The 226,789-nt window shown below is 31.7% G+C and carries 192 protein-coding genes and 2 tRNA genes; 90 read left to right on the forward strand and 104 right to left on the reverse strand.

Features of this window, described 5'->3' with window-relative positions:
• Positions 1 to 110: 110 nt before the first annotated feature.
• The 13 genes from B2989_RS10395 to B2989_RS10455 all read right to left on the reverse strand — a co-directional run bounded on the left by B2989_RS10395 (position 111) and on the right by B2989_RS10455 (position 14,510).
• Positions 111 to 887, reverse strand: coding sequence for a glycosyltransferase family 2 protein (locus tag B2989_RS10395; RefSeq protein WP_292948105.1), 777 nt, complete (start codon positions 885 to 887; stop codon positions 111 to 113).
• Positions 888 to 889: 2 nt separating this feature from the next.
• On the reverse strand, positions 890 to 2,299 hold the full coding sequence (locus B2989_RS10400) for an exopolysaccharide biosynthesis polyprenyl glycosylphosphotransferase (protein ID WP_292948106.1): 1,410 nt from the start codon (positions 2,297 to 2,299) through the stop codon (positions 890 to 892).
• 6 nt (positions 2,300 to 2,305) lie between these two features.
• Positions 2,306 to 3,295 carry a UDP-glucuronic acid decarboxylase family protein gene (locus B2989_RS10405; RefSeq protein ID WP_292948107.1) on the reverse strand — a complete coding sequence of 330 codons (990 nt, stop codon included), beginning with the start codon at positions 3,293 to 3,295 and terminating at the stop codon, positions 2,306 to 2,308.
• On the reverse strand, positions 3,296 to 4,594 hold the full coding sequence (locus tag B2989_RS10410) for a UDP-glucose dehydrogenase family protein (RefSeq protein WP_292948108.1): 1,299 nt from the start codon (positions 4,592 to 4,594) through the stop codon (positions 3,296 to 3,298). It abuts the gene before it with no gap.
• A 14-nt stretch (positions 4,595 to 4,608) separates the two neighbouring features.
• Positions 4,609 to 6,570 carry a polysaccharide biosynthesis protein gene (locus tag B2989_RS10415; protein WP_292948109.1) on the reverse strand — a complete coding sequence of 654 codons (1,962 nt, stop codon included), beginning with the start codon at positions 6,568 to 6,570 and terminating at the stop codon, positions 4,609 to 4,611.
• A 94-nt stretch (positions 6,571 to 6,664) separates the two neighbouring features.
• Positions 6,665 to 7,783, reverse strand: coding sequence for a hypothetical protein (locus B2989_RS10420; RefSeq protein WP_292948110.1), 1,119 nt, complete (start codon positions 7,781 to 7,783; stop codon positions 6,665 to 6,667).
• A 98-nt stretch (positions 7,784 to 7,881) separates the two neighbouring features.
• Positions 7,882 to 9,012, reverse strand: coding sequence for a DegT/DnrJ/EryC1/StrS family aminotransferase (locus tag B2989_RS10425; protein WP_292948111.1), 1,131 nt, complete (start codon positions 9,010 to 9,012; stop codon positions 7,882 to 7,884).
• A gap of 3 nt (positions 9,013 to 9,015) precedes the next feature.
• Complete coding sequence (locus B2989_RS10430) at positions 9,016 to 9,657, reverse strand: acetyltransferase (protein ID WP_292948112.1); 642 nt, start codon at positions 9,655 to 9,657, stop codon at positions 9,016 to 9,018.
• A 6-nt stretch (positions 9,658 to 9,663) separates the two neighbouring features.
• On the reverse strand, positions 9,664 to 10,266 hold the full coding sequence (locus B2989_RS10435) for a sugar transferase (protein ID WP_292948113.1): 603 nt from the start codon (positions 10,264 to 10,266) through the stop codon (positions 9,664 to 9,666).
• Positions 10,267 to 10,272: 6 nt separating this feature from the next.
• Positions 10,273 to 10,851, reverse strand: a complete 579-nt coding sequence (locus B2989_RS10440) for a hypothetical protein (RefSeq protein WP_292948114.1) — start codon at positions 10,849 to 10,851, stop codon at positions 10,273 to 10,275.
• A 23-nt stretch (positions 10,852 to 10,874) separates the two neighbouring features.
• Positions 10,875 to 12,023, reverse strand: coding sequence for a glycosyltransferase family 4 protein (locus B2989_RS10445; protein ID WP_292948116.1), 1,149 nt, complete (start codon positions 12,021 to 12,023; stop codon positions 10,875 to 10,877).
• A 4-nt stretch (positions 12,024 to 12,027) separates the two neighbouring features.
• Positions 12,028 to 13,362 (reverse strand): phenylacetate--CoA ligase family protein, encoded by a 1,335-nt coding sequence (locus B2989_RS10450; RefSeq protein WP_292948118.1) that lies wholly within the window; start codon positions 13,360 to 13,362, stop codon positions 12,028 to 12,030.
• Positions 13,363 to 13,424: 62 nt separating this feature from the next.
• A complete protein-coding gene (locus B2989_RS10455; protein ID WP_292948120.1) occupies positions 13,425 to 14,510 on the reverse strand; it encodes a CapA family protein in 1,086 nt (361 codons plus the stop codon).
• A gap of 93 nt (positions 14,511 to 14,603) precedes the next feature.
• Between B2989_RS10455 and B2989_RS10460 the strand changes: the two genes are divergently transcribed.
• Positions 14,604 to 14,921 carry a hypothetical protein gene (locus tag B2989_RS10460; protein ID WP_292948122.1) on the forward strand — a complete coding sequence of 106 codons (318 nt, stop codon included), beginning with the start codon at positions 14,604 to 14,606 and terminating at the stop codon, positions 14,919 to 14,921.
• An 806-nt stretch (positions 14,922 to 15,727) separates the two neighbouring features.
• Here the strand turns inward: B2989_RS10460 and B2989_RS10465 are convergent.
• The 18 genes from B2989_RS10465 to B2989_RS10550 form a co-directional block, all read right to left on the reverse strand.
• Positions 15,728 to 17,011: an O-antigen ligase family protein gene (locus B2989_RS10465; RefSeq protein ID WP_292948124.1), complete on the reverse strand. Its 1,284-nt coding sequence runs from the start codon at positions 17,009 to 17,011 to the stop codon at positions 15,728 to 15,730.
• Positions 17,012 to 17,016: 5 nt separating this feature from the next.
• The gene (locus B2989_RS10470; protein ID WP_292948126.1) at positions 17,017 to 18,423 is read right to left on the reverse strand and encodes a lipopolysaccharide biosynthesis protein; all 1,407 of its coding nucleotides are present in this window, start codon (positions 18,421 to 18,423) and stop codon (positions 17,017 to 17,019) included.
• A 2-nt stretch (positions 18,424 to 18,425) separates the two neighbouring features.
• Entirely contained in the window at positions 18,426 to 19,475 is a 1,050-nt protein-coding gene (locus B2989_RS10475) for a glycosyltransferase family 4 protein (RefSeq protein ID WP_292948128.1), read from the reverse strand.
• Positions 19,460 to 20,596, reverse strand: coding sequence for a non-hydrolyzing UDP-N-acetylglucosamine 2-epimerase (wecB, locus tag B2989_RS10480; protein ID WP_292948129.1), 1,137 nt, complete (start codon positions 20,594 to 20,596; stop codon positions 19,460 to 19,462). Before wecB ends, B2989_RS10475 begins: the two co-directional genes overlap by 16 nt.
• An 11-nt stretch (positions 20,597 to 20,607) precedes the next feature.
• Entirely contained in the window at positions 20,608 to 21,741 is a 1,134-nt protein-coding gene (locus B2989_RS10485) for an NAD-dependent epimerase/dehydratase family protein (protein ID WP_292948130.1), read from the reverse strand.
• On the reverse strand, positions 21,729 to 22,166 hold the full coding sequence (locus B2989_RS10490; RefSeq protein WP_292948132.1) for a WxcM-like domain-containing protein: 438 nt from the start codon (positions 22,164 to 22,166) through the stop codon (positions 21,729 to 21,731). The genes B2989_RS10485 and B2989_RS10490 overlap by 13 nt, the downstream gene beginning before the upstream one ends.
• An 8-nt stretch (positions 22,167 to 22,174) precedes the next feature.
• A complete protein-coding gene (locus tag B2989_RS10495; RefSeq protein ID WP_292948133.1) occupies positions 22,175 to 23,182 on the reverse strand; it encodes a polysaccharide biosynthesis protein in 1,008 nt (335 codons plus the stop codon).
• A gap of 51 nt (positions 23,183 to 23,233) precedes the next feature.
• Positions 23,234 to 24,244: an SDR family oxidoreductase gene (locus B2989_RS10500; protein ID WP_292948134.1), complete on the reverse strand. Its 1,011-nt coding sequence runs from the start codon at positions 24,242 to 24,244 to the stop codon at positions 23,234 to 23,236.
• A 1-nt stretch (position 24,245) separates the two neighbouring features.
• Complete coding sequence (locus B2989_RS10505; RefSeq protein ID WP_292948135.1) at positions 24,246 to 25,517, reverse strand: nucleotide sugar dehydrogenase; 1,272 nt, start codon at positions 25,515 to 25,517, stop codon at positions 24,246 to 24,248.
• Positions 25,518 to 25,645: 128 nt separating this feature from the next.
• Positions 25,646 to 26,503: a dTDP-4-dehydrorhamnose reductase gene (gene rfbD, locus B2989_RS10510; protein ID WP_292948137.1), complete on the reverse strand. Its 858-nt coding sequence runs from the start codon at positions 26,501 to 26,503 to the stop codon at positions 25,646 to 25,648.
• The gene (rfbC, locus tag B2989_RS10515; RefSeq protein ID WP_292948138.1) at positions 26,500 to 27,045 is read right to left on the reverse strand and encodes a dTDP-4-dehydrorhamnose 3,5-epimerase; all 546 of its coding nucleotides are present in this window, start codon (positions 27,043 to 27,045) and stop codon (positions 26,500 to 26,502) included. Before rfbC ends, rfbD begins: the two co-directional genes overlap by 4 nt.
• Positions 27,046 to 27,048: 3 nt before the next feature.
• Positions 27,049 to 27,912: a glucose-1-phosphate thymidylyltransferase RfbA gene (gene rfbA / locus B2989_RS10520; protein WP_292948139.1), complete on the reverse strand. Its 864-nt coding sequence runs from the start codon at positions 27,910 to 27,912 to the stop codon at positions 27,049 to 27,051.
• Positions 27,913 to 27,925: 13 nt separating this feature from the next.
• Positions 27,926 to 28,942: a dTDP-glucose 4,6-dehydratase gene (rfbB, locus tag B2989_RS10525; RefSeq protein WP_292948140.1), complete on the reverse strand. Its 1,017-nt coding sequence runs from the start codon at positions 28,940 to 28,942 to the stop codon at positions 27,926 to 27,928.
• A complete protein-coding gene (locus B2989_RS10530) occupies positions 28,932 to 29,990 on the reverse strand; it encodes a hypothetical protein (protein WP_292948141.1) in 1,059 nt (352 codons plus the stop codon). Before B2989_RS10530 ends, rfbB begins: the two co-directional genes overlap by 11 nt.
• A 25-nt stretch (positions 29,991 to 30,015) precedes the next feature.
• Positions 30,016 to 31,071: a hypothetical protein gene (locus B2989_RS10535; protein ID WP_292948142.1), complete on the reverse strand. Its 1,056-nt coding sequence runs from the start codon at positions 31,069 to 31,071 to the stop codon at positions 30,016 to 30,018.
• Between the two features lie 13 nt (positions 31,072 to 31,084).
• Positions 31,085 to 32,776, reverse strand: a complete 1,692-nt coding sequence (locus B2989_RS10540; RefSeq protein WP_292948143.1) for a DUF6909 family protein — start codon at positions 32,774 to 32,776, stop codon at positions 31,085 to 31,087.
• A gap of 28 nt (positions 32,777 to 32,804) precedes the next feature.
• Complete coding sequence (locus B2989_RS10545) at positions 32,805 to 34,307, reverse strand: GH3 auxin-responsive promoter family protein (protein WP_292948144.1); 1,503 nt, start codon at positions 34,305 to 34,307, stop codon at positions 32,805 to 32,807.
• Positions 34,307 to 35,176 carry a M23 family metallopeptidase gene (locus B2989_RS10550; protein WP_145004945.1) on the reverse strand — a complete coding sequence of 290 codons (870 nt, stop codon included), beginning with the start codon at positions 35,174 to 35,176 and terminating at the stop codon, positions 34,307 to 34,309. The genes B2989_RS10545 and B2989_RS10550 overlap by 1 nt, the downstream gene beginning before the upstream one ends.
• Before the next feature lie 116 nt (positions 35,177 to 35,292).
• Between B2989_RS10550 and B2989_RS10555 the strand changes: the two genes are divergently transcribed.
• Positions 35,293 to 35,475, forward strand: a complete 183-nt coding sequence (locus tag B2989_RS10555) for a twin-arginine translocase TatA/TatE family subunit (protein WP_145004948.1) — start codon at positions 35,293 to 35,295, stop codon at positions 35,473 to 35,475.
• A gap of 63 nt (positions 35,476 to 35,538) precedes the next feature.
• Here B2989_RS10555 and B2989_RS10560 read toward each other — a convergent pair whose 3' ends face one another.
• The 4 genes from B2989_RS10560 to B2989_RS10575 are packed head-to-tail and all read right to left on the reverse strand — an operon-like array spanning position 35,539 to position 40,940.
• A complete protein-coding gene (locus B2989_RS10560; protein ID WP_292948147.1) occupies positions 35,539 to 36,516 on the reverse strand; it encodes a DUF4837 family protein in 978 nt (325 codons plus the stop codon).
• Positions 36,517 to 36,541: 25 nt separating this feature from the next.
• Positions 36,542 to 38,125 (reverse strand): lytic transglycosylase domain-containing protein, encoded by a 1,584-nt coding sequence (locus B2989_RS10565; RefSeq protein ID WP_292948149.1) that lies wholly within the window; start codon positions 38,123 to 38,125, stop codon positions 36,542 to 36,544.
• Positions 38,126 to 38,162: 37 nt separating this feature from the next.
• Positions 38,163 to 39,350, reverse strand: coding sequence for a phosphoglycerate kinase (locus B2989_RS10570; RefSeq protein WP_145004957.1), 1,188 nt, complete (start codon positions 39,348 to 39,350; stop codon positions 38,163 to 38,165).
• A gap of 15 nt (positions 39,351 to 39,365) precedes the next feature.
• Positions 39,366 to 40,940 carry an SPOR domain-containing protein gene (locus B2989_RS10575; RefSeq protein ID WP_292948152.1) on the reverse strand — a complete coding sequence of 525 codons (1,575 nt, stop codon included), beginning with the start codon at positions 40,938 to 40,940 and terminating at the stop codon, positions 39,366 to 39,368.
• A gap of 126 nt (positions 40,941 to 41,066) precedes the next feature.
• Here B2989_RS10575 and B2989_RS10580 point away from each other — a divergent pair, with 126 nt between their 5' ends.
• Genes B2989_RS10580 through B2989_RS10590 form a run of 3 tightly spaced genes read left to right on the forward strand, consistent with a single transcriptional unit; the run spans position 41,067 to position 43,568 of the window.
• Positions 41,067 to 42,221 carry an ATP-binding protein gene (locus tag B2989_RS10580; RefSeq protein ID WP_292948154.1) on the forward strand — a complete coding sequence of 385 codons (1,155 nt, stop codon included), beginning with the start codon at positions 41,067 to 41,069 and terminating at the stop codon, positions 42,219 to 42,221.
• Between the two features lies 1 nt (position 42,222).
• Positions 42,223 to 43,140: a diacylglycerol/lipid kinase family protein gene (locus B2989_RS10585; RefSeq protein ID WP_292948156.1), complete on the forward strand. Its 918-nt coding sequence runs from the start codon at positions 42,223 to 42,225 to the stop codon at positions 43,138 to 43,140.
• 32 nt (positions 43,141 to 43,172) lie between these two features.
• The gene (locus B2989_RS10590; RefSeq protein WP_292948158.1) at positions 43,173 to 43,568 is read left to right on the forward strand and encodes a DoxX family membrane protein; all 396 of its coding nucleotides are present in this window, start codon (positions 43,173 to 43,175) and stop codon (positions 43,566 to 43,568) included.
• On the opposite strand, the gene B2989_RS10595 is transcribed toward B2989_RS10590, so the two are convergent.
• The 6 genes from B2989_RS10595 to B2989_RS10620 all read right to left on the reverse strand — a co-directional run bounded on the left by B2989_RS10595 (position 43,569) and on the right by B2989_RS10620 (position 53,027).
• Positions 43,569 to 45,338, reverse strand: coding sequence for a hypothetical protein (locus B2989_RS10595; RefSeq protein ID WP_292948160.1), 1,770 nt, complete (start codon positions 45,336 to 45,338; stop codon positions 43,569 to 43,571).
• Positions 45,339 to 45,473: 135 nt separating this feature from the next.
• A complete protein-coding gene (locus B2989_RS10600; RefSeq protein WP_292948162.1) occupies positions 45,474 to 45,974 on the reverse strand; it encodes an OmpH family outer membrane protein in 501 nt (166 codons plus the stop codon).
• Between the two features lie 222 nt (positions 45,975 to 46,196).
• Positions 46,197 to 47,063, reverse strand: a complete 867-nt coding sequence (locus B2989_RS10605) for a class I SAM-dependent methyltransferase (RefSeq protein ID WP_292948164.1) — start codon at positions 47,061 to 47,063, stop codon at positions 46,197 to 46,199.
• 109 nt (positions 47,064 to 47,172) lie between these two features.
• Positions 47,173 to 49,044: a tRNA uridine-5-carboxymethylaminomethyl(34) synthesis enzyme MnmG gene (gene mnmG / locus B2989_RS10610; protein WP_292948166.1), complete on the reverse strand. Its 1,872-nt coding sequence runs from the start codon at positions 49,042 to 49,044 to the stop codon at positions 47,173 to 47,175.
• Between the two features lie 112 nt (positions 49,045 to 49,156).
• Positions 49,157 to 49,573, reverse strand: coding sequence for an rRNA maturation RNase YbeY (ybeY, locus tag B2989_RS10615; protein WP_292948168.1), 417 nt, complete (start codon positions 49,571 to 49,573; stop codon positions 49,157 to 49,159).
• Positions 49,566 to 53,027: a hypothetical protein gene (locus tag B2989_RS10620; RefSeq protein WP_292948171.1), complete on the reverse strand. Its 3,462-nt coding sequence runs from the start codon at positions 53,025 to 53,027 to the stop codon at positions 49,566 to 49,568. The genes ybeY and B2989_RS10620 overlap by 8 nt, the downstream gene beginning before the upstream one ends.
• 185 nt (positions 53,028 to 53,212) lie before the next feature.
• On the opposite strand from B2989_RS10620, the gene gltX reads away from it, so the two are divergent.
• Complete coding sequence (gene gltX / locus B2989_RS10625; protein WP_292948173.1) at positions 53,213 to 54,721, forward strand: glutamate--tRNA ligase; 1,509 nt, start codon at positions 53,213 to 53,215, stop codon at positions 54,719 to 54,721.
• Between the two features lie 58 nt (positions 54,722 to 54,779).
• On the opposite strand, the gene B2989_RS10630 is transcribed toward gltX, so the two are convergent.
• The gene (locus B2989_RS10630; RefSeq protein WP_145004992.1) at positions 54,780 to 55,463 is read right to left on the reverse strand and encodes a hypothetical protein; all 684 of its coding nucleotides are present in this window, start codon (positions 55,461 to 55,463) and stop codon (positions 54,780 to 54,782) included.
• Positions 55,464 to 55,540: 77 nt separating this feature from the next.
• Between B2989_RS10630 and B2989_RS10635 the strand changes: the two genes are divergently transcribed.
• Positions 55,541 to 56,461, forward strand: a complete 921-nt coding sequence (locus tag B2989_RS10635; RefSeq protein ID WP_145004995.1) for an SPFH domain-containing protein — start codon at positions 55,541 to 55,543, stop codon at positions 56,459 to 56,461.
• 46 nt (positions 56,462 to 56,507) lie between these two features.
• Here the strand turns inward: B2989_RS10635 and B2989_RS10640 are convergent, their stop codons facing one another.
• The 4 genes from B2989_RS10640 to B2989_RS10655 all read right to left on the reverse strand — a co-directional run bounded on the left by B2989_RS10640 (position 56,508) and on the right by B2989_RS10655 (position 61,450).
• Positions 56,508 to 56,717: a hypothetical protein gene (locus tag B2989_RS10640; RefSeq protein WP_292948177.1), complete on the reverse strand. Its 210-nt coding sequence runs from the start codon at positions 56,715 to 56,717 to the stop codon at positions 56,508 to 56,510.
• Positions 56,718 to 56,802: 85 nt separating this feature from the next.
• Positions 56,803 to 57,960, reverse strand: a complete 1,158-nt coding sequence (locus tag B2989_RS10645) for a GNAT family N-acetyltransferase (RefSeq protein ID WP_292948179.1) — start codon at positions 57,958 to 57,960, stop codon at positions 56,803 to 56,805.
• A gap of 89 nt (positions 57,961 to 58,049) precedes the next feature.
• The gene (locus tag B2989_RS10650; protein ID WP_292948181.1) at positions 58,050 to 59,390 is read right to left on the reverse strand and encodes a TPM domain-containing protein; all 1,341 of its coding nucleotides are present in this window, start codon (positions 59,388 to 59,390) and stop codon (positions 58,050 to 58,052) included.
• Between the two features lie 50 nt (positions 59,391 to 59,440).
• Complete coding sequence (locus B2989_RS10655; protein ID WP_292948183.1) at positions 59,441 to 61,450, reverse strand: glutamine--tRNA ligase/YqeY domain fusion protein; 2,010 nt, start codon at positions 61,448 to 61,450, stop codon at positions 59,441 to 59,443.
• Between the two features lie 154 nt (positions 61,451 to 61,604).
• Between B2989_RS10655 and folB the strand changes: the two genes are divergently transcribed.
• Together folB and B2989_RS10665 are read left to right on the forward strand one after the other, a co-directional pair.
• Positions 61,605 to 61,967 (forward strand): dihydroneopterin aldolase, encoded by a 363-nt coding sequence (folB, locus tag B2989_RS10660; protein WP_028282533.1) that lies wholly within the window; start codon positions 61,605 to 61,607, stop codon positions 61,965 to 61,967.
• 50 nt (positions 61,968 to 62,017) lie between these two features.
• Positions 62,018 to 62,088, forward strand: a tRNA-Cys gene (locus tag B2989_RS10665).
• A gap of 179 nt (positions 62,089 to 62,267) precedes the next feature.
• Here B2989_RS10665 and B2989_RS10670 read toward each other — a convergent pair.
• The 6 genes from B2989_RS10670 to B2989_RS10695 all read right to left on the reverse strand — a co-directional run bounded on the left by B2989_RS10670 (position 62,268) and on the right by B2989_RS10695 (position 67,433).
• On the reverse strand, positions 62,268 to 62,618 hold the full coding sequence (locus B2989_RS10670) for a ribose-5-phosphate isomerase (RefSeq protein WP_292948187.1): 351 nt from the start codon (positions 62,616 to 62,618) through the stop codon (positions 62,268 to 62,270).
• Positions 62,611 to 63,051 carry a GldL-related protein gene (locus B2989_RS10675; protein WP_292948189.1) on the reverse strand — a complete coding sequence of 147 codons (441 nt, stop codon included), beginning with the start codon at positions 63,049 to 63,051 and terminating at the stop codon, positions 62,611 to 62,613. Before B2989_RS10675 ends, B2989_RS10670 begins: the two co-directional genes overlap by 8 nt.
• 92 nt (positions 63,052 to 63,143) lie before the next feature.
• Positions 63,144 to 63,821, reverse strand: coding sequence for a LysE family translocator (locus B2989_RS10680; protein ID WP_145005016.1), 678 nt, complete (start codon positions 63,819 to 63,821; stop codon positions 63,144 to 63,146).
• Positions 63,822 to 63,943: 122 nt separating this feature from the next.
• The gene (locus B2989_RS10685; RefSeq protein ID WP_292948192.1) at positions 63,944 to 64,621 is read right to left on the reverse strand and encodes a head GIN domain-containing protein; all 678 of its coding nucleotides are present in this window, start codon (positions 64,619 to 64,621) and stop codon (positions 63,944 to 63,946) included.
• A 111-nt stretch (positions 64,622 to 64,732) separates the two neighbouring features.
• A complete protein-coding gene (locus B2989_RS10690) occupies positions 64,733 to 65,035 on the reverse strand; it encodes a YbjQ family protein (protein WP_145005022.1) in 303 nt (100 codons plus the stop codon).
• Between the two features lie 154 nt (positions 65,036 to 65,189).
• Entirely contained in the window at positions 65,190 to 67,433 is a 2,244-nt protein-coding gene (locus B2989_RS10695) for a ribonuclease R family protein (RefSeq protein WP_292948195.1), read from the reverse strand.
• Between the two features lie 703 nt (positions 67,434 to 68,136).
• On the opposite strand from B2989_RS10695, the gene rpiB reads away from it, so the two are divergent.
• Complete coding sequence (gene rpiB, locus B2989_RS10700; RefSeq protein ID WP_292948197.1) at positions 68,137 to 68,571, forward strand: ribose 5-phosphate isomerase B; 435 nt, start codon at positions 68,137 to 68,139, stop codon at positions 68,569 to 68,571.
• 73 nt (positions 68,572 to 68,644) lie between these two features.
• Positions 68,645 to 69,088 carry a GNAT family N-acetyltransferase gene (locus B2989_RS10705; RefSeq protein WP_292948199.1) on the forward strand — a complete coding sequence of 148 codons (444 nt, stop codon included), beginning with the start codon at positions 68,645 to 68,647 and terminating at the stop codon, positions 69,086 to 69,088.
• Here the strand turns inward: B2989_RS10705 and B2989_RS10710 are convergent, their stop codons facing one another.
• From B2989_RS10710 to B2989_RS10730, 5 genes are all read right to left on the reverse strand, one after another.
• The gene (locus B2989_RS10710) at positions 69,089 to 69,955 is read right to left on the reverse strand and encodes an OmpA family protein (protein ID WP_292948201.1); all 867 of its coding nucleotides are present in this window, start codon (positions 69,953 to 69,955) and stop codon (positions 69,089 to 69,091) included. It abuts the gene before it with no gap.
• A gap of 59 nt (positions 69,956 to 70,014) precedes the next feature.
• Entirely contained in the window at positions 70,015 to 71,649 is a 1,635-nt protein-coding gene (locus B2989_RS10715) for a S41 family peptidase (RefSeq protein ID WP_292948203.1), read from the reverse strand.
• A gap of 49 nt (positions 71,650 to 71,698) precedes the next feature.
• Complete coding sequence (gene rnpA / locus B2989_RS10720) at positions 71,699 to 72,064, reverse strand: ribonuclease P protein component (protein ID WP_292948205.1); 366 nt, start codon at positions 72,062 to 72,064, stop codon at positions 71,699 to 71,701.
• Positions 72,065 to 72,066: 2 nt separating this feature from the next.
• Complete coding sequence (locus B2989_RS10725) at positions 72,067 to 72,882, reverse strand: LexA family transcriptional regulator (RefSeq protein ID WP_292948207.1); 816 nt, start codon at positions 72,880 to 72,882, stop codon at positions 72,067 to 72,069.
• Positions 72,883 to 72,959: 77 nt separating this feature from the next.
• A complete protein-coding gene (locus B2989_RS10730; RefSeq protein ID WP_292948209.1) occupies positions 72,960 to 73,463 on the reverse strand; it encodes a hypothetical protein in 504 nt (167 codons plus the stop codon).
• Between the two features lie 263 nt (positions 73,464 to 73,726).
• On the opposite strand from B2989_RS10730, the gene B2989_RS10735 reads away from it, so the two are divergent.
• Positions 73,727 to 73,873 carry a hypothetical protein gene (locus B2989_RS10735; RefSeq protein WP_292948211.1) on the forward strand — a complete coding sequence of 49 codons (147 nt, stop codon included), beginning with the start codon at positions 73,727 to 73,729 and terminating at the stop codon, positions 73,871 to 73,873.
• A 111-nt stretch (positions 73,874 to 73,984) separates the two neighbouring features.
• Here B2989_RS10735 and B2989_RS10740 read toward each other — a convergent pair whose 3' ends face one another.
• The 5 genes from B2989_RS10740 to B2989_RS10760 all read right to left on the reverse strand — a co-directional run bounded on the left by B2989_RS10740 (position 73,985) and on the right by B2989_RS10760 (position 81,477).
• The gene (locus tag B2989_RS10740) at positions 73,985 to 75,811 is read right to left on the reverse strand and encodes a M1 family metallopeptidase (RefSeq protein WP_292948213.1); all 1,827 of its coding nucleotides are present in this window, start codon (positions 75,809 to 75,811) and stop codon (positions 73,985 to 73,987) included.
• 64 nt (positions 75,812 to 75,875) lie between these two features.
• Complete coding sequence (locus tag B2989_RS10745) at positions 75,876 to 77,492, reverse strand: S8 family peptidase (protein ID WP_292948215.1); 1,617 nt, start codon at positions 77,490 to 77,492, stop codon at positions 75,876 to 75,878.
• 19 nt (positions 77,493 to 77,511) lie between these two features.
• Positions 77,512 to 78,372 (reverse strand): MBL fold metallo-hydrolase, encoded by an 861-nt coding sequence (locus B2989_RS10750; protein WP_292948217.1) that lies wholly within the window; start codon positions 78,370 to 78,372, stop codon positions 77,512 to 77,514.
• Positions 78,373 to 78,445: 73 nt separating this feature from the next.
• Positions 78,446 to 80,632 (reverse strand): SulP family inorganic anion transporter, encoded by a 2,187-nt coding sequence (locus B2989_RS10755; protein WP_292948219.1) that lies wholly within the window; start codon positions 80,630 to 80,632, stop codon positions 78,446 to 78,448.
• Complete coding sequence (locus B2989_RS10760) at positions 80,629 to 81,477, reverse strand: universal stress protein (RefSeq protein WP_292948221.1); 849 nt, start codon at positions 81,475 to 81,477, stop codon at positions 80,629 to 80,631. Before B2989_RS10760 ends, B2989_RS10755 begins: the two co-directional genes overlap by 4 nt.
• Before the next feature lie 170 nt (positions 81,478 to 81,647).
• Here B2989_RS10760 and B2989_RS10765 point away from each other — a divergent pair, with 170 nt between their 5' ends.
• Positions 81,648 to 83,492: a cation:proton antiporter gene (locus tag B2989_RS10765; RefSeq protein ID WP_145005066.1), complete on the forward strand. Its 1,845-nt coding sequence runs from the start codon at positions 81,648 to 81,650 to the stop codon at positions 83,490 to 83,492.
• Between the two features lie 69 nt (positions 83,493 to 83,561).
• On the opposite strand, the gene lepA is transcribed toward B2989_RS10765, so the two are convergent.
• Positions 83,562 to 85,358, reverse strand: coding sequence for a translation elongation factor 4 (gene lepA, locus B2989_RS10770; RefSeq protein WP_145005069.1), 1,797 nt, complete (start codon positions 85,356 to 85,358; stop codon positions 83,562 to 83,564).
• 157 nt (positions 85,359 to 85,515) lie between these two features.
• On the opposite strand from lepA, the gene B2989_RS10775 reads away from it, so the two are divergent.
• The 7 genes from B2989_RS10775 to B2989_RS10805 all read left to right on the forward strand — a co-directional run bounded on the left by B2989_RS10775 (position 85,516) and on the right by B2989_RS10805 (position 91,960).
• Complete coding sequence (locus tag B2989_RS10775; RefSeq protein ID WP_292948224.1) at positions 85,516 to 87,918, forward strand: TonB-dependent receptor domain-containing protein; 2,403 nt, start codon at positions 85,516 to 85,518, stop codon at positions 87,916 to 87,918.
• Between the two features lie 70 nt (positions 87,919 to 87,988).
• Entirely contained in the window at positions 87,989 to 88,591 is a 603-nt protein-coding gene (locus B2989_RS10780; protein ID WP_292948226.1) for a hypothetical protein, read from the forward strand.
• 226 nt (positions 88,592 to 88,817) lie between these two features.
• A complete protein-coding gene (locus tag B2989_RS10785) occupies positions 88,818 to 89,648 on the forward strand; it encodes an ATP-grasp domain-containing protein (RefSeq protein WP_292948228.1) in 831 nt (276 codons plus the stop codon).
• 149 nt (positions 89,649 to 89,797) lie between these two features.
• The gene (locus B2989_RS10790) at positions 89,798 to 90,031 is read left to right on the forward strand and encodes a hypothetical protein (protein ID WP_292948230.1); all 234 of its coding nucleotides are present in this window, start codon (positions 89,798 to 89,800) and stop codon (positions 90,029 to 90,031) included.
• A 264-nt stretch (positions 90,032 to 90,295) separates the two neighbouring features.
• Complete coding sequence (locus tag B2989_RS10795) at positions 90,296 to 90,913, forward strand: hypothetical protein (protein WP_292948232.1); 618 nt, start codon at positions 90,296 to 90,298, stop codon at positions 90,911 to 90,913.
• A 17-nt stretch (positions 90,914 to 90,930) separates the two neighbouring features.
• Positions 90,931 to 91,281 (forward strand): hypothetical protein, encoded by a 351-nt coding sequence (locus B2989_RS10800; protein ID WP_292948234.1) that lies wholly within the window; start codon positions 90,931 to 90,933, stop codon positions 91,279 to 91,281.
• Between the two features lie 127 nt (positions 91,282 to 91,408).
• Positions 91,409 to 91,960 (forward strand): GRAM domain-containing protein, encoded by a 552-nt coding sequence (locus B2989_RS10805; protein ID WP_292948236.1) that lies wholly within the window; start codon positions 91,409 to 91,411, stop codon positions 91,958 to 91,960.
• Between the two features lie 108 nt (positions 91,961 to 92,068).
• On the opposite strand, the gene B2989_RS10810 is transcribed toward B2989_RS10805, so the two are convergent.
• Entirely contained in the window at positions 92,069 to 93,181 is a 1,113-nt protein-coding gene (locus tag B2989_RS10810; protein WP_292948238.1) for a TolB family protein, read from the reverse strand.
• A gap of 60 nt (positions 93,182 to 93,241) precedes the next feature.
• Between B2989_RS10810 and B2989_RS10815 the strand changes: the two genes are divergently transcribed.
• Both B2989_RS10815 and B2989_RS10820 read left to right on the forward strand, forming a co-directional pair.
• The gene (locus B2989_RS10815; protein ID WP_292948240.1) at positions 93,242 to 94,468 is read left to right on the forward strand and encodes a M28 family peptidase; all 1,227 of its coding nucleotides are present in this window, start codon (positions 93,242 to 93,244) and stop codon (positions 94,466 to 94,468) included.
• Between the two features lie 17 nt (positions 94,469 to 94,485).
• Positions 94,486 to 94,884, forward strand: coding sequence for a DUF4345 domain-containing protein (locus tag B2989_RS10820; protein ID WP_292948242.1), 399 nt, complete (start codon positions 94,486 to 94,488; stop codon positions 94,882 to 94,884).
• Here the strand turns inward: B2989_RS10820 and B2989_RS10825 are convergent.
• From B2989_RS10825 to B2989_RS10835, 3 genes are all read right to left on the reverse strand, one after another.
• Positions 94,855 to 95,070: a hypothetical protein gene (locus tag B2989_RS10825; protein WP_292948244.1), complete on the reverse strand. Its 216-nt coding sequence runs from the start codon at positions 95,068 to 95,070 to the stop codon at positions 94,855 to 94,857. The two genes, B2989_RS10820 and B2989_RS10825, sit on opposite strands and share 30 nt — an antisense overlap.
• Before the next feature lie 2 nt (positions 95,071 to 95,072).
• The gene (locus tag B2989_RS10830) at positions 95,073 to 96,464 is read right to left on the reverse strand and encodes a radical SAM protein (protein ID WP_292948246.1); all 1,392 of its coding nucleotides are present in this window, start codon (positions 96,462 to 96,464) and stop codon (positions 95,073 to 95,075) included.
• Between the two features lie 95 nt (positions 96,465 to 96,559).
• On the reverse strand, positions 96,560 to 97,309 hold the full coding sequence (locus B2989_RS10835) for a prolipoprotein diacylglyceryl transferase (RefSeq protein WP_292948248.1): 750 nt from the start codon (positions 97,307 to 97,309) through the stop codon (positions 96,560 to 96,562).
• A gap of 70 nt (positions 97,310 to 97,379) precedes the next feature.
• Between B2989_RS10835 and dusB the strand changes: the two genes are divergently transcribed.
• Positions 97,380 to 98,375, forward strand: a complete 996-nt coding sequence (gene dusB, locus B2989_RS10840; protein ID WP_145005104.1) for a tRNA dihydrouridine synthase DusB — start codon at positions 97,380 to 97,382, stop codon at positions 98,373 to 98,375.
• Between the two features lie 138 nt (positions 98,376 to 98,513).
• Here dusB and B2989_RS10845 read toward each other — a convergent pair whose 3' ends face one another.
• On the reverse strand, positions 98,514 to 99,719 hold the full coding sequence (locus tag B2989_RS10845; RefSeq protein WP_292948250.1) for an ABC transporter permease: 1,206 nt from the start codon (positions 99,717 to 99,719) through the stop codon (positions 98,514 to 98,516).
• Positions 99,720 to 100,115: a 30S ribosome-binding factor RbfA gene (gene rbfA, locus B2989_RS10850; RefSeq protein WP_145005110.1), complete on the reverse strand. Its 396-nt coding sequence runs from the start codon at positions 100,113 to 100,115 to the stop codon at positions 99,720 to 99,722.
• An 83-nt stretch (positions 100,116 to 100,198) separates the two neighbouring features.
• On the opposite strand from rbfA, the gene mce reads away from it, so the two are divergent.
• From mce to B2989_RS10885, 7 genes are all read left to right on the forward strand, one after another.
• Complete coding sequence (mce, locus tag B2989_RS10855) at positions 100,199 to 100,600, forward strand: methylmalonyl-CoA epimerase (RefSeq protein ID WP_292948255.1); 402 nt, start codon at positions 100,199 to 100,201, stop codon at positions 100,598 to 100,600.
• A gap of 56 nt (positions 100,601 to 100,656) precedes the next feature.
• Positions 100,657 to 100,730 (forward strand) — tRNA-Ile (locus B2989_RS10860).
• 514 nt (positions 100,731 to 101,244) lie between these two features.
• Positions 101,245 to 103,920, forward strand: coding sequence for a T9SS type A sorting domain-containing protein (locus B2989_RS10865; RefSeq protein WP_292948257.1), 2,676 nt, complete (start codon positions 101,245 to 101,247; stop codon positions 103,918 to 103,920).
• 25 nt (positions 103,921 to 103,945) lie between these two features.
• Positions 103,946 to 114,319, forward strand: coding sequence for a SpvB/TcaC N-terminal domain-containing protein (locus B2989_RS10870; protein WP_292948259.1), 10,374 nt, complete (start codon positions 103,946 to 103,948; stop codon positions 114,317 to 114,319).
• A 2-nt stretch (positions 114,320 to 114,321) separates the two neighbouring features.
• Positions 114,322 to 114,936, forward strand: coding sequence for a hypothetical protein (locus B2989_RS10875; protein ID WP_292948261.1), 615 nt, complete (start codon positions 114,322 to 114,324; stop codon positions 114,934 to 114,936).
• A gap of 832 nt (positions 114,937 to 115,768) precedes the next feature.
• The gene (locus tag B2989_RS10880; protein WP_292948263.1) at positions 115,769 to 116,038 is read left to right on the forward strand and encodes a helix-turn-helix domain-containing protein; all 270 of its coding nucleotides are present in this window, start codon (positions 115,769 to 115,771) and stop codon (positions 116,036 to 116,038) included.
• A 108-nt stretch (positions 116,039 to 116,146) separates the two neighbouring features.
• Positions 116,147 to 117,649 (forward strand): hypothetical protein, encoded by a 1,503-nt coding sequence (locus tag B2989_RS10885; RefSeq protein WP_292948265.1) that lies wholly within the window; start codon positions 116,147 to 116,149, stop codon positions 117,647 to 117,649.
• Positions 117,650 to 117,675: 26 nt separating this feature from the next.
• On the opposite strand, the gene B2989_RS10890 is transcribed toward B2989_RS10885, so the two are convergent.
• The 4 genes from B2989_RS10890 to B2989_RS10905 all read right to left on the reverse strand — a co-directional run bounded on the left by B2989_RS10890 (position 117,676) and on the right by B2989_RS10905 (position 123,626).
• On the reverse strand, positions 117,676 to 118,347 hold the full coding sequence (locus B2989_RS10890) for a hypothetical protein (RefSeq protein WP_292948267.1): 672 nt from the start codon (positions 118,345 to 118,347) through the stop codon (positions 117,676 to 117,678).
• On the reverse strand, positions 118,337 to 121,369 hold the full coding sequence (locus B2989_RS10895; RefSeq protein ID WP_292948269.1) for an Eco57I restriction-modification methylase domain-containing protein: 3,033 nt from the start codon (positions 121,367 to 121,369) through the stop codon (positions 118,337 to 118,339). Before B2989_RS10895 ends, B2989_RS10890 begins: the two co-directional genes overlap by 11 nt.
• Positions 121,370 to 121,942: 573 nt before the next feature.
• Positions 121,943 to 122,197: a hypothetical protein gene (locus B2989_RS10900; RefSeq protein WP_292948271.1), complete on the reverse strand. Its 255-nt coding sequence runs from the start codon at positions 122,195 to 122,197 to the stop codon at positions 121,943 to 121,945.
• 136 nt (positions 122,198 to 122,333) lie between these two features.
• Positions 122,334 to 123,626 (reverse strand): tyrosine-type recombinase/integrase, encoded by a 1,293-nt coding sequence (locus tag B2989_RS10905; protein ID WP_292948273.1) that lies wholly within the window; start codon positions 123,624 to 123,626, stop codon positions 122,334 to 122,336.
• A 447-nt stretch (positions 123,627 to 124,073) separates the two neighbouring features.
• On the opposite strand from B2989_RS10905, the gene ilvD reads away from it, so the two are divergent.
• The 14 genes from ilvD (at position 124,074) to argH (ending at position 141,484) form a co-directional block, all read left to right on the forward strand.
• Positions 124,074 to 125,750, forward strand: coding sequence for a dihydroxy-acid dehydratase (gene ilvD / locus B2989_RS10910; RefSeq protein ID WP_292948275.1), 1,677 nt, complete (start codon positions 124,074 to 124,076; stop codon positions 125,748 to 125,750).
• A gap of 32 nt (positions 125,751 to 125,782) precedes the next feature.
• Positions 125,783 to 127,516 carry a biosynthetic-type acetolactate synthase large subunit gene (ilvB, locus tag B2989_RS10915; protein WP_292948277.1) on the forward strand — a complete coding sequence of 578 codons (1,734 nt, stop codon included), beginning with the start codon at positions 125,783 to 125,785 and terminating at the stop codon, positions 127,514 to 127,516.
• Position 127,517: 1 nt separating this feature from the next.
• Positions 127,518 to 128,048 carry an acetolactate synthase small subunit gene (gene ilvN / locus B2989_RS10920; protein WP_292948279.1) on the forward strand — a complete coding sequence of 177 codons (531 nt, stop codon included), beginning with the start codon at positions 127,518 to 127,520 and terminating at the stop codon, positions 128,046 to 128,048.
• Between the two features lie 11 nt (positions 128,049 to 128,059).
• The gene (gene ilvC / locus B2989_RS10925) at positions 128,060 to 129,562 is read left to right on the forward strand and encodes a ketol-acid reductoisomerase (RefSeq protein WP_292948281.1); all 1,503 of its coding nucleotides are present in this window, start codon (positions 128,060 to 128,062) and stop codon (positions 129,560 to 129,562) included.
• A gap of 95 nt (positions 129,563 to 129,657) precedes the next feature.
• Complete coding sequence (gene ilvA, locus B2989_RS10930) at positions 129,658 to 130,926, forward strand: threonine ammonia-lyase IlvA (RefSeq protein ID WP_292948283.1); 1,269 nt, start codon at positions 129,658 to 129,660, stop codon at positions 130,924 to 130,926.
• 401 nt (positions 130,927 to 131,327) lie between these two features.
• On the forward strand, positions 131,328 to 131,972 hold the full coding sequence (locus B2989_RS10935) for a GNAT family N-acetyltransferase (protein ID WP_292948285.1): 645 nt from the start codon (positions 131,328 to 131,330) through the stop codon (positions 131,970 to 131,972).
• Between the two features lie 28 nt (positions 131,973 to 132,000).
• Complete coding sequence (locus B2989_RS10940) at positions 132,001 to 133,197, forward strand: argininosuccinate synthase (RefSeq protein WP_292948466.1); 1,197 nt, start codon at positions 132,001 to 132,003, stop codon at positions 133,195 to 133,197.
• Between the two features lie 122 nt (positions 133,198 to 133,319).
• A complete protein-coding gene (gene argC, locus B2989_RS10945; protein WP_292948287.1) occupies positions 133,320 to 134,303 on the forward strand; it encodes an N-acetyl-gamma-glutamyl-phosphate reductase in 984 nt (327 codons plus the stop codon).
• A gap of 318 nt (positions 134,304 to 134,621) precedes the next feature.
• Positions 134,622 to 135,422 carry a pyrroline-5-carboxylate reductase gene (gene proC / locus B2989_RS10950; RefSeq protein ID WP_292948289.1) on the forward strand — a complete coding sequence of 267 codons (801 nt, stop codon included), beginning with the start codon at positions 134,622 to 134,624 and terminating at the stop codon, positions 135,420 to 135,422.
• A complete protein-coding gene (locus tag B2989_RS10955; protein ID WP_292948291.1) occupies positions 135,419 to 136,549 on the forward strand; it encodes an aspartate aminotransferase family protein in 1,131 nt (376 codons plus the stop codon). Before proC ends, B2989_RS10955 begins: the two co-directional genes overlap by 4 nt.
• 238 nt (positions 136,550 to 136,787) lie before the next feature.
• Positions 136,788 to 137,723: an N-acetylornithine carbamoyltransferase gene (locus B2989_RS10960; protein WP_292948293.1), complete on the forward strand. Its 936-nt coding sequence runs from the start codon at positions 136,788 to 136,790 to the stop codon at positions 137,721 to 137,723.
• Positions 137,724 to 138,296: 573 nt separating this feature from the next.
• Complete coding sequence (gene argB / locus B2989_RS10965) at positions 138,297 to 139,073, forward strand: acetylglutamate kinase (protein ID WP_292948295.1); 777 nt, start codon at positions 138,297 to 138,299, stop codon at positions 139,071 to 139,073.
• Positions 139,070 to 140,131, forward strand: a complete 1,062-nt coding sequence (locus B2989_RS10970) for a M20 family metallo-hydrolase (RefSeq protein WP_292948297.1) — start codon at positions 139,070 to 139,072, stop codon at positions 140,129 to 140,131. Before argB ends, B2989_RS10970 begins: the two co-directional genes overlap by 4 nt.
• Positions 140,132 to 140,209: 78 nt before the next feature.
• Entirely contained in the window at positions 140,210 to 141,484 is a 1,275-nt protein-coding gene (gene argH / locus B2989_RS10975; RefSeq protein ID WP_292948299.1) for an argininosuccinate lyase, read from the forward strand.
• A 293-nt stretch (positions 141,485 to 141,777) separates the two neighbouring features.
• Here the strand turns inward: argH and B2989_RS10980 are convergent, their stop codons facing one another.
• Positions 141,778 to 143,244, reverse strand: a complete 1,467-nt coding sequence (locus B2989_RS10980) for a glutamate synthase subunit beta (RefSeq protein ID WP_292948301.1) — start codon at positions 143,242 to 143,244, stop codon at positions 141,778 to 141,780.
• A 3-nt stretch (positions 143,245 to 143,247) separates the two neighbouring features.
• Positions 143,248 to 147,744: a glutamate synthase large subunit gene (gene gltB / locus B2989_RS10985; RefSeq protein ID WP_292948303.1), complete on the reverse strand. Its 4,497-nt coding sequence runs from the start codon at positions 147,742 to 147,744 to the stop codon at positions 143,248 to 143,250.
• A gap of 445 nt (positions 147,745 to 148,189) precedes the next feature.
• Between gltB and B2989_RS10990 the strand changes: the two genes are divergently transcribed.
• The 3 genes from B2989_RS10990 to B2989_RS11000 are packed head-to-tail and all read left to right on the forward strand — an operon-like array spanning position 148,190 to position 150,780.
• Positions 148,190 to 149,176 (forward strand): outer membrane beta-barrel protein, encoded by a 987-nt coding sequence (locus tag B2989_RS10990; RefSeq protein WP_292948305.1) that lies wholly within the window; start codon positions 148,190 to 148,192, stop codon positions 149,174 to 149,176.
• Between the two features lie 12 nt (positions 149,177 to 149,188).
• Positions 149,189 to 149,527 (forward strand): P-II family nitrogen regulator, encoded by a 339-nt coding sequence (locus B2989_RS10995; protein ID WP_090836999.1) that lies wholly within the window; start codon positions 149,189 to 149,191, stop codon positions 149,525 to 149,527.
• 5 nt (positions 149,528 to 149,532) lie between these two features.
• The gene (locus B2989_RS11000; RefSeq protein ID WP_292948312.1) at positions 149,533 to 150,780 is read left to right on the forward strand and encodes an ammonium transporter; all 1,248 of its coding nucleotides are present in this window, start codon (positions 149,533 to 149,535) and stop codon (positions 150,778 to 150,780) included.
• Positions 150,781 to 150,919: 139 nt separating this feature from the next.
• Here the strand turns inward: B2989_RS11000 and leuB are convergent, their stop codons facing one another.
• From leuB to B2989_RS11020, 4 genes are read right to left on the reverse strand one after another with little or no spacing between them, the layout of a single operon-like run.
• Positions 150,920 to 152,038: a 3-isopropylmalate dehydrogenase gene (gene leuB, locus B2989_RS11005; RefSeq protein ID WP_292948314.1), complete on the reverse strand. Its 1,119-nt coding sequence runs from the start codon at positions 152,036 to 152,038 to the stop codon at positions 150,920 to 150,922.
• Positions 152,035 to 152,640, reverse strand: a complete 606-nt coding sequence (gene leuD, locus B2989_RS11010; RefSeq protein ID WP_292948316.1) for a 3-isopropylmalate dehydratase small subunit — start codon at positions 152,638 to 152,640, stop codon at positions 152,035 to 152,037. The genes leuB and leuD overlap by 4 nt, the downstream gene beginning before the upstream one ends.
• Before the next feature lies 1 nt (position 152,641).
• Positions 152,642 to 154,024 (reverse strand): 3-isopropylmalate dehydratase large subunit, encoded by a 1,383-nt coding sequence (gene leuC / locus B2989_RS11015; protein WP_292948318.1) that lies wholly within the window; start codon positions 154,022 to 154,024, stop codon positions 152,642 to 152,644.
• Between the two features lie 2 nt (positions 154,025 to 154,026).
• A complete protein-coding gene (locus B2989_RS11020) occupies positions 154,027 to 155,202 on the reverse strand; it encodes a 2-isopropylmalate synthase (protein ID WP_292948320.1) in 1,176 nt (391 codons plus the stop codon).
• Positions 155,203 to 155,350: 148 nt separating this feature from the next.
• On the opposite strand from B2989_RS11020, the gene B2989_RS11025 reads away from it, so the two are divergent.
• Positions 155,351 to 156,901, forward strand: coding sequence for a hypothetical protein (locus B2989_RS11025; protein WP_292948322.1), 1,551 nt, complete (start codon positions 155,351 to 155,353; stop codon positions 156,899 to 156,901).
• 218 nt (positions 156,902 to 157,119) lie between these two features.
• Positions 157,120 to 157,329 (forward strand): hypothetical protein, encoded by a 210-nt coding sequence (locus B2989_RS11030; protein WP_145005189.1) that lies wholly within the window; start codon positions 157,120 to 157,122, stop codon positions 157,327 to 157,329.
• On the opposite strand, the gene B2989_RS11035 is transcribed toward B2989_RS11030, so the two are convergent.
• A complete protein-coding gene (locus B2989_RS11035; RefSeq protein WP_292948326.1) occupies positions 157,318 to 157,908 on the reverse strand; it encodes a riboflavin synthase in 591 nt (196 codons plus the stop codon). The genes B2989_RS11030 and B2989_RS11035 overlap by 12 nt on opposite strands.
• Before the next feature lie 66 nt (positions 157,909 to 157,974).
• On the opposite strand from B2989_RS11035, the gene pdxA reads away from it, so the two are divergent.
• The 22 genes from pdxA (at position 157,975) to B2989_RS11145 (ending at position 177,463) form a co-directional block, all read left to right on the forward strand.
• Entirely contained in the window at positions 157,975 to 159,021 is a 1,047-nt protein-coding gene (pdxA, locus tag B2989_RS11040; protein WP_292948329.1) for a 4-hydroxythreonine-4-phosphate dehydrogenase PdxA, read from the forward strand.
• Between the two features lie 72 nt (positions 159,022 to 159,093).
• Positions 159,094 to 159,633, forward strand: a complete 540-nt coding sequence (locus B2989_RS11045) for a YceD family protein (RefSeq protein ID WP_292948331.1) — start codon at positions 159,094 to 159,096, stop codon at positions 159,631 to 159,633.
• A 9-nt stretch (positions 159,634 to 159,642) separates the two neighbouring features.
• Positions 159,643 to 159,843, forward strand: a complete 201-nt coding sequence (rpmF, locus tag B2989_RS11050; protein WP_028282597.1) for a 50S ribosomal protein L32 — start codon at positions 159,643 to 159,645, stop codon at positions 159,841 to 159,843.
• A gap of 176 nt (positions 159,844 to 160,019) precedes the next feature.
• Positions 160,020 to 161,015, forward strand: coding sequence for a beta-ketoacyl-ACP synthase III (locus B2989_RS11055; RefSeq protein ID WP_145005201.1), 996 nt, complete (start codon positions 160,020 to 160,022; stop codon positions 161,013 to 161,015).
• Positions 161,016 to 161,048: 33 nt separating this feature from the next.
• Positions 161,049 to 161,528: an acetyl-CoA carboxylase biotin carboxyl carrier protein gene (gene accB, locus B2989_RS11060; RefSeq protein WP_145005204.1), complete on the forward strand. Its 480-nt coding sequence runs from the start codon at positions 161,049 to 161,051 to the stop codon at positions 161,526 to 161,528.
• 85 nt (positions 161,529 to 161,613) lie between these two features.
• Entirely contained in the window at positions 161,614 to 162,966 is a 1,353-nt protein-coding gene (accC, locus tag B2989_RS11065) for an acetyl-CoA carboxylase biotin carboxylase subunit (RefSeq protein ID WP_145005207.1), read from the forward strand.
• An 87-nt stretch (positions 162,967 to 163,053) separates the two neighbouring features.
• Positions 163,054 to 163,731 (forward strand): hypothetical protein, encoded by a 678-nt coding sequence (locus B2989_RS11070; RefSeq protein WP_292948338.1) that lies wholly within the window; start codon positions 163,054 to 163,056, stop codon positions 163,729 to 163,731.
• Between the two features lie 22 nt (positions 163,732 to 163,753).
• The gene (locus B2989_RS11075; protein ID WP_292948340.1) at positions 163,754 to 165,643 is read left to right on the forward strand and encodes a hypothetical protein; all 1,890 of its coding nucleotides are present in this window, start codon (positions 163,754 to 163,756) and stop codon (positions 165,641 to 165,643) included.
• Between the two features lie 6 nt (positions 165,644 to 165,649).
• Positions 165,650 to 167,008: a hypothetical protein gene (locus B2989_RS11080; protein WP_292948342.1), complete on the forward strand. Its 1,359-nt coding sequence runs from the start codon at positions 165,650 to 165,652 to the stop codon at positions 167,006 to 167,008.
• A gap of 22 nt (positions 167,009 to 167,030) precedes the next feature.
• Entirely contained in the window at positions 167,031 to 168,143 is a 1,113-nt protein-coding gene (locus tag B2989_RS11085) for an NAD(P)/FAD-dependent oxidoreductase (RefSeq protein WP_292948344.1), read from the forward strand.
• 1 nt (position 168,144) lies between these two features.
• A complete protein-coding gene (mtgA, locus tag B2989_RS11090) occupies positions 168,145 to 168,831 on the forward strand; it encodes a monofunctional biosynthetic peptidoglycan transglycosylase (protein WP_292948346.1) in 687 nt (228 codons plus the stop codon).
• The gene (locus B2989_RS11095; protein ID WP_292948348.1) at positions 168,824 to 169,285 is read left to right on the forward strand and encodes a 3-oxoacyl-ACP synthase; all 462 of its coding nucleotides are present in this window, start codon (positions 168,824 to 168,826) and stop codon (positions 169,283 to 169,285) included. Before mtgA ends, B2989_RS11095 begins: the two co-directional genes overlap by 8 nt.
• Before the next feature lie 63 nt (positions 169,286 to 169,348).
• The gene (locus B2989_RS11100; protein ID WP_292948468.1) at positions 169,349 to 170,476 is read left to right on the forward strand and encodes an NAD(P)/FAD-dependent oxidoreductase; all 1,128 of its coding nucleotides are present in this window, start codon (positions 169,349 to 169,351) and stop codon (positions 170,474 to 170,476) included.
• A complete protein-coding gene (locus B2989_RS11105; protein ID WP_292948349.1) occupies positions 170,473 to 171,186 on the forward strand; it encodes a methyltransferase domain-containing protein in 714 nt (237 codons plus the stop codon). The genes B2989_RS11100 and B2989_RS11105 overlap by 4 nt, the downstream gene beginning before the upstream one ends.
• Before the next feature lies 1 nt (position 171,187).
• On the forward strand, positions 171,188 to 172,240 hold the full coding sequence (locus tag B2989_RS11110; RefSeq protein WP_292948351.1) for a type III polyketide synthase: 1,053 nt from the start codon (positions 171,188 to 171,190) through the stop codon (positions 172,238 to 172,240).
• 130 nt (positions 172,241 to 172,370) lie between these two features.
• The gene (locus B2989_RS11115; protein ID WP_292948353.1) at positions 172,371 to 173,168 is read left to right on the forward strand and encodes an SDR family oxidoreductase; all 798 of its coding nucleotides are present in this window, start codon (positions 172,371 to 172,373) and stop codon (positions 173,166 to 173,168) included.
• A 39-nt stretch (positions 173,169 to 173,207) separates the two neighbouring features.
• Positions 173,208 to 173,768, forward strand: coding sequence for a transposase (locus B2989_RS11120; RefSeq protein WP_292948355.1), 561 nt, complete (start codon positions 173,208 to 173,210; stop codon positions 173,766 to 173,768).
• A gap of 67 nt (positions 173,769 to 173,835) precedes the next feature.
• On the forward strand, positions 173,836 to 174,276 hold the full coding sequence (locus B2989_RS11125; RefSeq protein WP_292948357.1) for a 3-hydroxyacyl-ACP dehydratase FabZ family protein: 441 nt from the start codon (positions 173,836 to 173,838) through the stop codon (positions 174,274 to 174,276).
• A 60-nt stretch (positions 174,277 to 174,336) separates the two neighbouring features.
• Positions 174,337 to 175,608 carry a beta-ketoacyl-[acyl-carrier-protein] synthase family protein gene (locus B2989_RS11130; protein WP_292948359.1) on the forward strand — a complete coding sequence of 424 codons (1,272 nt, stop codon included), beginning with the start codon at positions 174,337 to 174,339 and terminating at the stop codon, positions 175,606 to 175,608.
• A gap of 142 nt (positions 175,609 to 175,750) precedes the next feature.
• Positions 175,751 to 176,056: a GIY-YIG nuclease family protein gene (locus tag B2989_RS11135; RefSeq protein ID WP_292948361.1), complete on the forward strand. Its 306-nt coding sequence runs from the start codon at positions 175,751 to 175,753 to the stop codon at positions 176,054 to 176,056.
• Between the two features lie 598 nt (positions 176,057 to 176,654).
• Complete coding sequence (locus tag B2989_RS11140) at positions 176,655 to 176,909, forward strand: acyl carrier protein (protein ID WP_292948363.1); 255 nt, start codon at positions 176,655 to 176,657, stop codon at positions 176,907 to 176,909.
• Positions 176,906 to 177,463, forward strand: a complete 558-nt coding sequence (locus B2989_RS11145; RefSeq protein ID WP_292948365.1) for a 4'-phosphopantetheinyl transferase family protein — start codon at positions 176,906 to 176,908, stop codon at positions 177,461 to 177,463. The genes B2989_RS11140 and B2989_RS11145 overlap by 4 nt, the downstream gene beginning before the upstream one ends.
• Here B2989_RS11145 and B2989_RS11150 read toward each other — a convergent pair.
• The 8 genes from B2989_RS11150 to B2989_RS11185 all read right to left on the reverse strand — a co-directional run bounded on the left by B2989_RS11150 (position 177,453) and on the right by B2989_RS11185 (position 187,345).
• Complete coding sequence (locus B2989_RS11150) at positions 177,453 to 178,364, reverse strand: ABC transporter ATP-binding protein (protein ID WP_292948367.1); 912 nt, start codon at positions 178,362 to 178,364, stop codon at positions 177,453 to 177,455. The genes B2989_RS11145 and B2989_RS11150 overlap by 11 nt on opposite strands.
• 74 nt (positions 178,365 to 178,438) lie before the next feature.
• Positions 178,439 to 180,604, reverse strand: coding sequence for a prolyl oligopeptidase family serine peptidase (locus B2989_RS11155; protein ID WP_292948368.1), 2,166 nt, complete (start codon positions 180,602 to 180,604; stop codon positions 178,439 to 178,441).
• Between the two features lie 83 nt (positions 180,605 to 180,687).
• Positions 180,688 to 182,775 (reverse strand): CRTAC1 family protein, encoded by a 2,088-nt coding sequence (locus B2989_RS11160; protein ID WP_292948369.1) that lies wholly within the window; start codon positions 182,773 to 182,775, stop codon positions 180,688 to 180,690.
• A 15-nt stretch (positions 182,776 to 182,790) separates the two neighbouring features.
• Entirely contained in the window at positions 182,791 to 183,882 is a 1,092-nt protein-coding gene (locus tag B2989_RS11165) for a hypothetical protein (RefSeq protein WP_292948370.1), read from the reverse strand.
• 80 nt (positions 183,883 to 183,962) lie between these two features.
• Positions 183,963 to 184,952 carry an aspartate-semialdehyde dehydrogenase gene (locus B2989_RS11170; RefSeq protein ID WP_292948372.1) on the reverse strand — a complete coding sequence of 330 codons (990 nt, stop codon included), beginning with the start codon at positions 184,950 to 184,952 and terminating at the stop codon, positions 183,963 to 183,965.
• Between the two features lie 149 nt (positions 184,953 to 185,101).
• The gene (gene mscL, locus B2989_RS11175; RefSeq protein ID WP_145005258.1) at positions 185,102 to 185,503 is read right to left on the reverse strand and encodes a large conductance mechanosensitive channel protein MscL; all 402 of its coding nucleotides are present in this window, start codon (positions 185,501 to 185,503) and stop codon (positions 185,102 to 185,104) included.
• A 95-nt stretch (positions 185,504 to 185,598) separates the two neighbouring features.
• A complete protein-coding gene (gene alr, locus B2989_RS11180) occupies positions 185,599 to 186,705 on the reverse strand; it encodes an alanine racemase (RefSeq protein WP_292948375.1) in 1,107 nt (368 codons plus the stop codon).
• Positions 186,698 to 187,345, reverse strand: a complete 648-nt coding sequence (locus B2989_RS11185; protein WP_292948377.1) for a thymidine kinase — start codon at positions 187,343 to 187,345, stop codon at positions 186,698 to 186,700. Before B2989_RS11185 ends, alr begins: the two co-directional genes overlap by 8 nt.
• 120 nt (positions 187,346 to 187,465) lie before the next feature.
• On the opposite strand from B2989_RS11185, the gene B2989_RS11190 reads away from it, so the two are divergent.
• Positions 187,466 to 188,197, forward strand: coding sequence for a hypothetical protein (locus B2989_RS11190; protein WP_145005267.1), 732 nt, complete (start codon positions 187,466 to 187,468; stop codon positions 188,195 to 188,197).
• A gap of 26 nt (positions 188,198 to 188,223) precedes the next feature.
• Positions 188,224 to 188,607 (forward strand): DoxX family protein, encoded by a 384-nt coding sequence (locus B2989_RS11195; RefSeq protein WP_292948379.1) that lies wholly within the window; start codon positions 188,224 to 188,226, stop codon positions 188,605 to 188,607.
• On the opposite strand, the gene B2989_RS11200 is transcribed toward B2989_RS11195, so the two are convergent.
• On the reverse strand, positions 188,596 to 191,982 hold the full coding sequence (locus B2989_RS11200) for a gliding motility-associated C-terminal domain-containing protein (protein WP_292948381.1): 3,387 nt from the start codon (positions 191,980 to 191,982) through the stop codon (positions 188,596 to 188,598). The genes B2989_RS11195 and B2989_RS11200 overlap by 12 nt on opposite strands.
• Before the next feature lie 95 nt (positions 191,983 to 192,077).
• Here B2989_RS11200 and rsmI point away from each other — a divergent pair, with 95 nt between their 5' ends.
• The 3 genes from rsmI to B2989_RS11215 are packed head-to-tail and all read left to right on the forward strand — an operon-like array spanning position 192,078 to position 193,701.
• The gene (gene rsmI, locus B2989_RS11205; RefSeq protein WP_292948383.1) at positions 192,078 to 192,752 is read left to right on the forward strand and encodes a 16S rRNA (cytidine(1402)-2'-O)-methyltransferase; all 675 of its coding nucleotides are present in this window, start codon (positions 192,078 to 192,080) and stop codon (positions 192,750 to 192,752) included.
• 15 nt (positions 192,753 to 192,767) lie between these two features.
• The gene (locus B2989_RS11210) at positions 192,768 to 193,112 is read left to right on the forward strand and encodes a HopJ type III effector protein (RefSeq protein WP_292948385.1); all 345 of its coding nucleotides are present in this window, start codon (positions 192,768 to 192,770) and stop codon (positions 193,110 to 193,112) included.
• A gap of 16 nt (positions 193,113 to 193,128) precedes the next feature.
• Positions 193,129 to 193,701, forward strand: a complete 573-nt coding sequence (locus B2989_RS11215) for a uracil-DNA glycosylase family protein (protein WP_292948386.1) — start codon at positions 193,129 to 193,131, stop codon at positions 193,699 to 193,701.
• Between the two features lie 59 nt (positions 193,702 to 193,760).
• On the opposite strand, the gene B2989_RS11220 is transcribed toward B2989_RS11215, so the two are convergent.
• Entirely contained in the window at positions 193,761 to 194,351 is a 591-nt protein-coding gene (locus B2989_RS11220) for a carboxymuconolactone decarboxylase family protein (RefSeq protein WP_292948388.1), read from the reverse strand.
• Positions 194,352 to 194,411: 60 nt separating this feature from the next.
• Between B2989_RS11220 and B2989_RS11225 the strand changes: the two genes are divergently transcribed.
• The 3 genes from B2989_RS11225 to B2989_RS11235 are packed head-to-tail and all read left to right on the forward strand — an operon-like array spanning position 194,412 to position 197,842.
• Positions 194,412 to 194,831 (forward strand): OsmC family protein, encoded by a 420-nt coding sequence (locus B2989_RS11225; protein ID WP_292948390.1) that lies wholly within the window; start codon positions 194,412 to 194,414, stop codon positions 194,829 to 194,831.
• A 46-nt stretch (positions 194,832 to 194,877) separates the two neighbouring features.
• Positions 194,878 to 196,569, forward strand: coding sequence for a single-stranded-DNA-specific exonuclease RecJ (recJ, locus tag B2989_RS11230; protein ID WP_292948392.1), 1,692 nt, complete (start codon positions 194,878 to 194,880; stop codon positions 196,567 to 196,569).
• A 1-nt stretch (position 196,570) separates the two neighbouring features.
• Positions 196,571 to 197,842, forward strand: coding sequence for an MFS transporter (locus B2989_RS11235; RefSeq protein ID WP_292948394.1), 1,272 nt, complete (start codon positions 196,571 to 196,573; stop codon positions 197,840 to 197,842).
• Here B2989_RS11235 and B2989_RS11240 read toward each other — a convergent pair.
• Together B2989_RS11240 and B2989_RS11245 are read right to left on the reverse strand one after the other, a co-directional pair.
• Positions 197,839 to 198,594 (reverse strand): UDP-2,3-diacylglucosamine diphosphatase, encoded by a 756-nt coding sequence (locus tag B2989_RS11240; RefSeq protein WP_292948396.1) that lies wholly within the window; start codon positions 198,592 to 198,594, stop codon positions 197,839 to 197,841. The genes B2989_RS11235 and B2989_RS11240 overlap by 4 nt on opposite strands.
• A 144-nt stretch (positions 198,595 to 198,738) precedes the next feature.
• Complete coding sequence (locus tag B2989_RS11245) at positions 198,739 to 199,191, reverse strand: 6-pyruvoyl trahydropterin synthase family protein (protein ID WP_145005302.1); 453 nt, start codon at positions 199,189 to 199,191, stop codon at positions 198,739 to 198,741.
• Between the two features lie 93 nt (positions 199,192 to 199,284).
• On the opposite strand from B2989_RS11245, the gene B2989_RS11250 reads away from it, so the two are divergent.
• On the forward strand, positions 199,285 to 199,926 hold the full coding sequence (locus B2989_RS11250) for a 2OG-Fe(II) oxygenase (protein ID WP_292948398.1): 642 nt from the start codon (positions 199,285 to 199,287) through the stop codon (positions 199,924 to 199,926).
• 88 nt (positions 199,927 to 200,014) lie between these two features.
• Here B2989_RS11250 and B2989_RS11255 read toward each other — a convergent pair whose 3' ends face one another.
• Both B2989_RS11255 and B2989_RS11260 read right to left on the reverse strand, forming a co-directional pair.
• On the reverse strand, positions 200,015 to 200,182 hold the full coding sequence (locus B2989_RS11255; protein WP_191099432.1) for a hypothetical protein: 168 nt from the start codon (positions 200,180 to 200,182) through the stop codon (positions 200,015 to 200,017).
• A gap of 22 nt (positions 200,183 to 200,204) precedes the next feature.
• The gene (locus B2989_RS11260) at positions 200,205 to 201,539 is read right to left on the reverse strand and encodes an MATE family efflux transporter (protein WP_292948403.1); all 1,335 of its coding nucleotides are present in this window, start codon (positions 201,537 to 201,539) and stop codon (positions 200,205 to 200,207) included.
• Between the two features lie 95 nt (positions 201,540 to 201,634).
• Between B2989_RS11260 and B2989_RS11265 the strand changes: the two genes are divergently transcribed.
• Together B2989_RS11265 and B2989_RS11270 are read left to right on the forward strand one after the other, a co-directional pair.
• Entirely contained in the window at positions 201,635 to 202,432 is a 798-nt protein-coding gene (locus B2989_RS11265; protein ID WP_292948405.1) for a universal stress protein, read from the forward strand.
• A 132-nt stretch (positions 202,433 to 202,564) separates the two neighbouring features.
• Positions 202,565 to 204,931 carry a hybrid sensor histidine kinase/response regulator gene (locus B2989_RS11270; protein ID WP_292948407.1) on the forward strand — a complete coding sequence of 789 codons (2,367 nt, stop codon included), beginning with the start codon at positions 202,565 to 202,567 and terminating at the stop codon, positions 204,929 to 204,931.
• Here B2989_RS11270 and B2989_RS11275 read toward each other — a convergent pair.
• The 5 genes from B2989_RS11275 to B2989_RS11295 all read right to left on the reverse strand — a co-directional run bounded on the left by B2989_RS11275 (position 204,928) and on the right by B2989_RS11295 (position 214,548).
• Positions 204,928 to 205,767 carry an alpha/beta hydrolase family protein gene (locus B2989_RS11275; protein WP_292948409.1) on the reverse strand — a complete coding sequence of 280 codons (840 nt, stop codon included), beginning with the start codon at positions 205,765 to 205,767 and terminating at the stop codon, positions 204,928 to 204,930. The two genes, B2989_RS11270 and B2989_RS11275, sit on opposite strands and share 4 nt — an antisense overlap.
• Positions 205,768 to 208,515 carry a PD-(D/E)XK nuclease family protein gene (locus B2989_RS11280; RefSeq protein WP_292948411.1) on the reverse strand — a complete coding sequence of 916 codons (2,748 nt, stop codon included), beginning with the start codon at positions 208,513 to 208,515 and terminating at the stop codon, positions 205,768 to 205,770. It abuts the gene before it with no gap.
• 72 nt (positions 208,516 to 208,587) lie between these two features.
• Complete coding sequence (locus B2989_RS11285) at positions 208,588 to 210,018, reverse strand: OmpA family protein (RefSeq protein ID WP_292948413.1); 1,431 nt, start codon at positions 210,016 to 210,018, stop codon at positions 208,588 to 208,590.
• Positions 210,019 to 210,143: 125 nt separating this feature from the next.
• Entirely contained in the window at positions 210,144 to 211,337 is a 1,194-nt protein-coding gene (kbl, locus tag B2989_RS11290) for a glycine C-acetyltransferase (RefSeq protein WP_292948415.1), read from the reverse strand.
• A gap of 67 nt (positions 211,338 to 211,404) precedes the next feature.
• The gene (locus tag B2989_RS11295) at positions 211,405 to 214,548 is read right to left on the reverse strand and encodes a UvrD-helicase domain-containing protein (RefSeq protein WP_292948417.1); all 3,144 of its coding nucleotides are present in this window, start codon (positions 214,546 to 214,548) and stop codon (positions 211,405 to 211,407) included.
• Between the two features lie 195 nt (positions 214,549 to 214,743).
• Here B2989_RS11295 and B2989_RS11300 point away from each other — a divergent pair, with 195 nt between their 5' ends.
• Entirely contained in the window at positions 214,744 to 215,352 is a 609-nt protein-coding gene (locus tag B2989_RS11300; protein ID WP_145005334.1) for a superoxide dismutase, read from the forward strand.
• Between the two features lie 272 nt (positions 215,353 to 215,624).
• Here B2989_RS11300 and B2989_RS11305 read toward each other — a convergent pair whose 3' ends face one another.
• The 4 genes from B2989_RS11305 to purN all read right to left on the reverse strand — a co-directional run bounded on the left by B2989_RS11305 (position 215,625) and on the right by purN (position 219,995).
• Complete coding sequence (locus tag B2989_RS11305; protein WP_292948420.1) at positions 215,625 to 217,523, reverse strand: amidophosphoribosyltransferase; 1,899 nt, start codon at positions 217,521 to 217,523, stop codon at positions 215,625 to 215,627.
• A gap of 74 nt (positions 217,524 to 217,597) precedes the next feature.
• Entirely contained in the window at positions 217,598 to 218,524 is a 927-nt protein-coding gene (locus tag B2989_RS11310; RefSeq protein ID WP_145005340.1) for a PfkB family carbohydrate kinase, read from the reverse strand.
• A gap of 235 nt (positions 218,525 to 218,759) precedes the next feature.
• Entirely contained in the window at positions 218,760 to 219,401 is a 642-nt protein-coding gene (locus tag B2989_RS11315; RefSeq protein WP_292948423.1) for a ribonuclease H family protein, read from the reverse strand.
• Between the two features lie 27 nt (positions 219,402 to 219,428).
• Positions 219,429 to 219,995 carry a phosphoribosylglycinamide formyltransferase gene (gene purN / locus B2989_RS11320; RefSeq protein ID WP_292948425.1) on the reverse strand — a complete coding sequence of 189 codons (567 nt, stop codon included), beginning with the start codon at positions 219,993 to 219,995 and terminating at the stop codon, positions 219,429 to 219,431.
• Positions 219,996 to 220,177: 182 nt separating this feature from the next.
• Here purN and B2989_RS11325 point away from each other — a divergent pair, with 182 nt between their 5' ends.
• From B2989_RS11325 to B2989_RS11350, 6 genes are all read left to right on the forward strand, one after another.
• Positions 220,178 to 220,411, forward strand: a complete 234-nt coding sequence (locus tag B2989_RS11325; protein ID WP_013869581.1) for an acyl carrier protein — start codon at positions 220,178 to 220,180, stop codon at positions 220,409 to 220,411.
• A gap of 11 nt (positions 220,412 to 220,422) precedes the next feature.
• Entirely contained in the window at positions 220,423 to 221,673 is a 1,251-nt protein-coding gene (fabF, locus tag B2989_RS11330; RefSeq protein WP_292948454.1) for a beta-ketoacyl-ACP synthase II, read from the forward strand.
• A 9-nt stretch (positions 221,674 to 221,682) separates the two neighbouring features.
• Complete coding sequence (gene rnc, locus B2989_RS11335; RefSeq protein WP_145005352.1) at positions 221,683 to 222,429, forward strand: ribonuclease III; 747 nt, start codon at positions 221,683 to 221,685, stop codon at positions 222,427 to 222,429.
• A gap of 136 nt (positions 222,430 to 222,565) precedes the next feature.
• On the forward strand, positions 222,566 to 223,051 hold the full coding sequence (locus B2989_RS11340; protein ID WP_292948457.1) for an IPExxxVDY family protein: 486 nt from the start codon (positions 222,566 to 222,568) through the stop codon (positions 223,049 to 223,051).
• Positions 223,051 to 224,493, forward strand: a complete 1,443-nt coding sequence (gene pyk / locus B2989_RS11345; RefSeq protein ID WP_145005359.1) for a pyruvate kinase — start codon at positions 223,051 to 223,053, stop codon at positions 224,491 to 224,493. Before B2989_RS11340 ends, pyk begins: the two co-directional genes overlap by 1 nt.
• Before the next feature lie 264 nt (positions 224,494 to 224,757).
• A complete protein-coding gene (locus B2989_RS11350; RefSeq protein WP_292948460.1) occupies positions 224,758 to 225,042 on the forward strand; it encodes a hypothetical protein in 285 nt (94 codons plus the stop codon).
• Here the strand turns inward: B2989_RS11350 and dinB are convergent.
• The gene (gene dinB / locus B2989_RS11355; RefSeq protein ID WP_292948462.1) at positions 225,039 to 226,142 is read right to left on the reverse strand and encodes a DNA polymerase IV; all 1,104 of its coding nucleotides are present in this window, start codon (positions 226,140 to 226,142) and stop codon (positions 225,039 to 225,041) included. The genes B2989_RS11350 and dinB overlap by 4 nt on opposite strands.
• Positions 226,143 to 226,213: 71 nt before the next feature.
• Here dinB and B2989_RS11360 point away from each other — a divergent pair, with 71 nt between their 5' ends.
• Complete coding sequence (locus B2989_RS11360) at positions 226,214 to 226,681, forward strand: CYTH domain-containing protein (protein WP_292948464.1); 468 nt, start codon at positions 226,214 to 226,216, stop codon at positions 226,679 to 226,681.
• The last annotated feature ends 108 nt before the right edge of the window (positions 226,682 to 226,789 follow it).

Raw genomic sequence — 226,789 nt, forward strand, 5'->3', positions numbered from 1 at the left:
TTTTTAATCGTTTTTTTTTTGCGCCTTATCGAAAGTAGCATATTTTACTCATTTTGTGTTGTGGTTAAAACCACACATAATCAAATATTTAGCAAAATACAGTGCATAAACTATTGTTTAGTAGATACAATTAGTCTTGACTTAACAAAAAAATGTTCGTAAATAAAAATAACCATGCTGTATATGGATTTTATTGTTGAAAATCCTAAGCCTTTTTTATACACCCAATAGTTATGCTTTAATAACTCTAATTTATTAGAAGAGATAGAGTTTGCTCTGACACGATAATATGCTAATGGCTCTTGGATGCCTAGAGCAGGTTTACCGGACTTTTTGATAGCAGACAACCATAATAACCAATCCTGTCTTTTACGCAGGTTAGGCGCTTTTATTTTGCCTAAAGTTTTAGCATTATACATTCCGGTAAGATTACCTATGTAATTGGTTTTTAAATATTTTTTGTAACTGAGTTGTGGTAATGCTTTTACTAACTTGTTTAATGATTGTCCTGCCTCATTAATCTGTTTGTAACTACTAAAACTTACATCACAATTTTGGGTTAGCATAACATTAACTTGAACTTCCAATTTATTAGGCATCCAAAAATCATCTGCATCTAAAAACGCAATAAAATCGCCTTGTGAAGCTTCAATACCTTTATTTCTGGATATTGCAACGCCTGCATTAGTGGCATTTGTTAGTAATTGAATATTGTCATGCATAGCAACATATTTTTTTACTAATGCAATGGTATTATCTGTTGAGCAGTCGTCTATTAGCCATAACTCCCAATTAGTATACGTCTGACACAAAATACTTTTTATAGTCTGATCTATAAAAGCTTCTGAGTTATACATTGGTGTTATTATAGAGACTAATGGTTTCATGTTTAGTAGGCTTCTTTTTGACCTTTAAAAACGTTTATCATGGTTTGAAATATGATTCTAATATCTAAGACTAGTGACCAATTTTCGATATAAAAATTATCATATTTAATACGGTTAATTATATCTTCGTCATTTTTAATTTCACCTCTATAACCTTTAACTTGGGCTAATCCTGTAACGCCAGGCTTAACGTTGTGTCTAAATATAAAATTGTACTTGTCAATTTTTTTTGAATAATCATCTGTATAAGATAGCATGTGTGGTCTGGGTCCAACAACACTCATGTCACCTTTTAAAACATTGTAAAATTGCGGAAACTCGTCCAAACTAGTTTTACGTAAAAACTTACCAATTTTAGTTACTCGTTTATCATTTTGGGTGATATAGGTTCCTGCAATAGTTTTATTGGTTTTTAATGATCTAAACTTATAACAATCAAACTCTTTATAATTAATTCCGTTACGTGTGTGTTTATAAAACAAAGGTCCTTTAGATTCTAATTTTATAACAATAAACAATAATGGGACTAGCCATGATAAAATAAAAATTATAATAAGTGATGAAAAAACAACATCAAAAATGCGTTTAATAAATTTATTAAAATCATTATTTAATGTTACCTCTGGCATTGATAATACAGGTAGGTAATTATAATAATCTGTTTTTAATCTACTAGTAAGTAATTTACTGGATCTTGGAATAAACTTTATATTACAATGATTAATCTCAGCATACTTTACATAATCATTGACTTGCTTCTCAGTTAGTTCATCAATTGCGCAATAAATCTCGTCAATACTTTTATCGTTAGATAAAAATTGAAAACTATCTGAAATATTTCCTGTAAACCCTTTAGCATCTGTATTTGCAAAGATCGCTTTAATGGTATACCCTAATTCTTTACGTTTAGTAAATAATTGTTTTAACTCTTGTGCTCCTTCATCCTTTCCAATAATAACAACACGTCTAACATTACCTTTTAAAAAGGAACGATACGATTTTAAAATATAATAGCTAACTAGTTTTGCAGTACTTATAATTAAAAATGAAAGTAGTAAGTATTTAAGTGTTGTAAATGCAGGTGTATCTATGCTTCTAAAAGCACCTATAAAGGCATATACGATAATACCAAAAGCTAAAAATTGCTTTATAATTAATGATATAATATTGATACTTGAGGTGTAACGATAGACCTCGTAAAACCGCAATAAAGACGTCGATATCATCCAGAAAAATATTGAATACACCACATACAAAAAGTGTTTGTTATTCAATATATCTATATCAAAATAGTAAAGACTTGATTGATTAAAGTTAAAAAAATAAAACGCAAGTACATTGATGACAACTAGGTCAAAAATGATTAATGCAGGTCTAAGTAACCAAGAGTACCTTCCGCGTTTATACTCCATAAAAAATTACTTGTTATAATTTGAAAAGTCTTTGTGTTCGCTTTTATGAAGCTCTGCTTGCGTTAAGTTTTTAAAGTAGTCATAGGTTTTTTTCATTCCTTCAGCACGACCTACTTTAGGCTCCCAACCTAACAACTTTTTAGCCAATGCTATGTCTGGTTGACGTTGCATGGGATCGTCCACAGGTAAATCTTTATAAATTACTTTTTGCGTTGTGCCTGTTAATTTAATAATCTCTTCTGCAAAATCTTTAATGGTAATTTCATGTGGATTACCAATATTAACTGGGTTTGCGTAATCGCTTAAAAGTAGTCTATAAATTCCTTCTACTTGGTCTGTAACATAACAAAATGAGCGCGTTTGCACACCATCACCAAATACGGTCAAGTCTTCACCACGCAGTGCTTGTCCCATAAAAGCAGGAATTACACGTCCATCGTTAAGTCGCATTCTTGGTCCATAAGTGTTAAAAATACGGACAATACGTGTCTCTAATCCATGAAACCTATGATACGCCATAGTTATAGATTCTTGAAAACGTTTAGCCTCGTCATACACGCCTCTTGGTCCAATGGTATTAACATTACCATAGTAATCCTCTGTCTGTGGATGCACTAATGGGTCACCATAAACCTCTGATGTAGAAGCAATAAGCAGCCTTGCCTTTTTAGCTTTAGCTAAACCTAATAAATTATGTGTCCCTAAACTCCCTACTTTTAAAGTCTGAATAGGTATTTTAAGATAATCTATTGGACTTGCAGGAGAAGCAAAATGTAAAATATAATCTAGGTCACCTTCTATATTTATAAAATTGGTAACGTCATGTTGTATAAAAAGAAAATTAGCGTTTGAAGACAGGTGTGCTATATTTTTAGGATCTCCTGTTATAAAGTTATCCATACCAATAACAAAATAACCTTCATTTATAAAACGGTCACATAAGTGTGATCCTAAAAATCCTGCTGCTCCAGTAATTAAAACTCTTTTTTGACTCATTTATCTTCCTATTGACACATATTTAAATCCTTCATTTTCTACATCTTTTACGTCATATAGATTACGACCATCAAAAATTGAAAACGAGGACATTAATTGTTTCATTTTACTAAAATCTGGTGTTCTAAAAATACTCCATTCTGTAGAAATAATTAATGCATCTGCATTGTTTAATGCTTCATACATACTATCTGCAAAGTTAATTTTATCACCTAATTTACGTTTAACATTTGCCATAGCCTCTGGATCAAAAGCTGTAATATTACATCCTGCTTCTAACAATACGTCTATCATATATAATGCTGGAGCTTCTCTAATATCATCCGTTTCTGGTTTAAATGCTAATCCCCAAACAGCTATATTTTTCCCTTTTAAATCATTATTAAAATGAGATTCTACCTTAGGAATTAATACTAGTTTTTGTCTAGCATTAACATTAATAACTGCGTCTAAAATTTTAAAATCGTAATTATTATCTAATCCCGACTTATGTAATGCTTTTACATCTTTAGGAAAGCATGAACCACCATAACCAATCCCTGGAAATAAAAATCGTTTTCCTATACGAGAGTCTGTTCCCATACCAATTCTAACTTTATCTACGTCTGCTCCTACTTTTTCGCAAAAGTTAGCAATCTCATTCATAAAGGTTATTTTGGCAGCTAAAAACGAATTGGAAGCGTATTTTGTAAGTTCGGCAGACTTTTCATCCATTATAATAATTGGATTTCCAGATCTTACATATGGTTTATATAGTTTTTCCATAAGCTTAGTTGCACGATCGCTACTTGAACCAACAACGATACGCTCTGGCTTTAAAAAGTCGTCTACAGCAAATCCTTCGCGTAAAAACTCTGGATTAGAAACAACATCAAAATTTACTTTTGCATTTTTAGATATGGCTGCTTTTACTTTATCAGATGTACCTACTGGTACTGTACTTTTGTCAACGATGACTTTATAGTCCTTTATTAACTTTCCAATATTATCTGCTACACCTAATATATATTTAAGGTCTGCAGATCCATCTTCATCTTCTGGCGTTGGTAATGCAAGAAAAATGATATCTCCATGCTCCAATCCTTCTTCTAAACTAGTAGAAAATTTAAGCCTATTAGCTTTAATGTTTCTTTCAAATAATACATCTAAATGAGGCTCGTAAATAGGCACCTTTCCAGACTGCATTTGTTTTACTTTTTCCTGATCTATATCTATGCAAAGTACTTCGTTTCCTGTTTCGGCTAGACAAGTTCCTGTTACTAAACCAACGTAACCAGTACCAATTACTGCTATTTTCATTTGTTTTTTTTCTTTTAAACTATCTTTTTATCAAAAACCTCATAATCAGAATTCATACTTAAAAATTCAGGTACAATATCCTTCATTTTTTTTACGATTTCATTTTTATTGTCTTCTTTAGCTAAAATAAATAACTCATTTACATCTTTGTTAATTTCTGTATGAGTACAGTTATCTACTTTGGCAATCATGATTTTGCTATTGTAAGTAGGCAATGTTGTAGATTTATCGCTTAGCAGCTCTTCATACAACTTTTCTCCTGGTCGTAATCCAACAACTTTAATATCAATATCTTTATAAGGTACAAAACCTGCTAAACGGATAATTTTTTTAGCCAAGTCAATTATCTTAACAGCTTCTCCCATATCAAAGATAAAAATCTCTCCACCATTACCCATTGCACCTGCTTCCAAAACTAATTGGCAAGCCTCTGGTATGGTCATAAAATATCTAATAATATCTGGATGCGTTATTGTTAAAGGTCCACCTTCTTCAATTTGTCTTTTAAATAATGGTACAACAGAGCCATTACTACCCAAAACATTTCCAAATCTAGTGGTTACAAAGTTAGTTTTGTTTTTAGGGTCTGCCATAGCTTTAACCTGTAAGGCTTGGACATAAATCTCGGCAATACGTTTTGAGGCTCCCATTACGTTACTTGGGTTAACAGCCTTATCTGTAGAGACCATGACAAATTTTTCTGATTTAAATTTATAAGATAAATCCGCTACATTTTTTGATCCCATTATGTTAGCAAAAATAGCTTCCGAAGGGTGTTTTTCCATTAATGGTACATGCTTGTATGCTGCTGCATGATAAACTACTTGTGGGTTATATTTTTTAAAAACATCTTCTAAAACATCTACTTTTCTTACATCTCCTATAATTGCTTCGAAGTTTAGATCTGGAAAATCATGTTTAATTTCTTGCTGAATTTCGTATAAAGGCGATTCTGCTTGATCAAAAATCAATAGTTTACTAGGCTTATAGCTAGCAACTTGTCTAACAATTTCGCTTCCAATAGAACCTGCTCCACCTGTAACTAGAATACATTTATTAAAAATTTCTTTTGCAACTAACTTGTTATCTAACTGTATTGGCTCTCTCTCTAAAATGTCTTCAATTTGTATTTTTTGAATTTGATTAGAAAGTGTAGTGTTTTTTTCTATATCGGAAATTAAAGGCGCTCTAAAAACCTTGTAGTTAAACTCTAAACAGCTATCAACAATTTTAATACTTTCCTCTTTTGTTAAGGAGCTATCTGCTATAATAAGTGCTTGTGCATTATATATCCTAAGTAATACTGCGGTTTTACGTTTTAAATAAATAATTGGTAGACCTAATATTTCTTTACTTTTATTTTTACCATCCTTATCAATAAATCCTAAAACCTTGTATCGCGAAGGTTTTTCCGATTTTAATGCACTCGCTATTGCTATTGCATTTTCACTGGTACCATAAATTAAAACATTTAGTCTTGCTTCTTCATCATTGTAACGTTGGTAAACTTCAAAGACTTGTTTAACCAAAATCCTGAATAAAAATAAACCACAAAAAGATACGATGGAATATATAAACAGTTGAGGAATTGAAAACAACTCGTCACCAACCAAATAAAAATAACCGTAGTATAATGCTAAGGATGAAAGCAATGTAGCTAAAGACGCTAGGAAAAACTTAGCAGCATCAATAAAAGTTGAGTGCCTAATAAGCCCAGCATAAGTCCTAAATAGTATAAAAAATAAGACATTAATTACAACTATTAAAAGCTCCTCTTTTGAAAATCCTAAATTAAAAAAAGCTGCATTTTTAATTTTGCTTACAATAATCTTAGTAAAAAATAAAGAAATTACTAAAATGAAACTATCAAAACAAAGTATTGCCCACCTTGGTAAGTAATTTACATTTTTAAAATCTATCTTTTTCTGACTAGATTCTAAAACTTGAAATAAAGCTTGTTTTAATTGTTTAAACATTATGTGTAGCTATAAAAGAGTGTAAATATCTTAAATTAATCTATAATAGAGAAATATATCAATCTATTACTAGAATCAAAACCGAAAATAACTTTTAAAAATTATTATATTTTTTTTCGCTACTGTTGCTAAGAAGAATAAGTGATATCATTGCATAAGGCATAAACATTACCCTCATTCGACTTGCCAAACCTAGGTTATACATATAAATACTGTAAAAAGCTACAACACTAATTGCATAGATAATTAAGAATTTAAAAATCATACTCTTAAACACGGTAGGTTTGTTTTTTAAAAGTAAAATAAATATAACAAAAAGAATTATCCAAATTGCATTTTCAAATGAAACTAAATACTGTAGTATAGTTTGAGCATCATAAAAAAGAGGTCTAAATAAAACAAGAAACACCCTCTCAAAATAATTATTATCTAATAAATTAATTGAGCTACTTCCGTTTTCTTTAGCAAACAATATGACTTTTAGATAGTTTGACTTTAAGCTTTCAAGACTAGAGATTCTTAGAAAATTTAAAATTACTGGTACTGATACTGCTAAGATACTAGTGATTATTATTTTATATTTAAAAGAGAAATTTTTAAAATTTAAAATAATTAATGGAAACATAAGAATAGCTGCCAAATATGGTCTAATAAATAATATAATTACAATGCTAGCAATTATATTTAAGTTGCTAAACTTAAGATTATTTATTTTTTCAAAAACCAAAGCCATTAATAAAAAAATAATAGCTTCTTTACTTATAGATACTGTCCAAAAATGTAGAGAAGGTATTATAAAAAAAAGGGCAATCAAAGTCTTTTCTAATAGGGTTTTATTAGATATGTTTTTTGTAAGTATCTTAAAATAAATCAAATAACCCATAAAACTTAAAATGCTAAATAACAGAGAGAGACTAAAATAACTTATTCCTGTTTTTACAAATGGGTATAACAAAAATGGCATAGACTTGTTCCCTATTCCAAATAGGCTAAACCAATCAGTAGATTGGCTTGCTACATCATAAAATCTTCTAGAGTCTCCAGCATCTATATTAAGGTAAAAAAAACGATAAACAAATATAAAAAAGTGAACTATACTTACTCCAAATAGCAATATATTGGTATACAAACCATTTGATTTTTTTGCGAAAAATCTAAAAATCGCAACACACAGAACTACTAAAAGCAGTATAAATATTATATTAATTATCACTTTAGTTTGTTTTTGTTATAGTGATTAAAAACAGAGTTGTTAAGCGTTTATTTAATTACAAAAACAATGTAAAACTATTTTAAAGCATTAAAATACCGTTACTTAATAAGAGATGCTATACTATGTTTAATTCTGTTTTTTTCTTCTATTGTAAGATTTGATCCTGAAGGCAAACACAGACCCTTTACAAATAAACTCTCTGAAAACCCATCTCCATAATAAGGATTATCCACACAAACAGGTTGTAAATGCATTGGTTTCCATAAGGGTCTAGTTTCAATATTATCAGCCTCCATAGCTTCCTGAAATTGAGTTTTTGTAAACGCAGCGTTTTCATGTATTAAAATACAACTTAACCAAAAATTTGAATAAAAATCTGAACTAGGTTGTTTTTGTACCTCTACTCCTTTGATATCTTTAAACAAATCAACATAAAAATCATGCATATCTCTTCTTAAAGCAATGTGTTTATCTAAAACTTCCATTTGACCTCTTCCTATTCCTGCACTAATATTACTCATCCTGTAATTGTATCCAATTTTAGAATGCTCGTAATGTGGTGCGTTATCTCTAGCTTGTGTAGCATAAAAAACCGTTTGAATCTTATCCTCATCCGTATTACACACCATTGCTCCACCTCCTGAAGTCGTAATTATTTTGTTACCATTAAAGGATAATATAGAAAAATCTCCAAATGTACCACACTTCCTTCCTTTATAAGTTGACCCCAAAGCTTCTGCAGCATCTTCAATAACTGGGATTTTATACTTTGAAGCTACTTGCAATAATTCGTCAATTTTTGAAGGCATTCCATATAAATGAACTATAATAATTGCTTTTGGTTTTTTACCTTTAGCTATTCTATCTTCTATGGCTATTTCAAGTTGTTTAGGGCACATATTCCAAGTTTCAGACTCACTATCTACAAACACAGGTGTTGCTCCTTGATATGCTATTGGGTTAGATGAACCACAAAAAGTAAAGGTTTGACAAATAACCTCATCATTTATTTGAACTCCCAATTGAACTAACGCTAAGTGTATAGCTGCAGTACCAGATGATAAACATGCTACTTTTTTATCTTCACCTAAATAAGTTTCTAAATCTTTTTCAAAACCATTCACGTTTGGTCCTAGTGGTGCTATCCAGTTAGCCTCAAAAGCTTCTTTTACATAATCTTGTTCAGTTCCTCCCATATGCGGAGAGGATAGCCATATTTTAGTATTCATAGTCTAATGGAATTTTATTGGTTTTGCTGGTATACCAACTGCTGTACAATTGGCTGGTAATGTTTTTGCAACGACTGCTCCCGCGCCAACAATAGTATTTTCTCCAATACTTAATTGATTTATTATTTTTGCACCTGTACCAACATAAACAGACTGATTAATATCTACCTCACCAGAAATATTTACACTAGGCATAAATGAGCTATAATCACCAATTTTAGTATCATGTCCCACTGTACAACATAAATTAAGAGTGATAAAGTTTTTTATTATTATATTACATGTTAAGATGTTTCCTGCACAAATGATATTACCTTTTCCTAATGTTACATCATCACCAGATAGTATAACAGAAGGATGAATTAAATTAGGGAAATTAATGTTTGAATTTGTTATACTGGATATTAATCTTTGTTTAACATCAGGAACACCAATGCCTAAAGCTACATTTAGTTTATAATCAATTTTATTTAAATCAGTTAATCCTCCTAATACCATTAATCCATTAACTATGGTACCACGATCAATATTATCATCAAAGAAACCTATTAAATCATACCTTTTTTCTAATTGATTAATGCTATCTATTAAAGTTTTAACTTCTCGCCCAAAACCTCCAGCTCCAATTATTGCGATTTTTTCCATAATATATTAACTACCTTTAAATTTAGTGGTTGTTGCTTGGTTTTCAGTATTGATATCTTCTGATTTTATTACTTTAAAAATTGTTTTTATGAAGATTTTAATATCCAATTTAAAACTAATGTTTTCAACATACCAAACATCTAATTCAAACTTTTTCTCCCAACTAATAGCATTTCTGCCATTTACTTGTGCCCAACCAGTTATTCCTGGTTTAACTAGATGTCTCTTATTTTGTTCCTTTGAATATAGTGGTAAATACTCTACCAATAAAGGTCTAGGACCAATTAAACTCATATCTCCTTTAATTACGTTAATTAATTGAGGGATTTCGTCTAAGGATAATTTTCTAATAATTTTTCCAGTTTTAGACAACCTTTGTTCATCTGATAATAAATTTCCATGAACATCTTTTTTGTCATTCATGGTTTTAAATTTTATTATTGAAAATATTTTACAGTTTTCACCTGGTCTTTTTTGAAAAAAAAATGGAGAGCCTTGATTATAAAACCACAAATAAATTAATACAATTAAAAATATAGGGCATAAAAAGATCATACCAGTTATTGATATGAGAAGGTCAATTAAGCGTTTAAAAATAGTTTTATACACAAGCAATTAATATAACAATGAGTCTAATGCTTTTTTAGAAAGCGCAATAATAGGAATGTGCCTATCTTTAACCTTAAAAGTTGTTAAAGTATTGTTTTGTTTATTTAACTGTACAAATTCATTTACATTAACAAATTCATCAAAATTATCTGAAGATATATCTATTAAATTACCGTCTCCAGATAGTTGGAATTTTTTTAAGCTAATTTGTTTTGGCTGTTCTCCTCCTAGAATAAGTCTTACTATCTTTGGTGAGCCAAATTTGTTTAAATCAAACTTAGCTTCAATAGTTTGAACTTCTTCTCCTTTATTTATTTTAAAATATCTTTTTTCCCATTGACTTGGGTCCTGCTGTAAGTTATATAGTACTTGAAACAACCCTTCTTCACTTGAGCTAAAATCAATTTTAACAATAAAATTTTCATCATCAATTTTGTTTTTATTCTCAGTTAATTTTTCCGTGTTGGTTTCATCTATTTCTAAATTTTGCTCATCTGTATCCGACTGATCGCTTTTGTCTGATTTACAGGCATTAACTGATATGATTAATAAAAATAGGATAACTAATTTAATGTTGATTTTCATAGTTCAAACTTTACAATTCAAATTTATAATTTTTTATATTCTTGTAGCAATTCTTCCCAAATATATTTTTGGTTATAATTAACGACTATTTTTTGTCTCGAATTTGCACTCATTTTCTTGCATAGATCGGAATTTTTTAAAATTAGTTCCATTTTCTCTTTTAACAAACCACTATCTTTAGTTGGTATAATTAAACCATTAAAGTTGTTTTCAATTATTTCGTTACAACCATTAATGTTGCTAACAATAGCAGGCAATCCCATTGCTCCTGCTTGCATAACTACATTTGGAAACCCTTCTCTGTAACTGGGAAAAACTAAAGCATTTGATATGGCCAAATAAGGTCTTACGTCCTTTTGAAAACCAACAGATATGATTTGATTGTTAGTTTCTATTTGGTTTAAAGTAAAGCTTTGCAAAGGGTCTAAATCACTCTCTAGAGGTCCTACAAGTAATAATTTGACACAACTGTTGTCTTTACTTATAGTTGAAAAAGCCTCTACCATCTCATTAATGCCTTTATCTGTAACCAGTCGACCTACAAAAATATATACAAAATCATTTGAAGTAACTTTTAGAGTTTCTTTGAGGTTTAATAAGTCAGATTCATTAAAATTAGATTTATTAAAATAATTTGTATCAATACCATTAGAACTACCTTTTCCAATAATACGTAACTTAGTCTTTGTGATTAACTTTTGTTCTAAAACAAAATCCTGCAATCCCTTAGAATTTGGATAAACTTTAGTAGCACAAGCGTAGGTTATTTTTTCTACAGCTAATAGAATATGCCTTTTTAGGCCTTTTGCCTCCATAACAGGTAAACCTGCAATTGTATGTAATCTATTAGGAACTTTTGCAAGGTAAGACGCTATCATACCTAATAATCCGGCTTTTGGCGTATGAGTATGAACGATATAAGGTTTTTCGGATTTTAAAATTTTATATAGCTTATATAATGCGACAAAATCCTTAATTGGAGTAATTTGTCTAGTCATATTTACTGATAAAGTTCTTACCCCTTCATTTTTCTCGACTTCTTGTAACAAAGCACTTTTGGAAGAAATGCCTATTACATCAAAATGTTGTTTCATAAACCCTAGTTGCCCTTTTAAAAGTATGGCTAAGGATTGAGGAACTGTTGTTATCCGTATTAATTTGGGTTTTGACATTTGGTTATTGTTCTTCTATTAAATGCTTAATATTATTTTTTACTATTCTAAATTTTCCGCTATTCTCTTTTGGTATATCATTTACCGTATGAATGTTTAGCTTCATTTTTTCTCCTACACGATCAATCCAATTTTGTTTAAAAATTAATCGATTATTTTCATTAAAACTGGGTTTATCTATAACAATATTAATATCTAATTGATCTAAATTATCTTGTATTACTTGAAATTTAATAACGCCTTCTACACCTTTAAGTGTGTTTGATATGTTTCCTAAATTAATTTTTCCAGTTTCAGGAGAATACACAAAATCATTTATTCTACCCAATATCTCCAAAACAAGCGGATTATTATTACCACAATTACAAGTTTTATCTTGTGCTAATTTAAGTCTATCACCAATATCATACCTAATTAATGGCGTTCCATGAGTACTAAAAGACGTTAATATTAGTCTACCTGTATTTGCTGGTTTGTCGTCGTCGTCTAACACCTCAAATATACCACTTGAAAGCTCTAAATGTAGGTTTTTATTTACACATTCAAAAATAAATGGTGCTCCTTCTGAAGAAGCGTATTGATCATATATAGGAGCTTTAAAATAAGACTCAATTACTTCTCTGTCATTATCATTTATACTTTCAGCTGTTGGAAAAATAGCTTTTAAGTTATCACTGCTATATGGTAGGTTGTTTTTTAATCCATATTTTGCTATCTCAAGTAATGTGGAAGGGAATCCAACAAAATATTCTGGTTGATATTGAAGTAAATCTTTAATATAAAATTCTAAATATTTTTGATTAATATGAAATGTTGAATAAAATCTTACTTTATTAATAAAATCGTGCTTCCAAAACCTGTTTTTATTAACATCTCTATCTGAAAGCAATTTTTTACCACTAAACCATGCTGTTTTTTTACCTAATTTGTAACCAAATCGTCCCCTAAAGTTATCTAAATAGGCAAATCTTATTTGTATATCGTCTTTGGTATATATGACCTCTAAAGGTTTTCCTGTTGTACCTCCAGTTTTAGAGATAACTCCCTTATTTTTTGGAATAGTATAAACCAAATCAATATGTTTTCTTAACTCTTCTTTTTTTAAAATAGGAAGTATTTTAAAAGCTGAAATTGTTTCTATTTTATTGACATCAATATGCTTGTATTTTTCTTGATAAAATTTAGAGTTTAAAATAGTATAGTTTAAAAAACTTAAAGCTTTCTCTTCTTGAATTTGATTAATTTTTGATAATTTTAAATCTTCTTTTTTATTTATTTCAGCTCTATATTTTTTATAATTCCCTCCGTATCGCTTTTTATATTGCAAAGAATTAATCACGGATATTACTAAGTTTTGAAATCCGTTTGGTAATAAAAAAAACAGCTTAAGCATAATAAATTCTAAAAATATTGTGACACATTATCGTGTTGTTTTTTAATATTAGATTTTGCGTCGTAAATCCTTACAATCGACTGGTAGCTTAATCTTTTAAGGTACCAATTAAAATCTCGCATTTGTTTTCTGCTATTAACAAACTTACTTATTTGTTTATTTCTAGCTTCTGTGTAATCAGACTCATTAATTTTCAGTTTTTCTGAATACTCCTTTATGTTTTTCTCAATAAGTTTTGATCCAACTACTAATTCTTTCTCATCACAATAAATAGGTATTGATTTATAGTTAACTATTTTATTATCTATAATTTCAACTTCTAATATTATTGATGATTTATTATTTTCATTTTGAACAACTAATGGTTCTTTAGATTTTGTTGTATATATATCATCAAAACAAAAATTACCCAAACTATATGCTATAAGAGCGTTATTAACCGTTTCTATTCCTTGTAATACATGAGGATGATGACCATAGTAAACATAAGGAGCTGTTTCTGATAAACACCTTGCCATTTTTATATCTTCAAAGCTAGGAACGTTTATATGTTCTTGCCCACTATGCATACTTAATATATTAAAATAACCTTGACTATCAAACTTTTTAAAATTTTCTAATACATTTGGAAAATTTAAAACATTAACTCCGTACCCTTTTCTTTTACTATACATTCCTGCAGGACTAGTATTGTAGGCGCAGTAACCATGAAATGCAATTTTATTGTTATTTTTTTCAAAACAATATGCTTTATCTTCTATTCCAAAATAATTAATATTGTTTTCCTTTAATAACTTTAAAGTCAAATTGTAACCATCGATACCATAATCCAATAAATGGTTATTAGCTAGGTTAACACAACTTATGTTTAAGTATTTTAATAGTTGTACATTTTCATTAAGAGAACCTATACAAGCTGATTTTATTAAAGTTGGTTTTAAATCACCTACAAAAGGAGTCTCTAAATTACCAACTACTAAGTCGTACTTACTTAAAACCTCGGAAACAGATTTAAAATATTGCTTAATATCGGTATTGTTTTCTAAGGTATATTTTCCAAAAAAGCCAATATCACCTAACAATGCAATTTTCATAATGTAATATTTATATATATGCTTATAAATCAGACAAGACTAATATCTTTTCTTTTTTTTAAGTGCACAAATATAACCAAATATAGATAAGGGATGTACATATATTTATGTCGTGTTGAAACACCTAAATTGTACAAAGTAAAGCTCATTATAAACCAAGTTATTAAAGTATACACTATCGTAACTTTTATTAATGGAATTGATGTGCTAAACAATTTAAATTTACCACTACTTAATAGAAACTTAAAAAAAATAAAAAGCAGAAAGAAATTTTCAACTGATGTAAGGTGCTTTAAAAGAGAATTAGATTCAAGAATTAATGGTAAATACGAAAAAGCAAACATCCTATATAAAACGGACATATTTGAAGCATCGATTATTCCTCCTCCTAGTCTGTCATTTGTACCATAAGATTGTACCCTTTCTAAAAATTGAGCAACACTATCTAATGAGAAAATCTCGATGTTTAATTTTGAAGATATAATTGGCTCCATTATAAACAATGCTAATAAACCTAAAAGAATAATGGAAACCCTAATTATGACTTTAATTTTACTTAAAAAAAGAATATAAATTAGATACGAAACAAATAAGAAAATTAGTAAATAAGATCTTACAAAAAAGATTAACAATAGGATTACAAAATATTTCCAAATTTTTCGCTCCTTAAAGTAGAGGTAAGTCATTAGTGTTGTTACTAAAAAAAAAAGAAAGTTGTCCTTACTTATACCTGATGTATAAAAATGAAAAGTAGGCAGCAAGAACAATACATTAGCTCCCCAATAAATCTTACTATTATCTTTATGTGCAATTTTAATTAAAAGGTAGTATAAATTATAAAACCCAAAAAGCCCAAAAATTGAAAATAATAAATTAATATTAAAATAGGAAAATTGGAGTTTTACAAATGGGTAAGTTATAAATCTCATAAAATCAGCTCCCATTCCAAATAATGTAAACCAGCTCTTGGACCATGATGCCACTTTATAATATGCGCCTGCGTCCGAAGTTGAGTTTACCGACAATAAATAAAAAGCAAAGGTGAACAATAAGTGAAACAACAGTAAAAGCCAAATGAATTTTTTCTGCCAAACATTTGACATCTTTAATGTGACTTTTTTTGTCCCATAAAGATAAACGGTAATAATTGTAGCGAAAACTAGTACATTAAATATTAAATAAATAAAATATGTCATTTGTAGGATTGCAATTTTATTCTAATTTGTTCTTAAGTATTTTTGTAAAAAAATGCTATTAAAAATGGTGAAATACAATATTCCGTAAATTCTAAATAGAGAGTTTTCAAACAACAAGGTTATAAAAAAGCCTATTAAAAACAACAAATATAACTTATCGTTATTTTGCAACGCTATATTAATATTATAATATGCCATTATTAAAAATAAGATCAGTCCTAATATTCCTCCAGACAAATAAATATAAAAATAATAATTATGAGTGTTTTGATTTAATTGTAATGGAAACTTAAAATTTGGATTTGTTTTTAATTTTTCTGTATAACAATCCTTCATTATTCTTTTAACACTACCAAAGCCATATCCAAGAATAGGACTTTCATTTATTAGTGCCACAGAACACTCATTAATATTATTTCTACTTATAAAACTACTCCCTAGATAGTCTGCATTTTTATTAGCTCCATAATATCCAAAAGCTGCTGTAATCATACTTACTATTATAATTATTTTTTTATGTTTAATTGTTGATAAGTCAATCTTACTAAGATAAAACAAAAGTGAAATTACACAGAAAAAAACAAGTAGTAATACATGAACTTTTGATAAATGAACAAACATCATAAGTACAAAAACTAATAAAAGCGGTATAAAATAAAATTTATACTTAGGCTTTTTAAAAGTGCTATAAACCAAAAAGCATATACAAAACAATAAGCTCAAAGAATAATAGGACTTGTGATAAAATAGCAAAAAACTAGAGTCTGAATCACTACCATAAAGATATAATCTACTAACTTTTAAATGAAATTTAATGTAATGGAATAAATCAAACTCATTTCCTTTTAGGTATAAAGAATAGTAATGAACTTTAAAGTAATTAATGATATAAACATAGCTATAAATAGTAAAACACAGAATAGCTATTGCAAAAGTTAAAAACAATATAAATTTTTTCCGACTAGATATTCTATCGGTAAAAAAAAAGATTATTAGAGGAACTATTATTATAGAAATAATCCGCTCAAATTCTTTTAAGCCAACCAAAACATCACTAGAATAAATTAAGGTAGCAAGAAGCCAAATAACCCAACCAATGTTTATAAAGTATAGGACTAAATTTTCTCTAACAAATTTTTTGCCAGATTTTTTTACCATAAAAATTAGAGACAACAATGCCCAAACAATTATTACTTTGGACTGTATATGAAAAACCATTAATGGAAAAGCACAAAGTAGAATTAACAAATAATATGTTATTTTACTTTTAAATAAATCCCAAAACCTAAACTTGCTAACTTCCATTACTTTCAGAATTTAAATTTGCTTAGTAAATTTAAATTGTAATTTTTCGCTATTATTAGAAATGATATAAAGATTGACATTAAAACAAATAATAAACGATATAAAAAATCAAAATCATAAAGTAAATTTATAAACACAACTATTACTGCGATAAGTAATGTATAACTTAATACAGAAGCTTTAAATGAAAATATCTTGATTTTTTTCATATAAATAAAACTAATAACTAAACTGGTTATTGTAGCTAAAATTAAAGCAATAACGACACCTAGCAATTCAAGTTTGTTTATAAGCACAAATAAAAATAAAATATTAATAAACAATGTAGCCAAATACTGATATGTAATATAGATTGTTTTCTTTTGAATAAGTATACTGCTGTCTAAAATATACTTGATAATTCTGTAAAAAAAGCAAAGTGACATAGCTGCTACTAAATAAAAAGAATCATGATAAGCAGTGTTTTTAATTAAAAAAGGAAGCAAATCCTCAACAAAACATGATATTATTATAATAACAATCATTATTAAAAAGCAAGCTAAATAGTATATATCATAAATAAGTTTTTTCCCTTGCGTATTATCATAATTTTTATACATAAATGGATACCATACCAAAGAGAATGCTCCGACAATAATATTTACACCACTACCTATATTTAATGCGATAGAATAAACACCAATACTGGCGTATGTTAAAAAATAAAGTATTACAAATTTGTTTATATGCATATTAAATACCGCCAAAATTGCTGCTGGAAAGGAGGGAAATGCAAATTTTAAAGATCTATTAAAAATATCTTTATAAAAGGTAAATCGGATGTATTTCCTGCACAGTATCATAAACAAGCAGGCTGTTGTACCAAAACCTAGAATTTGACCATATAAGATACCTATAAGACCTATTTTTAAATAATAAACTAAATATAATGATAGTAATCCATTTAAAAAGACGCCTAAAAAAGTAATTACAGTAAAATATATAGGCATATTTAAATACCGACATACTATTGAAAAATAGGAATTAACATTCATTAAAAAAACTACAATAGCAGCCATTTTAATTAATAAACTATAATCAGGATTCTCAAAAATAAGTATAGATAATTGATATGAAAACAAGAATGCAATCGCACCTAGAACTAACGAAAACAATGTAATTGCCCAAAAGATCGTAGATACTAATTTAGATTGATTGTTTTCTTCGTAAAAAAAACGCTGTAATGAAGTATCCAATTGTACACGACCTAAAACTGCTAGAATTAAAATAATTGTATTTATTATTTCTAAAATCCCATACTCTGACGGAACTAAAACTTCTGTAAAAAAAGGTAATAATAAAAAAGGTACAAGTTTTGAAAACGCATCACCTATACCGTATACTAAAAATGATTTTATTAAATCTTTTTTCACAATTAATTAAATATAAAATCGGCTAGTAATTTTGATTTTGCTTTATAAGCAAACTCATTTATAGCTAATTGTTGACCTGCTCTTGCAACTTGTTTTGCTTTATCGTAATCTTTTAAAATAATTGCAATATTTTTAGCAAACAGCTCAGGGTTACTAGGCTCTGATAAAAAACCATTTATATTGTGTTTTATATATAAAGGGATTTCGCCAACTTTAGTTACTAATGTTGGTGTACCTGTAGATAAATACTCTGCTAATTTAGAAGGAAAACCACCTTCAGCCTGTTTATTATCTGGTCTAGCTAAAGCAACAAGTTTTGCATGAAATAAATATGTAGGCATTTCACTATGCGGTATTCTACCCGTAAAATGAACCCTATCCACTATGTCTAAATCCTTAACAGTTGCCTGAATTTTAGCTAGTTCAGTTTTAGAAGCACTTCCAATTAAACAAAGTGATATTGACGAAAATTGTTTAGAAATTAAAGCAAAAGCCTTTAATAAATCATAAATCCCATCTTTATTGTTATTCATATCGCCACAATAAGCTATATATTCTCTTTCACCTAATGGTGAAGTCATGTCTGTTTTAGAAAATTTGTTATAATCCACAACAGCTGGTACTTTAATAAACTCACAACTATCATGAGTGTAACCTTTATAGTAATTAATCAATGCATCTGAGCATGAAATAAATTTAGATGCATATTTATAGTTATTTAAGTCCTCTTTCTTATTGCTGTCAGATTGTATTAACTGTAAGGGATACTCTGTTCTTTCAAAAATAAGGTTATTGCTTTTAATTAGTTTAAGCACAAAACTTGGTTTGTGCCCATAAACCCATATTTTCCGATTCTTTAAAAAAAGAAGTTTAATACACTGAACAAAAAAATTAGCAAGCTGAAAAACCTTATATTTTAAATTTTTATCCAACAGATAAATCCATTGCACTTCTATACCTAGTTCTTCAAAGCCTTTAGCACATAATCTTATCCTATTTAAACCTGCACCTTCAGTATTAGAGTTTAATAAAATCGTTATTCTTTTGACCATACGACCCTATTTACATAATCAGTATAAGAAAGTATAATTCTTACTATTTTTTCGCTAACATTTGGCATAGAATAATCATATACTTCTCTAAAATTTCTTTTAGGACTTCTTTCTTGAACATTTAACGCTGCTAATCCTTGCATAATACGTTCTGGATTTAGTCCTACCATCATCACAGAAGCCTCTTCCATAGCTTCTGGACGCTCATGTGCATCACGAATATTAAGTGCGTGAAAATTAAGGATAGAAGACTCTTCCGATATTGTACCAGAATCTGATAACACAGCAAAAGAATACATTTGTAATGCGTTATAATCTGAAAATCCTAATGGTTTTAAAAACTGAATGTTTTTATGTGTTTTCATATCTTTACTATCCAACATATTTCGTGTTCTTGGATGGGTAGATACTATTATAGGATAATCGTAAGTTTCTGCTATTAAATTTAAAGAATCTATTAGGCCTTTAAAGTTTTTAGGATTGCTTATGTTTTCTTCTCTATGAGAGGATACTACAAAGAATTTGTTTTTTTCTAAACCTAATTTTTCTAAAACATTAGAATTCTTGATTTTAGTTAAAAACTTGTTTAAAACTTCATACATTGGACTTCCTGTTTTAATAACTCTATCTGGAGAAAGTCCTTCTTTAAGTAAATATTCTCGTGCAATACTACTATAAGTTAGATTAATATCTGATACGTGATCAACTATTTTACGATTAGTTTCTTCTGGGACACGTTGATCAAAACAACGGTTTCCAGCTTCCATATGAAAAATTGGGATTTGACGTTTTTTAGCTGGAATAGCACATAAACAAGAATTAGTATCTCCAAGTACTAAAAAGGCATCTGGATTTTCTTTTTCTAAAATTGGATCTATTTTAATCAAAATATTCCCAACTGTTTCTGTTGCGTTTTTTCCTGCAGCTTCAAGAAAATAATCTGGTTTTCTTAGTCCTAAATCATCAAAGAAAATTTCGTTTAACTCATAATCATAATTCTGTCCTGTGTGAACTAAAATATGCTCAATAGCATCACTTTGGTCTAATGCTATTAATGTGCACGATAGTCTTATTATTTCAGGTCGTGTTCCAACGACCGTTACTACTTTTAGTTTTTTCATTGTAATTTTTATTATACTTCTACAAAATATGTGTCTGCGTCTTCCGGATTGTAAGGTTCATTTATCCAGAATAATGTTATTAATTCTGTTTCACCAATATTTGTAATATTGTGTGTGTACCAAATTGGCATGTCTACATATGCTGGATTGTCTCCATCTAATATGTAATCTATCACTTCTTCTGAGTCAATTTTTCTGAGTTTAATAGAGGCTTTACCGCTTATTACAGCAAAACGTTCTACTTTGCGTGTGTGATAATGGTTACCACGTGTAATTCCAGGAACAGTTGTTGAGTATGATGATTGCCCTGCGCTACCTGCACGCATGATTTCTACAAACGCTCCTCTATTATCGGTATGTTTTATGAATTTTCTTGGAAAATAATCTTTAGGAATAAAACTAGTAAACGTATTAAAAAGATCTAATTCAAAAGAATTTAAATCCACTTTTGGAACTTGCCCATTATCCAAATAATGTTTTTTATAATCATATAACAATTCTAAAATTTCTGATACTTTTTTAGAGGATGTATGTGGTACTACATATGATGTAATATTTTCGCCAGCTTGCTTTATGATTTCAGTATAAAAAGCCTGAGATAATTGGTTTATGTATATTAAATTTACTGTACTATCATTTATTACTGTTGGTTGTTCTCCTTTTATAATTTGATGAGAAAATGTAGCTATAAAAGAGTTGTAAAACGGTTTTCCAAAAGGTCCAAAAACATTAGGAATTATTAATGATGCTACTTTACCATTATTGATTTGTGCCCAGTTTTCTAGAAGTTGTCTTCCATCTCGTTTAGATTTACCGTATAGATTATCTTTTTCTTCTTGGGTTGACGATGAAAAAATAATTTTAGGTGTAGCGTTTGTTACTTCACAAGCAGAAATAATTTTTTTTACTAATTCAACATTAGTATTATAAATTACTTGTTGATCTTCATGTCGGTTCATAGCTGCTATGTGAACGATCACGTCACATGACTTTACAAAATCTTGAAGTAAGTTTTGGTTTTCAAAATAATTTCTTTCAAAATTTATTCGTTCAATTTTTTCTTCCTTGGTACCCAGAAAATTATATAGGTGCTTGCCCATAAAACCTCCTTGCCCTGTAACTCCTACTTTTATTAATTGTCCCATTTAACCCATTTATTTTTATCAAATCTTACTTGATCGTTTTCTATTTCATTAAATCCGTAATTAGACATAACCATTAGTTTAGAGTTTGTTTTTAATGCTTTAAACCCATTTACGTAACCGTTTGGAATATAGAGTACTTCTTGTTTTTCTGAAGATAATTCATATTCATATTCTTTTAAATTATCTGATGGGTTATCCCAATCATCAATCTGAATAAGTTTTATTATAAAACTACCACTTACACAAGTAAACCAACGACTTTCTATAATATGTCCTTGCCAAGCTCTAACAGTTTCAATATCAAAATGCGTAGTAAAATAAACGCGTTTGATAGGACCCATATCAAATTCATTAAAGAATTCTATTTGTCCTCTTTGATCGGTGTGCTGTCCTCCTAAAATTAATTTAGGTTCGTCTGTATTCATTTAGATATTTAGTTAATGTCTTCTTTAATAAAGTCTAACTTTAATAACAATTTTTTCATTCCTTCAACATCCAAACGTTCTGTGTTATGAGAATGATAGTCTTCTATTGTATTCATATCTATTTCACCTTCAGAAAAATAGTTAGCATAGTTTAAGTCTCTATTGTCAGCCGGAATTCTATAATAGTCTCCCATGTCTTCAGCTTTAACTTTTTCTTCTCTTGTTAATAGAGACTCAAAAAGTTTTTCTCCGTGACGTGTACCAATGACTTTAATTTCGCTTTCGCTTTTATACATACTTAATAATGCTTGAGCTAAAGTCTCTACGGTTGCAGCTGGTGCTTTTTGTACAAACATATCTCCTGGGTTTGCATGCTCAAATGCGTATAATACTAAGTCTACAGCATCTTCTAATGTCATCATAAATCGAGTCATACTAGGATCTGTAAGAGTTAAATCTTGATTTGACTTAATTTGATCAACAAACAATGGTATCACAGAACCTCTTGAAGCCATTACGTTTCCATAACGTGTTCCGGAAATAATTGTATTACCTGCATTTCTAGATTTTGCAACTAGTACTTTTTCCATCATTGCTTTTGAAATACCCATTGCATTAATAGGGTAAACAGCTTTATCCGTACTTAATACCACAACATTTTTTACGTTATTTCTAATAGCTGCTTCTAAAACATTTTCTGTCCCTAAAACATTTGTTTTAACTGCTTCTACAGGAAAAAACTCACATGAAGGTACTTGTTTTAATGCAGCAGCGTGAAATATATAATCCACACCTCTTACAGCTGTTTCTACAGATTGTGGATCTCTAACATCACCAATGTAAAACTTTACTTTAGGGTGTGATAATCTTCTTCTTTGATCTTCTTGTTTTTTCTCATCTCTTGAGAATACACGAATTTCACTGAAGTGATCTGTATCCAAAAATCTGTTTAATACAGCGTTTCCAAATGACCCAGTACCACCAGTTATCAATAATATTTTATTCTTAAAAACCATATTATAATTTTTATGTTTTAGAGCTAAAAAATATTAGCTGTTTGTTTCTTGCTAGATACTTTTTTCCTTGTAATACTTTACTGTTAGTTTAATTCCTTCCGAAAAAGAGTATTTAGGATTGTATCCAAAGTTATCTTTTGCTTTGGTTATGTCTGCTAACGAGTGTTTAACATCTCCAGCTCTATCAGAACCGTGAATTACTTTGGAAGATGTAGATTTATCCAAAGCTGTTAATCCATCTTTAATAGCCTCTACAAGCTGTAACAGATTAGTGTTTTCTCCATAGGCCACGTTGTAAACTTGATTTACATTTGGTTTGTTAGGCGTTAAGGCAGACTTTATATTAGCTTGTACTACGTTTTCAATAAAGGTAAAATCTCTTGAGTGTTTTCCATCTCCATTGATTGTTAAATCTTCATTATTAAGAAACTGACCAATAAATTTTGGTATAACAGCTGCATAAGCACCATTTGGATCTTGTCTTTGTCCAAATACGTTAAAATAACGTAAACCAACAGTTTCTAATCCATAGGTCTTATTAAAGACATCAGCGTAAAGCTCATTAACATATTTAGTAACTGCATAAGGTGACAATGGTTTTCCTATTTGGTCTTCAATTTTAGGCAAACCTGGATGATCTCCATAAGTTGAAGAACTTGCAGCGTACACCATTTTCTTAACAGTCTCTGAGTCCTTAGACGCTACTAACATATTTAAAAAACCACCTACATTAACTTCGTTTGATGTAATTGGATTGTTAATTGATCGTGGTACTGATCCTAATGCTGCTTGATGTAAAACATAATCCACACCCAACATTGCTTTTTTACATGTTTCTAAGTCTCTGATATCCCCATTTATAAATTCGCAATTAGGCTGTTCTAAAAACGGTTTAATATTTTCTAGATGACCAGTTGCGAGATTGTCTAAAATAACAACTCTCTTAGCATCATACTTTAAAAGATATTCAACTAAATTAGAACCAATAAAACCTGCTCCTCCTGTTACTAGAAATGTAAATTTTGATAAGTCTTGATTATGATATTTGTTTTGATACAGCATTTTATAATCTTTTATTTATTTTATTTATATCTAAGCTACCTTTAACATCATACACTATTGAGTTACTATGCTTTAAGCTGTCTAAATTAATATCTGAAAACTCTTTATGTGCTACAACATGGACTATAGCATCATATTCTCCTGAAAGTGTTTCTATGGTATTAATTCCGTACTCGCTTTTTACTTCATTTGTATTTGCCCATGGATCATAGACATCAACATTCATATTAAAGTTTGTTAAAGCGTTATAAACATCAATTGCTTTTGTATTTCTAATATCTGGGCAATTCTCCTTAAAGGTTATACCCAACATTAAAACTTTTGCGTTTTTGATAGTAATATCATTAGTTACCATTAGTTTTAAAACTTCAGTAGCCACATATTCTCCCATACTATCGTTTAATCGTCTTCCTGCTAAAATAATCTCAGGATGGTAACCAACTTCTTGTGCTTTTTGAGCTAAATAAAAAGGATCAACACCAATACAATGTCCTCCTACTAAACCTGGTTTAAATGGTAAAAAGTTCCATTTTGTACCTGCTGCTTCTAAAACAGCGTGTGTATCAATATCTAATTTATTAAAAATCTTAGCTAGTTCGTTTACAAATGCAATATTTATATCTCTTTGTGCATTTTCAATTACTTTAGCTGCTTCCGCAACTTTAATTGTTGGTGCTAAATGTGTTCCTGCTGTTATAATTGATGCATATAGGTCATTAACTTTAATACCTATTTCTGGAGTAGACCCAGAGGTAACTTTTAAAATATTTGCTACCGTATGTTGCTTATCTCCTGGATTAATACGCTCTGGCGAGTAACCACAGAAAAAATCTTTATTAAATTTTAATCCACTTTCTTTTTCAAGAATAGGGACACACTCGTCTTCTGTTACTCCTGGATAAACGGTTGACTCATAAATTACGATATCATCCTTTTTTAATAATTTTCCTACAGTTTCTGAAGATTTGATTAATGGTGTTAAAATAGGTCTATTGTTTTTATCAACAGGTGTTGGAACTGTCACTATATAAATATTACAATCGGCTATTGCATTATAGTCAAAACTTAACTCTAAACCCTTATCTGAATCTGATTTAAGAACATGTTTTAGGTTGTCATCACTAACCTCTAAAGTGGAATCATGTCCATTATTTAGACTATTGACTCTGTCTTTATTTATGTCAAATCCTACAACTTTATATTTTTTAGCAAACTCTACTGCTAATGGAAGACCAACGTATCCTAAACCTATAATTGCGATTTTATTATTCATGTTACTTTTTATTAAGGACTCTAAATAGAGTTAATTTATTTATCTATTATTTTCAAATTTAGGACACAAATATAGCTTATTGATATATCTTACGTAATTAAATTCCTATAATTAAAGTTTTTCAAACTTTAAGACCCATGGTTATTTAAATGATTTTTTAAACTTTTTTCCCAATCTAAAACCTGTAAATCAAAGGTGTCTATTATTTTTGTTTTATCCATTACACTGTACTTTGGTCTGAGTGCTTTGGTTACATATTCCGAAGAATTTACTGGTATAAGTTTGATTTTGGTATTAGTTAATTCAAATATCTTATTCGCAAAATTAAACCACGTTGTTTCACCTAAGTTACTAAAATGATATAGCCCAAATGCTTTTTTATTGCTATTAATTACCTTTACAATAGCTTCTGATAAATCGTTTGCATTTGTAGGAGTCCCTTTTTGATCATTAACAATACTTAATTCACTTCTTTTTGATGCTAGATTTAGCATCGTTTTTACAAAATTATTTTTAAATTCAGAATATAACCAAGAAGTTCTAATTATATAATAGTCGCTTAATATAGATTGAATTTCATGTTCTCCTTGCAATTTAGTAGATCCGTAAACACCTAAAGGGTTTGTGGTATCTGTTTCTTTGTATGGCGTTTCCGCTTTACCGTTAAAAACAAAATCTGTTGAAATATGAATTAAAATTACTTTAAATTTTTTAGAGGCTTTAGCTAAATTTTTAGCTCCTAAAGTATTTATATTATAAGCTATATCACTCTCGTCTTCCGCTTGGTCAACTGCTGTATATGCAGCACAATTAATACAGTAATCAAAGTTGTTTTCACTAAAAACTTTATTAATCTGGTTGACATTAGTAACATCTAACCCTTTACTATCTAAAAAAACAAAATCTAAAGTGTCTTGTTCTTTAGATTTTATTTTTAAACATGATCCTAGTTGTCCGTTTGAACCTGTTACAAGGATTTTTTTCATTTGTAAAGTGTTTTTATAGTTGGAAGAATCTTATCTTTTTCTGAAACTATAAATTGATCAGGACTAAGTTTCCAATCTATATTTAAGTCTTTATCATTGTATATTACACCGTTTTCAGAGTCTTTATTATAAACATTATCACATTTATAATTAAATACTGCTGTCTGACTAAGTACTATATAACCATGTGCAAATCCTCTGGGTACAAAAAGTTGTTTTTTATTATCCGAAGATAACTCAACAGCTATATGTTGTAAAAAGGTTTCAGAATCTGGTCGTAAATCTACTGCTACGTCCAATACTAAGCCTTGTGTTACCCTAACTAATTTAGCTTGGGCATATTTACCTTCTTGAAAATGAAGCCCTCTTAACGCTCCTTTATTAGAAAAAGCCTCATTGTCTTGAATAAAATCAATTGCTTTACCAATTAAAGATTCAAATTTACTTTTATTATAGCTTTCAAAAAAATAGCCTCGAGTATCACCAAAAATGGTTGGTTCAAAAATGAAACAATCTTTAAGTTTTGTTTTAACAATATTCATTTATTATTGATTTACTAAACTAATTAAATGCTCACCATAACCACTTTTTAGTAATGGTGTTGCTAAATCTATTAATTGTTGTTTAGAAATAAAACCACTGCTATATGCAGCCTCTTCTATTGCTCCTATTTTTAAACCTTGACGTTCTTCTATCACTTGAACAAACTGCGATGCTTGCATCAACGAGTTAAATGTACCTGTATCCAACCAAGCGGTACCTTTATCCAGAATAGATACTTGTAATTTACCCTGTTCTAGATATGCTTTATTTACATCTGTAATTTCCAATTCACCTCTATGACTTGGTTTAATGTTTTCTGCAATTTGGATTACATTGTTATCGTAAAAATAAATTCCAGGAACTGCGTAATTTGATTTTGGTTTTTCTGGTTTCTCCTCAATGGATAATGCTTTACCTTCTTGATCAAAGTTTACAACTCCGTAACGCTCAGGATCTGTAACATGATAAGCATACACAATACCACCATCTGGATTAATATTTGATTTTAATAAATCCGATAGACCTGTTCCATAAAATATATTATCTCCTAATATTAATGCTACTTTATCTTTTCCGATAAAATTTTTCCCTATAATAAAAGCTTCGGCTAATCCGTTAGGAGCCTTTTGCACTTCATACTCAAAATTACATCCTAATTGGCTACCATCTCCTAACAATTGTTTAAATAAGGGTAAATGATCTGGTGTAGATATAATTAAAATTTCTCTTATACCTGCATGGATTAATGTGGATAAAGGATAATATATCATTGGTTTATCATAAATAGGCATTAATTGCTTACTTAATACTTTGGTTAAAGGATGTAACCTTGTACCTGATCCACCTGCTAATATAATTCCTTTCATTAATGATAATTTATTAACTATTATATTTTTTTAAATACCAGTCAATGGTTTTTCTAATTCCAGACTCAAAATTCTCGTCTGCTTTCCAGCCTAGATCGTTTTCAATTTTTGTAGCATCAATAGCATATCTTAAATCGTGACCTGGTCTATCTTTTACAAAGGTAATTTGCTCTTTATAAGATTTATTTGCTGGCTTAATATTGTCCAAAATTGAACATATAGTATCCACAATAGTTAAATTGTTACGCTCATTTCTACCTCCTATATTGTAAGTCTCACCAGATTTACCTTGTGTAAAAACTAAAGCAATACCTTTGCAGTGGTCTAGAACATACAACCAGTCTCTAATATTTTTACCATCTCCATAGATAGGAATATTTTCTCCTGAAAGCGCTTTTCTAATTATTGTTGGAATTAATTTTTCATTGTGTTGTTTAGGTCCATAATTATTAGAACAATTTGTTGTAACAACATTAAGACCATATGTATGAAAATAGCTTCTAACTATAAAATCTGAGGCTGCTTTTGAAGCACTATATGGACTATTAGGTGCGTATGGTGTATCCTCTTTAAATAAACCTGTATCACCCAAAGAGCCATAAACCTCATCCGTAGATATATGATGAAATCTATTATTTTCTTTTCCTTTTTTAAATTGAAAAGGAGCTGACATCCAATAAGATTTTGCTACATCTATTAAATTAAAAGTTCCTGTAATATTAGTATCTATAAAAGCACCTGGATTAGTAATTGAATTATCCACATGAGATTCTGCTGCAAAATGTATAACACCATCAAATTGATGCTTATTAAACAACTGCTCAATTAAACCTCTATCGCAAATGTCACCTTTTACAAAAGTATAATTGGAATTATTTTCAACTTCATATAAATTAGACAAATCACCAGCATAGGTTAAGTTGTCTAAATTTACCAGATTTACGTTAGGGTTTTCATTTAAATAATACGATATAAAATTAGAACCAATAAAACCTGCTCCTCCAGTAACAAGTATGGTTTTATTCTTCATAATTTAAAGTATATACAATTATTTTTCTAATCATAAAAAATAATATTAGTATTACTAATGACACTATTGGGAAAATAATTGAATATTTTTCTTTCCAATGACTTGATATGTTACCAACTTCCTGAAAGCTGGATATTACCTCAAATACAACATCTTCTTCTATTTTTTGTTCCTCTAACTTTTTTAACTCGTTTCTTATTCTTTGTTCTTCTTGTAATAGCTCGTATTCTCTAGTTTTTTGACCATCACTACCTGATATAGATATGTCGCCAATTTTAAAGCTTTTTTCTTTATTATTAGATTCTCTTTCTATTACATTAATATAAATATTTTGTAAATCTTTTACTTGTTGTAATTGATCTTCAAGATTTTCTTTTTGAATATTAATTAAATCATCACGCCTTTTCATGGCTTTGTTTGAATAATTATTTACAAAAGACGTCAATATTCCATCTTCCAAATCTTTAAATACGTTAGCTCTTGAAGCATATGCCTTAATTAAAAAGAACTTTCCTGCATACTCACTTCTATTACTAATAAAGTCCTCATAAGAATATTCTTGAGCTCTAACACTATCTAACTGCGCAATAAATTTCTCATATTGCAACAATTTGTCATTTTCTGTTTCAGGTCCAGGCTCTATACTAAACCCATTAATAGCACCTACTGTTTCTTTATCAATCTTAAATATTTTTTGTAATGATTGCGTGTCACCACTAGCTATTAATGCGTTGAAATAATCAATATTATTAACCAATTGAAATTTAGAATTAAAATAAGGCTCTACCAACATCTCTGCTTGAAAAGCAGTAGGTTTAGTTTTCTCTAAAGCATATCCAATGACAGCTGCTAATAGCACTATGCCTAAAATAATTTTCCATCTATTAATAAAAAACCTAAGCGTAAAAATTAATACTGAAAATATATATTTAAATATCCTAAATATATTGTTTAGTAATTTATTAAAAGTGTTGCCTATTAGGTTAAAAAAAACAACTAAATCTACTTCTTCGTTGTTTGATTTTATTTCTTTATTATTTTCACTCATTGTAAAATATTGTACTATTTAATACCTATTTATAATTGACTACATGCTTATAAAACTTTATAAAAGAGCCTACCAAAGCTAGTAAAACTAATGCTATAAGCGGGAATATTATTTTATATTTTTTATACCAAATGTTTTCTAAAAGCCCTTTTTCTTTAAATGAAGAAATTTTTTCAAATATTTCGTCATTAACTACCAGCTCTTTTTTAAGTCCATTTAACTGTTTTAAGATGTCCAATTCTTTTGTTAATAATTGGTCCTCTTTTGTTTCTGTTTTCTCTACTTGAAATCCTAAAGAGCTGCCTAGATTAGAAGATACTATATTTTTTTCTGATTCTTTTTGTAATACATCTAAGTAAGCGTCTTTCATCTTTCTAACTTCAACTAAAGATAACTCTAAGTTTTCTTTTTCTAAAATTAAAACAGAGTCTCTTTTTTTCTTTTCTATATCAGAAAACACGTTGTTTATAGATTTAGACAAACCACCTTCCAACTTTTTAAATATCTTATAATTGTGGGAACGCGCTCTTAACAAAAATACATTGGCAGTATAAATATTTCTATTATCTATATAGTCTTCAAAAGTAATTTTAGTCTTTGTTGTACTATCTAAGGTTTTTAAAAACCCATTAAAGCTTTCTAATTGTTCGTTTTTTGACTCTGGACCTATTTCTACTTCAAAACCCATCAGAGATTTTGCTTCTGTTTCATTTATTCCAAACTGAGATGTTAATTCTTCTGTGTCTCCAACTGCAATCAACGAGTTATAATATTTTATACTGTTTATCAATTCATATTTTGATTGAAATTTAGGTACTACAAACATTTCAGAATAATACACCTTTTCTTTTTGTGTATCTAATACATAACCTACAATTATTGCCACAACAGCAACTGCAAGTATAATTTTAATATTAATAAATATAGCTCTAATTAATGCTATAAACAGACCATAAATACCAACAAAAATTGATTTTATAAAAACCAGAAATTTATTAAACGTATTTCCAATTAAATTGAAAAAAACAATTAAATCCACGTCGTCCTTATTGTTTTTTTCAGGTTGTAATTCTGTACTCATACTTTTTATATATTTAATTGAATATTTGTTGTAAAATTTTCCTAGTAATTAAATAGGTTGGTTTTACACCTGAAGTTCCTAGTCCTCCAGAAGCTAATGTTCCACCAGATTCCAATGGATTATCACTAGCATAGTATGCGTATCTTACTTTTACGTTTGGATTTATACTACCTCTAACTTTAGATGCTGCTTGTATTGCTTTTTGATAATGCGCACCTTCCATTTCAAGTCCAATTACATTCCAAGTAGAATTATAAAAAAACTTTAATATATCCTTATTTTGAAGTGATGTTCCTAAAACGGTAATCATACTTCCTTCATATACTGCAACACCTTGATTTTCTAAATCAGACTTGTTTAACTCATTTTCAAAAGGATAATTATCTGCTGTTCCTTCAAAAATATGTGCCGAAGGTATCATTATATCTCCTTTTGCGCCTTCTAATATACCTGCTTTACCCATTATTGATATAGACTCAATATTTAAATGTGTTTTAGTGTCTCCTTCTCTAAACGGTTTTAAAAACTCGTCAATTGTTTCATACGCTTGTTCTCCAAAAGCATAATCCATAACAAAAAGCACAGGTGCTTCAGAATTTTTATCTTGTTTTGATAAGTTTAAGTCTGTCTTTGATAAGTCAAGCTTAGCAGTATCAAAAATCTGAACATCTATATTTGTTCCAGAAGTGTCTGGAATAAAAATCATACCTTGTTGCAACGCCTTTTGGGTGACCTTATTACGCAAAGCTTTATTATCGCTTTGGCTTAAGGCTTCGTACACTTTAAAAATTTCGGCTTTAGAGGTTTCGGCTTTTAATGCAATTGGAGAGTATAGTGTATTCATGACACTATGTAAATTGGCACTAATAATATGGATTGGTCTTTCTAAAAGACCTTCTTTTTTAAGTGTATTTTTTATCGTGTTAGCCCAGATTTCACCATGGATATGGTGACCTAATCGTTCTCTTAACACTGGACTAAAAGTTACAGTACGTTTGTTATTATTAACAACCTCATCAATTGCTAATTTACCTAACCAATATACAATATGTAATAAACGCTCTGGTTTATTTGGCAATGCAAAAACGTTATAAACGGTAGACAGCTCTTTAAACGTGCGTCCTAAAATATTTGCGGTATGCGTGATCGCAATTTCACGTTCTTTTTGCGTTAATTTTTTCTTGTTTAATACTGCTGCTTCTAGCTTTTGCCAATCTCTTGTTGTTGCGCCATTTTCATCAATAATAACTCGCTTACTAATTTTATGAGATTCGACAAATAAAAAGGTTAAATGCGTTAATATATCATAAATCTCAGAGCGACCTCTAGTGATTTCAATATTCATTTGCTCATCATCAATACGATAGCAGTTTCTTCTTCGTTTTGGAGGAATTATAGCTTCAAAATGAGAATCCTTATAGCCTTCATCACTAGTTAGATTAATAAATCGACACTCTTCAATACCATGAGGCAATCTATCAATTACGTAAAGTAACCCTTCAAGCTCCGCTTTTTCTTCAGATATAGACCCATAAATTTCTGGTCTAAGCACTAATAATGCTTCACGAAGTGTCTCTCCAGACACACCCATTGGCTTATAAAACCCTCTATTAAACAAGTGACGCATAGTAATATACATACGTTCTATTGCATTTGAGCTTTCTTGAGCTCTCGTTCTTTCATGTTGTTTTATCATACTACTCATGTAATGTGTTTAATGGCCAAAGATAATATTATTTAGCTAAAATGTGTGGTTTTAAAGCGTCTGCTATTTTGCGGTCATTAGCTAGACGTGGTATTTTATTTTGACCTCCTAATTTACCAATAGATTTCATGTAATTTTGAAATCCATTTTTATTAACCTTACTAATTTTTAAAGGTTGTAATACTTTTCCCTCTATCAAATCTAAGTAATAACTATTTTGTTTTTGCAACGAAGCGTCTATTTTTTTTGCTAAAGCAGAAATGTCTTTTGGTGCGTTTTCAAATTCTATAAACCATTCATGATATGGTAATCCTACTTCCGGATTAATTTGTGGCGCAACTGTAAACTCATTTATTCTTATATCTGTCCCTTGTGTAGCCTCTTTCATGGCTTGTTCGACCTCTTTACCAATAACATGTTCGCCAAAAGCCGAAATAAAATGTTTTATTCTACCAGATACAATTACTCTATAGGGTTTTGTGTCTGTAAACATTATAGTATCTCCAATATTATAAGCCCATAAACCAGCATTAGTAGATATAATCATGACATAATTAACGCCAACCTCCACATCTTTAATTGTAATACGTTTTGGATTGTTATCAAAAAACTGATCAGCTTTTACAAACTCGTAAAACATTCCAGAATCAAGTTGCAATAACATTCCTTTTACATTTTGTTTGTCCTGAAAAGCAAAAAATCCTTCACTTGCTGGATACAACTCAATACTATCCACTTTTCGACCTATTAAGTTTTCAAATTTTGCACGATAAGGTTCATAGTTAACACCTCCAAAAATAAATAGGTTGAAATTTTTAAATATGTCTCCTACTTTTTTACCTGTTTTTTGTTGCAGTTTTTCAAAATACATTTGTACCCACGAAGGAATTCCGGATATTATTGACATGTCTTGATTAACTGTCTCCTCGACTATCGCTTCTACTTTAGTTTCCCAATCCTCAATACAATTAGTTTCCCATGATGGCATTCTATTTTTTTGAAGATATTTAGGGACAAAGTGCGCTACAATACCAGATAGTCGACCTAGTTGTATTCCATTTTGTTCTTTTAAAACTGGGCTTCCTTGTAAAAAAATCATTTTTCCGTCTACAAACTTGGCGTTTCCTGTTTCATGTATGTAAAGTAAAATAGCATTTCTAGCTGCGTTTACATGGTTTGGCATACTGTCTTTAGTTAACGGAATATATTTTGCGCCTGAAGTTGTACCTGACGTTTTTGCAAAATATAATGGTTTTCCTGGCCACAAAATATTCTCTTGACCAGCCACAACCTTGTCCACATAAGGTTTAAGGTCTTCATAATCCCTAATTGGTACACGTTTTATAAAGTCTTGATAATTATTAATACTAATAAAATCGTGATCAATACCAAAGGTTGTACTTGAGGCTTGGCTAATAAGATCTTTAAACACTTTATCTTGTGTTTGAATTGGGTTATTGGCCCATTTTTGCACTTTTTTATAAATGCGTTTTGCAAATGGTTTAGCTAAAGCTGCTTTAATTGATGGCATTATTTAAAATCTATAAAATTAGTTGGGTTTACTGGATAACCGTCACTCCATAATTCAAAATGAAGGTGTGGACCTGTAGATAACTCGCCTGTATTTCCTGCAGTAGCAATCACTTCTCCTGCTTTAACCAAATCACCTTGCGCTTTAGTTAAAGAAGCGTTGTGTTTGTATACAGATATTAGACCTTGACTATGTTCGATTATAATAACGTGACCAGTTTGAGCAGTCCACTCGGCAAAAATTACAGTTCCATCTGCAGTAGATTTTATAGGCGTGTCTTTAGCAACGACAACATCCACAGCGTAGTGTTTAGTTTTAACGTTATAGTTTTCGCTAATTGTACCATTTACTGGCGGAAATAAAACAAAGTTTGCTTTGGATGTAGCAGTTTCAAACAAGCTATATTTATCTTCTTTATCTACTTTTTGTCTAAGGATCGAATCTTCTTTAATTGGATTTAAATCAACTTGACTAGCTTCTAATTTAGCAGCCTGTATGATAGAATCTTTATTAAACTTAACCGTACTTACTTCACCTTGTAATACTTGTTTTATAGACGCAAAATATTTTTCGTTTAAATCAATAGTACGTTGTAAAGAATCTGTTTGAAAACTTAATTTAACAGCTTTCTTTTTAAGTGTTGTGGATGAATATCCTGGAATATATTCCTTTAAGGGTGTAAAAGCTATTAAAATGGTGGTTAAAACAATTAATAAAATAGCAGATATTGTTCCAAGTATAAATACGTTTAAACGCGTTAAATTAAGTGAAAGACGTTCTTCAAAAGTATCATCGTTTAAAATAACTAAACGGTACTTGTGAAGTAGTTTCTTCTTAATTTTTTTAGATTTTTTTTCAGATTTTACCATATTAAAAACAAAAGTAAATAAAAAATTGTGCTAACATCTTTAGCTAAAGCTAAAGTTAGTGTTTTAACGTTATTATTAAAGTTTAATTATTAACTTTGTGGTCTAAATTTTTAGTTATGATTTCAGCAAGTATATTTTTAGGTATGCCAGGACCAACATCAATGATAATAATAGTGGTAGCGATATTACTTTTATTTGGTGGAAAGAAAATTCCAGAATTAATGCGTGGACTAGGTAGCGGAATTAAAGAGTTTAAAGACGCTAGTAAAGACGAAGAAGACAATAAAGATAAAAAGTAATCTTACTTTATTATAAAAAAACCCAATGCAATGTATTGGGTTTTTTTATGACTTAAAACTGCTTTAGTTAATTTTCAAGGATTTAATAATAGATTCTAGCTCTAATATATAATCACGCTTATTAACTGATGGTGCAAAGGTAAAACCTTCTAATACTACATAACGGTTATTAATTTTATCTTCTACCATGTAGTTAACAAATGGTCCTGCATTATATGTGCCTTCAATATCCCAAGTGCTTCTTACTTCATAAGTTGGTTTATTATCAATTATAGTTGTGAATAGAAAGGGTGTGTAAGCTTCTTCGGTTTTCATGTATGAGCCATCTATTGGTCCAGGAATATACTTTTTACCAACACTATCTCTAATAGTTATAATTTGCTGTGTAATATCTCCTTCTTTATCTATAGCATCTAATGGTACTTGGTACACCATAAAATTATTAGTTCCTGTTGTTAAATTTTTTCTAACCCAGAAAAAATCACCATCCTCTTTAGCTATTCTATAGATAGATGGAAACTTAACCGAGATTCCTAATTTTTTTTCTATGTTATTATTTGTATGCAGTGAGTTGTTTGTCAACGTTTGACGTGCTTCAATTTCTTGGTTTTTAAACGTATCTAAAATTTTATCTTTATTAGACTTTAAAACCTCAATAATTTTGCTGTCATTTGGTCCTGATACAACTACTACCTTTTGAGGTTGTGCATACGCATCTGTAGCTATTTTAATCTCAGACTTGTCGCTTTGTTCTATTTTTAAAACAATTCTATTTTTTGCAGCAAATCCAGAAAAAACTTGTGGCGGAATTTGATTAATATCAAACATAGGCTCTGGTTGTGGTAATCCAGGTACTACAGTAGTTAATACGTCTCTAATAGCGTCTCCAACATTACCTTTCCATAACTCGTTATCTACAACAACACTAACGTTATATAAGTTTCCTGAAGATTTTGGGACCATACGCTGGTTTTGTTTTGTCCCTTCGTTGCACGATAATATTGTGCATACTAATACAATTAATACAGCTAATTTTTTCATTTTATTATGCTATTTAAATGATTACTTACCCTTTAGAAACTAAAAGTTTCATTCCTGGTTTTAATTTAGTACCACTAATATCGTTCCAATCTTTAATATTTTGGACAGAAATACCAGAAAACTTTTGAGAGATACTCCATAGACTATCGCCTTGTTGCACAGTATATGTTTTTCCATTTACTGGCTTAGTACTTTTTTTAACCGAAGCTACAGCTTTAGATTGGCTTACTGGCACTCCGTTTCTAGGATATATGGTTAATCGCTGACCTATTTTAAGGTTATTATTGCGCATCCCATTCCATTGCTTAATTTGACTTACTCTAACGCCAAATTTCCTGGCTATTTTACCTAGATAATCTCCTTGTTTTACCCTATACCTTGTTTTGGTATCAGAATCCTGAAATTGAGGTAATGGTTTTTCTCGTTTATCCAATTCTGCTTTTGCATGAGCATACAATTGGTCCTCGTTGTTTACAAAAGCTCCAATAATATTTCGTGGTAGACGTAGTGTGTAATTTTTACCTTTTATATAAGGTATAACGTCTAATTTGTATGCTGGATTTAAAAACTGAAGCGTCTCTATCTCTACACCTGTATACTCTGACACTTGGTCTAGAGTAATCATTTGTTTAACGTGAATTGTATCTGTTTCTATTAAATGAAACTCTGGTTTATGTTGTACAAAGCCATGCTCCTTTGCATATTCAAAAATATACATAGTGGCTAAAAAAGCTGGCACATAACCAGCAGTTTCTCTAGGTAAATTAGGTCTAATATTCCAATAGTTTTGATAACCACCAGAGCGTCTAATAGCCTTGCTAACATTACCTGGACCAGAATTATATGCAGCTAATGCTAAATCCCAATCTCCAAATAATTTATATAATTTTGATAAATATTGTGAAGCAGCAATAGTCGCTTTAATCGGATCACTGCGCTCATCCACATAACTACTTACATCCAAACCATATTCCTTACCTGTTGCAAACATAAACTGCCATAAACCGGTTGCTCCAACTCTAGATCTAGCTCTTGGTTTTAAAGCAGACTCTACAATTGCTAAATATTTCATTTCTAAAGGAATGTCGTAATTATCAAGTTCGCGCTCAAACATAGGGAAGTAATAGTTACTTAAACCCATTAAACGCTCAAATGAATGATGACGATTTTTTAAAAAGGACTTAATAACGCTTTCTAAACCAGGGTTATATTCAACATTAAAAGGTGTTCTTGCGTTTAAGCGAGAAAGTCTAGCTTTTAAAGTATCTGTAGTTAACTCTGGATAATAAACTGCATCATATTTTAATCCTGAAACGTCTCTGTAAATGGTATCATAAAGTGTGTTACTATATAACTCTTCAAGCCATTTTTCATCAATTTTAGAAGCAAATTCGTGATCTTCTAAAACTTGTGGTAAAGGTTGTAATCCCTCTACTGTTTTTTTAAAGTAAGCTTGACCATCAATTATTGTATCAATAACGTAGTTTTCTCCTTCTATCAGTTTATCCTGAGTTAATCTTGTTTGCGCTTGTAATGTGTCTTGAGCCACACTAAATGTAAAGCCAAATAGGACTAATAAAAAGGAGATATATGTTTTTAAATGCTGCATTTATTATTTGTTTGATTTTATGCTGTAACGTTTACTTTTAGTCTAAAATTGCAGCAATTCCTGGAAGGGTTTTACCTTCTAAACTTTCTAGCATTGCTCCTCCTCCTGTACTTACGTAACTTACTTTGTTTTCAAAACCAAATTGCTTAACTGCAGCAACAGAGTCACCACCTCCAACTAATGAGAATGCTCCATTTTTAGTAGCTTCTGCAATGGAGTTACCTAACTCTATCGTTCCGTTTGCAAAATTTTCCATTTCAAAAACACCTAAAGGACCATTCCAAAGTATTGTTTTGCATTGCATTACAACATCATGGAATATAGCTTTGGATTTTGGACCAGCATCTAAACCTTGCCATCCGTCAGGTATTTTATTAACATCCACAACTTGGGTGTCTGCATCGTTGCTAAACGCATTTGCTGCCAAAACATCTACTGGTAAATGTATCTGTACGTTTTTTGCTTTAGCTTGTTTTAAAATGTCTAATGCTAAGTCCATTTTATCATCTTCGCAAATAGAATCTCCAACACTACCTCCTTGTGCTTTAACAAAGGTAAAGGTCATACCTCCTCCAATAATTAAGTGATCTACTTTGTCTAAAATGTTTTCTATTATAGTAATTTTAGAGGATACTTTTGCACCTCCAAGCACTGCTAATACCGGTTTTTCGCCAGTTTTCATTACTTTATCAATACTTTTAATTTCTTGCTCTAAAAGGTAACCAAAACATTTTTTTTCTGGAAAAAACTGTGCGATTATTGTTGTAGACGCATGCGCTCTGTGTGCTGTACCAAACGCATCATTTACATAAATGTCTCCTAGTTTGGCTAGTTTTTCCGCGAAAGCGACATCGCCTTTAGACTCTTCTTCATGAAAACGTAAATTTTCTAAAATAAGTATTTTTCCTGGTTCAAGGTTAGCTGCTGCTTTTTCTGCAGCTTCACCTACACAGTCCGAAACAAACTGAGTCTCCACACCAATAATATCTTCTACTTTATTTGCTATGTGTTTTAACGAAAACTCCTCTTGAGCACCTTTTGGTCTTCCTAAATGAGACATTAAAATACAACTTCCACCATCTTCTAATATTTTGATTATGGTTGGTTTTGCTGCTTGAATTCTGGTAGCATCTGTAACATTAAAGTCCGCGTCTAAAGGAACATTAAAGTCTACACGAATTAAAGCTTTTTTGTTTTTAAAATTAAAGTCGTTAAGTGTTTTCATTTATTTGCTATGTTTTTAGTTTAGGTTTGCTTTTAAAACCCAAGTATCTCTATATCTGTAATTTGTTTTTAAATCTTCTGCCATTTTAAAGGCTTCTTCTGCGGTATCTCCTCTAAATAAATAGACGTAATTCCAACTGTTTTTAGGGTTAATAAACGCTTTTGCTGTATACCCTTTGTTATTTAAATAATCTGTCCATTTTCTTGCTCTCATGTTTTCTGCAAAGACACCTGCTATAACATAATAGCCACCTTCTATTCCTGCAATAGTTGTCGCTTTTTTATTTTTTAAATATTTAAATGCTTTGGACTTTAATCCACGTTTTGTGTAACTATATGGTTGACGTTTCTTTTTAGTATTATAGCTTGGTACTGTTTCTGGTTGTGATCTTACAATCTCTGGAGATACATTAGCTGTTTGGCTTGCACTTGGGTTATTATCTTGTACAATGTCGTCAAAATAATTTTGAGCTATTTCTGTTTGAAATGCTGTAAAATACAGGTAAAATCTATCTGCTTGTGTCTTTAATCTAAGCGTTGTTTGACTTGTACTATTATTAATTATTGCATTATTATAATTAGGAATATCAAGTTGTGCAATATCAAATCCAAGCGTATTCTCACTATTAGGTAGTCGATCCCTATTTTTTATACTATTATTAGTAATAGAACTATTGAAAAAGTTTTGTTGATAGCGTGCTCCATTACTTAATGATTGAAAACTACCATCACGCTGCTTTATTATTGCAAAATCATCACCTTCTAATGCGGAATCTCCTTCCAAAGCAGATAGTATTACCGATGTTTTTACATTTCCTTTTTCTACGGATTTAAAATTTTTAAATTCTAAATCCAAAGGTTCTTGCTTATTAATTAAAGCAAAACCATGATACGTTGATATGTATCTTGGATTGTCTGTAGGTGATTGGTATACTACGTATAACATCCAACCTGCTGCACTACCACCAGACAAATAGCCTTCTGTAGCTTTTACATTAGCAACGACATAATCGCCTGATTTATTTTCTGCTTGTTTTAATAACGATGTTACGTCTGCATAACACACATAAGGTGCATTAATGGCGTGTGTTGGATCTGTAGACCCATCATATATTACTTCTCCTGTTACATCCAAATACTCTTGATTAGGTAATTTAAATTTAATCTGATTAATTACTGCAGATCGCTCTCCACTGCCTCGATAATCGTAATTACCTTTTTGCTCTTTACGTGTTCCTTTTTCATAAGCATAGGTTGCTGACCAATATAAGCCTGCATATGCTATCTTTTTAAAGTCCTCTGGTAAGGTTAGCGTTGCTTGGCTAGAGCTAAAAGTTTCGGTGTCTCTGTCAATATCAACATAACGCATTTTAGTATCGTCGTTATTAACCGTTAAATCATTAAAAGCATCTTTATCATCCTCACTTAAAATGTTATTACCAATTACTGCAGTATCTCCAAAAATGTAGAATTCGTTTAAAGATTTAAATTCAAGACCTCCATTGGTGACTGAATTTACTTGTTCAGTTTCTTGCGCAATAACATGGTAAGATCCTGTTATAATAAAAAGTAAGCCAAATAACTTTTTCATTTTAAAGATGTAGAACAATTAATAATCCTCAAATATATACAAATACTGCCATACTTTAAATTTGTTAAGCTAAAATCAATTTTTAATAAAAATAGTTTTTCAATAATAGGAAAACTATATTTGCCTATGCTTTTCAGTGATATTTTAGGATTAAATCATATTAAAAAACACTTAACAACAAGTGCTAATAATGGTCGTATACCACATGCCCAACTTTTTGTTGGACCTGAGGGTTCCGGAACCTTGCCTATGGCTATTGCTTATGCGCAATATATTTTGTGTAAAAACACTTTGGGTGAAAACACAGGAGAAAACGAAGTTTGTAATTTAAAATTTAATAATTTTTCTCACCCAGATTTACACTTTGCGTTTCCTGTTACCACTACAGATAAGGTTAAGAAACATCCAGTTTCTTCTTATTTTTTAGAAGAATGGAGGCAATTACTTAAAGAACAACCTTACGGAAACTTATTTGATTGGTACAGACTATTAGGCGTTGACAATAAACAAGGTCAAATAGGTGTAGATGAAGCTTTAGATATTGTAAAAGCGTTAAGTTTAAAATCTTACGAAGGTGGTTATAAAGTCATGCTAATTTGGATGGCTGAAAAAATGAATACACAAGCTGCTAACAAGCTGCTTAAATTAATTGAAGAGCCACCAAACAATACCGTTTTTATTTTAATTGCAGAAGAGGAAGAACAGATAATTAACACCATAAGATCGCGTTGTCAAATTTTACATTTTCCTCCATTAGCCGAAGACGATATTAAATCGGGAATTATTAAACAATTTAATCTGGATGATGCTACTGCTACAAAAATAGCACACCAAGCGGATGGAAATTATAATAAAGCGTGTGATTTAGTCTATCATGATAGTGAAGATGACCAATTTGAGCAGTGGTTTATTTTTTGGATTCGTGCTGCTTTTAAAGCTAAAGGAAATAAAGGTGCAATCCATGATTTAATTGGATGGAGCGAAGACATTGCTAAAACTGGACGAGAAACACAAAAACAGTTTTTAAATTTTTGCTTAGATTTTTTCCGACAAGCCATGTTACTAAATTATGGTGCTGAAGAATTAGTTTACTTTGAAACTAAAAGCAAAAATTTTGATATAGCTAAGTTTGCTCCTTTTATTCACAATAATAATATAATGGATATTTCTAACGAGTTAAACGATGCTATTTACCATATAGAACGTAACGGAAATTCTAAAATAATACTAACTGACTTAAGTATTAAGCTAACGCGATTACTACACGCTAAACAAGATTAAATTGACAGCAAAACGTAATTTTTTTGTGATCATTAATCCTGTTTCTGGAAACGGACATGGTAAAAAGGTTTGGCTAGCTATACAGTCCAAATTAAATCTTTATTTTAATATTGAGTATAGTTTTACAACTCATCCCAATCACGAAATTGAAATTACACATACAGCTATTAAAAAAGGCCATAAACAATTTATAATTATTGGTGGTGACGGTACATTAAACAATTTTATTAATGGTGTATTTAGTCAGGATAATAGTAATTACAAGAGCATCATTTTTGGCGTTATACCTGTTGGAACTGGTAATGATTGGGTAAAGACACATGGTATATCAAAAAACGTAAATAAGGCTTTAGATACTATTTTAAACGGAACAATTAATACTCAAGATGTTGGTTGTATTAATTACTTAGATCAAAACATTTCAAATAAATATTTTTTAAACCTAACCGGAATTGGCTTTGATGGTTTAGTGGTAAACATTGTTAATAACAACAGGACTTTTGGTCAATTTACCTACATTTTAGGCGCTTTAAAAGGCCTTTTTAAATATCGTTTTTTTGAAACCAAAATAACTACAAAATCTGAGGTTATAAACATAAAGTCTTGCTTTATGATACAGATAGGGATTTGTAAATACACTGGTTCTGGTATGCAATTAACGCATAAAGCAAATCCTAAAGATGGCCTATTTGATATAACCATTGCTAACCGTTTTTACAAATGGGATATTATAAAAAATATCTTTAAATTATTTAATGGTAAAATAGTGTTTCATGACAAAGTAAAAACCTTTAAGACAAATAATCTTTTAATAGAAAATAACAATACTAATACATACTTTCAAGCCGATGGAGAACAAATTGCTCCTGGTAAAATCACGATATCCATTATCAATAATGGAATCCAATTTTATTGCTAAAAGTGACTAACTAATTTTAAAAACCAACTTTTATGAATAACGTACTTAATAACATTACAGAGCTAATTTTACTACTGTTTTTAGCTATAACTTTTTTACAATCAGGATACGATAAAATAACCGATTGGAAAGGTAATATTGAATGGCTAAAAGGTCATTTTTCAAAAACATTTATGGCTAATATGGTACCTTTAAATGTCGCTATAATATTAATTTTAGAAACCATTGCAGGCGTATTTGCTGTAATAGGTTGCTTTACTTTAATAATTGATAGTAATACCAGTTTTGGTTTTTATGCTGCAATTTTAAGTGCTATAACACTACTGCTTTTATTGTTTGGTCAACGTGTTGCAAAAGACTATGATGGCGCAAGAACTATTGTAATTTACTTAATTCCAACCTTAATGGCCTTGTATATACTTAAGTAGTTAATAGTCAATCATATTAACTTTAAATACCCAATTTTGACTAAAAAGAGCGTTATTCAGTAATGTTTTATGCTGCATGTAAGCATCATAAAAATTTTGGGTATGAAAGACGTAAACATAAAATAACTGTTCAGTTTCATCAATAAGTATCTGACTATCGTAACCTTTTTCTTTTAAATATTTTTGCCAATTAATTGCATTTTGGGATTCGGAAAAAAACTTATTTATAACATAATAGCCTTCTTTTGCACCTTCTATAAGTGCTGCGTTTTTTTCTAATAACAACTTAAATGCTTGTGTTTCTAAAGGTTTGTCTTCTATTTTTAATGCGCGCACATAATTAGTAGATGAAATTAAAACATCTCCTTTAGCTAGCGCTTCATTTTGGGACTTAGACGATATTATCTCACTAGACATAGGCACAACCAATTCTTGCTTTAGCTCCTTTTTAATAATTACTGGTTGTTTTAAAGCAAAGGATTGTGTAGTAATGTTATAATTTTCGGCTTGACCGATAGTTTTAATATCCGTTTTAGAAATAGTCTTTATTGTTTCTATTTCAGACTTAAACACCTCATTATCAGGTATTAAAATAGTATTTGAATTAAGTTTTTCTGACGTTAAAACAATAGCATTTACAGGTGTATTTGATTGAATTTCTTTAAAAAATGACTCACTAATTTCAGTATTAAAAGCAGTAAAAAACAAGTAAAAACGATCCTGTTTAGTATTAAAAATAAGGTCAACTTTTTCTGTTCCATTGACTATTACTGCCTCATCATTATTTGGTAAAGTAACTGTTGCCAAATCAAATCCTAAAGTATTGCTACTGTTTGGATATCTAACAGTATTAGCTGTGGATACTGAAGTTATTTGACTACTAAAAAAATTATCTTTATCCCTGTTAAGAGCTTGTAATTGCCACGCTTTGTTAGTTACTGGGTTAGCGACAATGCATTGATCTCCAGACAATGCAGAATCCCCTTCTAAAGTTGCTAATACAATTGCTGTACTAGTCGCTCCTTTATCTGGTGTTTTAAAATCGTCCAATGAAATGATTTCTGGTTGATTACCAATATGAGAAAAACCATTAAAAGTAGTGATATACTTAGGTTTACTAGTTGGTGCCTCGTAAACAACATACAACATCCAGCCAGCTGCACTTCCACCAGCTACATATCCTTGGGTTGCATTAATATTAGCTACTGTGTATTCTCCATTTACTTGTTTAACCTCTTGTAATTGTTTAGTAACATCTGCAAAGCAAACGTAAGGCGCATTTAAAGCAAACGCTGGATTTTTTGCTCCATCAAACAACACATTACCTGTAATATTTTGATAATTTTCTCCAGGTAATTTAAGTTTTACCTTGTTAATTAAAGACCTGTTTTTTTGTCGATTTCCTTGAAAATAAAATTGAGCATCCTCTTCTCTTCTTGTTCCTTTTATATAACTGTATGTTGCGGACCAATACAAGACTGCATATGCAATTTTAGACTGATTATCAGGTAATTTAAGATTGGCAGAACTAGATGAAAACGTCGTTTTATCCTGATCAATATCCACATAGACCATATCAATATCATCGTTGGTTAACAGATAATCATTGTACGGTTCTTGTTTATCTTTACTTAATATGTTATTACCTATTACTGCAGCATCACCATAAATATAAAACGCTTTTTGCGTTGTAAATGGTACTGTTTGCTGAGCATAAGTAAACGAAAACATAGAAATGAAGATAGCAAAGCGCAAAAGCAAGCCTCTCATAATCTTTATTGAAAATAATTAATAGCGCAATAAATATAGCTATTTATATCAAAAAGACTGATATTTAAAGTATTATAAGTCAAAAAAGGCGATTAACAGTAGTTAATCGCCTTTTTTAAAAAATCTGTAAAAATCTTACTTTTTATATGCAGCATTTAAGTCTTCAATGATTTTTTGAGTCAAATCATTCTCCTCTTTTCCATACATTACACTTGGAGAATTCTCTACAGTCCCTAAAATGTAATCATAATTATTAGTTTTTCCGTAATCCTTTACAAAACCTTTAACTTTAGATATTAAAGAATCTATTTCTACTTGATATTCATTTTGAAAGTTTTGCTGTTCTGCTTGCCAAGTTTGTTGTAAGCCTTGTGCTTTTTGGTTTAAAGCTTGTAATTCTGATTCTTGTTGACTTTTAGAAAGCGTTGCTACTTTTTGGTATTCAACTTGAAATACCTGACGGAAACTATCTACCTTTTTTTTAAAGGCTTCATCCTTTTCATTATATCTTGCTTCTAAATCTACTTTCTCTTTAATTTCATTAATTACAAGACCATTATCAACGTAAGCAATTTTTTGCTTTTGACAAGATGTAAATACTAATGCAACAATTGCTAAACCTATTATTTTTTTCATTTTAATTTATTTTGATTTTGAGCAAATGTAAATAATTAAATATGTCAAATTTTATTTTTTTTAACAGATTTTAAAAGAATAAGAATTTTTTATAATAATTTTAATTCTAAATAAGAAATAGTTATTAAAAATGACCTCATATAAGCGCGTTTAAGGCATTTTTTAATAAAAGCAATATATTTATATATTAAGACTTGAAATCTTTTAATCCTGATTATTAAATTACTTTTTAGCTGTTTTAAGCGTATAAATCAATGAAGAATATTGCCCAGAAGACCTTGCTTTAAAATTTGAAACACAACCAATCCAAAAAGCTTTAAATATATTCATTCGTCCAGATTTATATTTTTCAGATAATAGACTAACATAATATGAATCAAAAAGCATAGGCTTAGTAAATTGAACATTTAAATTAACTGTCTTAAATAAATTTGAAATTGAAGTTTGATTAAAATGCCATAAATGTCTTGGCACATCAAAAGCTGCCCAAAATTGTTTATAATGTTTAGCGTCGTAACTATTGTAATTTGGTACCGCAATAATTAAAACACCGTTTGGTTTAAGTAACGTTTTAAGTAGTGTGATTTGTTCTTCTAAATTTGGGATATGTTCTAAAACATGCCACAAGGTGATAACATCAAAACTTTGAGTTTTTAAAGTTTTTATTTGTGACAGATCTAATACTGCGTTTTTAGTTTTTTGATTTGCTATTAATCTTGCTTCCTCATTTGGTTCAATTCCGGAAACATGCCATCCATTATTTAATGCAGTTTTTAAAAAATCTCCTGTACCACAACCATAATCTAAAACGTATTTATCGTTAGTTTGAAATGAATCAATCAACTTTAGTTTTCGCTTTAATGCTATCTCCCTTACTGCATGATACACGTTTTCTAATAGATTTCTTTTAGAATCTGTATGAGAAATATAATCCTCGGTTTTATAATATTCTGGTAATTTATCTAAAGTTGGTTTAGGAATCGTTTCCAAATAACCATAAGTTTTGTTTTCAATTAATTTAAAAACCTCTCCAGAAACTGAGTGATCTTTTACTTCTATAAACACATTTTGATTATTTTGACTAGCCACAATTACTTATATTTTGATTCATTTTTTGATAAGAATACAATTATGTTATCCATCAATAAATAAAAAAACAGAACGTTCCACGTGGAACGTTCTGTTTTTTTTATCCAATTTATCTACCCATATACACCAACAAAACAGAAATATCTGATGGTGATACACCACTAATTCTTGATGCTTGAGAGATGGTTACAGGCTGTATTTTTTTAAGTTTTTCTCTTGCTTCAAAACTCATAGACTGCAGTTTTGAATAATCAAAATTAGGTGGAATTTTTATATTTTCTAGACGCGTAAGCTTATCTGCATTATTCTTTTCTTTTGCAATATAGCCTGAATATTTCACTTGAATTTCGGCTTGTTCAATAACCTCACTATCCAAATTATTATCATTAATATAACCTGAAACAGATTCAATTTGCTTCATATCTTCAATACCAATATTTGGTCTAGCAAACATTTTAAACATCTTATCTTGCTGTCTAATTGCAGCAGAATCTTTTGCTTCTAACACAGGATTAATTTCGTCAGGTGTAACACTTGTGTCTCTAAAAAATTGCACAAATTTTTCAGCTGCATCATGCTTCTCCTCCATTCTTCTTAAACGTTTTTCGCTAGCTAAACCTAAATCAAATCCTTTTGGTGTTAATCTTATATCTGCATTATCTTGACGTAATAACGTTCTATATTCCGCTCTAGAAGTAAACATTCTGTATGGCTCTTCAGTTCCTTTAGTTATTAAATCATCAACCAAAACACCTATATAAGCTTCGTCTCTTTGTAGTATAAAAGGATCGCGTTCTTGCACTTTTAATGCTGCGTTTATTCCTGCCATTAAACCTTGAGACGCTGCTTCTTCATAACCTGTTGTACCGTTAATTTGACCTGCAAAATATAAGCCATCTACTAACTTAGTTTCTAAAGTGTGCTTTAATTGTGTTGGTGGAAAATAATCGTATTCTATAGCATAACCTGGTCTAAAAAACTTAACGTTTTCAAAACCAACTACAGAACGTAATGCTTTAAATTGAACATCTTCTGGAAGCGAAGTTGAGAAGCCATTTATATAATATTCGCAAGTATTCCAACCTTCAGGTTCCACAAATAATTGATGTCTATTTTTATCCGCAAAACGATTAATTTTATCCTCTATAGAAGGACAATATCTAGGTCCTAAACTTTTAATACGACCATTAAACATTGGCGAACGATCAAAACCTTCGCGCAATAAATCATGAACCTTTTCACTTGTATAAGACATGTGACAAGAACGTTGATAAGTTAATGGTTTTGTAGTGTCTAAATATGAAAATTTTTCTGGATTAACATCTCCAGGTTGCTCGACCATTTTAGAAAAATCCAGAGATCGACCATCCACTCTTGGTGGTGTTCCGGTTTTCATTCTACCAGATTCAAAACCCAAATTAACTAACTGCTCAGTAATTCCAGTTGCAGCTCTTTCTCCTGCTCTACCTCCACCAAAATTTTTATCTCCAATATGGATTAAACCATTTAAAAAAGTACCATTAGTTAAGACAACACTTTTAGCTTTTACCTTAACTCCAAGTGATGTTGTCACACCCGTAACTTTTCCATTTTCCACAATTAACCCAGAAACCATTTCTTGATAAAAATCAAGGTTTTTAGTTTGCTCTAAAATCAAACGCCAATCTTCAGCAAAACGCATTCTGTCACTTTGGACCCTTGGACTCCACATTGCAGGTCCTTTAGATTTGTTTAGCATTTTAAATTGAATAGCAGAGGTATCACTTACAATACCAGAGTAACCTCCAAGCGCATCAATCTCTCTTACAATTTGTCCTTTAGCAATTCCACCCATTGCAGGATTACAAGACATTTGAGCAATGTTTTGTAAATTCATGGTAATTAGCAAAGTCTTGCTTCCCATATTAGCTGCAGATGCTGCTGCTTCACTTCCTGCATGACCAGCTCCAACTACAATTACATCATATACTTCGTTAAACATAATTTTAATTTGAATTAATACCAAGCAAAACTCAGTATCATTATATTGATTGTTCCACGTGGAACGTTTTTATTATTTTACTTTTAAAAGCGTGCAAATATACAACAAACAATTACATTGCTTTTAATAACGCTAATGCTTCGTTTTCTTTAGTACGCATTAAGCTAGCATCAGCTTCAGTCTTATCTTTATATCCACAATAATGTAAAATACCATGAATTATAACACGATGTAATTCTGCATCGAATGAAACATCAAAATCTTTCGCATTATCCGCAACACGTTCTACAGAAATAAAAATATCTCCTTGTAGTGTTTTTCCTACCGAGTAATCAAAACTAATAACATCGGTCAGTGTGTCGTGTTGTAGAAATTCTACATTCAATTTATGTAGATACTCGTCATCACAAAACACATAGTTTATCTCGTCCTCCTTGCAGTTTTCTTTTAAAATAATAGAAGATATCCATTTAGAGATTTTAGCCTCATCTTGAAGCTTAAAATCGGTTTCGTTATTAAAACTAATCATTTTGTTGTTTAAAATACTGTTGTGCTTTTTGCTTATAAATTTGCTGCAAAGGTAAGGTTTGCTTATTCAATATCTCAGTTGTATTAAAATATTGTTTAGCCTTATCTATTTGGTTGTTAGTTGTATTTTTAAACGCTGTTGTATTAGTTTCAGATTGTCGCTTTTGTTCTTGACCTTGTTGTAATACTGCATTTTCGAGTTTTAATAACTGATGCTGAATATTCAGCATTTTACTAAGCGTTTGATTGGTAAAACCTTTGTTAATTAAATCCAACTCAACCTGCTCCATGTCTTTTAATAATTGCTTTGCTTCTCTACTTTCGCCTAAACCTTCTTTATCCAATCGCTCTTCTAAAGCTTGACGCAACATTTGCTGTTCTTGATAAATTTTAAATAATTCAGCATTACCTTCTTCATTTAATCCATTATCACCTTGTTGACTTCCGCCTTGACCTTGACCATTTTCTCCTGGTTTACCACCTTTACCCTTACCTTCACCTTGTCCTTCTCCATCGCCATTTTCTCCTGATTTACCGTCTTTTCCGTCCTTTCCACTTTCGCCAGCTTTTCCGTTTTCACCAGATTCACCTTTAACACCTTCTTCTCCCTTTTTACCTTCTTTACCTTTTTTCATGGCTTCACCCATTTTTTTAGCTAACTCTTCTTGGCTAATAATAATATCTGGCATTGGCATACCTCCTTCACCTTGTCCTGGAGATGGCATACCCATTTGGTTTTGCATATTATCTAAAGCACCACTTAAAAAATCAGCCAAATTATTGGCAGAAGTAACTACATATTGTTGTGACGATACACCTTGATAAATCTTATTTTCAGAAAACTCGTCTAACGCCATATCTATATTATAATATACTTCGTTAATCTCTCTATTTATATCTTCAGAAAACTTAGGCTGTCTTAATGATATAGCAAAAAGACTATCATCAACATGCTCAAAATGTGTACGAAGTTCTTTTTGTTTTTTAAGGTAAGTCGCATACTCATTATGATTAATTTCTATGCTTTTAAATTGTTTCATTAAAGCTTCTTCATCCATAGAAAAAATTACCAAATTATCCAAGATCTGACGTAACATCGCAATATCTTCCTCTAGTTGCTCTTGCGCAGCACCAGCCATTTGCATCTGCATACTTTGGCTCATTTTTTTCATTTTTTGAGCTGCACTTTTTTGCTTTTGTTTTGCTGACTGTTGTTTATCTTTTTTTTGTTTCTCATCCTTAGCAGTTTCTTTTTCCTGTAACTGATCACTTGCCTCTTGCTGCTCTTCCTTAATGTTTTCCTCATTATTTTTGTCTCGAGGTACATCCATCGGATTTTTTAAATCTTGATTATCCTTTTCTAAATCCTCTAATTGTTTTTGTAAATCTTCAAATTTTTTATTGATCTCGTCTTGTTTGTCACTAGTATTTTCTTCCGCTTTACTATTAGCTAATTTATCTTGTTCTTTTGCCAATTTATCAAGCTCGTCACTAATTTTTTCCATTTTTTTAGTCACATAATAACGTTTAGTAAGCTCTACCAATTGTTCTAAACTTCGTTTTTGACTTTTAGCCTTTTTAGCAAGATTGTCCAACTTTTTTGTAAACTGCTCTTTACTAAATTTGTCTTTTAGTTTTTCTAATTCTTCAAGCAATTTTTCATCTTGCTTAAGTTGCTCTTCATTATCCTTAAGACGTTGTTTTAAATCTTCCTTAAACTGATCGTCTTCCTTTTTATCTTTTTGAAATTCGTCTAAATTATCCTTCAACTTTTTGTTGAATTGCTTCATCATTTGTTCTTGTTCTTTCTGACGTTTTAAAAAGTTTTCAAATTTTTTCTTATCATTAAAGTTTAATTCAGCTTTTTCTTTTTGCGTTTTAGATAACTCTTGTAACTCCTTTTGCTGTTTGTCAAATTTTTCTAAAGACTTATTTAAATCCTTAACGGTTTGATTTTGCTCTTGTAATTGCTTTTCTTCTTCCTCATCCTGTGTACGTTTTCTAAAATTAAACACAGAACTTTTAGTACTTTTAATACTATTAACAGCGTCGTTATCAAATACCTCAAAATACAAATCATAAGACACACCTGCATCTACTGATAAGTTATTAGGAAAGCTGCTTATAAATTGATCAAAATTAGATTTTGCGACTGGAATGTTTAACGTTTTTTTACCAGTTGGAATATCTCTTGGATAATATACCAATTGCAGCTTACTTAATCCATAATCATCACTTACTTGTCCTTTAAAATAAAGGGTTTGATTATCTAAACTATCTACCTTAACTTCTAACTTTAAATCAGGATATTGATCTTTGATAATAGTAATACCGTAAGCTAAGTTTTCGTAATTTTTAATAGACTTATTACTGGTGCTAATGTTGTAATCAAAATTAGAATATACCTTTTTTGAGATCTCAAAATAACCAGATTTTATACTAGAAAAAGCAATAGTATCTGTACTTATTAAATCAACCTTTTCCGTCGCTTTAGTATTAAGTTGCCATGTAATTTTGCTTCCTTGTGGTACAATTGCATTACCAATACCTTTTAAAGTTTCGTTACGTTTGTTGGTATAGTTTGGATACTCCAAATGCATATCAAACCCAACCAATGTAGGTACTTCTACAACTTTTAAAGTGTATGGTTTACTAGTAACACCATTAGCAGTAAAATTAAATGTTATGTCTGTATTGGGTTGTTCAAAAACGTATTCAAAAGTTCCGGATTGACGTTGTTGCAAAAAATAAGTTTCGTTATTGTAAGTAATTTTAACATTATCAGGTACTACGTCGCCTTGGGTTGTTGCTAATAATCTAAATTCTTTATTTTGGGTAGTTTGTAAGTTTTCATTTAACACAAAAAAAGCAAAAGGAGCAGGAGGCTCATAAGCAGTTTGATAATTAACAACCCTTTTGTAGCTGTCGCTAAACCAATTTAACTTACCAGAAATAGCAGCAATTACAAATATTAAAATAGGTATAGCTGCATATTTTAAATACTTTATGTTTTGTTTAAAATTAACTGCTAACTTAAACGGTATTGGGCTTAATTCTTCTGATTTTTGATCAATACTTGCCAATAATAATTCCGATTGACTACCAGCTTCCTTTAATTGTAAAACATTAAGTAACTTATCGTTAACTTCTGGAAAATGATTACCAATAATTGAAGATGCTTTTTTATAATCAATACCTTTTTTAAGTTTAAATAATCTAGCTAATGGTAGAACAATAAATCTAACAAACAGCGTTAATTCGACAATTATAAACAACCAAAACAAAACGGTTCTAGCGGTTGGACTTAGCCATAAAAAATGTTCGATTAACAGTGTAAAAATAAAATACAGCAAGCCAATACTAAAAAATAATAGCGCACCTTTAATCAACTCATTAGTATAATATTTTCTAATAAATTGCTCTAATTTGGTCTGTATTGTGTTAAAATTATTCAAGTAATTGCTATTTAACTGACTAAAATACATTTTTATTTTTACACCTAAATATTTAGGATTATAAGTTATTGTTAAAGGTAATCGCTTACGCGGAAAAAAAGCCTGTGTATAAAGCTGTTCTTTATCCTTATTTTTTTGCTGTTTCTACTACTCTATTCTATCTTTGTACACTCAAACAAAACAAGATGTCAAAACAAGTCAGAGTGCGTTTTGCACCAAGTCCAACAGGACCTTTACATATTGGAGGTGTACGTACAGCTCTTTTTAACTATTTATTTGCCAAAAAACATAACGGAACTTTTGTATTACGTATTGAGGATACAGATCAAAATCGTTATGTAGAAGGTGCAGAGCAATACATTGTGGACGCCTTAAATTGGTGTAATATCCCTTTTGATGAAGGACCAGGTAAAAATGAAAAATTTGGACCTTACAGACAAAGTGAACGTAAAGCTTTATATAAACAATATGCTGACCAATTAATTGCTAGCGGAAATGCTTACTATGCTTTTGATACGTCAGAGGAATTAGATTTTCATAGAACTCAAGACGAGTCTAATGGTAAAACGTTTATTTATAATTGGCATAATCGCTTAAATTTAAGCAACTCGTTAGCACTTACAGAAACGCAAGTTAAAGCTAAATTAGATGCTGGAGACGATTACGTAATTAGATTTAAAAGTCCACAAGATCAAACACTACATTTAAAAGATATTATTCGTGGTGATATTAAAATAGATACTAACGTTTTAGATGATAAAGTATTATTTAAAAGCGATGGTATGCCTACGTACCACTTAGCAAATATTGTAGATGACCATTTAATGGAAATTACGCATGTTATAAGAGGTGAAGAATGGTTACCAAGTTTAGCATTACACTTTCAATTATACCAAGCTTTTGGATGGGAACAACCAGAATTTGCACATTTACCATTAATATTAAAGCCAACAGGAAAAGGAAAATTAAGTAAGCGTGATGGTGATAAGTTAGGTTTTCCAGTGTTTCCTTTAGCATGGAATCCAGAATTTGGTGATAGCGCTACTGGTTATAAAGAAGAAGGCTACTTTGCAGAGGCAGTTATTAACTTTTTAGCCTTTTTAGGTTGGAATCCTGGTACAGAACAAGAGATTTTTGAGTTAGAAGAATTAATTGCTGCTTTTGATTTAAACAGAGTGAATAAAGCAGGAGCACGTTTTGATCCTGATAAAATTAAATGGTTTAATCACCATTACATGCAAGAGCAATCTAACGACGATTTAGCAGAAGCTTTTCAAAAAAACCACAAACAATTAGAAGCAATTGATGTAAATTATATAGCATTAGTTGTTGGATTAATTAAAGAACGTGCCACATTTGTCAATGACTTTTGGGATTTAAGTAGTTACTTTTTTGTTGCTCCGGAAAGTTATGATGAAAAAGCTTCTAAAAAAGCCTTTAAAGAGGATACTAAAGCTATAATGACAGATGTTTTAGCTGTTGTATCTAACATTGAAGATTTTGAAGTGGAAACCCTTCAAAAAGACATAAAAGGATGGATTACTTCAAATGATGTCGGTTTTGGTAAAGTAATGATGCCTTTACGTTTGGCTTTAGTTGGTGCTTTACAAGGACCTGATGTTTTTGATATTATGTATATGATTGGTAAAAACGAAAGTATCAAACGCATAGAACAACTTATTAAAAGTATATAAAACAAAAAAGCCATCTAAATTAGATGGCTTTTTTAATGTCTTTTATGTAGTATAAAACCTAAAAAGTCAACATTCCTGTAAAGGCAAACATGCTTTGGTTTCCTTTAAAATCTCTACCTAATGCTTGATTAAAATCTGAGTCATTTAAAGCACCTAAAATATTAGTAAACCCATAAATGTATTGAGCTCTTAATTTAAAAAAGCCAATACCTAAAGTTGCACCAACAGTACCATTAACATTAAAGTTATTTAAATCCTTTACAGCTTTAGCCTGAACTGTATCAAAATCTGCTAATATAAAGTCTTCTTGTTGGTCATCACTTAACTCTAAATCACTATTATATTGTAACATAGGACCAAAATCTATAGTAAAATGAGAGCTTCTAAAAGGTTTAGCATGCCATAAAAATTGTACTTGAGCAGTAAAAATTTTATACTCCACATCTTGGGCCAATAAAGTGGATGCTAAATCAAATCCAGTAGTACTAATCGTGTTTTCAGACAATTGCATACCGTAACTAACATTAAACCATTTTTGAGGAATATCCACTGTAGCAGTCATGTTAGCAATCCAACCGTCTCCTTTTTTAGTTTCAAAATTGTCTGTAATGATATCAAATTGAGTGATTCCTCCACCCAAAGAAAATCCGTTTTTAATTTTATAACTTGTATGTTGACCAAAGTTTTTTGTAACAAAACCTATAGTTAGTGCTACTAATAAGATGAATTGAATTTTTTTCATAGTAAATTAAGGGGTTTGTCCGCAAATATAACTTAATTTAGTAACCATAGTAGTATAACCATTAAAATCCATTTTTCATGAATCCAACACTTATTATCCTAATAGTCCTTGTACTATTTGTCTTTTTATCCTCATTTTTTGTTGTAAAACAACAAACAGCTGTTATTGTAGAGCGTTTTGGTAAATTCCATAGCATACGCCAATCAGGATTACATCTAAAGATTCCTGTAGTAGATAAAATAGCAGGTAGATTAAGCTTAAAAATCCAACAATTAGATGTCATTATTGAAACTAAAACCTTAGATGATGTATTTGTACGTCTTAAAGTATCTGTACAATATCGTGTAATTAGTCAAAAAGTTTATGATGCTTTTTACAAATTAGATTACCCACATGAACAAATTACAAGTTATGTGTTTGATGTGGTACGTGCCGAAGTACCTAAAATGAAATTAGATGATGTTTTTGTTAGAAAAGATGATATTGCAATTGCAGTAAAAACTGAATTAAATGATGCCATGTCAGACTATGGTTTTGATATTATTAAAACCTTAGTAACAGATATAGATCCAGATGCTCAAGTAAAAGCTGCAATGAACCGTATTAATGCTGCAGACAGAGAAAAAACTGCTGCTCAATTTGAAGGAGATGCTGCACGTATCTTAATAGTTGAAAAAGCAAAAGCTGAAGCAGAAAGTAAGCGTTTACAAGGTCAAGGTATTGCGGACCAAAGACGTGAGATTGCTAGAGGTCTAGAAGAGTCTGTAGATGTATTAAATCGTGTTGGTATTAACAGTCAAGAAGCATCTGCTTTAATTGTAGTTACACAACATTATGATACATTACAAGCTATTGGTAGTGAGACTAACAGTAACTTAATATTATTACCAAACTCGCCTCAAGCAGGTAGTACAATGCTAAACGATATGGTTGCAAGTTTTACAGCAAGTAATCAAATTGGAGAAGCTATGAAAAACGCAAAGAAAAAGGAAAACTAATCCTTTAATTTATACTAAAAAAGCCTCACAAAATGTGAGGTTTTTTTTATGAGTTAGATTTATATTTATCAACCATTTCATTTAAACTATTTAAATAATTTTGTAATGATTCCGTATCCACTTTAGCAGCACTATTATCACCATGTGGTAAGGTAATCCTGGTTTCATCTAGATACTTTTGAAGCTCTGGATAGTGTTCTTTAATTTCAATTGTTTTTTGAGATATTTTTGTTAATAGTTCTTGAGACGTATTCATAGCTGTATGATTTTAAGTTATTTACCTAAATTAATGTAAAGGCGTTTCAAAACAAAAAATATAATGCTAAAGATTTACTAAAGTCTTATTTAAATGGATGTCTTTCCTCCCATTTTGAAGTAGGATTTAATGTGTTTACAATGTACTTTAAAGTTGGATTTAAAATAAAATTGTCAGTATGCTTAATATATATACTCATAGCATTAGGCTTAGCACCAACTGAGCTTTTAATCTCCATAGCAGTTCTAGCATAAACCACCTTTTTAAACCCATTTGTAATTGCAAAATCTAACATATCATACAACATATTTAAATACAATTGGTACTTGGATTGAAAATCCGGATTATAACCTAAAAAGTAAGTTTCTAACTGGTTATTGTTTAAAATTAAGGTATAAAACCCTATTAATTGATCATTTAGATAATACCCAAACAGCCTAAAATCTTGATCTAATTCTTTTTTTAAGTTGAAAAAATGCCTTTTATCCAATACAAAAGAATTAACCTTAGCATTATCCGAAACATTTTTATACAACATATATATAGCTTCCGAAGCTGTATTTATTTCATTTAAATCTAATTCCTTTTTAATAACATTAGTTGCTTTTTTTAAAGCAGATTTGTAACGACTTCTGTACTTTTTACTTAATACTAAAACGTAATCTTGACTACTACTCCAACTTGGTATTATATCCAAAACCATATTAGGCTGGACTTGTAATTTATACAACTTGTTTTTAGTAAATAAATGTTGATTTTGATGGATACTATCGGTTTCAAAATAGTCTTTAAAACATATCATTCTAACACGTTTATTGTCTTCCTTTTTAATTTGAATTGATAACGCGTCAATAACTTTAAAAATAGTATCCAAAAACAGGGTTTGAGAAATCATTTTAGTATTATAATACAGACCATGTTGACCAGTATGCATCAAATTACCAATAATTAAAGCATTACCTCTAACTACAGTAGCTATTAAAGCTTTTGTAAGACGTTTTAAGGTATTATCTGTAGGATTTCTAAAGACATCATCAAGATATAACTGCACGCGTTGTATAATAGCTATTCCTACCAAACTATTATCCTTAAAAATGCCAATATAATTAGTACTAATATTTTTTGGACAAGAGTGCTCTAAGGCTTTTAAAAAAGGTGTTTTTAAAAACAAATCATTAGTCGGTAAAGCATCCCAATAATCAGGAAGATCTGTAACCGATTTATAAATTTTAAAGTGTATCACTGGTTTAAATAAAAGACTAATAACTAATTAATTAGTCTGTATTAATATAAAACTTTACAAAATACAAGCTGTAAAAATCTCCTAAAGTATTACCAACTACCACTTGCACCTCCTCCAGAGGATCGTCCTCCTCCACCAGAATAACTACTGCTTGAAGATGATGACCTTGACGAAGAATAAGACGACGAGGAATAGCTTGAGGCACCTGATGAAGAATACCCTCTAGCAGAACCTGGATTTAATTTAGCAGATAATTTGGCATCGCGTTTAAAAAAAGCAAATCCAAACGACTTATTATATTCTCCTTTAATTTGATAGATAGCAAAATATATTGCTATAAAATGAAATAGTATAATAACAGATATAAAAAAGCCTAAAACATAAATAATCTGTACGTTAGCCATTACACTGTTAATATCTTTATTTAAAACAATATCAAGCATAAAAAAGAAACCCATTACAATTGGTAATGATCCAAACAAAAATCCTGCAACAAATAAAAATACTGTTGTTGGTATATAAAACAGATAAATAAAAACACCTAATTGTCCTGTAAATAAGCTTTTAAAAATAAGAATAGCTCTTGTAAAAGCTAATTTTAATAACACAAAATACCCAATAAAAACAAAGATGGATAAAAAGCCTGTTATCAATAAACCTAAAAATAATTTCAAGAAAATAACGTAAAAACTATTAATAACTAATAATGCTAACGTAGCATAGATTATAAACTTAGTCCTATGATTGTTATATAGTAATTTAAGTTTAAATGTTTTAAAACTTTGTTTAATTACTAGTCTGTAATACGCATAAATACCTATCCAGAAATAAACAAATAATAAAATAATGGATACAATAAGCTTGGTTATAACATGTACACCATCTGTAGACTTATCGTTTGTTGATACTGCTTCTTTATTTATAAAATTAGAAAACTCGTTAGCATAAATTGGATCATCAATTAATTTAATAAGCTCTGAGGTTGCATCATCAATACCTTCAAAAAAACGACCTTGTTTAAAAAGTGGTGTTATCCTATGTCTAATAACTCTTGATGCAAAAGCGTCTGTAATAATAGGCTCTAAACCGTCTCCTACTTCTATCCTAACCTTCTTGTCATTAACAGCTATTAAAATTAAAATACCATTGTCAACATCTACTTTACCAAAGTTATTACCTTCTTGATTAAATACAGAATACGCATAATACTCAATATTTTCACCATCCAAATCTGGTATGGTTAGTACAACAATTTCATGTGTTGTTCTGGCTTCAAAAGCAGTTAATTTATCTCTTAAAAGTTGGGCTTCATTGTTACTAAAAATATAGGCATTATCTGTTACCATGTCACTAATAACAGGATACTCTTGTGCGTTTGTATTATAGATACAAACAATAAGAAAAAACAGTACTATTTTTAGTTGTTTCAATATAAAAAAATAACCTATCAAATTTTTACATCTGATAGGTTTTTAAATTATTAGTTAAGCGCTTTTGCTTCGTTTACTAACAGCTCGTTTTTGTCTTCCAACGCTTTGTTAATAAAGTCTGTTATCGCTTCGTTTTTATCTAAACCATTATCAAGTAAAATACCTAAGGTTATCATAGTAATAACACGAGTTCCTACTTTTTTAACTGCTGTACCAAATAGTGGTTCTAAATCTTGATAAGCAACGTCTTTTGCTAGTGCTTGTATTTCGGCTTTAGCCTTATCTTGTTGTTCTGGCTTCATCCTATCATATTTTTTACCATATGATTTTATTTGCTCTATAGCAGGACGATTGTTTTGTTGTGGTTGTTTTTGTTGGTTATTTTGCGCATTGGCAGCTGGTTTTTGTTTTGCCCAACTATCACGTAAACCAACAGTTTTATTAAATACTAACGCCTCTGCTTTAGAGTCGTTATCCACATTAAAATATCCTAAACGTTGAAACTGAAACTGCTCTCCTACCTTAGCTTCTTTTAAACTAGGCTCCACAAAAGCGTCTATAATTTTTAAAGAGTTTGGATTAATAAACTCCATAAAATCTTTATCCTCGTGACTATCTGGTGCTTCGTCTAAAAATAATCTGTCGTATTCTCTAACTTCAGCTTTAATTGCATGCTTAATACTTACCCAATGTAAAGTCCCTTTAATACGACGTTCTGTGTCTTCAGAGTATGTACAATGTACTTCAGTTATATTTCCATTAGCATCTTTAACAACGCTATCTGCTTTAATGATATAAGCATTTTTAAGCCGTACTTCTCCGTCTAGTTTTAGTCTAAAAAACTTACTACTAGCTTCCTCTTTAAAATCTTCTTTTTCTATATAGATTTCTCTAGAAAAAGGTACTTTTCTAAAACCTGCTGCATCATCTTCTTGGTTATTTTCGGCTTCTAACCATTCCTCTTTATCTTCAGGATAATTTGTAATAACCACTTTTAAAGGGTCTAAAACTGCCATTACACGTGGTGCTTTTTTGTTTAAATCCTCACGTATACAAAACTCTAAAAGTGCAACGTCAATAATATTATCACGTTTAGCGACTCCAACAGTTTCTACAAATTTTCTAATAGCTGTTGGTGTAAAACCACGACGACGTAGTCCTGAAATTGTAGGCATACGTGGATCATCCCAACCGTTTACAATACCTTCTTCTACTAACTTAAGCAACTTACGTTTACTCATGATAGTATAACTAAGGTTTAAACGTGCAAACTCACGTTGTTTAGGTTGCATTGGATACTCTGATTTAGAATAATCATACACTTGCTCCTTAAACCAGTCGTAAAGCTCTCTGTGAGGCTTAAACTCTAGTGAGCATAAACTGTGTGATATTTGCTCTATATAATCACTTTCTCCATGCGTCCAGTCATACATTGGATAAATACACCAAGTATCACCTGTCCTGTGGTGTGCTTTCTTTAAAATACGATACATTAATGGATCACGCATTAACATGTTAGGATGTTGCATGTCTATTTTAGCACGTAAAATATGTTCGCCTTCATTAAACTCGCCATTTCTCATGCGCATAAAAAGGTCAAGATTTTCTTCAACAGATCTATTTCTAAATGGTCCATCAACTCCTGGTTGTGTTGGTGTCCCTTTTTGTTCAGCCATAGCGACAGAAGATTGAGAATCCACATACGCTTTACCATCTTTTATTAACTGTACAGCCCAATCAAATAGAATTTGAAAATAATCTGACGAGTATACCTCGTTTGCCCATTGATAGCCTAACCAAGAGATATCCTCTTTAATAGCATCTACATACTCCTGCTCTTCTTTAGCAGGATTAGTATCATCAAACCTAAGGTTAACTGGTGCATTATATTTTTCGCCTAAACCAAAACTAATACCAATTGCTTTAGTATGACCAATATGTAAATACCCATTTGGTTCTGGCGGAAATCTAAAACGTAGTTTACTTTGATCTAAACCATTGATTAAATCTTCTTCTATAATTTGCTCTAAAAAATTGAGTGACTTTTTATCTTCAGACATACGTGTTTTACTTTATTGTAATTGATTATTGCTATTACATCAACTTAATAATAAGCTGTAAAATTAGTTATTTTTTAGTTGAAATGAATTTAACCACACTTTAAAAATTTAGTAAACTACTATTTTAGGTACTTTTGCTCAAAATTTGAAGAAAATGGGAATAATTAAAGTTGAAAATATACGCGTTACTGCATATCATGGTTGTTTAAAAGAAGAAACTGCTATTGGAAGCGACTATTTAGTAAATTTAAAAGTGAAAGCAGATTTACAAAAAAGTACAACATCTGATAAATTAGAAGATACAGTAGATTACGTATTTTTAAACAAAGTTGTAGTTGAAGAAATGGCGACACCAAGTGCACTTTTAGAGCATGTTGCTAAGCGTATTTTAGATCGTATTTTTAAAGAAGATACATTAATTACTATTGCAACGGTTGCTGTAAGTAAAATAAATCCTCCAATTGGTGGTGATGTACAGATGGTTACAGTAGAATTAACAGAAAAAAGAAAAAACTAACAGAAATAGGGTAAAACGGTAATTATTTTTATATTTGCTGTCCTATTAAGGGTGTCGTGGCCGAGTGGCTAGGCAGTGGTCTGCAACACCATCTACAGCGGTTCGAATCCGCTCGACACCTCAAGAAAGCGTTACTTTATAAGTAGCGCTTTTTTTTATGTCTTTATTTTATATGAATTTTAAATGATTAAAAGCAGGTTACATAATAACAATCATGTAAGTATAAAACATTTATTTTTTCTAATTATGATTGAAAATTATGAAAAGATTGCTTCGTACCTCGCAATGACCACTAAAATTTTAATTAAACCAGACTGCATATTTTTTTCGACGTAAGTCTAAAGCTAATGCTTCTTCCATTTTTAAAGCTTCTGCTCTAGTTGCAATTGGTCCAATATGGTTGTATAAACTAGGTCTTAAATACATGCCATATTTCTGGACAATGTTAGACGATAACTTATGTCCCTTTTTGTTAACGTAGCCAGTTTTATGTTGTAAAAAACGCTCTTTAGGCGTTTTACTAGTCATACCAACATATAAACACTCTAAAACACCATTAAACTGTGGATTGGCAGCTCTAAACTTAGTATTTTGAGTAAATACTTTTTTTGACAATTCCACAACGTAAATATGATATTGCGTTTTAGACATATTCCGTTTTGCGTCTCACAAAATAGTCTACAATTACTAATATAGAAGCCAAAAAAACACCTAACGTAAATAAGACATTAGCGTAAGGCCAATGTTGAATTTTAAAAAGAGTTCCAAAAGCAATACTACCAATACTAATAGCTATAAAGCCGTAATATACTTTTTGTGCAATATTGGAAAGGACAAGTTGATTGCTATTAAAATAATTAGCGCTTTCTGTTAATAACCACCAACCAAATAGTATTATTAAAATACTAAAACCAAATACTTGATTAAATCCAAGAAGAAAGTTTAAACACCACAAAACAATCGTAATAACTTTAATATAATCCATGGTTTCTTTGTCTTGTTTAAAATAAAAACGAATGGGATATACTATCAAAATACCACTAATACTAAAGGTTAATAAATCATATGCATTTGGCCAATGCATAATTTTAAATAAGTTACCTAAAAGTAAAATTGAGATACAAATACGAAGAAGTAAGGTATTTTTTTTGGGTTGAAAAGTACTCATAAAACAAATTATAATGGATTAATTTGCTCAAGCTTTTCTTTAATTTTTTCTTTTTCTTCTGGAAAAAAACCTTGTGCTAACAGCAAAATACCAAATCCTAGAATAACTAAAGCAATAATTTTTTTAGTTTTAAAAATAAGACGTGGCGTTAATTTATTTTTAAGTCTTTTAGCTGCAATAATTTTTACTAGATCTGTTACAAAATAGGCAACCAACATGGTTGTAACAAAAACAATTACTCCGTTATGCGAAGTTGTAATTTTACTAGCCAAAACTATAAAACCTAACCAACCTAATAAGACACCAATGTTAATAAAGTTAAGTAAAAACCCTTTAACAAATAGTTTACCATAGCCTTTTTTAAATTCTACTTTATGATACTCTTTAACAATAGATCTAAACGATCGCGATGTTTTAACAAACGAAATTATGCCATAAAACACCAATAATACACCACCAAATATTATAAAATTAGGGTCATTTTCAATTTTACCAAGTAACCTTTCAGTACTAAAAAAGGCGACTACAATAAATAAAATATCGGCCAAAATTACACCAGCATCAAATATTAATGCACTTCTTACCCCTTTAGTAGCACTAGTTTCTAACAATACAAAAAATACAGGTCCTACGGTAAAAGAAAGTATTATACCAAAAGGGATAGCTGCAAGTATATCGTCGAACATTGATTTTAATTGTGTTTACTACAAAGTAAAGAAAATATTTAATTAACACATAGTACTATAGCTACAAATAAAAAAAGCTTCAAATTAAATTTGAAGCCTTATTATAAATCTGGTTAAGTTATTTAATCATTTTTTACAGAAATAGAACCTCCAAACGTGTGCTTTTTAGTTACTATTTGTGGATCTCCATAGATATCAATGGTTCCACCTGCTGTAATACGTGCATCTACAGAATCGCTTGCTTTAACCTCTGCTTCACCAGCTGCTCTAACTTTTACTGTTGTATTTTTTGTTTCAAAATCACGACCTTCGTAAATACCTCCTGTATTAAGCGTTATGTCTTGCGTTTTGGCTTTACCTCTAGTTTCTACAATACCTCCAGAAACAGCTCTTACATTAACTGTATTAACGTCTAATCCAACAATTATAGAAGCACCTTCTTGCGCACGAAGCTCTATGCTGTCCTGAGTTATTAACTCGTTACCAACAACTATGGCTCCTTCATTAGCATCAATTACTTTTAAATCTGTGTAATGTACAGCTACAAAAGTTTTAGTACCATCAAAACTACGATCAAATTTCATGCGTACTTTTAAGGTATTGTTTTTAATTATAATCTCTACATCATCTACATCCTCTCCAGTAATCATAACTTTATTTTCGTCTGATTTTACAAGACTTACTTTAATTAAGTCAAAGACTTTAACTTCGTTAAAATCACCAACATTTTTGTTTTTTGGATTTTGAGCAAAAATTAAAGTTGTTGCTAAAAAGAAAACTGTAACTAATAAATTTTTCATTTTAAAAAAGGTTTTGTTTTAATAAAGAGGCTTCTTTTTTGCAAGTGTTACACTTTTAGTAATATTAGTTTTTATTTATAAACACACTAAAAAAATAAAAAGACTAACTATTTATTTTTGAGGTGCTACGCTTACTGCTGTTCCTGTTACTGAAACAAAAAAATAAGAGCCATTTACGGTTTCAAAATCAACATTTATGCCAACTACTGCATTTGCGTTTAAATTGCTAGCATTGGTTTGTAACTCTTGAAAAGCATGTTCCTTTGCTTCGTTAATAACGTCTGTTGTTAACTCTTTATTTTTTTCGGTCTTAAAAGAAAATTTTGTTTTAGTCTCAAAAGAGGTTCCGGTTATAATCCCTTTGTATTCAATTATTCTAAATCCTTCAATAGAATTTGTTGTTGTTAATATCATGGTTATTGGTTTTAAATATTAGTAGTTAAATGTAATAAAAAGTTACTGTTAATAACGAAAACTATATACTGGCTAAAAAAAAAATGTATCAAAAACTTAAAGTTAATTGATACATTTTTTAAAATTTTTAAGGGTTAAAAAAGATTAGTTACTATTAACCTTCGTGCTTACCAATTAGGTTGAAGTCAAGATGACGTTTTACTAAATCGGCTTGTTTTACTTTAACAATCACCTCATCTCCAAGTTGATATACTTTTTTAGTATTACGTCCAACTAATGCAAATTGCTCTTGATCAAAATCATAATGATCGTCATTAATATCTCTAATTCTAACCATACCTTCACATTTATTAGAGATAATCTCTACATAAATTCCCCAATCGGTTACACCAGAAATTACACCAACAAATTCCTCGTCTTGATGGTCTTGCATAAATCTAATTTGCATGTATTTAATCGAGTCACGTTCTGCTTTAGTTGCTAAATATTCCATGTTACTAGAATGTTTACACTTCTCTTCATATTCCTCTTGATTAGCACTTTTTTCGCCATCTAAATAACGTTGTAACAATCTATGTGCCATGACATCTGGATAACGTCTAATTGGTGAGGTAAAGTGAGAATAATCACCAAAAGCCAAACCGTAATGTCCTATATTTTTAGTGGTATACTCTGCTTTAGACATGGTTCTAATTGCTAAAGTATCTACTAAATTTTGTTCTTTTTTACCTTGAACATCTGTTAATAACTGGTTTAAAGATGATGCAATTCCGGCTTTACTTTTAAAGTTTAGTTTATGACCAAACTTAGCAACTACGCCTTGTAAAGCAGCTAGTTTACTTTCATCTGGCTCGTCATGAACACGGTAAACAAAAGTTTTTTCTGGTTTCATTTTAGAAACAAACTCTGATACTTTTTTGTTAGCCAGAAGCATAAATTCTTCTATTAACTTGTTAGCATCTTTACTAGTTTTAAAGTGAACACCAATAGGATTTGCATCTTGATCTAAAGAGAATTTAACTTCTACTTTATCAAAACTAATAGCTCCTGATTGCATACGTTTATTACGCATTTTTTTAGCTAGCTCGTCTAATTTTAAAACCGCTTGTGCTATTTCTGGAGTTGTATTATACTGTTTACCAGTTAATGATACTTCATTTGGAATGATTGTATCTATTTTTTCTGGATTAGAAATAATTTCGGCTTTGTTAAAAGTAATGTTATTTTCAATGATTGCCTGTGCTTCTTCATAAGCAAAACGAGCATCACTATACGTTACTGTACGACCAAACCATTGGTCTTTAATTTCGGCTTTATCATTAATTTTAAATACTGCTGAAAACGTATATTTCTCTTCATGAGGACGTAATGAACAAGCACCATTTGATAAAATTTCTGGTAACATAGGTACAACTCTATCTACTAAGTATACTGAAGTTGCACGCTCATAAGCTTCGTCATCTAAAACAGTATTTTCCTTAAGGTAGTGTGATACATCTGCAATATGGATTCCTATTTCATATAAACCATTATCTAAAACTGTAAATGATAACGCATCATCAAAATCTTTAGCATCTTTTGGATCTATAGTAAAGGTTAAATCTTTACGCATATCACGACGTTTTGCTATTTCTTCTGCAGTAATATTTAAGTCAATAGAATTTGCAAAATCCTCTACTTCGGTTGGAAACTCGTATGGTAAACCATATTCTGCTAGTATAGAATGTATTTCTGTATTATGCTCTCCAGCTTTACCTAAAACTTTAATTACACGACCATTAGGTGAATCTGCTTTATCTGGCCAATCCTCCATTGTAACCACAACTTTATCGCCATCTTGGGCTTTTAAAGTTTTATTAATTGGCACAAAAATGTCAGTTTTCATTTTATTACCATCTACAACAACAAAAGCAAAGTTTTTCTTTTCGTGTATTTGTATAATACCAACATACTCAGTTTTAGCACGTTTGATAATATTGGTAATCTCGCCTTCAAGCTTACCTTGTTTTCTTCGTTTATAAACGTATAATTCTACTTCGTCACCATTTAGTGCTTTATTAACATTGTTAGAAGCTATATAAATATCGTTCTCAAAAGCATTGCAAATAACGTAACCGTTACCACGTTGTGCTGCATCAAAAATACCAGTATGATACTCAGTGTTAACAACTGCTTTAAATTTTCCACGATCTGTTTCTATAATCTCCTCTTTAGCTTTAAGTTGCGCTAATTTTTTAATAATCTGATTACGACTACTAGCATCATTAACTCCTATTTTAGCTGCTATTTGCTTATAGTTAAAGCTTTGGTTTCTTTCTTTTTTTAAAATACTTAAGATTGTATTTGTAAGATTGGAAATCTTATTATTTGAAGGTTTCCTGTGTTTTTTTTTTGTCATTTAATTTGTAATCTATTGAATCTCTAAGATACTTGAAATTCTGTTATTTATAACTTAATACAAGGAGAAGATTGGTTATTAAGTTTATACAAAGCTACGTTATTATAATTAAATGAATATTAAACTAATATTAAATCTTGAATTTAGAGTTATTCACATATATACTATATATCATTTATTTTCTTTTAAATTTTAAAAAAAAAATAGTGATTATTATAGCTTGTTAATAGCGGTATAACTTTTTTAGATTTTGATTTGATTTGTTTAATAATAGAGTCTATTAACAAGTTATTAGCTATCTAAAGTATTTGGTTTTAAAGTAAATACTTATGTTATTAACAACTGTTAATAACGACTGTTGACAACAGATTTTTGATAAGTATTTTAAAAATTGATGTTGGTATCTGTAATTTTTATAATGATAAGTATGCAAAAAAAAAGGGCTAACTTTTTTGGTTGTTAATAACCAATTTTGGTTTGTAAAATTAACTGGATAATCCTAACAAAAGTTTTAAAAAACAATCACAAGATATTAACAAGTAATTAATACTTAATCCTGAGTAGTTAACAATTTAATAATAGTGATTGATTTTTAAATAATTACGAATTTAATTTTTATGAATAAGTTAATAGCTATTACTTATTAATACTTGTAATCAATTATTAACTTTGAAATCTAATAAACAATAACACAACTACTACTATGAAAATATCAATTGGTAACGATCATGCAGGCACAGACTATAAGTTTGCTATCGTTAAACATTTAGAAGTAAAAGGTTACACTGTTAATAACTATGGTACTGACCAAACAGACAGCGTAGATTATCCAGATTTTGTGCATCCTGTTGCAAATGATGTAGCAAACAATACTGTAGATTTTGGAATTTTAATTTGCGGTAGTGCAAATGGTGTAGCTATGACTGCTAATAAACACCAAAAAGTTAGAGCTGGTATATGCTGGACTAAAGAAATTACAGAGTTAACAAGACAACATAATGATGCTAATATTATTTGTATTCCTGCACGTTATACAGCTGTACAACAAGCTATAGCTATGGTAGACACATTTTTAGAAACTAAGTTTGAAGGTGGTCGTCATCAAAACCGTGTCGATAAAATACCAGTTAATTGTTAATAACCCTATATTAGACTATAACCTTATTAAGGTTGTAGTCTAATTTATAACTTTACTTTAATTATTTACTATTATGTTAAACATACAAACTAAAACTTTTGAGCAATTAACAACACAAGAGTTGTATGATATTTTACAATTACGAAGTGAAGTTTTTGTTGTTGAACAAGATTGTGTGTATCAGGATATTGATGGTAAAGATCAAAAAGCACTACATATTATAGGTTTTAAAAACAAAAAAGTAGTGGCTTACACACGTGCTTTTAAACCAGGTGATTATTTTGAATTTTCTAGTATTGGTAGAGTAGTTGTTGCTAGTAATGAGCGCCAACATAAATATGGTGTTGCTATAATGAAAGCCTCAATAGAAGCTATTGTAGCATATTACAACGAAACTAAAATTAAGATTTCTGCACAGTGTTATTTAAAACTTTTTTATAACAGTTTAGAATTTTTTGAAATAGGTGAGGAGTACCTAGAAGATGGTATACCACACGTAGCGATGATTAAAGATTAATTAATCTTCTTTACCTACATAAGTTACTAAAATTTCCACACGTCTGTCTAGTTCTGGAGCTCCACCAAGTGGAAATTTACGACGCATTCCTACGTATTTCATTCGTTTTTTGTCAACGCCTTTTCTAGCTAAATAATCATAAATATATTTAGCTCTGGCTACAGATAGATTGCGTTTTTTGGTTTTTTTATCTACCGCATCACGACTCATTTGCGTGCAACATACATGACCTTGTATGGTAAAATAGATGTTTTTTTTAGAGACTAAAATCTTAGCTAAATCTTCTAAAGTTTTTTTAGACTCTGAGGTTACGTAACTATAACTGGTTTTAAAATAAATTTTGTCTAGCGTTATTTTATCCCCTTTTTTTATTGTGCCTTTAGCTATGTCATCTGTAGTTTTTTTACTGTCATCTGTTTCATTTTCAGTGACTTCTTCAGGTTTAGTAATGGTCTTTTTTTCGGGAAGTTTTGGCGTAACAATAATTTCTACCTTGCGGTTTAAACCTCTTATTTGGTGGACTTCTTCTTCGTTTAAAACTTTTAGTAGTATTTCACCTTTTCCGTTTACATTGGTAATTAAATTTTCGTCAATTCCGTAACCGGAAAACAACTCTTTAATTGTATTTGCTCTGTTTTGTGATAACTCTAAATTATAGTCATTAGAGCCTCTATCATCGGTAAAACCATAGATAGATATTTTTTGAATTGCTATGGTATCTAAGTTAGAAATAAATAGTAAAATACGGTTTTCTTCAGTTAAAGGAACGTCGTATTCGTCTGTATTAAAATACACATCATGTGTTAATTCGCTTTGCGAAAAACCTAATGTTGTGCTTAATAATATTAATAAAAATAAATGCTTCATGATTATAAACTAGCATTAAATATACCAAAAATTTAATATGTTAAAATGTGTTAGCTTATTTAGTTTAAATATCTGTTGTATTTAGAGGTATTTGATAAAATATCTGTTGCAGTTTTAATCTCTTCATTATGAGTTTTGTAGTACTCATATAACCCTTCTCTGTAGACGTAACGTTTAACGATTTCGTCTGTTAATAAGTTAATTAATTGTTTTTTATTATTCTCTACAGCTTTAGCTTTAGAGTTGTCTAGATTAGTTATTAAGGTTTTATAATCCTTACTAATATCGTCATCTAAATTTTCAGATTTTGAAACTTCCATTGCTTTTTTAAGTGCTTTTTCAGTTTCCGTTTCAAACTCAAAACCTGATGTATTTAGGTAGTTTTTAAAGGTATTAAAGTCGGTATCTGTTAATCTAAATTTAGAGATATCTTCTATCTTATTGTTATAGTAATAGGTTGTTGCAAAATCAAATATGCTTTGACTATTTAAAATAGCGTCTGTTATTGCTGTATTTTTAGTCACCTCTAAAGCTTCGTCAGGAAAGACACCACCACCATCAAATACTTTACGACCATTTTTAGTTTTAAAGACATTGTAATTTTCTTGTTTAACTCTTACAGCGTTACCGTTGTCATCTCTGTTCCAATAATCTAAAGCCTGTATACATCTTCCAGAAGGTGTGTAATATCTTGATATTGTTACTTTTAATTGTGTACCATAAGTTAGTTTTTTAGGACGTTGTACTAGACCTTTACCAAAACTTCTAGACCCAACTATAACTGCACGATCAATGTCTTGTAATGTCCCAGAAACAATCTCTGATGCAGATGCACTGCGACCATCTATTAATACTACAACTGGGATGGTTGTGTCTATAGGTTCTTTTGATGTGTAATAGGTTTTATTATATTTTTTTACTTTAGATTTTGTGGTAACTACTAATTGTCCCTTTGGTACAAATAGGTTAACCACATTAACCGCTTCGTTTAGTAAGCCACCAGGATTACCTCTTAAATCTAAGATTATTTGTGTTGCACCTTGTGCTTTTAAATCTTTTAAAGCATAACCAGTTTGTAAAGACGCTTTTTCGTTAAATTTTTGAAGCACAATATAACCTGTTTTAGCGTCTATCATGGAAAAGTGAGGAACAGCATCAATTTCTATTTCAGATCGTGTAACAGTGGTTGTATTTGTTTTTCCTTGACGTTTATAGGTAATTTCTAATGTAGAGTTTGGTGTTCCTTTTAAAAGGTCTGAAGCATCACCATCAAAACCATCTAGTATTGTACCATCTACTGCTATAATTTCGTCACCAGCTTTTAATCCTGCTTTGTCTGCTGGATAGTCTTTGTAGGGCTCAATAACCAGTAATTTATCTTTTAGTGTCTTAATCCTTGCTCCAACTCCTGTGTAATCTCCTGTACGACGTATACGCTCTGCTTCTACATCTTGCTCGTTATAAAATTTTGTATATGGATCCAAGTCGTTAAGCATATTTTTAATGGCATTATCCATTAATTCTGCAGGATTAGTTTCATCCACATAGTTCATATTCAGCTCTTTAAAAAGGGTAGTGAATATTTCTATTTGTTTAGCTATTTCAAAAAAATCGCTTTTAAAAGCAGTACCTGTAAATAAAATGGTAACAGCTAATATTGGAATTATAAGACGTTTTTTTAATATGTTTTTCATGATATTTTTTTTGAACTAAATGCGATAAGAATTTTGAAAATAAAAGTCCTTATGGTTTAGAAATTTGGTCATTAAATTTAGATAGTAACGTTTTCATTTTTTGATTAATTACCTCAAAATCTGGCATTTCTTTACTAAGATATAAAATCATAAGCATGAAATGGTCATTATTATTGTCTATTAATAGATTTTTATTTAATCTGTAGCCTTCTCTAAGCAAGCGTTTAACACGAATCCTATCCACAGCTTTTTTAAAATTACGTTTACTTGCAGATACACCAACTTTTAAAGTAGTATCATTTTTTAAATATACCATACGTAATGGATAAGCAGACACTGATTTACCTTGTTCAAACAATTTTTCGATTGCTTTTTGGCTTTTAAGTTTTTCGTGTTTATTATAAGTAAGACGCATTATTAGTTAATTTTTAAGTCTTTTTTTAATACTGAATCTTGTAATTGTACTAATTTAGTTTCAAGTTCATGCAACCTATCGTAGACATCAACAGGTTGAGATATTTGTTTAGATGCAAACATTTTTACGTGCCAAATTTCCATAATATCTTCAACGTTTATTGAAAAATCTGGATAATTTCCGTCCTTGTTATCACTCTTTAAAATCAGTTTTTTATCCCTTTTAGTGGTATTAATAATACGCTTTAAAACAATACCATCGTTTTTACTAATTACAACATAAATTTGATCATTTTTTATATCCTCTAATTGTTCTACATATTTAGCAAATACTAAATCTCCATCAAAAAATGTACTAACCATTGAGTGACCTTGAACTTCAAAACACCTAAACGTACCATAGGCAAGATTAGGCATATAAAAAGAAGGTAAGGTCTGAATATACTGGGTGTCACCATAGCCATTTAGGTAGCCTGCTCTTGCTTTTATAGGTACATAAATTACATTTTCGTTATTATCACTTGTTACCGAAATTACCTGAGGCACACTAGAAAATATTGGACTACTGGGTAAATCTTGATTTAGCATGACTTTACTTTTTCCAAATAGATAATTTGGATTGATATAAAATACATTAATAATGGCGTTTAATACATCATAACCAGGCTTAGTTTTTTTACGTGTACCATCCTTTTGTAAACGTCCATTTATAATACTGTCAATAGTTGTACCAGTCACACCTATACGTTTTGAAAACGCATAATTATTAAGATTAAAATGGTTAATTATTGTGGTGATTTTTTGATCAATCTGCTGCATGGTTCAAGAAGTAATCCTGTTTAAAATCTAATTAAAGGCTAATATACAAATTAATAAAAGTTAAACATTTGTACTATTTAAAACAAGTATAAGATACGCTCTTGATTATCTGGTAATCCAATGATATTATTACAATAGTCATTTTGGTAAATTAAGTCCCCTTTTTTAATATAACCTTCTGCTTTTGGCATACAAGCATCCCAAGCATTTGATGGTTTACAGTCTTTTAAATTTAGTTTAATTATAGTGTGATTTGCAACTGTAATTACAGCATATGTATAATCTTTTGCTTGGTTTAATGCAGGAGCAACAGTGTCTTTATTTAAGCTTATTATTGCTTTCGCAGAAATTTTAGCAGTCTCCTGAAATGTTTCAATAGGATTGGTTGTTGTATCGTTTTTTAAACTTTTAATATCCTCTAAAAAAGGAATAGTTATAATCCCTGTAGTAGATTCTGTTTTTGAATTTGTTTGGGATGATACTACCTCATTTTCTTTGTTTACCGAAGGTGTATTAGTTCTGTTTTCATCCTTGCAGCTAAATATTAGTAACACAATTAAAAGTAAAGTAAATGGTTTCATTTTATAAATAGTATTAATTAACATGTTGAAATATAATGAACTAAAATTTTTAAGTCTAACTTCTATTTATTTTTTTATTTGGATTAATAAAAAACTTAATCAACAATTAAATGAAAAAATTATTAGTATTATCAGTTGCCTCTTTATTTTAAGCAACAAGTTGTGGAACAATAGGTGTTGTATCTACGCCATCTGAGTACAAAACTGCAGGAAAAGAACTAAGTGTTGTAAAAAAAGGTGTTAACATTTTTGGATTTACTCCAATGGATGTTCAAAAAGTAGCTGGTGCAGCTTTATCTGAATTAAATGGAAAATGTAGTAACGGTGTAACTAACATTAGAACTACTGTTTATGGTAAAGCGTTTATCGTTGGATTTGAAAAATTAGAAATTACAGGTAACTGTAACTAATTATTTATACAATTTAAGTACTTAAGGTGTAGATTTTTATCTGGACCTTATGTGTAAAACAAAAAAGCTACAACTTAAGTTGTAGCTTTTTTTAGTTTAATTAAAATCTATTTACTGTTTTACAGTATTATTAGTTTTATCTATATCTGCCATTAACTGATTTGGATCTATAGTAATAGATTTAATCATGCTTTTTGGCTTACTAATACTAAAGCTATAGTTTGGTATTGCCCAAGCCCAATCGTTTATGATTTTAGTTGTAGTTGCTACTGGCTTTTCACCACGCATCATTTGTAACGGGATGTAATATTGCTCTGTTGTACCATCATTATACGCTACCTCAATATCTAAAGGCATTGGCATTAATCCTATACGCTCTAAATTAACAGTTGTAATGCTATTATTCTCTTCGGTTGATGTAATAGCATAGTCGATAGTATTTGTGGTCTGTGTCCAGTCCATTAAGTACCAATCTAATTCTAAACCAGAAATCTTTTCAGCAGTTCTAATAATATCAAGTGGTCTAGGGTGTTTAAAAGAAAAATCATCAAAATATTTTTTAAGCGTTTTCTTTAGGTTATCCTCTCCAATAATATATCCTAATTGAGATAAAAATACTGACCCTTTATTGTAAGCAGTAATACCGTAAGCCATATTAGTTTCATAACGATCTGCATGTGTTGACTGTGGTTTTTCTTTACCTGATTTTACTAAATAGTAATAACCGTTATATGCTCCAGCAGCTGGGTTTTTTAGGTTAGTATTGTTAATAGCATCCATTGCATAATCACTAATGTAACTTGTAAAACCTTCGTCCATCCATTCATGTTTAGCTTCATTAGAAGCTAATAAAAATTGAAACCAAGTATGTGCCATTTCGTGTGCAGTAACACCAACTAAACTACCAAAACTACGTTTTCCTGTAATTAAAGTACACATAGCGTACTCCATTCCACCATCTCCACCTTGTATAACAGAGTATTGATCGTATGGATATTTTCCAACGGTTTCAGATAGATATTGCATTAATTGTACTGTTTTAGGCTGTAAATCTTTCCAAAACTGTAAATTTTCTGCTGGTAAATCGTTTTTGTAATAAAAGTTTAGCATTGGACCATTAGGTACTTGCATAGTATCGTGGATGTAATCTGGATCTGCAGCCCAAGTAAAGTCATGTACTTTAGGTGCTTTAAAACGTAACGTTTTTTTGTTTCCTTTTACTTCAGCTTCGCCTTGTTGGTAACCTGTACCACCAACAACGTAATTTTTATCAATAGTTAAATTTACTTCAAAATCTCCCCAAACACCATGAAACTCACGTCCAATGTATGGGTCAGCATGCCATCCTTCAAAATCATATTCTGCTAATTTAGGATACCATTGCGTCATTGATAAAGCAACACCTTCTGCATTATCACGACCAGAACGTCTAATTTGTTGTGGTACTTGTGCATCAAAATCCATTGTAAAAGTTACACTTTCTCCTGGTTGAATAGGTTTTGCTAAGTCAACTTCTAGAACTGTTCCAACAGTCTCATGGCTTAATGTTTTACCATCTTGCTTTAAGCTTTTTACTTTAATGTAACCAATCTCGTTTGGAGCCAATTTACTAATACGATCTCCAACACGCTTGTCTGGATCTGCTATTGTACGAGAACGCACATCCATTTCGCTACCTGGTTGGAAGGCATTAAAATATAAATGGTAATACACACGATTTAAAACGTCTGGTGAGTTGTTAGTATACACTAATGTTTGTTTACCATTGTATTGATACGTGGTTACATCCATATCAATATCCATTTTATAATCTACGTGTTGTTGCCAATAGGTAGATTTAGAATCTTTTGTGTTACTTGATGAATTGGCAACTTGTTTGGTAGAATTACATGAAGATAAAATACCAAAAGCGGAAATTAAAAGAAATAATTTTTTCATTGTTTTAAATTGAAATAAAAAAGCCTCAACATAATAGGTTGAGGCTTTTTTGAATTATTAATTGTTATTTAGAAATTTGTGAAGCCATAACCAAAGCGTTATAAGCATTTACAATTTTAGCCGATTGACTTAGGTCAGAAAATGGTTGAATGTTTTTAGCATCTCCACCAACAATAACTTTAGACGTTACTGCTAAACCAGAATCCATAATAATTTGTTTTACTTGTGCACCTGTTAGTTTTGGATATTGTGACCAAACTAAAGCAGCAACACCTGCAACAGCAGGAGCAGCCATACTTGTACCACCTTTAGTATCATATTCGTTTTCTGGAGTTGTAGAATATACTTGAGCTCCTGGAGCAAAAACATCTACATTTTTCTTACCGTAGTTAGAAAAACCAGCAACTAATTTTGTACCATAACTTGGTGCTAATGCACCAACACGAATGTAAGTGTTTGATAACTCTACATAATCAATATTGTCATCAGGGAAGTTAGCTTCAACATCTACATCTTTACTATCGTTACCAGCAGCATGTACAAAAATTACACCTTTATCACTTGCATATTTGATAGCATCTCTTACCCATTCTGGGTGCATAGAAAAGCTTTTACCAAAACTACCGTTAATTACTTTAGCTCCATTATCTACAGCATATCTAATTGCTTTTGCAATATCTTTATCGTACTCGTCACCATTTGGTACTGCACGAAGCGACATAATTTTTACGTTATTAGCAACACCATTTGCTCCTAAACCATTGTTACGCTCTGCAGCAATAATACCTGCAACGTGTGTTCCATGACTTTCAGATTTTTTTACTGGCATAACGTTTCCGTTTCCGTAACCTGGCTTATCGTTAAAATCGTTTGGATTATCTCCTGTTTTACGACCGTTAAAGTCTTTGTTTAAGTTAGCATTTAATTGGTCTGTAAAATACTCTACACCACCTTTAATTTGCTTTTCAGCTTCTGGAATAGACGTCATCCCGTTAGCATACATAAATTTAGCTGTAGCTACTGCTGTTGCTAATTCAGATCCTTCTTCTGCAGTAATTGCGTTAACTTCTGCAGGTGTATAATCTTCTTTTTTAAAGTGTGCAGTTAATACTTTATTTGCGCTGCTTACTTGACCATATATTTGGTCGTAACGTTGCTTACCACTTAAGGCTTGTTGGTAATCTTTTTCTAGTTTTTCTGCTGCTTCAGCATATCTTGGGATACTTGTATCACCAGTTGCTACGATACGCGTCATTTCTAACTGCTCGTCATAACCATCTCCTAAAAAGTTCCATCCATGGACATCATCGATGTAACCATTATTGTCATCATCTTTTCCGTTTCCTGCAATTTCTTTAGGGTTAGTCCAGATAACACCATCTAAATCTTCGTGTGTAATATCTATTCCAGAATCAATAACAGCAACAATAATTTGCTGTCCTTTTTTACCTTTAATAATTTCGGCGTAAGCCTTATCAACACTCATACCAGGAATTGTATCTTTTACTAAATCTAAGTGTCCCCAATTGTGTGCTTCTGCGTCTGTTAAAGCAGACTCTTTCATTGGTGTGTTATCAATATTTTCTATAGGTGTAGATAATATTGGAGCACTTCCACCGCAACTAGATAAAACTATCGCAGCAAAAGCCGAAAATAAAATTGGTTTATAGGTAATCTTCATTATAAATTGTTTTGAATTGTTAATTAAAAATATCGTTACAAGTAAAGGTGTCTTTTAATCGTACGCCTTTTTCTGTATGTTGCACAGTAATTATTTCGTTGTGTGCATCGTGTTCCAAAAATAAGTAATAATTGTTATCTGCTGCTAGATTCAGGAATTTTTCTTTTTCGTCTAACGTCAACAATGGTCTTGTATCATAACCCATTACAAAGGGTAAAGGTAAATGTCCAATGGTTGGTAATAAGTCTGCCATAAAACAAATGGTTTTACCTTTGTAATTAATCATTGGTATCATTTGTTTGTCTGTATGTCCATTGGCATAAAATATATCGAAACCTAAAGCTGAATTTTTTAAAATATCATCCTGTGGAAGGTCTGTAAATTTTAGTCGTCCACTTTGTTCCATTGGTAATATGTTTTCTTTTAAAAACGAAGCAACTTCACGTCTGTTAGGTTCTGTTGCCCATTTCCAATGGTCTTTATTGCTCCAAAAGTGAGCGTTTTTAAAGGCAGATTCTAATTTTGTACGGTCTTTATTATAATTAAAAGCACCTCCAGAATGGTCAAAATGTAAGTGCGTTAAAAACACATCTGTAATATCGTCTGTAGAGAAACCTACTGCTTTTAAAGATTTTTCAATTGTATCATCTCCATATAAGTTGTAATGACCATAAAACTTTTCGCTTTGTTTGGTTCCCATTCCTGTGTCAATTAGTGTCAAACGGTTTCCGTCTTCAATTAATAAACAACGTGCAGCGATATCTATTAAATTATTAGCATCTGCTGGATTGGTTCTGGTCCATAAAGTTTTTGGGACAACACCAAACATGGCACCTCCATCTAGTTTAAAATGACCAGCTTGTATTGGGTGTAATTTCATTATAAAGTATTAGTATTAAAACTACCTGCAAATTACTAAATAAGTGTTAAACACTTAAAATATTAAGGTTTTATTAAGAAATAACCGCTTTTAGACGTTTACCAAAATCGTAAAGTGCTTTAATTTCTTTTATACTAGCTAATCGCTCGCGACCAAAGACCAACAAATCTTGACCATTAGACTCGATATGGTAGTACGGATTACTTTCAAAAAAGTGCGTGATTTCATCTGTAAAAAACTGTTGTATAGCTTGCGTATCTTCACCTAATAAATAAAAGCGATTGGAAAAATCTGTGTGGTTTTTAATAGGAATATCTTTAAAACCTGCAAAAGCATAGACTTTTTCCAAAAAACCTTCTCTGTCTAGAGTAAACTCTGGAATTTGTTTGTTTAGTTTAATATGAAGCATTGTACTACGCACGACTTCTTTAGCAATAAATTCTCCTTCAGAAAACTCGATATCAAATAATTTTAAACCATTGTTTTTATTAATGGTTTGGTTATAGATGTAGTTGATTTGTTTTACCCTGAAAAATATGAAATTGTTTAAAAAGCCCGTTTGTTTTTCTTTTTTAGCATTGTAGTCTAAGTTATAATCGTTTGCTAACTCCTCCATGGTGGTTTGACGACGCGTCAAGCTATTTTTAATAACATTTGGTACGGGAAGTAAGCGACGCAATGCAAATGGATGTTCTGAGTCTGTATCGTGTAAATCTAAGCCTAAAACTTCAAAGTGTCCACCACGTTTTGCAAATAGCTCTTGATAGTTATTAAGGTTTTCCATAACAGTATGGTCCACAAATTGGCATAGCGAAAAATCAATAATAACGTCTTCGTTTTCTGGTACTGCGTCTAATTTAGCTTTTAATTTATAGAAATTTAAAAAGCTACAAAAATGCTTAACACTAATATAATAATGACCATCTTCTTGAAACATTAAAACGTTTGGTTTAAGCCAATTTCTGGCAAAAAGTGATATACTTTTATTTAAGACAATATGTATAATAAACGTGATTAATACACCTGATAAAATACCCGAAATTAAACCAATTTTTAATGTAACAATTAGGGTAACAAAAAAGATGATCAACTGTTCTTTTCCAATTCTAAAAATCTTTTTAATATTTTCTGGAGACGCTAGTTTATATCCTGTGTAAACTAAAATTGCCATTAATGCTGGTAATGGTATACGTGCTAATTGCGTACTAAATAAGACAATAAAAATAACTAAAAAGAAAGCATGAAAAAAGTTGGAAGACCTATTACTACCTCCATTATTAACGTTAACTGAGCTTCTTGCAATTACAGTTACGACATTAAGACCACCTAAAAATCCACTTCCTATGGTTGCTAATCCTAAGGCTTTAAGATCTTTGTTTACATTACTTCTTCTTTTTTCTGGATCTAATTTGTCTACAGCTTTGATGCTTAATAAGGACTCTATACTAGCAATTAATGTTAAAGCTAATACACTAGTCCAAAACGGAAATGTCCCGATTTTACTAAAATCCACAGTTGGTATTTGCGATATAATTTCTGAAAATTCTGGTATACCAGAAATCATGTAATTTATTGCAATTGGGTTGGCTTCATGCGCAACCAACTCAAAGTAATAACTAAACCCAATAGAAAGTATAACAATCCACATTGGAGCAGGTATAAGTTGTAAGTATTTGTTTCTTAGTTTAGAATAAAATATCATAATTAAAAAACTAATAACTCCAGCTAATGCAGCATAAATTAATCCTGTATTATCGTAATGTATAGCATCGTTTATAGTAAATGGGATTTCGAATAAATAATCAACCGTATCTTCCCTTTTAATCCTATGCGCTAACATAATATGAAACTGTTTTCCTAGTATAATAAGACCAATAGCAGCTAGCATACCTTGAATGGCAGAGGATGGAAAAAAATCTGCTAATTTGCCTAATCTTAAAAAGCCTAAAAGTAGTAACAAGGCTCCAGAGCAAATAATGGCAGCATAAGCACTTTCTATACCCAAGGTTAAAATAGTACCTAAAAGCACACCAACTAATCCGTTACCTGGACCAGAGATAGTAACGTGACTACCACCTAAAATAGAGACTAAAATTCCACCAATTACAGCAGCAATTACACCCGAAATTGGAGGTGCATCACTAGCCATAGCCAAGCCTAAACCTAAAGGTAAAGCAATAAGACTTACCACAAAACCAGAAAATATATTTTTAGGTAATGCTTTAAAAAAGACGGTTGTATTATTTTGTTTTGGACTCATTGAATAATTAAAACATCGGTTGGTAGCTCAGTTAAAATATGTTCAATATCATGCGGAAATAAACGATCCCAAAACGTCATTTTTGATGGCGCATTCATGACTAACAAATCTGCTCGAGATATTTGGGCATAATGACCAATGGAATACCCTTGGGTTCCAAAAATAGGTTGAGATTTTATTGCAATAGTATTAGTATGTTCTTGCGGTAAATCTTCAATTATATGATTAATTCTTGAGGTTTCACGATTACTAATACGTTCTCTGACAATATTAGCATGTCTTAAAGATTTGTCATCATCCACATTTACTGCAATTTCATTGGGCTTGATTTCTTCTACTATTGTTATTTTTTCGGCTTTAAGTTTTGATGCAACATAAAAGGCAGTCGCTATGGTTTGTTCGGTTTTTGGATCTTCTAATCCATTAACAACTATGTGTCTACAGACAATTCTGTCAATAGAAGGATTAATTAATAATAGTAGACTACACTTGGCTTGTCTAGTTATTTTTCTAGCAATAGAACCAACATAGTATTTTAATAAATTTTCACGTTTGGCTGCTCCAATAATTAAAAGGTCTATATCTTTTTTATTTGTAGTGTCTAATATAGCAGCAACTGGGTTTCCTGATTTAAAAACGACTTCATACTTTAGATTATCTTTTTTAAAGCTACTTAATATGCTATTTATGGTCTTTGACTTATCATCAGATTGTGCTCCAATATGAATCATAATAAGTTTAGCATCAAAAAATAAAGCGAGTCTAGCAGCTTCAAAAATATTAGCTTTAAGATTGGGCGAAAACGCGATACCAATTCCTATGGTTTTAAAGGGCTTTATTGTCAATTAGGTTAGTAGTTTTTTGATGAAAAATTGTAAGATACCATTTTTTTAAGTTTAAAAAAATTGAGTTAGATAGTGGTCTAGGCTTAAAAATTTAACTTTTTACTCTAAATTTGGGTTAAATTATAGAAGTAGAATTTTAGAATTAGTATTTTCACCAAAACGATAATTGAATGATAGAATTAGGAGGAATCATTATTTTAGGAATACTTGCACAATGGGTTGCTTGGAAATTAAAAATACCAGCAATTTTACCTTTAATATTAATTGGCTTGTTGGTTGGTCCAATTGCAGCCGAGTTTTTAAGTGAGGATGGAACCAAATGGATTGAACCAATATGGAATGGTGACGAAGGTTTATTTCCTGGCGAAAGCCTGTTTTATTTTGTATCCTTAGCCATTAGTATTATTCTTTTTGAAGGAGGTTTAACCTTAAAAATGAGCGAAATTAAAAATGTTGGACCTGTAATTACCAAGTTAATATCTGTAGGGTCTTTGGTTACCTTTTTTGGTGCTGGTATTGCAGCACATTACGTTTTTGGGTTAACATGGGAGATTTCATATTTATTTTCAGGATTAATTATTGTTACAGGACCAACAGTAATTACACCTATTTTAAGAAACATTCCGCTTAAAAAAGACATCTCTGCAGTTTTAAAATGGGAAGGGATTTTAATTGATCCAATCGGAGCATTAGTAGCAGTATTAGTATTTGAATTTATTAGTGTTGACGCAGGTGGAGAGTTTACTAAAACCGCATTAATAGAGTTTGGTAAAATTGTGTTATTTGGAGCTACCTTTGGATTTACTTTTGCACATGCTTTAAATTTTATTATTAATAAAAAGTGGGTACCTCATTATTTATTAAATGTCTTTGCATTAGCAGCTGTTTTAGGTGTTTTTGTATTGTCGGATGTCTTTGCGCACGAGTCTGGATTACTTGCAGTAGTGGTCATGGGAATGGTGTTAGGTAACTCAAACTCTCCATACCTAAAAGACTTATTATATTTTAAAGAATCTTTAAGCGTACTATTAATTTCAATATTATTTATTTTACTAGCAGCTAATATTAATTACAGCGAGCTATTATTAATTTATAACTGGAATACAGTAGCGCTTTTTGCTATAATAATATTAGTTATTAGACCTATTGGTGTCTTTTTAAGTACGTATGGATCTAAGCTCAAATTAAACGAAAAACTGTTTATTAGTTGGGTTGGACCACGTGGTATTGTAGCTGCAGGAATCGCTTCGCTTTTTGGTTTAAAATTAGCTAGTAAAGGTGTTGAAGGAGCCGAGTATATTACTCCTTTAGTATTTGTAATTGTTTTAGGTACTGTACTTTTAAATGCGACAACAGCTAGACTTTTTGCTAAGTTAGTTGGTGTGTTTTTAACCCAATCTAATGGAATACTAATAGTAGGAGCATCAAAAGTATCTAGGTTAATTGGGCACTACTTAGAGTCACATGGTAGACATGTGGTCCTAATTGATAGTAATCAAAATAACATTAACAAAGCTAAAGAGCTTGGTTTGGAAGCTATAAACACCAATATCTATTCTGAAACATTAACTGATAATATCGAGCTTAATGATGTTGGATATTTAATGGCTTTAACAGGAAACAACGAAATTAATAAATATGCTATCAATAAATTTTCAAAGCAATTTGGAGAAAATGGTGCGTTTAGATTAGTGTCTACAGAAGAGATGTTAGATGAAAATAATAATCCACATGAAGGTTTATTTTCTCATACAGATGACTTTAACACACTTTCAGATGTAACTAGAAAATTTCCTAGTATTCAAGAAATTGAAATTATAGATAAAGCACATCTAATGGATTTAATTAAAACCACAAATGAAGACCGTGAAATAGTTCCATTATTTATAAAGGATGACGAAGGAGAGTTACACATAATATCGTCTTACAACACTAATTTTGAAGACGTAAGTGAAGGTTATTATTTAGTCTATTTAGGAAAACCTTTAGACGTAGAAAAAGTAGACACAGTCTAACTAAAAGTATAAGGCATAAAAAAACCTTCATTTTAACAATGAAGGTTTTTTTTATATCTAATAGTTAACTTAATCGTTAAGCTTTAAAACAGCCATAAACGCTTGTTGAGGTATTTCTACATTACCTACTTGACGCATACGTTTTTTACCTTTTTTCTGTTTCTCTAAAAGTTTACGCTTACGCGAAATATCACCACCATAACATTTTGCGGTAACATCCTTACGTAAAGCCTTAACGGTTTCTCTAGCTATAATTTTTGCTCCAATTGCAGCTTGAATAGGAATATCAAATTGTTGACGTGGAATTAATTCTTTTAACTTCTCACACATTTTTTTACCTATGTTATGTGCGTTATCTGCGTGTATTAAAGCAGACAAAGCATCTACAGGTTGTGCGTTTAATAATACGTCTAATCGTACTAATTTAGACACCTTCATACCTATTGGGTGGTAGTCAAAAGATGCGTAACCTTTAGACACTGTTTTTAATCGGTCATAAAAGTCAAATACAATTTCGGCAAGAGGCATTTCAAAAGTTAATTCTACACGTTCTGGTGTTAAATACGTTTGATTAATAATCATCCCTCGTTTTTCTATACATAAGCTCATTACATTACCAACAAAGTCTGATTTTGTAATTATCGTTGCTTTAATATAAGGTTCCTCAACACGATTTACGGTTGAAGGATCTGGTAAATCCGAAGGGTTATTCACTATAAAAGCATCTTCAGGATTTTTATTTGTGTAAGCATGGTACGATACGTTAGGTACAGTAGTAATAACCGTCATGTCAAACTCACGCTCTAAACGCTCTTGGATAATTTCCATGTGTAACATTCCTAAAAATCCACAACGGAAACCAAAACCTAAAGCTGCAGAGCTTTCTGCCTGAAACACTAAGGATGCATCATTAAGTTGTAGCTTTTCCATACTGTTTCTCAGCTCTTCATAATCCTCTGTATCTACTGGATAAATACCAGCAAAAACCATTGGTTTTACGTCCTCAAAACCTTCGACAATATTAGTCGTTGGATTAGCAAAGTCCGTAATAGTATCTCCTACTTTTACCTCTTTAGCAGTTTTAATACCTGTAATTAGGTAACCTACATCTCCTGTTTTAACACTTTGTTTTGCAACCTGAGTTAGTTTTAAAGTACCAACTTCGTCTGCATTATACTCTTTATCTGTAGCAACAAATTTAATTTTTTGTCCTTTTTTAATTTCACCATTAAATACTCTAAAATAAGTTTCAATACCTCTAAAAGTATTATAAACTGAGTCAAATATTAAGGCTTGTAAAGGCGCATCAGGATCACCTTTTGGTGCAGGAATACGCTCAATAATTGCTTTTAAAATGTTTTCTACTCCAAAACCTGTTTTACCACTTGCATGGATAACATCTTCTGGTTTGCAACCTAATAAATCTACAATATCATCTGTAACTTCTTCTGGATTTGCACTTGGTAAATCTACTTTATTTAAAACAGGAATAATTTCTAAATCATTCTCTAAGGCTAAATAAAGGTTAGATATAGTTTGCGCTTGTATACTTTGGGCAGCATCTACAATTAGTAAAGCACCTTCACAAGCTGCAATAGATCTTGACACTTCATAAGAAAAATCTACGTGACCAGGTGTGTCAATTAAGTTTAAAACAAATTTTTCGCCTTCATAAATGTAGTCCATTTGGATAGCATGCGACTTAATGGTAATACCACGTTCGCGTTCTAAATCCATACTATCTAATAATTGGGCTTGTTGTTCTCTTGCTGTTACAGAGCCAGTAGCGTCTAGTAACCTATCGGCAAGTGTACTTTTTCCGTGATCAATATGTGCAATTATGCAAAAATTTCTGATGTTCTTCATAGTCAAATCTCTTTATAAATAAAGATATTGCAAATATATAGTAATTATTGGGCTTTTTTTCTTTTTTCTTAGGAATACAAATTCATATAAATTTGCGGTTTTTCCCACACTTTAATGTTAATTACAATTATTATATTGCAGGCTTAACCTATTATAAATGAATCGCTTTAATTTTATTATCGTTTTTTGTTTATCTATGACTACTTATGCTCAGGATTTAACCATTTCTGGGAACGTTGTAGATGACTCAAATCAACCCATTTTATTTGCTAACGCAATCATGTATACTTCTGATCAATCACAAGTTATATCAGGATCAAGTACTAATGAAGATGGTCAATTTAGTATTGACAACTTAACCTCTGGAGAGTATGTTTTAAAAATCTCGTTTTTAGGTTTTGAAACCGAAACTAAAAATATAACATTGACTAATGATGTTAATTTAGATACCATAATATTAAAAACACTACCAGAAACTTTAGGCGAAGTAACCGTTAATGCAAAAAAACCAACGTTTACAAAACAAGCAGATCGCATGATATTTAACGTTGCAAATACTGCTTTAGTGGAAGGTACAATGCTTGATGTTTTAAAAAGTACACCAGGTGTTTTGGTTTTGGACGATAATATTTTGGTTAAAAATAGTAGCCCAACAATTTATATAAACGATAAAAAAGTAAACTTATCAGCATCAGAGTTAGCTATGCTGTTAAATGCGTCTTCAGCAAATGCGGTCCAAAAAATAGAAGTTATTACCAGTCCATCTGCTAAATATGATGCTTCTAGTGGTGTTGTCTTAAAAATTGTGATGAGTAAAAACCTAATTATGGGTTACAGAGGTAGCGTTACAACGCATTACACACAAGGTGTATATCCTAGATATGATGGTGGATTAAATCAGTTTTATAAAACGGATAAAATAAACGTTAATCTTAATTACAGCTACAACCATACTAAGATAAATAGACACAATTTAGACGAAATTAATTACCAAGAAAACAATACTGCAACAGAATTTTGGAGAACAGATTTGGATCGAAATACAACGTCTAATACACACAATGCAAATCTAAATTTTGATTATTATATTAACGATAATAATACCCTTAGCTTGTCTTCAAACGTATTGTATTTACCATATTTTGATTATCAAACAAACGGAAGCACTTTTGTAAACGACTTACAAGGGTTAAATGACTACAATTTTAATTCTTATAACTCATCTAAAGATGACAAGTATAATATTGGTACAGATTTAGACTATAAGCTTAATTTAAAAAATGGTGCTAAATTTTTAGCAAATGCACATTATACGACCTATGATTTTAATAGAAGTCAACATGTCAATTCTGACTATTTTTTACAGAATAATGCTTCAAACTTTAGTACTGCTTTTAATACCAGAAATAATCAATCTACAGATATTTTTTCTTTAAAATTAGATTACGAACTACCAATCAATGATAGTTCTAACCTATCCTTTGGTGTTAAATCCTCTAACATAAATACAGACAGCGACATTGTGCAATTTGATGTGGACCAAACTACAGGTAACCAAGTATTAAATACAGCTAATACAAATGCTTTTAATTATGACGAGTCTGTTTATGCAGGATATTTAAGTTATGATAAAAGTTGGGATAAATGGAGCATGTCTACTGGTTTAAGATTAGAGCATACTGATCTAGAAGGGTTTTCTCCTGCGACTAATGTAAGTCAAACACAAGACTACTTGGAGCTGTTTCCAACACTAAATGTAACATGGCAAGCGTTTGAAAAAGCTAACCTTTATGTATCCTATAAAAGATATATACAACGTCCTAATTACACAAATTTAAATCCGTTTAACTTCTTTTTAAACGATAACATTATAGTTTCAGGTAATCCTAACTTACAACCATCGTTTACAACATACGCTACCATTGGGACTTCTATTAACAACACCTTTACTATAGAGGCATATTACAAAACAGTATCCAACCAAATTAACGAATTACCTATACAAGATAACGCCAATAATTTTTTGATTTATTCGCCTACCAATATTCAAAATGTTAGAGAATATGGACTTGATTTTATGGCAGATTTATATATCTCAAACAAGTATTCAGTCTTCTTTTTGACTAGTCTTTTTAATCACGATTTTGATATCGATTTTAATAATCAAACGTCTAATTTTAATCAGTGGTCAAACTACTCCGAAATTAATGCTGGGTTTAATATGCTAAAAGATAACAGTCTATCTGTTAACCTTTCCGTAGCTTATTATAGTCAATTTTTACAAGGTACTTTATTAGGAGAGTCGATAACATATTCTAATTTAAGTTTAAGTAAAAAGGCCTTAAAAAACAAGGCAGTAATTAGTTTAATGTTTGCCGATTTATTTAACCAACAAGACCTTGGGGCAAGATCTAAATTTGCTAACCAAAGCAATTACAGTTATCATAATATAGATAACCGTTACGTTAAATTAGGTTTTAGTTACAAGTTTGGAAACACTACGTTACAAACAAACGAGCGTACTAAATCGCTAAAAGAACGTGAACGCCTAGAGAAGTAGTATAATAGCTATTTTTTATTGTGTTTATGGTTTATAGGCATTTTATTTAATTGTTAGGGCAAATTAAAATATGACTGCAAAAAAATTAGCTGAAAAATATATAACGGATTTAAATATCCCTGAAATGAAACTAAGGGAAATTGAAGATACGTCTGAGTATTATTGTTTCAGTTATTTCCATCCAACTGAGACTTATGTAGGTCAAGGATGGATATTTATTAAAAAATCTGATGAAAGGTTTTTTATTTATGGTTCTGGAAATGAAGACCCTAAAACTGACTTCTTAGAAAAAATAGAACTTGAAAAAATAGCTCGGAAAATATTTCCTGAATTTGACATTCGAAAATCTTATGATATTGAAATAAATCGAATTTTGAGAAAAATGAGTTTGATTGAAAAGTTATTGGAATTAGATTTGGTTTATACTACTCCAGAAGTTTTGGGTAGCGATATTTTTAGAATTCCTAAACCATACACTCAAAAATTGTTTGAAAAGCGTTTGAGTCAATTACCTTGTGAATTTACTAATGTTACTGCTGAAAAAATCAGTGACATCTTATCTCTTAATAGAGAAAAAAAAGTAGTTGAATTTACTATATCTGAACATATTGAAATTATAAAAGTAAACAGAGTTGAAAGAGCAACAGATGCTGATTTACAAACTTCTTGGTAAAAAACAACTTGCCCTAACACTATATATAGCAAATAGGGCGATTAGTGTTTAATCGAAAGGTTGTTATCTATTTACAAAGTCGCCAAATCTTTTGATTTGGTATTTAAAGAGAAAAATTAAAACAAAATACAAAAGATTTGGCTTGTGGCTAAACCGAAAATAATCACTTGTTTTCTGCCCAACTTGCCATATATTTAACGTTGTAGCCAATTTGATAAAAATCGAAATGAAAAAAATATTAGTAGTTAATGGAGAAAAATATTGGCAAGATTTATTGCCTGACTTTGAAGTGATACAAAAATCAATTCAAGACACTTCTTGGATTTTGAAAAATGGAAAACTCTTTGTAGCTGATTCGAATGGAGTTGTTGAACCTGATGGTATATTATGGAGAGTTGGAGCAATAAAACCAACTGAAATTCAAATAACCGCTTTGAACTTGATTGAATTATGTGGTATTCCGTGTGTAAACTCGGCTGAAACTCTGAAAATAGGCTTTGATAGATTATCAATGTTATCTGCAATTAAGAAACAAGGATTACCAATTATAGATTTTAATGTAGTTACTAAATCCCACCATTTAAAGAATATTAGAATTGATTTTCCCTTTGTTGTTAAGGTTGGGAATTTTCACGGAGAATTTGGTAAAGTTCTAATAGAAAATGAAAAGAAATGGCAAGACATCAAAGATTTACTCTTTGTTACTGAGTATTATATAACTATTGAACCTTATATTAATTACAAAAGAGATATTAGATATATAGTAATTAATAACAAAGTCTGGGCAATGTCAAGAAAAGGTAGGTATTGGAAAGCAAATGTAGAAACCACTGATTTCACTGAATTTGAACCATTAAGCGATTTATCATACAAACTTAAAGAGTTACAGAAAGAAATTAAAGCAGATATTTTAGCTATTGATATTCTTGAAGAAGAAAATGGAAAATTACATATTGTTGAATACAATGATATTCCTGGACTTTCAGGATTCACAGACGAATTAAAATATGAATTAGCAGAAGTTCTGAAAAGAAAACTGGCTACAACATTGTATTAAAATAATAGAGGTTTAATCGCTAAAACTAAATGAATTTCATAAACCAAACATCAGTAATAATCGAAAAGTAAGTGCTTAAATCCGCTACTTTTCATATACTAACCGTTGGCATTTATTGGCGAACGCACTCAAACTGAAAATAAAAAGAAATGAAAAAAACGCTGAAAATAATTTCTACAGTATCAATCATAATCTTTGGAATTTTATGGATTTCAAGCAAATTTGATTTCTTGACTGAATATAATTCTTCCGATATAAGAGCGTTTTTTGTTCTTATTTACTTGTATACAAGTTTAAAGTATTTTCAAATGGAAGTTAAAGATAAAAACGCTGAAATTCAGGAATTAAAATTAAAATTGGAGAAAACAAAAAAGGAAATTTAAAACATGCTAGAATTGAAAAATTTTACGGAATAGAACGCTGACTGAATTCACTCGAACGTTGAAAAGTAGAAAAAGAAATTAGTCGAATAATTAGACACTTTAAAAAAACAACGAAATGGTAACTCCGTTTATAATTAGTGGCCTGGTTCTTTATTGCTTACGAAAATCCTCACGGATTTTCTATTTGGTTTTTATTTGTTAAATTAGTTGCTAAACCACGCATCCAATCATACACAATCAGGTTGTGAGTAATTGAAGAACACTATGAAAAAGAAATATACAGAAGATGATATTCAAGCTCTTGAAGCTGGAGAACACGTCAGAATGAGACCTAAAATGTATTTTGAAAAGTGTTTTTCAGAAAACTCACTTGATTCTCTACCTTTTGAAGTTTTATGTCACGCTTTCGATGAATATTTTGATGGAAATTGCAACGAAATAGAATTGACTATTTGGAAAAATTCCTTTTCCCTTAAATACAACGCAGGAATGCCTCTTTCCGTAAGATATGAAGACCTGACAAGCTCAGAAATAATAATGACAAAAATCGGTGCTTGTTCAAATCTGAAAAAGCATTTAGCTGTTGGTCAAGAATTTTGTAGTTTAGGAATGGCAATCATTAATTTTGCATCTGAAAAATGCAAATTAACAACTGTTTGGCAAAACCAAAAAGGAACTTTTGAATTTGAAAAAGGAAAGGTAAAAGTAAAGAATATTGAATCTTTTGAAAGTAAAAATTCTTGGACTGAAATAATTGTAGAACCTAACAAATCGCTTTTCGAAAATTTAGAGTTTACCTCAAAAAGGATTAAAGAAAAAGCTAACGAAATCAACAAAAGGTTGACTGATTTAAATTTAGTAATAATTGATAAAATTAAATAAAACAACTACTCACAACAATGGCTATAAGTAATTGCTTGTTCTCGCCTACTTTGGAAATTCCTGAGGAAATTCCAACTTGGTTTGTACTTGCAAAGTTTCGTGCTAACCCGCGCAACTACTCATATCCGAGACCGTTTCCATTCATTAGCAGAACGCACTCAAAAATGAATAAAATGATTTTAAAAATATTTGTCGGAATTATTTCTATCGTGTTTAGTTACGGATTAACATTAATGATTAAACCACATATTGGTGCTTATGTAAAATCTGAAATCATTCTTAATATTCTGCAATTCATATTTACAATTGTTGGTTTCGGAGTAATTTATGGAGTAATTGATAAAAATATATTGCAAAAAAATAATTAGAAACAACGAAAAGGCAACACCATGTATAATTAATGGCTAGCTCTACACTAATTACTAACATTCCTGCGCAATATTTTATTCGGTTTGTATTTACTAAATTAGATGCATAAACACAAAACAGTCCATCATGGAAATAGGAACAAAATTTATTAAAATCAATTGGAAATATCGAGTACTATTTGCTATAGGTACAGGTCTGTTATACGGTTTTACACTATGGCTTTTTGATTATTTTTCCGATGAAAATATTTACTCAACAAACAATATTATTTTTCAAGCCCTTTTCTTTGGTTTATTTTTTGGTATTGGATTTCCGTATATAAATCAAAAGCTTGCTGACAAGTTTTCTAATAAAATGGGACATACAATTAAACCTGATTTATCACCAGACGAAACTGTTGAAGTAGAAGGTCCTGCTAATCTATTTCGTGGTATGGAAGGTGTAGGCGGAAAAATATTTTTGACCAATAAAAAGCTAATCTTTAAATCGCACAAAATTAATATACAAACAGGACAAACGGATATTGCTTATTCAGATATTGATCAAATTATAAACCGTAAAACTGCAAAACTAATTAATAACGGAATTAGGATTGTGACTAAAGACGGTAAGCAATTTGATTTTGTAGTTAATGAAAGAGCAGTGTGGTTGCACCACTTTAACAATCACCTAAAATAAGATTTTAAGACATTTTAAATTGCCAATAATGTAAATGTGTACAAGCTACGTTATTAGCACCTAAAATCACCTTAAAAATTATCTTAATACCGTTTTAAATAAAGTAGATTAATCTACCCATTCAGCAATAAACAAATTAGTATCGCGTCCACCACCATTATTACGGTTAGACGAAAACGCTAACTTTTTACCATCGTTAGAAAACACCGGAAACGCATCAAACGTTTCGCCATGTGTAACACGCTCTAGGTTTTTACCATCAATATCAATTAAGTATAAATTAAACGGAAAACCACGTTCTGCTTCAAAATTGGAAGAGAATAACACCTTGTTACCACTTGGGTGAAAAAACGGACTCCAATTGGCATTTCCTAAATCCGTTAATTGGCGTAAATCACTACCATCTGCATTACAAATGTATAGTTCCATATCTGTTGGCTCAACTAAACCTTCGGCTAACAAATCTTTATAGTCTTTAATTTCTTGTTCTGTTTTTGGTCTAGACGATCGGAAAATTATTTTTGTTCCGTCAGGCGAGAAAAATGCACCTCCATCATAACCTAATTCATCTGTAATTTGTTTTACATCACTACCATCCAAATTCATGGTGTATAACTCTAAATCGCCACTTCTTGTAGACGTAAATACAATTTTATCTCCTTTTGGCGATACTGTTGGCTCAGCATCATAACCAACCTCATTAGTCAATTGCTTAACAATATTACCCTCTAAATCTGCAACAAAAATGTCAAACGTATCATAAACAGGCCAAATGTATTTACCGTTTTTGCGTAAAGGGGTTTCAGGACAGTCTTTATCTGCTAAATGTGTTGATGCATAAATAATATGCTTATTATCTGGCATAAAATAAGAGCATGTTGTACGTCCCATTCCTGTACTAACCATTGGTGGTGCAATACTATCAAAGGTTTGATTGGCATTCATTAAAAACATTTGGTCACAACCAACATTCCATTTTTTGTAATTAGATTGAAACACCAATTTACTATCATCAAAACTCCAATAGGCTTCAGCATTATCACCTCCAAAAGTCACTTGACGTAAATTTTTAAAATGAATTTCTTCAGGATAAATCAAAGGGTTTTTTACTTCAGTAACTTCAGGTTTTACGGTTGTATTAGTAACGTCAGTTTTAGTTTCATTTTTACATGAAAAAATAAAAGCTGTAACTAGTAAAATTCCGAATAAGCGTGTTTTCATAATAGGTTTTATTAAATGGCTTTAATTGCCTAATTTTGAGTAAATTTAATACTTCTTATCATGAAATTAATAAAACTACTTGTTTTTTTACTTGTTTTCACCTCATGCAAACACGAAATTTTAAATGAAATTACCATTCAAGAGGATGTTCAGTTTTTAGCTGACGATGCTTTGGAAGGTCGTCAAACAGGTACAAATGGCGAGCAAAAAGCTGCAAAATATATTGCAGAGCGTTTTAAAAATTTAGGCTTAACACCAAAAGGAACCGATGGTTATTTTCAGGTGTTTTCTTTTAAACCAAAAACAGATCCACATCAAGAAGTAAAGTATAATGTAAAAGATGGTGACAGTACAATTACTGGTACAAACGTGCTTGGTTTTATTGATAACAAAGCCGATAACACTGTAATTATTGGCGCACATTATGACCATTTAGGTTATGGAGCAGAAGGGAGTTTATTTAGAGGCGAAAAAAAAGAAATACATAATGGAGCAGATGATAACGCAAGTGGAGTAGCAGTGCTACTAAATTTAGCACAAAAGTTAAAGGCTAAAAACACAAATAATAACTATTTATTTATCACATTTTCTGGCGAAGAAATGGGCTTATTAGGGTCTAATTATTACACAAAAAATCCAACAATCGACAACAAAAAAGCCAATTATATGATTAACATGGATATGGTTGGTCGTTTAAAAGCAGATAGTACATTGGCTGTTTATGGTGTTGGTACGTCACCCATTTTTAAACAGACGTTACAAGCACACAATAACCGTTTTAAATTAGTGCAAAAAGAGTCTGGTGTTGGACCAAGTGATCATACTAGTTTTTATAATTCTGACATACCTGTATTGCACTTTTTTACAGGTCAGCATGAAGATTACCACAAACCATCAGACGATACAGAGCGTTTACATTTTAATGGTATGCAAATCATTTCTAATTATATTTTTGAAATCATAACAGATTTAGATAACAACGGGAAACTACCCTTTAGAAAAACTAAAAACGAAAGCGATGAAGTACCACGTTTTAAAGTAGGACTTGGTGTAATACCAGATTATTTATTTGACGGAAAAGGCATGCGTATTGACGGTATAAGCGAAGATAAACCAGCACAAAAAGCGAACCTTCAAAAAGGTGATATTGTTGTTAAACTTGGCGATAGTACAGTTTTTGATATGATGAGTTACATGAAGGTATTAGCAACTTTTAAAGAAGGTGATAAAACAAATATAACAGTAGACAGACAAGGCACAATGGTTGATGCTGTAATACAATTTTAAAGCTTCTTAATTAATCCATGAAAATCACCAACCAGGACATAATAACAAAAATACACTTAATCATATCAGTATGTATTGTTGTTCCGGTGTCTTTTTTTTATGGTTTTAATCCAAGCTCTCAGTTCGATATTCATTTAAACACCATTGACGAGCATAATTTTTTTAAAGCCATTATGGGTCTGTATTTAGGGTTTTCTATACTTTGGATTTTGGGAGTATTTAAAGCCAATTATCTAAAAATAGCATTAGTGACCAATATGATTTTTATGCTAGGCTTAGGTTTTGGAAGATTACTAAGTGTAACTTTAGACGGTGTTCCAACTTTTGGCTATAAATTTGGGACTATTGCAGAGTTATTTTTAGGGTTTTATGGATTGTGGGTATTACTAAGCCATCATACTACCACAAATACCTAAACTAACAATTACATAAACAGCAGCTAGTATAAATAATACTTTAGCTGCTTTTTTGTTTTTTTTAAGTAACGCCAAACCAATAATAGCTAATAAAATAGCTGGTCCAAACATGATAGCAGCAAAAAATAAGACTATTCCGTCATAATTTCCTCCTCCTCCTGTAGCTTCAATAAGTAATGATATCATAATTATATCTCGTTTCTAAGTGCTTCTAATCGGGCTTTTTTATCATCACGATAAAACAAATTCATGGTTTCAAAAGGGATAATTTTATTGTCTTTATCCACAATATGCACACACGATTTTTTTATGGCTCTAACATCAAAGTTATAAGCATCTATAAATTGCATGATAATGACTCTAAATAAGTTGTCATACCCTAATTCTGGAGCATCAATATTTGGTAAGCAACACATGATGGATTTTAGATTTTCTTCCGCCACTTCAACCGAGTTTCCTGTACTAAATAACTCCACCATTTTAACTTGCAGTGCTTCATCTTGCTCGTAAATAATAGTGTTTTTACTGTTGTCTAATAAATCGTTTGGATTAATATAACGCGTTAACGGAAACACTTCGTCACCTAATTTAAGTGCGTAACCCATCACCAAAGCATCTGGATTACAAGGTACAGGAAGTAAATCGTCAGCATTAAAAATAGTGGTTTGTTCCATTATTTTTCGTCGTACTTCAGTAATAGTCATTCGATCCGTTTCTGGATTAAAATTATCCAAACGTCCTGCAATTTGTGTTGGTTGTAATGTTACACCTCTAACACATTTTTGTTTTAAAGCGTAATCAATAATTTTACCAATCTCACCATCATTTAAGCCTTTTTGTAGGGTTACCACTAAAGTCGTTGACAGGTTTAGTTTATTAAGATTTTCGATAGCTTGTTTACGGATATCGTTTAAATCAGCACCACGAAGCTCGCGCAGCACACTGTTTTCAAACGAATCAAATTGTAAATAAATTTCAAAATCCGGAGCGTAGGTTTTTAATCTTTCCGCGAAAGCGAAATCTTTAGCAATTTTAATCCCATTAGTATTCAGCATTAAATGCCTAATTGGTAACGTTTTGGCATAGTCCATAATTTCCCAAAACTGAGGATGTATGGTTGGCTCTCCACCAGATATTTGCACCACATCAGGCTCCTTTTCATTTCTAACAATAGTATCCAACATAGCTTTAACTTCGTCCAAAGTACGATGTCTACCGTATGTTGGTGATGAGCCTGCATAACACGTCGGACAAGTCAAATTACAGCGATCTGTTACCTCAACAACCGTCAAGCAACTGTGCTGCTCGTGGTCAGGACACAAACCACAATCGTAAGGACAACCGTAATCCGTTTTGGTGTTAAAAGTATAGGGCGTTTCGCTAGGTTTATTGTAGTTACGGATGTTTTTGTAATACTCAATATCGTCAGCAATTAACACCTTACTATTACCGTGTTCCTTGCAACGTTTTAACATGTAAACATTCTCGTTTTCAAAAACAATTTTGGCATCCACACGTTTTAAACACTCAGGACACAGGCTTAAAGTAAAATCGTAATAGGTATAATTTCTAACTGGCATTTTCTGTTTTTTAAGTTGTTTGGGCGTTACCACAAGGGTCGCGCTATCCACTAAATCTTTTTCTCGTACCTCAAAAAAGGATACCGTTTCTATCGCTAACGCGCGTGTTTTCCAAGTAAAAGACTAGCAATAAATTTGCTGTAAAACATCCAACAAATTACACATAATATTTGGATACTACTTAAACCAAAAGTATAAAATACATTAGGTTTTAAAAACTCGATACAAAATCTAAAACCAAAATAACTTAGCATAAAAAGCTTGAATAAATCACCATTTTTTAATCGGAAGGTTTTGTGTATTGTTTTTAAAGCAATAAATAATATGGTTAAAAAGACAAGTTCATATAAAGACGTGGGATGGCGTAGTAAGCCATCACCTAAATCCATTCCAAAAGCAGATGCGGTTACTTTACCATAAGTAAACTCGTCAATACCAGATAAAAAACAACCAATACGACCAATAAAGATTCCTAAAATTATAGGGAAGACAAATAAATCTCCAGAAGATTGCTTTTCGCCAATTATTTTTTTTGCCAATTCCACGCCAAGTAAGCCACCAAACAAGCCACCCATTATGGTTTTAGTATTAAATAATTGGATTAGGTTGCTTGCGGATAAATCAATTAAAGGGTTTTCTAAAAACCCAACCAATCTAGAGCCAAATAAAGCACCCAAAGCTGCACCTAAAATAATGGATAATCTATTATTGCTATTAATAACATCAGTACTGCGTTTTCTTAAAAACACATAATAGCGATACGCTATAAAAAATGCTAGATATTCTAAAAGAAGGTGGATGTTTACATTAAAGCCAAAAAGCTCAAGGTTGAATGGTAGGTCCAAATAAAGATAGATTATTAGTTAAATATACACAATTACCTAAAAAACACTAATTTTGCATCAAAATTGTATTGTGGTAAAAATAGGTAATATAGAACTTCCAGACTTCCCGTTGTTGTTAGCACCAATGGAAGATGTGTCAGATCCACCATTTAGAGCATTGTGTAAAGAGCAAGGTGCGGATGTGGTTTATACAGAGTTTGTAAGTAGTGAAGGTTTAATACGTAACGCAGCAAAAAGCGTTATGAAATTAGATATTTACGAAAAAGAACGTCCCGTTGGTATCCAAATCTTTGGAGCTAATTTGGATAGTATGTTACAAACCATTGATATAGTTGCCGAGTCAAAACCAGATATTATTGATATCAATTTTGGGTGTCCTGTTAAAAAAGTTGTTAGTAAAGGTGCAGGAGCAGGAATCTTAAAAGATGTTTGCCTAATGGAACAACTAACAGCTGAAATGGTTAAACGCACTAACATCCCAATAACCGTAAAAACACGTTTAGGTTGGGATCATGATTCTATTAGAATTGTTGAGGTTGCCGAACGACTTCAAGATGTAGGCTGTAAAGCTATTGCAATACATGGTCGTACTAGAGCGCAAATGTATAAAGGTGATGCAGACTGGAAACCAATTGCACAAGTAAAAAATAATCCGCGTATGCATATTCCTGTTTTTGGAAATGGAGATGTGACTACACCAGAACGCGCAATGGAAATGCGTGATCAATATGGTTTAGATGGCTGTATGATTGGTCGTGCAACTATTGGTAACCCATGGTTTTTTAAGCAGGTAAAACACTTTTTTGAAACCGGAGAACATTACAGACCAATTACCATGCAAGAGCGTGTGGATGCTGCACGCAGACACTTACAAATGTCTATTGACTGGAAAGGAGAAACACTTGGTGTTTTTGAAACCAGACGTCATTATACAAATTACTTTAAAGGGATTCCGCATTTTAAAGAACACCGAATGAAAATGGTTACTAGTGATGCATCTGTAGATGTATTTGCTGCTTTTGATGAGGTTTTAGAATTGTTTGCAGATTTTCAATTTACAGAATAATCAGGCTAATACTTTGTTAAGCAAAGCGCCAACTATATACAACAGTAAGCGCAAGAAGGATGAAGCAATTTGTCTGAGCTCCTCGAAGAGAGCGAGTTGCGCGAGCCTGTTTGCCTGTTAAGGCAACTTGCCCAAATTTTAATTAGTCTTAACTAAATCGCGTGTAATACGTGAGGCTGCTATTTTTGAAGCTATTATCCCTAAAATTGAAATAGTTAGCATGACTATTACAAAGTTTTTAAAGTGTATTGCAACTGGATAAGGTAAGCTTGGTGTAATCATTATTAAGTCAAAACTAGCTTGTAATTGAACAACTATGTAGCCTATTACTAATCCTAAAAACCCACCAATAATAGTCATTAAAATGCCTTGATAAAAAAAGATGTTTCTTATGTCTTTTACTGTTGCTCCTATATTGTATAGGGTGCTTAAGGTTTTCTTTTTGTCTAAAATCATCATTATAATAGAACCTATGACGTTAAATAAGGCAATTATAAGTACTAATGTAAAAATTAAATAGACTGCTAAATTCTCTGTATTTAGCATTTTGTATATCGCATCGTTTAGTTGGTCCTTATTTTTTATAATAATGTTTTTACCTAAAATGCGTTTAATGTTGGTTATAACTGTTTCTTGGTTAGCATTGTCAGTCAATTTAAACTCTAGACTGGTAATTTGGTTTGGTTGGTAATTTAATAATTGACGAGCAGTTTCAATTGAAGCAAAAATGTACTTATTATTAAGTTCTTCGTTAATATCATAGATACCAACATTAATAGTATTGACTTGATTTATTGCTTGATTTTGAGAGGTAATTTGACCTTTTCCAGGTTTTGGAACAGATAGTGTAACGGTCTTACTATAATCGTTTACAAATACGGATAATCTGTTAGATATTGCCCAACCAACAACTATTTGTGGTGTATCTTGATATAACCAATTACCGTAAGGTATTACAGAGTCTATGGCTGTTATTTTGTTATAATTTTGGTCAACCCCTTTTATATAAGCAGGATGGTTATTACCATCTGAAGACGCGATAATACGTTCTTCTATTATTTTAGAAAAGTTGGCAACACCATCTATAGCAAGCAATTGTTGGTTCTGGCTTTCATCTAAAGTAAATGATTTACCAATATTGGTTTCTGCTTTTAAATCAGGATCTATAATACTTGAAAATTCTAGCGTAAAATCTCTTAAGCCAGCAAAACCAGACAATACGATAAACAGTGAAGCCGCACCTAAAACGATACCTACAATAGCTATTATTGTAATAAAGTTAATGGCATTATTACTGCTTTTACTGCGTATGTAGCGTTTTGCTATGTATAAAGAAAAATTCAATTAACCTTTGCTACGTTTATCTAATAAATCTGGGTTTTGTATTGGATTTTCATCCCCTTTTAAAGATTTTTCAATTTTATCGATATGCTCTAAACTGTCGTCAACGTAAAACTCTAATACAGGCATTCTGCGTAATTGGTTTTTGGTACGTTGTGCCAATTCATGTCTAATCATAGGTTTGTTAGCTCTAATTCCCTCTAAAAGCTCTTTAGCTTTATCATTCGGGAATATGCTTAAATAAACCTTAGCGTCTGTTAAATCTGCAGTTACTCTAACCTTAGATACAGATATAATTATACCACGCATTCCACCTTGTGTAGCAGCACCTTGAAGGATATCTACTAAATCACGTTGTAAAACCGAGGCTATTTTTTTTTGTCTTTGACTTTCTTCCATGTTGCAAAAATAGTTGTTATTACAATAATATATTACTTTTAAGCCATAATTAAGCAATTATTATACCCTAAATTATATAATTAATGGAAAAAATAGAACATATTGGTATAGCAGTCAAAAATTTACAGGAATCTAATGCGCTTTTTGCTAAACTTTTTGGCAAGCCACACTATAAAATTGAAACGGTAGAAAGTGAAGGGGTTAATACCTCTTTTTTTGAAGTTGGACCCAATAAGATAGAGTTATTGGAAGCAACAAAATCAGATAGCCCAATTGCAAAGTTTTTAGAGAAAAAAGGTGAAGGTATACATCACATTGCTTTTGCTGTAGATGATATAAAAGCAGAAATTTTGAGATTAAAATCTGAAGGTTTTATTGTCTTAAATGAAACACCTAAAAAGGGAGCAGACAATAAGTTAGTTGCTTTTTTACATCCAAAATCGTCCAATGGTGTATTAATAGAGTTATGTCAAGAGATTAAGTAATTAAAAAAAGTCTTGCAAGACTTTAAAATAAGTAGTAATATTGCAATCCGATTTCGGGTCCTATAACTCAGCTGGTTAGAGTATCTGACTCATAATCAGAAAGTCCCTGGTTCGAGCCCAGGTGGGACCACTACTAGAAATTGTAAAGCCTTGTAAACATTTAGTTTATGAGGCTTTTTTATTTAAAGGGTGTTTCACAGGGTGCTAATAACCTTTTATTAGAAAAATAACTACCTTTTTTGATAACCTAAATATAACTAAACCCTTTATTAAAAACAATTTAGGATTTGATTTTCTATTAAAAAAAGAGTAGGGGGTATAAAAAAAAAATCACATAATTATTTAATTAGGTCTATAGTGGTTATAGGGTGGGTACATTATCTTAAACCTGAGCATAATTAACAATAAGTCTGTTCAAGTCATTATATATGAAATAAAATGTTTTATTCGGCACTCTTTTTAATGTAAAATTTCAAACACTAAAAATTCAATGTTAATATAAAGTTAAATTTAATATTTAATTTATTGAAAATAAAGCACTTAAGTGTTGATGTGGTTTTAACCACAGTTGTTCTTTTAAAAAAATATATAAATTCAATCAGGATTTTTTTTAAAATATTTAGCTATTAATCAATACTTTACACATGTTTAAAAATTTTAATTATAACTTTTTTGTGTTTTTATGTTTTACAATGAACACTTGTTTTTCCTATGCTCAAAATTATCCTGGTGGTGTTACAGGAGCTGAAGTCTGGTATATAGGAAATTGGGATGATATGGGTAGTAATGAATTTATAAATTCAGCTCAAACCGATATTAAGATTAATAAATGTGGTGAATTTGAAATAGAGAAAAGTCTTTTCAATTTTAATCCATCAATTTTCACTGATAAACTTTGTTTGGAATATATGTCTCCTCTTGAAAATACAACAGGAAGGAATGTGTTTTTTGTAGGTGAACCTATGAAGCCTAAACCCTCCATATCGCATTTAGGGACTTTATGGAGACAAGAATTTGATTCAGCAATTCTGATTGATTCAATAATCAGAAACTTTTTTGATTTTAATAATAAAAATAGTTTTACAAAAAGAATTTATGATGATTATTCAAGTGAAAAAAATGCTAACGTAAATTTTTATCATACTAATAATTATAACATTGATAAAAAGTTTAAAAGTTATGGGCAAGAAGGTGAAACTAACTTTTATATTGGTAAACCTACAGAAATTGATTCTGATATAAGTTACGAAGATGATTTCTTTTATGGAAATTTTCCAGAATTTATTTCTTTTCCTCGAGAGTTAAGCGATAACGAACGGAATCGAGTTGAAAGTTATTTAGCTTTAAAATATGGATTGACTCTCTACAATAAGGAATCTTACATTAGTTCAAAAAATTTAGTTTTTTGGAGTAGTTCAAATAATAAGATTTTTTCTTCTAATATTTTCGGTTTTGGTAAAGATGATATATCTGGGCTTAATCAACTTCAAAGTCAAAGTACACACTTAAAAAAACATTTAATTTCAGCTATCGGTAATATTGTCGAAAATAACGATGACAAGCAAGAGCTTGTAAATATACCTAACAATCATTTTTTATTATTTGGTGATAATGGCGGAGAAACAGAAATAGTAAATCATAATAGTAAAGGAATAAAGTTTTGGAAAAAAACATGGTTATCTCAAAGAACAGGAAAAGGTACTAATGATTTTCCTATACATTTCAAATTGTATTTACCTGATGAAACAATAAATTATCTTAACAATAACCCTAGTGAAAAACTGTGGTTACTACAAGATAAAAATATTGGAAATGATGAGATTTCTAATTTCGATAGTGAATATATTAATTATCACTTAGGAGATGTTAATTTTGATAATGGTGAAGCTTATTTTAAGGATGTGCATTTTGATACAGATTTTAACGTCTATGATCAATTTACTTTTGGTGTTGGACCAGAAATGATTGTTCAGGCCCATGTCCTAGGCTGTAAAAAGGATAAATTAGAAGTAGTATTAGATATCACTGGAGGTCAACCAAAATATCATATTATAGTAGAAGGCGATTTTGAGGATTTTACAGAAGACACTTCCTATTCTTTTCCTGCTGAATTTGGAGATTCATATCATATTATAGTTCAAGACGAACAAGGATTGGTATCGCAAATTAATATTATTGTTGAAGGATGGGACTTTGATTTATATCTGGGGCCTGACCAATTTTTAAGTGATTCTGTGCAACAAATCACATTAGATGCTGGACAAAATATTTCAGACCCTGATGCAACTTATGAATGGTACTTTAACAATTCATTGCTGCCATTTACTGAAAACACTTTAGTGGTAACAGAACCAGGTGAATATGAGGTGTTAATAACAAGTGGTGATTTATCCTGTTCTATTTCTGATTCTATTATAATAGACACTCTACAATTTAATGCAAATATAACGACTATTAGCGCTTGTAACGAGGAATTTAATAGTATTTCAATAATTCTCGACCAAGGAGTCTCACCGTTTATTACTACAATAACAGGAACAACAGGAGCTTCAATAAATTATGCTCACAATGATTCAACAAATATATCAAATATAGCTTATGGTACTTATAGTCTAAACATAGTAGATAGCGCTGGTGCAACTTTTCAAAGTATAGTTACATTCGAACCACCTACAGAAATGGATATATATTCTCAGCTTTTAGCACTTTGTTATGGAAGTGATTGTTTGATAAACAATTCTGAGTATCCTGAAGGTCCTATGTTTATTTATGATGTTAATAATGGTGCTTTTTCAATTGATGCATCTATAGGGGTGTCCAATTCAAACATGACTTACGAGTGGTTTCAAAATGATATTTCATTAGGTATAATAGGCCCTATCATTACATTTGAATCTGGAGCTGATTGTTATAATGGTACAGATGGACTTCCAATATTTACAGTAGTTGCTACAGACGAAATCGCAAACTGTTCACAATCTCAATCTTTTGTAACTCGTTTTGTTTGTCCGAGAGGAAACAATCAAGCTATAACAAATGAATCTAACCATTTAAAAAATCAAGTTTTAAACTTGAATACAAAAGTGTATCCAAATCCATCTGAACCTTATTCAAACTTCACTTATCAAGCAGAGGCTTCAGTAAAATTTGATGGTTCTGTTGAGATTTTTACGGTAACAGGTGCATTGATTTATCAAACCAATGTAAAAGGTAATTCAAAGTATAAATTGTCAATGAGTTTAAAAACCGCAGGGATGTATCTTATTAAACTAACTTCCTCTACAGGTATAATAAAAACTGATAGAATCATAATTAAATAATCAAAAACGAGATAATAATAACGCTATGTATATCAATTTTTTTAAAACTATAAGAGAAAATTATTTTACGGGTACTTTTTTGACTTGTTTACTAAGTAATGTAATTGTTTTTGGACAACCTATTAATCAAATCTCTCAACGAGTTAATCAATTAGAAATTGTTGAGGGTTTTCATTTTACTTATGTTGATAATTCCAGTAGCAATATTAATGACTATAAATCGTCAGCTCTTCTACCAAAAAGTGAAAAAAGTCTTAAAAAAAATAATGCCATTACTTTTTACGCTATTGAAGATGAAGGTGTGATTGGCTCCCTAACATTAGAGGGAAAGGAAAATCCTCATGATAATTTTTTTACAATAATGTTACCAGAAACCATAAATTTAAACAAGTATGATGTTCTATTAAAATACAACCTTTTTGGTTTAGAAAATGCTAATCAAACAACGAAAAGTATAAATAACGCCTCAGTTTATGGTGGTCAATCTGTAAAAATTAATAAAGGTTGGAGTGAAGTCTCAGAATATATTCCCACTCGATATATAAATTCTGGTAAAAATGAAATTTTCTTTAATAGACGATCTGATGAAAATTATTGGTACAAAATTAAGGATCTAAGTATAGAGTTAATTCATAAAAGTCAAGCTAAACTTTTTTTGTTAAACTCAAAGCTTAAAAATTTTAATGGTAAAGTACATTTAGTTGGTTATGCATCAAAAGAAGTCAGTGAAGTTTCAGTTTATGGAAATAATCTTTTGATTAAAGATGGTGTGTTTGAACATACATTAGAAAATGTAACTAAAGAAACAAAATTTTTAAAATTTTCATATGAGAATAAAAATGGAAATATTGAAGAAAAGTTTTATGATATTGATTATTCTAAGGAAGATTTAGATTTTAAATTTCAAGAGTCAACTGAAATTAAAAATTTTAATCAATTAAATAATTCTACATACATTAATCATGAAGCCTTTAAGATAGAAATTACAACATCTAAGGGAATTGTAAATAAAAATAATTTATCGTCTAAAGGTTTATATTTTAAAGAGTTAAGGCCATTAAATATAGGTATGGAAAATGTTACTTTTGGTGATTATTTAGGGTATAGAATTAAAACTAATAAAAAAGAAGATAGTTTAAACGTTAAGTTACATTTAAAATTTGATGAAGCTAAAATACCTGATGGTTATTCAGTAAAAGATATTCGTACTTTTTCTTTTGATAAAGATAAAAGAGAATGGGTGGCATTACCTGTTGACAGTCTAGATTTTAAAAACAAATTAATAATTTCAAAATTTAATGGTGACACGGACTATATCAATGGAGTAATTAAAGTGCCAGAAATGGCTGAAACGTCAAGTTTTACTCCAACGACTATTGCCGATATTAAATATGCAGACCCTAGTGCAGGAGTTGTTAGCATAGCCCCTCCAAGCCCAACTAATAATGGTTCGACAACAACTAGTTTTCCAATTAAGTTACCAGCAGGAAGAGGTGGTATGCAACCAAGTTTAGATGTTAGTTACAACAGCGAGGCAGGTAATGGTTGGATGGGTGTAGGTTGGGACTTACAATTGCCTTCTATTACTTTAGATACAAGATGGGGTGTACCTCGTTTTGACCCAATTTATGAGAGTGAAATGTATCTTTTTAATGGAGAGCCATTAGTACAGAAAATAGGATCAGAATATACAAATCCACATAGATATGAAGGTGAAATCCTTAGAAATACTAGTGGTTATAAAAGGTTTTATTTGAGAAAAGAAGGTGGGTATCAAACAATTATAAGACATGGTAATAGTCCAAAAAATTATACATGGGTAGTTACTGATAAATTTGGTGATGAGCAAATTTATGGTTTAACAGCCTCTACTAGAATAAATAATAATAGTTCTTTAAATCGCACTCATTGGGCTCTTTATAAAACTATTGATCCTTTTGGGAACGCAATACAATATCATTATAATCAGGGCAGTGTTATGATAAACGGTGTTTTATCACAATTTTTCTATCCTACATGGATTTTGTATACTATTAAACAAGGTAATTCTATTGATATGCAAAATTATTACAGAGTAGATTTCAAAAGAAATACGTATTCTATTGACTCTATGCAAACACTTTCACGAGAAGACATAACTCTTACTGCTAGAACAGGAGTCGTAATGGCTATGAATGATCTATTGACGGAGATTCAAGTAAGTTATATAGATAATAATAATTCACAATCTAAGATTATAAGAACCTACCGTTTTAACTATAAGGAAACAGCATTTAAAAAAATGCAACTAAGCGAAGTTTCTGAATATGATACAAATGATGAGTTATTTTATACAAATTCAATGGATTATTATGATGATATTGGGAATTATAATAGTACTATAATAAATAGTAGTTCAATAAACTGGAATAGCTCTAAGACTAATCTAGAATCAACTTTACATACAATCACTCCTAGTAATACAATAACCGAAGGTTCGGCTCTTGGAACTAGTACTTCAAATGGATTTGCTTTTGGTCTTCGAGGAGCAGTAGGTATTGGAACAAACCCAACTAATGTTACTGGAACTGCAGGTGCTTCATTAAGTTATAGCCAAAGTACTGAAAAAAATAAAATCAGTTTATTAGATATTAATGGAGATGGTTTACCAGATAAAATTTACAAATCGGAGAGTGAAAATAAATTATTTTATAAACCTAATTTGGGTTTAAATAATAGTGGATCAGGTCAATTTGGTATAACAAAAGAGTTTTTAGTTATTGATGATTTGGATGAAACTAAAGTAAGAACTAACGGTAGTGGATTTGATGTAAATGTATCAATTATTGGGGCTGGAACTAGTAAAAGTAAAACAAGGACAAATACTGATGGGTATTTTTCTGATATAAATGGAGATGGGTTACCAGATATTATTAAAAATGGTGCGGTAAGCTTCAATACTATATCCCCATGGGAAGGGACAACAGCTCCAAATATAAGTAATAATAATAATTCTGGATTTACCGCAAATCCAATAACAAATGGAGCAATCAATTTAAATTTATTAAATTCTATAGATTTACCATCTCTACAAGATTTACAGGCAGATCATAACCAATTTGATCATTTAAAAGTTTGGAGGGCACCCTTTAAAGGTAAGATTGATATAACAGGTTTTGCACAGCTTGTCAACATGAATTTTTGTGGAAGCGGATCTAATGCCTTTAAACTTACAATTGAAAAGGCTAATAGTAATTTATCACCTGACACCGCTGCTTTGGCATCATTTGTTTTATCTAATAGTAGTTCTCCACCCACTCAAATTAATAAGTTTAATTTAAATGTTAACAAAGGGGACTATGTATTTTTTAGAAGCCATAATATTAATTATGGTTGTGGAGGAGAAGTGGAATGGAATCCAAATATTGAGTATAATTTTACTGATAATATTAGTTCTGAAGTGAATGATGAGCATGGATTAAATTTAAGGACATATAATGCTAAAAATGATTTTAGTATAAACAATGGAGGAGGGTTGCAAATTCCACAAAGCACTAATAATGTAGATGTTAGATTCAATCTTCCAACTGGAAATTTTTCTCCGAATCAATTTTCTGATGATATTAATTTTATAATTGAAAAAATTAAAACTACTTATGCTAGTGATGGTTCAGTTATAAGTGAAGAAGTTGATAATGCATGGACAAGAACTTATAATGTAGATGGCAACTTATCGGGTTCTTTGAATTTAATTACAGGTGAAAACACTAATTCTAGTGGAGGTACATTTATTTATACTTTTAGATGTTACGCAAATAGTGACTCAAATGTACAATGGAATCAAATTGATTGGCAGCCCACCATTGTATCAATAAGTGACAGCCAAACCTTATATCCTGGAGTTACTTATAAAATTTATGACAATAATATTAATGAGAGTGAATATTGGATAAATAATAATGTGTTTAATGGTTTTTATATAGATAGTACTTTACCAAATAATGCAAATGCTTTATTGTTATCTCACAATGCTTTTGATGATCTTGATTATACCCAGTTTAACGAACTTTTTGATGATGGACTACCAATTATTAAAATCAATTGGGTTGTTAAAGAAAAATATGGTGTTAATGATGCTAAGCTCTTGCATAAGAAGACCTTTTTTGTTAGTCGAGAGTTTAATGGGTGGACTTATAATTATATGTTTAGGACAGCTGAAAGTGATGGAGACATAATTAATCCAACAAATCCATATTTTGCAGAGTATTTTCAGCATAATTTAACAAAAGAGAAGGTTCTTGAGTTAAAAAATAATAATGGAAGATTGTTTTCCGCTTTCTACACTGATAGTTTTGATTTTGGTCTAAATAATCCAACAAATATTACTTTAGGACTTCATCCGGATCAAGAAAGCACTAACGTTTTTTCTCCTCAAATCTTAACATCTCCTTTTATTGTTTCAAATAATTTGTTCTATGGTGTGCCTTACAGAGGTTGGGGACAATTATTGTATAATGGAGGAATAACTTATAATTATGATTCAAGTGATACTTTAACTAGTATAGATAATTACGATGGCTTAATAACAACATCAATCTTTAACGAAATTTTGGATAGCTCTATTAGTTCATCATCAAATGCAATTAGGTATCTTTTTTACGAGCAAGATAATCAAAACCAAAGTTACACAAATAAAACCATAAAATTTTTGCAAGATACAAGTGTTAAATATGGATATAATGGAAGCTTATTAACTACTACTTTAGGTCGTTTTGCTGAAAATAATTTATATGATTTATACACCGATTTTAGTGATTTTGGAACAACAAGTCCTTCAATCTTTCCTGGCGTAAAACAATTTACTTTTTCTAAGGGAACTGCAAATACTGGTAATTTAGGGGTGGGGCCTGTTGGAGGTTCTGCAACTATAAGTAATGCTTCGTCAAAGATATTAAATCAATATATTGATTTAAATGGGGATAGGTATCCAGATTTAATAACAGATAGTAAAATACAATTTACTAATATGAAAGGTGGCTATATGGCAGTCCTAGAAGATAATGATTTTACTTCTGGATCGAAAAGTTATGATGAGACTTATGGTGCTAATATTTCTGGTATGTTTCCAAATTCAACCGCTGGTGATAACAATAAAGTTGTTAAAAACACTACAAGAACAAATATAAATTCTGGATTAAGCTCTAGTTTAGGTAACACTTTTGGTGTTAATCAATGGAATGATATTAATGGCGATGGATTAACTGATAAAGTACTATTTTTAAATGATCAAATAATTGTAAGGCTTAATACGGGTTATGGATTTACTTCGGACATAATTTGGGGCGAAGGTTATGGAACCCTGTTTTCTAGTAAACGGTCAAGCGACAATTTTAGTTTAGGTGGAGGTGTAAGTGTAACAACTAATTCTTCGTGGGCTGCAGGTTTGGGGACAAGTTCAAGCACTTCATATCTTGAAGCAGGATTGATTGATGTTAATGGTGATGGCCTTCCAGATTTAGTAAAAAAAATAGGTTTAAATTATGTGTATTTTATTAACAAAGGAAATCAATTTGTATCCACTAGTCAAATATTATCAAATGAGCCTATTGACCAAGACTATTCAGTTGCAGGAAACATTTTTGGTTCGGCAACAACTGGTGTAACTATTCCTATACCACCTTTGGGTATCCCATTCAAAATAATTGGCACATTAAGTTTTTCTCCTACAGCGGGTGTAAGTGAGAAAAGAATTTCATTTCAAGATATTAATGGAGATGGATTATCAGATATTATTAAAAAAGGAAGTAATAATGGAAATATAATTGCTAAGCTAAACAAAGTGGGAAGAACAAATCTTCTAAGGTCAGTTAATACACCATTAGGAGGTAGCTGGACCATTGATTATAAGCGAGAAGGAAACACTTATGATATGCCTAATAGTCAGTGGACATTGCATAAAATTTTCACTCACGATGGTTTTACTGGTGCTGATGCAGACTCATCTTTTGGTCCAGATGAGACTTTAATTACAATAAATTATGAAAACGGAAAATATGATCGTAGAGAACGTGAATTTTTAGGATTTGAAAAAATAAGAGTAGATGAAAAAGATATACTTACAGAAACTACTTATCGTTATTCTGTCATGGAATATTACACGGATAACATCTATTTAAAAGGATTGTCCAAACGTACTAGTAGCTATGATAGTTCTGATATAATGCTTAGTGAGAGTAAAACACTTTATAATATAATGAATCCAATTTCCCCGCAAACTAACTTAAACTCGACTGCTGCTAATCAATATTTACAGGTTGGAGTAAGTCCGATTAATTTGGATCAATCAAGATTATTCGTTGCACCAGTTAAAACTATTAATACGGTTTATGAAAACGGACAAAGTTTGAGTACAGAACAGCATTTTTTAAATTATGATAATTACGGTAATTTGCTTACATACAAAAATTTGGGAGACGTCTATGCTTCCGTTAATGATGCTTATAGAACTGAAATGGAATATTTTACATCAATAGCAGGAGTAGCCAATAGTAAAGGGTTTGTCAAAAAAATTAATATTTATCGTCATCATGATAACCAATTGTTAAGGCAACGTGAAATAGAATCTTACGATTTAGGTAAGCCAACAAAAATTAAAACTAAATTAAATAATACTGATACTAATTCCGTTTTGATAGAATATGATGATTATGGAAATGCTATTAAAACAACTTCTGAAAGTGGTTTTGTTACAAATATTACTTTCGAAAATAATCTAAATACATACCCTATTAACGTTTACAATTCCTTTGGATATACGTCTTCATCAGAGTATGATTATTTATTCGGAATTCCTATTTTGTCAACAGATACCAATGGACAAAAATTACGCACAAGAATTGATGATAGAGGTCGAATAATAGAAGTCACTGCACCAAATGAAATGCCTAATGGCTGGACGATTCGCATGGAATATGAGGGAGAAAGCGAAACAGTACCTACTTTTAATGACAATAATTATATGGTAAATGCTGTTGGTAGTTTTCAACCAGGTGCTATTGGAATAACGCAATTTAATGCTAAACACCATGCTGTAACACGTCATAATGTTTTAGGTGCAATTAATAACCAATTATTGACTGTAAGTTTAATTGATGGCTTAGGAAAGCCAATTCAACTTAAAAAGACTCTGTTTGAAAACCAAACAGGTTCTGGGCAATTAAAATGGTTAATCAGCGGTAAAGAAAAAAGAGATGACTTTGGACGTGTAATAAAGGCCTATCTACCCACAGTACAAATGGGATATCCGACAGATACCAGCTCACTCTCTTCAGCTTTTAATTACATAACAGATACACCTGTTAGTATTGGACCAACAGAAATGGCTTATGATGTTAGAGATCGTATGATAAGCGTCACACAACCAAACGAAAGTGAATCATCAACAGTAACTTTTGATATTGTAGACGGTATGTTTTTAACTACTTCAAACAATGAGCTTGATCAGACCTATGCTACATTTACAGATGTCAGAGGGAGACAGCGTAAAACGATTCAAAATGATGAACTTATTACTCAATTTTATTATAATGCCATAGGCGAAAAAATCAGAGTAAGAAATCACCAAGGTTATGAAACATTTTATAAATATGATTTAGCAGGAAGACGACTTGAAGAAAGACATCCTGATAGAGGTTTAACACAATTTGAATATGATAGTTCAAACAATCTAGTTAAACGATATACATCCAACCTTTTAAGTTCTGGGTCACTTCCTATTAACTATCAATATGACTATAATCGTTTAAAAGAAATTAATTACCCTTTAAACCCTGAAAACGATGTAAAATACATTTATGGTGATTCTCTAAATAATGCAGCGTCAGTAAATGCTATTGGAAGACTATTTATGCAAGAAGATGCGTCTGGTGTTCAGGGATTTGGTTATGATAAATTAGGGAATTTAAATAATCATTTACGTGGGGTAGCTGTAGCTGGTCGTCATACATTTTGGTATCATACCCAATGGGAATATGACAGTCATAACAGAGTTAATAAAATTACTTATCCAGATAAAGAAGAGGTGGTTTATAATTATAATAGTGGAGGTGCTTTGGATAATATATCAAGAAGCATATCGGCAACAACAAGTGTTCCTTTATCTCAATATATTGTTCAAAAAATTAGATATAACAATTTAGGAGAGCGTACCGAAGTTAAAAATGGTAACGGTACAAGCACTTTGTACACTTACGATAATAGAAGGCGCATTAAAGACTTAAGTCATAATTTTACTGGGTTTAATGTAAAAAACGCTTATTCGTATGATGTATTAAGCAATGTAACTCAACTTAATACTGTCGACCAGTCAAATACTTTGCCTGCCATAGGGCAAATTGGCGGACCAGTTTCTCATAATTATACTTATGACAATTATAACCGATTGGTTAGCGCAAATGGTCGTTACACAGGGCCAAATGATTTTACTACACCGTTATTAGCACAAGAATATACATTAAATATGGTTTATGATTTATCACATAATATTGTTAGTAAAACGCAAACTCATGTACAAGGTCCTGTCAATAATTATAACGACCCAATTAGTAGTCCAGAAACAATGATAAAAACCAATTATCATTTAGATTATGGTGGATATGCAGAGGGTCTAAATGTTGTAGAAGGATTAAGCGGAGAGTATGGATACGTACAACCTCATGCGCCAAGAGAAATTATTGAAACGCCAAATCAAACTACCGATAGTGATGATCCAACTTATAAAAAGAAAGTTATTGATTACGATGCAAACGGTAACCAGACAGTAACAAAGCAAATTTTATTTGAAGGCGAACAAGCACCAGCTTATGAGGGGATTGTTGAGACTAAATCCATGACCTTAAATAAAAATTTATGGGATGAAGAAAACAGACTAAGGGCTGTAGACTTAAATCCTGATGATGCATCAGAGCACCCATTGGCAGTATACACCTATGATGCAGGTGGACAACGTATAGTACGTTATATACCTGGACGCTTAGATGTGCGCAGTAATGCAACAAATGTCTCTAGCAATCAAAGAGATGAGGTAATGTTATATCCAAGCCCTTTAATAACAGCAAAAGCCTTAAGTAAGCCGGGAGTAGAACCTCAAGAGGGTGATTTGGTAAGTAATTATACTAAGCATTATTACATTGGATCTCAGCGCATAAATAGTACTATTGGTACAGCTAGAGACTTGGGTTTATTTCCAGAAAAATTAGATCAAAAATTCACTCAAATACGTGGTTTAGCTAATTTAAGTGTTTTACAAGCAACATCAGGTTTAAACCATGCTTATGAAGAATTGCAACAACCTATAACTTTGATACCCTCAGTAATAGAGGAAATTGTAAGCCGCTATACACATGACCCAACAAAATATGATGCTTACTGGTACCATAGTGATCATTTAGGATCTTCTTCGTATATTAGTAATCGTTTTGGTGTAGTATCACAACACATGGAGTATTTACCTTTTGGAGAAACCTTAGTGGACGAGCATTTAAACAGCTACAACACACCCTATAAATTTAATGGTAAAGAGCTGGATGACGAGACTGGTAACTACTATTATGGTGCTAGATACTACAACCCTAAAACTAGTATTTGGTTAGGTGTGGATCCATTAGCAGAGAAAATGCCTGAATGGTCTAGTTATAATTATGTGTTTAGTAATCCTGTAAGATTGACTGATCCTTCTGGGATGGCTCCAGAATGGAAACCAGTTGTTAATGATGATGGATCAACATCATATGTAGCAGAACAAGGAGACGATGTTCAATCATTTGTTAATCAATATGGTGTTACTTATGCTCAAGCTAAAGAATTACTTAATGGAAATGAACACAATATCCAAGCTGGTATAACAGAAGTATCTGGACAAGATGTTTTTGATATGAATCCGTATAATAGCAAAACTAGAAGCGAAGTTTTAAAATTAAAAAAAGGGACAAGTCAGCAAAAATTTGATCAACTTGTTTACTCTATGGATCACTCTCGATCTAAAGATAATATATCATTTGAATTAGATGATTATTTTGTGTCTACTACATCACTTTCTGGTAAAGTAAATTTTGATATTGATGGAGTTTCACATAGTCTTGTTATGGATATTGATATTGGACGACCTGCAACATTTGATGGATCAGGAAACTACCGCTTAGATAATTCACCTCTTACTACTAAACAGACATCTGGCACAACATATCCTAATGAGCAAGAAAATATTTTTATAAGGATGAATCATCCTACTACTGGTAACTATTCTGGACAAAATTCAGTTTTATATACTACTAGATCTAGTGCTAATGCTATATTTGATAGATTAAGTAAAGAGATTCCAGAATATAACTATATTAAATCACCAACTAATATTAAAGACTAAAAATGAAGAAAATTACAATTTTATTTAGCTGTTTTTTAATTCTGTCATCTTGTAAAAACGAAAAAGAAAAACAAATCTTAGATGATTTAAAAAAATGCATTGATAAGAATTTAAACGAAGATGTTTCTAAAAAGAATGGAAAAGAAAATTTTGATTATTTAAATTTTGTTACTCAATTTGAGGAAAAATTATTATCCTCAAATTTTTTAATTAACAACGACCAAGTGAATTATTATAATTTATTAAATTCAATTATTAATTCTGACAATGATTACCTTTTATTGTTTGACAAAATGAATATCTTAATTGATAATAATGGTTTTGATCCATTTTCAACTGAGTATCTTTTTAATCAGTGCCCATTTCTTGCTTCAAATAGTTCAAAAGAAAAAGAAGGGTTTTATCTATTCACTCAAGGTAAATTATTAAACCAAATGATAGAAGTTGGATTTAATGACGTGAATTTACTTAGTGAATTTATTAAAATAGTTGACAGAAAAAGATTTGAAAATATTATATATCGTTCTCCAACAATTTTACTAGTAATGATAAATCTAGATATTAAATATAATCAAGAAAAGTGGAAAAGTACTAAAATTGATAATGTAGTGAAATGATTATCGCCTTTAATACTTACTTCGGATAAGAAACAAAGACGGTTACGTATCATAACACATGGAAATCGAGGTGCGAGATTCGTGAATGCCTCTAAAAAAATAAAATGTATGAACAATATTTGCCTTTTGGCGAAACCTTGGTGGACGAGCATTTAAACAGCTACAACATACCATATAGATTAAATGGTTTGGAGCTGAATGACTAGAATGGTAATGAATTTTGATTTCATAATTTTCATATAGTGTTGGAAAACTCTCTTATTGTGTTTTGTACCTATAAATTTAGTATTATAATTTATTTGCGCCAAATAACAATAAAATAGCCCAATGTAATTTTGGGTTAATATAGGTTTTTGTTAGTCGTCTTTTGTTTATACTTTTAAATCAACATCCTATAAAAAGTGCATACGTACGCCTAAAAATCTAATTTCATATTTTACTCTGTTTATTTAAGAGTTATTTTTATGTAAAAATGAGCATATTATGAAGGGTAGTGACAGAATTTTTTATGGATTTTTAAGTTTTCAGCGTTCAACACCACTAATTGTAGTATTATAGCTATATTTTTTATGGATTTTATTCAATAATAGTGTTGTAATTAAATGTTTTTGTTATAATTATTTGTTAAATCTTATTTATTAAAGTTAATTTTTTAACACTCATTAATTGTTAATGTTTTGAATTTCAGTAGTTTAATTTTATTCTATCTAATTTGAATTTCAATTTAGATAGAATAAAATAACCTATTGTTTATCAGTATGTTACGGTATACCTTTGTATGGTCAATCGTAGCTACATTGAATTAAAACAAGTTTAATAAAACAGAAAAAACATGGAATCAATAATTCAATTACATAATATGGAACCGAAAAAATTAATCGGCATCATCAAAACTATCATTCATGAAGAATTAGAACTGCTTCAATTGTATTTCAAGAATTTGAACAATGATGAATACTTTACTAGAAAGCAGGCAGCGAAATTTCTTCATATATCTGAAACCACACTTTGGAATCTTGATAAAACCCAAATTTTACCTGCAAAACGTTTAAATGGTAAAGTCCTTTACTTAAAAAGTGATTTATTAAACTTTTGTAAATAGTCAAGCTTAATACTTTTAGGCTAATTCTTTAATCAATTTTAACAATAACAGGCGAAGCGATATCTTCATATTGCTAGGATTCGTTTTGCCTTTTTTTTACCTAAAAAAATGAAATTTAAAACAATATTTATAACTATCGAGAAAAATTTATTTAATCATTTAGAGAATACAATTGCTAGTCATAATCTACATTATTCTTCTGATGATAATAACAAAATTATGAGGGACAAAGTTGTTTACTTATTAGATCAAATAAATTATCAAAAATATATTAGAAAAGACGATGTTTCTGTAAATGGTTTTATTAACATACCATCAAAATATCTTAATCAGCCATTAAAGAAAGAATTGAAAAAGTACAGAGAGTTCTTGGTGCAATATAATTATATCAAAATAAAGTCATATAGTGAAAACACATCATATGGTTACAGAGTTTGTTATTTTGAAAACCCTAAAAGAACGTTTAAAAAAGAATATTTAGTATATGAATTTATCAGCAAATCATATGAGAAATTTTTAACGCATTCAATTGATAAATATGCTAAAATTGAATATAAAAAATCAGTTGCAGACAGAAATACAAGGCATCTTACAAAATGGATTAATCAAGAGAATATCCAAGTTGATTGGGAAACAGCTTTTAAATTTATTGAAGGAAACGAAGAATTAACTGTACAACAAAAAGAACAGTACTCTTATAGTTTAAATAGAATAAGATTTCATCAATGGTACTATTTAAGAAGTACAAATGATAATAGGTTGCATTCCAATTTAACTAATTTACCATCAAGACTAAGAACTTTTTTGAGTCATAAAAATCAAAAATTAGTGTCGCTAGATATTAAAACTTCTCAACCTTTTATATTAGCAGGTGTCTTTAACTTGCTATTAGAAAATAGACTAGATGAAATTGAAGTATTAAGAAAAGGAATTAGAAGTAAGAAGGTGAAAGATAAGTTTAGTACTGTAATGAATTCTATATCTCTTACTTCGACCGTAGTTGCTGACTTATTAGCGTACAAAAATTTAGTTTGCACTAAAGATATATATAATCATATCGCTATTAGTTTGGATACTTTATTTTTAGAAACAGTTAAGATTAATGGCGCTAAAACTAGTTATGTCGATAATATTTATAATTCTCATTTGGGATATAAAACAAAGAGGCATTTTAAAGAGCTTAGAGGTTACTGTAAATTTTTAGTATTAGAGTATATGTATTGTTCAATTGGCAACAATTCAAGGCGCTTAAAAGAGGTTAAAAAGATATATCCTCCTGCGGTGAATAAGTTTATTTATGATTTTAAGTTTTGTGAAGAGATTAAACTTAAAGGCGGAAAAGTCAAAAAGAAGAAAACTATTAAACAACAAGAACAGATAGATAGATCAAAAAAGTTGTTCTCTAAGTTTTTACAGCAATTAGAAGCCTTTATAATTCTAGATATTATTTCTAAAGAGTTGTCTAAACTATATCCCAAAATGTTTATGGCTACTATACATGATAGTTTAGTTGTACCTACAAGTTATGAGAATGTTGTGAAACAATTTTTAAAAATGAGACTGTTAGAACTTTTAGGTTTGAAAGCTAAAATTAGCACTGAATATTGGTAAGGTATATTATATTATTTGTAAAGATATTAAGCGGCAATATTATTTGAAAAATTGAACATCAAATGGTATATATTTAATTTTTCGTGATTAGAATCGGAATGTTTAGATTTATATGAGTATTTAAAATCTGAGTGTATTGACTTTTTTATTAATTCTTTATGCGTCACAATCGATTTAGAAAAATGATTTAATAATAAATTATTGATTTCTACAATATTGCTGTCAATGTCTTGTTTTTCTACAACAAAACCTATCATACAATTAACTCTATAATAGGATGAGTAAAAATTTGAAGTAAAACGTTTAATACCTGCCTTTATATATTCGCCATTTAATCCAGAAGAGCCTTTAATGTTTTTATTATCAATTCTTTTGCATTCAAGAATGTAGTAAGCCTCTTGAATTTGAAAAGTATTAGGTGATATTATTTTTATATCGGTCCGACCTAATGTTAAATCTTCTTGAACCTCTCGTTCAAAATGCCAATCGGTTAATCCAATAGAATTTCTAATATCATTATTTTTTAAATAATCAATAAGTATTTTGTCTCTTATTTTGTTTTCATCATTGACCAGTGAAATTCCACTTTTAATCATTAAGTTATAACAACAGATTATTTTTTGCAATAATGATTCAAATTGTTTTTCATAAAAAATAACAGAACCATCAAAATTTGATGCATCTAGACTATTGAACATATTCGCTGTTTTTTCTACCAGAGGTAATTATTGCGTCTGCAAATTCATTTAAGTCTAAATAAGCAATTGCCTTGTGCCATAAGCTGTATTCATTTGGTTTTATTATATAAAAACCATCTCTTTCAAATCCTCTAATGTCTTTTTGAATAAATAATTTATCAGTAACCTTTTGAATCCCTAAGGAGTGTATTTTAGCTAATAAATTATCATTGTCTATGCTATTCCATGAAATATCATTTAAATTAGCTTGAATAGGAGTTAACTTGAAAAACATACCTACAATTTGATTAGAATGCCTTATTTCAACACTCATTTTTTGATTAAACTCAATATACATGTTTTTAAATTTGTGTAAAAATAAATTAGCGAAATCATATAGAATTTTACCTTTAAAAGGTATCGATTTATATAAAAGTTCATATTGATTATGCTTCATTATAATTGGGATAGTGATATTGGTCGAATAATCGATAAGGGTCTTTTCAAGTTCGGAAAATGAAAAAGCAGATATTACAATGTTGTCTAATTTTTTTATTTGAATATCAATTTCTTTTTTTAATTTTTTATCCTCAAAAATAATTTCAGGTGATAATAATTTTGTTTTTAAATCACTTATCTTATGTACATAGTTTGATATTTCAGAGTCATAAACATAAGGAATTTGAAATTTCTCTCTATTATGTGCTTGTTCTCTTTCAATACCTGAAGAGCTAAAGGTGAGAAGATTTACATAAGAGAATATAGAAGAATTAAGTATTCCTACAATAGTTTTTAGAATATCAATTTTAGAATTATCAATAGCTTTTATTGAGGTCAACGCATCTGTGAAAACCACATCTTCATTACTATATGCAGAAACACATCTAAATGTGTTTTTAAAACCCTTAGAAATTAAAATTAATGGAGCTTTGAACAGACTATCAACCCTCGGTCTATGAGCAGTTTCAGAAGACCATTTATTCTTTGTGTTTGTATTTATCCAAAAGGAATCTATATCTGAGCGTGCATCAATAAACTTTTTTTTAAGATGTTTGGTTACATCATTTTTGTTCCCTCCTCCAATTTGAATTCCCTGGCCGAATATAAATTCTTTTTCATCATTAATTTTATCTGAAATTGAAGGATAGTCGCTTTTAAGTCTTTTAACCAAATTAAAATCTAGATAATTACCATAAACTAAAACTTTCCATAGATAATCGTATTCTTTTAATTGTTTTTGAGATATTTTTTTAAAATCATTTCTTGTGATTGTAAAAACTTTAAAAAGGCTAAAAAAACGACTTGGTTTTAAAGTAATGTGCTCAATTATATTTTTATCTGTATTTAATTTGTCACCAATGTATTTATAAAATAATACAGTTGCGGGCGCAATAGCTTTATCATTAGAATTATTGAAAACTTCTTTTCTAACAGGGGATAATTCAAAAACTTTTTGAATGGAGTATCTATCTAAGAAATATTGTCTAAAATTTATTCCATTTAAATTGTAAAGTAACTTACTAGTTACTATGAATCCAATTTTAGTGTTTTTAGACGAAAAATCACTTACTCTTAGAACAAAAGCTTGAGCGATTTCATTATTGCTAATTTCAAGATTAATCAAGGATTTACTTAATTCTTTTCTTCTTCTATTATCTATATAAGTTTTGAATAGTGGGTTTTTAGAATCCCCTCGACCTCTTTTCCAAGGTGGGTTTCCTAAAATAAAATCTAAATTTTTATTTTTTAATTTCTTGTTAAATGAAGCTTCTATATTGAAAAAATCCTCTACAAAAAAATTTTCTTCAGACAAAAGAGGGAATTCAAATGATTCGATATCTGATGGGTTCTGATAATCTAAAAGAGTTAAATAAATTGAAAATATAGCCACATTAATTGCGCTCTTATCTTTATCAATACCAAAAATATTATCTGAAGCTAGTTTTTTTAAAGTTTGTTTATATTCTCTACTTCCATATTGGAAATCAGGGTTGTTTAATTGGTATTGTTCAATTATTTTCCTTAGTGTTTCTACAAGAAATATGCCAGAACCACAAGCAGGATCAAGGACCTTACAAGAATTAGAGTTTTTGTCTAACTGGAATTTTTTATCGACAGTTTCAGTAAGTATGTAATCAACTAAAAAAAGTGGGGTATAATAAGCTCCTTCTTTAGCTTGTTGATTGTGACCTATAAAAAGCTCATAAACATTGCTAATAAATTCAACAGGGATTATTGAAAAATCATAAAGATCAAAAAGAGATAGTTGACCAGTGGAAATCTCTTCTCCTGATAACAACTTAATTATAACCTTCAAAGATTCGTCGTTAATGAGATTAAATTCGTTATCGTTGATAGGAAAAACATCTTCTTTAAATTTATCTTCTAAATATTTAAAGAATTGTTTTGTTAATTCTTTGTTTTTTAGGAGCTGACAAAATTCTGAATTACTCCATTTTCTTGAATTGCCTTGTTGTTCAAAATCGAAACTAACATTTCTGTCAATAAGGTATCTTACAAAAATTACTTTACCTAGTAAAGAATTCGCAAGTTCTTTTGTAAATGATACGCTAATCAGAGCCTCTCTAGTTGCTTTGATATTTTCTAAAAGATGATAGTCAATTCTATTTGTATGTGCAAAATCAGTGTAATATTTTTGCCACGTATTGCCTGTTACTAGCTCAAAATAACTAAAATCATTAAGTTTGTCTTCGTTCCCAAAATACTTTAATGAATCTTGACTTCTTATATATTCAAATCCATTATAAATTTCTAATTTTTCGTGATACGCAATTATTACGATTGGAGCTTCATTAAAATTCCAAATTTCTTTAAGTTTTTTTTTAATTTGACTAGGGTTTTCAAAAAACAATATAAAAGGCTTGTTGTCGATACAAAAAAAGGCGTCAGGCTTAACAACTTCAATTAATATTCTTTCAACTCTATTGGAAAACATGCGCTTCCACAACAGTTCATTTGTGATATAAAGCCCTTTTTCTTTAGTTAAGTTAAGCTTTTTAAATATTTGATTAAGGTTTTCCAATTAGAATTTTATATTGATGCTAAATTTGAAAGGCAAAAGTATAAAATAACGATATTTTTTATTAGAAACAATGGAATGAAATATCTTATTTTGAAATTGTGTCAAATGAATTGATTTTTATTTTTGTGGTTTACAAAAACAAGGATGATATATGTGTTTCTTAGTATAAGAAAATAAAGTAGAATTTTATTTTCTATTGTTTTAAAATGACTGAGGGACCTATAAAACGAAAACATGTTTATTATCTATTGGTTATAAGGTGATCTAGGTAAGTTTGAATAGGTTAATTACATAGCCATAATAACTTTCTTTCGGTTTATTCAATTTTTTGGAATCACAACTTAAAAAATGTCGCAATGTTCTACTATCAGCCACTTCAATTCTAATGTTAATGTAACCAATGCTTTAGTTTTGAAAATCGTTAGCAAAGTCAAAAATAGTATGTAAAATAGATTTAGAATTCCAAACCTTTTTTTGATTTCATACGAGTTCCTTTTACCAATTTACCAAATAATAAATCTTCTATATTAACGACTATACTTATAGGGTATCAAACAAAATATTTTACTTTAATTAAATAGCATCTATAATTTTTGCTAAAAAATTAAACTCTTCAGATTCTGGTAAATAACTTTTATTAAAGTCATCTATTTCTAAATATATTTCCTGTGTATTTTTATCAATATTATTGCGCCTATCAATGATTATCTCTTTTCCATTCCAATTGGTTTCATATCTGGTTTTACCCGTTAAACTCCAATTCAATTGTTGGTTTTTTTTAGCTTCAAAAAGCTCTTTGAATAATTCTATTATTGACTCAAAGTTCATTGTGTTTATATTTAGTTTAATAATTGATATATCTAATTTCTATTATTTGATTTTTTTAAGGAAAATAAATTTTTTGCTAATATAGAAAAACTTATCATGTTGCGATCATCTAAATCTGATTAAACATTTGGTTTGTTCAATCAAAGAAACCACTTTTTAAAACTGATAAAGCTTCTTGTTTTTTTTCAATGCGTACATATTTTAGAAATTCTCTCTCAGTTTTGTGTCCTGAAAAAAGCATGATATTTTGTAGCGGTTTGCCTGCGACATAATAGTTAGTGCAAAAACTCCTGCGAGCTGTGTGTGTTTTAACTAATTTATACTTTGGTATTTCTTGCTTAATTAGTTTGCCTGCTTTAGTTTGATAGACGCTTATAAGTTCTTTAAATCCAACGGTACTACACGCAGTTTTTATGTTTTCCCTTAGAATAGGTTCGCTTAATTTTGGAGGAAAATTATTATTATATCTAAGCAATATCTTTGCTATATCTTTAGTGACGGGAATAAGAACAGGTGTGTCTGTTTTTTGTTGTTTTATCTTAATAAATTTATTATTATCTATTATTTCAATATTCCTATCTGTTAGGCCATTATAATCGCTAACCCTTTGACCTGTATAACAACCAATTAAAAATATGTCTCTAGCTAGTTCTATCCTAGGTCTATTGCTAAAATCCTTTTCTGCTAAAGTTTTAATTTCTTCGTTTGTTAAATATATTTCAGTTGTTGTTTCACGTAGCACCTTGAAGTTTCTACTTTTGAAAATATGATTATTTGTTATTCCATTGGTTATGGCATCATTTAAAAAAATCTTTAAATTTTTAATGTGTTTACCTATACTGTTTAAACTGTAGTTTTCGTTTTCTAAAAGGATTACAAAACTGCGATAAAATTTTAAATCTATGTTGTCAAACTTTAAAATCTCATGGTGCTTTTTCTCATACTTTTCAAGCATCTTAATGGTTTGTTTGCATGCTCTGTAAGTTGTTATTTTTATATGCCTTTTCTTCCCTTCCAATAAGTTATTTGAATACTTAATTAGCTTTTGTTTTTCTTTTATTTCTTTGTCTTCATCTGAGCCATTTATTTTACAGCTAACACTATGAGATAAAAGTTCTAAATCAATTGTACCAGTTTCTTTTATCATTGAAGATAGAGCGTTTTCGGTATGTTCTTGAATATCATTCATTAGCGCATTAATTTTATATGCATTTGTCATCATACCTTTACCTGTTTTAATTCTTTGTTTTATTTTATCCCAATTACTCAAGGATGATTTAAAGCCTATGCTTTTTTTAAATCTTTTTCCTTTAGAAGCAAAATGAAGCATAATAAGGCTCTCTTTGTTAGGTGTTAATTCTAAGCTTCTGATAGACTCTTTTAAACTAAACCTGATAACTCCGTGTGTACTCTTAATTGTTGTTTTCATATTGAATTTTAATCGAATTATATGCCAAACAAGGGTGCTTTATTGGGTGTTTTTTGTTTGAATAATTCTGAATTATTATAAAACTTTTTTAATGACAAGGAGTCAATTTTATCATGACAATAGAGTTTATTAGCGTTTGACATTAAATAAGTTTCAGAATGACTCATCAACTTAGTACAGGTGGGACCACCATCAAAACCGATTCATTAATTTGAATCGGTTTTTTTGTTTCTTTTACTTCCCTAAATCCCTACACCCACTTTTTCAAAGTATTTAAATAAAAATAAGCGCCTTGGGTGTCATAATATCTTCTCCTTAAAGCATTGGTTATCAGTATTTTGATTAATTTTTTAACGACCTGACTTTAGTCTGTGTTTTAAAAATAGAATATCCATAAAAGGTCAAACCTCTACTTTAGATTATTATTTAAATAGAAGTAGACCATAAATGGAATTAAACAAATACAGTAAAACAGTCACTCAAGATCCAACGCAACCCGCTGCTCAAGCTATGTTGCACGCTATTGGATTAACTAAAGAAGATTTTTTTAAGCCAATTATTGGTATTGCAAGCACAGGTTACGAAGGTAACCCTTGTAATATGCATTTAAATGATTTGGCAAAATTGACAAAAAAAGGGACTAAAAACGAGGATATTATTGGTCTTATTTTTAATACTATTGGTGTAAGTGATGGTATTTCTATGGGTACGCCAGGCATGCGCTACTCATTACCATCTCGTGATATTATTGCAGATTCTATGGAAACCGTTGTGCAAGCCATGAGTTATGATGGTTTGATTACAGTTGTTGGATGCGATAAAAATATGCCAGGAGCTTTAATTGCTATGATTAGGCTAAACCGTCCATCCATTTTGGTTTATGGTGGTACCATTGATTCTGGTTGTCATAACGGAAAAAAATTAGACGTCGTTTCTGCTTTTGAAGCTTGGGGAAGCAAAGTTGCTGGAACCATGGAAGAAACAGAATACCAAAATATAGTCGAAAAAGCATGTCCAGGAGCTGGAGCTTGTGGTGGTATGTATACCGCAAATACTATGGCTTCGGCTATTGAAGCTTTAGGGATGACTTTACCATTTAATTCTTCAAACCCAGCATTAAGTGATGCCAAAAAAGAAGAGTCTGTTAAAGCTGGTGAAGCCATGCGTGTGTTGTTAGAAAAGGATATTAAGCCTTCAGATATTATTACGCGTAAATCTCTAGAAAACGCAGTACGATTAGTTACTATTTTAGGTGGTTCTACAAATGCAGTACTTCACTTTTTAGCAATTGCAAGAGCAGCAGATATAGATTTCACATTAAAAGATTTTCAAGATATAAGTGACAATACACCATTTTTAGCCGACTTAAAACCTAGCGGGAAATACCTAATGGAAGATGTACACGCTGTTGGCGGAATTCCTGCAGTGTTAAAATACCTTTTAAAGAAAGGCTTAATTCATGGCGATTGTTTAACCGTTACAGGAAAAACAATTGCAGAAAACTTATTGGATGTTGCAGATTTAACTGAAGGTCAAGATGTGATAAAGCCAATTGAAAAACCAATTAAAATTTCGGGACACTTACGTATGCTTTATGGTAATCTAGCAACCGAAGGAAGTGTTGCTAAAATTACAGGAAAAGAAGGCTTAAGTTTTATTGGTAAAGCAAAAGTGTTTGAAGGCGAATATGCTGCCAATGATGGCATAAGAGATGGATTAGTAGAAAAAGGAGATGTTGTCGTAATTCGTTACGAAGGACCAAAAGGAGGTCCAGGAATGCCAGAAATGTTAAAGCCAACTGCTGCAATTATGGGAGCAGGTTTAGGTAAAGATGTCGCACTAATTACAGATGGTCGTTTCTCTGGAGGTACACATGGTTTTGTTGTTGGACATATTACTCCTGAAGCGCAAGAAGGTGGGACTATTGCTTTTGTAAAAGATGGTGATATGATTACTATTGATGCTGAAACAAACAGCATTGTTTTGGAAGTGTCTGAAGAGGAATTACAAAAAAGAAGACAATCATGGAGAGCACCAGATTTAAAATTTAAAAGAGGGGTGTTGTATAAATATGCTAAAACCGTGTCATCAGCATCAAAAGGATGTGTTACTGACGAGTTTTAAACAAGAAATATAATAATCCTAACAAGATTAATATGGATACAAAAACAATAAAAAAAGAAACAAACACAACGCAAACTACGGAGCGTATTTCTGGTAGCGAAGCTATTATAAAATGTTTGTTAGCTGAAGGGGTTGATATTCTTTACGGTTATCCTGGAGGAGCAATCATGCCAGTTTATGACCAGCTTTATAAATACCAAGATAAAATTCATCATGTGTTAACACGTCATGAGCAAGGCGCAACCCATTCTGCTCAAGGTTATGCACGTATTTCTGGTAAAGTTGGTGTCGCAATTGCTACGTCGGGACCAGGAGCAACTAACTTAATTACAGGTATTGCAGATGCACAAATAGATAGCTCACCAATGGTCTGTATTACAGGTCAAGTGGCTTCGCATTTATTGGGTAGTGATGCGTTTCAGGAAACAGATATTGTAGGTATTTCTACACCAGTTACAAAATGGAATTGTCAGGTTACCAAAGCTTCACAAATTCCTGAGGCAATGGCTAAAGCTTTTTATATTGCTAAAAGTGGACGTCCAGGACCTGTTTTAATAGATATTACTAAGGATGCTCAGTTTGAAGAGTTCGATTTTAAATACGAAAAATGTAAAGGGGTCAGAAGTTATATTCCGATTCCAAAATTAGACCAGACTTCGGTAAAAGCTGCTGCAAAATTAATTAATGCTGCAAAAAAACCAATGATTGTTTGGGGTCAAGGCGTGTCTTTAGGTCAGGCTGAAGCCGAATTTAAAGCTGTAGTAGAAAAAGCAGGAATCCCATCTGCTTGGACTATTTTAGGTGCAGGAGCAATTCCAACATCTCATCCTTTAAATATTGGTATGGTTGGTATGCATGGTAATTATGCTCCAAATGTTTTAACTAATCAGTGTGACCTTTTAATAGCAATCGGTATGCGTTTTGACGATCGTGTTACTGGTAATTTGGCAACATATGCGAAACAGGCAAAAGTGATTCATTTTGAAATTGATCCAGCCGAAATTGATAAAAATGTAAAAACAGATGTGGCAGTTTTAGGTGATGCAAAAGAAAGTTTAACAGCTTTACTTCCGCTTTTAGAAGAAAAAACACATCTAGAATGGCATCAAAAATTCAAAGATTTATATGCTATTGAATATGAAAAAGTAATAAAACACGATTTGCATCCTACAAAGGAAGGCTTAACTATGGCTGAGGTATTAAAAGAAATTAATATTCAAACCAAAGGTGACGCAGCAATTGTAACAGACGTTGGTCAGCACCAAATGATTGCGTGTCGTTATGCCAATTTCAATAAAACCAGAAGTAACATTACATCTGGCGGATTAGGAACAATGGGCTTTGGTCTACCTGCTGCAATTGGAGCAAAAATGGCAGCTCCAGAGCGTGAAGTAATTTCAATTTCTGGAGATGGTGGTTACCAAATGACTATTCAAGAATTAGGTACCATTTTTCAGCAAAAAGCAGGTGTTAAAATAGTGGTTTTAAACAACGAGTTTTTAGGAATGGTACGCCAGTGGCAGCAACTGTTTTTTGATAAACGTTACGCGTCAACCGAAATGACAAACCCGGACTTTGTCGCTATTGCTAAAGGGTATTCTATTCCAGCAGAAAAAATAACAAAACGGGAAGATTTAAAGGGGGCAGTTGCCAAAATGATAAACACAGATGGACCTTATTTTTTAGAGGTTTGTGTAGAAAAGGAAGGAAATGTATTCCCAATGATACCAACAGGAGCGTCAGTTTCAGAAGTAAGATTAGAATAATATGAGCGCAGAAAAACAATTATATACAGTATCTATTTATACTGAAAACAATATAGGATTGTTGAATAGAATTTCAGCAATATTCCAAAGAAGGCATATCAATATCGAGAGTTTAAATACGTCTCCTTCAGAAATTGATGGCGTGTCTAGATTTACTATCGTAGTTAATATGTCCGAAGATAATATCAAAAAAATAATTGGTCAGATTGAAAAACAAGTGGAGGTTATTAAAGCCTATTACCACACAGAAGATGAGATTATTTATCAAGAGTCTTGCATTTTTAAAATGAGATCTGGTTTGTTATTTGACGAGCGTCAAATTCAGAATATTATTAAAGAAAGTAACGCAAGAATTGTAACGGTAAATCGTGATTTTTTTGTGATTGAAAAATCAGGACGTAAAGAAGAAATCGAATTATTACATAGAGAATTAAGTGCTTTTGGGATCATGCAATTTACACGTTCGGGACGTATTGCAGTATCTAAAGAAGAAATGAAAATATCAACAATGCTACAAGCATTCCAACATTAAAAAATAATACAATGTCAAATTACTTTAACACATTATCATTAAGAAATCAATTAGATCAATTAGGTAAATGTAGATTCATGGATGCTTCAGAGTTTGAAGATGGTGTAAATGCATTAAAAGGGAAAAAAATTGTAATTGTTGGTTGTGGCGCACAAGGTTTAAACCAAGGTTTAAACATGAGAGATTCTGGTTTAGATATTTCATACACATTAAGACAGGTTGCGATTGATGAGCAGCGAGAGTCTTTTAAAAACGCTAATTCTAACGGATTTACTGTTGGGACTTATGACGAGTTAATTCCTACTGCAGATTTGGTTTTGAATTTAACGCCAGATAAACAACATACAAACGTGGTAAAAGCAGTGATGCCTTTAATGAAAAAAGGTGCAACATTAAGTTATTCTCATGGATTTAATATTGTTGAAGAAGGCACTAAAGTAAGAGAAGATATTACCGTAATTATGGTTGCGCCAAAGTGCCCAGGAACAGAAGTTAGAGAAGAGTATAAACGTGGTTTTGGTGTGCCAACACTTATTGCTGTACATCCAGAAAACGATCCAGAAAATAAAGGTTGGGCTCAGGCAAAAGCTTATGCAGCTGCAACTGGTGGTCATCGTGCAGGAGTGTTAGAATCGTCTTTTGTTGCTGAGGTGAAAAGTGATTTAATGGGAGAGCAAACTATTTTATGTGGGTTGTTACAAACAGGTGCGATTTTGTCATTCGATAAAATGGTGGCAGAAGGTATTGAGCCTGGTTATGCTGGAAAATTGATTCAGTTTGGTTGGGAAACGATTACTGAAGCCTTAAAACATGGTGGAATTACAAATATGATGGATCGTTTATCCAATCCAGCAAAAATTAAAGCCTATCAATTGTCTGAAGAATTAAAAGAAATCATGCGACCTTTATTCGAAAAGCATATGGACGACATTATCTCAGGTCACTTCTCAAAAACTATGATGGAGGATTGGGCAAATGATGACGTAAATCTTTTAAAATGGAGAGCTGCAACTGGTGAAACTGCTTTTGAGAAAACAGCATTAACAACGGATCATATTTCTGAACAAGAGTATTTTGATCACGGGACATTATTAGTAGCATTTGTAAAGTCTGGTGTAGAACTGGCTTACGAGACTATGGTAAGTGCAGGAATTATTGAAGATTCTGCGTATTACGAGTCACTTCACGAGTTACCATTAATAGCGAATACAATTGCTAGAAAAAAACTATTTGAAATGAACAGAGTCATTTCTGATACGGCAGAATATGGTTGTTATTTATTTGACCACGCTTGCAAACCGTTATTAACCGATTTTATGAAAACGGTTGAAACTGATATAATTGGTAAATCATTTTCTGCTACAACAGGCGTTGATAATATCGAATTAATTGCAGTAAACGATGCGATTAGAAATCATCCAATCGAAGCAGTCGGAAAACGATTAAGAGCAGCAATGACAGCAATGAAGATTATAAAATCAGATGTTAAGACGGAAGCATCAGTTTTAGCGTAAAAGCTAATTAGCTTGTCACACTGAGCGCAGTCGAAGTGTTTCATTTACAAAATAAAATACTGTCATCCTGAACTTGATTCAGGATCTCATCAAAAATGGAAGAAACTAAAACAACATACAGGCCCACTTTAGAAGCTGTTGAGGCTGCTGCCGAAAAATTAAGAGGCGTTGCAACCGTAACGCCTTTAATTTCAAACATGCGATATTCCAAGCAATTTGAAGCAAATATCATGTTTAAACGCGAAGACTTGCAGCAAGTACGTTCCTATAAAATTAGAGGTGCTTATAATAAAATGTCGTCTTTAACTGAAGCTGAAGCAGAAAAAGGAATTGTATGTGCAAGTGCAGGAAACCATGCGCAAGGTGTGGCATTGTCCTGTAAATTATTAAAAATAAAAGGAACTATTTTTATGCCTTCTCCAACACCAAATCAAAAGGTGGAACAGGTAAAAATGTTTGGCGAAGAGTATATTGAAGTCGTTTTAATTGGCGACACGTTTGATGATGCGTATCATGCAGCAATGGAGGATTGCGAACGTTTAAATAAAGCGTTTATTCATCCATTTAACGATAAAAAAGTGATTGAAGGTCAAGCAACGGTTGGTCTAGAAATTATAGATCAAACGGAATCTCATCCAATAGATTACGTTTTTGTGCCTATTGGAGGTGGTGGTTTGTCTTCAGGGGTATCATCCGTTTTTAAGTTATTATCACCACAAACAAAAATTATAGGTGTCGAGCCAAAAGGTGCACCTTCCATGTTAACGTCTATAAGAAATAATAAAAACACGGAACTAGAAGAAATTGATAGCTTTGTAGATGGTGCTGCGGTTAAGCGTGTTGGTGATTTAAATTTCGCCATTTGTAAAGAGACGCTACATCGTGTGGTTACCGTAGATGAAGGTAAGATTTGTCAAACCATTTTAGATTTATACAATAAAGAAGCGATTGTAGCAGAGCCTGCGGGAGTTTTAAGCTTATCTGCTTTAGAGCATTTTAAAGAAGAAATTAAAGGTAAAAATATAGTTTGTGTTATTAGCGGAAGTAATAACGATATCACGCGTACTGCCGAAATTAAAGAGCGTGCATTATTGCATGCCGATTTAAAACACTATTTTATTGTTAAGTTTCCGCAACGCTCAGGAGCATTAAGAGATTTTGTTGTTGATATTTTAGGTGATACAGATGATATTACTCATTTTGAATACACAAAAAAAGCAAACCGTGAAAACGATGTTGCTGTAGTTGGAATTGAGTTAAAATCTCCAAACGATTTAGAGCCATTAATTACTAAAATGAAACGTCATAATTTTTATGGAGATTATCTAAATGATAAACCAGATTTATTTCAGTTTTTAGTGTGATTTTGACAATTATGACCTTAAATACACTCAAATTCGTAAAAATTCATCAAAAATGAAACAAAATCAACTTTTGTATCAAAATAAATTATACGTTTGCATCATGTTTACAACACTAAATAAAAACGAAAGACCCGCAAGTTTGCTATTACGCAGACGACGTCGCTAATACGCATACTTCAAGCTTTTAGTTAATAGTTTTTATTTTTTTTCAAACAGTGAACAATTCAATACAAATAGTTTCTTTTTTAAATACAGTTATTAGAAATAATAACAGGACAATCCTACGTCCAATTTTTCGTCGTCGCCCTTAGGGTGTACTTCTATTTATAGAACTAAGGTGAGTCCGGTTCTGCTTTCAAAAACAAAAATTATTACATTTTTTAATTTAAAATTCAATTACAATGGAAATTGTTATTGCTGATAAATCGCATAGTATTTACGCAGATATTATTTGTAACACTATTGCTGATGCTGCTCAAGTTAGAGGTACTGGGATTGCAAAACGTAAGCCAGAATACATCATTACCAAAATGGAAAATGGCAATGCTGTTATCGCATTAGATGACGATAAATTTGCTGGATTTTGTTATATCGAACAATGGGGTCATGGCAAATTTGTAGCTAATTCTGGTTTAATTGTACATCCAGATTTTAGAAACATTGGCTTAGCTAAACAGATCAAACAGAAAATATTTGTGCATTCTAGAACCAAGTTTCCGGATGCTAAAGTATTTAGTATTACTACAGGTTTAGCGGTTATGAAAATGAATAGCGACTTAGGTTATAAACCGGTTACGTTTTCCGAGTTAACAGACGATCAATCTTTTTGGAATGGTTGTCAAACCTGCAAAAACTTTGATGTTTTAACCAGAACAGAACAAAAAATGTGCTTGTGTACAGGGATGTTGTATGATCCTTCAAAAGAAGATTCAAAAACAACTAAAACAACACACAGTCATAATTATGATAAAAAAGTATGGACTAGATTGAAAAATATTAAGCAATCCATGTTCCTTAAAAAAGAAAAGAATGAAAAAAGCGAATAAATCCGATAATGCTTTCCCTTTTGGAAAGATGTCAGAAAGTGACAGAAAGAGAAAATTAGTCATAGCATATAGTGGTGGATTAGATACGTCCTATTGCGCAGTAAGTTTAAGTAAAGCGGGTTACGATGTGCACGCGGTAAGCGTAAATACGGGTGGTTTTTCTGATGAAGAAATTAAAACTATCGAAGCTAATGCTTATAAAATGGGTGTATCAACCTATAAAAATATTGACGCAATTGCATCGTATTATGATAAAGTGATTAAGCATTTAATCTTCGGAAATGTTTTGAGGAACAATACCTATCCTTTATCTGTAAGTGCAGAACGTATTATTCAAGCTATCGAAATTATCGAATATGCAAAAAGTATTGATGCGGAATATATCGCACACGGAAGCACAGGAGCAGGAAACGATCAAGTGCGTTTTGATATGATTTTTCAAACGTTGGCACCACATATTAAAATCATCACGCCAATTAGAGACGGAAGTTTAAGCAGACAACAAGAAATTGATTACTTAAAAGAAAACGGTATCGATGCGTCTTGGGAAAAGGCAAAATATTCTGTTAATAAAGGACTTTGGGGAACAAGTGTTGGTGGAGAAGAAACATTAACATCAGAAAAACCACTACCGGAAAGTGCCTATCCTTCGCAATTAAAACATGCGGAAGAAGAGAAAGTTACATTAACCTTTTTAAAAGGAGAATTGGTTGCTGTAAACGGAATTGAAAACGCATCTGACGTAAATATTAAAGTCTTAAACAATCTAGCATCAGCGTACGCAATTGGTAGAGATATACATGTGGGAGATACAATAGTTGGTATAAAAGGGCGTGTTGGTTTTGAAGCTGCAGCAGCTTTGGTGATTATAAAAGCACATCATTTATTAGAAAAGCACACGTTGACCAAATGGCAATTACAACACAAGGATTATATGTCAAATTTCTACGGAATGCATTTGCATGAAGGGCAATATTTAGATCCTGTAATGCGAGACATGGAAGCCTTTTTGCAAAGCAGCCAAGACAAAGTATCGGGAGATGTTTTTGTGACCTTAAAACCATATTATTTTACCGTAGACGGAATTAGCTCTAAACATGATTTAATGAATGCAAAGTTTGGAAGTTATGGCGAAGAAAATAAAGGTTGGACTGCTGAGGAGGCTAAAGGCTTTATTAAAATAGTTGGTAACCAAAATAAGATTTATCAACAAGTAAATTTTTGATTTTAGTCATGCTGAATGTGTTTCAGTATCTCAAAAATGATAATTAAAGCAAATTGTTGTTTTGTGTCACACTGAGCGCAGTCGAAGTGTTAAGCGAAGAATGGTAAAGTAAAAGAATCGAAATGAAAAAAATAGAAATAGGAATCATTGGAGGTGCAGGTTATACAGCTGGAGAACTTATTAGATTGTTGTTAAATCATCCAAAAGTAAATATCAATTTTATTTACAGTACGTCAAATGCTGGCAACAAAATATCTAAAGTACATCAAGATTTAATTGGCAGTACGGATTTGGAATTTTCAAGTCAAGTTAACTCAGAAGTAGAGGTGTTGTTTTTGTGTTTAGGTCACGGAAATTCTAAAGTATTTTTAGAGAACAATTCATTTTCTGCTGAAACTAAAATTATTGATTTAAGTAATGATTTCAGATTAACTAAAGACGCCATTTTTGAAGGTAAAACGTTTGTTTATGGTTTACCAGAATTAAATAAAGAAGCGATTAAAAAAGCGAATTATATTGCAAATCCAGGGTGTTTTGCATCTGCTATTCAGTTGGCTTTATTGCCTTTAGCTAAAGCTGAAGTTTTGCAAAACAATGTACATATTAATGCGGTTACAGGAGCAACGGGAGCAGGAACATCATTATCGACAACCACACATTTTACGTGGCGAGATAATAATTTTTCGCATTATAAGGCTTTTACGCATCAACATTTAGGAGAGATTAATCAATCTGTGAAACTGTTGCAGTCAGACTTTAATTCGGAGATTAACTTTATGCCAAATCGTGGTGATTTTTCTAGAGGAATTTTTGCAACCATGTACACTAAGTTTAAAGGAAGCTTGGAAGACGCAAAAGCATTGTATAACGCGTTTTATAAAGATGCTGCTTTTACTGTGGTTTCGGATGAGGAGATTCATTTAAAACAAGTAGTAAATACCAATAAGTGTATGCTTCATTTGCATAAACATGAAGACAAATTATTGGTCACTAGCATTATTGATAATTTATTAAAAGGCGCTTCGGGACAAGCTGTTCAAAACATGAATTTAATGTTTGGTTTTGATGAAACAGAAGGTTTAAAATTGAAAGCAACTTATTTTTAAAAGTACTGCAGCTGCGTTCGCGGTTGAAGTGGCATCCTTTTTTGACGTCAGTTCGAGTGAATTTGTGAAGCATGAGCAAATTTGTATCGAGAACAAGGCAAAAAAGATATAACGGAAAACGCGACCCTTGTGGTAACGCCCAAACAATAAAAGGATGTCACCTTGAGCGCAGTCGAAAGGTCTTAGTAAAAAGAACGTTTAATTAAAAAGATAATAGTCATAGCGAGCTTTACGAGTGAACGAAGTAAACCTTAAGCAATCTGTTTAAAAAGATTACTTCAGTCGTTCTTATTTCGTAATGACAAAAAAATCGAACAAATGAAAATAGCAATTATAGGAACAGGAAACTTAGGAAAGTCTATCGCAAAAGGGTTGATTACCAACAATGCGATTACTAGTTTGTATTTAACCAAACGGAATTTGGATGAGATTCAAGAATTTGATGGTTATAAAAATGTGCATTTAACAACGGATAATACCGAAGCTGTAAAACAATCTGATATTATAATTTTTGCAGTGCAACCAGCACATTTTGAGCAAATATTAAATGATATTAAGCCAGGATTAACAGAGAAGCACGTCTTGATTTCGACCATTACAGGTTTTCTAATTCCTAAGATTGAAGCGCAAGTTGGTGCAGATAAATTTATTATTCGTGCGATGCCAAATACCGCAATTGCAGTTGGTAAATCCATGACGTGTTTGTGTAGTAATGAGCAAGGCGCAAAACGCATTAAAATTGCTGAAGCTATTTTTAATCGTTTAGGACATTCGTTAAGTATTCCGGAAAGTCAAATGCAAGCTGCTACTGTAGTTTGCGCAAGTGGTGTGGCGTTTTGGATGCGTTTAATTAGAGCAACTACGCAGGCTGCTATTCAGTTAGGTTTTGATGCAAAAGAAGCACAAGAATTAGCGATGTATACCAGTGAAGGTGCAGCAAGTTTATTGATTACTAATGGCAATCACCCAGAAGAGGAAATAGACAGAGTAACGACTCCAAAAGGGTGTACCATTGAAGGTTTGAATGAGATGGAACACAAAGGATTGAGTTCGTCATTAATACAAGGTATGGTTGCCTCGTTTAACAAAATTAATACCATAAAAGAAGAGCAGATATGAGTTTATTTAACGTCTATCCATTATTTGATATCACACCTGTAAAGGCTGTAGATGTCTTTGTTTTTGATGAAAATAACACCAAATATTTAGATTTATATGGTGGACATGCTGTGATTTCTATTGGGCATTCTCATCCAAAATATGTGACTGCCATTTCTGATCAAGTTGCCAAATTAGGGTTTTATAGTAATTCGATTCAGAATCCATTACAAGTGCAATTAGCGAATAAATTAGAGCAATTATCAGGTTGTAAAGATTACGAGTTGTTTTTGTGTAATTCTGGAGCAGAAGCTAACGAGAATGCTTTAAAGTTGGCATCCTTCCATAATGGAAAGAAAAAAGTGATTGCTTTTAAAAATGGCTTCCATGGTCGTACTTCTGCAGCAGTTGCAGCAACAGATAATGCAAAAATCATTGCGCCAATTAATGCACAACAAGAAGTTGAAATTTTAGAATTAGGTGATTTAGAATCTTTAGAAAAAGCATTGGTTAAAAACGATGTTTGTGCAGTAATTATAGAATGTATTCAAGGCATTGGAGGTTTAGATGAAAGTACTGCAACTTTCTACGAAGGTTTGGATGTGCTATGTAAAAAATACAATACGTGTTTTATTGCAGATGAGGTGCAATCTGGTTTTGGAAGAACTGGCGATTTCTTTGCATTTCAGAAATATAGTGTGATGCCTGATATTATTTCTATAGCGAAGGGTATGGGAAATGGTTTTCCGATTGGTGGGATTTTAATTCATCCAAATATTAAAGCCTCTTTTGGTTTGTTAGGAACCACTTTTGGTGGAAACCACTTGGCTTGTATTGCATCTTCTACTGTTTTGGAAGTAATTGAAGAAGAAAATTTAATGCAAAATGCTAAAGATATCTCAGCTTATTTTATTGAGAAAGCAAAAGAAATTTCAGCAATAAAAAATATCAAAGGACGTGGATTAATGCTTGGTTTGGAATTTGATTTTCCGATTGCTGACCTTCGTAAAAAGCTAATTTTCGATCATAAGATATTTACAGGAAGCGCGAAGAACCCTAATTTATTACGAATTCTTCCGCCATTAACTATCAAAAAAGAACATGTCGATTTGCTTTTTGAGGCTTTAAAAAGTGAGTTACAAGGCTAGCTTGAGCAACGTCATTCTGAACTGGTTTCAGAATCACATAATAATGAGAAGCTGAAATAAATTCAGCTTGACGAGAGTTGTGAATATTTGAGAGTAGTTACTTTAAAATATGAGTTTTATTGAATACTAAAAGGTTGTAAAAAGACAATTAAAAACGTAACGTCATTCTGAACTAGTTTCAGAATCACATAACAGTGAGAAATTAAAACACATTCAGCGAGACGAGAATAATAAATACATGAAAAAATACACAAAAATAAAAGACATATCAAATCTTCAAGAAACTATAAAAGACACGATTTCACTAAAAAAGAATCCTTTTAAATTCGAAGATTTAGGAAAACATAAAACATTAGTCATGCTGTTTTTTAATTCCAGTTTACGAACGCGATTAAGCACAGAAAAAGCTGCGAAAAACTTAGGAATGGACGTGATGATTTTAAACGTAAACGACGCTTGGAACCTAGAATTTGAAGATGGCACAATCATGAATGCAAACACATCAGAACACATTAAAGAAGCAGCGCAGGTAATTTCGCAATATGGAGATGTGATTGCTGTGAGAGCATTCCCAAGTTTAACAGATAAGACAAAGGATGAAAGTGAGTTTGTGATGAACAGTTTTGTAAAATACGCAACAGTGCCAATTATAAATATGGAAAGTGCAACAGCGCACCCTTTACAAGCGTTGGCTGATGCAATTACGATTACCGAATTATCTAAAAAAACGAAACCTAAAGTAGTATTGTCTTGGGCGCCACATCCAAAAGCATTGCCACAAGCGGTTGCGAATTCGTTTGTAGAAATGATGCAAAATATGGATGTAGATTTAACCATTACACATCCTGAAGATTATGAATTAAGCGAAGCAATCACGAAAAACACACCAATAAATCACAATCAGGAAGAGACTTTAAAAGATGCCGATTTTGTATATGTTAAAAACTGGAGTAATTATAAAGACTACGGAAAAGTACTGAGTCAAGACAAGAATTGGATGATGACAAAAGCGAAGTTGGGTCATGCAAAATTTATGCATTGTTTGCCTGTAAGACGTAACGTGGTTGTGGAAGATGCGGTTTTGGATAGTGAGCAGTCTGTTGTAATTAAACAAGCTAATAATAGAACTTTTGCTGCGCAAATTATATTGAAACAGATTTTGGAGAAATTGTAAACGTCATTACGAATGAGGAACGATTGAAGCAATCTTTTAATTGAAACATATGACTTGGTCTTACTTCGTCATGCTGAATTCATTTCAGTATCACACAAGAAGCTAATAATGAGAAGCTGAAACAAGTTCAGCTTGACGACTGAAGGTTTTAAAGTAGGTAATAAGCTAGTGTTAACCCGTCACGTCATGCTGAATTCATTTCAGCATCACACAAGAAGCTAATAATGAGACCCTGAAACGAGTTCAGCTTGACGACTGAGGTTTTAAAATAAGAAAAGAGGTTACGTCAATACGATTGCGTCATCCTGAATTCATTTCAGTATCACAAAAGGAGCAAATAATGAGAAACTGAAACAAGTTCAGCTTGACGACTGAAGATTTAAAGTAGGTAATAAGCTAATGTTAACCCGTCACGTCATCCTGAATTCATTTCAGCATCACACAAAAAGCTAATAATGAGAAGCTGAAACAAGTTCAGCTTGACGACTGAGGTTTTAAAGTAGGTAATAAGCTAATGTTAACCGTCACGTCATACTGAATTAATTTCAGTATCACATCAAAAGAAGAATAAGCATGAAAACACTAAAAATCATAAAAATTGGAGGAAACATCATCGATGATGATAACGCTTTACAGCAGTTCCTAAAAGCATTCGCGACTATAGATACTCCTAAAATATTAGTGCATGGTGGAGGGAAATTAGCAACCAAATTAGCACAACAAATGCAAGTTGAGGTTAAAATGATTGACGGAAGACGCGTAACCGATCAAGTAACTTTAGATATTATTACAATGGTGTATGCAGGAAAAATTAATAAAACTATAGTCGCACAATTACAAGCCAATAATTGTAATGCTATTGGTTTTTCAGGAGCGGATGGCAACACGATAGTTTCGGATTTAAGACCATCAAAACCTATTGATTATGGTTTTGCTGGAGATGTTAAAAAGGTAAATACAGAAACGTTAGAAATTCTTTTAAACAATGCGATTACACCTGTGTTTTGTGCAATTACACATGATAAAAACGGACAATTATTAAATACAAATGCAGATACGATTGCTTCGGAATTAGCAATAGGTTTCGCAACAAAATATAAAACTGAATTATATTATTGCTTCGAAAAAAATGGTGTTTTAGAAGACGTAAATAATGACGATTCTATTATCCAAAACATCAACACTAAAACCTACCAACCGTTAATTGAAAATGGTATTATTTATGAAGGCATGTTGCCAAAATTAAATAACTGTTTTTATGCTGTAAATAATCAAGTTCAAAAAGTTTGTATTGGTAAATCAGAAATGCTTTTCGATAAAAATAATAAACATACAACCATTTCAAAATGATAGAAAAACTAACAACAAGAGCAATTGCTTTATTAAAACAATTGATAGAAACGCAGTCGTTTTCTTCAGAAGAAGGTCTAACAGCAGCGCATATCGAGCATTGGTTTGTGCAACAGGATATTCCTTTTAAAAGAACCAATCATAATGTTTGGGCAACCAATAAGTATTTTGACGATAGTAAATCAACGCTATTGTTAAACTCGCATCATGATACGGTAAAACCAAATAATGGTTATACCAAAGATCCGTTTAAAGCTATTGTTGAAAACGGAAAATTATATGGTTTAGGAAGCAATGATGCTGGAGGGTGTTTGGTGAGTTTGTTGGCAACGTTTGCCTATTTCTATGATAAAAAAGACCTAAATTATAATCTAGTTATTGTCGCTTCCGCAGAAGAAGAAAGCAGCGGAGAAAATGGGTTAAATAGTATGTTGTCGGTCATTCCAAAAGTGGATGTTGCTATTGTTGGAGAGCCGACTTTAATGAATTTGGCTGTTGCCGAAAAAGGCTTAGTTGTGTTTGATGCAATCGTAAAAGGAACGCCAAGTCACGCTGCGCATCCAAATCACGATAATGCGATTTATAAATCAATTCCGGTATTAGAATGGTTTAAAAATTACACGTTTGATAAGGCGTCGGAAGCTTTGGGAGCGGTAAAGTTAACAGTAACACAAATCAACGCAGGAAAGCAACATAATGCTGTTCCTGCAGATGTGAAATTGGTGGTTGATGTGCGTGTAAATGATAAATATTCTAACCAAGACATTGTTGATATTTTACAAAAGGAAGCGCCTTGTGATAGTATTATTCCTAGAGGTATAAAATTAAATTCGTCATCCATTCCAATCGATCATCCATTGGTAATTGCAGGAATAGAAATTGGTAGAAGCACTTATGGTTCGCCAACATTATCGGATCAGGCAGTATTGAGTTGTCCGTCTTTAAAGTTAGGACCAGGAGATAGCACGCGTTCACATTCTGCAGATGAGTTTATTTACTTGAATGAGATTGAAGAAGGGATTAAAATATATATTGAATTATTAGAAAAAGTACTGTAATGTCAGGTCGAGCGCAGTCGAGACCTATTAGTATTAAAGACCTCTCGACTGCGCTCGAGGAGACAAAAAAAATAAATTATGAAACTCTGGGACAAAGGAATAAGTATCGATAAAAAAATAGAGCAATTTACTGTTGGAAACGATAGAGAAATTGACCTACACATTGCAAAGTACGATGTGCAAGCATCTTTAGCGCACGCAATAATGTTGGAGTCTATTGGCATTGTTTCTTCGGAAGAATTAGGACAGCTTAAAAATGGTTTGCACGCTATTGCGGAAACTATAGAAAACGGAGCCTTTGTTATCGAAGCGTCCTTTGAAGATGTACATTCTAAAATTGAATATGAGCTGACTAAAACCTTAGGTGATGTCGGAAAGAAAATCCACACAGCACGATCTAGAAACGATCAAGTTTTAGTTGCGCTTCAGCTGTATTACAAAGAGAATTTAAAGGAAATCAATCAGAAAACAAAAACGTTTTTTGATACGCTTTTAGGTTTGGCTGAAATGCATAAAGACGCTTTGCTTCCTGGTTATACCCATTTACAAGTAGCTATGCCATCTTCTTTTGGATTGTGGTTTTCTGCTTATGCTGAGGTTTTAATTGATGATGTATACTTGTTAAATGCAGCCTTGAAGACCGTAGATCAAAATCCATTAGGTTCTGCAGCAGGTTATGGAAGTTCGTTTCCTATTGATAGAGAATTAACGACTAAAGAATTAAACTTTGCTACTTTAAAATACAACGTTGTTGCTGCGCAAATGAGCAGAGGAAAAAGTGAACGTACCATTGCTTTAGCTTTAGGTAGTGTGTGTAATACGTTAGCGCGTTTTGCAATGGATATTTGCGTGTATAATAGTCAGAATTTTGGCTTTATTGCTTTTCCTGATGAGTTAACGACTGGAAGCAGTATTATGCCGCACAAAAAGAATCCTGATGTGTTTGAGCTTATTAGAGGGAAAGCCAATAAGATTCAAGCATTGCATACCGAAATGGTTTTGATTACCAATAATTTACCAAGTGGTTATCATAGAGATTTTCAGTTGTTAAAGGAAAATATTATTGCAGCAATTGAAGATGTAAAAGACTTATTAGATATTATTAATTACGCTATTCAGCAAGTCATTGTTAAAGAAATAGACTTAAACGATGCAAAGTATCAATACCTATTTACAGTAGATAATATTAATACTTTAGTAGTAGAAGGCATGCCTTTTAGAGAAGCCTATAAAAAAATTGGAGGCGAAGTTGAAAGCGGAACTTATGTGCCAGATACATCTAAACAACACACGCATGTTGGTAGTGTTGGTAATTTGTGTTTAGATGGGATTCGTGGGAAGTATCCTGAGTAACGTTTTAGGTTTATAACTGTCAATTTGAGCGTAGTCGAAAATCTTATGATTTAGGCTTTATTAGCATTTCGACTGCGCTCAATGTGACATTAGTTTTTGTACTGATTCTTGAAATTGAAAAAACCCTACTTCTGTATGATTAAATTTAAGTTTATTCCCCTTTGTGAATAGTCGTTCAAAACAAGAAAGTATTTTAGCTATATCACTGTCAGTTTGAGCGCAGTCGAAAACCTTAAGGTTTAATTTTAGATAGCATTTTGACTGTGCTCAATATAACAAAGAGTTGTGTTTAGTTAAACTCGAGGCAAATCACTATCATCTTTTAAAGGTAAGCTAGATTCTCCCATTAAATACGTGTCAATATGATGTGCAGCTTGTCTTCCTTCAGAAATAGCCCAAACAATCAGCGATTGTCCACGACGCATGTCTCCAGCTGCAAAAACACCAGGGATATTTGTTTTGTAATCCTTTGTTGTAGCTTCAATATTGGTTCTAAAATCCATTTTTAAACCAAACTGATCAGCTAAAGTTTTTTCAGCGCCTGTAAATCCAAGTGCTAATAATGCGATGTCGCATTTCCATTCTTTTTCCGTGCCTTCCACCTCATTAAGTTGTGGTCGTTCTCCTGGAGTAAAAATCCATTCGACTTCAACTGTTTTTAAGCCTTTTAAGTTTCCTTTTTTGTCGCCAATAAACTCTTTAGTTGAAATGCTAAAAAAACGTTCGACACCTTCTTGGTGCGATGAGGTTGTTTTTAACTTCATAGGCCAGTAAGGCCAAGGTTGATTTGCTGGTCTGCCTTCAGAAGGTTTGCTTAAAATCTCAAAATTAGTCACAGAAGTTGCGCCATGACGATTAGAAGTTCCTATACAATCACTTCCTGTATCTCCACCACCAATTACGATAATGTCTTTTCCTTTAGCAGAAATCACGTCTTTAAAATCCACTAAACCATCCACGTATTGATTATTTATTTTTAAAAAATCCATCGCTTGAGTCACGCCTTTTAAGTCTGCTCCAGGAATGGGAATGCTTCGTCTTACTGTAGCGCCTCCACATAACACAACAGCATCAAAGTCATCTTTCAGTTTGTTTGCATCCACATTAACACCAACATGTACGTTGGTTTTAAAAATAATACCTTCTTCTTCTAAAACAGCAACACGTCTATCTATTACGTTTTTTTCCATTTTAAAATCTGGGATACCATAACGTAATAAGCCTCCTACTTTTTCGTCACGTTCAAAAACAGTAACAGTGTGTCCTGCACGATTTAATTGTTGCGCAGCAGCTAATCCTGCTGGTCCAGAGCCAATAACAGCAACGGTTTTTTCGGTTCTAACTTTTGGTGGCTGTGCAGTAATCCAACCTTCATTAAAGGCGGTTTCTACTATGTTTTTTTCAATATTTTCTATGGTTACTGGGTCTTCATTTATACCAAGTACGCAAGCTTCTTCGCAGGGTGCTGGGCACAAACGTCCTGTAAACTCTGGGAAGTTATTGGTTTTGTGTAAAATTTCAGCAGCTTCTTTCCATTTTCCTTGATAGACTTTATCGTTAAAATCTGGAATTAAATTCCCAAGCGGACAACCACTATGGCAAAACGGAATTCCGCAATCCATACATCGTGCGCCTTGGTCTTTCAAATGATTTTCTGGTAACGGAACCGTAAATTCTTTGTAATTTTCTATGCGTTTTTCTGGCGCGATATAACTTTCGTTCTCACGCTTAAACTCTAAAAATCCTGTTATCTTTCCCATAATTTACGCTAATTCTAGTTGTTCTTGTTCTAATCTTACTAAGGCTTGCCTGTACTCTTCTGGCAACACTTTTTTAAACTTAGGAAGGTAATTACTCCAGTCTTTTAAAATACGTGCTGCTAACGGGCTTCCTGTTGCTTCAAAATGATTTTCGATTAATTGTTTTAACTGAATCGTGTCAGCTTCGTTTTCAATTGGATCGATATTTAAATCTTCGGAATTGCAGTTTTGTTTGAAGGTTCCTTTTTCATCTAAAACATAAGCAACTCCTCCGCTCATTCCTGCTCCAAAGTTTCGACCTACAGTACCAAGAATAACAGCAACTCCACCAGTCATATACTCGCAGCCGTGATCTCCAATACCTTCAACTACTGCTTGTGCGCCAGAATTTCTAACACAAAAACGCTCACCAGCTTTACCGTTTATATAAACTTCTCCAGAGGTTGCACCATAAAGTGTTACGTTTCCTGTAATGATATTGTCTTCCGGAATAATGGTGCATTTTTCTGGTACTTTAATAATTAATTTGGCACCTGATAAACCTTTACCTAAGTAATCATTGGTATTACCGTGTACGGTGAATTTTAAACCTTTGGTTGCAAAAGCTCCAAAACTTTGTCCTGCAGAACCTGTAAAGTCAATATCTATAGTGTCTTTAGGTAAACCATCGGCACCATAAATTTTGGAAATTTCGTTACTTATTATCGCTCCAACTGCTCTATCTATATTTGTAATAGGCATGGCTAAGTTTGTTTTTTGTCTTCTAAATAAAGCTTGGTGTGCTTGTTTGATTATTTTAAAATCTAAGTGCACATTCAGGTTGTGGTCTTGACAATACGTGTTGTATAATTGTACATCTTCCGCGACTTCTACTTTGTGTAAGATTGGTGTTAAGTCAATTCCTGAAGATTTGTAATGATCTATAGCTTTATTTCTGTTTAGTTTTTGAGATTGTCCAACCATTTCATTAATAGTTCTGAATCCTAATTTTGCCATAATCTCGCGTAATTCTTGTGCTACAAAATACATGTAGTTAACGACGTGTTCTGGTTTTCCTTTAAATTTTTTACGTAAGTCAGGGTTTTGAGTTGCAATACCGACAGGGCATGTATTTAAATGGCATACACGCATCATGATACATCCTGAAGCTACTAAAGGTGCTGTTGCAAAACCAAATTCTTCTGCGCCAAGTAGGCAAGCAATTGCGACATCGCGACCTGTTTTTAGTTGTCCGTCACATTCTAAAACTACACGATTTCTAAGATCATTCATCACTAAGGTTTGCTGTGCTTCTGCAACGCCAAGTTCCCAAGGTAAACCAGTGTGTTTTTGTGAGGTTAAAGGTGTTGCACCTGTCCCGCCATCAAAACCAGCAATTAAAATAACGTCTGCTTTTGCTTTAGCAACTCCCGCTGCAACTGTACCAACACCAATTTCTGATACTAGTTTTACATTAATTCTGGCTTCTCTATTTGCTGATTTTACATCGTAAATTAATTGCGATAAATCTTCAATAGAATAAATGTCGTGATGTGGTGGTGGTGAGATTAAACCAACATAAGGTGTCGAGTTTCTTGTTTTTGCAATTTCTGGATTTACTTTTGGTCCGGGTAATTGACCGCCTTCTCCGGGTTTTGCACCTTGTGCTATTTTTATCTGAATTTCGCTTGCGCTTGTTAAGTAATTTGAAGTCACTCCAAAACGCCCAGAAGCGACTTGCTTGATTGCTGAGTTTCTCCAGTCTCCTTGTGAGCTTTTATAGAAACGTTCTTGGTCTTCTCCACCTTCACCAGAGTTAGATTTTCCTCCAATTCTGTTCATGGCAACCGCTAAGTTTTCGTGTGCTTCTTTACTAATCGAACCATAAGACATGGCTCCTGTTTTAAAACGTTTTACAATTTCTGTCCAAGGTTCTACTTCTTCTAATGGAATTGGGTCAAATTGATCAAATTCAAATAAGCCTCTAATAGTCATTAGGTTTTTAGATTGATTATTGACTAATTCTGAAAATTCCTTAAATGTAGAGGCTTTATTGGTTCTTACCGATTCCTGAAGTTTGGCAACTGTTAATGGGTTAAACATGTGCTTTTCTTGTCCGCGTCTCCATCTATAATCTCCTCCAACTTCAATTTGTGGTTCTGTGTTTTTATGAAAAGCCCTTCTGTGGCGTTTCACAATTTCTTGTTCTATTTCTCTTAAGCCAATACCTTGAATACGTGTTGGTGTGTTTGGAAAATATTTTTCGACTGTTGAGGTTTTAATTCCGATACATTCAAACAATTGAGATCCACGATAAGAGTTTAAGGTGGAGATTCCAATCTTGTTCATTACTTTTAAAATTCCTTTTCCAACTGCTTTGTTGTAGTTTTTAATGGCAGCTAAATATTCTAAATCTGTAAGATCTGCATTGTTGACTTGCTCTTGTACAATTTCGTTTACAATGTATGGATTTACAGCACTTGCACCATAACCAAATAGTAGTGCAAAGTGGTGTACTTCACGAGGTTCTGCAGATTCAATAATTAAACTAATTCTAGAACGTTTTTTTAATTTGTGTAACGCATGATTAACGTAAGAGCAAGCTAAAAGTGCTGGAATTGGTGCATGATTTTCGTCTACAAATCGATCTGATAAAATAATAATGTTTGCGCCATTATCAATAGCTTTAGAAGCTTTAGTGACTAAGTTTTCTAGTGCGACTTCAAGCTCATTTAATCCACGATTTACTTCGTATAACATCGAAATAGATTCGACTTTAAAATCAGGATTAGTATCATAATCTCTAATCTTATCTAAATCGTGTTTAGAGATAACTGGATTTTGGATTTTTAATTTTTTACAGTGTTCTGCATTGATGTCAAATATATTAACGTCACTACCTAGTGTTAAGCTTATATCTGTAATTAACTCTTCTCTAATACCATCTAAAGGTGGATTGGTAACTTGAGCAAATAACTGTTTGAAGTAGTTGTAAATTAATTGTGGTCTTTCTGATAAAATAGCAATTGGAGTATCGCTTCCCATGGATCCAATAGGCTCTTTTCCTAATTGTGCCATAGGACGAATAATGGTGTTTAAATCCTCTTCCGTATAGCCAAAAACGACTTCACGTTTTTTAAGTTCTATTTCGTCATATTTAATATGTCCTTCTTTAGCTTCAATATCTCTAAGATGTATTAGATTTTCGTTTAACCATTGTCTGTATGGGTGTTTTGCAGCTATTTCTTCTTTAATTTCTTCATCATTAACAATGCGCCCTTCGCTCATGTTAACTAAAAACATTTTTCCTGGTTCTAAGCGACCATGGAATTCTATGTTTTCTGGAGCAATATCTACAACGCCAGTTTCTGAAGACATAATAACATTTCCTTGTTTGGTAACTGTGTATCGTGATGGTCGTAATCCGTTACGGTCCAAAACAGCACCTATAAAATTACCGTCTGTAAATGGGATTGAAGCTGGTCCGTCCCAAGGTTCCATTAGGCAGGAGTTGTATTCGTAAAACGCTTTTTTAGAATCCGACATGTGTGGGTTTTTCTCCCAAGCTTCGGGTACTAACATCATCATGGCTTCTGGAAGCGAGCGTCCTGTCATTAATAGTAACTCAACCACCATGTCTAGGGTTGCAGAATCTGATTTCCCTCTTAAAATAGTAGGGATTATTTTTTTAATATCATCTCCAAATAATGGGCTTTCCATGATTTCTTCGCGAGAAAACATGCGTGATACATTACCTCTTACCGTATTTATTTCTCCATTATGACAGATATATCTAAAAGGTTGTGCTAAATCCCAAGTTGGAAATGTGTTAGTGGAAAAACGCTGGTGTACTAATGCTAGTCTAGTGTCTAAAGCCGAGTTGAATAAGTCTAAATAGTATTGGTTAATATGTTCTGGCATTAGTAAGCCTTTAAATATTATGATTTTAGTAGATAGACTTGGTAGGTAGAAGAATTTTGATTCGGATAATTTAGAATCATATATAGTGTGTTCTGCAATTTTTCGTGCAGCATATAATTTTATGTTAAATTCTCTTTCGGTTTGGGCATCGCTAGCCTTTCCTATAAAAATTTGTTTTACAAAAGGTTCTGTTACTTTTGCAATTTCACCTAAAACTTTACTGTTAACTGGTACGTCTCTCCAACCAATTAATTTAAGGCCTTGATTTTGTATTTCTTTTTCAAAAACATCAATACAATATTGACGTTGATTTTCCTTTCTTGGCAAGAAAACATTACTGACTGCGTACTCTCCAGCTTCAGGTAAATCAAACTCACAGAAAATCTTAAAGAATTTATGCGGAATATCAATTAAAATACCTGCACCATCTCCAGTTACTCCATCGGAACTTACAGCGCCACGATGCTCTAATTTTACTAATATTTCAAGCGCTTTATGGATAATATCGTTAGATCGTTTTCCGGTTAAACTACATATAAATCCTGCACCACAATTATCGTGTTCAAATTCCGGTAAATAAAGTCCTTGTTTTTTAAGCATAATAAGTAAAATTTAAAGGCTTTTTGTGCCTTATTACAACTGTAAGATACACGCTAGTAATGGAATTTGAAAAAAGTAGAAACACTTTTTCGATATTCTGATTTAGACTATTATATAATACACTTTAAACAATTTTATGCGGATTAAACTAATAAATCATCAAAGAGAAATATGTATTAAATAGATTGTTTTATTGCGAAAACGTTTGCGTAAAATATAAAAAACTAAATAAAACTCAAAAAAATATCAGTTTTTATGATAATTACTCAAATTTAACAATGCGGTATTATTAAAAAATAGAGGTGTAATTTATGATACCCTATAAAAAACAGGGTTAAAAATAAAATTATAATAAAAATGAAGCTATACCCCCTTGTTTTTTAGGGGCTAAATAAATTTTAACATAGATTTGGGATATTAACCAACCAATTTAATACCAATTTTTATGAAACAATTACTGACTTTATCGCTTCTTTTGGTTGCAACAACATTGTTTGCTCAAAAGGATTCTAATACACTAGAAAAAAAGTTTGCTTTTGAAGGTAGTGTGGATGCATACTACAGAACCAATTTTACAGCACCAAACGATGATAATCAAATTGCTCCAACAACGTCTTTTGCAAACACTGCGGGATTTTCATTAGGAATGGGAAATATAATTGCCTCTTATGAAAAAGGTAGGGTCGGTGCAGTTGCCGATTTGGTTTTTGGTCCAAGAGGAGAAGAGGCTAGTGCAACCGTATTAAATCAATTGTTTGCTTTTTATAATATTAGCGAAAACACAAAATTAACATTAGGTAAGTTTAATACCTTTTTAGGTTACGAAGTTATTGCACCCGCAGGAAACTTTAATTATAGTACCTCTTATTTATTTTCTAATGGACCATTTTCTCATACAGGTATAAAAGCAGATTTTACGTTGTCTGAAGATTTTAGCCTAATGCTTGGTGTGTTTAATCAAACGGATGTTACGGAGTTTAACCCAGATGGGAGTTATGCGGTAGGTGCGCAATTAGGATATAGTGGTCAGTTTTTAAACCTTTTATGTGATGATGCAGGTTTAGGTTTTGAAGTAGATTACACTGGAGGTTTTGATGCTTCAGACGACTTTTTTATAGGTATTAATGCAGCTTATGCAGACAATGATGGTGAAGGGTTTTACGGGGTAGACTTGTATCCTCAATATGGTCTTAGCGACACATTTACAATTGGATTAAGAGGAGAATATTTTCAAACGCAAAGCGAATCTGTGGATGACGACCCAAGTATTATTGGTTTGACATTAACAGGAAGCTTAGTTATTGACGAAGACTTAATTATTAAACCAGAATTTAGATTGGATAGTAGTTCTGAAGACGATTTTATTGATACAGATTTAATGGCAACAAAAAGCTTAGGTTCTTTTGTTTTGGCAGCGATATATAAATTCTAACAAAAACTAATTATGAAAAAAGTAGAAGCAATAATCAGAAAATCTAAATTTTCTGCAGTTAAAAATGCATTGCATGAAGTTGGCGTAAACTTCTTCTCTTATTGGGATGTTACAGGTTTAGGTAACGAAAAAGAAGGTCATGTATACAGAGGGGTTTCTTATAGTACAAGTGATATACAAAGACGCTATTTATCAATAGTTGTTAATGATGATTTTGAAGAAGTAACCATAAAAGCCATTTTAGAATCAGGGTCTACTGGAGAGGTTGGTGATGGTAAAATATTTGTCTCGCAAATTGATGAGGTTTATAGAATACGAACAGGAGCAAAAGGAGGAAACACTTTAAAATAAAAAACATGGAATTACTTACTACAAATAACGTATGGATGATGATCTGTACAGCACTCGTTTTCTTTATGCATTTAGGTTTTGCATTTCTGGAAATAGGGCTAACGAGACAAAAAAATACAATTAACATACTATTTAAAAACATATTTATAATCACGGTTGGACTATTGCTTTATTGTTTAGTAGGCTTCAACTTAATGTATCCAGGAGAATTTAATGGATTTATAGGTTTTGCAGGTTTTGGATTAGAATCTCCAACTGTAATTGATCCAGAAACAGGAAAAGCAATTTTAGACTTAGCTTATAACGAAGGCTATACATACTGGACAGACTTCTTGTTTCAAGGGATGTTTGCTGCAACAGCTGCAACTATAGTCTCTGGAGCAGTTGCTGAACGTATGAAAATAGGACCATTTATGGTTTTTACTATTATATATGTAGGTTTAGTATATCCAATTGCAGGTTCTTGGAAATGGGGAGGTGGATTTTTGGACAGTTTAGAAACGCCTTTTTATGACTTTGCAGGATCAACCTTAGTACACTCTGTTGGTGGATGGGCAGCATTAGTTGCTGTTTGTTTATTAGGTCCAAGAATTGGTAAATTTAAAGACGGAAAGATTCAAGCAATTCCAGGACACAATATACCATTAGCAACTGCGGGGGTTTTAATACTTTGGCTTGGGTGGTTTGGGTTTAATGGTGGGTCTGTGTTATCTGCTGATCCAAGTTTAACATCGCTAACACTTGTAACTACTTGTCTTGCAGCAGCAGCAGGAGGTGTTGTAGCAGCTTTGGTGTCTACAATGCTTTATAAAAACCTTGATTTAACCATGTTTTTAAATGGTATTTTGGGAGGTTTAGTTGGAATTACTGCAGGAGCAGATCAAATGAGTCCGACAGATGCTATATTAATTGGAGCAATTGCTGGAGCAATAATTGTTTTTGCAGTATCATTAATAGATAAATTAAAACTAGATGACCCGGTTGGGGCAATTGCTGTGCATTTGGCTTGTGGAATTTGGGGTACTTTAGCAGTTGGTATATTTGGAGATTTAGCTAGTGGGTCGCAATTTTTTAGCCAGTTAATTGGTGTTGGGTCTTACGCAGCAATATGTATTGTGTCTTCATTTTTAATTATTTTTATAATGAAGAAAACAGTTGGAATTAGAGTTTCTGAAAAAGAGGAATTAGAAGGACTTGATGCTCATGAGCATGGAATGGATGCTTATCCAGACTTTAGATTAAATGAACATTAAGCTTTAGTTAATTTGTTGAAAAAACCTGAAGACATTTTGTTTTTAGGTTTTTTTTTTGTGTCTAATTATAAATAATTTAAAGCAAAAAAAAGCTCAGCAATTAAATTGCCGAGCATGTTTTGGACTAATAAAAACAGTGTTAAATAATCGTAGATTGTCCTAAGTGAATATTGTTGAAATTAATATTCGTATCATTTGGGTTACTTATAAAATCGGCAATAAAATCTCCAACCTTAGCGGTGGAAACATTAGTGTAGGATGCGTTTAAATCTGGCGTTGTGATTTCTAATTTTAAAGATTTTTCTACACCTTCTTTTATTAAATTAGCTTCTTCGTGTAAGTCAAAATGTTCTAAAAGCATTGCCGCACTTAATATAGATGCAATTGGGTTTGCAATTCCTTTTCCGGTTGCTTGCGGGTAAGATCCGTGTATAGGTTCAAACATAGCGTATTTGTCTCCAATGGAGGCTGAAGCTAACAATCCAATAGAACCACCAATTACACTAGCTTCGTCACTTATAACGTCTCCAAATAAGTTTTCGGTCAAAATAACATCAAACTGTTTTGGGTTTAAAATCATTTGCATGGCAGCATTATCCACAAATAAAAAGTCTAAGGTCACATCTGGATAGTCTTTTGCTAGGTCGGTAACAACTTTGCGCCATAATCTAGAGGTTTCTAAAACATTAGCTTTATCAACTAGTGTTACCTTTTTCTTTCTGCTTTGTGCGTTTTTAAATGCTAAATGCGCGATGCGTTCTATTTCGTGTTTAGAATATTCGCATAAATCAGATGCTGTATTTCCGTCTTCGCTTAAGTGTTTTTTGCCAAAGTAAATTCCGCCTGTCAACTCTCTGTAGATACTAATATCTGTACCTTCTATAATGTGTTGTTTTAGAGGTGATTTGTCTAAAAGCATGTCGTATGCTTTTACAGGTCTTATGTTTGCGTATAAACCAAGTTCTTTTCTAAGTTTTAATAAGCCTTGTTCGGGTCTTATTTTTGCTGTTGGGTCGTTATCATATTTAGGATCTCCAATCGCCCCAAATAATATGGCATCACTAGACTTGCACAAATCCAAAGTGTTATCCGGTAGTGGGTTGTCGTGTTGGTCAATTGCAATTGCGCCAACAGGAGCTTCCTTAAATAAAAAGGTGTGATCAAATTCTAAAGCGATAGCTTTTAAAACTTTTATAGATTGATTAGTCACTTCTGGACCTATACCGTCACCAGGTAAAACTGCTATGTTTAATTTCATAGTATAATTATTAGTATGTTTTTTTTGGCTTCAAAAGCCGAAATTTTTTCTTTTTTACTCAATAAGTAGTCAATATCATCGTAACCATTAATCATACAGGTTTTTTTGTAAGCATCAATTTCAAATGATTCCTTAAAAGAAGTATCTTTTACGGAGATAATTTGTGCTTCAAGGTTAACCTCTAAAACAGTTTCTGGGCTATTAGTTGTAACGTCTAACAATACCTTTAGGAATTCTGCTGAAACTTGAACAGGTAATAGTCCGTTGTTTAATGCGTTACCCTTAAAGATGTCTGCAAAAAAGCTTGAAACTATTACTTTAAAACCGTAATCACTTAAAGCCCAAGCTGCGTGCTCGCGACTAGAACCGCAACCAAAATTATCTCCAGCGACTAAAATGCTTCCAGAGTATTTGGGATTGTTTAAAGAGAAAGCTTCATTTATAGAATTGTCTTTGTTAAATCTCCAGTCTTTAAAAAGGTTGTCTCCAAAGCCTTTGCGGTCTGTTGCTTTTAAAAATCGAGCAGGAATTATCTGATCTGTATCTATGTTTTCTATTGCTAACGGAATAGCTTGAGATTGTAATGTTGTAAACTTTTCCATCTTAATTTAGTTGTTTTGTTATGTCCACAATTTTGCCTTCAATAGCTGTTGCAGCTGCTACTAAAGGACTAGCTAAAATAGTTCTAGAACCTTGTCCTTGTCTTCCTTCAAAGTTTCGGTTTGAGGTTGAGACACAATATTCGCCTTGCGGAATTTTATCGTCGTTCATAGCTAAACAAGCGGAGCAGCCTGGTTGTCTTAATTCAAAACCAGCTGCGTCAAATACATCTTTAAGGCCTTCTTTTATAATTTGGGCTTCTACTTGTTTACTGCCAGGAACTAGCCATGCAGTAACATTATCTGCTTTTTGTTTTCCTTTTATATAATTTGCTGCAACTCTAAAATCTTCAATTCTAGAATTTGTACAGCTACCAATAAAGACATAGTTAATTGGTTTGTTAATTAAAGATTCTCCTTTTTTGAAATCCATGTATTTTAAGGATTTTTCAAAAGAAGCATCATTTATTGTAGGTATGTTTTCTGTAACCTTAATTCCCATTCCTGGGTTTGTACCATAGGTTACCATAGGCTCTATGTCTTGTGCGTCAAAAGCATATTCTTTGTCAAAAATAGCATCAGTATCCGTTGATAATGTTTTCCAATAGGCTACTTTTTTATCAAAAGCATCTCCTTTTGGCGCAAATTCTTTGTCCTTTACATAGTCAAAAGTGGTTTGGTCCGGTGCAATCATTCCGCCTCGAGCGCCCATTTCAATACTCATATTACAAACGGTCATTCGGCCTTCCATGGACATGTTTTCAAAAACATCTCCTGCGTATTCGCAAAAGTAACCAGTACCAGAATTTGTACCTAGTTTGGCAATAATGTATAAAATAACATCTTTAGGTAATACGCCATTTTTAAGTTTACCGTTAACGGTTACTCTCAAGCTTTTTGGCTTAGTTAAAAGCAAGCATTGACTTGCAAAAACTTGTGCGACTTGACTGGTTCCAATACCAAAAGCGATGGTCCCAAAAGCACCATGTGTTGAGGTGTGACTGTCACCGCAAACCATTGTCATTCCTGGTTGGGTAATCCCTAATTCTGGAGCCATAACATGAACAATCCCATTGTATTGGTGTCCTAATTGGTAAAGTGTAATGTTGTTTTTTTTACAGTTTTGAGATAATTGTTCTAATTGATTTCTAGACAATAGATCTTTAACGGGTAAGTGTTGATTTTGTGTAGGTGTATTATGGTCTGCAGTTGCAACAATTTGTTTTGGTCTAAAAACAGGTATATTTCGCTCTTCTAATTCATTAAAAGCTTGCGGACTTGTTACCTCGTGTATTAAGTGTTTGTCGATATATAATACTTGCGGTCCGTCTTTAACGGTTTCTACAACGTGAGCATCCCAAACTTTGTCAAATAATGTTTGTCCCATAATTAAGCCGAAATTATTTGTTGATACACTTTACTTGTTTCAATAATTTGGTGAATATCGCCATCATTTATTTCTTTTTTTCTATCAGCAAAACTTAAAAAGTTGGCATAAACATCATCTAATTGAAGTTTAGTTAATTCGTAACCTACGTTTTTTGCTCTGTATGCTAATGCAGCACGACCACTTCTGGCTGTTAATACAATTGCAGATTCTGTAACACCAACATCTTTAGGGTTGATTATTTCGTAAGTTTCACGGTTTTTTATCACACCGTCTTGATGTATGCCAGAGCTGTGTGCAAAAGCATTTGCACCAACAATAGCTTTATTTGGTTGTGTGTAAATCCCCATGCTGTCTGAAACTAATTGACTAAGACCGTAAAGCATTTCGGTTTTTATACTAGTATCTAGGTTTAGGTAAGGGTGTTGTTTTAATACCATGACTACTTCTTCAAGCGCAGTATTACCCGCACGCTCTCCAATTCCGTTTATGGTACATTCTATTTGTCTTGCTCCGTTAATAACGCCTTCAATAGAGTTGGCAGTTGCTAAACCTAAATCGTTATGGCAATGACAAGATAAAATGGCGTTTTCTATACCTTTTACATTCTCTTTTAAATATTTAATTTTTGCGCCATACTCGCTTGGTAGGCAGTATCCCGTTGTATCTGGGATATTTAATACTGTTGCTCCTGCCTTTATTGCAGCTTCGCACACTCTTGCTAAATATTCGTTATCTGTACGTCCAGCATCTTCAGCATAAAATTCGACATCTTCGACAAAGGATTTTGCATATTTTACAGCTTCGTAAGCGCGTTGTATGATATCTGCTTTGTTAGATTTAAATTTATGAATTATGTGGGAATCTGATGTGCCAATTCCTGTGTGAATTCTTGGGTGTTTAGCATGTGTTAATGCTTGGGCAGCTACTTTTATATCGTTTTCTACAGCTCTAGTTAGGCCACAAACGGTAGCGCTTTTTACGATTTTTGATATTTCTTCTACAGATTTGAAGTCACCTGGACTAGAGACGGGAAAACCTGCTTCGATTACGTTAACACCTAATTGATCTAATTGTGTAGCAATAATTACTTTTTGCTCTGTATTTAGCTTACAACCTGGTACTTGTTCGCCATCACGTAGCGTTGTATCAAATATTTGAATTGCGTTTTTTGACATTTTTAGAGAGAATTATTTTTCTTTTGAATTACTAATGTATACTTTGGTTAACTGTTTGATTTAGCATTGGAGGAGAAGCTACGATGTTCAAGACACGAAATATATTATAAAATACTAAAAATCAGTTACATAACAAAGTAATTAGTTGATGACTAAAGAGCAAAAAGATAATTTATTTTTATTAGTTAAGTCTTTAACTAAGTCTGAAAAGCGACAATTTAAATTGTACGTGGGTAGACTTGGAGTGAATTCTGATTCTAAATTTTTAAATCTTTTTAATCTTTTAGACAAAGCTTCAGTGTATAATGAAAACGCTATTTTAAAAAGTGGAGTGGTTAAAAAACAGCAGTTAGCTAATGTTAAAGCACACTTGTATAAGCAAATATTAATTAGTCTTAAATTAAACCCTTCTCATCAAAATATTCGCTCTCAAATAAGAGAACAATTGGATTTTGCATCTATATTATATCATAAAGGATTGTATAGACAGAGTCTTAAAATCTTAGATAAGGCCAAAGAGTTAGCAATAATTAATGAAGAAAAAAACCTTGCTTTTGAGATTGTCGAACTTGAAAAAATTATCGAAACACAGTATATAACTAGAAGTATTAGTAATAGGGCAGATCAATTAACTATTCAGGCAAAACAATTAAGTGAGTTAAATGTTGTTGCTAGTAAGTTATCTAATTTATCATTACAGCTTTATAGTATAATATTAAAAACGGGTTATGTAAAAAATGAAGAAGAAAGCAAAGCTGTTACGACGTATTTTAATGACAGATTGCCTAAAGTAGATTTATCTGCTTTGGGGTTTAGAGAAAAATTATGGTATTATAAAGCATATTTGTGGTATAGTTTTTTAACACAGGACTTTTTAAACTGTTATAAATATGCTTTAAAATGGGTGAATTTATTTTATGAAAACCCAAGTATGATTAGCTTAAATCCTGTGTTTTTTTTAAAAGGAAATAACTATTTGTTAGAGGCTTTATATTTTATAAAAAATAAAGAAAAATTTGAAACTAAGTTGGCTAGCTTTCATTCTGTTGTTAACCAATCTAATTTTCCGAAGGATGAAAATGTGGCTTCTTTAGTTTTTTTGTATGGTAATTTTCATAAAATAAATTTACACTTTATAGATGGTAGTTTTGATGATGGCTTAATATTGATTCCGGAAATTGAGACTGAATTAGTTCAATTTGATAATAAAATAGATGCGCATCATAAAATGATATTTTATTACAAGTTTGCAAGTTTACATTTTGGAGCTGGTAATAATAAGGAGTGTATTAAATACTTAGATAAAATTATTTCAAATAAATCATTGTCAATGCGTGAGGATTTATTGTGTTTTTCTAGAGTTTTAAATTTAGTAGCACATTATGAGGCAGGACTGGATTATCATTTAGAAACCTTATTAAAAAGCACTTACAAATTTTTAATTAAAATGAACGACTTACATGAAGTGCAAAAAGAGATGATAAAATTTATTAGAGGATTACAAGATATTTATCCTCAGGACATTAAAAAAGAGTTTAAAAAATTATTAGAAACTTTAAAACAATATGAAGACCATCCTTTTGAACGTCGTGCTTTTTTATATTTAGATATTATCTCGTGGTTAGAAAGTAAAATTGAAAATAAGCCAGTGGGTAAAATTGTACGAGACAAATATTTAGAACTATATGCTAAGTCATAATTTATAATATTGTTAAAAATAAATAGTTTACACGTAAAAAATAAAGTGATTTTTAAATATAAACTGATGTTATCAAATAGTCAAATAAATCAAAATTTACAGCTAAAAGCGCAGTTTACCGAAGAAAATAGTATTTAAAAGGTGTTTTTGTTTAAAAAAGAGAATCAAATGTTTTGATAGCATGCTTTTTTTATTACATTTACAATCTCAAATCGGCAATGAAGAAAAATAAAACATTAATAGCAACAGTCTTATTTTTAATAATAAGCATAGTTGGTGTAGCTCAGATAGTAACTCCACCACCTCCAGCACAACAAGTACCTCCAGTAGGGTTGCCAATAGATGGTAATATTATTGTGCTTGTAGTTATAGGTTTGTTATATGGTGTTTATAAGTTGATATCTAAGCGTAAGTCATCAAACATTTAATTCGTTTAGACGCTTTACATACTTTCCAATAACGTCAAATTCTAAGTTTATTTTAGTGCCAATTTTAAATTGTTTAAAATTTGTATGCTCATACGTATAAGGTATTATGGCTACGCTAAAACTATTTTTTTGAGAGTTTACAACAGTTAGACTTACGCCATTTACCGTAATAGATCCTTTTTCTATTGTAATATTGTTTAGCTCTTGATCGTATTTAAATGTATACAGCCAGCTTCCGTTAGTTTCTTTAGCTTCTATACATAGTGCTGTTTGGTCTACATGACCTTGTACAATATGACCATCCAACCTATCTCCAAGTTTCATAGCACGTTCTATATTTACAATATCATTTATTTGTAAATCTCCAATATTGGTTTTGTCTAAAGTTTCTTTAATTGCAGTAACTTTGTATTGGTCATCATTTATTTCAACTACAGTTAAACAGACACCATTGTGTGCCACACTTTGATCTATTTTTAACTGATTAGTAATGGTGCTTTCAATAGTAATATCTAAATTGTCCTTAACTGTTGTTAATTGTTTAACAGTACCTAGTGTTTCAATTATTCCGGTAAACATAAACTTAATCGTATTATTTGGTTAAATTTGCTTTGGTAAATTTACAAACAATAGTTATTAGTATTAATGAAGAAAGAAGAAAATATTAGACTAGGAATATCAATAGGAGACCTAAATGGTATTGGAGCCGAAGTGGTTTTAAGAATATTTGAAGATAATAGGATGTTAGATTTTTGTACGCCAATTATTTTTGCTTCGATCAAAACCATGAGTTTTGTAAAAAACCACCTAAAATTGGATATTAATTTAAATGGTATCCATAATATAAATCAAGCATTACCTGGACGTGTCAACGTTTTAAACTGCTGGAAAGAAAACGTAAACATAAATTTTGGTCAAGAGGATCTTAAAATAGGTGAATACGCAATTAAATCTCTAGTTCAAGCAACAAAAGCGCTAAAGGAAGATTTAATAGATGTATTAGTTACAGCTCCAATTAACAAGCATAATATACAGTCGGACACTTTTAAGTTTCCTGGTCACACAGATTATCTTAACCAGGAGCTGGAAGGTAATAGTTTAATGTTTATGGTAACTCAAGGATTAAGGGTTGGGTTATTAACAGATCACGTACCAGTAAAAGATATTGCTAATCATATTACCCCTAAACTTATCGAAGAAAAGATTGCGACAGTATATCAATCATTGGTTCAGGACTTTAAAATTAGTAAACCAAAAATTGCTGTTTTAGGCATTAATCCACATACAGGTGATAATGGTGTAATAGGAAGTGAAGACGATACCGTTTTAAGACCAACATTACAAAAAATTAAAGCGACAGGTAAGCTAGTTTTTGGTCCATATGCAGCCGATAGTTTTTTTGGATCAGACAATTACAAAAATTTTGACGCTATAATTGCATCATATCATGATCAAGGATTAATACCATTTAAAACGTTATCTTTTGGACAAGGTGTAAATTATACCGCAGGATTAAATCGTGTAAGAACATCTCCAGATCATGGAACAGCCTATGAAATAGCAGGAAAAGGAACCGCAGATATCAGTTCTTTTAAAGAAGCTATTTTTACAGGAATACAGATTTTTAACAACAGAAAAGAATACGAAGAGCTTACCAAAAACCCATTAGGATTTTCAAAAAGAAAGATATAAACAAAAAAATGTTTATAAGTCTTTTTAATAAAGAAAATTTTATATATTTGCAGGCTCAAAATAGATGTGGTAATGAAGCAATTAAAAGAATTTACAATACCATTTGTAGGTTTAAAAATAGGAAAACATCATTTTGATTATAGTATAGATCAAACGTTCTTTAATCATTTTGAATATGAAGACTTTAACTCTTGTAATATTAAAGTAGATTTAATTTTAGAAAAAAAATCAACTTTATTAGAGTTACATTTTGATATTTCAGGAACAGTAAACGTCAATTGTGATGTTACAAACGAACCATTTGACCTGCCAATAACAACAGAATTTGATTTGGTAGTAAAATTTGGAGACGAGTATAATGATGAGCATATAGACATATTAATCATTCCACATGGAGAATATGAACTAAATGTACAACAATATATATATGAGTCAGTTGTGTTAGCATTACCAAGTAAACGTATACATCCAGGTGTGGAAGACGGAACATTAGATTCTGAAATACTTGACAAATTAGATGAACTTAGCCCAAAGCTAAAAGATAAAAAAGAAGACAAAGAGGAAACAGACCCTCGTTGGAAAACATTAAAAAAACTATTAACGGATAAATAATAATATAAAATGGCACATCCTAAGAGAAAAATCTCGAAAACAAGAAGAGATAAGAGAAGAACACATTATAAAGCAGTTGCGCCACAAATTGCAACTTGCCCAACAACAGGTGAAGCTCATTTATACCACAGAGCGCACTGGAGTGAAGGTAAACTTTACTACAGAGGTCAAGTTTTAATTGACAACTCAGTTGAAGAAAACGTAGCATAATTACTATGCATGCATATAGAAAAACGCTCACTTGTGGGCGTTTTTTTTATGATTTGTTTTTCTTTACGTTAAAAAGCATTTACTTTGCATAGAATTAGTCTAAAAAAGAGTAATTTTATTATAATTAAGTCAATATGGGTCATTTTAGACCTTTTTTTGACTAAAATAGCTAAAAAATGAGCAAAATCTCTGCTGCAATTACTGCTGTTGGTGCCTATGTACCAGACTATGTTTTGTCTAACAAGGTACTAGAAACTCTTGTAGACACAAATGATGAATGGATAACATCAAGAACAGGAATAAAAGAGCGTAGAATACTTAAACTAGAAGGCGAAGGGACATCTTACCTAGCCATTAATGCAGCTAAAGACCTGCTTAAAAAACGCAATCTAGACCCTAAAGAAATAGACTTAGTTATTGTCGCAACTGCAACACCAGATTTACCTGTGGCTGCAACAGCGGTTTATACAGCAACCCAAATTGGTGCAACCAATGCTTTTGCATATGATCTGCAAGCAGCGTGTTCTAGCTTTCTTTACGGTTTGTCCACAGCAACCAGCTATATAGAGTCTGGACGTTACAAAAAAATATTACTTATTGGAGCAGATAAAATGTCGTCTATAATAGATTACACAGATCGTGCTACATGCATTATTTTTGGAGATGGTGCAGGAGCTGTTTTATTAGAGCCAAATACAGAAGGTCTAGGTTTTCAGGATGAATACCTTAGAAGTGATGGTTCTGGTAGAGAATTTTTAAAAATTGAAGCAGGTGGATCAATATTACCACCTTCACAGGAAACCATAGACAACAAACAACACTTCGTACACCAAGATGGACGTACAGTATTTAAGTTTGCGGTTTCTAATATGGCAGATGTTTGCGAAAAAATAATGGAACGTAACAACCTTAGTCATGATGATGTATCATGGTTGGTGCCACACCAAGCTAATATGCGTATTATTGACGCAACAGCTAACAGAATGAGCTTACAAGACGATAAAGTCTTAAAAAACATACACAGATATGGTAATACAACCTCTGCAACATTACCATTATTATTAAACGATTTTGAATCCAAGCTTAAAAAAGGAGATAATTTAATATTTGCTGCTTTTGGAGGTGGATTTACTTGGGGTTCTATTTATTTAAAATGGGCTTACAACTCTTAAACTAACTAAAATAAAGATTAATAACTTATAATTATGGATTTAAAAGACATTCAAAACTTAATTAAATTTGTTGCTAAATCAGGAGCAAGTGAAGTTAAATTAGAAACTGACGATGTAAAAATCACGATAAAAACGGGATCAGAAACAGAGACAACTTACGTTCAACAAATTCCTATGCAGGCTCAAATGCCAATGCAACAAGCAATGCAACAAGCTCCAGCAGCACCAGCCTCTACAGAGGCAGCAGCACCTGCAGCTGATGAAAATTCAAAATATATCACTGTTAAATCTCCTATTATTGGGACTTTTTACAGAAAACCATCTCCTGACAAACCATTATTTGTAGAGGTAGGACAAACAATTGCAGAAGGTGATGTACTTTGTATTATTGAAGCAATGAAATTATTTAACGAAATAGAATCTGAAGTATCAGGTAAAATCGTTAAAATATTAGTGGACGATTCTTCTCCTGTAGAGTTTGATCAACCATTATTTTTAGTAGACCCATCTTAATTTTAGATTATTAGTATTTTTTAGCTACTTATAAAGTAGTATAAAATCGAATAATCAAATCGTCTAATTATCTAATTTATACAAGATGTTTAAAAAAGTATTAATTGCCAATAGAGGAGAGATAGCATTACGTGTTATCAGAACCTGTAAAGAAATGGGCATAAAGACCGTTGCAGTATACTCTACTGCAGATGCTGAGAGTTTACACGTCAAATTTGCTGATGAAGCAGTTTGTATTGGACCTCCATCAAGTAGTGAGTCTTATTTAAAAATGTCAAATATTATTGCTGCAGCAGAAATTACAAATGCAGATGCCATCCATCCTGGTTATGGATTTTTATCTGAAAATGCTAAGTTTTCTAAAATCTGTGAAGAACACCAAATTAAATTTATTGGTGCATCTGAAGAGATGATTAACAGAATGGGAGACAAAGCAAACGCTAAAGCAACTATGATTGCTGCAGGTGTACCTGTAGTACCAGGAAGCGAAGGTGTAATAGCAGACTTTAAAGACTGCCTAAAAGTAGCTAAAGAAACAGGATATCCTGTAATGCTTAAAGCTTCTGCAGGTGGTGGTGGTAAAGGTATGCGTGCTGTTTGGAAAGAAGAAGATTTGCAAAACGCTTGGGAGTCTGCTCGTGCAGAATCTAAAGCAGCTTTTGGAAATGATGATATGTACATGGAAAAACTTATTGAAGAGCCACGTCACATCGAAATCCAAATTGTAGGAGATAGCACAGGAAAAGCATGTCACTTATCAGAAAGAGATTGCTCTATCCAACGTCGTCACCAAAAGTTAACAGAAGAAGTACCTTCTCCTTTTATGACAACAGCTTTACGTAAAAAAATGGGTGAAGCAGCTGTAAAAGCAGCAGAATATATTAAATACGAAGGTGCAGGAACAGTAGAGTTTTTAGTAGATAAGCATAGAAATTTCTACTTCATGGAAATGAATACGCGTATCCAAGTAGAGCATCCAATTACAGAGCAAGTTATTGATTTTGACTTAATCCGTGAGCAAATTTTAGTTGCAGCAGGTGTGCCAATTTCTGGAAAAAACTATACTCCAAATTTACATTCTATTGAGTGTCGTATTAATGCGGAAGACCCTTTTAATGACTTCCGTCCGTCACCAGGAAAAATTACAACATTACATGCTCCAGGTGGTCATGGTGTTAGACTAGACACGCATGTATATGCAGGTTATAGCATTCCGCCAAATTATGACTCAATGATTGCTAAGTTAATTACAACAGCTCAAACTAGAGAAGAAGCTATCAATAAAATGAAGCGTGCTTTAGACGAGTTTGTTATAGAAGGAATTAAAACAACCATTCCTTTTCATAGACAATTAATGGATCATCCAGATTATTTAGCTGGTAATTATACCACTAAATTTATGGAAGATTTTGTTATAGAAAAGCAAATAGAAGAATAAAACTAAGGCTCCGAAATTAATTTCGGAGTTTTTTTTTGATGCATATAACAAATAGCTTCAGTATATTTGAATACTAAAGCAATTTACATGAAAAGTCCTAGTTACCTAAAATACAGTCTTTTGTTATTGGTGTTTTTTTCAATAACATCTTGTTTTGAAATTATTGAAGAGATTGATCTAAATAGTGATGGTACAGGTACAATGACCTTTACATTAAACATGAGTAAAAGCAAATCAAAATTAGCTTCAATCATGTTGTTAGACTCTGTTAATGGTTATAAAGTGCCTTCAAAAGCAGATATACAAAAAGGATTAAACGATATGGTTTCGGAGCTTAAAAAAGCAGAAGGCATTACTAATATTGTTAAAACAGCAGATTACGAAAATTTTGTGTTTTCAGTAAAATGTGATTTCAATAAAATCGATAATATCAATAAGATTACTAACAAAATAACTAGTCAGCAAAAAAGTAACGCAGGATCCACTTCTTATCTTTTTGATGATAAAAATGGTGTTTTTAAAAGAAGATACACTTACTCTTCAGAAGTAAAAAAACAGTATAATAAATTAAAAACCGAGAATAAAAAGGTGTTTAATGATGCCTCTTATACAGTGATTTATAGATTTGATAACGAGGTAATCAGTCAAAATAATAAACAAGCTAAAGTTTCTAATTCCAAAAAAGCAGTTATGCAACGCGTAAGTGCAATGGATGTGATTAATGGTACTGGAGATTTTACCACTCATATCCAATTAAAAAAATAATCCTTAAACTAACACCCAACCAATGAAAAAATTATCATGTATAATCATGCTATGTGTATCTGTATTTTCTTTTGCACAAAATTCAACATCAAAAATCCCAAGTGATGCAGCTGTTGTTGCCACAATAAAAGGAAATAATTTGTTACAATTAATGTCAATAGATGAGTTAAATAACTCGTTTATGGGAACTGAGATTTTAAAAGAATTATCCAGAAAACAGACTAAATACAACTCGTTGGAAGATTTTGGTTTTGACTTAAATGGCTCTGCTCATTATTTTTTCCAAGCTAATGATAGTATTAATTACAATGCATTTATCGTTCCTTTAAAAAATGTAACTGCTTTTGAAAGTTTTTTAACAACTCAAAGCAAAAAAGAAATTGCAAACGTTAACGGAATAAGATCGTTTAAAGATCATAATCAAGGCGGTATTGTTTGGGATAGCTCAACATTAATTATGGTTGTAGGAAGCACTAACGAGGCGTATTTTCAAAACCCAGAAGTCATGGAGCGTTACGGACTAACAGAAGATGATTACTATGGATACGCAATAGATGATGCTGTTGTTGAAAGTGCAGAGGATTACGATGATGAAGTTATTGAGGCTGAAGAAGCATATGAGGAAGAAATAGAAGAAACGGTTATCGAGTCTACAGAAAGTGAAGAGGTTTATGAGGACGAGTATATTGAAGAGGAAGCTACTGAGGTTGTAGAGTATGATTACAATAATGATACATCTAACTACCAAATTAAAAATGCCATAAATAAAAATTGGGCTTTATTAAAGGCAGAGCAGCTTTTAAAGCAACAACCAAATCGTTCTATCTTAAAAAACAAATCATATTTAAGTAGCCTAGATAGTAAAGCAGAAGCTACATTATGGGTCAATGACTTTGGTCAACTATATTCTAATATGTTAGGGTCTATGTACTACAATCAATTAGTTGGTTTTGATTTATCAAGCATGTATGCTAATAATGGTTTAACAGCTAAATTGTTTTTAGAAAACGACAAAATGGTACTAAATACAAAGTATACTATGTCTGATCAAATGGCAGATAGTTATAAAAAAATGACCTCTAGAAAACTTAATAAAAAGTTTTTAGACTATGTAAATGAAGACAGAATGATTGGTTTTATGAGTTACTCTATAGACACAGAAGCCATGTTAGAAGAGTATCCTAAATTAATGAAGTCTATGTATAGCAACATGCCATACTACGGAGAAGAAGCTAGTTTGGGTATAGATTTATTTTCTTTATTATTAGATGAGGAAGCTGTTGGAGAAGTAATTAATGGAGATTTACTATTTTTATTATCAGGTATCTCTCAGCAAGAAGTTACCTATACTACATACCAATATAATGACGATTATGAGTATGTTGAAGTTGAAAAAACAAAAACAGAAACAGTTCCAGATTTTTTATTAATGGCATCTACGGATGAGCCTAGTATGCTTAATAAATTAATACAATATACTGTAAATAAAGAAATGGCAACTTTTGATAATGGTTATTACACATTTGAAGTCCCAAGAAGCCCACTGGCTATTCACTTTGTAATTAAAGACGGAATTGCTTTTTTAGGTACATCTCAAGTAGAAATGAATAAAATCGTCTCAGGTACATTTGATGCTAAAGTAACATCTAAAACTAAAAAAATGATGTTAGACAATTCTTATTCTGTATTTGTTAGCGCTAAACAATTAGCACAACAACTACCAATAGAAGAGATGGGAATTGACAGAAGTGGTAAGCTAGAATGGTTTTTGAATACTACAGAGGATGCTTATATCACTGCATCAAAAATTAAAGGAAATGCAGTTAAAAGCGAAATGGTTGTTGGTGTGCCTCCAACCGAAGAAAATGCTTTAAAATACATCTTTAATATCATCGAAAAATTTGCAAAATAATTATTAATGAAAATTAAGAAAATATTAAAAAAAGCAGCCATTAGTATTAGTGTGCTGCTTTTGGCTTTTAAAGGCTTTTTAATGTACCGTAATTACACGTCTTACCAAGATGTGATTCATTATAAGGCCAATCAAATAGTTAAGGTGAATATAGATGGTATCGCTCAATCACTAGTGTTAAATGCAATAGCAAATCCTTCATTTTATTTAAAATCAAAAAGAGAGAAAGACACTATTATTGATGAGGATGACAAACAAAAAAAAGGATTCAATATTCCAGCAAACATCTTTTTATACACTATTAAAGGACAACCTATAACCACATTATTTACATCCTTTAAAATTTCAGAACAAAACACCTTTAAGGACTACCTTAAAGCTAATTATAAAGCGGAAGATTTTAAAGACAGCCAAGACTATACTGTTGCAAGATTATTTAATAATAGTGTGATTATAGCATTTAACAAAACACAAGCAGTTATAGCTTACAATCCAAGTAAGGACGATGTAAATCAAGTGTTTGAAGATATATTGGTAGACCATAAAACATTAGAAAAGTCAGATGTAAAATGGAAGAAATTACAGGATGCAGATGGACATTTTAACTACCTCACAAAAACAGATCATTTGACTATTAATTTCCAATCTGGAAAAGCCATAATACAAGGTAATTTTGTGTTGCCTGTATTTTTGGATACACCAAAAATTTATAAAAGCACAAATTTTTCTAAAGATGCTAGTGTAACATTTAATCTTAATCTACTTTCAACATTAAAGTATGTCAGCTTTAAACACAAAAATCAAGCTATAGATACAGACAGTTTAGATACATATTATAAAGGTCATATGGCTCTAGAAATTGGTAAATCGACAACACAATTAGATTCAGTAATAACTTATGAGTATAATGACGATTTTGAAAAAGTAGAAACCTTAACAACGGTAACAAAACAAGTACCAGAAATTAATTTGCAATTAACATCTGACGCTTCAAAACTTTATAAATATTTAGAAAAAATAGCGATAGTAAAAGATGGTAAATTAAGTAAAGATATATTTCCTTTGTATCAAGTTAAAATAGATTCTTCTAACGCTAAAAGTTTGCAAGCAAGTACTAATTTATCCAATAAAGTAAAATCTAAATTAAACGAAACTTCGGAAGTTTTTGCTTTAAAAGTTAATTTTGAAAGGCTGCAAAAGCAGAATCATTTTCCGCTACTGAATAGTTATTTAGAAAAACTGACAACCTTAAAAATTGTTGGAAATAATTCTAAAAACGAAACGATAGCTATTGATGGTCAATTCAATTTAAAAAACGAAGACATAAATGCGCTCGTACAATTATTTATTAATCAAAAAGAATAAACAAATTTAGTATCTTATTAAAATGACATTAAGTTATTGGGAAATAAAATCATGGCTAACCAACGTAGATTACACTATTGTTGGTAGCGGAATTGTGGGTTTAAATTGCGCTTTACAATTAAGAAAAAGATTTCCAAAAGCTAACATTTTAATTTTAGAAAAAGGCACTTTACCTCAAGGAGCAAGTACTAAAAATGCAGGTTTTGCCTGTTTTGGTAGCTTGTCAGAAATTGTAGATGACCTTAAAACACATAGTGAACAAGAGGTTTTAGACTTGGTTAAAAAACGTGTCAAAGGATTACAAAAATTAAGAGAAAACCTAAGAGACAAAACAATCGATTATCAACAATTAGGAGGTTATGAGTTGTTTAATACTAACAGTAATTTATTTGAAATCTGTCTAGAACAAAAAACGTTGGTCAATAATTTATTGAAACCTGTTTTTGGTGACGACGTTTTTAGTTTAAAGGCAAACTCCTTTGGCTTTAATAATATTAAGAGTCAGTACTGTTTTAATCAATATGAAGGACAAATAGACACAGGTCGCATGATGGAAGGGTTGTTGCAAAAAGCGCTCTTAAAAGGCATTAAAATACTTAATAATGTTTCGGTGTCTAGTTTTTCAGAAGATGCCAATGCTGTTAAAGTTGAGACCAATCAATTTAGTTTTTCGACATCAAAATTATTAATAGCAACAAATGGCTTCGCTTCGGTGTTAAACATTCCTGAAGTTAAACCAGCAAGAGCACAGGTGTTAATTACAAAACCAATAAAAAACCTTCATATAAAAGGCACGTTTCATTTGGATGAAGGGTATTATTATTTCCGAAACATCGATAACAGAATACTATTTGGAGGTGGTCGTAATCTAGATTTTAAAGCAGAAGAAACTACGGATTTGGCACAAACGGACTTAATTCAAAATAAATTAGAATCACTTTTAAACACTACAATTTTACCAAACATACCATTTGAAGTAGAACACCGCTGGAGCGGAATTATGGGTGTAGGAGCTCAAAAAAAACCAATTGTAAAACAGCTTAGTAATAATGTGTTTTGTGGTGTGCGATTAGGCGGAATGGGAGTTGCAATTGGAAGTTTAATAGGAGAAGAATTAGCAAACTTAATAGAGTAATATGTTTAAAAAAATATTTAAATTTTTAGCTAAATGTTTACTTTGGTTTATTATTTCAACCGTTGGTGTGGTCATTTTATACAAGTGGATGCCTGTACCAATAACACCATTAATGGTCATTAGATATTTTGAAAAAGACAGTCCAAAACTTTTAAAACACGATTGGGAGCCAATAGAAAATATCTCTAAAAATTTACAGTTGGCAGTTATTTGTAGCGAAGATCAAAGCTTTTTAAAACATAACGGATTTGATTTGGATGCAATTGAAAAAGCTTACCAAAACAATAAAAAAGGAAAACGTATTAAAGGTGGAAGTACCATTAGCCAACAAACAGCAAAAAATGTGTTTTTGTGGCCAAGACGTAGTTGGTTACGTAAGGGGCTGGAAGCTTATTTTACATTTTTAATCGAGCTAACTTGGTCTAAGGAGCGGATCATGGAAGTTTATTTAAACAGTATAGAAATGGGTAATGGTGTTTATGGTGCAGAAGCAGCAGCACAATATTGGTTTAAAAAACCAGCGTTTAAATTATCAAAATTAGAAGCCTCTGCAATAGCAGCAATATTACCAAACCCTAGAAAATATAAAGCAAATCCGGTGACTAATTATATAGCCTCTAGAAAAAGTTGGATAATAAAACAGATGAATTTTTATGGTACTCTAAATTATAAAACGGAGGATGAATAGTACAGAAAAAATTAAACAAGCATTACATGATGGTTGCGCTTTGTTTACGCAAAATAGACTGGATACCATAAATAAAACTATTTCAGAATTGCAAGAATCCTTAACCTCAGAGACTAAAAGTAGCGCTGGAGATAAGCACGAAACTGGACGAGCTATGGTGCAGTTAGAGCGCGAAAAAGCAGGTCACCAATTGGCGCAAATCCAAAAAGTAAACCAATTATTAGCAAAAATTAGCACAGAAAAAACCTCTGAAATTATTGGCTTAGGTAGTGTGGTTTATACAACAAAAGCTAATTATTACATTGCTATTAGTGCAGGAGAGTTAGAGGTTGATGCTCAAAAATTTTATGCAATTGCGGCTAATACACCTATTGCACAATTACTTTTAGGTAAAACCATTGGAGATGACATTGTGTTTAGAGCGCAAAATTTTTCAATAACAAATGTTAACTAAAGTCTAAGTCAACAATTTTCGAGGTATCTTTAGTAAAATTGAATTAGAAAAAAGTTGAATATAATTCCCTCAAATTTTGATGTTATTATTATTGGTGGTGGTTTAGCCGGTTTAAGTAGCGCAATCCATTTGTCAAAAGATAAATTGAGCGTTTTGGTTATCGAAAAAAACGAGTACCCAAAACATAAGGTTTGTGGCGAGTATATTTCAAACGAAGTTTTGCCTTATTTGACTTTTTTAGGAATAGATGTCTTTAAACTAGGCGCAAAAAGGATTGATAAATTTGAATTGTCTACTCCTAAAAACAAGCTTGTAAAAGCCAATTTGCCACTTGGTGGATTTGGTATTAGTCGGTATTGTTTAGATAACAAATTATCAAAAGTTGCATTGACAAATCAAGCTGCAATTACTCAAGATACAGTAGAAAATGTAACGTTTGCAAATGATATGTTTTCGGTTGAAACTAAATCAAATAAGTATACTTCAAAAATAGTGATTGGTGCTTATGGCAAACGTGCTAATTTGGATGTTAAACTCAATCGTACATTCATTAAAAACAAGTCCCCTTTTTTAGCAATAAAAACACATTTAAAAGGCGATTTTCCTGAAAACTTAGTGGCGCTTCATAATTTTGAAGGTGGTTACTGTGGGATCTCAAAAGTAGAAGACGATAGTATAAATGTATGCTACATAACCAATTTTGAGGCTTTTAAAAAGTATAAAAATATTGATGACTTTCAGAAGAAAGTGCTTTATAAAAATACCGCTTTAAAATCAGTATTTGAAAGCACAACTTCAGTTTTTGAAAATCCGTTAACTATTAGTCAAATTTCTTTCGAAACTAAAAGCCCAATAGAAAATCATATGTTAATGTGTGGTGACACTGCAGGAATGATTCATCCTTTATGTGGCAACGGAATGAGTATGGCAATTCGGAGCGCACAAATGGCGTCACTATTAATTATTCAATTTTTTAATGGCACAATACAGGACAGAAAAGCATTAGAAAAACAGTATCTTAGAGAATGGAATACCGAGTTTAAATCGCGATTAACAACAGGTCATATTGTAGCAAAGCTTTTTAGCTACAACAAACTAGCAGAGGTTTTAATACGTGTTGTAAAATGGGCACCAAGTATTTTGCCTCTAATTATTAAGCGCACACACGGTAAAGCAATGACAATTAAATGAGTCTATTAGTCAATACAAAATATAGAAGTGAAGCAGAAGAAATCATGGACGACTTGGATTATAATGGTCCAATACTTCATGATGCATTAGATAAATTGGCAAAAATTAATCAATGGTTAGGCGGAAATATTGTAACTATTAATGGTTTAAAAAAAGCACTTAAAAACCATAATAAATCAGAAGCTATAACAATCATTGATTTGGGTTGTGGAGGAGGAGATATATTAAGAGAAATATCAGTTTTTGGAAAGATAAACAACTATAATTTTAAACTAATAGGGATTGATGCAAACCCACATACGGTTAACTATGCTAATTCTTTATCGTATAAATACGATAACGTAAGTTTTGAAGCAATAGATATATTTTCAGATCAGTTTGATAAATTAGAATATGATTTAGTTTTGACCACGTTATTCTTGCATCATTTTAAAGAAGATCAGTTAATTTCGTTTTTAAAACCAGTGTTACAAAAAGCAAAACTAGGTATTGTGGTTAATGATTTACACAGACATAAATTAGCTTATTATCTGTTTAAACTTTTATGTACAACGATCAAGAATAAAACCATAGTGGAAGATGGACTAACTTCTGTTTTAAGAGGGTTTAGAAGAGAGGAGTTAAAAACTATATCCAAGCAAATAAATGCAAATTATCAAATCCAATGGAAGTGGGCGTTTCGTTTTCAATGGATTTTGAAGCAAAAATAATATGAGCGTAAAAATAACAGCAGTAGCCAAACAATTGCCAAAATATACCAGAGAAACTAAGGATATTATTCCTTTTTTAAAACTTTGGATGACTGGTCAAGACGACCGTTTTCAGCGTAAAGTAATTAAACTTTTTGAAGGCGCAGGCGTTGATAAACGCTACTCAATAATGGATGCAGAAGAAGTTTTTACAAATACCTCTTTTCAAGAAAAAAATGATATTTACGCTCGTGAAGTCGTCAAGTTAGCAGAGCAATCTTTGATAAAGGCATTAGATAAAGCTGCGCTAAAACCAACTGATATTGATTATATTATTACAGTAAGTTGCACTGGAATTATGATTCCCTCAGTCGATGCTTACCTAATAAATAATCTAAAAATGAAACAGGATATTGTAAGATTACCTGTGACAGAAATGGGTTGTGCAGCAGGTGTTTCTGGTATTATTTATGCCAAAAACTTCTTGAAAGCAAATCCTAATAAACGAGCTGCAGTAATTGCGGTGGAGTCGCCAACTGCAACGTTTCAGTTGGATGATTTTTCAATGGTTAATATAGTCAGTGCTGCCATTTTTGGCGATGGTGCTGCAAGTGTTATTTTATCGTCTTATGAAGATGAAATCGGGCCAAAAATAGTAGACGAAGCTATGTATCATTTTTATGATGCTACAACCATGATGGGTTTTAAATTGGTAAATACAGGGTTACAAATGATTTTGGATAAGGCTGTTCCCGAAACCATTTCAGAACACTTTCCTAAGATTGTTCATCCATTTTTAGAACGAAACAACATTTCAATTGAAGCTATAGATCATCTTATTTTTCATCCAGGAGGAAAAAAAATAGTACAAACCGTTGAGGATTTATTTGGATCTTTAGGTAAGAATATAGATGACACAAAAGAAGTATTAAGACTTTACGGAAACATGAGTAGTGCTACTGTTTTATATGTTTTAGAACGTTTTATGGACAAACAATTACCAAAAGGTGACAAAGGATTAATGTTAAGTTTTGGACCTGGTTTTTCCGCACAACGTATATTATTAGAATGGTAATTATAAAGAAAAATGGTAGTTGCTATGTCATGCTGAGCTTGTCGAAGCTTCTTTATGCTATCAACGTAATTTAAAATATAACGTCACACTGAGCGCAGTCGAAGTGTCTTCTAAAAAAGATTTATTAGTTATGACAAAAGATTTTCAACATAAAAACTATTGGGCACTCATTTTAGGAGGTTCTAGCGGACTGGGATTAGCTACAGCAAAAAAGTTAGCTAAGCATGGCATGAATATTTGTATTATTCACAGAAATTCAAGAACTCAAGAATCTGAAATTAATACCGAATTTGATGTAATTAAAGCTGAAGGTGTTCAGTTTAAATCCTTTAATATTGATGCTTTTAAAGCAGAAAAAAGGACTCAAATTATTTCTGAATTAAAAGGAATTTTAGGCTCGGAAGGAAAAATAAGAACATTGGTACATAGCGTTGCTAAAGGGAATTTAAAACCAATGTTGGATGATGAAAAACCAACACTTAAAACTGACGATTTCAATTTAACAATAAACGCTATGGCTATTAGTTTGTTTGATTGGACAAGTGCCCTTTTTGATTCAGAACTATTTGCTTCGGACACCAGAATTATAAGTTTTACAAGTGAAGGTAATACAAAAGCATGGAAAAATTACGCAGCAGTTTCTGCAGCAAAAGTAACACTGGAAGCCATTACTAGAAATATTGCTTTAGAGTTTGCGCCTTTTGGGGTCAGAGCTAATTGTATCCAAGCAGGAGTAACAGATACAGCGTCTTTACGTATGATTCCTGGAAGTGATAAAATTAAAGAACACAGTTTACTTCGTAATCCATTTAACAGACTAACATTACCGGAAGATGTTGCAAATGCAGTATATTTATTAAGTAAGGATGAAGCTAGTTGGATTAATGGAACAATTATAAAAGTAGATGGAGGAGAAAGTTTGAGTTAGAGCAAAAGTGCTTACTATTTTTAGGAAGAAAATTATAATATGAAATACGAACCGCTTGTAGAAGATACGTATTACCACATTTATAACCGTGGTAATAATAAAGAAGACCTTTTTATTGAAGAGAGAAATTATAACTATTTTCTTCAATTAATGAAAAAACATATTACTTCCGTCTGTAGCGTACTATCTTATTGCTTATTGAAAAACCATTTTCACTTTGTTGTAAAAACAAAAGAAAATATTAAATCAAAAGAAATTTCACAAGCTTTTTCAAATTTGTTTAATGCATATTCTAAGAGTATAAATAAAAAGTACAATAGAACAGGAAGTCTATTTCAAGATCGATTTTCTAGGAAAAAAATTGAAGGCGAGACGTATTTAAAAAACTTAATTTTGTACGTGCATTTAAACCCTGTTCATCACGGATTTATAGCAGATTTTAGTCAGTATAAGTATTCATCCTATCAAGTAGTTCTTTCTAATAGTCCAACAAAATTGAATAGAACTTATGTCTTAAGTTTATTTGAAGACAGATTAAATTTTATTAAAACACATAGTTGTCATAAAATAAATAATTTAGAAGAGTATTACTTGGAGTAACAATATAGAGCGTAAATACCTCACAGGTTTTTAAAACCTGTGAGGTCTAATAAAACCTAATTAGCAATTGAATAATAACGATATTATTAAATTATTACCCTATCAGCACCCTTTTCTGTTTGTTGATATTTTAACTACGATTTCAAATAAAGGAATAACAGGAAGTTATACTTTTAAAAAAGACGAATATTTTTACAAAGGACATTTTAAAGACAATCCAATTACGCCAGGCGTTATCTTAACAGAGTGTATGGCACAAATTGGTCTAGTATGTTTGGGTATTTATATGTTGAAAGATGAAATTTTAGAAGACAATAAACCACAAATTGCCTTAACATCAAGTCAGGTAGATTTCTTTTTACCTGTTTTTCCAGGCGAAACAGTGACTGTAGTTTCCGAAAAAGAAGTCTTTAGATTCAATAAATTGAAATGTAAAGTAAAAATGTTTAATCAGAAAAATGAATTGGTTTGTAGAGGACAAATTTCAGGAATGCTAAAAGTGGAATAATGCCAATTGTAAATGATAGGTCACACTGAGTTTGTCGAAGTGTATTTTAATTAATAAAGGATGAAAAACAGAGTCGTAATAACAGGTTTAGGAGTCGTTGCACCAAATGGAGTGGGAGTCGATGCGTTTACTAAAGCCATAAAAAATGGCGTATCCGGAATTACGTTTCATCAGCAATTAGCAGACTTAAATTTTTCGTGTTGTATTGGTGGAATTCCTAATATTTCCGAAGAAAAAAAGCTAGAATACTTAACGCCTTTACAATTAAGAGGCTTTAATAGTTCGGGTATTTTATATGGCTGTGTTGCCGGAATGGATGCTTGGAAAGATGCAGGATTTGAAGTTGATTCTAATAGTGATTTAGACTTTGATTCGGGTACTGTTTTTGGAACAGGTACTTCTGGAGTAGAGAAATTTAGAGAGGCCATTTATAAGTTAGATGATAAACAGGTAAAACGATTAGGAAGTACCGTTGTGGTGCAGACTATGGCTAGCGGAATTAGTGCTTTTTTAGGCGGAATTTTAGGCTTAGGAAATCAAGTAACAACAAACTCCTCAGCATGCACCACAGGTACAGAAGCCATTTTAATGGGGTTTGAACGTATTAAAAACGGTCAAGCAAAACGTATGTTGGTTGGTAGTTGTAGTGACGACGGACCTTATATTTGGGGAGGATTTGATGCTATGCGAGTGATGACATATAAGCATAATGAAACTCCAAAAAAAGGCTCTAGACCAATGAGTGAAACTGCAACGGGTTTTGTGCCAGGTGCAGGTGCTGGTGCTTTAGTTTTAGAATCTTTAGATAGTGCATTAGAAAGAAACGCAACTATTTATGCAGAGGTTTTAGGTGGGAATATAAACTCTGGAGGGCAACGTGATGGCGGAACAATGACAGCTCCAAATGCCAAAGCTGTGCAACGTTGCATCCAAGATGCAATTAAAAATTCAGGAATTTTAGCTGAAGAAATTGACACTATAAATGGGCATTTAACTGCGACTTCAAAAGACAGTTTAGAAATAGAAAATTGGACAAAAGCTTTGGGTAGAAACGGAACGGATTTTCCGTGTATAAACTCGTTGAAAGGGATGGTTGGACATTGTTTGGCAGCTTCGGGTAGTATAGAAAGTGTTGCTACTGTATTGCAGTTAAAACATCAATTTGTGTTTCCTAATATTAATTGCGAGGACGTTCATCCAGAAATATCGGCATTAATTTCCGAAGAAAAGATTGTAAAACAAGCTATAAATATCAAGCTTAATATTGCTGCAAAAGCCAGTTTTGGTTTTGGCGATGTTAATGGGTGTGTTATTTTTAAGAAGTATAATTAGCAATCTTCGACAAGCTCAGACTGACATTAGTTTTTCATGTTTGTGATTGCAATAAACATTGTAGCTTTAATATTGTCAATTGTGATTATAAATGTCACACTGAGCTTGTCGAAGTGCAATCATTAATAAAAGAACCATAAATATGAAATTCTATTTTGTTTATATTTTATTATGTATTGATAATTCGTACTACACTGGTATGACTAATGACTTAGAAAGAAGAGTAGCTCAGCATAAATCTGGTCACAAAAAAGACTCGTATACTGCAACAAGGCTACCTGTTAAATTATTGTGGTATTTACAGTGTGAAAACCCTAAAGAAGCCATAACAATTGAAAAACAAATTAAAGGATGGTCTCGAAGAAAGAAAAAAGCTTTAATAGATGAAAACTGGCAAGATTTAATTGAATTCTCTAAAAATTATTCCGAGTATAATAATCGTATTTAGTCCGTGATTGGTCTTCGACAAGCTCAGCCTGACATTGGTTTTTTATGTTTGTGATTGTAATAAGTATTGTAGCTTTAATATTGCCAATTGTATTTATAAGTGTCACACTGAGCTTGTCGAAGTGCAATCGTATTTAACCCATTATTGGTCTTCGACAAGCTCAGACTGACATTGGTTTTTCATATTTGTAATTATAGTAAACATTATAACCACGGTACTGCCAATTGTGATTATAAGCGTCACTGAGGTTATCGAAGTGTAATTGTTTTTAATCCGTGATTGGTCTTCGACAAGCTCAGCCTGACATTGGTTTTTCATATTTGTAACTGTAGTAAACATTATAACCATGGTACTGCCAATGGTGATTATAAGCGTCACTGAGCTTGTCGAAGTGCAATCGTATTTAATCCGTGATTGGTCTTCCAAAAGTTCAGACTGACATTGGTTTTTCATATTAGTAATTGTAATAAACATTATAGCTTTAATATTGCCAATTGTGATTATAAATGTCTCACTGAGCTTGTCGAAGTGCTAAAAAAAAGAGATATTTAAAAATATATTTACGCTTACGCTGAAAAATAAAATAGAAAAATAGACTATGACTAAAGAAGAACTTATCGCGAAACTAAAAACCATTGTACAGCCTTATATTCAAAACGAAGATGCTTTTAATAACTTATCTGAATCGACTGATTTTATAAACGATCTTAAAATAAACTCAGCTAATTTAGTAGATGTTATTTTAGATGTAGAAGACGAATTTGATATTAGAATTGAAAATGATGACATGGAAAAAATGACATCTGTAAAGGCTGCAATGGATATTGTTAATGAGAAATTAGCAGCAAAATGATAGGCAATGATATTGTCGATTTAAAGCAAGCTGCTAAAGATAGTAATTGGAAGCGTCCACGTTTTTTAGATAAAATATATACACCAAATGAGCAGAAATTAATTTGGTCTGCTAAAAATCAAGACCAAATGGTTTGGCTACTTTGGAGTATGAAAGAAGCTGCTTATAAAGTGAATGTGCAGCAGTTTGGGAAACGCTTTTTTAATCCAAAACGGTTGGAATGTACTTTATTGTCTAATTTAAAAGGAGAGGTAATTATTGGAGACAATCGTTATATTACAGAGTCTATAATTACTGAAGCTTTTATTTATTCTATTGCGTTAATAGAGTCTGATAAAAGTTATAAAAGTGAATGGTTTTTTAATCAAAGTCAAGATTATATTACACGAAGTAAATGCCTTAAAAAACGCTTTTTAAAAACGTTGAATTTAGATGAAGTAACCATTGTAAAAAACAAGATTGGTGTCCCAAAATTACAGCATAACAGCGACATGTTAGATGTCTCTTTTTCTTTGACACATCATGGTGCTTTTAGTGGTTATGCTATGTTGTGATTTCTAAAAACTGAGTAGTGTTTTTTTCTAAGTTTATTTTACTCTCAAAAAACACAACATCATCATTTAATAAAGCTTCTATTAAGTAATAATGTCCTTTAAAATAAGAGTGTATTACTGTTGCCTTAAGCTCAGAATGGGTAACAATTTTTAATTGATGTGCGTATATTATAGTATCACCAATAATATTAAACTCGCCAAAAAAAGACGCTATTAATGGTGCTTCTGGATTTGTAAATAAATGTTCTGGACTATCATTAACAACAATTTTGTGGTCATATAAAACAATCATTCTGTCTGCAAAACCTAAAACATCTTCTCTGTCATGTGTTGCAACAATACAGGTGATATTTTTGTCTTTTAAATACCTAAATACGTTACGTCTAAGTGATTGTTTTTGGAAGTTATCAATATGACTAAAAGGCTCGTCTAATAAAATAATTTCTGGCTGTTTTGCTAACGCACGTGCTAATGCTACACGTTGTTTTTGACCACCACTTAATGTTTTCACTTTTGTTTTAGCAAGTTCAGTAAGCTCTACAACTTCTAGTAACTCTGCAGTACGTTCTTTTTTTTCTTCAGGAAAAAAGTTAGAAAGGTGTTTACCAATATTTTCTTCAACGGTTATAAAAGGCATCAAGTCAAATTCTTGACTTACGTATTTCATAAAGTCATAACCTACAACCAAATTATATTTTGGTCCCAAAATTTGTTCGTCTTTCCAAAAAATCTGACCTTGGTTTAAGTCGGATTCACCAAAAATAAGATTTAATAGTGTGCTTTTTCCTGAGCCACTTTCGCCAATAATGGCAACGTTTTCACCTTGATTAGCAGTAAAAGATAGGTCTTTTAAAACAGGTGTTTTATTATAAGAAAAGGTAAGATTTTTAACTGTCAGCATAACACAAAAATAATATAAAAAAACCGCTCGACTTTTAAGTTGAGCGGTTTTTAATAGTTTGAAATTATAAATATTTAATCTTTAAAGTCTTCGATTTCGGTTGGTAAAATTTCAAAACCCATATTGTATAATATAAATCCGTAAATGTCAGCATATTGCTCTATAGTTTTACTTACAGGTGTTCCAGCTCCATGTCCAGCATCAGTTTCTATTCTAATTAAAACTGGGTTGTTTCCGGTTTGTTTAGCTTGCAATTCTGCAGCAAATTTAAAACTGTGTGCAGGTACAACTCTATCATCATGGTCACCTGTTGTAACCATAGTAGCTGGATATTGTGTGCCTTCTTTTACATTATGTACAGGAGAGTAGCCTAATAAATAATCAAACATTTCTTTATTATTTTCTGCTGTTCCATAGTCATAAGCCCAACCTGCTCCAGCTGTAAAGGTGTGGTAACGTAACATATCTAAAACGCCTACTGCAGGTAATGCGACTTTCATTAAATCTGGACGTTGGGTCATGGTTGCTCCAACTAATAAACCACCGTTTGATCCACCTCTGATTGCTAAAAAGTCTGATGAAGTATATTTTTGGTCTATAAGGTATTCTGCAGCAGCAATAAAATCGTCAAAAACATTTTGTTTTTTTAATTGCGTTCCTGCATCATGCCATGCTTTTCCGTATTCTCCACCACCACGAAGGTTTGGCACTGCATAGATACCGCCTTGTTCCATCCAAACCGCATTAGCGATACTAAAACTAGGGGTTAAACTGACATTAAAACCACCATAACCGTAAAGGATTGTTGGGTTTTTACCATTAAGTGTTAACCCTTTTTTATGTGTAATAATCATAGGTACTTTTGTACCGTCTTTTGAGTTATAGAAGACTTGTTTGCTTTCGTAATTTTCAGGATTAAAATCAATATTTGGCTTTCGGAATAACTCTGAAGTTCCGGTTTCAATATCATATTTATAGATACTACCTGGAGTTACATAGTTTGTGAATGAATAGTATAATTCTTTTTCTTCTTTTTTAGAACCAAAACCACTAGCACTTCCAACACCAGGAAGTTTTACTTCTCTTACTAATTTACCATCGTAGTCGTACTGCATTACTTTAGATACTGCATCTACCATATACTCAGTAAAAAAGTATCCACCTGCTGTTGATGGGTTTAATACATTTTTAGTTTCTGGAATAAAATCTACCCAGTTTTCTGGTGTCGGATTTGAGGCATCAACGGTAACTATTTTTTTGTTAGGTGCATTAAGATTTGTAACCAAGAATAATTTTGAGTCTTCGTTTTCAATGACATAAGTGTCGCTATCTGTGTTGCCAATAATCTCTACTAATTTTGAGTTTGGTTGCGTTAAATCCTTAATGTATAATTTGTTTCCAGAGGTTGATACACGTGGCGATATTATTAAATATCGATCATCCTCTGTTACGCTTCCGTAGATATATCTGTGTTTTGCAGAAGCTGTTCCTCCAAAAATTAACTGATCTTCTTTTTGCGACGTCCCTAGTTTATGGTAATATACTTTGTGCTGATCTGTTTTTGCAGATAACTCGCTACCTTTTGGTTTGTCATAGCTTGAGTAATAAAAGCCTTCGTTTTTGTACCAAGACATTCCGCTAAATTTTATATCTACTAAGGTATCTTCGATAATTGTTTTAGACTGGGTATCCATTACTAAAATTTTTCGCCAATCACTTCCTCCTTCAGAAATTGCGTAGGCTAGTATCTTTCCGTTTTTAGAAAAGCTAGTACCTCCAAGCGATATAGTACCATCTTCCTTAAATGTATTTGGGTCTAAAAACACGGTTGCTGTACTTGGGTCTTCTTCGGTTTTATAACGGTAGATTACATACTGGTTTTGTAAGCCATCGTTTTTATAAAAATAGGTGTAGTCACCTTCTACAAAAGGCGCTCCAATTTTTTCATAATTCCATAACTTCTCTAAACGTTGCTTTAGTTTTTTTCTGTAAGGAATATTGTCTAAATAAGCATAAGTAGTTTTATTTTCTGCTTTTACCCATGCTTCTGTCTCTGGACTTCTGTCATCCTCTAACCATCTGTAAGGGTCTTTTACTTCGGTACCAAAATAGTTAGTTACAGTGTCAACCTTACTAGTTGTTGGGTAGTCTATTAAGATACTTTTTTCTTTTTTTGTTGCTTCTTTTTTACAAGACATAATAGTTATTACGGTTAAAATACCAATAGCTAGTTTTTTCATGTTGAAGGGATGGTTTAATTATGTGAATAAAATTAACCAAAAAAGCACATGTTAACTACTAACCTGTGCTTTTTAAGATTTTTTTAATGTTTTATAAATTTTTGAGCTTTTATACTTCCGTTACTATTTATTTGTAAAATGTAGTTACCTGATTGGATATTTGAAACATCAATAGTATTAGTTTTTAATTTACCTTTTAATACTTGTCTACCATTCATATCAAATACAAAATATGCTGAGTTATTTAAATGTTGATTTTCAATATTTAAATTTAAACTGTGAGTTGTTGGGTTAGGGTAAAGTATTAGATTAGACAATAAAAACTCATCAATACTTAATTGATTTTGACCTTCAATTATATTTAAAGTTTGATTAACTGTAGGATTTAAAATAACATCTACGATACCAGAAGGCCATTCTACGGTTAAGCTTGCAATCGTGGTTGCTGTACCTAACCCAAAATGAGTATTTAAGGTGTTCATGTATCTAAATCCGTCACCACTTCTAACATCTCTAATTTGACTGCCTAAGGTTGTTTCTATTGTTATTCTAGCTCCAATTCCATTTATATTACTAACGTTTCCAACGGTATTTAATGTTATCCAATTATTAATCGTGGTGTCATTCATGTAAATTGAACCATCACTGCTAAAAGCATCTATAAATCCATCTGTGTTTAAGTCTCCAAAAGATCCTGCTGTAGGTAATAGGCCTGTATAAAGATTAAAAGTCATGTCACCATTACCAATTAATATATTTCCATTTGAAGCTAAGTCTAAAATACCATCATTATCAAAATCGTAAGTTACGTTTTCAATACCTGTAGCAGTCATATCTAAGACTCCTGATCCAGCTGTAACATCTGTAAAGGTTACTATTCCAGTTGTTGTGTCTAAATCATTTCTCATTAATTTATGAGTTCCAGAACTAGCGCCAACAAACACATCCATATCACCATCGTTATCAAAATCTCCCCATGATGAAGACCATGTTTGCATTGGGTCTGATAATCCAATTTGATAGGCTACCTCTGTATAGTTGACTACTAATGTATTTGAAGCATCGTAATAAGAGTCGTTTCTATACATTTGGTTTTTTCTTCTAGCTTCTTCACCACCACATTTGGCGATAAACATATCACTATCTCCATCGTTATCATAATCAACGAAAATTGATCCATAATGTCCACCAGATGCGTAATCTCCTAAATTAAAAGGAGCAGTTCCTACGGTTGATTGATAGTATTGTAAATTACCATTACCATCGTTAATATAATACACAGTAGGCTCTACATCATGACAAACAAATGCATCTAAATGACCATCCATATTAAGGTCTGCAAAATTTGATCTTTGAGAAAAAACATATTCTGAGCCTGAAATTTCTGTAAATCCAGTTCCAGTATCGTTTGCTTTCATAAAGGTTACACCTTGTCCAGCTCCATATAATAAATCCGTATAACCATTCGCGTCATAATCTGCAGCAGCAAGACTCCAGTTTGGTGTAAAATCAGCAGAAGTGGTTGCAATATTGACAGTATTAAAACCACCTGTCGCTAATTGATAATTAATATTAATATTTGTAGCTGTAACAGCAACAACATCATCTAGAAAATCCCCATTCATATCAACAACAGCACGATTTGAACCGTTTGTAGATAGTGATTGTTGAGTAAATGTAACAGGAGCAGGAGGTGGTGGAATAACCACTGCACCTTCCGTTAATTCCCAATCAAACTCTGAGTCACTCCATTTATCATCAAAAGCAATGTAATATGTTGTACCAGCTATTACATTAAATGTCGCAACAGACAAGAAATTAGTTCCAGAATCATCATCTCCAGCAACACAAGTTAGGCTACCACAAGCTCCGGAATAGATATGTACACGTGTGTCTTTACCAGAATTTTGAGTTAAGTCTGTACTGATGGTTACAGAGTAGTCGTTAGTTGGTATATACCTGTACCATTCTCCATTTGTTGCTCCAGTTCCATTTGCTGCACAAATAGGAGAAGGTATTTCTGTACCATCAATAATTCCGTTAAGGGTAAATGTCCCAGGACCAACTATAGCTGTGTCTGTATTGGTATCCAAGCAGCTGTTGCTGTTGGTTTGTGCTTTAATTATAAATGTAACTAAGCAAATTAAAATAGTAAGTAGTGGTTTTTTCATGGTTAGACGGTTAGTTTATTGGCAGGTTTGTGTTAGTGAAGTAATCCATTGTTCTAAAAGAATAACACCTTCTTGGTGTATTAGTGTTCTACCTAATAAAGGCATTCTATATTCTTCTTGTGTATTATTTAATCTAAAGTGAATTAATGAGCGTGCTATGTTATTTGGTTCTACAATTTTAGAGTAAGGTGCTATTGGTGTATCTGGATCTACACAAACACCTAAACTAGTATCTCCTTGATAATCTCCAAATGCAAACCTTACAGGTCTGTAGTCACAATGTCTATCTTGACTGTGGCAGTGTGCACAATTAATATCTAAGTAACCTCTAATCCTGTCACTAAGTGTAGAGGTAACATCTTGCCAGTTAGAAACTGTATTGATAGTGTTAGGTAAGTTGTCTTTTAAATAACCAATTTCTATCCATTTTTGTAATTGATTTTTTACACCATCAGCGTAGGCTAAATCGTTATTTAGATTTTGTGGTTTTGGACCAATTGGAATGGAGTTAACTTCAGACTTGTGGCAAGTAAAGCATTCTGCAGCAGACGGAATTCTGTAAATGGTGTTTTTTGTTACTCCGTTTTCAATAAAACTAACATCTGTATAACTTCCGGTTAAATCAAAGTATGCTTCTGTTTGATCATCATTCCAGATATAATTTGCAAATTTCCAACCTTCAGAAGATTTATACATTAATCGTGTTTCAATAATCCTTGATAAATTACTAGGTAATGTATTTTGGTAATAAAAGTTTTTTATAAAAACAGTGCCATCAGGAAAATTTAAAATTGAATAATCATTAACATAAGTTGCCTTTTGGTTTTTAGGCATCCAAATAAATCTTTTTTTGCGCGCGTAATCTGTAAATAAGGAATTAATAGGTTGATATGGCAGGACGCCTACAACAGGAGTTAAGTCTTTAAGGTTGTCTTTAAAAAAATGGTATTCTGATAATGTATTAAAAGGTGTTGCTTCTGGATTAAAAATAACAGGAGAGGTCTCTGTACTTTCTTGGATTGGGATATACGTTTCTTCTGAGCTACAAGAAAATTGCAACAAAGTAAAAAAAGCAATAACTAATAAGCGCGTGTAGTTTTTGACCATATAAAAAATATATGGTCACTAATATATAAATTAATTGGCCTAAAAATGGTATTAACTTAATGAAATTTAGCTTGTTATATCTAAACTAAGTTGTGTTTTACTAAATATTCTGCAATCTGAACTGTGTTTGTAGCTGCTCCCTTACGCAGGTTGTCACTAACAATCCACATATTAATAGAGTTTGCCTGAGATAAGTCGCGTCTAATACGACCTACAAAAACGTCATCTTTACCATTGGCATATAAAGGCATTGGATAGGTGTTAGTGTCTAAATTATCTTGTACGACTACACCTTCAGTTTGACTTAAAATCGTTTTAACTTCATCAATATCAAAATCGTTTTCAAATGCAATATTAACTGACTCACTATGTCCTCCAGCAGTAGGTATTCTTACAGCAGTTGCTGTTACAGCAATAGTGTTATCGTTTAATATTTTCTGGGTTTCGTTAACCAACTTTAATTCTTCTTTGGTGTATCCATTGTCTTCAAATACGTCACAATGCGGAATTGCATTTTTAAAGATAGGATAGTGATATGCCATTTCTCCTGTAACGCCATTTAATTCGTTTTCTAATTGTTGCACAGCTTTTACTCCTGTACCAGAAATGGATTGGTAAGTTGAAACGACTATTCTTTTGATTTTATATTTTTTATGAAGAGGAGCCAAGCACATAACCATTTGTATGGTCGAGCAATTAGGATTGGCTATTATTTTGTCTTCTTTAGTAAGTTGATTTGCATTAATCTCCGGAACCACTAGTTTTTTGTCCTGATCCATTCTCCAAGCCGAAGAATTATCAATCACAGTTGTACCTACTTCTGCAAATTTTGGAGCCCATTCTAAAGATGTGCTTCCACCAGCCGAAAATAAAGCAATATCTGGTTTGGCATTTACCGCATCTTGTAAGCTTACAATTGTATAATCTTTACCGTTAAATGAAAGTGATTTACCTACTGATCTTTCTGAAGCTACAGGTATAAATTCTGATATAGGAAATTGTCTTTCTTCTAATACTTTACGCATAACTTCTCCAACCATTCCGGTTGCTCCAACTACAGCTACTCTCATTTTAAATACAAATTAAATTAAAGGCTAAAATTAGGGTATTTAACTAAAAAAATAATATAATTAGTATTAATTTTTTCGTAAAAATTTGAGCATAAAAAAACCGATTTTAAAACTAAAATCGGTTTTTTATGATAATACTAAAAATTAGATTACTTTTTTAAAGCATCTCTAATTTCCATTAATAATTCGTTATCAGATGGTCCTGCTGGTGCAGCTGGCTCAACTGGTTTTTTAGTTTTATTGTATGCTTTAACAATTAAGAACATGATAAATCCAACAATTATTAAGTTAATTATTGTATTAATCCAGCTACCATACATTATTGCGTTTTCTGGTTTTGTAACAACACCAGCTGCGTCTACTACTGCCTCATCAAGTACAAGTTTTTTTGCAGCAAAATCAATCCCTCCTGCAAAATGTCCTACAAATGGCATAGCAACGTTATTTACAAAGCCATTAATTACTTGGCCTAATGCTCCAGCCATAATTACAGCAACCGCAAATTCAATTACGTTTCCTGTCATGATAAAATTCTTAAATTCTTTAAGCATAATTTTAATTTTTAATGTTAGTTAATATTAATGATATTCGAATTTAGTTAAAATTTTAACATAATTGGTATTTATCAAATATATGTAAATGACATTTATCGACGAAATACACGTTTTACACGTTGAGAGATGGCAGTAATTAATTCGTAGGAAATAGATTGCACCTTTTCTGCTAAAGTTTCAGCAGTGTGTTGGTCATTAAAAACAATAACTTCGTCACCTTCATTACAGTTAATTGATGTAATATCTACCATAATCATATCCATGCAAACATTACCTAATATATATGCTTTTTGATTATTTATGGTTACAAATCCATTACTATTACCATATTGTCTTTTTATACCATCTGCGTGACCAATTGGTAACGTTGCAGTTTTTGTATCTGTTTGCGCTATAAAAGCTCTGTTATAACCTAAGCTTTCTCCTTTTTTTATATGATGAATTTGCGAGATGTTAGTTTTTAAAGCTGCTATTGGTTTTAGGTGTTTATTTACATTTGGATCGTTTCCAAAACCGTTTAATCCAATACCACTTCTAACCATATCAAAGTGTGCTTCTGGGTAGTTTATAATACCAGAGGTGTTACAAAGGTGTAAAAATGGCTTGTAGTCTAATTTGGCATAGACTTGTTTGTATATTGTTGTGAACAATTTTATTTGAGATTCAGTAAATACTTTATCGTCCAAGACTTCACTTTCTGCTAGATGAGAAAATAAACTGGTGATGTGTACCGCTTCGGTTTTAGATACTGTTTCAACTATTTTAGAAATATCTTCCAAGCCAAAACCTAATCTATTTAATCCAGTGTTAAATTTTAAATGTACAGGATAGTTGTGTTGCTTATGTGTTTCTGCGGAAGCGATAAAAAGGTCTAAAACTCTTTGTGAGTATAGGCTTGGTTCTAGGCAACGTGTAATAATGTCGTCAAAACTTACAGGTTGTGGATGTAATACTAGTATTGGTGTTGTAATTCCTGCATCCCGCAGTGCTACACCTTCATAGGTATAGGCTACAGCAAAATAGTCTACGTCTAATTGTTGCAGATATTTTGCAACTTCTACAGCGTCACTACCGTAGGCAAAGGCTTTTACAACCGCTAAAAATTTAGTGTTTCCGGAGAGTTTTGATTTTAAAAACTTAAAATTATGTTTTAGTGCTTTAAGGTCTATTTCTAAAACTGTTTCTTGAGCTTTATTCATTAGAGATTTTAGATTTAGTGTCAATCTCTTGGGCATCTTCTACCTTCATGTGTTTCACTTTTTCTCTAAGTGTTGCTTTATAATACGCAGCTCTGCTTAGTGGCTCATACTCTTCAGTTTCACCTAACAAAACAAGGTTGTCATTTGCAGATTTCCTGAAACTATATTGTGCTAGGTTTCCGGTTCTTGTACAAACAGCGTGTACTTTTGTAACATATTCTGCTGTTGCCATTAAATAAGGCATTGGTCCAAAAGGGTTACCTTTAAAGTCCATATCTAAACCTGCAACAATTACACGTATGCCTTTGTTAGCCAGGTCGTTACAAACACGAACGATTTCGTCATCAAAAAACTGAGCTTCGTCAATACCAACCACATCACAGCCATCTGCAAGAATTGGAATATTAGCTGCAGCAGGTACAGGAGTGGATCTAATCTCGTTAGCATCGTGCGATACTACCATTTCATCATCGTAACGAACATCAATAGCTGGTTTAAAGATTTCTACTTTTTGTTTAGCAAATTGAGCGCGTTTAAGTCTTCGGATTAACTCTTCAGTCTTTCCAGAAAACATTGATCCACAGATGACTTCAATCCATCCAAATTGTTCTTTTTGATTTACTGTATTTTCAAGAAACATTTTGTAAATTTAGCACTAAAACGTAAAGCATTTACGTTTTGTATAAAGGTGGGTCAAATTTATTAAAAATCAAAAGGCTAACTTGCAATTAATTCAAAAATTATAAAAAAAAATAAAACCATGAAGAAGAAATTAGAATCAGAATTAATGAGTATTGCACACAGGATTCTAAAACTAGTTGGTAAAGAAGACGTTAATAGGATGCATGCAGAAGTTGCTGTTTTGTATGAAAAGTTAACCGTTTTAAAATTTGCTAACGAAAACTTTGAAGATAGTTTACCGACTATTGGTAATGACTCTTCATTTTTTGATATGTTAGATTCTGCTTTTAATAACAAAGTAAGCGATAACATAGAGGTAGATGATAAAACCTATATCAATTTGGATGATGCAGATCAGGATGATATTATGGAGCCAGTCATGGAGAAAATAAAGGATATGGTAGCTCAAATGCCACAAGAAACTCACCAAGTGGATGACCTAATTGAAGCAGTTATACCAAAGCAAAACTATACTAAAAATGATTTTGAAGAGATAACAGCAGGCTTTGATGAGATTCCTGTTTTTGATCCTGTGTCAAAATCTGATATAAATGAAAAAAAGAGTTTAAATGATAAACTTAAATCTGGTTTAAACATTGGGTTAAACGATAAATTGGCATTTATTAAGCATTTATTTGATGGTGAACCTGACGATTATAATAGAGTGTTATCACAACTTAATACGACTACAACTTTAGACGAAGCGTTTAATTTAATTAATAATGTGGTTAAACCAGACTACAATAATTGGGTTGGTAAAGAAGACTACGAAGTTCGGTTTATGGAAATTATCGAAGCTAGATTTAAGTAGTTAGTAAACATTAATACTTAATTTAAATGAAACAAACGTCTATAAAGACTGTGTTGTATTGGATTGTTACAATTTTAGTTTGTGTGATTTTTTTATATTCAGCACAGATGTATTTTTTTAATATAGAGATGGTTGAAGGTTTTTTTAAAGCACTAAACTATCCAATCTACTTAGTAATCCCTTTAGCAATTGTTAAGGTGCTTGGTGTTATAATGATTTTATGGCGAAAAAGTAAATGGTTAACAGAATGGGCTTACGCTGGATTTTTCTTTGATGCTTTATTGGCAACAGTAGCGCATTATAATGCTGGACATGGACTTTTTGGCCTGTCTTTTTACACCATATTTATAGTGTTACTGTCTTACTATTTGGGATTGGCTGTCCGTGAAAAAAATAAATTAGTAGTTTAAATATATATAACCTACAAAAGGATTTTTTATAGTTGAAATATTTAAAACGTAATAATAAGTGCCAACTGGTAACACTTTATTTTGATTAAAAGGACCTTGATTTGGCATTCCCTTCCAATCATTAATATAGTTATTACTTTGGTATATTAATGTACCATATCGATTGTAAATTTTTAAATCATTATTGGGATAGTCTTCAATACATGGTATTACAAATGTATCATTTACCATATCACTACCAGGAGAAAACCCTTTAGGCATTTGTAAACAAGCATCAACAGTAACCACTGCCCAATCCTGATTATTTGTGTCATCTCTATCAATTTGTAAAACTTCAGTTAAAGTAGCAGTGTTGAGAAGATTATTGGAAGATATAACTTGAGCTGTTATTGTTAAACTCTCTGATTGATTTGGTAGTAAGTGGCTTATACTCCATAAAAACGAATTTACGTCATAATTTCCAAAGCTTGTGTTAGCAGTTATAAGCTGATAGCCAATTGGGAGTTTTTCAAAAATCATAATATTTGTAGCTTCGGTTGTTCCAATATTACTAGCGCTAATGGTAAAAGTAACCTCTTGACCAATAGAAGTTTGTGTTGGAGTTACAGATTTTAATACTTCAATATCAACATTAGTTGTATCCTCTAAAACAGTTAATGTTGCATTTGCTTGAGAGCTATCAATATTATTTTGATTGCTAAAATTGCTACTGTTATTATTGTATATACCTTCCATTGTAGAGGTGACCAAAACCGAAAAACTACAACTTCCCACACCTTCTGGAATAATTAAGTCAGATACGCCAACAAATGTTCCGCCTAATGAGCTAGTAAATGTTGCAGTACATCCATTACTATCTGTCCAAGATATTGGACCTGCTATAGTTAATCCAAGAGGCAAATTGTCTGTAAAGGTTATATTTGATTGCGCTACGTTACCAGAAACATTAAATACTGTAAACTCTAATATACTTTGTTGACCTACAATTATTTGGTCTGGAGTAAAGGTTTTTAAAACCGTTGGAGCAATAACTTGCATATTGCTAATAGACAGGTTGGTGTCTGGAGTTAGCTCATTATTTTCGTTAATGTTGGCTATGGCTTGTGCAGTATTTGTAAATGCACCACCATAGCTTGGAGCTGTTACCGGAATTGCTATTTGTATTGTAGAGCCTCCTTCCATATTTGTAATATTACCAGAAATAGTATTACCAGAAATATTAAATGCGGACATGCAGGATGCTATGCCTGAAGTCACAATACAAGTTGGTGTTCCGTTTATTGTAAATTCTGGACCTAATATATCTTCAAAAGCAATATTTGTTGCGTTTGAACTTGTGTTACTATTTGTGATGTCTATTATCCAATTAAATGTACTGTTTACACCAACAGTTGTATACTCAGAATATGTTTGAACTAAGATGTCAATGCATGGAGCCATGTAAGTTAAAACAAGTTCTGAATTGTCGCTTATATTACTCTCGTTAGTGTAGTTAACACTACCTATTATTGCATTGTTTCTAACAGTGATAGGATTTATTGTACATTCTGGTTGCCAATCTATAACGACTTCATACGTTATTGAGCTTTGTGCAGGAAGTATTACATTTTCTTCAGGAGTAATTTCCCAAAAAACATCGTTTTCTCCTGCTTCAGGAAAACCATCTTGAAATATACCAATATTAGCATTGACTATGTCATAACAGTTTGCAGAGCCTGTTGTGTCAATACAAGTTACAGACACTAATGTGCCAGGTGAGCCATCATTGATAAAATCACTTAAATAAATTATAGAATCTACGCTACCATAATTAATCGCTACAACGTGATAAGTGATTTCACCCCAACTTACAGTATTTGAATTATTACTTCCTGCTGGTAATTCTGGGCTTATTTGATCTTTTAAAATACTGAGTTTTACAAATGTTTCAGGATCACATGACTCTAAAGGAGGTAATAATAAGAAATCACTATCAGCATTATTTGCGATATTTGGATCGATAATAGTACTTTCTAATAAATTCACACCACTTCTAACGTTTACCAAAGTATCATCTTCTGCTTGTGTCGAGCAGTCTGGTTCAATAAATACTACAACTGTAGTTACTGTTATTGTAGTGTTAGTAGGTAGGATAAATTCGCTACTTTCCCAAAACTGATCCTGATCAATCAAAGTAAAGTCTGAGCAGGTAACAGGACCTGTGGTAGTGTCACAATTTATGGATATAATCTCCCAATCTGTATTAAAGGTTAGATTTTGAAGAAAAAAACGCATATAAGCATCTTGTGGACCCATATTACAAATTGTTGTTACAAAAGTTACTTCTTCATTCCAATTAATTTGTGCTAAAGGATCTGGATTAGTTTGTATGGTATTTATGCATAAATCTGCCATGCCACATAGATTTCCTTGTGGTAATGGATTAGTTATTGTGTTGGAATTGTCTGAAGATTGATTAATATTAGTTGGGTAAAGTGTTAACTCAATTAAACTTGATACTTCTAAATTTGCTAATTGAGCAGCACATGTTGGTTCTAAAAAAAGAACTTCCATTTCAAAAGTTAAGGATCCTCCAGGCGTAAACTCGATAGGTGTTCCAAAAGAGAATAAAGGTTGCGACGATGTAATACTTGTCATCGCACCAGTATAACTTGAGGTATCAGGACATGACATACCTGAGGTTGTATTTATACAAGTTAAATTATTAAGCTGTATTATAGGCACTCCAATTAAAGGACCATTAGCGTTATTAAACGTACTCGTAAAATATTGTAAAGGAAAAGGTACTGTACTGCTATTAGTAATAGTAAACTGGTAAGTTATGGCCTGATTCCAATCCGTTATTGACGTTCCAGCTATTGGCGTGATTTGACTATAATCTACAGTAAAGTTTATTGGCAACTCAACGATATCAATAGATATAACAGACGTGTTATTGGATAAATTATTATCCGTTGTGCCTTCAGGTGAAAAAACTGTGGCGTTGGTAGCAACACCTCCAGGCGTTAAAGAAGCTTTAACAACAACCTTTAATTGTACACTGCTATTTGAGGGTAGGCTTGCTATTGTACCAGATATTGTGTTTCCGCTTAAAGTGATTGGTGTAATCACGCTAGCTCCACCAGTTTGATTTTGACTATTAGTACTTAAAACCGTTAAGGAGGGATTTAATGTTTGTGTAAAAGTTGCATTAGTAACATTGCCTCCCGAATTAAAAATGGTAACAATATATTGAAAATCTTGATAAATATTAACTTGCGAAATTGAACTGCCAGATAAGTTTTGTGCAGCAACAACTATTGATAAATCTGTAGTTTGAGCTTTGCTTATTAAAAATGAAAAACAAAATATAATTAAGCAAAACGATTTTTTCATAGCTGGTTGGTTTATTGATAGATGTCTAAATTACTAAAAGGTTGCTTCAACTCTCTCAAAAAGATTGTAAATTTGAATTAGAATTCAGTTAAAACATGAGTAAATTATACATAGTTCCAACACCAATTGGTAATCTTAAAGACATGACATTTAGGGCTGTAGAGGTTTTGAAAGCAGTCGATTTAATTTTAGCAGAGGACACGCGTACCTCAGGCAAGTTATTAAAACATTACGAGATCGGTACACAAATGCAAAGCCACCATATGCATAATGAGCATAAGACGGTGGATAATTTGGTGCAAAAATTAAAGACAGGAACAACCATTGCGTTAATTAGTGATGCTGGTACACCAGCCATTTCTGATCCAGGATTTTTACTAACTAGAGCATGTATAGAGCATAATATTGAGGTGGACTGTTTACCTGGAGCAACTGCTTTTGTGCCTGCGTTAGTAAATAGTGGTTTTCCTAATGATAAATTTATTTTTGAAGGCTTTTTGCCAGTAAAAAAAGGGCGTCAAACAAGATTGAAATTATTAGCCGAAGAGACTAGAACCATCATCTTTTACGAAAGTCCACATAAGTTAATCAAAACCTTAGGTCATTTTTGCGATTATTTTGGAGAAGACAGACCTGTGTCTGTGTCTAGAGAATTAACTAAATTATACGAAGAAACCATTCGCGGAACCGCAAAAGAGGTTTTAGAACATTACACCAATAAGCCACCTAAAGGCGAAATTGTAATTGTGGTAGGCGGAAAAAGTAAATAAAATTAAAACAGAACGATGACTATAACAGCGTTTAAATTAAAATTAAAAAACACACCAAATACTATCGCTTTCGCGGAAACTATGCAAGTAGTGGACACATCTTTTGATTTTACACCAACAGCTTTTATAAATGGGTTGTTGCAAAATGCCGAAGGAGAAAATTCGGGATCATGTAAAGTGTTTGCTTTTGCAAAAGCAGAAGCGTTATCTAAAACCGAAACTTTGGCATGCTTTGGACAATATTATTTTGATGAGGTTTTAAACGATCCCAATGGAACAGGTCATCAAAATATAAGAAACTTTATTAAAACAGGTTTTGAAGGCTTAAGTTTTAATCAAAATCCATTAACTAAAAAATAGAGTACTATAACAATTAGTGGATAAGCTTCTAGATAAAATATCGCAATGCACTATTTGTAAAGCCCATTTACCATTAGGTCCACATCCCGTTGTTACAGCTAGTAAGGACTCTAAAATTATAATTATTGGTCAAGCACCAGGTACTAAAGTCCATAACTCAGGAGTCCCTTGGGATGATCAAAGTGGTAAAAAGTTAAGAGAATGGCTAAATGTAAGTGACTCGGATTTTTATGACACTAAAAATTTTGCTATTCTGCCTATGGGGTTTTGTTATCCTGGCAAAGGTAAAACAGGAGATTTGCCACCAAGAAAAGAATGTGCTCCAGAGTGGCATGATGCACTACTTAAACAGATGCCAAAAGTAGAGTTGGTGATACTTATCGGTGCCTATGCGCAAAAGTATTATTTAAAAGATAAAGCAAAACGCACGTTAACAGAAACTGTTGGCGATTATAAAACCTACTTACCATATTATTTTCCTGTGCCACATCCATCTCCCACCAATCGTTTTTGGCGTAGTAAAAATCCTTGGTTTGAATTAACTATTGTACCAGAATTGCAGCAGGTTGTAAAGCAAATTTTAAAATAAAAAACCTCACTATTTCTAGTAAGGTTTTTTGTTATATAATAATTATAAATAAGCTTTAATTATACGTGTTTTCCAACTTCAAAACCATGCTTTCCTAAATATTGGTTTCCGCTATCAATAGCATCTTCTTCTAAAGTTGTTCCCATACTATCATTCCATCTGTTTAGGTATCCAAACAAAGAAATTACACCAAGCATTTCTACAATTTCCCCTTCGTCCCAATGTTCGTGTAAACGTGTTTTAATGTCGCCATCAACAGCATTTGGTACTTGACTGGCAGCTAAACTAAAGTCTAAAGCAGCGCGTTCTGCGTCGCTAAAAGCAGCATGTGTACGGTATTCCCAAATGTTATCTAATTGTTCTTGTTCTGCTCCGTAACGCTCTGCAGCTCTAATGGCATGCGCTTGACAATATCTGCAACCTGTAGCATTACTGCTTACCCATGCAATCATTCGTTTTAAAGCGGAAGTTACACGACCTTCATTAGCCATTACTGCTTTGTTTAAATTGATAAAGGCTTTACTAATAGCAGGTCTACGTTGCATGGTTAAAACCGAATTTGGACAAAATCCAAGGGTCTCGTTAAAGAATGTTGCCAGTTCTTTAGTTTCTAAATCGTGATCTGCTGTTAAAGGTGTTATTAAAGGCATTGTTTTTTATTTTTAAGTAGTATTTTTGATTGATATCAATAAACGAAAAAATATTCAATTATGTCGCATAAAATTACAACCAATTGGAAAGGAAACATGTTATTCGATTCTGATAACCCAAGTGGTCATCATGTTTTAATGGATACAGATGTAGAAGGTAAAGAACGCGAAGGATTATCTCCAAAAGCATTAATGTTATCGTCCTTAGCAGGTTGTTCTGGATTAGATGTCGTATCTATTTTAGATAAAATGAAAATTGATACTTATGATTTAAAAATGGAAGTTGAAGGGTTGTTAACTGATGAGCATCCTAAATATTATCATACCGTAATTTTAGATTATCATTTTACTGGTACAGATTTAAATGAAGAAAAAATAAACAGAGCAGTACAATTATCTGTCGAAAAATACTGTGGTGTTATGGAGATGTTTAGACGTTTTGCCGAGGTTAAAACCAATGTGCATTTTCATAATAAGTAATTATAATTACTTAGAAAAAGTCTAATTTATATTCTAAATCCATTACATGCGCTGGACCTTAAAACCAAAACCAAATCCTGAAACCGTTAAGAATTTAGCGGATAGTTTGCAAATTGATGCACCCATTGCATCGCTTTTAGTACAACGTGGCATTGAAAATTTTGAGGACGCTAAATCTTTTTTTAGACCTAGTTTAGACCATTTGCATGATCCGTATTTAATGAAGGATATGGATAAAGCTGTAGTTAGAATAGAGCACGCTATTGCTAATAATGAAAATATATTGGTATATGGCGATTATGATGTAGATGGTACGACTTCTGTCGCGTTAATGTCTTCTTATTTAAAAACAAAAACACCATTAGTTGCGACTTATATTCCAGACAGATATGACGAAGGTTATGGCGTGTCTTATCAAGGTATTGACTTTGCAGAAGACAACGACTTTAGTCTAATAATAGCATTAGATTGTGGTGTAAAAGCGGTAGATAAAGTTGCTTACGCAAAACAAAAAAATATAGATTTTATAATCTGTGATCACCATAGACCAGGAGCTGTAATCCCAAATGCAGTCGCAGTTTTAGATCCAAAACAAACAGATTGTAATTATCCTTATAAAGAGTTATGTGGTTGCGGTGTTGGATTTAAATTAATTCAGGCTTTAGCCAAAAAGGATAGTGAAACTATTGATGATTTACTTCCGTATTTAGATTTAGTAGCGACTGCAATTGGTGCAGATATTGTTCCCATTACTGGGGAAAATAGGATTTTAGCTTACCATGGTTTAAAAGTGGTCAATCAAAAATCGAGAGCAGGATTTAAAGCGATTATCAATCAGCTTAAAAAAGACACGCTAACTATTACAGATGTTGTGTTTACTATTGCACCACGTATTAATGCTGCAGGACGCATGAAACATGGGCAGTATGCGGTAGACTTATTAACGGAAGTCGATTTTGCTACAGCGGTGACGTATGCTGAAGAAATTGAAGCATTTAATTCTGACCGACGTGAAACGGATAAAACAATTACAGTTGAAGCGTTAGAACAAATCATAGAAAACAAAGAAGAACAAAGACTAACCTCCGTAGTGTATCAAGAAGATTGGCACAAAGGTGTTATTGGTATTGTAGCCTCAAGATTAATAGAGACATATTACAGACCAACATTGGTGTTTACTAAAAGTGGAGACAAATTAGCTGCGTCTGCCAGATCAGTTTCTGGGTTTGATGTCTATAATGCTTTGGAGGCTTGTAGTGCCCATATCGAACAGTTTGGAGGTCATATGTATGCTGCAGGTTTAACGCTTAAAGAAGAAAACTACGAAGCCTTTAAACAAGCGTTTGAAGATGAGGTTTCTAAAACCATAGATAAAAATTTACTAACACCAGAAATTAAAATTGATACCACTTTAGAACTGAGTGCAATTGACGATAAATTTTGGCGTATTGTTAAACAGTTTGCACCTTTTGGACCAGGAAATATGACGCCTATTTTTATGACTGAAGAGTTGAAAGATACGGGTTACGGAAAATGTGTTGGAGAGGATGATAAACATATTAGATGCACGGTGACGCAATCTGGTAGAGAAAAATTTGTGTGTATTGGTTTTAATTTAGGAGATAAATTAGACCTAATAAAAAACAGAAAGCGTTTTAAGGCGGTCTATTCTGTGGATGAAAACCATTGGCAAGGCAATGTGTCTTTGCAATTAAAATTAAGAGATTTAAAAGAGTAATATGGCTAAAAATGATCCATACGCGGCATTAAGAATAAGAGAGTTTAATATCTTTTTATTATTAAGATTTGCTTTAGTTTTTGGTTGGTCCATGCAATTTATTGTAATTGAATGGGAAGTCTATACATTGACAAAAGATCCTTTGTATTTAGGGTTAATTGGACTAATGGAAATTATTCCAGCATTTTCTATGGCTTTATTTGCTGGTCATATTGTGGACCAAAAAGAAAAACGGAATTTGTTAGCACTATGTATTGCAGCATTTTCGTTAATTAGTTTGGGCTTGTTTTTATTGACTTGGGACAAAATTGTTGCCAACTGGGAAACCAGCAGTATTTTATATTGCATTTACGCTTTGGTCTTTTTTGGTGGTTTTTTGCGTTCGTTTTTTGGACCGACTATTTTTTCGTTAATAGCCTTATTGGTGCCTAAAAAGATTTATCCTAATGCAGCGACTTGGAGTAGTAGTACTTGGAAAGCAGCAACCGTTTTAGGAGCCTTATTTGGTGGTTTTTTTATTGGTTGGATTGGTGTGGCTAGTACATTGTGTATTGTATTTGTTTTAGTGGCATTGGCTTTTGTAATTACATTCCAGATACAGAAGAAGCCTATTTTAAATCCTAAGATTGGCGAGTCTGTAAAGGACAGCCTAAAAGTTGGACTTAAATTTGTGTTTAATAATAAAGCTATTTTAGGGGCATTATCTTTAGATATGATAGCAGTTTTATTTGGTGGTGCAGTTGCTTTATTGTCTGTGTTTGCACAGGATATATTACATGTTGGACCTAATGGTTTTGGTATACTTAATGCGTCTGTATCCATTGGTAGTATATTAACCATGTTTATTACAACCTATCTGCCAGTAAATAAAAATGCTGGTAAAAAATTATTAATTTCTATTTTTGGATTTGGTATTTGTATTATCATTTTTGGAATGTCAGAACTGTTTTGGCTTAGCGTTGCAGCTTTATTCTTCTCTGGTGTGACGGATGGTGTATCCATGGTAATACGTCAAACCATTTTACAATTAAAAACACCTGATCACATGCGTGGTCGTGTAGCCTCTGTAAATAGTATGTTTGTGGGATCGTCTAATGAGCTTGGTGCTTTTGAAAGTGGTATTGCTGCCAAGTACTTAGGTGGAGCTGCTAGAGCTGTAATTTTTGGAGGTGTTATGACACTTTTGACAGTAGTTGCTATTGGTGCAAAAAATAAAACCTTAAGAAACTTAGATTTAACTAAGGATATTGAAGAGCATGAAAAGGAAGATTAATACTCTTTTAACGCCATGTTTTCGCCATCAAAAACCCCATAAGTAAAGTACTGTATCCAATCGCCTAGATTAACGTATTTAGAGTTCTTACCTAAGTCTATGTTTAATGGTAAATGTCTGTGTCCAAAGACAAAGTAATCACGATGTTTAGTTTCTAATTTGCGTTTGCAGTATTGCACTAGCCACTCTTTATCGTTTCCTAAAAATTTAGCATCATCGTCACCAGAGATCATTTTATTTTTAACAGACATGTATTGTCCTAATCGTAAAGCAAAATCTGGGTGTAATAAACGTTGGAATAACCATTTAGCAACAGGATTGGTAAACACTTTTTTCATGCGTTTATACCCTTTGTCTTCTGGTCCTAAACCGTCTCCATGTCCTATAAAAAAGATCTTATTGTTAAAGGTAAATTCTTTTGGTTTGTGGTAAACGGGAATGTTTAATTCTTCTTCAAAATAGCCATCCATCCATAAGTCATGGTTACCTACAAAGTAATAGATTGGGATTCCGGAGTCACTAATTTCAGCAAGTTTACCTAATGTTCTGGTAAATCCTTTTGGTATTACACGTTTGTATTCCATCCAAAAATCAAACATATCTCCTAATAAGAAAATAGCTGCTGCATCTTCTTTTACCATGTCTAACCATGCGACAAACTTTTTTTCGCGAGGTAAGGATAGCTCTTTTGTTGGTGCGCCTAAATGATTGTCTGAGGCGAAATATATTTTTTTTCCTTTTGGAATTTGCATGTGGTAAAGATAACTATTTCTTGATAATGCCTATCGTTAGCAGGTGTGTGCGTTAGCGATTGATACGGTATCCTTTTTTGTGCGCGCTTATGCGCAAAAAAGATATAGTGGAAAGCGCGACCCTTGTGGTAACGCCCAAATTATTTATTGGTTATCGCTGGCGTACCATTGTGCGTAGCTGGTTGCGGTTTCGGATAGTTTTAAAGAGTGCAGTTTGATGTTGTTTGGTAGTCGGTCTTGTATTTTTTGTGCAAAATCGATGACCATCATTTCGCTGGTTGGTTGATAATCTACCAGTAACACGTTGTGATCTCTGTCTTGAAGCTCTTTGGCTAGTTGGACATGTGGTGTGTTTTTGTTAAATACTGTGGCGTGATCAAAAACGTCTACAATTTCTTCTTTTACTATTTTTTTTAGATCTGTAAAGTCTATTACCATTCCAAATTTTACATTGTTGCTATCAGAAATTGGTGTACCTATTACTGTTACATCTAGTTTGTAACTGTGTCCATGGACGTTTTTACACTTTCCGTCATAACCATAAAGTGCGTGTCCAGTCTCAAAAGTAAATTGTTTTGTAATACGAATATTGCTCATTAACCTAAGTTTTATTGCGCAAAGATATTGAATTTGTAAAAGCGAATGGTTATTAGGTTACATTTGCGCACTTTTTTAAATATAAAACAGGTTATGAATCAGATTTTTGAAGCTTTAGATTTTATTGAAAATCCATTGTATGAGCAAATTATAGAGGATATTGCAAAGCAAAAATTTACGATTATTGATAATTTTTTTTCTGAAGAAGAAGTTGTTGCTTTAAGAGGATCTATACTTGATAAGTATGAGGAGGATGCTTTTAAAAAGGCTGCTATTGGTAATAAATTTGATGAAGTAATAGTTAGATCTATTAGAGGTGACGTGATTTTATGGATTGAGGAAGCTAGAGCTAATGCAGCGGAATCTTTGTTTTTTAATAAGATTAATGATTTGGTTGGTTATTTAAATAAAACGTGTTTTTTGGGAATTTTACATAAAGAGTTTCATTATGCGATTTATCCAAAGTCAACGTTTTATAAACGACATTTAGATACCTTTAAAAATGATGATAGACGTAAGCTGTCTTTTGTGTGCTACTTAAATCATGAAGATTGGCAACCAGAAAATGGTGGCGAATTGGTATTGTATTTAGACGATAATGGCAAGGAGGTTGAGAAAGTGGTGTATCCTTTTCCTGGTCGTGTGGTAATATTTGAAAGTCAAATTTTAGAGCACGAAGTTAAACCAGTAAATACTAAAAGATTAAGCATTACTGGTTGGCTTAAAACGCGTTAATTAGCGTCTTCTGTTGCGCATTTTATTATAGAAATAAGCTATAATTACAAATAATGCTAGTAATGGAAAAATTAAATTGCTCATAATTTTAAGACTCTTTGTTACGATTTTTATTATATCTGTACAGCAAATAAGCTAGTACTACTAAGATAAAAAGTGGCAAATACGATCCAATTAAAATACCGATTTGATAATTATCATCTGGAGCATTTTTGATTTTGTCTTCAATATTGACTTGTAGTAAGCTTAATAACATACGATTTTATTATGTTGTAAAGTTAGTTGTTTTGTGCAAGAGGCAAAAATTGTTTTCTAAATTTTATAATTAACGGAAAACCACGTGCTATAATCCACAAAGTAAAGGCTATAAATATACCATGTAGTTTTAAATTGTAATAATCTGCAATAAAAAGGACTGGTAAAAAAACAAAAAAAGTGGACAATAAAAGTAAGTTACGTAGGTCTTTCATTTTTCCTAAACCTTTAAACATACCATCAAATATAAAGGCTAAAGCACATATGGGTTGCATGGCTAGTACCATCCAAAAAACACTATAAAAGGTTTTTAAAACTTCGGGTTCCTTGGTAAAAAGTCTGCCTATTGGATAGTAAAATACAGCTCCAATTAGTGCTACTAGGCTACCTAAGTAAATCCCATATTTTATTAGTTTTTTACTTAATTCTAATAGTTCTTTATAGTTTTTTTGACCATATAGTTTGCCAGACAAAATGTTTCCTGCGCTGGCATAACCGTCTATTATAAAGGCTCCTAAAAACCAAAGATTAATTGCAATGGTATAAGCTGCTATATAGTTTTTGCCATAGCCTGTGGCATATTTTGTTGCAAAATATAACGTGATATTTAAGGCTAGTGTACGTACAAACAAGTTTAATATCATGATAGCAAAATTGCTGATTTGTTTGTTTAATGGGAATTTAACCCGAAGCGGAATATTAGTTTTGGTTAAAAGTAAATAGCCAGATAGGATTGCCATTATTATTTGTGCTATTATGCTTGCATACGCAGCACCTTTTATATGCATAGGTTGTATAAATCCATTAATACCATAGACTAGCATAAAGTCTAAAATTACATTTAAAAAGGCTCCAATAATTGCAATTACCATGGGATAGTAAGTGTTTTGTAATCCTCTAAAGGTGCCAAAAACTGCGATAACAAATAAGGTAAACGGAAAACCAAATACTCTAATTTTATAATACTCTATACTATAATCCAAAATCAGTCCTGAGGCATTATAAAGTTTAAATATCTGCGATGTAAATGGATATGTTGTTGCTATTATAACTAAGCTTAACGAGGTAATTAATAAAATAGCTTGAGCAGGTAAGTCTTTAACCTGGTCTAACTTATTAGCGCCAACATGTTGTGATATTATAGAAGAAATAGCGCTTCTAGTTTGGCCTAATATCCAAATTAACATGGATAAAAATGTGGTAACTATACCAATTGCAGCTAAGGACTCGGTTGGGTTAAGCTGTACATTTCCAACAACAGCAGCATCTGTTAAAGATAAAATAGGTTCTGATATACCTGCTATAAGTGCAGGAATGGCTAGTTTATTTATATGTCTTAAGCTTATGGAGGTATTCAAAATTTGTATTCAAAATGATTTTGTAAAGGTCGTAAAAGATTATCGAAGTTTTTGTAAAGAAAAATCTGTATTTTTGATTTCTAAACACTCTTTATATGAAATCTATTTTAGTTCCTGTTGGGTCATCAAAAAACGCACAAAGTCATTTACAATACGCAGTAGATTTTGCTGAAGCTTTTGGCGCAAAATTATATGTTGTTCAAGTATATAATGTTTATACCAAATCAGGAACAATGATTAAGGTGGATCATATTTTAGAAAGAGAAAGTTTAGATTTTTTAAATAAGCACGTTGCTTCGGTTAATAAAAAAAATGTTGAGGTTATTGTAAAAACCTTTAAAGGAAAATTAGTAGACACGTTAGAGTTAGTTTCTAAATCGTTAGACATTGATTTAATTATTTTAGAGCCTAGAACAAATTCTATTAAAGATGAAGTTTATTTAGGTAAGACCTCTGGTAAAATCATTAAGCAAACTAATATTCCTGCACTTATTGTTCCTGAAGGTTATGTTTATAAACCAATAAATTCAATACTATTTGCATTAAAATCTGCAGTCATTAACAAAGTTGATGCTTTGTATCCTTTAATAAGTTTAAAAAATCATTTTAATGCTAAGTTAAATTTACTGCTAGTAAAAACACCTTTTCACTCACAAAGTGATTTTGTTATAGCAGAGGATTTAAAAGAACATTTATCATCTACAAAAGAATCTGAAAACGCTACTACGTTTCAAGGTGTCTTAGAGCATTATAAAGAATTTAATCCTGATATCCTTTGTGTTGTGCGTCGTAAAAGAGGATTTTTTACTAAAATGTGGGAAAAAAACAGCATCCTTAAAAAGGATTTTTATGTGACTACATTTCCTGTTTTAGTGTTAAGCGGACTAAAATAAGTTACTCGTGTTTTGTGCTTTTATCGGTAAAATCATTGGATTTAACTAATATAATAGCTGTTTGTCGTAAAGTCACTATTTGGTAAAACTCGACTTTGCCTTATTGCGTAAGTTTATAAAACTAACCAAATAATGAAACACTTATACCTGCTAATCTGTTTTATAAACTTTTCTGTATTTGCACAAAATACAACCTACAACCCAATCACTAGTTCTGGAGATTTATATGAATATAGTCAGTATGCATCGGTTGGGAATAAGGATTTAAGTATACAAGATATACTTTTAGAAAAAAATCTTGAATATCAAGATTTAAGCTCTGAAAATCAAAGTTTAGGATTTACTTCTCAAAATTATTGGGTGAAATTTAAATTAGAAAACACGTCTAATGATAAAGCGACCTATTATTTAGAAACTGCAAGACCTGTAACAGATAAAGCTAATATGTTTATTGTTACACAAGACAGTATACAAACGTTTAAAAGTGGTGATCAAATTCCTTTTGAAACCAGACAGGTGGCACACAGATCTACTGTATTTAAACTAGTTTTATTACCTAACACTGTTCAGGATGTTTATATGGAGTTTGGTAGTGATGGAGAAACAATCAACTTACCACTTAACCTATTTACAGAGTCTGAGTTTTGGATCATGAATTATAAGCAACAATTGTTTTTGGGCTTATTTTATGGTCTTTTATTTTTGGCTGGGATTATATACTTGTTTTTTTATACTAGTTTAAAAGAAAAAACATTTTTATATTATGGCTGTTATGTGTTTTCAATAGCTTTATTACAAGGTGCTTTGGATGGTTTTATTTTTGAATTTTTACTAACCAATGGTGGTTATTTAAATAGTAAAGCGGTTTTAATAGCAGCATTATTTTCTAATTTTTTTCTATTAAAATATTGTGAGTATTTTTTAAAAGTTTCTCAATATTTAAGCAGTTTTAAGATTGTATATAATGTTATCTATGTCGTCTTAGGTGTTTTATTTGTCATGGTATTTATTTCACCAAAAACAATGGAGTTTGTTTACCCATTATCTAATTTAAATGGATTGCTAAGCCTTATTTTGCTCTTGGCTACCATTTTTACAATGCGTTATAAAAAACTACGTGTCGATTTTTATTTTTCTATTGGAATTTTCTTTTTGATAATTGGTTTATTAGGCTTTGTAATGAATAACTTAAGTCTATTGCCTAATAATTTTTTTACTTTAAATAGCTCTAAATTTGGATCAGGAATGGAGGTTGTTTTCTTGTCTTTATCTATGACTAACTTGCTTAAAAAATTAAGAGAAGATAAGGAAGAGTCGCAAGAATTAGCGTTAAATAGGTCTCAGGAAATAAGTCAATTAAAGACTTTTTTTATGTCCAATATGAGTCATGAATTAAGAACACCTATTAACGCAATTATGGGTATTGCACAAACCGAATTGAAAAATAATGGCAATTCTGAAAGTAATAAAAATTACGAAATTATTAAAAATGCATCACTTAGTTTACTAAGTAATGTTAATGATATTTTAGATTTTGAGAAGATTGAAAAAAATGAATTAAAATTGGTCAACGAGGTATTTAATCCTTTTAATGCAGTTACTGAAATTAGTAATAATTGGAAGCTTGAAGCACAGCGTAAAGGCTTAAATTATCATTTTGAAATAGATGCAGATATACCAGATTTTATTGAAAGTGATTTAGAGCGTTTTGTGCAAATTATAAATAATGTTTTAAGTAACGCTGTTAAGTTTACAGCAGAAGGTAGTATTGGATTTAAATTAAAATGTTTTCCGCAACCTAATGATGTTAATCGGTTTTCACTTCAAGTCTCAGATTCTGGCGTTGGTATGACACCAGAAACCAAGAAAAACATTTTTGACAGTTTTAATCAAATGAGGAACAACCACAAAAGAAAATTTGGTGGTATCGGTTTAGGATTAACTATAGTCAACCGTTTAGTAGATTTATTTGATGGAGAAATAACGGTAGAGAGTCAGTTAGATAAAGGTACTGTTGTGTATATAGATTTGCCTTTAAAAGTTGTCAAAATAGCGACCCTTAGCGATCAAAAAGCAAACCCAAGCACACGTCATGCTGCTCCTTTAAATGTTTTAGTTGTAGAGGATAATATGCTAAACCAAATGGTTATTAAAAAACTACTTAGTACAGATAACAAGTTTACAATGGTTATTGCTAACAATGGTGAAGAGGCTTTAAAACTATTAACAAACTCTAGTTTTGACCTAATTTTGATGGATTTGCAAATGCCTATTATGGATGGTTACGAGGCTACGCAACATATTAGAAGTGGTATTTGTGGACCCAAAATACAATCAATACCAATTATAGCAGTAACCGCAGATGTTATGCAGGAAACTAAACAACGTGTTTTAAACATTGGTATGAATGATTACATGACAAAACCGATTAATAAAGAGCTTTTGTTTAAAAAAATAGAGCGTTGTATTTATGATACTACTAATTTAAAAATTGCTTAATTTATAAAAGCTATGCTTTTTTTGGTGACAACTTCTAATGTTTCTGGTAGATAATTTTCAGTCCAAGGATGTTTAGCATTAAATACATGATTGGTTTCTGGTAGTGCAATTAAGGTGTTTTTAGTACTCCAAAGTTTGAGGGATTTTGCTTCTTCAAAGCTTACCGAAGGATCTTTAGTACCATGAATTATTAAATGAGGAATAGTTAATCGTTTACAGCAATTTTCTATATCCAATCGGTCTTTATTATTTATATAATCTAAGTAAAACTGAAAATTATGAGGCATATTTTGTTTTGTCCGACTGTTTAAAACGTATTTAACACCATCTTGTTTCCATTGTTCTAAATCTCCTGTTGTGGAGGTGCGTTTGCCAAAAGCACAAACACTAGCCCAAGTTATTAGCTTTGTAATTCTGTGGTCTTCGCTTGCTTTAATTATTGAAATTCCACCACCTCTAGAATGTCCAATTAAAGTGATATTATTAGTGTCAATATTATTTTTGTATATACTTTGGTCTGACGTAAAATGATTTAGTATATCGTCTAAATCTTGTAATTCTTTAGTGTAGTTGTTTTCCGCGAAAGCGTCTAAATCCGGAAAATCTATAGGTTGATTTACAGTTCCTCCATTATGCGAAAAGTTGAATTTTACAAAAAATAAATCTTGTTTAGCAAAGTTATTTGCTACTAAATCCCACGTTCCCCAATCTTTAAAACCCTTATAGCCATGACAAAAAACCACTAAAGGTTTTTGCTTTTTGTTATCATTATAAAACGTATCATAAACAATTGGTTTTTGATTAATACGTGTTAATATTTGATTTTTTATCTTCATTTATAGCTCTTTTTCTATAAAATCTTGATCTGTATTAAAGATTTCTATGATTAAATTTTTAAGCTGAATTTCAAATTCATTTAAAGTGTCCTGCGTGATTAATGTATCCTTGTTCCTGTCGTGACTGCTTTCTTTTTTTATGAAGGGAATAAAACCTGCACTTAAATTTTTAAACGAAATAATACCTGCTTCTACAGGTAAATTTATTTTTTTATCCTTTAAAAGCATATAGACATACATCAAAACCTGAAAAGATTTGCTATACTTATTATAGTCCGTTAATAAGTCATCCCAATTAATAACTGACACTTTACTTTGGTCTACTTTTCCTGTTTTGTAATCTATTATTCTAACAACACCATTACATTGGTCTATTCTATCAACTGTACCTCTTAATTGTATTGTAAAAGGTAAGGTGTCTATATTTATTTTTACGTTTTCGACCTTAGCTTCTAATGCAATAATTTTTATGGAATCTCCTTTTTTTAAAGCTTCAATTTCTAAGTTTAAAAAATTTAAAACATAGCGTTTAGCAATTTCAAAAACAATAAGGTTTTTACCTTTTGTCATATCACCTTCCTTGTATTCTTCTTTAAAAAACGAGGTGATAAGAGTATCTATTTTTGGTATTAAAGATTTTACGTTGTCAACAGTTATTGTTTGTCCAATAAAAGGTGTATAAAGACTTTCAAGTGTATTGTGTACAACGGTTCCTAGTGTATTGGCAGCAATGGTTTCTTCTACTTCTTCTAGATTAGAAATACCTAGTAACTTTTGATAGTAAAAGTCAATTGGGTTTCTAACATAACTGGTTAATGATGAAGGAGAAAATCCTCTGTTAGCAATATTTTTTAATTGCGAAATAACACTTTTGGTTTTACTAACTGTTATTAGTTGCTTATTATGGTTAGGTACTTTTGGCGTTAGTATTTTATGAGTGACCTGATGTGTACCTTCTAATTCTAATTGATTGATAAATCTACTTTTTTCTCCTCCAATTAGCGTATCAATTTCTGTGTTATATAATATATAAACATTTTTTGCTCGTTGTAATAAGTGATAAAAGTGATAGGTGTATACTGCGTCTTTTTCTTTATAAGTTGGTAGTTTGTTTTCTAATTTTACATCAAAAGGAATAAAGGAGTTATTCGTTTTTCCTGAAGGTAAAATACCTTCATTAACATTAGATATAATTATAGTTTCAAAATCTAAAACTCTAGATTCTAACATTCCCATGATTTGTAAACCTTGTAAAGGTTCTCCTTGAAAATCTAGTGTTTCAGAGCTTAGTAACTCTTTATAAATACTATATAAACCTTTTATATCTTTTATGTGGTTGTAGTTTTCATTTAGTCGTAAAATCTCATTAAATAAGATATTAAATCTGTATAGATATTCTAATCCTAATTGATTTTTATCTTTATTTTCTGTGAGATGTTCTTTAATTATATTAATCAGTTTAAAACAGTTGTTTAGAGCTGTTTTAGCGTCGTTATTCCAATTGCTAAACAATAGTGACACTAACGCTTTATTGTCTTGAGCTAAGGCTGATATTTGAGCTTCTGTTAGATAGACTAAATTGTTTTTATTGATAAGCTCGATAACATTAATAGCGTTATCGTTTTTAAATAATGGTTGTATATATTGATGAGAAATTATACTTATAACATCCTTGTGATAAAATGGATTAGCATGCTTTTTATGTAAAGTGAAAATATGTTCAAATAAAGAAGCTAATGGGATGGTTTTTAAAGGAAATCCCATGGTTATATTTAACGTCGAAACGGATTCTGGTACGGAATTTAATACGGGAATTAATAAGTTTTCGTCACCTAAAACTACAGCTGTATTTTTTAAACTGGCATCGTTTTTACTTAAATCCTGTAGTATTGTACCTATGGCTTTTGCTTGACCTATATTTTTAGGTACACCAAAAATATTAATGTTTTTTTTAGTTGAGTAATGGTCGTTGATCCAGTTAAAATCATGATCGCTAAAATAACTCCATTTGTTTTTATGTTGTCTTAAAAACAATCCAGCATCATGAATTTTGTTATTCATAAATTGCTTGTCAGTGTCCCAATAAATGGTTGCTAATTTATTATGTAGTAGTTGTTGTATTATTTTTTCTTCTGCTTCATTTAAGGCATTAAACCCTAAAAACACATGGTGTTTGTCTGTGCTTGATATGTATGCATTACTGTTGTTAAAGGCTTCTCTATAAAGCAAGCCTTGATAACCTTTGTTTTTAGAAATTAAAGATGTAGTGAAGGCGTTATAATAATCGTTTAACTTATTCCAGAATTTTAAATAGCTACTGACCAGTTTAGTTTGATCTTCTTGTAGTGACCAATGTTCTAGGTTTTTAATAGCTTTTAGGTAGTCAAATATTTTTTTCTGCGGAATTAGGTAGCGATCAATCTCATTAAAATCTTGAAGTATAATTTGTGCCCATTTTGAAAAGGTATCAAACGACTCTCTTTCCTTTTCTGGAGTTAGTGCAATATATACATTATAAAACTCAAAAAGCAACTCTGTGTTTGTTGTCGTTTTTAAATCTGATAATTCTTCTACAAAGGATTCTATGCTAATAATTTTTGGAGCAAAAATAGTCTGATTTAAAGTTAAGCTTAACGTGCGTCTTAAAAAAACACCTGCTCTTCTGCTGGGTAATATAAAGACAAGTTCGCTAAAGTTTACTTCCTTAGTTACTAAATCGTCAATTACATCTTGTATAAAACTTGTCATTATATAAAAATAAAAAACGCTTCGGAATACCGAAGCGTTTTTCTATAAAACTTATTAGTGTTTGGTTATAACTTATTTTCTAAGTTTAACTTCTACACGTCTGTTGTTAAATCTTCCAGCTTTTGTTTTGTTGCTGTCAATTGGATAGTCTTCACCAAATCCGTAAGCGTTTAATCTTTCAGAGTTAATTCCGTTTTCGATTAAGTAAGCCATTACAGCGTTAGCTCTAGAATCAGATAATGTTTGGTTAGAAGTTTTGCTTCCAACGCTATCTGTGTGACCTTCAATTGTAAAGTTAGCGTCTGGGTATTCTTTTAAGATTGCAGTAATAGACTGTAATACAGAGAAAGTTTCTTTTCTGAAGCTAGATTTTCCAGTGTCAAATAAGATAGTTTTAGCATAGCTATTTAATTTATCTAATACAACTTGAGTTGGTATAACAGCTTCTGGACAACCATTGTTAGCTACTGTTCCTACTTCTTTAGGACAGTTATCATCTTTGTCTAATACACCGTCACCATCAGTATCTGGCCAAGGACATCCTCCATTTGCAGCAGGACCTGCTTCGTTTGGACATTTATCTTTAGCATCAGCAACACCATCACCATCAGCATCTGGACAACCTTTTAAAGATTTTAATCCTTTAACTTGTGGACAATCGTCGTTATTATCAGATACTCCGTCACCATCAGAATCAGGACATCCGTTAAACTCAGCTAAACCAGCTTCGTTTGGACAAGTATCTTTAGAGTCTTCGATTCCATCACCATCAGAATCTGGACAACCGTTAAATGCTTCTAATCCAAAAGTATCAGGACAAGCATCATCTTTGTCATATATTCCGTCACCATCAGTGTCAGTTCCACCAAATTTAACTGCTAAACCAGCTGAATGTTGGAAATGCTTAGTTAAATAATCTTCAAATGAGTGCTTGTATTTAGACTCAACAAATAAACCAATATTATCAGAAAACCAGTAAGTTAATCCTAAAGAAGCATTAACTGTTCCTGCTCCAACTGCGTTGTTAGAACCTGCTTTTGTAGAGTAAGTGTTATAAGCACCTTCTTCAATCCAAGTGTAACCACCTCCAACTCCAATAGCTGGATCTAATCTTTTTGAACCTAATACTTCACCTAAGTGGTATCTTACGTTACCATCAAGAGCGTAGTATGCTAAATCATTAACACGTAAACTAGGGTTAGTACTATCTTGTCCCCATTTGTTAATTCTGTTTATAGAACCTCCAGCTTGGATAGAGAAGTTATCACCAACATACTTAGATACAGAAATTGTAGATAAAGATGGTAAAATACTCCAGTGATCGTTAGCGTTAAAGAATTCTTGGAAATAATCTCCTTGTGGAGCGTTTTCACCTACAGGAAAAACATCTACTGCGTTTACACCGAAGTTAATAGCCCATGGGTTGTTTTGGTCTTGTGCCATAACGTTACCTAAACTAGAAAGTAGTAACATTGTGAACAATAATCTGCTAAGATTTTTCATATTCAAAAATTTAATTTTTAAGTGTTAATTAAAAGCAAAAATAAGTTGTTATATATTATTAACAAAGACAAATATATAAAAATATTGATTATTTGTTGCTTTTATATCAGTATTATAGATTGTTTCTAAATAATTTCCAATACTTTACCAACTTTAATAAAAGCACTTACAGCTTTCTCTAGTTGTTCCTTAGTATGCGCTGCAGATAACTGCACTCTAATTCTAGCTTTGTCTTTTGGTACTACTGGGAAGAAAAATCCTATTACATAGATACCTTCTTTTAATAACATATTTGCCATGGTTTGAGATAGTTTAGCATCGTATAACATTACTGGTACAATTGCTGAGTCACCATCAATAATATCAAATCCTGCAGCTTTCATTTCTTTTTTGAAAAATTTGGTATTTTCTTCTAGTTTATTACGTAATGAGTTGTCATTGGCTAACATATCAAACACTTTTATTGAAGCACCTACAATAGCTGGTGCTAATGAGTTTGAAAATAAATAAGGTCTTGAGCGTTGACGTAATAGCTCTATAATTTCTTTTTTACCAGTAGTGTAGCCACCCATTGCGCCTCCAAGTGCTTTTCCTAAAGTTCCTGTTATGATGTCTACTCTGTCCATAACGCCTTTTTCTTCTAGAGTACCACGTCCAGTTTCTCCAATAAATCCAGCCGAGTGACACTCGTCTATCATTACCATAGCGTCATATTTATCTGCTAAGTCACATATTTTATCTAAAGGTGCTACTAATCCATCCATAGAGAATACACCATCAGTCACAATTATTTTAAAACGTGCGCCATTTGCGTTAGCATCAATAAGTTGCTTTTCTAAATCAGCCATGTCGTTGTTTTGGTAACGGTAGCGCGCAGCTTTACATAATCTTACACCATCAATAATTGAGGCGTGATTTAACGAGTCTGATATAATCGCATCTTCTTTACCTAATAAAGGTTCAAATACACCACCATTTGCATCAAAAGCTGCTGCATATAATATGGTGTCTTCTGTACCATAAAATTCTGCTATTTTGTGTTCCAAAGTTTTATGTATGTCTTGTGTACCACAAATAAATCTAACAGATGACATACCAAAACCATGCGTATTCATTGTGTCTTGTGCTGCTTTAATAACTTCTGGGTGAGAGGATAATCCTAAATAGTTATTTGCACAAAAATTTAAAACAGTTTCGCCTGTGTTTAAAGTTATTTCGGCACCTTGAGCAGACGTTATAATACGTTCTTCTTTAAAAAGACCGTTGTCTTTAATGTCTTGTATTTCGTTTTGTAAGTGTTCTTTTATTTTACTGTACATAATTGTATTTTTTTACAAATTTAATAATGTTATCGCGTTAATTGCTTAGTTAAATCTATTCTTTAATTTAATACGTTACTATTTTGATTGTATCGTTTACATAGATTAATATTTTTTTCTTTACCATATAGTTCATTTCCTTTAAAGTATCAGAATATTCCTCTAGTTGTTGTTGGTACTTAGGATTAGATAATCCTGTTTTGTAATCTATAATAATAGCTTCGTTATCTTTTATTGCTAGTCGGTCTGGTCTAATTATTTTGCCTGATTTTGTAATAATATCTCTTTCGTTATATATGGTATAATTATCAGTAAAATAAGGATTTAACTCTGGTGTATTAATAATGTTAGTAATTGTATTGTTTAAAATTAATGCTTGTTCCTTATTAATAGTTCCTGTTTGAGTATAGGTTAAAATAACAGGCTCAACATCTACTATCGTGTTTATTTCTGACATTATATCGTGTATCAGGTTTCCTTTTTCGATTGCGTTTTCTTGTTCTGTATCCCATAGATAGCCTGATTTAGTAATAATTTTAATATCATGATCTTGTTTAGCAACGCTAATAAACAATTCTGTTTCTTGGGTGTTTTCTAACTTGTCTTCTTGTTGCGATTCGCGATTAGCTTTTCCAAAGGTATACTCTAATTGTGAGTCACTCCATAGACCCTTGTCTATTAAGTAATTTGTTAGTAATCCAGAATACGTATTGTGTGTCACTATTCCTTTTACTGATTTTTCTTTTTTAGATATAATATAGAGTTGCTCTATGGGTCTAGTTAATGCTACATATAATAGGTTAATATTGTCTAATTCTTGTTCTGCTCTATGTTGATTGTAAATGGTTTCGCCAGTTGTACCATATTCCTCAAAGTCTTTATTAAAATTGAGTAGCGTTTTAGAAAAACCGCTAAATTGTTCTTGGTCTAACGGAAACCATTCTTTGGGTTCCACTTCTTTATAAATATCTAAATGTGCATACGGAAAGATAACCACCGGAAACTCTAATCCTTTAGATTTATGGATTGTCATTATCTGAACCGCATTTTGATTGCTAGGAGAGACAATATTTAAACTGTCCTTTTTAGATTCGTAATAATCTACAAAACTTGGTAAATCGGATATTTGCTTTTGAGAAAACTCTAAAACGATGTCTAAAAAGTACTGTATATAGGCATTTGACGTTTCCGTCATTTTAAAACTTCTGACAATATCTTCAGTTAAATCAAATAAGGATAATTCTACTAATTCGGTTGGATTGCAATGTATTGAGAATTGCTCAAAACCTTTAAAAAACTCGGGAAGTGGCAATTCTAAGTTGGTTTTAAAATAAGCATGTTTATCTTGTATTGCATTAGTATTTGCTAAATAATCCAACACTTTAATTCTAACCTCTAAGTGATTTGGGTTTATTAGTAGTTTAAATATATTAATAACTAGTTTAACCTCTTCAGAGTTGTTTATCAACATGGTTTCGGAAGAGGTGATTCTAACTCCTTTTTCGCTTAAAAATTCGGCAATAGCCACACCTTCTTTTTTCTTTCTTACTAATATGCAAATATCTTTAAGGTTGTATCCGTTTGTTAAGCATTGGTTTATGGTGTCAAAAACTGTTTCTGGAAACAACTCGTTAATATCGTCTTCTTTTTGTAAATCTAAAAACTGAATATTAACAAAGCCTTCTTGATTTAACACCGGAATTTGATTTGCTTTTTTATACAAATCAGAATAGTCGTTACTACTAAAACTAGTGTTAGCCAAAAACTCAAAAAACGTATTATTAAACGTAATAACCTTTTTAAAACTTCTGTAATTATACTCTAACCTAACAACTTCTTTGTCAATAGGAAACGGGTTGTCGGTTTTAGTCAGTCCTAAAAATTGTTCTGCTTTTCCACCTCGCCATCTATAAATAGCCTGTTTAGCATCACCTACCAACATGGCTGTGCCTTGCTCACCTTTTAAGTTTTGTCCTGTTAGTGTGTTTTCTATTAAAGGCACTAAGTTTTCCCATTGCATTTGTGACGTATCCTGAAACTCGTCGATAAAATAATGTCTAAACTTTTCGCCTAAACGCTCATAAATAAAAGGCGTTGGTTGGTTTTTAATTTCTTTACTGATAAGCGTATTAAACTCGGAAATCAATAATTTGTTTTCGTCTTCCTTAATCGTAGTTAACTCTTTGTTTATAGCATTTAAAACGGATAAAGGCGTTACATTTTTGTACACAGCTTTTATAAATTTTAAGCTAATAACATTGTCTTTAATTAAATGATATGCTTTATCTATCTGTGGTAAAAGTTGATCAATTAATTGCGCTTTCGCGGAATCTAAAGTCTTTGTGTAAACGTTACCTTCAGCAATATTATCGGCTAATTTATTATCATATAATTTGTAAAATTCAAAATTAGAAACTTTTACAAAATGGTTATATAACGTTCCTCTAGAAAAACTTTTGGCATCCAGACCATTGGTTTTAAAAACCTCTAATAATTGGTTGGCTGTTTGCTTAATTAATGTTTCTTGATGTTTTATTTTTTTAATTAATTGCGTTTTTAAGGATTTAAAATCCTCTAGTGTTTTATGTTTAAAACTGTCTAAATGTGGTAAGTCGTTGTCGTTAATCAATAGTTTGGCAATACTATTAAAATCTCTAGAAACGTCCCAACTTTTATCATCATCAGCTTTTTCTAAAGCAAAATCAATTAAAACTTTAGTAAGTGCCACATCAGTTCCTGCTTTAGCTATAAGACTATCCACTGCTTGATTAAGTAGTGATGGTGTATCAAGCTCGACCTCAAAATTTATCGGAATTTTTAAATCATGCGCAAAAGTCCTGATTAATCTATGGTTAAAACCGTCTATGGTAGAAATGTCAAAAGCAGCATAATTATGCATTATGGTGTTTAATAAAGCAATTGATTTTAAATGGACATCAGTAGGTTTAAGGTCTAACTCAGTAGTGATAGCCTCAAACATTCCGTTTGGTTTAGTAATAATTTCTGGATCAGAAAACGATTTTAATGTGTCTAAAATTCTAATTTTCATCTCGCCTACAGCCTTATTTGTAAAGGTTATGGCTAATATTTGTTTAAAACCGTCATTATGTTTTCTGGTAAACAATAGTTTTAAATACTCCTTAACTAAAGCAAAGGTTTTTCCGCTACCAGCAGAGGCGTCATAAACTTTAAAAGGTGTTTTTGTAGACATTGTAATTTTAAATTTTAGACAAGATAATAACAATATTATGGTTCCTAAATTTATTTTAAAACATTCTTTGATAATTAAATGGCGATGTTAAAATATTATTAAATACATTTAATCCATTGCTTAAATATTTTCAATTGAAGGCTTTAATGTTTAATTTTGATTATATTGAATATTAACACTTAAAAACATACAATTATGGCTTTTGAATTACCAAAATTAAAATATGCGTATGATGCATTAGAACCAAATATCGATGCACGTACAATGGAAATACATCACACAAAGCACCACAATGGTTACACAACTAAACTAAATGGAGCTATTGAAGGAACTGACTTAGAAGGAAAATCTATTGAAGATATTCTTACTAATTTAGATATGAATAATATGGCTGTTAGAAATAATGGAGGAGGTTTTTATAACCACTCATTATTTTGGGAAGTTATGAATCCAGAAGGTAAAGGACGTTTATCTGGAGAATTAAAAGATGCTATTGAGGCAGCTTATGGAAGTTTTGATGCTTTTAAAGATGCTTTTAGTAATGCAGCAGCAACTCAATTTGGATCAGGTTGGGCTTGGTTATGTGTGCATAAAGGAGGTAAGGTTGAAGTGTGTTCTACACCAAACCAAGATAACCCATTAATGCCAGGAGTAACTTGCGAAGGAACACCAATCTTAGGATTAGACGTTTGGGAGCATGCTTACTATTTAAACTACCAAAACAGAAGACCAGATTATATCGATGCATTTTTTAATGTTATTAACTGGAACGAAGTAGAAAGACGTTATGCAGAAGCTAAATAAGCTTTAAAACGTTATAATATTAAAAAAGCAGATTCATATTTGAATCTGCTTTTTTTATGCTGTAAACTGTGTGTTTTGTAAAATTTTGGCAAATAAAAAAGGAGAACGAGAGTTCTCCTTTTTTGCCCCAAATCTACCATGAACTTAACCTACTTATGTTATGGTAAGCTCAAATATAACGACATTTAATTTGATATATTATAAAATATAGTTAAAACGTAAAAATATTCGCTTAAATGAGTGTGTCGTGAGAAAATTTGTACTTCTTATAATTAGTAAGCACGTTCTTTATTTCCTTCGAAAAAATTAATAAAAGCTCTGTTAACTACTCGGTTACCACCAACTGTTGGATAGTTTCCTGTAAAATACCAATCTCCTAAATGATCAGGTATTGCTTTATGCAAATTAGCAACTGGCTGAAAAATGATTTCAACTTCAGCATTAACCGACTCATCAGTTAAAAGTTGAGAGATCTTAGCCGAAATTTGTTCTGTTGTAAATTGGTCATAAATTTCGTTTACAAAATTCTTAACATCTTTATCTGCTAAGTCTTCTTGTGCTTTACATCTGTGATATACTTCTTCTACTAAGTCGTATTTTCCGTTTTCTTTAAGTAGCGCTAATGCAGCATTAAAAGCTACCAAGGTTTCTAGATTAGCCATGTCAATACCATAACAATCAGGAAAACGTATTTGTGGTGCAGACGATACGATAACAATCTTTTTAGGATGTAATCGGTCCATCATTTTAATAATACTCTTTTTTAATGTTGTACCACGTACAATACTATCGTCAATAATTACAAGATTATCCGTAGGTTTTATAACACCATAGGTTACATCGTAAACGTGAGCAACTAAGTCGTCACGACTACTATCTTCTGTAATAAAGGTTCTAAGTTTAACATCCTTTATTGCTATTTTTTCTATACGTGGTCTTTCTTTTAATATAGATGTTACCTGATCTGCAGATAATTGTCCATTTCCATCTAAAATTGCTTTGGTTTTTTTCTCATTTAAATGCTCCTCGACGGTTTCAATCATTCCATAAAATGAAGTTTCAGCAGTATTAGGAATATAAGAGAAAACACTATTTTTTGTATCATTATTAATAGCCTTTAAAACTTGTGGCATTAATAAACGTCCAAGCATTTTACGCTCTTGATAGATTTCGGCGTCACTTCCTCTAGAAAAGTAAATGCGCTCAAAACTACAAGATTTACGCTCTAAGGGTTCTAATATTTTTTTTATCGAAACTGCACCAGATTTTTTAGAGATTAAAGCATGACCTGGTGTTAGCTCTTTAACATCATCAAACTCGACATTAAAAACAGTTTGTATCACAGGACGTTCTGAAGCAACAACAACTATCTCGTCATCTGTATAATAATATACAGGACGTATACCTGCTGGATCACGAAGTACAAAAGCATCTCCATGTCCAATTAAACCAGCCATAGCATAACCACCATCCCAGTTTTTAGCAGCACGTCTTAATATTTTTGCGATTTTTAACCGTTCGGCAATTAAAGGAGAACATTCATGTTTACCGTAACCTTCTTTTTTTAGGTCTTTATAGATTTTGCTTACTGCATCATCTAAAAAGTGACCTATTTTTTCCATTATAGTAATGGTGTCTGTATATTCTTTTGGATGTTGTCCAAGGTCTACTAGATTTTTAAACAGCTCTTTAACATTAGTCATATTAAAGTTACCTGCCAAAATCAGGTTACGATGCATCCAGTTATTTTGTCTTAAAAAAGGATGAACACTTTCCACACTATTTTTACCAAACGTACCATAACGTACGTGTCCTAATAGTAGCTCACCTATATAAGGTATGTGTTTTTTTTGAAGCGCAACACTATCTTGGTATTCTGGATGTTGTGCTAACTCTTTATTTACACGTTCGTTAATTTGTGCAAAAATATCCTGAATAGGTTGTTGTGCTATGGAGCGTACACGACTAATGTAACGTTCTCCTGGAAGCGTGTCCATTTTAATACTTGCAAAACCAGCACCATCTTGACCACGATTGTGTTGCTTTTCCATCATTAAGTACATTTTATTTACACCATAAAAAGCACTTCCATATTTTTCTTTATAAAATTCTAAAGGTTTACGTAATCTTATCAGTGCAATTCCGCACTCATGTTTTAAAGCATCACTCATTGTTGTTGTGTTGTGAGTTGTTTATTAAAAAGATAAAAATAAAAAACGCGCTCATAATTACGAGCGCGTTTTTTTTATTTTAATTCGATATCGAAATGTGTTAATTTTTTAAATTCTTTTAGTCGATTGTTGACCTCGTCTTTTTTAAGGTCAATCATGCGCTCAGTTCCAAATTTTTCGACACAAAAAGAGGCTAAAGTAGATCCGTAGATTACAGCGTTTTTCATGTTTTCAAAACTAATGTCTCCTGTACTTGCTAAATAACCAGCAAATCCACCAGCAAAAGTGTCTCCTGCTCCAGTCGGATCAAATACTTCTTCCAATGGTAAAGCAGGTGCATAAAACATATGGTCATCATGGAACAATAAAGCACCATGCTCTCCTTTTTTGATAACTACATATTTTGGTCCCATTTCATGAATCTTTCTAGCAGCAACAACTAAACTGTATTCTCCAGTTAATTGTCTTGCTTCTTCATCATTAATAGTAATTACATCTACATTTTTAATCACTGCAAGTAAATCGTCTAATGCGATGTCCATCCAGAAATTCATAGTATCTAAAATAGCTAATTTTGGCTTTTTAGTCATTTGATCTAAAACACCTTGTTGTACTAAAGGGTGTAAATTACCTAACATTACAATCTCTGCATCACGATAATTTTGCGGTACTACAGGATTAAAATGCTCTAATACGTTTAATTCAGTTGCTAAAGTATCACGAGAGTTCATGTCGTTGTGATATTTTCCACTCCAAAAAAACGTTTTACCGTCTTTTACAATCTCGATACCTTCAATATTTACTTTTCTATCTGTTAAAAGATCTAAATATTCCTGAGGAAAATCTCCTCCAACAACAGATACTGCTGCTTGATCTACATCAAAATTTGCTGCAGATAACCCTATATAGGTTGCTGCTCCACCAAGAATTTTATCGGTTTTACCAAAAGGAGTTTCTATTGCGTCAAATGCTACTGTACCTACTATTACTAACTTGCTCATAAAAGCTATTTTAATTAAAGTGCAAATATAGGTTTTTTAGTCGCATTTTTTTTAATTTCCTTTCGGAATAAAATGAAGTCTGTAACATTAGTTTTATAATTCTTAACAATTCACTTATATTAAAGAACACTTCACTAATCTTTATTTTTTTTGAGGCTGTAAATCATGGATGTTTGCTTTAAATTAAAACAAATTAAAAAGGCTTTGGTGTATGCGTTGGTTTGAACTCTAGTTATTACTTCCTCCCAAAATCCGCAGGAATTTCTCCCCAAGCTTTAGTTTCCCATTTAACAATAGTAGTTTTATAATCGTTTGTTTTTAGCCAGGCTACAGCACGATCCACCAAATCATAAACTGGTTTATTTTTTGCGTTACGCTCAAGTTTACTATTACAGGTTTTTTTGCGTACCCAACTCATAGCTGTTTTAGAGTCTGTATATATAATACGGTCGCTATTATGTTTTTTTAAAAAACTTAAACCATGTACTAAAGCCAAAAACTCGCCTAGATTGTTTGTGCCTTGCTCAAATGGTCCTTGTTTAAATAATTGTTTCTTGGTTTTGGTATCTACGCCTCTATATTCCATTATACCTGGATTACCAGAAGAGGCTGCATCCACAGAGATAGAATTATAATTTGGACGTCCAATTTTTTTAAGCTGTTCATGGCTTAACTCACTTTTAAAATCTTCTTTTTTTCCAATATAGTCAAAGTAGTTACCTTTTAAGGCTTCTTTGGCAGCATCAAAAGTAGCAAAGGATTTATATTGCGCACCTGGATAGTCTTTAATTTGTGCTTTACAATCATTCCAAGTTTCAAAAACGCCTTTATGGTGTCCTTGCCAAACGGTATAATATTTTTTCTTCTTTTTACTCATTTTAGTATTTCCGTGTAAACGGAAATCTTATTTTTTTAATAGTTGATCAACCACTTCCGGAAAATGTTTCATCTCTAATTCGTGAATCTTGTCTGCAACATCTTGTGCAGTGTCTGAAGCTAAAACCTCACATTTTGATTGAAAAATGATCGCACCTTCGTCATAATTCTCGTTTACGTAATGAATTGTGATACCTGTTTCTGTTTCTTTATTATTAATTACAGCTTGATGTACATGCATTCCATACATGCCTTTTCCACCAAATTTTGGTAATAAAGCTGGATGTACATTGATGACTTTATTTGGAAAGTCTTTTAGGATTTTTTCTGGAAATTTCCATAAAAAACCAGCTAGAATAATTAGGTCAGGTTTATTAACTTTAAGAATATTTAATACATCATCTGTCTCTGTAAAGGCTGTTTTGTTGAAGGATAAAGCGCTAACTTTCAATTTTTTACAGCGATCTAAAACTTTGGCATGAGGATTGTTAGTTAATACCTGAATAACAGACGCATTGTCTCTATTTTGAAAAAACCTTATTAAATTTTCAGCATTAGATCCGCTTCCGGACGCAAAAATTACTACACGTTTCATTTTCTATTTTCAATGTTAAATTCTTCAAACAAAAAAAGCAATAATTATTAACAATTATGGGCTAAAATCGAAATTCTTCGATTTAAATAATTAAATTCGTAGCACATTTTTAAAGTAAACGTGTGTTTTAAAATAAAGTTTTTTATTTTTGCCTCTTAATTAAAACTAAAAAAATTAAAATTATGTCAGACATTGCATCAAGAGTAAAAGCGATTATCGTAGACAAATTAGGTGTTGATGAAAACGAAGTTGTAACTGAAGCTAGCTTCACAAACGACTTAGGAGCAGATTCATTAGACACTGTAGAATTAATCATGGAATTTGAAAAAGAATTCGATATCCAGATTCCAGACGACCAAGCAGAAAACATTGCTACAGTAGGTCAAGCTGTATCTTATATTGAAGCTGCTAAATAAGCACAATATTTATGGAACTTAAGCGAGTAGTAGTTACAGGATTAGGAGCGTTAACGCCAATTGGAAACACTAAGGACGAGTATTGGTCTGGTCTTATTAGTGGTAAAAGTGGTGCTGCACCTATAACATATTTTGATACTGAAAAGTTCAAGACAAACTTTGCTTGCGAGTTAAAAAATTTCGTGGCAACTGATTTTCTAGATAGAAAAGAAGCCCGCAAAATGGACAGGTTTACGCAGTACGCAATGGTCGCATCTGATGAGGCTATTGCGGACTCTAAACTAGACTTAGAGACCATAAATAAATTAAGAGTAGGTGTAATTTGGGGAGCCGGAATTGGTGGATTAGAAACATTTCAAAATGAGGTGTTAAATTTTGCCGAAGGTGATGGTACTCCAAGATTTAATCCTTTTTTCATCCCTAAGATGATTGCAGACATTGCTCCAGGAAACATTTCTATAAAAAATGGTTTTATGGGTCCTAATTACACAACTGTATCTGCATGTGCATCTTCTGCAAACGCGATGATAGATGCCTTAAACTACATACGTTTAGGACATTGTGATGTTATTGTTACAGGAGGTAGTGAAGCAGCAGTTACAATTGCTGGAATGGGAGGATTTAATGCAATGCATGCTTTATCAACCAGAAATGAAAGTCCAGAAACAGCATCAAGACCTTTTGATGCCACTCGTGATGGATTTGTTTTAGGTGAAGGAGCAGGTGCAATTATTCTAGAAGAATATGAGCACGCTAAAGCAAGAGGAGCCAAAATCTATGCAGAAGTTTTAGGAGGCGGAATGTCTTCTGACGCGTACCACATGACTGCACCACATCCAGACGGAATTGGAGTAATTGCAGTAATGAAAAACTGTTTAGAAAACGCTGGTTTAAAACCAGAAGACGTTGATCACATTAATACGCATGGTACATCTACACCTTTAGGTGATGTTGCCGAGCTAAAAGCTATTAAAGAAGTTTTTGGTGATCACGCAAAAAATATTAATATCAATTCTACCAAGTCTATGACTGGTCATTTATTAGGTGCTGCAGGTGCTATTGAGTCTATTGCTGCTATATTAGCAATGGAACATGGTATTGTGCCACCAACAATAAATCACACGACCGTAGACGAAAATATTGATCCAGATTTAAATTTAACACTTAATGCACCTCAAAAAAGAGAGATTAATGTTGCCATGAGCAATACTTTTGGTTTTGGAGGACACAATGCTTGTGTGTTATTTAAAAAACTAGACTAGTTTTATTGAATGAAACGCATTCGTAACATATTTAATTCCCAATCAAATGACGATGGGAATTTTTTTGTGGCTATATCTAAAATACTAAAGTTTAAACCAAAAACTTTAAAGTTTTATCAAACAGCCTTTACGCATCGTTCCATGAATATTAAAGACGAAAAAGGACACATAATTAATTATGAACGTCTAGAGTTTTTAGGCGACGCTATGCTTAGTGCTGTGATTGCGCATCATTTATACATGGAAGTTCCTGGAGGTGATGAAGGTTATCTAACCAAAATGCGATCAAAAGTAGTTAGTCGAGAGCATTTAAATGAACTTGGTAAAGATTTAGGACTTATAGATCTTGTAGAAAGTAAAATACCTAAAGGTCAATTTGGAGATAATATACATGGTAACCTATTTGAAGCATTAATAGGAGCAATATATCTTGACAAAGGTTACAAAAACTGCGATAAGTTTATTCAAAAACGCGTTATAGATCCTTATGTTGATATCGAAAAATTAGAAGGTAAAGTTATAAGCTATAAAAGTTTATTGATAGAGTGGTGTCAAAAAGAAAAAAAGGTCTTTGACTACAATGTTTATGAAGACACTGGTAATGACAATATTAAACACTTCTCTGTAAAATTATCTATTGACTCAAAAATAGTAGCTAAGGCTAGAGCAACTTCAAAAAAGAAAGCTGAAGAAAAAGCCTCCAAACGCGCCTTTTTTGCACTTCAAAGTCAAATTACTAAAGCTGGCTTTATATAATAAAAGTACTATTCTTAAATTCTTAATAATTTAGGTTTTACTAAAACGTTTTCGTGGTTTTTTGTTGTTAAGTTTAAGTAAAATTGAATTATAATAAGCGTTTAAATGCTATATTTACAATTAATTTTATATTAAAATGGCTGTTCGGAAACTCTCCTTAGATGATTTTTTAGAAGAAGAGCATTACGCATTAATAGGTATTCATTGCGTAATAGAAGACTATAGATTAGCTTTTTTAATAAATCAAACATTAGATATTAAACTTAGAAGACGGTTAGATGACCTAACCAATCCAAGTTTAAATTCCAGTTATGCATTGTTTGAGTGGTTTGACGAAAAACAACTTACCACATACCACCTAGTAGCCAATACATGTAAGGTACAGCATAATAATTTACAGCAACAATCAAATTCGTTATTTGGAGAAGACTCATCAGGTGCAACTAATTTTTATTTGTTACCAGAATTTAAAAAAGTAAATTATCTTCTTAAAATAGAAACCGAATTCCATAATAAAGAAAAAATTATTTTAAATAACATTCTAAGGATTCCACAAGTAGTGACTGCTTACAGTATAGACACAGATGCTTTAAAATCCAAGGACAATTTAATATTCAACTAATGCCAATAAGAAAAAAAACTAAGATCGTTGCAACTTTAGGACCAGCAACTAGCAGCAAAGAGGTATTAAAAGGTATGTTAGACGAAGGTGCTAATGTATTTAGAATCAACTTCTCTCACGCAGATTATAAAGACGTTGAAGAACGTGTAAAAATGATACGAGAGCTAAACGACGAGTTTGGTTATAATGCTTCCATATTAGGAGACTTGCAAGGACCAAAACTTCGTGTAGGAGTGATGAAGGGAGAGGTAATAGTAAATCCAGGAGACGAGATTGTTTTTGCAACAGGTAAACGTTTTGAAGGTACTAAAGATCGTGTATACATGACTTATGACCGTTTTCCGCAGGATGCAAAACCTGGAGAACGTATCCTTTTAGATGACGGAAAATTAATTTTTGAAGTACTATCAACAGATAAAAAATCAGAAGTAAAAGCCAAGGTAATTCAAGGTGGACCATTAAAATCTAAAAAAGGAGTTAACCTTCCTAATACAAACATCTCTCAGCCAGCTTTAACAGAAAAAGACGTCGAAGACGCTATTTTTGCATGTAAGTTAGGAGTCGATTGGATGGCCTTATCATTTGTGCGTCATGCAGAGGATTTAATGCAATTACAAGAACTAATAAAAAAACATAGCGATCATAAAATTCCGATTATTGCAAAAATCGAAAAACCAGAAGCAGTAGAAAACATAGACAAAATTGTAGCCTATTGTGACGGATTAATGGTAGCACGTGGTGATCTTGGAGTAGAGATTCCTGCAGAAGAAGTACCATTAGTTCAAAAACAACTAGTACTACGTGCAAAACGTGCCAGAATACCAGTAATTATAGCAACACAAATGATGGAAACTATGATTACTAGTTTAACACCAACTCGAGCAGAAGTTAATGACGTTGCAAACAGTGTAATGGATGGTGCAGATGCAGTAATGCTATCAGGAGAGACAAGTGTAGGACAATACCCTGTACAAGTTATCAGACAAATGTCTAACATTATTAAAAGTGTAGAAAACTCTGAGCTAATAAAGGTGCCACAATCACCACCACACATACGTACCAACAGATATATTACAAAATCCATATGTTATCACGCAGCACACATGGCTAATGATATTGACGCAAAAGCAATATCAACATTAACCAATAGTGGATATACAGCGTTCCAGATATCAGCATGGAGACCAAAATCACATATATTAGTATTTACCTCAAACAAGCGTATATTAACGCAGTTAAATTTACTTTGGGGAGTAACAGCATTTTATTACGACAAGTTTGTTAGCACAGACGAGACCATTGAAGACGTAAACGCTATTGCATGTAAAAAAGGGTTTTTAGAAGTAGGAGACATGCTAATAAGCTTAGCAGCCATGCCAATTCAAGAAAAAGGAATGGTAAACACACTAAGAGTCACAGAGATTACAAGTTGTAGTTTTTAAAATAACTTGGGCGTTACCACAAGGGTCGCGCTATCCACTATATCTTTTTTGCGCATAAGCGCGCACAAAAAAGGATGTCGTTTCTATCGCTAACGCATAGCCAAGAACAAAACAATAAATTAAAACCAGTTATAGAGATATAACTGGTTTTTTGTTTTAAAACACTTACAAACTATGTTAAATATTAATCAAAATAGCAATTAAATTAGTCAGTTAAGTAATGATTATGTAATTTAAAGTAATAAACGATTAATAGTATATAAAATGAACAACCTAGCGATACAAACAATAGAAAAAGAGCAAATAAAATTTTTAAAATTCCCTAAAGAAGAATTATTATCCTCAAAAAAAGAAAAAGTAGAACGCTGTCAGACTCTAACAAGAGCAATGGTATTAGGTAATATAGAGCACGAGAAAGTACATATTTTGTTTGCAGACAACGAAGGATTAAAAAGAGTAAATACCACAATTTGGGGAGTAACAGAAGACTATGTAATATTAAAAACGTCTACAATTATTCCAATGGAGCGTATTGTATCTGTAGCCTAAAATTTAAAACTCAATTGGACACTAATGGTTTTATCCGACTCTATCTTTTTAGGTTTATTTAAAGTATTTAGATTGGATAATGAGATGCCAAGTAAACGCACAGAATTATTCATTTTTTCTTGATATAGCAAATCCTTTGCAGTATCCAAAATTATAGCAGCATCAGCAATAAAATAAGGTAATGTTTTACTGCGTGTTTGTAGCGTAAAATCACTGTATTTAATTTTTAACGTAATAGTTTTTCCTGCAACTTTGCTATTAGCTAATCGTTTGGCAACTTCGTCAGCAATAAGCTTTAGTTTTTCAAGCATAAAGACTTCGGAGGACAAGTTTTCAGTAAACGTACGCTCAGCAGCTAGACTTTTTCTAATTCTATTTGGTTTTACTTCGCTGTTATGGATACCTCTAACAATGTAATAGTACGATTTTCCTGACTTGCCAAAGTTAGACTCTAAAAACTCAATTGATTTAGATTTTAAATCCTTACCATTATAAATTCCCTTTTGGTACATTTTTTCGGCAGTAACCTTACCAATGCCATAAAATTTTCTAATGTCTAAAGCTTCTAAAAAAGCTAAAACCTCTTCAGGATTTACAACTTTTTGTCCATTAGGTTTGTTGTAATCACTAGCAACTTTAGCAACAAATTTATTAATGCTAATTCCAGCTGAAGCAGTTAAGCCAACTTCATTAAAAATTCTTGATCTAATCTCTTCAGCTAACATAGATGCGCTAGGATTACCTTTCTTGTTTTGGGTAACATCTAAATAGGCTTCGTCCAAGGATAAAGGCTCTACCAAATCGGTATAATCGTAAAAAATTTTCCTAATTTTATTAGAGATTTCTTTATAGCGTTCAAAATCTGTTTTAACAAAAATTAGATGAGGACATAATTTTATTGCCAATCTACCAGACATGGCGCTTTTGACTCCAAATTTTCTTGCTTCATAGCTCGCAGCACTAATAACACCACGCGTTCCGCCACCTCCAACAGCAATAGCTTTTCCTATAAGTTCTGGATTATCCATTTGGGCTACTGACGCGTAAAATGCGTCCATATCCACATGAATAATTTTTCTTATTGGTAAATCGTTTTGCATCTTGTAAATTTAGACATTAAATGTCTTTTATTGATTTCAATTTAATTTAAGATTTATAATTACCTAAAAAAATGATAGAAATAGAACGTAAATTTTTAGTCAAATCTAATGTCTTTAAAGCAGTAGCATTTAAACACACCAAAATTACGCAAGGTTTTTTAAGTACTGACAAAAAAAGAACTGTAAGGGTAAGACTTAAAGATAATCAAGGGTTTTTAACTATAAAAGGAGAATCCTCAAGTACTGGATTGTCTAGGTTTGAATGGGAGAAAGAAATCACAAAAGTAGAAGCAGAACAATTATTATTACTTTGCAAAAAAGGAGTAATTGATAAAACACGTTACGAAGTAAAAGTAGGTGAGCATACGTTTGAAGTGGATGAGTTTTATGCAGATAACCAAGGATTAGTCATTGCAGAAGTTGAGTTAAATCATGAAAATGAAACTTTTGTAAAACCGGATTGGTTAGGTGATGAAGTGACTGGAGATATTAAATATTACAATTCGCAACTTAGTGAAAACCCATATTGTACATGGTAAAATAAAGACTTTAAAACAGCTATAAATTAAAATAGCCTTACTAAGATTAGTAAGGCTATTTTTTGGTTTTTAATTGGTTGTTATACTAGTGTTTATTGTTGTTGTGGT

Origin of the sequence: Olleya sp. UBA1516 (assembly GCF_002323495.1) — a bacterium.
Classification (GTDB): Bacteria; Bacteroidota; Bacteroidia; order Flavobacteriales; family Flavobacteriaceae; genus Olleya.

What these genes read in the sequence shown, in the direction of transcription:
- B2989_RS10590 (WP_292948158.1), top strand. Translation starts at nt 43,173, where the DNA reads ATGAATAACGTACTTAATAACATTACAGAGCTAATTTTACTACTGTTT.
- B2989_RS10970 (WP_292948297.1), top strand. Translation starts at nt 139,070, where the DNA reads ATGATAGAAAAACTAACAACAAGAGCAATTGCTTTATTAAAACAATTG.
- B2989_RS10580 (WP_292948154.1), top strand. Translation starts at nt 41,067, where the DNA reads ATGCTTTTCAGTGATATTTTAGGATTAAATCATATTAAAAAACACTTA.
- gltB (WP_292948303.1), bottom strand. Translation starts at nt 147,744, where the DNA reads ATGCTTAAAAAACAAGGACTTTATTTACCGGAATTTGAACACGATAAT.
- rsmI (WP_292948383.1), top strand. Translation starts at nt 192,078, where the DNA reads ATGAGTAAATTATACATAGTTCCAACACCAATTGGTAATCTTAAAGAC.
- B2989_RS11170 (WP_292948372.1), bottom strand. Translation starts at nt 184,952, where the DNA reads ATGAGAGTAGCTGTAGTTGGAGCAACCGGAATGGTTGGAGAAGTTATG.
- B2989_RS10750 (WP_292948217.1), bottom strand. Translation starts at nt 78,372, where the DNA reads ATGAAATTACACCCAATACAAGCTGGTCATTTTAAACTAGATGGAGGT.
- B2989_RS11235 (WP_292948394.1), top strand. Translation starts at nt 196,571, where the DNA reads ATGGCTAAAAATGATCCATACGCGGCATTAAGAATAAGAGAGTTTAAT.
- B2989_RS10755 (WP_292948219.1), bottom strand. Translation starts at nt 80,632, where the DNA reads ATGAGTCCAAAACAAAATAATACAACCGTCTTTTTTAAAGCATTACCT.
- B2989_RS11035 (WP_292948326.1), bottom strand. Translation starts at nt 157,908, where the DNA reads ATGTTTACCGGAATAATTGAAACACTAGGTACTGTTAAACAATTAACA.
- B2989_RS10820 (WP_292948242.1), top strand. Translation starts at nt 94,486, where the DNA reads ATGAAAATCACCAACCAGGACATAATAACAAAAATACACTTAATCATA.
- B2989_RS11145 (WP_292948365.1), top strand. Translation starts at nt 176,906, where the DNA reads ATGATAGGCAATGATATTGTCGATTTAAAGCAAGCTGCTAAAGATAGT.
- B2989_RS10535 (WP_292948142.1), bottom strand. Translation starts at nt 31,071, where the DNA reads ATGAGTACAGAATTACAACCTGAAAAAAACAATAAGGACGACGTGGAT.
- B2989_RS11195 (WP_292948379.1), top strand. Translation starts at nt 188,224, where the DNA reads ATGAAACAAACGTCTATAAAGACTGTGTTGTATTGGATTGTTACAATT.
- B2989_RS10555 (WP_145004948.1), top strand. Translation starts at nt 35,293, where the DNA reads ATGATTTCAGCAAGTATATTTTTAGGTATGCCAGGACCAACATCAATG.
- dinB (WP_292948462.1), bottom strand. Translation starts at nt 226,142, where the DNA reads ATGCAAAACGATTTACCAATAAGAAAAATTATTCATGTGGATATGGAC.
- B2989_RS11325 (WP_013869581.1), top strand. Translation starts at nt 220,178, where the DNA reads ATGTCAGACATTGCATCAAGAGTAAAAGCGATTATCGTAGACAAATTA.
- B2989_RS10465 (WP_292948124.1), bottom strand. Translation starts at nt 17,011, where the DNA reads ATGGAAGTTAGCAAGTTTAGGTTTTGGGATTTATTTAAAAGTAAAATA.
- B2989_RS10545 (WP_292948144.1), bottom strand. Translation starts at nt 34,307, where the DNA reads ATGCCATCAATTAAAGCAGCTTTAGCTAAACCATTTGCAAAACGCATT.
- B2989_RS11150 (WP_292948367.1), bottom strand. Translation starts at nt 178,364, where the DNA reads ATGCTGACAGTTAAAAATCTTACCTTTTCTTATAATAAAACACCTGTT.
- B2989_RS11340 (WP_292948457.1), top strand. Translation starts at nt 222,566, where the DNA reads ATGGCTGTTCGGAAACTCTCCTTAGATGATTTTTTAGAAGAAGAGCAT.
- rfbD (WP_292948137.1), bottom strand. Translation starts at nt 26,503, where the DNA reads ATGAAAAAAATCCTTGTAACAGGTTCAAACGGACAACTAGGATCATGT.
- B2989_RS10990 (WP_292948305.1), top strand. Translation starts at nt 148,190, where the DNA reads ATGAAACAATTACTGACTTTATCGCTTCTTTTGGTTGCAACAACATTG.
- B2989_RS10735 (WP_292948211.1), top strand. Translation starts at nt 73,727, where the DNA reads ATGGATGTTCAAAAAGTAGCTGGTGCAGCTTTATCTGAATTAAATGGA.
- B2989_RS10570 (WP_145004957.1), bottom strand. Translation starts at nt 39,350, where the DNA reads ATGAAAACACTTAACGACTTTAATTTTAAAAACAAAAAAGCTTTAATT.
- B2989_RS11265 (WP_292948405.1), top strand. Translation starts at nt 201,635, where the DNA reads ATGAAATCTATTTTAGTTCCTGTTGGGTCATCAAAAAACGCACAAAGT.
- B2989_RS10490 (WP_292948132.1), bottom strand. Translation starts at nt 22,166, where the DNA reads ATGAATACAGACGAACCTAAATTAATTTTAGGAGGACAGCACACCGAT.
- B2989_RS10875 (WP_292948261.1), top strand. Translation starts at nt 114,322, where the DNA reads ATGAAGAAAATTACAATTTTATTTAGCTGTTTTTTAATTCTGTCATCT.
- B2989_RS11115 (WP_292948353.1), top strand. Translation starts at nt 172,371, where the DNA reads ATGACAAAAGATTTTCAACATAAAAACTATTGGGCACTCATTTTAGGA.
- B2989_RS11160 (WP_292948369.1), bottom strand. Translation starts at nt 182,775, where the DNA reads ATGAAAAAACCACTACTTACTATTTTAATTTGCTTAGTTACATTTATA.
- B2989_RS11095 (WP_292948348.1), top strand. Translation starts at nt 168,824, where the DNA reads ATGAATAGTACAGAAAAAATTAAACAAGCATTACATGATGGTTGCGCT.
- B2989_RS10795 (WP_292948232.1), top strand. Translation starts at nt 90,296, where the DNA reads ATGAAAAAGAAATATACAGAAGATGATATTCAAGCTCTTGAAGCTGGA.
- ilvB (WP_292948277.1), top strand. Translation starts at nt 125,783, where the DNA reads ATGGATACAAAAACAATAAAAAAAGAAACAAACACAACGCAAACTACG.
- B2989_RS11045 (WP_292948331.1), top strand. Translation starts at nt 159,094, where the DNA reads ATGAAGCAATTAAAAGAATTTACAATACCATTTGTAGGTTTAAAAATA.
- B2989_RS10505 (WP_292948135.1), bottom strand. Translation starts at nt 25,517, where the DNA reads ATGAATAATAAAATCGCAATTATAGGTTTAGGATACGTTGGTCTTCCA.
- B2989_RS11000 (WP_292948312.1), top strand. Translation starts at nt 149,533, where the DNA reads ATGGAATTACTTACTACAAATAACGTATGGATGATGATCTGTACAGCA.
- gltX (WP_292948173.1), top strand. Translation starts at nt 53,213, where the DNA reads ATGTCAAAACAAGTCAGAGTGCGTTTTGCACCAAGTCCAACAGGACCT.
- B2989_RS11210 (WP_292948385.1), top strand. Translation starts at nt 192,768, where the DNA reads ATGACTATAACAGCGTTTAAATTAAAATTAAAAAACACACCAAATACT.
- B2989_RS11310 (WP_145005340.1), bottom strand. Translation starts at nt 218,524, where the DNA reads ATGAGCAAGTTAGTAATAGTAGGTACAGTAGCATTTGACGCAATAGAA.
- B2989_RS10595 (WP_292948160.1), bottom strand. Translation starts at nt 45,338, where the DNA reads ATGAGAGGCTTGCTTTTGCGCTTTGCTATCTTCATTTCTATGTTTTCG.
- B2989_RS10810 (WP_292948238.1), bottom strand. Translation starts at nt 93,181, where the DNA reads ATGAAAACACGCTTATTCGGAATTTTACTAGTTACAGCTTTTATTTTT.
- lepA (WP_145005069.1), bottom strand. Translation starts at nt 85,358, where the DNA reads ATGAAGAACATCAGAAATTTTTGCATAATTGCACATATTGATCACGGA.
- B2989_RS11315 (WP_292948423.1), bottom strand. Translation starts at nt 219,401, where the DNA reads ATGAGTAAAAAGAAGAAAAAATATTATACCGTTTGGCAAGGACACCAT.
- B2989_RS10600 (WP_292948162.1), bottom strand. Translation starts at nt 45,974, where the DNA reads ATGAAAAAAATAATAGGTTTAGCAATTGTTGCATTAGTATTTACATCT.
- B2989_RS10785 (WP_292948228.1), top strand. Translation starts at nt 88,818, where the DNA reads ATGAAAAAAATATTAGTAGTTAATGGAGAAAAATATTGGCAAGATTTA.
- B2989_RS10715 (WP_292948203.1), bottom strand. Translation starts at nt 71,649, where the DNA reads ATGAAAAACATATTAAAAAAACGTCTTATAATTCCAATATTAGCTGTT.
- B2989_RS10955 (WP_292948291.1), top strand. Translation starts at nt 135,419, where the DNA reads ATGAGTTTATTTAACGTCTATCCATTATTTGATATCACACCTGTAAAG.
- B2989_RS10575 (WP_292948152.1), bottom strand. Translation starts at nt 40,940, where the DNA reads ATGAAAAAGTTATTTGGCTTACTTTTTATTATAACAGGATCTTACCAT.
- wecB (WP_292948129.1), bottom strand. Translation starts at nt 20,596, where the DNA reads ATGAAAAAACTAAAAGTAGTAACGGTCGTTGGAACACGACCTGAAATA.
- rfbC (WP_292948138.1), bottom strand. Translation starts at nt 27,045, where the DNA reads ATGAATATTGTTAAAACAAAACTTAAAGATTGTTTCATTTTTGAACCA.
- B2989_RS11305 (WP_292948420.1), bottom strand. Translation starts at nt 217,523, where the DNA reads ATGAGTGATGCTTTAAAACATGAGTGCGGAATTGCACTGATAAGATTA.
- B2989_RS11350 (WP_292948460.1), top strand. Translation starts at nt 224,758, where the DNA reads ATGAACAACCTAGCGATACAAACAATAGAAAAAGAGCAAATAAAATTT.
- pyk (WP_145005359.1), top strand. Translation starts at nt 223,051, where the DNA reads ATGCCAATAAGAAAAAAAACTAAGATCGTTGCAACTTTAGGACCAGCA.
- B2989_RS10730 (WP_292948209.1), bottom strand. Translation starts at nt 73,463, where the DNA reads ATGAAACCATTTACTTTACTTTTAATTGTGTTACTAATATTTAGCTGC.
- purN (WP_292948425.1), bottom strand. Translation starts at nt 219,995, where the DNA reads ATGAAACGTGTAGTAATTTTTGCGTCCGGAAGCGGATCTAATGCTGAA.
- ilvA (WP_292948283.1), top strand. Translation starts at nt 129,658, where the DNA reads ATGGAAGAAACTAAAACAACATACAGGCCCACTTTAGAAGCTGTTGAG.
- B2989_RS10680 (WP_145005016.1), bottom strand. Translation starts at nt 63,821, where the DNA reads ATGTTCGACGATATACTTGCAGCTATCCCTTTTGGTATAATACTTTCT.
- rpiB (WP_292948197.1), top strand. Translation starts at nt 68,137, where the DNA reads ATGAAAATATCAATTGGTAACGATCATGCAGGCACAGACTATAAGTTT.
- rnc (WP_145005352.1), top strand. Translation starts at nt 221,683, where the DNA reads ATGAAACGCATTCGTAACATATTTAATTCCCAATCAAATGACGATGGG.
- B2989_RS10425 (WP_292948111.1), bottom strand. Translation starts at nt 9,012, where the DNA reads ATGAATACTAAAATATGGCTATCCTCTCCGCATATGGGAGGAACTGAA.
- B2989_RS11295 (WP_292948417.1), bottom strand. Translation starts at nt 214,548, where the DNA reads ATGTCTACAAAAACACCTTTTAAAGTTTATGACGCCTCTGCTGGTAGC.
- fabF (WP_292948454.1), top strand. Translation starts at nt 220,423, where the DNA reads ATGGAACTTAAGCGAGTAGTAGTTACAGGATTAGGAGCGTTAACGCCA.
- B2989_RS11120 (WP_292948355.1), top strand. Translation starts at nt 173,208, where the DNA reads ATGAAATACGAACCGCTTGTAGAAGATACGTATTACCACATTTATAAC.
- B2989_RS11300 (WP_145005334.1), top strand. Translation starts at nt 214,744, where the DNA reads ATGGCTTTTGAATTACCAAAATTAAAATATGCGTATGATGCATTAGAA.
- B2989_RS11080 (WP_292948342.1), top strand. Translation starts at nt 165,650, where the DNA reads ATGAAAATTAAGAAAATATTAAAAAAAGCAGCCATTAGTATTAGTGTG.
- leuD (WP_292948316.1), bottom strand. Translation starts at nt 152,640, where the DNA reads ATGGAAAAGTTTACAACATTACAATCTCAAGCTATTCCGTTAGCAATA.
- B2989_RS11135 (WP_292948361.1), top strand. Translation starts at nt 175,751, where the DNA reads ATGAAATTCTATTTTGTTTATATTTTATTATGTATTGATAATTCGTAC.
- B2989_RS11185 (WP_292948377.1), bottom strand. Translation starts at nt 187,345, where the DNA reads ATGTTTCTTGAAAATACAGTAAATCAAAAAGAACAATTTGGATGGATT.
- B2989_RS11020 (WP_292948320.1), bottom strand. Translation starts at nt 155,202, where the DNA reads ATGTCAAAAAACGCAATTCAAATATTTGATACAACGCTACGTGATGGC.
- argC (WP_292948287.1), top strand. Translation starts at nt 133,320, where the DNA reads ATGAAAAAAATAGAAATAGGAATCATTGGAGGTGCAGGTTATACAGCT.
- B2989_RS11130 (WP_292948359.1), top strand. Translation starts at nt 174,337, where the DNA reads ATGAAAAACAGAGTCGTAATAACAGGTTTAGGAGTCGTTGCACCAAAT.
- B2989_RS10775 (WP_292948224.1), top strand. Translation starts at nt 85,516, where the DNA reads ATGAATCGCTTTAATTTTATTATCGTTTTTTGTTTATCTATGACTACT.
- B2989_RS11270 (WP_292948407.1), top strand. Translation starts at nt 202,565, where the DNA reads ATGAAACACTTATACCTGCTAATCTGTTTTATAAACTTTTCTGTATTT.
- B2989_RS11360 (WP_292948464.1), top strand. Translation starts at nt 226,214, where the DNA reads ATGATAGAAATAGAACGTAAATTTTTAGTCAAATCTAATGTCTTTAAA.
- B2989_RS10905 (WP_292948273.1), bottom strand. Translation starts at nt 123,626, where the DNA reads ATGAAAACAACAATTAAGAGTACACACGGAGTTATCAGGTTTAGTTTA.
- leuC (WP_292948318.1), bottom strand. Translation starts at nt 154,024, where the DNA reads ATGGGACAAACATTATTTGACAAAGTTTGGGATGCTCACGTTGTAGAA.
- B2989_RS10500 (WP_292948134.1), bottom strand. Translation starts at nt 24,244, where the DNA reads ATGCTGTATCAAAACAAATATCATAATCAAGACTTATCAAAATTTACA.
- B2989_RS10540 (WP_292948143.1), bottom strand. Translation starts at nt 32,776, where the DNA reads ATGAGTAGTATGATAAAACAACATGAAAGAACGAGAGCTCAAGAAAGC.
- B2989_RS10395 (WP_292948105.1), bottom strand. Translation starts at nt 887, where the DNA reads ATGAAACCATTAGTCTCTATAATAACACCAATGTATAACTCAGAAGCT.
- B2989_RS10745 (WP_292948215.1), bottom strand. Translation starts at nt 77,492, where the DNA reads ATGAAGATTACCTATAAACCAATTTTATTTTCGGCTTTTGCTGCGATA.
- B2989_RS10565 (WP_292948149.1), bottom strand. Translation starts at nt 38,125, where the DNA reads ATGCAGCATTTAAAAACATATATCTCCTTTTTATTAGTCCTATTTGGC.
- B2989_RS10430 (WP_292948112.1), bottom strand. Translation starts at nt 9,657, where the DNA reads ATGGAAAAAATCGCAATAATTGGAGCTGGAGGTTTTGGGCGAGAAGTT.
- ybeY (WP_292948168.1), bottom strand. Translation starts at nt 49,573, where the DNA reads ATGATTAGTTTTAATAACGAAACCGATTTTAAGCTTCAAGATGAGGCT.
- B2989_RS11085 (WP_292948344.1), top strand. Translation starts at nt 167,031, where the DNA reads ATGACATTAAGTTATTGGGAAATAAAATCATGGCTAACCAACGTAGAT.
- rnpA (WP_292948205.1), bottom strand. Translation starts at nt 72,064, where the DNA reads ATGCGTCTTACTTATAATAAACACGAAAAACTTAAAAGCCAAAAAGCA.
- B2989_RS11105 (WP_292948349.1), top strand. Translation starts at nt 170,473, where the DNA reads ATGAGTCTATTAGTCAATACAAAATATAGAAGTGAAGCAGAAGAAATC.
- proC (WP_292948289.1), top strand. Translation starts at nt 134,622, where the DNA reads ATGAAAATAGCAATTATAGGAACAGGAAACTTAGGAAAGTCTATCGCA.
- B2989_RS10475 (WP_292948128.1), bottom strand. Translation starts at nt 19,475, where the DNA reads ATGGTCAAAAGAATAACGATTTTATTAAACTCTAATACTGAAGGTGCA.
- B2989_RS10630 (WP_145004992.1), bottom strand. Translation starts at nt 55,463, where the DNA reads ATGAAAAAAATTCAATTCATCTTATTAGTAGCACTAACTATAGGTTTT.
- B2989_RS11280 (WP_292948411.1), bottom strand. Translation starts at nt 208,515, where the DNA reads ATGACAAGTTTTATACAAGATGTAATTGACGATTTAGTAACTAAGGAA.
- ilvC (WP_292948281.1), top strand. Translation starts at nt 128,060, where the DNA reads ATGTCAAATTACTTTAACACATTATCATTAAGAAATCAATTAGATCAA.
- B2989_RS10865 (WP_292948257.1), top strand. Translation starts at nt 101,245, where the DNA reads ATGTTTAAAAATTTTAATTATAACTTTTTTGTGTTTTTATGTTTTACA.
- B2989_RS10455 (WP_292948120.1), bottom strand. Translation starts at nt 14,510, where the DNA reads ATGAAAATTGCATTGTTAGGTGATATTGGCTTTTTTGGAAAATATACC.
- B2989_RS11240 (WP_292948396.1), bottom strand. Translation starts at nt 198,594, where the DNA reads ATGCAAATTCCAAAAGGAAAAAAAATATATTTCGCCTCAGACAATCAT.
- folB (WP_028282533.1), top strand. Translation starts at nt 61,605, where the DNA reads ATGGGAATAATTAAAGTTGAAAATATACGCGTTACTGCATATCATGGT.
- B2989_RS10980 (WP_292948301.1), bottom strand. Translation starts at nt 143,244, where the DNA reads ATGGGAAAGATAACAGGATTTTTAGAGTTTAAGCGTGAGAACGAAAGT.
- B2989_RS10640 (WP_292948177.1), bottom strand. Translation starts at nt 56,717, where the DNA reads ATGAATACGTCTCAAGAACTATTAACAAAAATATCTCAAAAAACAATT.
- rbfA (WP_145005110.1), bottom strand. Translation starts at nt 100,115, where the DNA reads ATGGAAGAAAGTCAAAGACAAAAAAAAATAGCCTCGGTTTTACAACGT.
- B2989_RS11245 (WP_145005302.1), bottom strand. Translation starts at nt 199,191, where the DNA reads ATGAGCAATATTCGTATTACAAAACAATTTACTTTTGAGACTGGACAC.
- B2989_RS10530 (WP_292948141.1), bottom strand. Translation starts at nt 29,990, where the DNA reads ATGAGTGAAAATAATAAAGAAATAAAATCAAACAACGAAGAAGTAGAT.
- argH (WP_292948299.1), top strand. Translation starts at nt 140,210, where the DNA reads ATGAAACTCTGGGACAAAGGAATAAGTATCGATAAAAAAATAGAGCAA.
- mscL (WP_145005258.1), bottom strand. Translation starts at nt 185,503, where the DNA reads ATGCTTAAAGAATTTAAGAATTTTATCATGACAGGAAACGTAATTGAA.
- B2989_RS10550 (WP_145004945.1), bottom strand. Translation starts at nt 35,176, where the DNA reads ATGGTAAAATCTGAAAAAAAATCTAAAAAAATTAAGAAGAAACTACTT.
- B2989_RS11275 (WP_292948409.1), bottom strand. Translation starts at nt 205,767, where the DNA reads ATGAAGATAAAAAATCAAATATTAACACGTATTAATCAAAAACCAATT.
- leuB (WP_292948314.1), bottom strand. Translation starts at nt 152,038, where the DNA reads ATGAAATTAAACATAGCAGTTTTACCTGGTGACGGTATAGGTCCAGAA.
- accC (WP_145005207.1), top strand. Translation starts at nt 161,614, where the DNA reads ATGTTTAAAAAAGTATTAATTGCCAATAGAGGAGAGATAGCATTACGT.
- B2989_RS10805 (WP_292948236.1), top strand. Translation starts at nt 91,409, where the DNA reads ATGGAAATAGGAACAAAATTTATTAAAATCAATTGGAAATATCGAGTA.
- B2989_RS11255 (WP_191099432.1), bottom strand. Translation starts at nt 200,182, where the DNA reads ATGTTATTAAGCTTACTACAAGTCAATATTGAAGACAAAATCAAAAAT.
- B2989_RS10690 (WP_145005022.1), bottom strand. Translation starts at nt 65,035, where the DNA reads ATGATATTAACAACAACAAATTCTATTGAAGGATTTAGAATAATTGAA.
- B2989_RS10740 (WP_292948213.1), bottom strand. Translation starts at nt 75,811, where the DNA reads ATGAAAAAATTATTTCTTTTAATTTCCGCTTTTGGTATTTTATCTTCA.
- B2989_RS10900 (WP_292948271.1), bottom strand. Translation starts at nt 122,197, where the DNA reads ATGAACTTTGAGTCAATAATAGAATTATTCAAAGAGCTTTTTGAAGCT.
- B2989_RS10705 (WP_292948199.1), top strand. Translation starts at nt 68,645, where the DNA reads ATGTTAAACATACAAACTAAAACTTTTGAGCAATTAACAACACAAGAG.
- B2989_RS10870 (WP_292948259.1), top strand. Translation starts at nt 103,946, where the DNA reads ATGTATATCAATTTTTTTAAAACTATAAGAGAAAATTATTTTACGGGT.
- B2989_RS10405 (WP_292948107.1), bottom strand. Translation starts at nt 3,295, where the DNA reads ATGAGTCAAAAAAGAGTTTTAATTACTGGAGCAGCAGGATTTTTAGGA.
- B2989_RS10695 (WP_292948195.1), bottom strand. Translation starts at nt 67,433, where the DNA reads ATGACAAAAAAAAAACACAGGAAACCTTCAAATAATAAGATTTCCAAT.
- B2989_RS10495 (WP_292948133.1), bottom strand. Translation starts at nt 23,182, where the DNA reads ATGGTTTTTAAGAATAAAATATTATTGATAACTGGTGGTACTGGGTCA.
- B2989_RS10830 (WP_292948246.1), bottom strand. Translation starts at nt 96,464, where the DNA reads ATGCCAGTTAGAAATTATACCTATTACGATTTTACTTTAAGCCTGTGT.
- B2989_RS10790 (WP_292948230.1), top strand. Translation starts at nt 89,798, where the DNA reads ATGAAAAAAACGCTGAAAATAATTTCTACAGTATCAATCATAATCTTT.
- argB (WP_292948295.1), top strand. Translation starts at nt 138,297, where the DNA reads ATGAAAACACTAAAAATCATAAAAATTGGAGGAAACATCATCGATGAT.
- B2989_RS11070 (WP_292948338.1), top strand. Translation starts at nt 163,054, where the DNA reads ATGAAAAGTCCTAGTTACCTAAAATACAGTCTTTTGTTATTGGTGTTT.
- B2989_RS10940 (WP_292948466.1), top strand. Translation starts at nt 132,001, where the DNA reads ATGTCAGAAAGTGACAGAAAGAGAAAATTAGTCATAGCATATAGTGGT.
- B2989_RS10400 (WP_292948106.1), bottom strand. Translation starts at nt 2,299, where the DNA reads ATGGAGTATAAACGCGGAAGGTACTCTTGGTTACTTAGACCTGCATTA.
- B2989_RS10440 (WP_292948114.1), bottom strand. Translation starts at nt 10,851, where the DNA reads ATGAAAATCAACATTAAATTAGTTATCCTATTTTTATTAATCATATCA.
- B2989_RS11110 (WP_292948351.1), top strand. Translation starts at nt 171,188, where the DNA reads ATGAGCGTAAAAATAACAGCAGTAGCCAAACAATTGCCAAAATATACC.
- B2989_RS10655 (WP_292948183.1), bottom strand. Translation starts at nt 61,450, where the DNA reads ATGTCTGAAGATAAAAAGTCACTCAATTTTTTAGAGCAAATTATAGAA.
- B2989_RS11075 (WP_292948340.1), top strand. Translation starts at nt 163,754, where the DNA reads ATGAAAAAATTATCATGTATAATCATGCTATGTGTATCTGTATTTTCT.
- mnmG (WP_292948166.1), bottom strand. Translation starts at nt 49,044, where the DNA reads ATGTTTAACGAAGTATATGATGTAATTGTAGTTGGAGCTGGTCATGCA.
- B2989_RS11165 (WP_292948370.1), bottom strand. Translation starts at nt 183,882, where the DNA reads ATGGTCAAAAACTACACGCGCTTATTAGTTATTGCTTTTTTTACTTTG.
- ilvD (WP_292948275.1), top strand. Translation starts at nt 124,074, where the DNA reads ATGGAATTAAACAAATACAGTAAAACAGTCACTCAAGATCCAACGCAA.
- B2989_RS10710 (WP_292948201.1), bottom strand. Translation starts at nt 69,955, where the DNA reads ATGAAGCATTTATTTTTATTAATATTATTAAGCACAACATTAGGTTTT.
- B2989_RS10825 (WP_292948244.1), bottom strand. Translation starts at nt 95,070, where the DNA reads ATGATATCATTACTTATTGAAGCTACAGGAGGAGGAGGAAATTATGAC.
- B2989_RS10995 (WP_090836999.1), top strand. Translation starts at nt 149,189, where the DNA reads ATGAAAAAAGTAGAAGCAATAATCAGAAAATCTAAATTTTCTGCAGTT.
- B2989_RS10960 (WP_292948293.1), top strand. Translation starts at nt 136,788, where the DNA reads ATGAAAAAATACACAAAAATAAAAGACATATCAAATCTTCAAGAAACT.
- B2989_RS11250 (WP_292948398.1), top strand. Translation starts at nt 199,285, where the DNA reads ATGAATCAGATTTTTGAAGCTTTAGATTTTATTGAAAATCCATTGTAT.
- B2989_RS11220 (WP_292948388.1), bottom strand. Translation starts at nt 194,351, where the DNA reads ATGCCTTTAATAACACCTTTAACAGCAGATCACGATTTAGAAACTAAA.
- B2989_RS11225 (WP_292948390.1), top strand. Translation starts at nt 194,412, where the DNA reads ATGTCGCATAAAATTACAACCAATTGGAAAGGAAACATGTTATTCGAT.
- accB (WP_145005204.1), top strand. Translation starts at nt 161,049, where the DNA reads ATGGATTTAAAAGACATTCAAAACTTAATTAAATTTGTTGCTAAATCA.
- B2989_RS10880 (WP_292948263.1), top strand. Translation starts at nt 115,769, where the DNA reads ATGGAATCAATAATTCAATTACATAATATGGAACCGAAAAAATTAATC.
- B2989_RS11200 (WP_292948381.1), bottom strand. Translation starts at nt 191,982, where the DNA reads ATGAAAAAATCGTTTTGCTTAATTATATTTTGTTTTTCATTTTTAATA.
- rfbA (WP_292948139.1), bottom strand. Translation starts at nt 27,912, where the DNA reads ATGAAAGGAATTATATTAGCAGGTGGATCAGGTACAAGGTTACATCCT.
- B2989_RS10815 (WP_292948240.1), top strand. Translation starts at nt 93,242, where the DNA reads ATGAAATTAATAAAACTACTTGTTTTTTTACTTGTTTTCACCTCATGC.
- rfbB (WP_292948140.1), bottom strand. Translation starts at nt 28,942, where the DNA reads ATGAAGAATAAAACCATACTTGTTACTGGAGGAGCAGGTTTTATTGGT.
- B2989_RS10765 (WP_145005066.1), top strand. Translation starts at nt 81,648, where the DNA reads ATGATAGAATTAGGAGGAATCATTATTTTAGGAATACTTGCACAATGG.
- alr (WP_292948375.1), bottom strand. Translation starts at nt 186,705, where the DNA reads ATGAATAAAGCTCAAGAAACAGTTTTAGAAATAGACCTTAAAGCACTA.
- B2989_RS10635 (WP_145004995.1), top strand. Translation starts at nt 55,541, where the DNA reads ATGAATCCAACACTTATTATCCTAATAGTCCTTGTACTATTTGTCTTT.
- B2989_RS11025 (WP_292948322.1), top strand. Translation starts at nt 155,351, where the DNA reads ATGACTAAAGAGCAAAAAGATAATTTATTTTTATTAGTTAAGTCTTTA.
- B2989_RS11190 (WP_145005267.1), top strand. Translation starts at nt 187,466, where the DNA reads ATGAAGAAGAAATTAGAATCAGAATTAATGAGTATTGCACACAGGATT.
- B2989_RS10780 (WP_292948226.1), top strand. Translation starts at nt 87,989, where the DNA reads ATGACTGCAAAAAAATTAGCTGAAAAATATATAACGGATTTAAATATC.
- B2989_RS11155 (WP_292948368.1), bottom strand. Translation starts at nt 180,604, where the DNA reads ATGAAAAAACTAGCTATTGGTATTTTAACCGTAATAACTATTATGTCT.
- mce (WP_292948255.1), top strand. Translation starts at nt 100,199, where the DNA reads ATGGAAAAAATAGAACATATTGGTATAGCAGTCAAAAATTTACAGGAA.
- mtgA (WP_292948346.1), top strand. Translation starts at nt 168,145, where the DNA reads ATGTTTAAAAAAATATTTAAATTTTTAGCTAAATGTTTACTTTGGTTT.
- B2989_RS10485 (WP_292948130.1), bottom strand. Translation starts at nt 21,741, where the DNA reads ATGGGACAATTAATAAAAGTAGGAGTTACAGGGCAAGGAGGTTTTATG.
- B2989_RS10885 (WP_292948265.1), top strand. Translation starts at nt 116,147, where the DNA reads ATGAAATTTAAAACAATATTTATAACTATCGAGAAAAATTTATTTAAT.
- B2989_RS10800 (WP_292948234.1), top strand. Translation starts at nt 90,931, where the DNA reads ATGGCTATAAGTAATTGCTTGTTCTCGCCTACTTTGGAAATTCCTGAG.
- B2989_RS11055 (WP_145005201.1), top strand. Translation starts at nt 160,020, where the DNA reads ATGAGCAAAATCTCTGCTGCAATTACTGCTGTTGGTGCCTATGTACCA.
- B2989_RS10560 (WP_292948147.1), bottom strand. Translation starts at nt 36,516, where the DNA reads ATGAAAAAATTAGCTGTATTAATTGTATTAGTATGCACAATATTATCG.
- kbl (WP_292948415.1), bottom strand. Translation starts at nt 211,337, where the DNA reads ATGTACAGTAAAATAAAAGAACACTTACAAAACGAAATACAAGACATT.
- B2989_RS10670 (WP_292948187.1), bottom strand. Translation starts at nt 62,618, where the DNA reads ATGTCTAAAACGCAATATCATATTTACGTTGTGGAATTGTCAAAAAAA.
- B2989_RS10675 (WP_292948189.1), bottom strand. Translation starts at nt 63,051, where the DNA reads ATGCATTGGCCAAATGCATATGATTTATTAACCTTTAGTATTAGTGGT.
- B2989_RS11140 (WP_292948363.1), top strand. Translation starts at nt 176,655, where the DNA reads ATGACTAAAGAAGAACTTATCGCGAAACTAAAAACCATTGTACAGCCT.
- B2989_RS10890 (WP_292948267.1), bottom strand. Translation starts at nt 118,347, where the DNA reads ATGTTCAATAGTCTAGATGCATCAAATTTTGATGGTTCTGTTATTTTT.
- B2989_RS11030 (WP_145005189.1), top strand. Translation starts at nt 157,120, where the DNA reads ATGAAGAAAAATAAAACATTAATAGCAACAGTCTTATTTTTAATAATA.
- B2989_RS10415 (WP_292948109.1), bottom strand. Translation starts at nt 6,570, where the DNA reads ATGTTTAAACAATTAAAACAAGCTTTATTTCAAGTTTTAGAATCTAGT.
- recJ (WP_292948392.1), top strand. Translation starts at nt 194,878, where the DNA reads ATGCGCTGGACCTTAAAACCAAAACCAAATCCTGAAACCGTTAAGAAT.
- B2989_RS10410 (WP_292948108.1), bottom strand. Translation starts at nt 4,594, where the DNA reads ATGAAAATAGCAGTAATTGGTACTGGTTACGTTGGTTTAGTAACAGGA.
- B2989_RS10460 (WP_292948122.1), top strand. Translation starts at nt 14,604, where the DNA reads ATGTACATATATTTATGTCGTGTTGAAACACCTAAATTGTACAAAGTA.
- ilvN (WP_292948279.1), top strand. Translation starts at nt 127,518, where the DNA reads ATGAGCGCAGAAAAACAATTATATACAGTATCTATTTATACTGAAAAC.
- B2989_RS11285 (WP_292948413.1), bottom strand. Translation starts at nt 210,018, where the DNA reads ATGAAAAATCTTAGCAGATTATTGTTCACAATGTTACTACTTTCTAGT.
- pdxA (WP_292948329.1), top strand. Translation starts at nt 157,975, where the DNA reads ATGAAGAAAGAAGAAAATATTAGACTAGGAATATCAATAGGAGACCTA.
- rpmF (WP_028282597.1), top strand. Translation starts at nt 159,643, where the DNA reads ATGGCACATCCTAAGAGAAAAATCTCGAAAACAAGAAGAGATAAGAGA.
- B2989_RS10445 (WP_292948116.1), bottom strand. Translation starts at nt 12,023, where the DNA reads ATGTCAAAACCCAAATTAATACGGATAACAACAGTTCCTCAATCCTTA.
- B2989_RS10685 (WP_292948192.1), bottom strand. Translation starts at nt 64,621, where the DNA reads ATGAAAAATTTATTAGTTACAGTTTTCTTTTTAGCAACAACTTTAATT.
- B2989_RS10725 (WP_292948207.1), bottom strand. Translation starts at nt 72,882, where the DNA reads ATGCAGCAGATTGATCAAAAAATCACCACAATAATTAACCATTTTAAT.
- B2989_RS10935 (WP_292948285.1), top strand. Translation starts at nt 131,328, where the DNA reads ATGGAAATTGTTATTGCTGATAAATCGCATAGTATTTACGCAGATATT.